This is a genomic window from Leclercia sp. LSNIH1 (genome assembly GCF_002902985.1).
Classification (GTDB): Bacteria; Pseudomonadota; Gammaproteobacteria; order Enterobacterales; family Enterobacteriaceae; genus Enterobacter.
On the sequence record NZ_CP026167.1, the window covers coordinates 3,307,599 to 3,535,590 of the forward strand.

Below are 227,992 nucleotides of genomic sequence, written 5' to 3' on the forward strand. Positions count from 1 at the left end.
TGCCGCGCTGACGGCGCAGCTGTAGGAGATCGCCCGGCGGGTAGCCGCCGCCGGGCAATTTTTACTTCGGCTGACGGTTTTTCCAGGCATCCCATGCCTGTTTGATCTCCTGCTTCGCGGTGGCGGCATCGTTAAAGCCGTTCAGTTCCACCGACTTGCGCCCTTCCGGCAACTGCTTGTAGACGCGGAAGAACGACTCCAGACGCTGCTGCTCAATCTTCGGCAGATCGATCAACTCTTTGATGTCGTCATAGGTCGGGTCAATTTTGCTGGCTGGCACCGCCACAATTTTATCGTCTTTCTCGCCGCCATCGATCATCTTCAGCACGCCAATGGCGCGGAGTTTAATCAGGGTGCCCGGGGCCATCGGCGCGCGGGTGTAGAAAATCACATCCAGCGGATCGCCATCCCCCGCCAGCGACTGGGTCAGCGAGCCGTAGTTTGCCGGGTAAGCCACCGGCATCGACTGGAAACGGTCGGCGATGATAAAGCCGGTTTTGGCGTCGGTTTCATACTTAATGATCCCGCCCGCCGGAATTTCGGTGACGGCGTAGAACTCTTCCGGGTTGTTGTCAGGCTGAGGGAATTCGAGGATGTTTTGCGCCTGTACGGAAGCGGACAAAAGAACGCTCACTGCGAGAAGTTTTTTTACCAGATGCATTGTCTTTTTAACTCTTCGGTTATTGAGAAGACAACACCTTACGGTCTGGTTATGTCAGAAACATTACACATTTACTGCAGAAATAATAACCACTCTATTATTATGCCCATTACTCATTTTGCGCGACCCCAGGCCGCACAAAATCAATTAAATTATTACATTATGTTGCTATGGCCTTGTCACAATCATTAAATAACCTAATCCTTAATGGGTATTTCGTTCTGTCGAACCTGCCCCGCAGATCCGCAATATGAAAATGGAGAAACATATGAAAGCTGCTGTCGTGACCAAAGACCATCAGGTAGAAGTGACCGAGAAAACCCTGCGCCCGCTGAAACATGGGGAAGCGCTGCTGAAGATGGACTGCTGCGGCGTCTGCCATACCGATCTTCACGTCAAAAACGGCGATTTTGGGGATAAAACCGGGGTGATCCTCGGGCATGAAGGCATTGGTGTGGTACAAGAGATTGGCCCGGGCGTCACCTCGCTCAAACCGGGCGATCGCGCAAGTGTGGCGTGGTTTTTCGAAGGCTGTGGCCACTGCGAATACTGTAACTCCGGTAACGAAACCCTGTGCCGAAACGTGAAGAACGCCGGTTACTCTGTAGACGGTGGGATGGCGGAAGAGTGCATCGTCACCGCCGATTATGCGGTAAAAGTGCCGGACGGCTTGGACTCCGCCGCCGCCAGCAGTATCACCTGCGCCGGGGTAACCACCTATAAAGCGGTAAAAGTCTCTGAGATTAAGCCTGGCCAGTGGATCGCTATCTATGGCCTCGGCGGGCTGGGGAACCTTGCGCTGCAGTACGCCAAAAATGTGTTCAACGCCAAAGTGATTGCGGTTGATATCAATGATGAACAGCTGAAACTGGCCGAGAGCATGGGCGCCGATCTGGTGGTTAACTCCCGCACGGAGGATGCCGCGAAATTCATCCAGGAAAAAACCGGCGGCGCCCACGCTGCGGTGGTAACGGCGGTGGCGAAAGTGGCCTTTAACTCGGCGGTAGATGCCGTTCGTGCCGGTGGTCGCGTGGTGGCCGTTGGCCTGCCGCCGGAGTCAATGAGCCTTGATATTCCACGTCTGGTACTGGATGGCATTCAGGTGGTGGGCTCGCTGGTGGGCACCCGTCAGGATCTGACCGAAGCCTTCCAGTTCGCCGCCGAAGGCAAAGTGGTGCCGAAAGTGGCGCTGCGTCCGCTGGGGGATATCAACGCCATCTTTAAAGAGATGGAGCAAGGCCAGATCCGTGGCCGTATGGTGATTGATTTCCGGTCATAACTCTCGCATGCCCGGCGGCGCTTCGCTTGCCGGGCCTACGGCCACAACACCCCGCTATCCACTTCTGCACCGTAATATGAAACATATCCTGCCGCCGCGGTCCTCGCGAGCGTTAACCGTTTGATGTTAACCCAGGGAACCATTTGGTATGGAGCAACGAGACGGCGATATTATTGCAAAGCATACAGCCTCGCGAATAAACCGTGTAAACTACCTTTAGTAGGCACTGGCGCGAGGACAATATGGTCGTTAAACGGTTAAGAAAAGAGGATCGACGGGTACAGTTGCTGGAAGTGGCACGTGGGATCGTACGCCAGCAAGGCACCGAGGCACTGACGCTGGGCTATCTGGCCGAGCGGGCAAACGTCACCAAGCCCATTCCCTACGATCACTTCGGCGATCGTGAAGGGTTGTTGATGGCGCTGTATCAGGATTACAGCGATCGGCAGTTAAAAAAATTCCGTGAAACGCTGAATGTCGACAATAAAACGCTGGAAAACACCGTCAGTTTTTTCAGTGCCGCCTATATTGATTGCGCCATCAGCGCCGGGCCAGAGACAGGCCCTATCGCTGCTGCCCTGTCCGGCTCCCGGGCGCTGCTGACATTTCGGGAAGCCTGCGTTGCCGAATGTGCAGACTGCCTGCGCATGGCGCTCTCCCCCTATATCACCCTGAAAGGGGTGCAGGGTGAAGCGGCGCTAACGGCCATTATCGGTGCGGCGGAGGCGCTTAGTACCGCCGCGAGCAACGGGGCACTGGCCCGTAACGTCGCAGAAGATATGCTCTGCGGCGCGATGTTTGGCGTACTGAACACCTGTGCCGACAGCACAAAATGAGTGGTGTTGCCGGATTGACATGTAAGTTACCAATAGTAAGATAAGTGACAGGTTAACTGCGTGCTGAGGTGGTTATGTCTGTAACACATGTCATAGATAATGCGCTGATCGTGACGGCTCATCCTGTCGAAAATTCGTTATCCCACACACTGGCGGCGCGAATTGCCGCCCGCTTACGTGAACAAGGTACGCAGGTCGAGATTGCCGATCTCCACGCTGAAGCCTTTACACCGGCAATGCTGCGTCCCGATCTTGCGCTGTATCACCGGGAGACCAGCGCCCCGCCTGCCGATATCCGGCGTGAACAACAGCGCGTGGAGCGGGCAGATATGCTGGTGTTTGTCTTCCCGATCTACTGGTGGTCCGTTCCGGGTCTGCTGAAAGGCTGGTTTGATCGGGTACTCACCCTGAACTGGGCGTACAAGGTGGGGGAAGATGGTCGGATTGTGGGTAACTTACGTGATGTACCGGTACGCCTTGTCGCGACGGCGGGCAGCGATCTCAAGGGCTTTGATAAACACGGATATTCGACGGCGATACGAACCCAGTTGGTTGAAGGCGTTTTCGGTTTTTGCGGCCTGAAGGATGTCACGCTGGATATTCTTTACGAGGCAGACACTGCCTCGTCAGAGCAGGTTGAAGATTTCCTGAAAAACCTCGAAAGCGTGATGTGAATGCTTTTTGCCGGGTGGCGCTTCGCTTCCCCGGCCTACAAAAGCCAGACCGGGGAAAACGTAGGCCCGTGCAAGCGCAGCGCCGCCGGGCAGCTGCGCGCACGTTGCTTAGGCTATCGCCTGTGCGTTAGCCTCTCCCCGCCGCGATTTCAGACGGCCATAAATCAATAGCGACGACATGGCGCAGAATGAAAGCAGCGCCGCCGGTAATGTGACGTAACTCCAGCTATAGCCCAGGGTAATCATCATCCCGCCAAAGTAAGCCCCAATGGCGCTACCGAGATTAAACGCCACCTGCCCGCCTGCCGCACCGAGCATCTCCCCGCCCTGCGCATTCTGCAGAAGGAGGATCTGCAACGGTGCCGACAACGCAAACAGCCCGGCACAGCAGATAAAGCCCATCACCAGCGAGGCCGCAGGGAATGCACCGAAGGCAAACAGCAGCAGCAGGGAGAGAACAATGACCAGCTCGGTGAAGGCTGCAATCCGCAGCGGGCTGTAGCGCCCGGACAGTTTGCCGCTAAAGAGATTCCCCAGCACCATGCCGAGCCCCATCAGCATCATGATCGCGGTCATGACCCCTTCGGAAAAGCCCGACACGTTGATCATGAACGGCTTAACGAAGCTGAACCAGGCGAAGACCCCAGCGTTGCCGAACATGGTGGCGGCAAAGATAAACCAGGGCTCCGGCTTTTTCAGAAAGAGAAACTGCTCCCGTAGACGGGTCTGCGTCTTATCGAACGTTTGCGGCACCCACAGGGCGACAGAGAGCAGCACCAGCAGATTGAATGCAGCAATCAGAAAGAAGGTATAGCGCCAGCTGAACTGGTGCCCAAGCCAGGTGCCAAGCGGTACGCCGGCAAGATTGGCGACCGTCATCCCGGCAATCATCCCCGCTACCGCCAGCGTCACTTTGCCCGGGGGCGCAATGCGGGAGAGAAGAATGGTGCCGACGCCGAAGAACGCACCGTGTGGAAAGCCGGAGACCAGCCGTCCGATCGCCAGCATGGTGTATGAGCTGGAGAAAGTAAAAATCGCATTGCCGATCAGACAGAGTGTTACCAGAAACAACAGAATGGTTTTAAGCGAAAACTTGCTGGAAAAGAGCGCGATAATCGGCGCGCCAATCACTACCCCGAAGGCATAAAATGAGATCATATTCCCGGCAGAGGGAATGGTAATGCCCACATCCCGCGCCAGCTCGGTTAATACACCCATAATGCCAAATTCGGCCATCCCCAGACCGAACGTGCCAAGCGCTAACGAAAACACCGTCTTTTTCATACCACAGCCACTTGTTAAAAAATTGCGACAGACATTATTGAACAATCTTGTATGGTGAGCCAGTTCAAATCGCGCCGCTGGCAGCTTCATCCATTATTTCGGGTGGGGTGTGAATATTTTCCACCAATCCCCCTGTCGGTGATTACACTTCAAAGTGTTATGTCACTCCGTCCCGGCAGAATCCCTGAAAGGAACGCATCATGGCAGATAAAAAGAAAAGCAAACCCGTTGCGACTAACACGCCTCCCGCCCCCCTTAAACGCAAGGAGTATGAAAAAGAGCTGCATCGCCTGCATGAGGAGCTGGTAAAGCTTCAGCGCTGGGTGGTGAGTAAGGGCCTGAAGGTGTGCGTCGTTTTTGAAGGCCGCGACGGCGCCGGTAAAGGGGGCACGATCAAAGCCCTGACAGAGCGCGTCAGCCCGCGCGTATTCCGGGTGGTGGCGCTGCCCGCCCCGACGGAAAAAGAGAAAAGCCAGCTCTACTTCCAGCGCTACGTCCCGCATCTTCCCTCGGCCGGGGAAATCGTGATTTTCGACCGCAGCTGGTACAACCGCGCGGGGGTGGAACGGGTAATGGGGTTCTGTACGGAAGAGCAGGTAGAGAAATTCCTCGACGGTGCGCCCATCATTGAAAAAGCGATGGTCGATGCGGGCATTATTCTCATTAAATACTGGCTGGAAGTGACGCCTAAAGAGCAGGAGCGTCGTCTGCGCGACCGCATTAACGACGGGCGGAAAACCTGGAAGCTCTCCCCAATGGACATTAAATCCTTCACCCGCTGGGATGAATACACCGAAGCGCGCGATGCGATGTTCGCCGCCACCGACACCGCATGGGCCCCGTGGTTTGTCGCCCGCTCCGAAGATAAAAAGCGCGTGCGGCTGAATATTATCTCGCATCTGCTGTCGCAGATTCCCTATAAAGATATTCCAGAAGAACCGGTGAAATTACCGAAACGAAAAATTGGCAAAATTAAGCCGACCGCTTATCCGTTCCGTTATATTAAAGAGAAGTTCTGAGTATCGGCCTCCCGGTTATTTATCGGGAGAGTGCCATTTAACTATTACCAGGCGAAGCGATATTGTCTTTATTTTTCGGGATGGATATGACATTGCCCGTAAAGAAGAACTAACTCATGGAAACAAGTATTAAGGAAAAGAACGCCGGTAAGGAGCATTAAACCCGCTCCGAAACACCGTCCGGAGCGGGGTTCTTCCCCGTAGGCCCGTGCAAGCGCAGCGCCGCCGGGCAACAGAGCACCTTACTTCATCCCTTCACTCACATCTTTTTGCGCTTCCATACGCTCCACATCACGATACCAACGGGGATGGTGTTTCTGCGCCCAGCGGCGGCTCACCTTCCCTTCGATCATCCCTTTAATCGAGCCTTTGACCCAGAACGCCATATACATATGGATCAGAATGGCGTGGATCAAAATAATGGCCGAGGTCGCATGGATCAGCAGGCTATAGCGCACCACCTGCATCGGGAAATACTGGGCAAAGTACGGACGCCAGATAATGACGCCGGTCACCAGCAGCACAAAAATCATGCTCATGATGGTCCAGAACATCATCTTCTGCCCGGCATTGTATTTACCCACTCGCGCAACTTTATGCTCGTTGCCCTTCAGCACCTCAACAATACCCTTCAGCCAGGGAATATCCTGCTTGTCCGGGATGTTGTGATGCACAAAACGCACAAACATAAACATCAGCGCCACGAAGATCAGCACCCCGAAGAACGGATGCAGAATACGGCCCATCTGCGGGGTGCCGAAGGTCTCCGTCAGCCATTGCAGGGTTGGGAAGAAGAACGAAATCCCCGACAATGACACCAGGAAGAAACAGATCACCACCGTCCAGTGACAGGCGCGGTCGACAAACTTCGTGCGCACAATCATTTTCGATTTAGTCATGATGTTCCTCCTCATCGTCATCCACCTCTTTATTCGGCCCGATACCCACGTAGTGATAAATCAACCCGGCAAAGGTGGCGATAAAGCCCGCCGCAGAGAGCGGCTTCAGCGCCCCTTTCCAGAGATTGATGGAGGTATCGATCGCCGGGTCCTTCGGCAGGTTGTGATACAGCTCCGGCTGGTCGAGATGGTGCAGAACATACATCACGTGCGTCCCGCCCACCCCTTGCGGGTTGTAAATGCCCGCGTTGGGATAGCCGCGCGCTTTCAGCTTATCGACCCGCTGCTGCGCCACCTCCAGCATCTCCTTCTTGGTGCCGAAGTGGATGGCCCCGGTCGGACAGGTCTTCACGCAGGCGGGCTCCTGGCCGACGCTGACGCGATCCACGCACAGGGTACATTTGTAGACCCGGTTATCCTCTTTATTGAGGCGCGGCACGTTGAACGGACACCCGGCGATACAGTATCCGCAGCCGATGCAGTTATCCTGCTGGAAATCGACGATGCCGTTGGCGTACTGAATGATCGCCCCGGCAGACGGACAGGCCTTCAGACAGCCCGGATCCTCGCAGTGCATACAGCCGTCTTTACGGATCAGCCACTCCAGCTTGCCGTTCTGATCGGTTTCGCTAAAGCGCATCACCGTCCAGGATTTGGCGCTCAGATCCGCCGGGTTATCGTAAACCCCAACGCAATGCCCTACCTCGTCGCGGATATCGTTCCACTCGGAACAGGCCACCTGGCAGGCTTTGCAGCCCACGCAGGAGGAGACATCGATAAGCTTTGCCACTTCCGCTTTGTAATCCCGCGCACGAGGCGCAGGGGTAAAGCCGTTAGTGGCGGAGCGTTTGATGACGTCTTGTGTTTCCATCGACATTTATTCGCTCCTTATGCTTTCTCGATGTTGACCAGGAACGCCTTGTACTCTGGCGTTTGCGAGTTGGAATCCCCCACCGATGGCGTCAGGGTGTTGGCGATATAGCCTTTCTGCGCCACCCCTTCAAAGCCCCAGTGCAGCGGAATACCCACGGTTTCCACCTGCTGACCGTGAACGTTCAGGGCCTGCAGACGACGGGTGACCACCGCCACGGCGCGAATGAACCCGCGCTGGCTGCTGACCTTAACGCGATCGCCGTTGGCAATCCCTTTGGCCTTCGCCAGGGTTTCGCTGATCTCCACAAACTGCTCCGGCTGGGCGATGGCGTTCAGTCGCGCATGCTTGGTCCAGGTGTGGAAATGCTCGGTCAGGCGATAGGTCGTGCCGACGTACGGGAACTTGTCTTTCTTGCCCATGCGCACAACATCTTCCTGATAGACACGCACCACCGGACTGGAGACCACGTTCGGGTGCAGCGGGTTGGTGCCGAGCGGCGTTTCCATCGGTTCGTAGTGTTCCGGGAATGGCCCTTCCGCCAGCTTGTCGATGGCAAACAGACGTCCCAGCCCCTCCGGCTGCATGATAAACGGCCCGGTGTTGCTGCCCGGCGCGGCGGTGTTGAAGTCCGGAATATCGTTCCCGGTCCACTTCGTGCCGTTCCACTGGATCAGCATCCGTTTTGGATCCCACGGCTTGCCGTTGATGTCCGCCGAGGCGCGGTTATAGAGCACGCGACGGTTAAGCGGCCACGCCCAGGCCCAGCCCAGCGTATTGCCCAGCCCAGACGGGTCGGCGTTATCGCGGTTAGCCATCTGGTTGCCCTGCTCGGTCCAGCTGCCGGTATAGATCCAGCACGACGATGCCGTGGTGCCATCATCACGTAGATGAGCAAAGCTGCTCAGCAGTTGGCCTTTCTTCGCAATCAGCACGCCATTGGCGCCATAGAGATCCGCCAGTGCAACGCCGTTGTTCTCTTTCGCCACCTCTTCCGATTCCGGGTGATCCGGCTGTTTGTAGTGCCAGTTCATCCGCAGCAGCGGCTCAACGCCCTTCCCGCCTTCGGTGCGGTACATCTCACGCAGGCGATGGTAAATCCCGGCCAGGATCTCGCCGTCGTTACGTGCTTCTCCCGGCGCGTCCTGCCCCTTCCAGTGCCACTGTAACCAGCGCCCGGAGTTGGCGATGGAGCCGTCTTCTTCTGCAAAACAGGTAGACGGCAGGCGGAACACCTCGGTCTGAATGGAGGCGGTATCCACATCGTTCATCTCGCCGTGGTTCTGCCAGAAGTTAGAGGTCTCGGTCACCAGCGGATCGATCACCACCATGTACTTCAGCTTGCTGAGGCTGGCGACAATCTTGTTTTTGTCCGGGAACGACGCCACCGGGTTGAAGCCCTGGCAGATGTACCCCGTGACCTTGCCCTTCGCCATCATGTTGAAATACTTGATGACGTCGTAAGCCTGGTCCCATTTTGGCAGCCAGTTAAAGCCCCAGTCGTTCTCCTCCTGCGCCGCATCGCCGTAGAACGATTTCATCAGGCTGACGAAGAACTTCGGATAGTTGCTCCAGTAGTTCACCTGGTCCGGCAGGGTCGCTTTTGGGGTGTTCGCCGTCAGATAGGTTTGCAGATCGGTCTGTTTTTCCGACGGCAGGGTCAGATAACCCGGCAGACTGGTGGAGAGCAGCCCCAGATCGGTGAGCCCCTGAATGTTAGAGTGACCGCGTAATGCGTTTACGCCGCCTCCGGCCATGCCCATGTTGCCGAGCAGCAGCTGGATCATCGCCATGGTACGGATGTTCTGCGCCCCGACGGTATGCTGCGTCCAGCCCAGCGCGTAGAGGAATGTGGTGGTTCTGTCCGCAGCACTGGTGGAGGCCAGCACTTCACACACTTTCAGGAAGTCCGCTTTCGGCGTACCGCAGATGTTCTCCACCACCTCCGGCGTATAGCGGGAGACGTGCTGCTTCAGCAGGTTCCACACGCAGCGCGGATCGGTCAGGGTTTCATCGCGCTTCGCATAGCCGTTTTCATCGAACTGATAGTTCCAGGAGGATTTGTCGTACTGGCGTTTTTCGGCGTCATAGCCGCTGAACAGCCCGTCTTCAAAGGCAAAGTCTTCCCGCACCAGCAGATTAGCGTTGGTGTAGTGCTTAACGTACTCGGCGTTAATTTTGTTGTTTTCGATCAGGTACAGCAGCACGCCGGAGAGGAACGTAATGTCCGTACCGGAGCGGATCGGCGCATAGATATCGGCCACCGATGCCGTCCGCGTAAAGCGCGGATCGACGACGATCAGCGTCGCATCGTTGTTATTTTTCGCTTCCATCGCCCAGCGGAAACCCACCGGATGGGCTTCAGCGGCGTTACCGCCCATCACCACCACGACGTTAGCGTTTTTGATATCAACCCAGTGGTTGGTCATCGCACCGCGACCAAATGTTGGAGCAAGACTTGCTACCGTTGGTCCGTGTCAGACGCGCGCCTGGTTGTCTACCGCCAGCATGCCGAGTGAGCGCACAAATTTTTGCGTCAGCATGCCGGTTTCATTGCTCGCCGCCGAGGCGCAGAGCATCCCGGTGGAGAGCCAGCGGTTGACCGTTACACCCTGTTCGTTCGTCTCAACGAAGTTGGCGTCGCGGTCGGCTTTCATCAATTTTGCAATGCGGGTGAAAGCCTCATCCCAGGAGATGCGCTGCCATTTATTGGAGCCCGGCGCGCGGTATTCCGGGTAACGCAGACGGTTGTCGCTGTGAACATAGTCCAGCAGACCTGCCCCTTTCGGGCAGAGTGCCCCGCGGCTGACCGGATGATCCGCATCGCCTTCAATATGATAAATCGACGCTTTAGCGTTCTTCGCGCCATCACCCAGGCTATACATCAATAGCCCGCATCCCACGGAGCAGTATGTGCAGGTGTTGCGGATCTCTTTGGCGCGCAGCAACTTATAGTTGCGCGCCTGAGCCAGCGCCATTTTGGGGGCAAACCCCAGAGCGGCTACTGTTGTCCCGGCCATACCGCCCGCGCAGATTTTAAAAAACTGTCTGCGACTGACGTCCATCGTTGTCCTCGTTAGATCATTGAGAAATCCGGCAGAAAACTAACAGCAAAGCCCCTGTTTTTTTTGCGGCAAATCAATATCGCCGATCTTCGCCCTCTTAATAGTCAGCGCTGGCGGCTTTTGCTAATGCTAAAGGGTTACTTCGGCACAGATAAATTCGCGGAAGGTACTGAAACAGTGCTATAAATTTGCCCCTTAAATTGATAGCCGGTGGAAATACGATGGAGAGAAAAAAAGCCACCCTGGTCGGTCTGGCCGCGATCGTGCTCTGGAGCACGATGGTGGGTCTGATTAGGGGCGTTAGCGAGGGATTAGGTCCGGTTGGGGGCGCGGCGGCAATCTATACGCTAAGCGGTTTACTCTGTCTGGTAACGGTGGGTTTCCCCAGGCTGCGACGTTTCTCGCCCCGCTATCTCATTGCCGGCAGCGTACTGTTTGTCAGCTATGAAATCTGTCTTGCCCTCTCGTTAGGCTATGCCGCCACTCGCCACCAGGCGATTGAGGTGGGGATGGTGAATTATCTCTGGCCGAGCCTGACCATTCTGTTCGCCATCCTGTTCAACGGCCAGAAAACCACCCTATGGGTGATCCCGGGCCTGATCATCGCCCTGCTGGGGGTAAGCTGGGTATTAGGCGGCGAAAATGGGCTGAACCCAACGGATATCGCCCGTAACATCACCTCCAACCCGCTAAGTTACGGCCTGGCGTTCGTTGGCGCTTTCATCTGGGCAGCCTACTGCACCGTGACCAGTAAATACGCCAACGGCCAGAACGGGATCACCCTGTTTGTATTGCTCACCGCCCTGACCCTGTGGCTGAAATATGCTTTCAGCCCGCAGCCGGAGATGGTGTTTAGCGTGCCGGTGGTGATCAAACTTTTGATGTGCGGCGTGGCGCTGGGGTTTGGCTACGCGTCGTGGAATATCGGTATCTTGCACGGCAACGTAACGCTGCTGGCGGCAGCATCCTATTTCACCCCGGTACTGTCAGCGGCACTGGCAGCGGTGCTGCTGAATGCGCCGCTGTCGTTCAGCTTCTGGCAGGGAGCGATGATGGTGTGCGCCGGATCGCTATTGTGCTGGTACGCCACCCGGGCACGTAGGGAGTGAGTTTTGTAGGCCGGGTAAGGCGAAGCCGCCACCCGGCGAAGACTATTCCTGCCCAGCCGCCCGCCGCAACCAGCTCTGCAACAACTTCCCGTCCTGACTCATCTCTCCATCCTGACGCACGCACAGGTAGTAATCCCGGCCATCGTCGATAGGGAGATCGAAGATCTTCACCAGCTCACCGCTCTCCAGATAGGGCGCAATCAACGGTTCGCGCATCAACGCGCAGCCCAGCCCTGCCTGCACGCCCGCCAGGGTTAACAGCCCGTCTTCAAACATCGGGCCACTGCGCCGCAGCGGGCGTTTCACCCCCTGCTGGATAAACCACTGCTGCCAGGTGGCGCGCTCTTCATCATGCAACAGCGGCATCTGTAATAGCTGTTCGGGAGTATCAACATGCCCGTGAAGGCGCAAAAATGCCCGGCTACAGACTGGCACCATCTGCCCGGAGATCAGCTTTTCACTCTGGTAGCCCGCCCACTGGCCGTTGCCGAAGCGGATGGACATATCCGACGCGTCACTCAGGTAGTTGCGGTGGTTGGCGTAGACCACGTTGATCTCGGTCTGTGGGTTAGCGCGCATAAACCCGGGCAGACGCGGGATAAACCACCCCATGCCGAAAAGCGGGATCAGGCTGATGGTCACCTGGCGGGTCTGCACCTGCTCCAGCAGATGCCCGGTGGCCTGGCGCAGCACGTTAAAGGCCGCGCGGATGGAACGGTAATAATCCCGCCCCTGCTGGCTCAGGATCAGCCCGCGCCCCTGACGCTCGGTGAGCGGCATCTGTAAGTATCCTTCCAGCACTTTCAGCTGGTGACTCACCGCCGAGGGCGATATGTCCAGCTCCTGAGCCGCCTGCGTCACGCTTCCCAGCCGCGCTATCGCCTCGAAGGCCCGCACCGCCCGCAGCGGCGGATCGTTCGCCAGTCGGCTCTCGGCAAAGGCCGACAACGCCAGGGATTGTTCTGTTTTATTCATATATTGATCTGTTATGGATAATCCGGTTAATCAGCCATTTATCATCATCATTAAAATCAATCAGATAAAGCAAGCTCCAAAAATCATAAGAAAGAATATATGTGTATTTCACAATTTAATTCAATTATTAGATGTTAGCCGCTGAAAAGAGCAATTTGTCGGGTAACAACGTTGGACACACTCATACAACAACTGATCAACGGCGTGATGCTGGGCAGCATCTACGCGCTGATCGCGCTGGGCTATACCATGGTGTATGGCATTTTGCGCATTATTAACTTCGCCCATGGCGATATTTTGATGGTCGGCGCGCTGACCACTCTGTCGGCGCTGAATCTCCTGACCGGCTATTTCCCCGCCATGCCGCAGCTGTTACAGCTCGGCTTTGCGCTGCTGATCGCCATGACGGTCTGCGCCCTGCTGGCGATGTCCGTTGAGCGCTTTGCCTACCGCCGCCTGCGAAATGCGCCGCGGCTGGCACCGCTGATCTCCGGGATTGGCGTATCGGTGCTGCTGCAAACCGTGGCGATGATTATCTGGTCGCGTAATCCGCTGATGTTCCCGCAGATCCTGCCGATGGACCCGATTGCTATCACGGCGGGCAGCGAGGCGCATCCCCCGGCGATTGTCACGGTCACCGGCATCGTCACCGTGGCGCTGGCACTGATCGTCATGACCGGCCTGTGGCTGCTGGTGGAGTATACCCGCCTTGGCCGGGGTATGCGGGCGGTGGCTGAAAACCCACGCGTCGCCACCCTGATGGGCGTTAATCCGAACGCCATCATCACTCTGACCTTTGCCATCGGCGGCGTTTTTGCCGCACTCGCCGGGGTGATGATGGCCAGCAATTACGGCAACGCCAGCTTCTCGATGGGCTTCCTGCCCGGCATTAAAGCCTTTACCGCGGCGGTGCTCGGCGGCATCGGCAATATTCGCGGGGCGATGATTGGCGGGATCCTGCTCGGGATTATCGAAGCGCTGGGCGCCGGTTATCTCGGCGAACTGACTCACGGCGTGTTCGGCAGTAACTACCAGGACGTATTCGCCTTTATCGTTCTGATTCTGGTGCTGGTCTTCCGTCCGGCTGGTCTGTTGGGCGAGCGCGTGGCGCACAGGGCGTAAGGAGAAATCATGACTGCCATTGAAATCAAAACCCCGGCGGCCAGCGGTAAATTCTGGTCCGGCATGACCCTCTTCGTGCTTGCCCTCCTGCTTGCGCCGGTTGTGGCTACCCAGCTGGGCGGCAACTACTGGGTGCGGGTGATCGACTTCGCCCTGCTCTACATCATGCTGGCGCTGGGGCTGAATATCGTTGTCGGCTACACCGGCCTGCTGGATATGGGCTTTATCGCCTTCTATGCCGTTGGCGCCTATCTGGCGGCGCTTATGGCGTCACCGCATCTCGCAGACGTGTTCCCGATCCTGAACCTCTGGTTCCCGCACGGGCTGCACACCTCGTACCTGCTGATTATCCCGATTGCAGCGCTGGTCGCGGCGGTATGCGGCATTCTGCTGGGTGCCCCGACGCTGAAGCTGCGCGGGGATTACCTGGCGATTGTGACCCTCGGCTTCGGGGAGATCATCCGCATTCTGATGCGTAACCTCGACCGCCCGGTGAACATCACCAACGGCGCAAAAGGCATTACCGGCGTTGACACCCTCAACCTGTTCGGCCTGAAGTTCAGCGGCGTTTACCACTGGTTCGGCGTCAAAGTGCCCGCCCTGTGGCTCTGGTACTACCTGCTGATGCTGGTGATTGTCGGGATCATTTTTGTCTGCCTTCGCCTGCAACACTCACGTATTGGCCGGGCGTGGCACGCTATCCGTGAAGACGAAGATGTCGCCCGGGCAATGGGTATCAACGTGCGCAACTTTAAGCTGCTGGCCTTTGCCATGGGTGCCTCCTTTGGCGGTGTGGCCGGGGCGCTGTTCGGCGCCTTCCAGGGCTTTGTCTCGCCGGAATCCTTCACCCTGCAGGAGTCCATAGCCGTACTGGCGATGGTGGTGCTGGGTGGGATGGGCCATATCCCGGGGGTGATCCTCGGCGCGGTACTGCTCACCGCCCTGCCGGAGCTGCTGCGCAGCCAGGCGGCCCCGGTGCAGCAGGCGCTGTTTGGTTCGGTACTGATTGATCCGGAGATCCTGCGTCAGCTGTTTTACGGCCTGGCGCTGGTGCTGGTGATGCTGGTTCGCCCGTCGGGCATCTGGCCGAAGCGCCACAAGGAGGTAAAAGCATGAGCCTGTTAACCGTGCGCAATATGTCCAAACGCTTTGGCGGCCTTACCGCCGTGGATAACGTCTCGCTGTCGATTAATAAGGGCGAGATCTACGGCCTGATTGGCCCCAACGGCGCGGGAAAAACCACCTGCTTTAACCTCATCACCGGCCTGTATCCCGCTGACAGCGGTGAGTTCGCCATTGCCGATAAGCCCTACTTCCCGAACCAGATCGAAAAGGTAACTGCCGCGGGCATCGCCCGTACCTTCCAGAACGTGCGTCTGTTTAACGAGATGTCGGTGCTGGAGAACGTGATGGTGGGTCGCCACGTGCGCACCCACAACGGGCTCTGGGCGGCGCTGAGCCGTCACAAACGCGCCCGGGCAGAAGAAGCTCAGACCCTCGAGCAGGCCTGGCACTGGCTGGCCTACACCGGTATTGCGAAGTTTGCCCACTACCGCGCCTGCGATCTGGCTTACGGCCATCAGCGGCGGCTGGAGATCGCCCGCGCGCTGGCGACCGATCCGCTGCTGCTGGCGCTGGATGAACCCGCCGCCGGGATGAACGCGGCGGAAAAAGTGGCGCTGGGTGAGCTGCTGACCCGTATTCGTGACGACGGCAAAACCCTGCTAATGATTGAACACGACGTCAAGCTGGTGATGGGGATTTGCGATCGGCTCACGGTGCTTGATTACGGCAAAACGCTGGCCAGCGGTACCCCTGACAGCGTGCGTCGCGACCCGGCGGTGATCGCCGCCTGGCTTGGAGGCAATGCCCATGTCTGAATTACTGAAAGTGGAACGTCTGGACGTGCATTACGGTGGTATCCAGGCAGTACGGGATGTCTCCTTTAGCCTGGGTGAAGGCGAACAGGCCACGCTCATTGGGGCTAACGGCGCAGGCAAAAGTTCCACCGTGCGGGCCATCACCGGACTGGAGCGTTTTGGCGGTAACATCGAATTTAATGGCAAATCGAACCGCAAACAGAAAGCCGAAGCGCTGCTGCGCGACGGGCTGGTGATGGTTCCGGAAGGCCGGGGCATCTTCGCCCGCATGACGGTGCTGGAAAACCTGCAGATGGGCGCCTGGCTCCGCCGTGACACTGTCACCGTCCGGCAGGAGATGAACGCGATTTTCGAACGTTTCCCGCGTCTGGGCGAACGCCAGCACCAGCTGGCCGGACTGCTCTCAGGCGGGGAACAGCAGCTCTTAGCCCTGAACCGCGCCCTGCTCAGCCGCCCGCGCCTGCTGATCCTCGACGAACCCTCGATGGGCCTGGCGCCCAAAATGGTCGAGAACATTTTCGCCGTCATCGCCGGACTGCGCGAGCGCGGCGTGGCGTTGTTGCTGATCGAGCAAAACGCCCGGCTGGCGCTGGAGGTGACCGATCAGGCCTGGGTGATGGACAGCGGCAGCATCGTTCATCACGGCGAGTCCAGGGCGATGCTCGACGACGACCAGATTGCACAGATTTATTTGGGCGAAATGCCCGCTTAACACACCAACCAATATCAGGGAAAAATAATGAAAACCATTAAAATCAGCGCGCTCAGCGCGGCCATTGTGCTCAGCGGATTTGCCTCTACCGGCGCCTGGGCCGCCGACAGCGAAACCGTGGTGATCGGCCTGGCGGGTCCGCTGACCGGCCCGTCTGCCCGTATCGGTAAAGATCTGGAGAATGGCGCGCAGCTGGCGATTGACGATATCAACAAACAGCACCCGAGCATCGGCGGCAAGGCGGTGACTTTCAAGCTGCAGTCGGAAGATGACCAGTCGGATCCGCGCACCGCCGTGGCTGTGGCTCAGCGTCTGGTGGATACCGGCGTGGCAGGCGTAGTCGGCCACTGGAACACCGGCACCAGCATCCCGGCGGCCCGCGTCTATCACGATGCCGGTATCGCTCAGGTGGCCCCCGTTGCTACCGGTCATGCCTATACCAGACAGGGGTTCGACACCAGCTTCCGCGTGATGGGTCACGACGATGACGGTGGCCAGTTTGCCGGACAGTACGCGGTAAATACCCTTAAAGCCAAACGCATCGCGGTCATCGACGATCGTACCGCCTTTGGTCAGGGCCTGGCGGATGAGTTTATTAAATCGCTGGAAGCCCAGGGCGTGAAGATTGTTGACCGCCAGTACGTTGACGACAAAACCGTCGACTTTAGCGCCGTACTGACCGCCATTCGCAGTAAGAACGCCGATCTGATCTTCTTCGGCGGCGTGGACAGCCAGGCGGCACCGCTGGCACGTCGTATCAAACAGCTGGGTATGAAGACGACCCTGATGGGCGCAGGCGGCTTTGTCAGCCAGACCTTCCTGCAGCTGGCGCAGAAAGAGGGTGAAGGCGTTGTCGCGCTGGAGCCGGGCCTGCCGGTGGATCAGATGCCGGGCGGCAAGACCTTCGAGCAGGCATACCAGTCCCGCTACCACACCCATATTGAACTTCATGCCCCGTTCGCCTATGACGCCACCCGCGTACTGGTTGCCGCGATGGAAAAAGCCGACTCGGTTGATCCGGCAGAGTACCTGCCTGCCCTGCGCGCCATCAGCTACTCCGGCGTCACCGGGCAGATCGCCTTTGACGATCAGGGCAACCTGAAGGCCCCGTCCTTCACCGTCTATAAAGTGGTCGATGGCAAATGGCAGCCGCAGACCGTGCTCGGCGGCGCAAAAGCTAAGTAACGCAGTGAGGCAATGTGATGAGTGATAATAATGAGCTGGGCATTCTTGCCCGCCGCAAAATTGAAGCAGAAATTATTAAACCAATTTATGAAATCCTGGTGCGTGAGATCGGCAAGTCCCGCGCCCAGGCGGTGATTGGCGAGGCCATTGAGCAGGCCGCCATTAATGCGGGCAAAGAATTTGCCCGCAAGGAGCCAAACGGCGCGGACGTGAAGAGCTTTATTGCTCTGCAGTATCTGTGGGAGAAGGATAACGCTCTCGACGTGAAGGTGATCGACGCCGACGACCAGCAGTACAACTACAACGTGACCCGCTGCCGCTATGCCGAGATGTATCACGAGATGGGCCTCGGCGAGATCGGCCATCTGCTGTCGTGCGCCCGGGATGAGAAATTCATCGTCGGCTACGCGCCGGACGTGGAGCTGACCCGCACCACCACCATTATGCAGGGCGGCGCATGCTGCGACTTCCGCTACCGCAGCACGAAGGACAAAGCATGATCCGCGTTAATGCAGACCGTTTGTGGTCTACGCTCGAGACGATGGCGCAGATCGGCGGCACCCCCGCCGGCGGGGTGACCCGCCTGGCGCTAAGCGAGGAAGACCGTATTGCCCGCAACCTGCTGCGCGAGTGGGCACTGGAGGCCGGTTTTAGCTGCGAAGTGGACAGCATGGGCAACATGTTTATCCGCCGCGCCGGTAAAAACCCGGCGCTGCCCCCGGTGATGACCGGTTCCCACGTGGATTCCCAGCCGCTCGGCGGCAACTATGACGGGATCTACGGCGTGCTGGCCGGGCTGGAGCTGCTGCGCACCCTGAACGATCGTCAGGTAGAAACCGAGCGCGATATCGTGCTGGTGAACTGGACCAACGAAGAAGGCGCGCGCTTTGCCCCGGCGATGCTCGCCTCCGGGGTCTGGGCGGGTCAACTTTCCGAAGCCTTTGCTTACGCCAGGATGGACAGCAAACAGATCACCGTTCGCGACGCCCTTGAGGCCATCGGCTATCGTGGCCCCCGCCCTGCCCGCGCCTTCCCGATCCACGCCTGCTATGAGCTGCATATCGAACAGGGGCCTATTCTGGAAGACGAAGCCATCGATATCGGCCTGGTGCGTGCGGCGATGGGTCAGCGCTGGTTTACCCTTACCCTCGACGGGTTTGCCGCACATGCGGGCACCACGCCAATGCACAGCCGCCGCGATGCGTTGACCGCTTTTGCGGAGCTGGCGCTGAAGGTGGAGGCGATCGGTTATCAACATGCCCCGGACGGGCGTGCCACCATCGGCATGGTGAACGTAACCCCGAATTCACGAAACGTCGTCCCGTCCCGGGTGGTGTGCAGCGTAGAATTCCGCCATCCGCTCAGCGAGGCGCTGGAGGCGATGGAAACCGCGCTGCATCAGGCGGCTGCAGGCCTTTCGGCGCGTGGCGTGAGTGCCAGCGTCGAGCGCATCTTCGACTATGCACCGATCGCCTTTGATGAAACCTGTCTTGTCCGAACGGAACAGGCTGTGGCCGCGCTGGGCTATTCATCAAAATCGATGGTATCCGGCGCCGGGCACGATACCTGTTACGTCAGCAAAATCGCGCCTGCCAGCATGATCTTTATCCCCTGCGTGAAGGGTATTAGCCATAACGAAGCGGAAAAGATTCATCCGGAATGGTCAGAAAAAGGGGCCAATGTGTTGCTGCATAGCGTGCTGAGTGCGGCGCAGGAGACATAAACAGGCACTTTCCCCGGCCAACGGCCGGGGAACCATTAATCGAAAACGCTTACAGTATGTTGTAACTAATTGCGGTTATTTCCCCAGCTTCGACAGCATCTCCGGGCGCATAAATTTATGGATCACCAACATAAAGATCACCGACGGCACCAGCAGAATCAGCGCCGTAATGGAGGACATCTGATAATTTCCCGACATGCTGGCGGTATAGAGCAGTATTGGCAGCGTGTTGATCTCCGGCGCGCCGACAAAGAACGTGGCGGTAAACTCATCCAGCGACTCAAGAAAGACAAAGATACTGGCGGCAATCAACCCGGGGGCGGCCTGCGGCAGGATGATATGGAAAAAGGTGTAGACCGGCCCGGCGCCCAGATTGCGTGACGCCCGCGCCAGCAGCGGATCGAGCGCCGAGAACGCCGCGACGCTTATCCAGATGGAGTACATCAGCCCGTGCACGCTGTGCACCAGCACTACCCCGGCAATCGTCCCGTTCAACCCCCACTGGTAGAACAGCCGCGCCACGTTCATATAGACCGTCAGGTTCGGGAAAGCCTGCGGGATCAAAAACAGCAGCATAAAGAAGGCGCGGCACGGCATGGACCGGTGCGAAAGTGCGTACCCTGCCGGGATTGAAATCAGCAGACACACCACCACCGACAGAAGGGCTATCAGGACGCTGATGGACAACGAACCGGAGACGTCACTGTAAGGGCTAAAAACCTGCCCCCAGTACTTCAGCCCCCACTGACTGGGCAAGGTGTGCGGGAAAAACCAGCTCTCCGCCACCGTCCAGATCAGCAGGTTCAGCAGCGGGCCAAACAGCGCCAGCACCAGAAAGGTAAGCAGCAGGGTTTGCAGAATAAAGCTACCGCGAACTCTATTAAACAGCGTGTTCATCAGGGGTTTCCTTTTGCATTCAGGCTGTGGCGCAGATAGAACCAGGACATCGCGGCGCACATCAGGTACGAGATGACCCCCATCGCATTGGCAACCGGATAGTCGCCATACGAGTTGACGCGAAATGCCATATCAACGGTCATCATTGTTGGGGCGCCAGTGCCGATCATCAGAGGAACTGACAACACCGACATCATGGTGACCGTCGATAACACCATCGCGATGCCAATGGTCGGCAACACCTGGGGCAAAATAATGTCGAACAGGATACGCACCCGGGAGGCACCGAGGTTTTTCGCCGCCAGAATATGGGTAGACTCCACCGCCGCCATGGCGCCGCTAATCAGCAGCGTGGTAAAGGCCATCTGTTTCCAGACAAAGGTAATAATGATCCCGCTCCAGCCCAGCAGCGAGGTGGTCTCCATCGGCGTCATTACGCCGAGGGCAACCAGGGAATTGTTCATCAGGCCGTTTTTTGCCAGGAAGGTCCGCATCATCTGCGCGGCAACGATGAATGGGATAAACAGCGGCAGGCGGTATAAAAAGGCCAGCGCTTTAACGAGACGACGACAGGGCGAGAGCACAATCACGGCGGAAATAATGATGGAGAGCAGCGCCAGGATCGCCAGTGAAACCAGCACAATGATCAGGGTAAAGAGAATATCGTTCGAATAGAGGCTAAACACTTTTTCAAAGTGCGCCAGCGTCAAACCTGTTTCATGGGTAAAAGCCGAAATAAGCGAATAGCCCAGCGGCCAGAGAAAGAAGATGCCAATCATCAGCGTCGCCGGAAGAACCAGCAGGAAAGCGTTAAATGTCTGTCGCATGAATAATCACCGCTAAAGGTGCCTGGCAATATTCTGCCAGGCACGCCATACCCTCAGTTCGAAACCTGGCTCTCATAACCTTCTTTGATAGCGTCAAAGTAGGGTTTGAGAGGGAAACTTTTGCCGTTCTCCGATAAAGTTTCTGGCGAAATTTCCGCGAACAGCTTCTGCCACGTCGCATCATCCAGCGCCCCCTTCACATATTTCGCGTCGATGCCCGGGTACCAGTTAAATTGCTTCACGATCCCCTCCGCCTGAATCTCCGGGCTGGTCGCCAGCTCGATAAACTCCTGCGCCAGTTTTGCCTGGGTGGCTTTGGCCGGGATGACGTAATACATTGGCTGCCCCGGCATACCGGGTGCGATTAAGGTAAGCTTGATGGACGGCGGCAGCTTGCCCTGATCTTTCCAGCTGTAGAACATATCCACCCATACCGGCCCCATAGCGATTTCGCCCCGGCTGAGCATATCCAGCGTCCCGGCATTGCCCGGGGTAAAGGTGACGTTTTTATTAAATGCTTTCAGCTTCGTCCAGGCCGGGCCCCACTCTTTTTCAACCCCTTTATCATACGGCAGCGCGGTAAGGCGCTCGGCTGGCGTGCCATAGGCGTAGATCCAGCCCACCACAAAGCTCACGCCTGACATACCGTTTTTGATGCCGTTATAGCCGAAGGCTTTGGGATTTTTTTCCGACCACTGCACCAGCTCGTCATAAGATTTCGGCGGAGTGGTGATGAGATCGCTGTTGTAAGCCATCGCCGTCTGGCTCAGGAACATAGGCATCACGTAGCCGTCAACGTTGACCCCCAGGGCGTTTTTAGCGTTCTCTGCGGTGGTCATGGTGCCGGTTTTCACCGCCTGGCGGTAATTCTCAAGCAGCCCTTTCTCTACCAGCTGGCCGCCTGCGGCCTGATGGACCACCGCCACATCTATATCCCAGCTTTTCGCGCTGCTCTGCGCCTGCGCCGTCAGCTTTTCAACGATCTTATTTGATCCGGCATCGCCGGGCCCGGTGCCGACCACCTGCACTTTTACTCCCGGATGGGTGGCTTCAAATTTCGGCCCCAGCCAGGTTTTGACGTAATCCACCATATTCTGGTCCCCGGCGGTGGCAACGTTAAGTACCGTTTCGGCATGCGCAGCGTGCAGGCAGCCCAGATAAAGTGCGGCAGTGATAGCCATTTTTGTTTTTACGGACATGATTGATCCCCAGAAAAGTGTGTGTCGGTTGGCATTACAAAGCAGGTTCAAAGGCATGGAGCGCAGCATCAGGCACATGCAGCACCACTGGCGAACGGTCAGGCCAGCATGTTGCTGAGTCTGCGAGTAAGATCTTTCCACCACAGCGCACGCTGTGCCGGTAGTGATGACCTAAGAAGGCACTCTCCTCAACAATCCCTTCGAGGGTTAATCCTCCCGGCGCGGACGGCAGTGCGGCATGCATGGCGATATCGGCGCTGCGAAAATAGAGCGTTCTCCCCTGCCCCTCATCAGGTGTGATGCAGTTATCCGCCCCCATAAAATCGGCGACAAAAGGCGTTGCCGGGCGGTGGTAAATTGCCTCCGGGGTGCCGATCTGTTCGATGCGACCGTTATTGAGCACGGCAATTCTGTCGGCCATCACCAGCGCTTCCTGCTGGTCGTGAGTGACGATCAGCGAGGTGAAGCCGAGTCTCTTTTGTAGCGCTTTGATCTCATGGCGCACATTGAGGCGCACTTTGGCATCCAGGTTCGACAGGGGCTCATCGAGCACCAGCACATCGGGTTCAATTGCCAGCGCCCGGGCCAGGGCAACCCGCTGACGCTGACCGCCAGAAAGGGCCGTTACCTTTATTTCCGCATAACCTTCGAGGTTAATTATTTTTAATAGCGCCTGCACCCGACGGGTTATTTCCTCTTTTTTAACGCGACGGACTTTTAATCCGTAACCGATATTTTGCGCGACCGTCAAATGCGGCCACAAGGCATAACTCTGAAACACCATGGTGATATTTCGCTGTTCCGGGGAGCTATGGGTGATATCCCGGCCATTAATCGCCACGGTACCGGAGTGCACGGGTAAAAAACCGCATAACGCATTGAGCAGTGTCGTCTTTCCGCAGCCAGAGGGGCCGAGAAGCGCGATCATCTCGCCCTTACCGACCGCCAGATGGATATCGTGAAGGACAATATTATTCCCGTAGGCAACTTTCAGTTTATCTATTTGCAAATAACTCACGCACGATCCCTTAATTCTTTCACGTCGCCGATGAACACGTGTTCATTTTTTTGTAAAAAAAACGCAACGTTCCAGCGCCATTATGTGCGCCTACTGTGTCGTCTGTTTGTGACAATTTGATTAAGTCCGCAAAAATTTTGGTGAGGCGAAATGAAAATAGATATTCTGGGTTGCGGCAGTGCTTTCTCCCTGCTGAATAATACGTCGGCAATCCGGGTCATCGATAACGCGGGCTATCAGCTGCTGATTGATTGCGGGCCAACCATTCCCCGCGCCTTATGGCAACGGGGACTGGACGTAAACGACATTGATGCCCTCTTTTTCACCCATATCCATCCGGATCACTGCACCGGGCTGACGGCGCTCCTTAACCACTGGAAAAGTTTTCAGCGAACGAAACCGCTGATTATCTGGTCCCAGCCTGCCCACCGCCCGGCACTGCTTGAGCTGGCAAACCTCGCGAACTGGCCGGATACCGGGCTCTGCTTTGCTATCGACTGGCGCGACAGCACGCCGGAGTGGCGCTGGCGGAACTGGCTCCTGCGGACCGCCTTTACCCATCACGAAATCCCGAACCTGGCCCTGCGGATTGAGGCGCCGGGCGCCACCCTGTTTTACAGCGGCGATGGCCGCCCGACCCCGGAAAGTATTGCCCTGATGGCGGGAGCCGATCTGGCCTTTCAGGAGTGCGCCTCGGCAACAGCGCTGCCCGGCGATGCCTCGCATGGCGATTTCCCCGACTGCCTGGCGCTCTTTACCCGGCTCAAACTGCCTGCGCTGGGCCTCTATCATTGCCACGACAGCGCCCGCCCCATCCTGGCGCAGGCCTGTCAGCCCCACCCTGGTCTGTTCGTCAGCGAAGAGGGCATGACCTTCGAGCTGCCCCTTCGCCGGGGAGAAACGCTGTGAGCGACGCCCCTCGCAAGCAGGCGGTGACCGCCGAGGATGTGGCGAGAAGAGCGGGCGTTTCCCGCGCCGTGGTCTCCCGCGCCCTGAGCAGCAACGGCAGCATCTCCCCCGCCACCCGGGAAAAGGTATTACAAGCCGCCCGGGAGCTCGGCTATCAGGTGAATTTTCTCGCCCAGGGATTGAACCGCCAGCGGAGCCAGCTGATTGGGGTGATCGTCGCCCGCATTGGCGATCCCTTTCGCAGCAGTCTGCTGGAGGGATTACTGCATGAGATCCAGCGGCGCGGCTACCAGGCTCTGGTGAGCGAGATCACCGGCGAGGAGGATCTGGTTAACACTCTGCGACGCTTCACCCAGTTTCGCGTCTCCGGGGTGATAGTCACCTCAGGCAGGCCGCCGGAAGCTATCGTGAATGAGTGCGTCAGCCAGCAGATCCCGGTGGTCGGTATCAACCGCCCTCCCGACATGCCGTGGGTGGATTTTATCTGCTCGGATAACCAGCGCGGCGCACAGCTGGCAGCCGAACAGCTCTGGCACTCCGGGTGCCGTCGCTTCGGCTGGCTTAATCACCCGGCCTCCACCTGGGCGGGCATGATGCGGGGCGAGGCATTTGTCCATGCGCTGCAACAGCTGGGGGTCGACACCCTGCGCCAGCTCAGCTGGCTCGCCGCCCCGACGGAGGGTTACGATGGCGGGCTGGCCACAGCCCTGGATTATCAGGCCGAGCTGCCGGAGGGAATTTTCTGCGCCAATGCGCAGCTGGCCTGCGGGTTTCTGGATGGGATGCGCCAGCGGGGCAAATCGGCCCCGCATGATTTTCATCTGATTGGCTTCGATAACACGCCGCAAAGCGGTCAGTTAAGCTATCAACTGACTACGCTGCATCAGGATGTCGCCGGGATCGCGCGCCGCGCCCTGACGCGGCTGCTGGCGCGGGCGCAAAACCCGCACCAGCCTTCGCAGGTGGAGTGGGTGAATGTAGAGCTGGTTTACCGACTCACCTCCCCCCGGCCCGAAGGGGCTTAGCCCCCGTCGCGCGGTACCTTCGCCAGGCTAAACCAGATCCCGACGGCCAGCAGCAGCAGCATCCCGCCTGCGCTGCCCAGCGCCACGCTGTGCGAGGTGATAAAGGCCGTTTTCGCTGCCTCAATCACCGATTCAGCAAGGGCTGGCGGCAGATCTTGCGCGACCTTCACCGCCTCGCCGATGGAGGAGGACGCGTGATCCGCCAGGCTGGCATTCAGCCCCTGGGGCAATTCAATAGACGCCGAGAAGCTGCGGGTCAGGAGCAGGCCAAAGATCGCGATCCCCAGCCCGGCCCCCAGCTCATAGGACATGGTTTCAATCGCCCCGGCAGCGGCGGCTTTCTCTTTTGGCGCGGCAGCCATAATGGCCGAGGTCGAGGCCAGCAGCGCGCTCGCCGCACTGAATCCCAGCAGCACCATCAGGCTCCAGGCCTGCCACTGCTGGGTGCTGAAGTCGAGCATCGACAGGCCAATGAAGCTGAGCGCACTCAGGCCCATACCGCCGGTCGCCACGATCCGCAGACCCAGACGCCCGACCAGCACCCCGGCAATCGGCCCGCTGAATCCACTGGCGACCATTACCGGCAGCATAAACATGCCCGCGTCAAAGGGGGTGAAGCCGTGGACAAACTGCAGCTCCTGGGCCATCAGCAGCTCAAAGCCCACCAGGGCGATCATCGCCGTCATCGCCATCACCACCCCGCTCAAAATAATGCGATGGCCGAACAGCCGCAGGTCGATCATCGGCGTGCGGGCGCGAAGCTGAATGCGGATAAATGCCAATAGCATCATTGCCCCGGTCAGCAGTGTCCCCGCCACCAACCACGGCGATATCGCCCCTTTAAGCGCGGTTTTGGCGCTGTAGACCAGCAGCAAAATCGCCACAATCAGCATCAGGGCATGGGTGATGTTAAGCGGCTGCTCGGGTCGGCCCTGCTGGGCGGGCACAAAACGCGCCGCCAGGGAGACCACCAGCAGCACGATGGGAACGTTGATTAAAAACACCGCGCCCCAGTAGAAGTGCGCCAGTAATATGCCGCCAATCAGCGGGCCGAAGGCCGCCCCGCCAGATCCCACCGCCGCCCAGACGCCGAGGGCAATATTGCGCTGGCGCGCATCGGCAAAGAGCGTGCGGATCCCGGCGAGGGTGGCGGGAATGATCATCGCCGCCCCGATGGCCAGCAGCGCCCGCGCCGCAATCAACCACCCGGCGGAGGGCGCAAACGCCGCCGCCAGCGACGAGAGGCCGAACAGGCTACTGCCCAGGATCAGCAGGCGTTTAAAACCGATACGATCCCCGAGCGCCCCCATCGGCAGCACCATCCCGGCCATCACCAGCGAGTAGATATCAATGATCCACAGCAGTTCATTGCCGCTGGCATCCAGGGTCATACTCAGCGTCGGCGCGGCAACGTGCAGCACCGTGGCGTCAATTGCGACCGGGATATAAACGAGCACAATAATCACTAACGCTACCCACTGACGAATCATAATTTTCCTTATTTGACCAAAACTGGACACATGTCCAGATTGCGATCCTACGGAAAGTTGAACGCATGTCCAGCTTTTTGTTACACTCGTGATCCCCCAGTTGAGAGTGAAAAAAATGAGCTATCTGAGCAAAGATGAACGGCGGGAAGCGATCCTGCAGGCGGCCATGCGCGTGGCGCTGAGCGAAGGCTTTACGGCGATGACCGTCAGGCGGATCGCGACCGAGGCAGAGGTGGCGACCGGCCAGGTCCACCACCACTTTTCCTCCGCAGGCGAACTTAAGGCGCAGGCTTTTATCCGCCTGATCCGCACCCTGCTGGATGCCGACGTGGTGGCAGAAAACGCCAGCTGGCGCGAACGCCTGCATTCCATGCTCGGCAGCGACGATCGCAGTTTTGAGCCCTATATTCGCCTGTGGCGCGAGGCGCAGCTGTTAGCCATCCGGGACGAGGAAATAAAAGGCGCTTACGTATTAACTATGGAGATGTGGCATCAGGAGACGGTGGCGATTATTCGCGCCGGGGCAGAAGCGCAAGCCTTTACGTTAAAAGATCGGCCCGAAAATATTGCCTGGCGCTTAATAGGCCTGGTTTGCGGCCTGGACAGCTTTTACGTGTTATCCATGCCGGAGATGGATGAGACCGCATTTAATCAGCATCTGGAAAAATTAATCACCCTCGAACTCTATTAATGATTAATTTCGTTTAACTGTTACGATTTGTAACACATTAAGCGAGCCCACTTCTCCCCTCCCAGGGCAGTAGCTCGCTTTTTTTATCTATTCTTTTCAGAAGACTCCCAAAAACTTCCTACAACCTTCATCAAAATTTCAGACTTCCGTCTGATTGTACTTCTCTTTCTGCCGTTCGGATAAGCAAGAGGATAATATGTCGCAACAAACTGAGAAGAATAATCATTATCTTTTAAGTAACTGGAAACCGGAAAATCCTGCTTTTTGGGAAAATAAAGGCAAGCCGATTGCGCGACGAAATTTGGTTATCTCCGTGGCCTGTTTGCTACTGGCATTCTGCGTCTGGATGTTATTTAGCGCGGTGGCGGTCAATCTGAATAAGGTCGGTTTTAATTTCACCACCGACCAGCTCTTTATGTTAACTGCCCTGCCATCTCTCTCCGGCGCAATATTACGGGTTCCCTACTCCTTTATGGTGCCTATATTCGGTGGCCGTTACTGGACGGTATTAAGTACCGTCATTCTGATTATTCCCTGCGTCTGGCTGGGTATTGCGGTGCAAAATACCGCTACCCCCTATTCGGTATTTATTATTATCGCCCTGCTGTGCGGCTTTGCCGGCGCCAACTTCGCCTCCAGCATGGGCAACATCAGCTTTTTCTTCCCCAAATCGAAACAGGGCAGCGCGCTGGGTATTAACGGCGGGCTGGGCAACCTCGGCGTCAGCGTGATGCAGATGGTGGCCCCGGTGGTGATCTTCCTGCCGATGTTTACCTTTCTCGGGGTACATGGCGTGCCGCAGGAGGATGGCTCGTCCCTGTTTCTGGCGAACGCCGCCTGGATCTGGGCCCCGCTGCTGCTGCTGGCAACCGTTGCTGCCTTTTTTGGCATGAACGATATCGCCAGTTCAAAAGCAACCATCGCCAGCCAGCTGCCGGTGCTCAAGCGTCTCCATCTGTGGCTGTTGAGCCTGCTCTATCTGGCGACCTTCGGCTCGTTTATCGGCTTTTCCGCGGGCTTCGCCATGTTGTCGAAAACCCAGTTCCCGGACGTTAACATCCTGCATCTGGCCTTCTTCGGCCCGCTGATTGGCGCCCTGGCCCGCTCCGCTGGCGGGGTGATCTCCGACAAGCTCGGCGGCGTGCGCGTCACGCTGGTGAACTTCATCTTTATGGCAGTGTTTACCGCCCTGCTCTTCCTTACCCTGCCAGGCTCCGGTTCCGGCAGCTTTACCGCCTTCTATCTGGTGTTTATGGGGCTGTTCCTCACCGCCGGGCTCGGCAGCGGCTCGACCTTCCAGATGATCGCTGTCATCTTCCGGCAAATCACCGTCTATAGAGTGAAACTGCGCGGCGGCACGGAAGAACAGGCGCAGAAAGAGGCTGTTACCGACACCGCGGCCGCGCTGGGCTTTATCTCGGCCATTGGTGCCGTGGGCGGCTTCTTCATTCCCAAAGCCTTTGGCACCTCGCTGGCGTTAACCGGCTCCCCGGTGGGGGCGATGAAGGTCTTCCTGGTGTTCTACATCGTCTGCGTGTTCGTCACCTGGCTGGTGTATGGCCGTCGGCAAAAGCACGTCAAATCATAACGATATTCAATATTTTGTGAGCAGTGTAACCCCGGGGTGGTGCGTCGCCCCGTCAGGAGAAATGTCATGAGTAAATTGTTGGATCGCTTTCGTTATTTCAAACTCAAAGGCGACACCTTCGCCGATGGACACGGTCAGGTGATGCACACCAACCGCGACTGGGAAGACAGCTATCGCCAGCGATGGCAGTACGACAAAATTGTGCGATCCACCCATGGCGTAAACTGTACCGGCTCCTGTAGCTGGAAAATCTACGTCAAGAACGGGCTGGTGACCTGGGAAACGCAGCAGACCGACTATCCCCGCACTCGCCCCGACCTGCCGAACCACGAGCCGCGCGGCTGCCCGCGCGGGGCAAGCTACTCCTGGTATCTCTACAGCGCCAACCGCCTGAAGTATCCGCTGGTGCGCAAGAAGCTGATTGAGCTCTGGCGCGAGGCGCTGGCGCAGCACAGCGATCCGGTGCTGGCCTGGAACGCCATCCAGAACGACCCGCAAAAGCGCCAGAGCTACAGGCAGGCCCGCGGCCACGGCGGCTTTGTTCGCTCAAACTGGAAAGAGCTGAACCAGCTTATCGCCGCCGCTAACGTCTGGACCATCAAACACTACGGCCCGGACCGGGTGGCAGGCTTCTCGCCCATCCCGGCGATGTCGATGGTCTCCTACGCCGCAGGCACCCGCTATCTCTCCCTGCTGGGTGGCACCTGCCTGAGCTTCTACGACTGGTACTGCGACCTGCCGCCTGCGTCACCCATGACCTGGGGCGAGCAGACCGACGTGCCGGAATCCGCCGACTGGTACAACTCCAGCTATATCATCGCCTGGGGGTCGAACGTGCCCCAGACCCGTACCCCGGACGCCCACTTCTTCACCGAAGTGCGCTACAAGGGCACCAAAACCATCGCCATCACCCCCGATTTTTCGGAAGTGGCGAAGCTCAGCGACCAGTGGCTGGCGCCGAAACAGGGCACCGACAGCGCCTTAGCCATGGCGATGGGCCACGTGATCCTGAAAGAGTTCCATATCGATAACCCGAGCGACTACTTCCTCAACTACTGCCGCCGCTATACCGACATGCCGATGCTGGTGATGCTCGATCCGCGGGAGGATGGCAGCCTGGTGCCGGGGAGGATGCTGCGTGCCTCCGACCTCGCCGACGGGCTGGGTGAAACCAACAATCCGGAGTGGAAAACCGTCGCCTATACCACCACCGGCGATCTGGTAGTGCCGAACGGATCTATCGGCTTCCGCTGGGGTGAAAAAGGCAAATGGAACCTCGAGCCGCTGGCGGCAGGCCAGGAGACCGAGCTGGCGCTCTCCCTGCTGGGCACCCACGACAGCGTCGCCGGGGTAGCCTTCCCCTACTTTGGCGGCAATGAGAACCCGCATTTTCGCAGCGTGAAGCAGGAGCCGGTGCTGGTGCGCCAGCTGCCGGTGAAAACGTTGACCCTCGCCGATGGCCGCCAGCTGCAGGTCGCCAGCGTCTACGATCTGATACTCGCGAATTACGGCCTCGACCGCGGGCTGGAGGATAACCTCGCGGCCAAAGATTACGCCGAGATCAAAGCCTACACCCCGGCGTGGGGGGAGCAGATCACCGGCGTACCGCGTCGTCATATCGAGCAGATCGCCCGGGAGTTCGCCGACACCGCGCATAAAACCCATGGCCGGTCGATGATTATCCTCGGCGCCGGGGTCAACCACTGGTATCACATGGACATGAACTACCGCGGGATGATCAACATGCTGGTCTTCTGCGGCTGCGTGGGTAAAAGCGGCGGCGGCTGGTCGCACTATGTCGGCCAGGAGAAGCTGCGCCCGCAAACCGGCTGGCTGCCGCTGGCCTTTGCCCTCGACTGGAACCGCCCGCCACGGCAGATGAACAGCACCTCGTTCTTCTACAACCACGCCAGCCAGTGGCGCTATGAGAAACTCACCGCCCGGGAGCTGCTCTCCCCCCTGGCGGACGCCTCGAAGTTCACCGGCCACCTGATCGACTTTAACGTGCGCGCCGAGCGGATGGGCTGGCTCCCCTCCGCCCCCCAGCTCAACCTCAACCCGCTGCACATCAAGGCTCAGGCCGATGCGGCTGGCATGTCGCCCCAGGAGTACACCGCCCAGGCGCTGAAATCGGGCGATATCCGTATGGCCTGCGAGCAGCCGGACAACGGCAATAACCACCCGCGCAACCTGTTTGTCTGGCGCTCGAACCTGCTCGGCTCCTCCGGCAAGGGGCATGAGTACATGCTCAAGTACCTGCTGGGCACCGGAAACGGCATTCAGGGCGACGATCTGGGCACCACCGATGACGTGAAGCCGGAAGAGGTGGAGTGGCAGACCGCCGCCATTGAGGGCAAGCTGGATCTGCTGGTGACGCTCGATTTCCGCATGTCCAGCACCTGCCTCTTCTCCGATATCGTCCTGCCCACCGCCACCTGGTATGAGAAAGACGATATGAATACCTCGGATATGCATCCGTTTATTCATCCCCTTTCCGCCGCCGTCGACCCGGCATGGGAGTCCCGCAGCGACTGGGAGATCTACAAGGGCATCGCCAAAGTCTTCTCTGAGGTCTGTGTCGGCCACCTGGGCACTGAAACCGACGTGGTGTTGCAGCCGTTACAGCATGACTCCCCGGCGGAGCTCTCCCAGCCGTTTGACATCGCCGACTGGCGCAAGGGTGAATGCGATCTCATCCCCGGTAAAACCGCGCCGAACATTGCCGTGGTCGAACGTAACTACCCGGATACCTGGGAGCGTTTCACTGCCCTCGGCCCGCTGCTGGACAAGCTCGGCAACGGCGGGAAAGGCATCTCCTGGAACACCCAGGATGAGGTCGATTTCCTCGGCAAGCTCAATTACGTCAAGCTCGACGGCCCGGCGAAAGGCCGCCCGCGCATTGAGACGGCCATTGACGCCTCGGAAGTTATTCTCGCCCTCGCCCCGGAAACCAACGGCCAGGTGGCGGTCAAAGCCTGGGAAGCGTTGGCGGAGTTCACCGGGCGCGAACACAGCCATCTGGCGCTGAACAAGGAGGACGAGAAGATCCGCTTCCGCGATATTCAGGCCCAGCCGCGCAAGATTATCTCCAGCCCGACCTGGTCCGGCATTGAGAGCGAGCATGTCTCCTATAACGCCGGGTACACCAACGTCCACGAGCTGATCCCGTGGCGCACCCTCTCCGGGCGTCAGCAGCTGTATCAGGATCATCTCTGGATGCGCGCCTTCGGCGAAAGCCTGGTGGCCTATCGTCCACCGATTGATACCCGCAGCGTCAGCCATATGCGCGCGATCCCGCCGAACGGCTTCCCGGAGAAGGCGCTCAACTTCCTGACGCCGCACCAGAAATGGGGCATCCACTCCACCTACAGCGAAAACCTGCTGATGCAGACCCTGTCGCGCGGCGGGCCCATCGTCTGGATGAGCGAAACCGACGCCCGGGAGCTGGGCATTGAGGATAACGACTGGATAGAAGCCTTCAACGCCAACGGGGCGCTCACCGCCCGGGCGGTGGTCAGCCAGCGCGTGCCGCCGGGCATGACCATGATGTACCACGCCCAGGAGCGCATTCTGAACATCCCCGGTTCAGAAGTGACCGGACGGCGCGGCGGCATTCATAACTCCGTGACCCGCGTCTGCCCGAAACCAACCCATATGATTGGCGGCTACGCTCAGCTCGCCTACGGCTTTAACTACTACGGCACCGTAGGTTCTAACCGCGACGAGTTCATCATGATCCGCAAAATGAAAAACATTAACTGGCTGGATGGCGAAGGTAACGACCAGGTACAGGAGGCGAAAAAATGAAAATACGCTCACAGGTCGGCATGGTGTTAAATCTCGATAAATGTATTGGCTGTCACACCTGCTCGGTGACCTGCAAAAACGTCTGGACCGGGCGCGAAGGGATGGAGTACGCCTGGTTTAACAACGTCGAAACCAAGCCGGGCATCGGCTACCCGAAAAACTGGGAGGACCAGGAGGTGTGGCAAGGCGGCTGGATCCGCGGCATCTCCGGCAAGCTGACCCCGCGGCTGGGCGGCAAGCTGGGGGTGCTGTCCAAAATCTTCGCTAACCCGCAAATGCCGCAGATCGACGATTACTATGAGCCCTTTACCTTCGACTACCAGGATCTGCATCGGGCCAAAGAGAGCGAACATCTCCCTACCGCCCGTCCCCGCTCGCTGATTGACGGCAAGCGCATGGATAAAATCAAGTGGGGGCCAAACTGGGAGGAGCTGCTGGGCGGCGAGTTTGAGAAACGCGCCCGGGATCGCAACTTCGACCGGATGCAGAAGGAGATGTACGGCCAGTTCGAAAATACCTTCATGATGTATCTCCCCCGCCTGTGCGAACACTGCCTGAACCCAAGCTGTGCGGCGACCTGCCCGAGCGGGGCCATCTACAAACGTGAAGAGGACGGCATTGTGCTGATCGACCAGGACAAGTGCCGCGGCTGGCGTTTGTGCATCAGCGGCTGCCCGTACAAAAAGATCTACTTCAACTGGAAGAGCGGAAAATCGGAGAAATGCATCTTCTGCTATCCGCGTATCGAATCGGGCCAGCCTACCGTCTGCTCGGAGACCTGCGTCGGGCGCATCCGCTATCTCGGCGTCCTGCTCTATGACGCAGACCGTATCCAGGAGGCGGCCAGCACCGAGCATGAAACCGATCTCTACGAACGTCAGTGCGACGTGTTCCTCAATCCGAACGATCCGGCGGTGATTGAAGAGGCGCTGAAACAGGGCATCCCCCAGAACGTGATTGATGCTGCCCAGCGCTCCCCGGTCTATAAACTGGCGATGAACTGGAAGCTGGCCCTGCCGCTCCACCCGGAATACCGCACCCTGCCGATGGTCTGGTATGTTCCCCCGCTGTCACCGATCCAGTCTTACGCCGATGCCGGTGGCCTGCCGCAGACCGACAGCATCCTCCCCGCGGTGGAAAGCCTGCGCATTCCGGTCCAGTACCTGGCGAACATGCTCAGCGCGGGCGATACCGGCCCGGTACTGCGCGCCCTGAAACGCATGATGGCGATGCGCCACTATAAGCGCTCCCAGACCGTAGAGGGGGTGACCGATACCCGCGCTATCGAAGAGGTGGGTCTGAGCGTGGAACAGGTAGAGGAGATGTACCGCTATCTCGCCATCGCCAACTACGAAGATCGCTTCGTGATCCCGACCAGCCACCGGGAAATGGCCCGGGACGCCTTCCCGGAGCGCAACGGCTGCGGCTTTACCTTCGGTGACGGCTGCCACGGCTCCGACACCAAATTCAATCTGTTCAACAGCAGCCGCATCGACGCTATCAACATCACCGAGGTGCGCGAACATGGGGAGGGAGAGTAATGCAGATCCTTAAAATTATCGCCCTGCTGATTGAGTACCCGGACGAGGCGCTGTGGGAGAGCCGCGACGAAGCCCTCGCCCTGGTGGCGCAGGACGCGCCGAGGCTGATGCCGTTTGCAGAGCACTATCTCAACGCCCCGCTGCTTGACCGGCAGGCCGAGTGGTGCGAGGTATTCGAGCGCGGGCGTGCCACCTCGCTGCTGCTGTTCGAGCATGTGCATGCCGAATCCCGGGATCGCGGCCAGGCGATGGTCGACCTGATGAACCAGTACGAGCAGGCCGGCTTGCAGCTCGACTGCCGCGAACTGCCGGACTATCTGCCGCTCTATCTGGAGTATCTGAGCATCCTGCCCGAGGCGCAGGCGCAAGAGGGACTGCAAAACGTGGCGCCGATCCTGGCGCTGATTGGCGGGCGATTAAAACAGCGGGAGGTGGCACAGTATCAGCTGTTCGACACCCTGCTGAAATTCGCAGGCAGCAAGCTATCAAGTGACAGTGTCACGCAGCAGGTGGCAGGCGAAAAACGGGATGACACCCGCCAGGCACTGGATGCGGTCTGGGAAGAGGAACAGGTGAAGTTTATTGAAGATAACGCCACGGCCTGCGACAGCTCGCCGATGCAGCAGTATCAACGACGCTTTAGCCAGGACGTCGCACCTCAGTACGTGGACGTCAGCGCCGGAGGCCCAAAATGACACACCATCTGAACGTCTTTTTCTTCGATATTTACCCCTACATCTGCGCCGCGGTCTTTTTCCTCGGTAGCTGGCTGCGGTATGACTACGGCCAGTATACCTGGCGCGCCTCCTCCAGCCAGTTGCTGGATAAGCGCGGCATGAACTGGGGCTCTAATCTGTTCCACATCGGCATTCTGGGAATTTTCTTCGGCCACCTGTTCGGGATGTTGACCCCGCACTGGATGTACGCCTGGTTTTTGCCGATGGCGGTGAAACAGCAGCTGGCGATGATCGCCGGGGGGATCTGCGGGGTGCTGACGCTGATTGGCGGCTCGATGCTGCTCTACCGCCGCCTGTTTAACCAGCGGGTGCGGGCCACGTCGACCACGCCGGATATCGTCATTATGAGTATATTGCTGACCCAGTGCGTGCTGGGCCTGACGACCATTCCGTTCTCGGCGCAGTACCCTGACGGCAGTGAGATGCTCAAGCTGGTGGGATGGGCCCAGGGGATTGTCACCTTCCGCGGCGGTTCATCGGAGATGCTGAGCGGCGTGGCCTTTATTTTCCGCGTCCATCTGGTGCTGGGGATGACCATTTTCCTGATCTTCCCCTTCACCCGGCTGGTACACGTCTGGAGCGCGCCGTTTGAGTACATTACGCGGCGTTATCAGCTGGTGCGGTCGCGAAGGTAGCCCCCAGCCACGCCGGGTGGCAGCTGCGCCTTACCCGGCCTGGAAAAGCGCACCACACCGTAGGCCGGGCAAGCGCATGCGCCGCCCGGCGTTGCAGGCTATTTCCCCGCCTGCGGATGGGTTTCAAACCCGGCCATCACTGCCGTGAGTTCCGCCAGCGTAAAGCCGTGCTTCGGATCATCCACCCCAAGCCCAAATCGCTCCTGCATCACCTGATAAAGTACTTCTGCATCCGGCAGGTTAACCTGCTCCAGGGCGTGGCCGTCCTGCCAGTGGGTGAAGTGGAAGTTGGTCAGGGTCAGTTTGCCGCCGTCCGGCAGATGGCGGCACATCAGCAGATGATGACGGAAATGGGATTGCGGCCAGTGCGCTGACCAGAAGTTGCCCAACACGTAATCGGCCTGGTATTGCGCGGTGAGATCGAAGTGATACATCGACTGCCAGTGCTCGTGGTGGCGGAACTGTAGCACCCAGTCGCAACCGTCGTTGATTAGCCGGTACAGGCCGTGCGGCGTCGCCTGCTCTTCTTCGGCGACCAAACGGATGGGCGCGGTCAGGGTCTGCCCGCCAAAACCGACGTCGGCGATCCAGCGTTCGCCCTCCAGTTCCACCAGCAGCAGACGGTGGGTGCGCGGCGGCATCTGGGCCGGATTCGCCAGCACCACCCGCCCCAGCAGGCTGCGCACATGGAATCCCACCTCACGCAGCGCCCGCTCGAATAACCCATTCTGCTCAAAGCAATACCCGCCGCGGCGGGCGGTGACCAGCTTATCCACCAGGGATTGCTCGTCGAGCTGGATTTCACGCGGCAGCACCACATCGATATTCTCAAACGGGACGGCGCTGTTGTGATGCAGGTGCAGGCCCCGCAGGGTGGCGATGTCCGCAGAAACCGGCTGCTGCCAGCCGGTACGGGCGAGATAAGCGGTCAAAAACGGGGTCATAATCAGTTTCCTTTTTACAGTTTTCCTTGTTTATAAACTAATTTACCCCAGTCACTGTTTCAAAAGTGCTTTTTATCCGCGCGTGGTGCGTTGCATGATCCCGAGCGCCGTTAGCATCAGCACCAGCCCGGTCAGCAGCGTCAGGGTCGCCATCGCCATTCCCTGTCCGACAGAACCCTGCTCGAACTGCCGCCAGATAAATACCGAGACGGTCTGTGTGCCCGCCGGGGCCAGCAGCAGCGACGTCACCAGCTCGCGCGAGGCGATGGCAAACACCATCAGCATCGCCGCCAGCATCGCCGGGGAGACCAGCGGCAACACGATAAAGCGCAGCGCCTGCAACGCCGAGGCGCCATGCACCCGCGCGGCAGGCTCAAGATTCCCTCCCAGCTGGCGCAGCGCGCTGCCGACATAGCGCACCGGCCACGGCAACAACAGGCAGCAGTAGGACAGGAGCAATATCGCCCAGCTGTTATAGGGCGAGACCGGCCAGAACGGACGGTTCCACAGCAGGATCAGCCCCACCCCGACCACCACGCCCGGCAAGGCGGCAGGCATCAGGGAGAGCGCATCCAGAACGCCGCGCCCTTTGATCTTCTGCACCACCACCAGCCACGCGGCCAGCAGGCCCAGCACGCCGGTAATACAGGCCGCCCCCAGCGCCAGCGACAGGCTGGTGCCCAGCGCCGACAGCGCGTCCCCCTGCTGGCTGAAGAGCGCCGCATAGTGCCCGCCGGTCAGATTATCCAGCGTCACCCCGCCAGACAGGGTTCCCAGCACCCCGGACAGCGCCATCGACGCCCCCGGCAGGATCACCGCGATAAACCCGGTCAGCGCAAAAACAGCGATAACCGGCAGCGTAAAAATCCCGGCGCTGGCGCCCATATTCTCGGTCGGTTTGCCGGTAATGCTGGTCACATCCTGATGCCCAGTCAGCTTTTTCTGCAGCCACCAGGCACTCAGGGCGATAACCACCAGCACCACGGAAAGCATCGATGCGCCCGAAAGATCGATCGGCCAGTCCGCCAGCTTTTTCTCGATATCGGTGGTGAGCATCACCACGCCAGCGCGCGTGCCGAGAGCGGCAGGCACGCCAAACTCTTCAATCGCCAGGGTAAAGGCCAGCAGCATCCCCGCCGCCAGCGACGGCGAAAGCATGGGCAGCGTGATATGCCAGAACGCCCGGCCGGGGCTGGCACCGTGAACGCGGGCCACCAGCGCCAGACGCTGGCCGCTCGCCAGAAGGCTGCGCGACACCGCAAAATAGACCACCGGGAAGATATTCAGCGCCATCACCAGCACGATCCCGCTCCTGCTGAACAGCAGGTCGTTGAGGTTGACTCCGGTGATCTGTTGCAGATAGCCGTTGGTTTGCAGGACCAGCATCCAGGAGAGCGCGGCGATATAGGGCGGGGTTAAAAACGGGATCAGAAACAGCAGATCCCACAGCCTCGGCAGCGGCAGGTTAAACAGCCCGCGCGCCACGCCGAGGGGAAAGCCGATGAGCGCACTGACCAGCGCGACGCCAAGGGCAATTTGCAGCGTACCCCCCAACATGCCCGGCAGTTGCGGCTCCGCCAGTAGCTGGCTGATGCCGCTGAACGCCCCGGAGAACTGTCCGGCGCTGAGGTGCGGAAACACCGCCTGGAGCAGAATAAAGGTGAGCGGAAACGCCACCAGGATCAGCAATAATCCCAGCGTCGTTACCGATAAATATTTAGGATTCACGAAGCCGTCCTGAAGACGGGGTTGCCCCCGTCGCCTGATTATAAGGTGAAGAGCGTGTTGAAACGCTTGAGGATATCGCTGCGTTCGCTGCTACCATCGCTTTTGGTCGGCAGAATTTTCAGGTCGTTAAGCAGCGGACGTTTGGCCTGCACGTCGCCGCGGGCGGGCATCAGCCAGGCGTCGGCCACCATCGCCTGACCTTCCGGGGAGAGAACGTAATCCACAAAGGCTTTAGCGTCATCCGCATGCTGGGTGGATTTGAGGATCATCATCGGACGCGGGGCAATCACCGTGCCGCTGGCCGGGAAGATCACCTTCAGTGATTCGCCCTGGCTGATGTTGCCATACGAGACATAATCCACCGCGCCGAACACCGCCGCTTTGGCTCCCTGCATCACCGGGGTGACCGCCTGAGCGTTCGGGCCGCTGACGACCATGCCGTTCTTTTTCAGCTCATCAAACAGGCTCCAGGCCTTGTCGCCCATGCCATTCTGCAACCCGATCAGCAGATCGAGAGAAGCACCGGACAGCGCCGGGTCCGGGGTGGTGACTTTGTCTTTAAAGGCGGCGGTGGTCAGATCGCGCCACTCTTTCGGTTCCGGGGTGCCGCTTTTGGTGTTCCAGACGATGCCCAGCGCCGAGACGCCCTGGGCGACAAAGCCCTCTGATTTCAGATCCGCAGGCACGTTAGCCGCATTGGCGCTCTGGTACGGCAACAGCCAGCCGCGGTTGTGCAGATCTTCCGCGGTATCCCAGGAAGCGGAGATCAGAATATCGGCCTGCGGGTTAGCCTGCTCCGCTTCGAGGCGGGCCATCACTTTGCCGGTGGTGGCCTGGAAGATATCCACCTTCACGCCGGTTTTCTTTTCAAAGCCGCTGGCCAGGTTTTTGGCGAGCGACCCGGGCCCGGCAGTGTAGACGGTCAGCGCGTGGGCGCTGGAGATCATAACGGACGATAACGCCATGGCTAACAGCACTCCTTTTCTAACGGACATTGTAGCTTTCATGCGAACTCCCCTGAGGTGGTAATCAAACGATCGGCAGCGACGCTGCCAGCAGACAAATGCACGATGCGATCGGCCAGGATTTCAGCCTCCCGGCGGTCGTGGGTAACATAGACGGCGGTGGTGCCGAGCTGGCGCAGCAGTGACGCCATCTCGTGACATAAGGCGCTACGCAGCTCGCTGTCGAGGTTAGAGAGCGGTTCGTCAAACAGCAGCACTCTCGGTTCCGCGACAATCGCCCGGGCCAGCGCCACGCGCTGTTGCTGTCCGCCCGAGAGCCCCGCCGGCTTGCGATCGGCAAAAGCGCTTAAGCCGACGCGATCCAGTGCCTGCGCCACGCGGCTTTCGCGTTCCTGACGCGGAACATGGCGCATCTTCAGCGGGAACATCACATTCTGCGCCACGGTCATGTGCGGCCAGAGGGCGTAATCCTGGAACACCATGCCGATGTCCCGGGCTTCCGGCGACAGCGCCCATCCGCTTTTCGCCACCAGGCGATCGCCAAAATGGATCTCCCCCTGTGCAGGTTGGGTTAACCCCGCCAGCAGACGCAGCAGGGTGCTTTTGCCGCAGCCCGACGGCCCCAGCAGCGCAACCACGCTACCCGGCTCGATATGCAGATCGATTTGATTCAATACGGTATTCGCGCCAAAAGCGTACGACACGCCTTTAAGCGATATGGAAGTGAGCATCTTGTTATCCTCTTTGGGATTTGATGCCCGCCACTGTAGGCAGCTTGTGTTGCGAAAACATGACACCTTTGTTGCGTATTGATTTCCGGTGGCTTTCAGACGTTTAATGCTCTGATGCTATTGATGAGGAATTTCTATGAGCCACTTCCGCCCCGTTGAGTTAATGCACGCCAGCCGCCTGTTAAATCACGGCCCGACCATCCTGATCACCAGCCGCGACGACTCCCTGGACCGCCGCAACGTTATGGCCGCCGCCTGGTCGATGCCGGTGGAGTTCGAGCCGCCACGGATCGCCATCGTGGTGGATAAAAGCGCCTGGTCGCGGGAGCTGATTGAGCGCAGCGGCATGTTCGGGATCGTCATTCCCGGCGTGGCGGCCACCAACTGGACCTGGGCCGTGGGCAGCGTTAGCGGGCGCGATGAGGATAAGTTCAACTGCTACGGGATTCCGGTGATTAACGGCCCGGTGCTGGGGCTGCCGGTAATTGAAGAGAAGTGCCTGGCGTGGATGGAGTGCCGTCTGCTGCCCGCCACCTCCGCGGCAGAAAAATATGACACCCTGTTTGGCGAGGTGGTCTCAGCCGCCGCCGATGAACGGGCGTTCGCGGCCGGACGCTGGCAGTTTGACGACGATAAGCGCAACACCCTGCACCACCTGGGCGCAGGCACCTTTGTGACCAGCGGGAAGCAGGTGAAAGCGCCTGAGTGAAATAACCGGTGTTTATTCAGATGCCGGATTTTGCCCGGCGGCGCTTCGCTTGCACGGGCCTACACGAGCACGGGACACGTAGGCCGGGTAAGGCGCAGCCGCCACCCGGCGTCGCAAGTCCTGCACTGTAGTCAATATCGTCTAATAGGTCTTATAAGGGATCCGCATGCGGTCCAGCAGGTTGGTAAAGTCCTGCACCGCCACAAAGGCCACCGCGCCCTTGCCGGGGATGACGTTGGTGATGATCCCCACCGTCTCCCCGGTCAGGCTGTCTATTACCGGTCCGCCGGACATGCCCGATACCGCCCCCGCCCCGGTAATGATGCCGTAGTAGCAGCCGTTGCGCTTCACAAAGCCGTCGATTTTGCCCCGGCTGGATTTGGGCAAACTGTTGATGGCGCTATAGCCAAACAGCGTAACGTTGCGTCCGGCCCGGGCCCAGGCCAGTTGATGGACGATCTTGCCGCGGTTGTTATCGCCAATTACCGCGACATCACAGGTGGGATGCTGGGCTCTGACCGGCTTGAGCAGCGGCACCGCGACGTGCGCGGCGGTGAGCGACAGCTGGCTTGAAACCGGGAATGTGGTGCCCTGCATCCCGGCGGCAAGCCAGTTCAGCGGTGCCGGCAGGCCGATAAAAACGAGATCCGCCTGCCGGGTGGCGGCAAAGTCGGTTTTGCTGGTGCCAGACATCACCACACACCCCAGCAGTAACAGGGGTGCCATGAGTGCGGCGAGAGCATAATGCAGACGCTTCATGGTTCACCCCACGGGCCTACTTTTTCGACCGCCCGGCGATGATCTCATCGGCCACGATACGCGGCGCTTCGGCGTAGTGGTGGAACTCCATGCTGTAGGTGGCCCGCCCCTGGGACATGGAGCGCAGCGTGGTGGCGTAGCCGAACATCTCCGCCAGCGGCACGTCGGCGCGAATAATCTGGCTGCCGAACCGCTCCTCCATCCCCTGCACCAGCCCGCGCCGGGAGGAGAGATCGCCCATAATGTTCCCGGCATACTCTTCCGGGGTTTCCACCTCCACATGCATCATTGGCTCCAGGATCACCGGGTCGGCCTTGCGCGCTGCGTCCTTAAAGCCAAAGATCGCCGCCATGCGGAAGGCCATCTCCGAGGAGTCGACATCGTGATAAGAGCCGAAAGTCAGGGTCGCTTTGATATCCACCACCGGATAGCCCGCCAGCACCCCGCTGTTCATCGCTTCCCGCAGCCCTTTCTCAACCGACGGAATATACTCCCGGGGCACCACCCCGCCCTTGGTGGCATCGACAAACGTAAAGCCGCTGCCCGGCGCCTGCGGCTCAAGGCTCAGCACCACGTGGCCATACTGTCCTTTCCCACCGGACTGGCGGACAAACTTGCCCTCAACGTCGCTCACCGCTTTGCGAATGGTTTCCCGGTAGGTCACCTGCGGGCGACCAATGTTGGCCTCGACGCCAAACTCCCGCTTCATGCGGTCGACGATGATCTCCAGGTGTAGTTCGCCCATCCCGGAAATGATCGTCTGACCGGACTCTTCATCGGTATGCAGGTGGAAGGAGGGATCTTCCGCCGCCAGACGATGCAGGGCGATGCCCATCTTCTCCTGGTCAGCTTTGGTTTTTGGCTCGATGGAGAGGGAGATCACCGGGTCCGGGAACTCCATCCGCTCAAGAGTGATCACCGCGTTGGGGTCGGTCAGGGTGTCGCCGGTAGTGACATCTTTCAACCCGACGCAGGCGGCGATATCCCCGGTGCGCAGCTCCTCCACGTCATGCCGGTCGTTGGCGTGCATCAGGACGATACGCCCGATGCGCTCCTTCTTGCCTTTTACCGGGTTAAAGACCGCGTCGCCCTTTTTCAGCACCCCGGAGTAGACGCGGATAAAGGTTAGCTGACCGACGTAGGGGTCGGACATCAGCTTGAACGCCAGCGCCGAGAAGGGTTCGTCATCATTAGGGTGGCGCTCGGCGTGCTGGCCTTTTTCATCCACGCCGTCGATAGCGGGCACGTCGAGGGGGGACGGCATCAGCTCGATCACCGCATCGAGCATTCGCTGCACCCCTTTGTTTTTAAAGGCGCTGCCGCAGAGCATCGGCTGGATCTCGCCAGCCACCGTCCGTTTACGTAAGCCGCGGATAATTTCTGCCTCGTCGAGCTCGTTGGTGTCGAGGTATTTATCCATCAGCTCGTCGCTGGCCTCCGCCGCCGCAGAGACCATTTTATCCCGCCAGGTCCGGGCAGTGGCCTGTAAATCATCCGGCACCGGGGCATAGGTAAAGGTCATCCCCTGGGTAGCGTCATCCCAGATGATGGCCCGCATGTGGATCAGGTCCACCACCCCGGTGAAATGCTCTTCCGCGCCGATGGGGATGACAATCGGTACCGGGTGCGCTTTCAGCCGGTCGATCATCATCTGCACCACGTGGAAAAAATCGGCCCCCGGACGGTCCATTTTGTTGACAAAGGCGATACGCGGCACCTGGTACTTATTGGCCTGCCGCCAGACGGTTTCCGACTGCGGCTGTACCCCGCCTACCGAGTCATAGACCATTACCGCCCCGTCCAGCACCCGCATGGAGCGCTCCACCTCGATGGTAAAATCGACGTGGCCGGGGGTGTCGATGATATTGATCCGGTGCGGCTCATAGCTGCGATCCATGCCGGACCAGAAGCAGCTTACCGCCGCCGAGGTGATGGTAATCCCACGCTCCTGCTCCTGCGCCATCCAGTCGGTGATCGCCGCACCATCGTGGACCTCCCCCATCTTATGGCTCACCCCGGTATAGAAGAGGATGCGCTCGGTGGCGGTGGTTTTACCGGCATCAATATGCGCGGAGATACCGATGTTGCGATAACGCTCGAGAGGAATAGGCCGGATCATGATGCATCCTTATTTAATGGACATGACAAACGCGCGCTGGGTTAGCGCGTGCAGGTATGTAGATCAGTGTAGTGCTCTGTCAAAGGGGGGACGGGTGATTCTGCGGTGAATGTACTGAGAACATTTCAACGCCAGGAGTTCGATGCAGGCTAGCCCGCATGAATCAACTTGTTTAAACGAATAAAAAAACCTTATTTAAATAGCACAGGCAAAATCACCGGAACGCGCTTACATGCGCCATTAACATTTCAGAAAGAATTTGATTCCTCAAGCCCATATATATACAAGGCTGTAGCTCAGAGGCAGACACTAAAAAGCGTAGAATTGAAATGGTATAAAATTAATCACTCAAGACAAGAGGAAGAGTACTTCAATATGTTACTTGAGAACGTTAAGGTTATTTCAATTTGCCCCATGATGCACGATTGTAAAAATCCAGCAACTGAAAAGCATAATCATCTGGAAGCAGTATCCTTACGATATGAGAAAATAACATGGAAATATTGTGATGGGAATGTCATTTTCTCCGATAGCTGGAATGAACGATGATCCAATGCACTTTCCATCTAAATGGGAATCAACTAAGTAATCTGAGCTGCCCCGGAATAGGTTTTTTTCCGGCTTATTCTGGTACAGGCACATCACGCAACAATGCTAATGATATTGCAATCCCTTCTATCGGACCGCTACCGCCAGGTTTATACTACATTGTTACACGTGGTACAGGTGGTGCACTAACAGGGTTGAGTGATGCTTTTGCATCGTTCGTATCCGGTTCGGACAGGTCAGTATGGTTTGCTTTGTACAGACATGACGCACAGATTGATGATATTACGTTCACAGGACAGGTAGAAAGAGGACACTTTCGCTTGCATCCCGCTGGTTATAAAGGCGTAAGCGAAGGTTGTATTACCTTGCCGCGTCTATCAGATTTTATGCTGTTACGCGATGCTTTGCTTAAAACGCCAACCATACAAGTAACGTCCTCATTAACTGCTTTCGGTACTATACAGGTGTATTAATGAAGCCACTGCATTACGTGTTATTATGGATTGGGGAAGCGCTGCTATACACCCTGGTGTTAGCGGCCTTATTTTTACTGATACCAGAAATGAAAGCCTATAGTTTGGTGAGAATCTTTACAGATGTCATCCCTGGTGATACATGGGATAAATATTATTTCCTTTCCCTCTGCATTTTATCATTACTCATCGTAGCCATCATCGTTTATATAACTGCATCACTGAAAAAGAGATAAAATCAACACCCTTATAGATAATAACTGTAAGGGTGTTTCGTGAATATCACAACCTAACGACTCTTCGATATACATGTTGGCCGAATTAAATTCAGAGATTCATTTTCATGCCAGATACTCTAAGCATTAAGAAGTAAATTTTATCGTTTTCAAAGTAATACATCGCCCTGCTCTGTCCTCAGCCAGCGCGGAGCTTTCAGCCTGTAAGTAAAATAACTCACTAGGTCAAACAGCAAATCTTCGATAACGCGCTGCTGCTCGCTTGTCAGCATGCCACTCATTGTCAACTGAGTGAGTTCCTGACAGTACCGGCACAGAGTATCGGTTTCCGGCTCGAACACGGGGAGATGAGTGGGCAGCGTATCAATGGTCAACACATCCACCATTTCCGGAGGAATGGGCTCGTTAAGCGTCGGCATCAGCAGAGAGAGGCTGGTAGACAGCCGTCCGCACAGAGCCAGTTTATCTCGGGGATCGTCGGCTTCTACCATCGCTTCAACGTAGCGTTCGCAGTTATCTGCAAGCTCGATGAAATCGGTAAGATGGTTGAAGGGTCTGGTAATTAATGCGTGAATTGGGGTTAGGGTCGTAGCCATATTGGCAACCTCACTAAGTGATTAATTTACATCACCACAGGAGAGGCTAATCTCGCTGGTGGTGAACTGAACGGAGTTAGCCTTACCGGCCTTAGTGACACCGGCGCGCTTTGCAGCGCCCCCGTCCAGCCCACCATTGAGGTGTAGCAGGTCGCACGGCGCAAATGAAGCTTTGCGCCGTCACTAAGGTTGCAGGAGGCTAATCCCGACGCCTGATTTTGCAAGCGCAACAAGAAGATACTGCGATACAGACGAGACGGCAAGAGGCATTCCCGGAAGCAGCCTCGCAAATTGTTGAAAAAACGCCGGGTGGTGGCTGCGCCTTACCCGGCCTACGGGGCCGGTGCCGTTGTAGGCCGGGCAAGCGCAGCGCCGCCCGGCACTGCTCCTGTCAGGCGATCATTATCACCCGGATATCATTCACGTTGGTTAATGTCGGGCCGGTCACCACCAGATCGCCTGCGGCGGCAAAGTAGCTATAGCTGTCATGCCCGCGCAGCATCGCCTTAGCATCCAGGGCGGTGCGAGCCAGCGTATCCGGCGTCACTATCGCTCCCGCCGCATCCTCGGTGCCGTCAATCCCGTCGCTGTCCCCGGCGATGGCGTAAATCCCCGCCTCGCCCTTCAGGGCGCAAGCCAGCGCCAGCAGGAACTCGGTGTTGCGCCCGCCGCGGCCACATCCCGTATCGCCAATCGTCACCGTGGTCTCTCCACCGCTCAGCAGCACCGCCGGGCCTTTTACCGGCAGGCCGTGCTGTTTCACGGATTTCGCAATCCCGGCCATCACGATACCTAATTGCGCGCTTTCCCCTTCCAGGGCATCCCCCAGGATCAGCGGTGTGTATCCCATCTTCTGCGCCACGGCTGCGGCAGCGGCCAGCGCGCCGGAGGGGGTGGCGATCAGGCGGATATCCTCGTCAATCTCTGCTGTCGTCACCGGGGCACGCGGGGTGCGTAGCACCCGCATTACCGGCTCCGGCAGTTTCAGGCCATAGCGGGCGATAATCTCCAGCGCCTCTTCTGGCGTGGCGCTGTCCGCCACCGTCGGGCCGGAGGCAATGCTCTGGGGATCGTCACCCGGTACGTCGCTGATGATAAGCGTCATCACCCTGGCAGGCAGCGCCGCCAGCGCCAGACGTCCGCCTTTGATGTCCGACAGCTGCTTGCGCACGGTGTTCATCTCGTTGATGGTCGCCCCGCTCTTCAACAGCGCTTTGTTTACCGCCTGCTTATCGGCCAGGGTAATGCCCTGGCGCGGGAGGGCCAGCAGGGACGATCCCCCGCCGGAGATCAGCGCGATCACGCAGTCGTCGGCGGTGAGGTGCTTGACCTGCTCCATCATCAGCATTGAGGCCACTTCGCTCATGGCATCGGAGACCGGGTGCGCCGCCTCGACGATACGAATTTTTTGCGTCGAGGCGGCATGGCCATAACGGGTCACCACCACGCCCTGCAGATCGACATCCGGCCAGGCGGCCTCCAGCGCGGCGGCCATGGCGGCGCTGGCTTTCCCGGCACCGACTACAATGCAGCGCCCGCGCGGTTTCGCCGGCAGGGCGTTAATCAGCGCCTCATGGGGGTCGGCGCTTTTCACCGCCGCCATAAAGATCTCAGTAAGCGCCCCTCGCAGGGCGCTATCGTCGTGTTGTGCCATAGATCAGCCTTCTGCAATGGCGCGGATCACCGCCTGGGTGACCTCGCGGGTGTTGGCCGTGCCGCCCACGTCCGGGGTCATGATCCCTTCGGCGCAGACCTGCTCCACCGCCGCCATCAGGCGCGCGGCAGCTTCCCCTTCCCCCAGATGTTCCAGCATCTGCGCCGCGGTCCAGAAGCTGGCGACCGGGTTGGCGATACCCTTGCCGGTAATATCAAAGGCCGAGCCGTGGATCGGTTCGAACATCGACGGGAAACGACGCTCCGGGTCGATATTGGCGGTCGGCGCGACCCCCAGACTGCCCGCCAGCGCCCCGGCCAGGTCGGAGAGGATATCGGCGTGCAGGTTGGTCGCCACGATGGTATCCAGCGACGCCGGGTGCAGGGTCATGCGCACGGTCATGGCATCCACCAGCATCTTGTCCCAGGTGACGTCCGGGAATTCGCGGGCGACGTCGGCGGCGATCTCATCCCACATCACCATCCCGTGACGCTGGGCGTTGGACTTGGTGACGACGGTTAACAGCTTACGCGGACGCGACTGCGCCAGGCGGAAGGCGTAGCGCATAATGCGCGTCACCCCGGTGCGGGTGAAGATCGCCACCTCGGTGCCCACCTCTTCCGGCAGGCCGCGGTGCGCGCGACCGCCGTGGCCGGAATATTCCCCTTCGGAGTTTTCACGCACGATCACCCAGTCGAGGGTGCCGGGTACCGCCTTGCGCAGCGGGGACTGAATGCCCGGCAGGATTTTAGTTGGCCGCACGTTGGCATACTGATCGAAGCCCTGGCAGATCGGCAGACGCAGCCCCCACAGGGTGATGTGATCCGGCACGTCCGGAGCACCCACCGCGCCAAAGTAGATGGCATCAAAGGCTTTTAACTGCTCCAGCCCGTCTTCCGGCATCATCACGCCGTGGGCTTTGTAGTAGTCCGAGCCCCACTCGAAGGTATGTACTGAGAAACGCATATCTCCCTGACGCTGGGCCAGGGCGTGTAAGACCTCAACCCCTGCGGTGATCACTTCCGGGCCGATACCGTCTGCGGGGATGGCTGCAATGGCGTAATCTTTCATAGTTTTTTTTCCTTAAATTAATGTTTTGACTGAATTAATGTTTCGTTGGCCTGCGTTTTACGGCTGGATGCCGAGAGCCACAGCACAACCAGTGAAGAGAGGATCAGCAGCCCGGCGACAAACCACAGCCCCCAGGCGTAACTGCCGGTCTGTTGCTTGATCAGGCCAATCATGAACGGACCGACGAAGCCGCCCAGGTTGCCGAGGGAGTTGATGGTGGCGATCCCCGCCGCCGCCGCCGAACCGGAAAGAAACAGGGTTGGCATGCTCCACAGCGGTGGCTTGGAGGCGCTGATGCCGCAGTTAACGATGGTCAGGGCGAGGATCACCCCAACGATGCTTGCCGTGCTGCCCGCCATAAACAGCCCTGCCGCAGCCACAATGCAGGCGGCAATTACGTGCCAGGAGCGTTCGCCGGTTCTGTCGGAATGACGCGCCCAGAGCACCATGGCCGCTACCGCCAGCACCGCCGGGATCGCATTCAGCAGGCCAACGGTCATGGAGGAGACGCCGAGGGTTTTGATGATCTGCGGGGACCAGATGCCCAGGGTATAGAGTCCGGCGGAGGTGCCGAAGTAGACCAGCGACAGGGCGAGAACGCGTTTATCCAGCAACCCTTTCCAGACGCTGTGCTGGGCCGTGGCCTGTTTCGCCGCCTGCTCGCGTTGCAGGGTGGCAATCAGCCAGCCACGCTCCTCTTCGCTGAGCCATTTCGCCTTTTCCGGGCGATCGGTGAGCCAGAACAGCACCACCACGCCGAGGATCACCGCCGGCACCGCTTCGAGAACAAACATCCACTGCCAGCCGACGAAGCCCATCATGCCGTGCATCTCCAGCAGCGCCGCGGATATCGGCGAGCCGAGGGCGGTGGAGATGGGTGCTGCCGCCATAAAGATGGCCGTCACCTGGGCGCGCTTTTGCGCCGGGAACCAGTAGCTTAAGTAGAGGATGATCCCCGGGAAGAAGCCCGCTTCCGCCACGCCGAGCAGAAAACGCAGGGTGTAGAAGCTGGTCGTACCCTGCACGAAAGCCATGGCGCCGGAGACCAGCCCCCAGGTGATCATCACCCGGGCAATCCAGATACGCGCCCCGACCTTGTGGAGGATCAGGTTGGAGGGCACCTCAAACAGGAAGTAGCCGAGAAAGAAGATCCCGGCACCGAAACCAAACACTGCCGGGGAGAAGCCGAGGTCGGCGTTCATGGTGAGCGCCGCGAAACCGATGTTCACGCGGTCGAGGAAGGCGATGAAGTACAACAGCATGATGAAGGGTACGATGCGCAAGGTGATTTTGCGCATTACCCGTTGTTCGATTGTGCAGGTCATGTGAGGTGTTCCTCATAATTATTTTGTAGGGTACGCAGTCGGGCTGCCTTGATGAGTATGCTGATATTTCTTGCATGATCATGCGCATCGGTTTATACAAAAAAATCCAATAATCGAGAGCGAGCCAGAATGGAACTACAACACCTGCGCTGTTTCCTGGCGGTAGCCGAAACCCTGCATTTCGGTCAGGCGGCCCAGCGCCTGGATATGCTGCCCTCCGCCCTGGGAAGAAATATTCGTCTTTTAGAAGAGGCACTTGGCACGAGGCTGTTTACCCGCTCGACCCGCCGGGTGGCGCTGACGGAGAATGGCGTCTTGCTGCGGGAAGAGGCACGTAAGCTGCTCGCCCATGCCGACGCGATTATGTTGCAATTTCGTCAAAATCCACGCCGGGCGCAGCCGCTTTTGCGCGTCGGCACCATCGACAGCGCGGCCATCGGTTTGCTGCCCGGACTGCTGCATCTCTTCCGCCAGCACTACCCGGATGTGGAGATTCAGCTTTTCGAAGATAAGACCGTACACCTCCTGCCGAAGCTGAAAAGCGGCAGGCTGGATCTGGTCTTTATCCGCCCGCCTGCCCAGCTCGACGCCCAGTTTGGCCGGGCATTTTTATGCAATGAGCCGGGAATTCTCGCCCTGCCCGCCAGCCATCCGTTTGCCGACCGGGAGAAGGTCGATATCGCGGAGCTGGAAGGGATGCCGATGATCCTGCCGGAGCGGCGCTCGCGCCCGCACAGCCACGACCTGACCATGAATCTTTTCCATCACGCCGGGATAGAAGTGACAGTGTCACAGATGGCGGACGAGAAGCAGACCATTATCAACCTGGTGGCAGCGGGTATTGGTCTGGCGATTGTGCCCGCCTGGAGTAGCCGCTATCTGATGCCGGGCGTGAAATTTGTGCAGCTGAACGGTGCGGAGCAGATGGGGATGCCGCTGGAGGCGGTGTGGATGGCCGGGGCGCAGGATGAGATTCGGGATAATATGCTGGCGATGCTTGAAGCGCATCCGGAGCTGTATGTATGAATCGCCGGGTGGCGGCTGCGCCTTACCCGGCCTACAAGGGTACAGAAGCCGTAGGCCGGGCAAGCGCAGCGCCGCCCGGCAAATCCTGATGACGGTCTGAATTCGGGAAACAGATCTTTTGATTCAGCTGCACACTAATATCCCATGTCCCTATATGCTTCATTGGTTTTTATAACTAACGCTAAGCAGCCTATGCTAATAAACCCGACGAAAGGGATAAAGATACTCGCAATAAGCCCCCAAAGAGATAGCGGGGCATTTTTATCTGAGAAAGTAATCTGATATGCAAAGAATGAAATTACACAGAAAAATGCAGCCATAACCGAAGGCATAAGTGGATTACTCCAGCTTCCCCATTCAAGGTTTGCCGGGATACTGGTTTTCTGGGAAGAGAGTGCAGTAATACAAAATTTGTTTTTTTCTGAACAGGCCACCAACTGCTCCCCTTGGGCATATTTCACCGCATCTGCCGCCAAAGCCAGCGCCAGCCACCGATACCCGGCACTCTTTTCGCCGAAAGAGGCATCTACATCCAGCCGCTCCGATGCCAGCCCCCTTTCATCCAGAACCTGCATTAACGGGTATTTCTCAGTACGGGGCAGCCCGGTATGCCAGAGCGTTTTCGGTGTAAGTACCGAGCCTGCCTCCAGATAGATCGGCATTTTTGCCTCAACATCTGTCACACCGGCCATGGGCTGATACAGATAAACCGGTTTTTCACCTTCCTCCCGGACATAATGGTTGGTCAGCAGGAATGCACAAGCATTTTCCATGTTCTTTGATTCATTTTCTTCTTCATGTAAATCAACGATAACCAATAATCGGTTTTCAACCCTGTAATCTGACAGTTTGGTCCATTTGCTGATAAGTGCATAATCGGGACATTCAGTGCTGTATTCAATTTTGCAGGTACTGGCATGAACCACACCTAATCGGTCCAGCGAGCGCCTCAGCTCTTCTATACAATTTTCATTCCCTCCGCGAACCCAGACAATGGTTTCAAAAACCCGGTAATTGTATCCCTTCAGCTTTTCGGCCATCGGAGCCAGTAGGCGGCAAAATACCTGTTCATTGCGCGTCTGGTCGAAAAGCGCTTCCAGCAGAATTTTTACCGGTGTTTTCGGCGCCAGTGGAAACTCCCCTTCCAGCTTCAACATGTTCAGTGCCGGTTGCTCCAGCGGAGTGATGGCAGACCATGCTGCAATAGCCACATTTTTTCGAGCATAAGCTTTTAAATGAATTTCCCGCTCTTTTGCAATGAATTTACGAGTTTCAAAATAGTGAATATTGGCGTCATGAAACATGAACGCTACATAAACAATCACAGAGACAAGGCAAAAGGGTAAAATAACTGAAGGCACAAAAAAAATGGCAGTAACCTGTTCCTTTTCAGGCCAGGTTAAAGCTCTGATCAGCAGGCTCGCTCCTATGGCGACAACATACAGGACAATAATAACCGCGACTGGCACATCGGTATCTGCATCTGGCTGTTTCTTGAATAACCACCACTCTTTCATCACGCAGCCCCCGCGACAGGCAAGGTACTTTTGATTTCGCAACCACAGGCCGCGTGACAACCATCCACCACAACCCCCCTGCCGCGCATAGTCCAGGTGGGATGACATTCATTTATTGGAAATGTCCCTCTGTGCAAAGGGCAAGTCACCAGATCGGCCCTGAGGGCCACGGGTTTGCCCATAAAGGGCGCACCGGAAGCGGTCGTTACTTTTCCACCGCTTACCAGCGGGTCGTTTAATCGAATGACACCTTTCATTATTTCTATCTCCTTATCGTCCTGCATCCATATCACAGCGCATCCGATCCCAGCCGGTGTAACCCTTCACTTCGGGGACTTTGTCGGGTAAATCCTGATAGTTTGCTTTAAATTGGGCTGTATTATCTTTCAGTGCTTGTTTGGTGATGTAATCCATCCCCCAGGCTGGCCCTGGGAAACGGGGTTCTATTTTCCCATTTACTTTGCTTCCCATACCGTCATCCACGGTATATTCAATCCCTGGGCCACCAGGCAGAATGCGCGGATCTTCAAACGGTTTTGAAGACATATACAGCCTATGTTTGGTCTGTAAAAAGCCCTGATCGTTGACGACGGTAAAAGACACCACGTCTTCTGTGGGCGCTCTGTTATCTCCATTCGGTTCATTATGTCCGGGCGCAAAGCCAACCGCCTTCCAGGTTTTGCCATAATCTTTTGAAACAAGAAATCCATCCACTTGCCAGTTGGTAATTGCTATATACCTCTCAGAGGGATGGATAAACTTTCGCGTAAAAATTCGATAAAACTGACTGGCTGGTGTTGTGTGAATACCTCGTTTAGTGTCCGTATACCAGAGTTCTCCTTCGCAGTCCCAGCCTTTAAGCTCCAGAAATCGATGGTCATCAAACCGATAAACTATCTGCGTCGGTGGCTCTTTCGCCACGCAATCTGCAGTTAATACAACAGCGGCAACTGTGAGAGATGTACATAATCCTTTCATCACTTATCGCCCAGCGTCCATATCACAGCGCATTCGATCCCAGCCGGTGTAACCCTTCACATCGGGGACTGTGTCGGGCAAATTTTGCCAGTTCGTCTTAAGCTGTTGCGTGCTCCCCTCAAGCCCTTGCCTGGTCATGTAAATCATCCCCCAGGCCCACCCAGGAGAACGGGCTTCCAGCTTTCCGTTTACTATGCCTCCCATACCGTCATCTACGGTATATTCAATCCCTGGGCCCCCCGGCAGAATGCGCGGATCTTCAAACGGTTTTGAAGACATATACAGCCGGTGTTTGGTCTGCAGAAAACCCTGATCGTTGACGACGGTAAAAGACACCACGTCTTCTGCGGGCGCTCTGTTATCACCATTAGGTTCATTATGTCCGGGCGCAAAGCCAACCGCCCTCCAGGTTTTGCCATAATCTTTTGAAACAAGAAATCCATCCACTTGCCAGTTGGTAATTGCTATATACCTCTCAGAGGGATGGATAAACTTTCGCGTAAAAATTCGATAAAACTGACTGGCTGGTGTTGTGTGAATACCTCGTTTAGTGCCCGTATACCAGAGTTCTCCTTCGCAGTCCCAGCCTTCAAGCTCCAGAAATCGATGGTCATCAAACCGATAAACTATCTGCGTCGGTGGCTCTTTCGCCACGCAATCAGCAGCCAGCACAACGGTGACGACGGCGAAAAAAGTACATAATCCTTTCATCAATTATCGCCCCGCATCCATGTCACAGCGCATATGATCCCAGCCGGTGTAGCCTTTAACTTCAGGTACTTTGTCGGGTAGGCCCTGATAGTTTGTCTTAAACTGGGCTATGTCATCTTTCAGACCCTGTTTGGTGATGTAATCTAGTCCCCACGCAGGGCCTGAGGAGCCAGGTTTTAGCTTCCCGTTTACATTATTTCCCATACCATCGTCCACGGTAAATTCAATCCCTGGCCCACCGGGCAGAATGCGAGGATCTTCAAAAGGCTTGGACGACATATACAGCCGGTGTTTGGTTTGTAAAAAACCCTGATCGTTCACGACGGTAAAAGATACCGCGTCTTCGGCAGGGGCTCTGTTATCACCATTAGGTTCATTATGCTTAGGAGAAAAGCCAATAGCCTTCCATGTTTCTCCATAATCTTTTGAAACAAGGAATCCATCTACCTCCCAGTTTGGTATAGAAATATAACGTTTCGAAGGATGAATAAATTTGCGGGTGAATATTCGATAAAACTGAAAGTAAGGTTGTGAATGAATACCCCGCTTTGTATCGGTATACCAGAGTTCTCCCTGGCAATCCCACCCTTTTAACTCAAGATAACGATGATCATCAAACCGATAAACTATCTGCGTCGGCGGCTCTTTCGCCAAACTATTCGCAGTCAGTAAAATAGTGGCGAATGCGAAAACAACACAAAGTTCCTTCATGCTCAATCCTTAAGCCAGTTGGTTATCATTTTTAGGTTTTGGCATATCCCATTGCAATAACTTCTTTTCCTGAAAGTCATCTGCTTTGAAAAGGCCCATATCGATATTTTTCGGGTTACGAACATTCGGTTGGACTCCAGCATAATCATTCTCCACGCCATAATGCCCTTGAGGCAGCGCTTCATCAGGTTTATTCATATAGTTTTTAGTTGTACCTACTGGTAATCTTCCTGTCCGGTAGTACTCTTTGACGTCACTATTTTTATTCAATGGATCCCGCCAGTCCGCCAGATGTAACAGTGCCTCCCAAAACTTTCCAGCCTGATAGTCAAACGCTTTGCACTGGCCAATAGCCAGGTCAAAGGCCATTGCCCGAGACGGCGCAAACTCGCTCATCACAATGGAAGAGTGCTGGCTGTACCCTACCGGATCCCTTTTCTGCCACTCTGCTTCCAGCTCTTCACGGGTTTTCAGCCAGGTAATAGACAGTACCGGGTACTCTTTTGAACCCGTAACCTTCCCTTCAATGACTGTGTGTTTCCGGGCAATACTTTCAACCTCAAGTTCATCGCGCGTTAAGACATGCCCCGGTTTCCAGCTGATACGCTGATAGCTGTTGAGCATATACATTGCAGATTCCGTGCGCTTAATAGCGCTGGCTTTGGCGGAATAAGAGATGTAAGCATCCGGGCTGTCCGGATCGATATAATAGGTATAGGGTTTGTCACTGGTCTGCGGATCGTTATCAGGTCTGTTATCCTGTCCTTGGAGTTTAAACGTAAATGGCTCCGGTAATTCCTCTCCGTTCACCACCACATCGCGGTAGCTGTAGCTGCTGTTGGTCAGGAAGGCGTATTCTGCATCTCCCTCCTTTCGCGGCGGCAACGCGAAAGGTTTTGCGTCCGGGGCTTTCCCTACCTCGCCGTGCTGATAAAAGACGCGCTGGAAGAGATTAGGAATATCCCGGGCTATTTTCTGAGGGATACCCCGCCAGCCAAACCCCTGCACGTTCTCCAGCGACACGACGCCGTCGTTCGGACAAAAGTAGTTGTACACCTTGCCGTCGTTACTCCGGCAATACCGGTCATCGGTTCGCAGCGGATTATCGGAAGGTTTACGCAGGGTGCAGGAGGCCTCCATCACCTGCAATTCACCCTCTGTTATTTTTCCGCCCCCTTTCCACTGCGTGTACATCAGGCGACAGAAGTTTTTGAAGGTGTTCTGCCTGGCCGCGTTGGTCTGTTGATATCCAGGCTGAATATTTTCAAACGCGCGCGACTCCAGTGAATACGGGGAGTGGTTGAGAATGACGCAGTTTACCGGATCTAATCCTTCTTGCTTGACGAGCATATTCGCCAGCATGGTTATAATTGTGCCCTGGCTGTGAGCCACCACGTTAATCACATCATCTTCTGTTATCGGCTCACGGCGGATAGTCAGAATCAAATCCGCCAACCGTTGCGCAGCAAAAAACTGATAAATGCGGTGCGGGTTTTCATAAACAGGATGGGTGAAATCGCCGCCATTCAGATGCAGAGAAGCAAATCCCGCAGCTGCCACACCAAAGCCACCGGCACCCGGCCCTAACATGTCGGGAATAGTGGTCGTCGCATTAGCAAAGGTTCCGCCCCCTTTGGCAAAATGCATATCAAGCGCGTTTTTAAAGTTATCGCTCTGGAATTTAAAGGGTCCTTTGCCGTCATTACCCAGCGCCGCTTTATTCTTCTCGTTATTTTCCTGATAGGCATCATACGGCAGATGGGCTTTATCACTCATCTTGCCGACCTCTTCCCGGTAGCGCTTCTGGTCTGCCCGGTAGTCGTCATAGGTCACCGGTTTATATCCCCAGTAAAACGGGATAATGGGCGAACGGCCGGGAGTGATGATTCGGTAATTTTTCCATTCATGGGCATAAAAATCCTGTCGGTTAAGCCGTTTCCCCAATCCTGCAAGAATGCCCTTCTCCTGGTTCTGGTAGGACTCACCCACGTCGTTCACCCCGTGGACCAGAATCACAATGCCCGGCATCGGGCGCGGCACGCCCACGTTGCGCGTCTGGGCCACTTCGCCCAGGCTTTTGTGTACCGGAATATCGCCCTCCGAGACCACCCGCGGGGCGTACGGTTTTGTCTTCGTCTCCCTCATTCCATCAGCCCCTTTTTGTAACGATAGCGTCTGACCAGCAGTGCCAGCTCATGCTCCAGCACGCACTCATACAGCGCTTCAACACCGTATGACTTAAGGCGGGAAAATTGCGTAGTCGAGCCGTTAATCTGTTGTGTTGGTAGCCAGGGCTCGCTTAACCCCTCTGTTCCGGTAAACGAGTGAACATCCGGAATAACGCTTTTACTTCGGGGAAAATACAACAAATAACGATTCAAGGTGTCCTGTTGTTGGACCGCCGCGGAATTCCCTGGCATAGTTAAACATCCTTTTAATAAACGGTGGGTGTATTTTTAAATAATACACCCAAACCCGTTATCAAAATATGACCTGGCTATATGAAACCAGATATGATAATTATCAGGTTATTCACAAAATAAATCTATACTCTTTAAAAATCACCACGTAAATATAAAATAAATACCGTTCATCCAGTTTTAAATATCAAAATGACGAATACGTTATTTTAACCGGCAACCTTATTTGCCGGGTTGCGGTGGCGGCTGCGCCTTACCCGGCCTACACGGGTACAGTACACGCAGGCCGGGCAAAAGGCTTACATCGAATAACCCGGCTTTTTAATCAACTCATCCAGCTTCGGCTCAATCTCCCTGTCCCAGACCTGCGCTTTCCAGTCCGCTTCTGCGACCTCGTTCAGGGCTACGGAAATGGCGCGATCTTTACTGTTCAGATGACGGGTAATCACCTCGGCGATATCCGCCGCCAGGGCGGTTTTGTGCTCGTCGTTCAGGTCGCGCGGGAAACATTTGATATCAACGTGTGGCATGTGCAGGGCTCCTTTTGAATGAGCATTCCAGACTAGCAGAGAATAGTGTTGTCTTTTAGCACCTTGTGCAGTTTCGGGAGCTTGCACACGCTATCGGCGATGGCCGTGATCTTCGGGGTATTGGCAGCGAACCAGTCCGGACGTGGTCCCCAGGTACGCATCACGCACAGGTAGCAGTCCACCAGCGTGATTTGCTCGCCAAAGGCGTATGGGGTGGCTTTGAGGTGATTATCCAGCCACAGGTAGAGCGATTTCCGGTATTCACGGCAGTTTTGCTGTAGCTGTTCCGGGGCGTCCGGTGCCCAGCGCTCCGGGTAGTCGGCAAAGGTAAAGGTGGGATAGACGTTGGCTACCAGCCAGATCAGCAGGCGCTGAAACTGCTGGCGCTCCGCGCGTCCAACCGGAGGCGCAAGTTCCGGGCAACGATCGAGGATCATCAGCGCAATCGCCGCCGTCTCCGTTATGATTTCGCCATTTTCCAGCTCGAGGGTTGGCACCTGACAGAGCGGGTTGAGTTTTTCCAGCAGCTCACGGGTTGCCCCCGGCTTATCGAACCCGTCGACGTTGATAAACTGATACGGAATGTCGGCGAGGGTCAGCATCACCTCACTGATGGCTGAACCCCAGCCCGGTACGCCATACACTTTGATCATGATCGCTCCACTTCAGGGTCAAAACCCTAAGTGTAGAGCAGCATCAGTAGGTGATGCCTGGCGGATTGACCTCCGACTGCGTTACCGCTTCGCCCTGCTCCGCCCAGCGCGCCAGCACTTTCTGGTACTCTCCCCGCTGGATCGCCCCGTCGAGGGCGGCCTGTAAGGCATACACCAGCCCGTTCCCCTTTTTAGTCGTGGTCGCCACATACGCCTTCTTCGGCCCTAAGCCCACCACCCGGGTTTTGCCGGTCAGCGCCGCTTTGTAAGCCGAGACCGACTGCGGGCCGAAGAAGACATCCGCCCTGCCGGACTGGATATAGAGATTGCCGGAGGCGTCGTCGGTCAGATAGACCGGCAGCGCAGGCTCTCGCCCGGCGCTTTTGTTCTCCTCGTTCCAGCCCAGCAGAATGCGCTCCTGGTTAGTGCCGGAGCCGACAATCACCTTTTTGCCTGAGAGATCGGCGGCGCTTTTAATCGATTGCACCTCGCTGGTGGATTTTACCGAGAAGGCCAGGTTATCGACGCGATAGGTGGCAAAATCAAACTTCTCTTTACGCTGCTCGGTCACCGCAATGTTCACCAGCGCCACGTCGTAACGCCCGGAGGTGATGCCCAGCGGCCAGTCCTCCCACGCCGTCGGTACCAGCTTTAATTTCAGCCCGAGGCTGCCCGCCAGCAATCGGGCGATATCCGGGTCGCTGCCGATGCGGGTGCGGTTGTCGCTGGCCAGCAGCGCCAGCGGCGGGGAGTTGAGCGCCGAAATGGCCACCGTCAGGGTGCCCGGTTCGACAAATTTATAGTTAGCCGGGATCTTCGCCACCGCCTGCTTGTCCACCGTCACCGGCAGTGGCTGTTCGTTGGCCTGTAAATCAATCGCGGCGTGGCTTGTGGATGCCACCATGAGTAATGCCAGTACGCCCTTTTTCATCTTTACTCCTTACAGCACTTTGGACAGGAACTGTCGCGTTCGGGCGTGGGACGGTCGGTTCAGCACCTCGTCGCTGCTGCCCTGCTCCACGATTTTGCCGTCGACCATAAATACCACCTGGTCCGCCACTTCCCGGGCGAAGCCGATCTCATGGGTCACCACCACCAGCGTAGTGCCTGAGCGGGCCAGCTTTTTGATCACATCCAGCACCTCGCCCACCAGCTCGGGATCCAGCGCCGAGGTGGGTTCATCAAACAGAATCACCCGCGGACGCAACGCCAGCGCCCGGGCAATGGCGATGCGCTGCTGCTGCCCGCCAGAAAGATGACGCGACCAGGCGTCGGCTTTATCCCGCAGCCCCACCACGTCGAGCAGTTCGTAAGCCCGCTCGATGGCCTCTTTACGGCTCAGCTGTTTGTGGGCGATGGGCGCTTCGATCAGATTCTCCAGCACCGTCAGATGCGGGAACAGGTTGAAGTTCTGGAACACGTAGCCGACATTGACCCGCTGTTTGAGGATCGCCTTCTCTTTCAGCTCGTACAGCGTATTGCCCTCCCGGCGATAGCCGATGTAATCCCCGTCAATCTGAATAAAGCCCTCATCGACGCGCTCCAGGTGGTTAATGGTGCGCAGCAGGGTCGATTTACCCGAGCCGGACGGGCCGAGGATCACCGTTACCGAGCCGGGCGGGATCTCCAGCGAGACGTTATCCAGCGCCTTGTGGCGGCCAAAGAACTTGCTCACACCGGTAATGGAAATATGTCCTTCAGGAGAGGCTGGCATGGACGGGCTCCTGTGTGCTTGGAGTGGTGACTGAACGGGTGCGGGTGGCGCGGGAGCTGTTCACTGCCGAGCGGCGCTCGCTGCGGGCCAGGCCTCGCTCAACCAGGTGCTGAATGGCCGAGAGCACGGTGGTGATCGCCAGATACCAGACGGCACCGACCATCAGCAGCGGGATCACCTCCTGGGTGCGGTTGTAGATCATCTGGATGGTGTAGAACAGCTCCGGCATCGCCAGGACATAAACCATCGCTGTGCCCTTGGCGAGGCTGATGATTTCGTTGAACCCGGAAGGCAAAATGGTGCGCAGCGCCTGCGGCAGAATGATACGCAGGGTACGGCGTGAGGCCGGTAAGCCCAGCGCCGCTGCCGCTTCATACTGGCCGTGATCGACCCCTAAAAAGCCGCCGCGAATGATCTCCGCGGTATAGGCGCTCTGCACCAGCGTCAGCCCGACCACCGCCGTAGAGAACTGCCCCAGCACGTTGATAGTTTCAAAGCTGCCCCAGGTGATGCCGGTAAACGGCACGCCGAGCGACAGCCTGTCGTAGAGATAGGAGAAGTTGTAGAGAACGATCAGCACCACAATCAGCGGCAGGGAGCGGAAGAGCCAGATGTACCCCCAGGCGAGGCTGCTCAACAGCCACGAGGAGGACAACCGCGCCAGGGCCAGCACGCCGCCAAACACCACGCTAAGGAGGGTGCCGATCAGCGTCAGGAGCAATGTCTGCCCCACCCCCTCGAGGATCACCGGGTCGAAGAACCAGTGGGCAAACACCGCCCACTCCCAGCGGGGGTTAAAGGCCACCGACTGAATGACCACCGCCAGCACAAATAGCGCCACAATCGCCCCCACCGTGCGCAGCGGATAGCGCGCCGGGACCACTTTGATGGTTTCAACGTTGTTCATCGTCGTTCCTCATGCCGATTTGCTGAACGCTTCGCGTACCAGCGTTTTGGTGAAGCGCAGCCGTCCGTCAAACGGCGGCTGGCTGTACTCTTCCGGGTCGCGGTTAAGATCGAACTGCGCCGCGTAGCCCTGGCTCAGATAGAGCCGCACCGCTTCCGGCTGACGAAAGCCAGTGGTGAGGTAGATCTGGCTGTAACCGGCAAGCCACGCCCGGCGCTCCAGCTCCTGCACCACCCGGGCGGCAAGCCCCTGCTGGCGCAGGGATTTGTCGGTCCAGATACGTTTGATCTCGGCGGTCCGGACATCGAAAGGCTTATAGGCCCCGGTGGCGATAATCTTTCCGTCGCGCTCCAGCACGATAAACAGCCCCTGGGGCGGCAGATACCACTCGGTCAGTTCCACCTCGGTATCTTTAGAGAAGTAGTCCCCGTAGCGCGCCGCGTATTCACCGAACAGCCCGTTAATAATGGGCTGAAGATCGGCATCCTCCGGTGAAACGTCACGAAAAAGGTCGCTCATAGGATCTCCTTAGTCGCCAAGACCAGCCGGGTTAACTTCGGAGTACGGGATGCGCTCCACCCCTTCACCCCAGCGGTTCAGTACCTTGTCGTAGTCGCCGTTCTTGATCACGCCGTTGAGCGCGGTCTGCACCGGCTCTGCCAGGCCACTGCCTTTTTTCAGGGTGACGGCGATGTGCGCCGCTTTCGGCCAGCCGCCGTCCACGCTGCCCACGAGTTTGGTTTTCCCGTTCAGGGCCGCTTTCCATGCGCCGATCACGTTCGGGCCAAAGTAAGCGTCCGCGCGACCGGACTGTAACGCCAGGGTCTGGGCGGCTTCGTCTTTGGTGTAGATGGGGGTGAACGGCTTCAGCCCCTTCTTCTGGTTCTCCGCATCCCACGCCAGCAGGATCGCCTCCTGGTTAGTGCCGGAGCCCACAATGATCCGCAGCCCCGCGATATCCTCAGCCTGCTCAAGTTTCTTGATCGGGCTGGTGGATTTGACGTAGAAGCCCAGCGAATCTTTCCGGTAGGTGGCGAAATCGAACTTCTCTTTGCGCGCTTTAGTCACGGTGATGTTGCTGATCGCCGCGTCGTATTTCCCGGAGGAGACCCCCAGCGGCCAGTCTTCCCAGGAGGTGGGCACCACGTTCAGCTCCAGACCGAGGCTGTCGGCCACCAGACGGGCGATATCCGCCTCGCTGCCAATCAGGGTTTTGTTGTCATCGGCGAAGACCGTCAGCGGCGGCTGGCTCAGGCCTGCAATCGCTACGGTGAATTTTCCCGGTACCACCGGTTTAAAACTGGCGGGCAACTGGGCGATGGCCTGGGGATTTTTTGCCGTGTTGATCGGCGTTTTATTGGCCTCGAGGCTCACCCCGGTGCCGTTAATTGTGACGTTCTCTGCCCAGACGGCAGGGGTAAAGGCCAGCGCGAGCGCCAGAATAAGCGATGATTTTTTCATGGCAGGTTCTCTTATTGTTTTGTGAACTGATTAACGGGCTGCGCTAAACCCAGGCTCTCGCGCAGGGTGGTGCCGGGGTATTCAGTGCGGAACAGGCCGCGCGCCTGCAACAGCGGCACCACCTGGTCAACAAAGCGCGGGAAGGTGTCCGGCGTGCCGCCCTGAATAATGAAGCCATCCGCCGCATGGCCTTCAAACCACTGCTGTAACCCATCGGCCACCTGCTCCGGGGTGCCGGAAAAACGCGGGCGCGGCGAGGCGGCTTCCAGCGCCACCTGACGCAGGGTTAAGTTGCGCTCCCGGGCGTTGCGCTTGATCTCATCGGTGGTACTGCGGAAGCTGTTTTTGCCCAGCTCGCCAATGTCCGGGAAGGCCTCGTCCAGCGGATACTGGCTGAAATCGTGATGCTCAAAGTAGCGGCCAAGATAGTTCAGGGCATCGTTGATGGAGACCAGCGCGGCGGTGGTCTGGTACTGCTGCTCCACATCGTCACTGTCTTTCCCGACGATGACGCTTACCCCCTGGAAGATGTGCAGTTCGTCCTCGCGACGGCCATGCTGTTTAAGCTGGCTTTTCACGTCGTGCCAGAACGCCCGGGCCTCATCAAAGGTGTCATGGTGGGTAAAGATGGCGTCGGCATGTTTCGCCGCCAGCCTTTTGCCATCGTCCGAGGCGCCGGCCTGGAAGACAATCGGCCTGCCCTGCGGTGTGCGGCCAATATTCAGCGGCCCGGCCACCTTAAAGAAATCCCCGTGGTGATCGAGGGTGTGCAGCTTTTGCGGATCGAAGAACTGCCCGGTCTCTTTGTTACGCACAAAGGCGTCGCCCTCCCAGGAGTCCCACAGCCCTTTCACCACGTCGAGATATTCGTCGGCAATCCGGTAACGCAGGGCGTGCTCCGGGTGCTTATCCCGGGAGAAATTTTTTGCTGACCCCTCCAGCGGCGAGGTGACCACATTCCAGCCCGCCCGGCCATGGCTCAGGTGATCGAGGCTGGCGAACTGGCGCGCCACGGTGAACGGCTCGCTGTAGGAGGTGGATAATGTCCCCACCAGCCCCAGCCGGGAGGTGACGGTCGCCAGCGCCGACAGCACGGTCAGGGGCTCAAAGCGGTTGAGAAAATGCGGGATCGACTTCTCGTTGATGTAGAGGCCATCGGCGACAAAGATAAAGTCGAGCTTGCCCGCTTCGGCCTTCAGGGCCGTCTCTTTGACGAAATCAAAATTGATGCTGGCATCGGCGATTGCTGCCGGGTGGCGCCAGGCCGACATATTCCCCGACGCGCCATGCAATATCGTGCCCAGACGCAGCTGTCGTGTTGCGGTCATAGTGACTCCTTCCCCTTAAAGTTGATTCAGTGCTTTTTCTGCAAGCCGGGCGAAATAGCGCGCGGCGGGTGCGATGAGGGCTTCGTCCGGGTTAAAAGCCGGATGATGCAATCCATAGGGGCTGGCGCTGCCAATGCTGACGAAAGCGCCGGGGATCTGCTGGAGGTAGACGGCGAAATCCTCCCCGCCCATGTGTAGCTCCGCCTGCTGCGTCTCGTAGCCAGTTTCCCGCGCCACCGAGGTGGCAAACTCGGCCCAGGTGGCGTCGTTGACCAGCGCGGTAGGCCCGGCATACCAGGTGATATCGATCTGCGCATTAAAGGCGCTGGCGAATCCGGCGGCGATCTCAGCTACCCGGGCCTTCACGTTCTGCTGCACTTCGGTGCGATGGGTGCGCAGGGTTCCTTCCAGCTCGACGTGCTCCGGCAGCACGTTCCAGGTATTTCCCCCGGTAATGCGCGTCACGCTCAGTACCACCGAGTCGAGGGTGTTGACGTTGCGGCTGGCAACGCTTTGCAGGGCCGTCACCAGCTGACTGGCGGTCACGATGGCGTCGTGACCTTCATGAGGACGGGCGGCGTGAGCGCCTTTACCGGTAATGCGCAACACGAAGCGATCAACGTTGGCGTAAAACGGGCCGCCGCGGGTGGCAAAGTGTCCGACCGGTAAACCGGGTTCGTTATGCATGCCGAAGATGGCGCTGACGTCGCGCAGGGCCCCGGCGCGCACCAGGCTTTTGGCGCCGCCAAAGTTCTCCTCCGCGGGCTGGAACAGGATCCGCACCCGGCCATTGAGCGCCTCTTCCCGCGCTTTCAGCTGCAAGGCGGCGCCGAGGATGACGCTGGTGTGTATGTCGTGGCCGCAGGCGTGCATCACCCCGGCACGCTGAGAGGTGAACGCCACCCCGCTGCGCTCCTCAATCGGCAGGGCGTCGATATCCGCGCGCAGGGCAATCTGTTTTTCACCCCTCCCCACCTCGGCGACCACGCCGGTTTGCAGGTCATAGGGAAGGATGGCGATCCCGGCATCCCCCAGCCACTGGCGCAGGCGCGCGGTGGTTTCTACCTCCTCGCCGGAAAGCTCCGGGTTCTGGTGCAGCTCGCGGCGCCAGGCGATCAGCTGTTGCTCCAGGCTCATGCCGCCACCTCCCGTTGCTGTCGGGCCTGGGCCAGCAGGCGCAGGGACTGCACCCGCGCAGCGCCGTCAGCCACCGGGGTATCGATGATGAACTCGTCAATGCCCCACTGCTGATGCAACGCCTCCAGCTGTTCCAGCACCGACTCCGCAGTGCCCACCAGCAGGGACTGGGCGCGACGGGCGATGCGCAGCGGCTCGCTGTTCGCCTGGCGGGCAAAGGCGTAGGCCTGCTCTTCGCTGGCGACGGTCACCCGCTGGCCGTTGGCCAGCTCAACGCCCCATACTTCTACTGCGCTTGCCAGCGCCCCGGCCTGCGCCTGTGTGGGGGCAACGATGGCCTGCACCGCGACAATGACCTCCCGGGCGCTGTGGGCGCGCCAGGTCTCAATGACCTCACGCAGAAGTTCGGGGTCACCATTCAGATGGGCGGCAAAGACAAAGTCCCAGTTGAGACGGGCGGCGAGACGCGCGCTCTCCACGCTGGCACCGAGCAGAAAACCGGCGGCAGGCACCTGCGGCCGCGGGGTGGCACGCACCGCCTCCTCCTCTGAACCTGGGTTGATCCAGCCATCCAGCTGCGCCAGCTGTGCGGCGAAATCGCCCTTCTCCTGCTGGCTGAGGCCGAGCTGTAATGCCCGGGTCGACAGCGGCAGTCCGCCGGGTGCCTTGCCGACGCCCAGATCCACACGCCCTGGGGCAATCGCCGCCAGCAGGTTGAAGTTTTCCGCCACTTTGTAGGGGCTGTAGTGTTGCAGCATGACCCCGCCGGAGCCGACGCGAATGCGCCGGGTCTGCCCGAGGATCCAGGCAATCAGCAGCTCCGGGGACGGGCTCGCCAGTTGCGGGGTGTTGTGGTGTTCGGCAATCCAGAAGCGGTGATAACCCAGCGTCTCCGCCTGCTGCGCCAGGCTCAGGGTGCGGGCCAGCGCATCGGCGGCCGTTTCGTGTTCTGCGACAGGACTTTTATCCAGAATGCTGATTCGCCAGGACATGTTGCAATCTCGTTTGACTAAACATGTCGCCATTATTAAGGGGCGATTTCACCGCTGAGAAACAATTAATTTACATTTGGTTTGCCATATTTCAGAAATACCGCGGCGGGTTAGCGCGCTGCACGTAGCTCCGCGAGCAGCGCTTCGGCCTGTTGTCGGGTGGTAATACGGACGAAGCGGATATGGGCATAAGAGGGGTTGCGCATATCCGCCTCGTAGCGCGCCCGGTTGCTGCGCCAGGTTTTAAGCGTCCAGAGCAGGATCGACTCGCGGCTGAAAAAGGAGCGGCGAAAGCTCTCCCGGTTGCCGGTGCCGGGCCACAGCTCCTGCTGCGTCCAGGCGCGTTTTACCGCCCGCGTCACCGCCTGACGCAGGGTGCGGGCCAGGCCGTAATCCACCCATACCACCAGATCCACGTCGCGCCATTTCAGGGGCCGGGTGCGGTTATAGTTGCCGTCCAGCACCCAGCCAGGTGTCGCGCTGAGGGCGGCTTCCAGTTTCGCAAAGAGAACATCGTCCGGGGTACCCTGCCACTCCGGGAGCCAGTAGAGGGTATCCATTTCGATACAGGGCAGCGCCAGTTCAGTGGCGATCCGGCGGGCGAGCGTGCTCTTGCCGCTGCCGCTGGTGCCAATAATATTAATTTTCATCGTCTCACCTGTTAAGCGGATAACCGTGGTCAACCATGATAATGTTTTATCATTGTTAATGAAACGCTATTTCGAAGAGTCCGGTTTCGGTCAGGTATCCATTACTTTCTTTATATTTGGCTTAAGTCAATTTATTCCCCGCCACCCCCAACCTTTTCTCCTTGTTGATGACATTTTTATTACGCGCGCCACCCATAACCAATAAAAAATAGTTAATGGCGATACTTTCTAATTATCGGGAATTTGTGGAGAATACGCCGTCCGGACTATTTAAAATAATATACAACCTTACCTGAATCTTTTTCGGGTGGCTTTTATTTACGCAGACATCAGGCTGGAGTAATTTATGAGGCGTAACAATCACGTTACACAAAACGAGTATTTGCTTAACGAAGGCTCGACCTTAATGTCGACCACCGATATCCAGAGCCATATTACTTACGCGAACTCGGCCTTTATTGATGCCAGCGGTTATAAAGAAGAACATCTTATTGGTGAACCTCATAATGTGATCCGCCATCCGGATATGCCCGCAGAGGCGTTTGCCGATATGTGGTTTACCCTGCAAGCAGGTGAAAGCTGGACGGGACTGGTGAAGAACCGCCGTCACAACGGGGATCACTACTGGGTGCGCGCCAACGTGACGCCGGTTTATCAGAATGACATGCTTACCGGCTATATCTCGGTGCGCAATATTCCCGCGCGCCATGAGATAGATGCCAGTGAAGCGCGCTATGGACGGGTGCGTAATAATCAGCTAAAAGGCCACCGCTTTTATAAAGGGGTGCTGGTTCGCCGGGGACTATTTTCCTTTCTCTCGCTTTTCAAACGTCTCAGCACGGCAAAACGGATTAATTACTCCCTTGGGATAACCGCCCTGCTCGCCTTTGCTGTTTCTTTATCTCTCCCCGGCGGCTTAATTCAAATTGCGGCGCTGGGGCTCCTCTTTATTTTGCTGGGGTTGTTTCTTAATGCCCAGATTTGTCGCCCGTTAAAAACCATCGTCAAAAAGATGCAGTGCGTGGTTTCCGGGCGCAAAACGGACTCTACCCATTTTGAACGTGTCGACGAAATAGGCTTAATGATGCGGCTGGTTAACCAGTCCGGCTTAAACCTCAATTCGCTGGTGGATGATGTGGGAACGCAAATCAGCGGCATCCGCGCTATCAGCCAGCAGGTGGCGAAGGAAGGCGATGCCCTGCAGGCGCGATCCGAAGAGACGGCGGACGATCTCCAGCAGACGGCCGCGGCGGTGGAAGAGATAGCCAGCGCGGTTCAGCAGACCGCAGATACGGCAGAACAGGCTATCCAGATGGCGGACCAGACCAGCGCCAGCGCGTACCGTGGCGAAGCCGTGATGAAGCAAACCATCGGCATGATGCAGTCGGTATCAAAGGATAACGGCCAGATCGTCGATATCATCGCGGTGATCGACCGGATCGCCTTCCAGACCAATATTCTGGCGCTCAATGCTGCGGTGGAAGCGGCCCGCGCCGGAGAAGCCGGACGCGGTTTTGCGGTGGTGGCCGCCGAGGTGCGTAATCTGGCCCAGCACTCGGCGTCAGCGGCAAAGGAGATCGCCGCGCTTATCGAGAAAAACGTCGCCAGCGTCAATGCCGGGGTGGATATGGTAGCGCAGACCGAAGCGCAGCTGACCACCATGATTGGCAACGTACTGAATATGTCATCACTTATTAAGGAGATAGGACACGCTACCCAGGAGCAGACCCAGGCCCTGAGCCTGATCAATGAGTCCATCTCCCGTATCGGGGTAATGACCCATAACAATACCGGGATGGTCGAGCATGTCACCCAGGCGGCCAACCACCTCACCCAGCGCACCACCCGCCTGCAACAGGCGATTGCGGTGTTTGGCGGCTAAAAGTGATGGGGTAAGACGATAAAAAACAGACGGTGGTCGCACGCCAACTGAAGATGACTTGATGGAAAGCGCATCTGGGTTAAGAATATGTTAAACCATGCATAATCAGACAGATACCTGTCGCTGTTTTCCACAAGGGCAACCTGAATGAGTGATAGACTGCCAGACGAAAGAGTGAATACCCGTTCCGCCAGAAATAGCGGCTTAATCATTACGGCCAGGTTTATCTCTGATTTTGGTGCTTTCCTGAATATGGTGGTGCTGTCCACCTATGTGTACTTGCTGAGCCAGAGCGTAACGCATGTGAGTATCTTTCTGGCCTGCCGGGTGACAGGAGGCATCATTGCAAGTGCTGTCGGTGTGCCTTTTTTTCGCCGCTTTCATGGCCGTCTGCCTTTAGTGGCTTTTGATGTAATACGCGCTGCGCTGTTAGCCTCGCTGTTAATTTTGCCTGCGGCGACTCAGCTTTATATCTTGCCTTTGATTGCACTGGGTATTGGACTGGGAAATTCGATGTTCGCTATCGGGCTTAACAGTCAGCTGCCCTTGTGGATTGATGAGTCCCGACGTGTATCCACAAACGCCTGGTTAACCTCTGCCTCTGCGACGGGGGCGGTGACGGGAAGCCTTGTATCCGGTATTCTTCTGGCGACCAGCGGCTACGAGATTGTGTTTGCTGCGAATATTGTGACTTATCTGGTGGCGGGTTTGTGCGTACTGCCGTTACGCTTTTTGGTGCAGCCTGTTGCTGATGAGTCAACACAGCAGCGTAAAGAGTGGCGTAATCTGGTCACAGGGCTGCGGACGGCTCCGCTGTTAGCAGGCATGTTGCTGGTAACCATGGCCGATACCCTGGGCAGTGCTGCCCATAACGTAGGCTTTCCCATCATTTCTGCGCTTTTTACACCCGCATCAGCCGGGAAAACAATGGGGCTTTTGCTGGCTGTCTGGGCCAGTGGAAAATTCGCCGGGGCGCGTCTGGCAAACTACCTGTTAGTGCGCTGCGAGATGCGTACAGATCGGCTGTTTTTTTATGGCGTGGCGTTTATGTCCCTTGGCTTTATCTTTACCTTTCAACAGACAGCCCTTCCGCTGGCACTGATGTTTATCGCAGTGGCCGGAGTGGGAGATGGTCTGGCGGACGTCAGTCTGATCTCGCGTATTCAACGCGAGCCTGAATCATTACGATTGCCTGTTTTTAGCCTGATGACGCTGCTGCAGATGACCGGATTTGGCGTGGGTATGTTAATTGTCGCGCCATTCTATATCTGGTTTACCCCCGCGCTGGTTATTGTCCTTTTTCATGGTATTCCGTTACTGACATTAGCTGCCGTATTGCTGTCTCTCCGACACCCATCCCCCAAAAAGGCAGAACAGCACTCAGATATTTGAACAACACGCGTGAATATCGGGTGCATGACATGAGATCGGGGGTTTGACTAATACGCCTTACCGATCACCGCAAAAATGGCTAACCCGGCGAAAAGGTCATATCTTTTTAAAGCGATAACCGCCGCCGGGAGCCTGGATGAAAGCAGCGAAACTGACGTCAGCGTATTCCTTACTCGCCTGGGGGGCGCTCTACTATCTCCTGGGATGGCTGTCGCTCTGTCTCGACGGCCCCGACATCCGGACGGCTTTTATCTGGCTACCTTCAGGTGTTGCCGTTACCGCCTTTCTGCTGAGTGCAAAAAAGCAATGGCTCGCGCTGTGGCTGGTTCTGTTTATTGCCCGTCTGGTGCTGGGGCTCACCTTTCACCATACTTTTCACGTCTCCCTGGCGCTGGGGGCGTTTTCACTGACCAGCCATCTGGGGATTGCCTGGTCGGTGCATTACTTTTCACGGCATTACGATCGGCTGCATAAGATCGTCACCTGGACGATTGCCACGGTCGTCTTCAGTACCCTGAACGCGCTCGCAGGGGCGATCTGGCTCTCTTCTCTTGCCGGCACCCTTCAGATGAGCTGGTTCTGGCTCGCCTGGGGCGCCAACGTCACCGGCACGCTGTTTGTCACCCCGCCGCTGATGGGCCTGCTGGCCCCGGGGGATAAAGCGGCGCGGCGCGAGTCGCTGTTGGGGGTCTGTTTAGTGTTCGCAATACTGCTGGCGACCCTGTTCATCTTTAGCGACGTGCCCGATCGCGGCGACAATATCGCCCTGATTTACTCCCTCGCCTGCCTGCCGTTGATCCTGCTGACCGCTACCACCGTGGTGTGCGGTAATCGTCTGGCGTCGCTGGCCTTCATTCTCTTTAGCGCGGTGGTTATTTACGCCTCATGGCGGGAGACCGGTCCCTTCTATTTTGCCCGCCTGATGCCGGAAGAGTCGATATTGCTGGCACAGTGCTACCTTTCCGCGGCCGCCCTGCTGCTGGTCTTTATCCGCGCCCAGAAAACACACCGTCCAGGGGATGGCCGTTTTCAGGGCGTGGCGTACTCTTTGGATCCTGAAAGCGGTCGTCTGGTCTGGGAGTCTCATGCCGACCCGCGCCTCAGTGCCGTATTAGCCCCTCTCACCAGCCGGGAAGCCCTGCTCGCCCGGGTTCCCGATGCAAAGCAGAAGCAACAGATGGTTGCCCGCTGGCAGGCGGTGGCGCAGGGTCAGCCCGTAACCGAGCCCTTTCGTTTCAGCCTGGCGCTGGCGGACCGCCCACCGCTATCGATAACAGAGCGCAATATGCTGCTGATGGCGGATAAGGATCGCCCGGTAATTGTCGCCTTCTGGTCCGGCGAGAGAGGAAGCCTGTTCCAGACCACGCCGCAGGAGGAGGTTTAACGATGCTGCAGATCGCCTTTTTGCTCGCCGGTGCGACATTTGTCCGTAAAGCGGCACCTTACTTTATGCTGGCAGGCGTGCTCTGGGGCGGGCTTGGGCTGGCCATTTTTATCGATGGCTTGCAGGGCGGGCTGCACTTTCCGCTGCATATCTTTGGCCTGTTTCTGCTGCTCGACAGTCTGGTATCCCTGACATTGGGGTCGGCGGCGAAAGGAACCCAGCGCGGCATCTTTTACTTCAAGGGCGGCCTGTTCCTGCTCATCGCCATGTTGATTTTATCCGGACGCCACGACGGCACGCTGGCGCTGGCCATCGTCTTTGGGCTGGCGTACTTCATTACCGGCCTGTTCACCATCGCCTCTGCCGTGGTGGTGCGCTTTACCCACTGGCGGCGAGCGCTGCTCGCCGGGGTGGCACAGATCCTGTTCGCCATTTTTCTGTTCCTGCCCTTTCCAACGCAGCATGATGGCACCGTCTCGCAGTTTATCGGCATGGTCATGCTCACCGGCGGGGTGCAGTCGGTGCTCCTCTCCCTGCGGATGCGGCAGGTCCGTCATGGCCGCTCGGTGTTTGATATTCTCGCCCCGCAGACGTTGATCCCCGCCCCGCGCGAGGCGCTGCCCCCCACCGTGACAAACACGCCGGGCAATCAGCTGATTGTCCATGTCTGGACCCCGGAAGGATCGGCAAAACAGCAGCCCCTGCCGCGCCCGGTCATTAACCGCTATATCGCCGCCGTGGATGCCAACGGGGTGATATCCACCGGCCATGCGGCGCTGGAGTGCCCTCCCCACCTCTACATCAGCCTCTATCCGGCAGCGGAGATCGACCGTTCCCCTTCCGAGTTTTTTAATCTGCTCAAAGCGGTTGAAGCGAATACCGTGGCGGGGAAATACCAACCTGACTATCGCTATGAGGCGGGGATCTGGTGCGAGTCTAACCGCAAAATCCACTTCTCCATTTTTAATGCGGCGTCGCTTAACAGTTTCTGGGCGCAGTACCGCCAGACCGAAACCTATAACCTCACCTGGCGCAACTGCTCCAGCAGCGTGGCGTATGCCCTTGAAGCGGCTCTGGATGGCGTGTTGAAAGAGCGCTGTACCCGGGGCGGTTTTTTGCGGCTGCTGCTCATTCCGGAGCTGTGGATCGCCGCGCAGCTGCGCAAACGCGCCACCAATATGGCCTGGACGCCCGGGCTGGTGCTGGACTATACCCGGGCGCTGCACGCCATCGTGCATCCCAATGGCGTTTCGCTGATCGCGTTTATCAAAAGCAGATTTTCTACATCTGCGGATAGTGCTCGTCGGTGACTTTCTCCAGCCAGACCACCTGGCTGCCGTTCACCGCTTCGACGATGGCGATATGGGTCATCGCGGCCTCATTATGCGCCTGCCACACATGTGGTCTGTATGCCTGGGCGTTCATCCTTCAGGAACAGGAAATCCGCATCCAGTTGGACGCAAATAATCATTCCATCTGCATCACTTTCACGCCGTTATTTTTTGCGTCGTTTATTAATTGCAGGTAGGATGCTTCGCCATGTTTTGCCTTATCCATACGCAGAATGACTGGAAAGGCAGAATATTTCCGCGCGAGAGCAATCGTTTGTATTGCCGAGCGCCGGTTATGGACACGATGTTCTTGATTCAGACAGGCAAACAGGTAACTCAATGAAAACAAGCAATAAAAGCGCAGCCGATCATCACGCTGCGAAACGTCGCTGGTTGAACGCCCACGAAGAGGGCTATCACAAGGCGATGGGCAACCGTCAGGTGCAGATGATTGCCATCGGCGGCGCTATCGGTACCGGGCTGTTTTTAGGTGCAGGCGCACGTCTGCAGATGGCTGGCCCGGCTCTGGCACTGATCTATCTGGTGTGCGGTATCTTCTCCTTCTTTATTCTGCGTGCGCTTGGCGAGCTGGTGTTACACCGTCCGTCCAGCGGCAGCTTTGTCTCTTACGCTCGCGAGTTTCTCGGTGAGAAAGCCGCTTACGTGGCGGGCTGGATGTACTTTGTAAACTGGGCGATGACCGGGATCGTGGATATCACCGCCGTGGCCCTCTATATGCACTACTGGGGCGCGTTTGGCGATGTGCCGCAGTGGGTGTTTGCCCTTGGCGCGCTGGCGATTGTCGGCACCATGAACATGATCGGCGTGAAGTGGTTCGCTGAGATGGAGTTCTGGTTTGCGCTGGTAAAAGTGCTGGCGATCGTCATCTTCCTGGTAGTGGGCACCGTGTTCCTCGGCAGCGGTAAAACGCTGGATGGCAACATGACCGGCTTCCACCTGATCACCGATAACGGCGGCTTCTTCCCGCACGGCCTGCTGCCTGCCCTGGTGCTGGTCCAGGGCGTGGTGTTCGCCTTTGCCTCCATTGAACTGGTGGGCACCGCGGCGGGCGAATGTAAAGAGCCGGAGAAAACGGTACCCAAAGCGATCAACAGCGTGATCTGGCGTATCGGCCTCTTCTATGTCGGCTCCGTGGTGCTGCTGGTTCTGCTCCTGCCGTGGAACGCCTATCAGGCGGGCCAGAGCCCGTTCGTGACCTTCTTCTCGAAGCTCGGCGTGCCATACGTGGGCAGCATCATGAACATCGTGGTGCTGACCGCGGCGCTCTCCAGCCTGAACTCCGGCCTTTACTCCACCGGGCGCATTCTGCGCTCCATGTCGATGGGCGGCTCTGCGCCGCAGTTTATGTCGAAAATGAGCAAACAGCAGGTGCCCTATGCGGGCATTCTGGCGACGCTGGTGGTCTACGTCTTCGGCGTATTCCTGAACTATCTGGTGCCGTCCCAGGTCTTTGAGATCGTCTTAAACGTTGCGGCGCTGGGCATTATCGCCTCCTGGGCCTTTATCGTGGTGTGCCAGATGCGTCTGCGTAAGGCGATCAAAGAAGGTACCGCCGCCCCGGTAAGCTTCAGAATGCCGGGCGCGCCGGTCACCTCCTGGCTGACCCTGCTGTTCCTGTTCAGCGTGCTGGTGCTGATGGCGTTCGACTACCCGAACGGCACCTACACCATCGCCACCATCCCGCTGCTGGCGGTTCTGCTGGTCGCGGGCTGGTTTGGTGTGCGCAAGCGCGTGCATGCGGTCCACAGCACCGCGCCAAAGCACCCGGATGAAGAGAAGCATGACGCTCCGCTGGTGGAAGAGACCGCGCGTTAATCGCTTCAATAAAAAAGGGAAGGCAGATGCCTTCCCTTTTTTTTGCCCGGGAGCCTACGCAACCGGAGCAGGAATACGCGCGATGACCTTAATTTCGAAATCAAATCCGGCAAGCCAGGTGACACCAACGGCGGTCCAGTTCGGATAAGGGGCCTGCGGGAAAATCGCCTGTTTGACCTGCATGATCGTTGGGAACTGATTCTCAGGATCGGTGTGGAAGGTTGTCACATCAATCAGATCGTCAAAGGTACACCCCGCCGCGGCAAGGGTCGCTTTCAGATTATCAAACGCAAGCTGCACCTGAGCGGCGAAATCGGGCTCGGGGGTGCCATCGGCGCGGCTTCCCACCTGACCCGAAACAAACAGCAAATCGCCGGAACGGATGGCGGCAGAATAACCGTGTGCTTCATAAAGAGCATGACGGTTGGCGGGGAAAACCGGTTCGCGCTGGATCATAAGGTATCCTGTATTGTGTTAACGTTGGAAAAGGCAACGCGCAGCGCGTAAAGATGATTTAATATACGCGGCGTATGTGAAATTAATATCACATATGCCGCGTATGTCAAATAAAAATGGAGAGCTTATGGTTGCCAGACGCCGCAGCGAAACGATGGAAGAGAACCGTGCAAAACTGCTGATGGCTGCACGGAAAGCCTTTGCGGAAAACGGCTTTGCCGCCGCATCCATGGATGAATTAACCGCAAGCGTTGGCCTTACCCGCGGGGCGCTGTACCACAATTTTGGTGATAAAAAGGGGCTGCTCGCCGCCGTTGTCGACCAGATAGATCGAGATATGGCGCAGCGTGCGAAGGCTGAGGCCGCCGGGGTGGAAGATGACTGGGAAAGACTGCTGGCGGAGGGGATCGCCTATATCAAAATGGCGCTTGATCCGGAGGTGCGACGCATCGTGCTGCTTGATGGCCCTGCTTTTCTCGGCGATCCCGCCCAGTGGCCCGGTCAGTTGAGCTGCCTTGAATCCACGCGCCAGAGCATCCTGAAGATGCTCGAACGCGGTGAGATTAAGCCTGTGGATGCGGGCAGTGCAGCCTATATGTTAAACAGCGCCGCCATGAATGCCGCGCTGTGGATCGCCGCCAGCCAGGACCCGCAGAAGGCGCTGCCGGACATTATTAAGGTGTTTACGCACCTGGCAAGCGGCCTGTGCCAGCGTCCTGCTCCGTAGGCCGGGTAAGGCGCAGCCGCCACCCGGCATAAAGACCGCACCCGTCCTCATTGCCCGGCGGCGCTGCGCTTGCGCGGGCCTACGGTTTGGCTGTTGGTAGGCCGGGTAAGGCGCAGCCGCCACCCGATATAAAGACCGTGCCCGTCCTCGTTGCCCGGCGGCGCTGCGCTTGCGCGGGCCTACGGTTTGGCCGTTGGTAGGCCGGGTAAGGCGCAGCCGCCACCCGGCATAAAGACCGTACCCGTCCTCGTTGCCCGGCGGCGCTGCGCTTGCGCGGGCCTACGGTTTGGCTGTTGGTAGGCCGGGTAAGGCGCAGCCGCCACCCGGCATAAAGACCGCACTCGTCCTCGTTGACCGGCGGCGCTGCGCTTGCGCGGGCCTGGGGTTTAACATCCATCGGGCGGCATAACCAACCTTACAGCGCGATACGGATCACGTCATCCGGCTGGGTGGCTTCCTGCTGGCGGGTCGACTTCTGCTTCACCGTCACGTACAGGGTTTTGCCGTCGGCGGAGAGCGCCAGGCTGTTCGGGAAGGTCGGCGTGTCGTGCGTTTTGGTCACTTTGTAGGTTTTGGCGTCAATCACGCTCACCTTGCCCGCTTCACGGTGGGTGACGTAGGCTTCGTCCCGGGCCGGGTTAAACAGCACCGCCAGAGATTCCGGGGCTGCCACCTTGCTGATGATGCTGCCATCTTTCAGGGAGACAACCAGCACTTCCGGCTGCTTAGAATCGGTGATGAATGCGCGCTGGCCTTTAACGTCCAGGCTCAGGTTCAGGTAGAAGTGCTCTTTCCCGTCGTCCTGCAGCTTCTTACGCTCGATGATTTTATGGCTGGCGGTGTCGATGGTCACCAGCTCGCCGTCGCCGTTGGTGGTGTAGAGACGTTTCGCCTGGGCATCCAGCGCCAGGCCGGTGCTGAATTTGCCGGTGCCGGTAATGGTCTCTTTCAGCTTCAGCGTTTCGCCGTCCACCACCCAAATCACGCTCTCTTTGCCGATACCGGTGATATAGACAGTGTTCGTGGTGTCATCCGCCACCAGCTCACGCGGTTGCAGCGGTTTCACGGTCTCGCTGCGCTTACGATCGTCAAGCACCAGACGGCCCTTCACTTCACCGGTTTTGGCATCAATAGCCGTTACCGCGCTGTTGGTGGTATTGCCAAACCACAGGGTCTGGGTGGCGTTATTGATGGTGGCGCCAAACGGCTTCAGGTCGCTATGAATGGCCTGCGTCACTTCCAGCGTCAGCGGATCGAGGCGGTAGACCACCCCACCTTTATCCATTTTGCGGCTCTGGGTGGTGGCAACCCATAGAGCATTTTCCTGCTGGCTGACGGCCATTTCATATGCGCCTTTACCCACCGCTTTACGCAGCATCTCTTCTGCGGCATGAACATTAAAAGAACCGGCTACCAGCAAAGACCCCAACAGCAGTGAGCTACGCAGACGCGGCGAGCACAGGTGACGTAAATTCATAACAACTCCCTTCGAGTAAATGGTACCGCTGACATCGCTTCCGGCTGGCAAAGTCATCGCTTCGCCTGATTATGGATGAGAATAGTAATCATTATTTATCTCAATGTGGAGTAATTCTTGATCGCATCAAGCTTATTCGCTGATTTAACCTACACTTGGGTTAACGCTATGTGCGGTTTTGGTTTTCAAAATATTTACAAAAGATTTACCATACCCGCACATGTTCCATTTGGTTCGTCTTTCTTTTAAGCGGTTTTTTAATTCATGAAAATCTTTTCTGCCCGCAGGGCAACCCTCCCCCTGCTGTTGGTTCCTGCTGTTTTAACCCCTGTCGCGGCGATGGCGGCCGACGAACAGACCATGATCGTCAGCGCGTCCCCACAATCGCTCTCTGAGTTAGATACCCCCGCCGCGGTCAGCGTGGTTAACGGCGAGGATATACGTCATGCGACCCCGCGGATTAACCTCTCTGAATCCCTCGGCAGCGTGCCGGGATTACAGATCCAGAACCGACAGAACTACGCCCAGGATCTGCAGCTTTCAACCCGTGGTTTTGGCGCCCGCTCCACCTTCGGGGTGCGCGGCATTCGCCTCTATGTGGACGGTATCCCGGCGACGATGCCGGATGGTCAGGGGCAAACCTCGAATATCGATCTCAACAGCATTGAGAGCGTAGAAGTGTTGCGCGGGCCGTTTTCCGCCCTCTATGGCAACGCCTCCGGCGGGGTGGTTAACATGACCACCGAAACCGGGCGTGAGCCGAACACCGTCGAGGCCAGCAGCTATTACGGCAGCTACGGCAGCTGGCGCTACGGGCTGAAGGCCACCGGCGCGATGGGCGACGGCACCCAGCCGGGGGATGTGGATTACACCGTCTCCACCACTCGCTTCACCACCCATGGCTATCGCGACCACAGCGGGGCGCGTAAAAATCTCGCCAACGCCAAGCTGGGCGTGCGCATCGACGACGCCAGCAAGCTGAGCCTGATTTTCAACAGCGTGGATATGAAAGCCAACGATCCCGGCGGGCTGGACTATCAGGAGTGGCGGGACAACCCGCGCCAGTCGCCGCGCGGCGATCAGTACAACACCCGCAAAACCATCAAGCAGACCCAGGCCGGCCTGCGCTATGAGCGCCAGCTCAGCGCGCAGGACGACCTCAGCGTGATGGCCTACGCCGGTGAACGTGAGATGACCCAGTACCAGTCGATCCCGTACCAGCCACAGCTGCGCCCTACTCACGCTGGCGGCGTGATCGACATGCAGCGTCACTACCAGGGCATCGATACCCGCTGGACCCACCGCGGGGAGCTGCTGGTGCCAATGACCTTTACCACCGGCCTGAACTACGAAAACCTGAGCGAAGATCGTCGCGGGTACGAAAACTTCGTGATGAACAACGGGGTGCCGGACTACGGCGTCAAAGGGGCGAAGCGTCGCGATGAACGTAACCTGATGTGGAACGTTGACCCTTATCTGCAAACTAACTGGCAGCTGACGCAAAAGCTCTCTCTCGATGCGGGCGTGCGCTACAGCTCCGTCTGGTTCGACTCGAACGACCACTATGTGCAGGGCGCTAATGGCGACGACAGCGGCGAGGCCAGCTACCACAAATGGCTTCCGGCCGGGGCGCTGAAGTACCGCGTGACCGACGCCTGGAACCTCTATGCCGCCGCAGGCCGCGGGTTTGAGACCCCGACCATCAACGAGCTCTCCTACCGTTCCGATAACAAGAGCGGCCTGAACTTTGGCCTCAAGCCGTCGACCAACAATACCTATGAAGTGGGGAGCAAAACGCGGATCGGCAATGGTCTGTTCACCGCGGCGCTCTTCCGCACCGATACCGACGATGAGATCGTCGTTGACGCCAGCGCGGGCGGCCGCACCAGCTACAAGAACGCCGGTAAAACCCGCCGTCAGGGGGTGGAGCTCTCTCTGGATCAGCAGTTTGCTGAGAACTGGAAGCTGAAAATGGCGTGGACCTATCTGGATGCCACCTACCGCACCAACGTCTGTGGCGATGGCGACTGTAACGGCAACCGGATGCCGGGCATTGCCCGCAATATGGGCTATGCCTCCTTTGGCTGGCAGCCGGTCGAGGGGTGGTATGCGGGATCGGATGTACGCTATATGAGCGACATCGAAGCCGATGACGAAAACACCGCCAAAGCGCCCTCTTATACCGTTGTGGGTCTGAACACCGGCTATAAGCTGAACATGGGCAACTGGGGCATGGACATCTTTGGTCGCGTGGATAACCTGTTCGACAAAGAGTATGTCGGCTCGGTGATTGTGAACGAATCAAACGGGCGTTACTACGAACCGGCACCGGGGCGTAACTACGGGGTGGGCCTTTCCGTCTCGTATCGCTTCGAGTGATAAAAAACCGGCAGCCCAGGCTGCCGGTTTTGTTTTACGCCATCTGTGCGCGCTGTTCCAGACGGAACGCCGCCACCAGCGACTCCAGCAGACGGGCCTGATCTTCCAGCGCTCCTGCCGCCGTCGACGAGGCGCCTACCAGCGAGGCGTTCTGCTGGGTAGTGGTGTCCAGCTCCATCACCGCCCGGGAGATCTGCTCAATACCACGGCTCTGCTCTTCCGAAGCCGAAGAGATCTCGCCCATGATGTCATTTACGCGGGTGACGGAATCCACCACCTGCTCCATGGTCTGCCCGGCTTTCGCCACCAGCTCGCTGCCGGTAGAGATGCGGGAGACCGACTCGCTGATCAGCTGCTCGATATCCTTCGCCGCCTGAGAGCTGCGCTGGGAGAGGCTGCGTACTTCGCTGGCCACCACTGCAAAGCCCCGCCCCTGTTCTCCCGCCCGCGCCGCTTCCACGGCTGCGTTGAGGGCCAGAATATTGGTCTGGAAGGCGATGCTGTTGATCACCGCGGTGATATCGGCGATTTTTTGCGAGCTGGTGTTGATATCGCTCATGGTGCTGACCACGTCGCGCATCACCCGTCCGCCCTGGGTCGCAGTCTGCGAGGCCTCTGCCGCCAGCTGGCTGGCATGACGGGCGTTATCGGCGTTGTTCTTCACCGTGGCGGTGAGCTCCTCCATGCTGGCGGCGGTCTGCACGACTGCCGCAGCCTGCTGCTCGGTGCGCGAGGAGAGATCGGTATTTCCTTCGGCAATTTCGCTGGCGGCTAGCGACACCTGCGCCACGCTGCTGCGCACCTCGCCAATCATCAAGCGCAGTTTATCGTTCATCCGCCCCATCGCTCCGGTCAGTTTGCCCAGTTCGTCTTCTCCTTGCGGGTGGATATCGGAGCTGAGATCGCCGCTGGCGATACGCTCAGCCAATTGCAGGTTCTGTTTTACCGGACGGGTGATCTGGCGGGTCACCCACCAGGAGACCAGAATGCCGAAGAGGATCGCCGCCACGCCAATAATAGCGGTGATGGTACTTGAGCTGTAGGCCAGCGAATCGTTATGGGTCTTGACCAGGGCAATGATCTCGCGGATTGAAGCGCTGCTGTCGTCGCCAGCGGTTTTGACTTTGTCTTCCGCAGCTTTCAGCGCCGCGGTGGCCGCCGGGTCGTTTTTGTTGGCGTTCCAGGCTATCATCGCGCTCTGCATTTCCGTCACGCTGCTGCCAAAACGGGCCAGGTGCCCGGCAATGGCGTCAACGATCGCCTTCTCTTTTGCCGTCCACTCCAGCTCACGGGCCTCTTCGGTCAGTTCCACGGCGTGTTTGACATAATTCGCCATCAGCTGGCCAGATTTTTCATCACCGGTATAGAGGAATTTAAGGCGGTTGATCTTGGCCTGGAAGACTTCGATATTAATGTTGTAGATCAGGTTGGTTTGCTGGTAAACGTCGCGAATTTCTTTAAAGCGCATCACGCTGAGCAGGGTCGATACTGCAACCAGCAGCAGTACCAGACCAAAACCCGCCGCGAGCTTTCTGCTCATTTTTATATTACGTAATCGTTGACTGACACTCATTCCTGGCTCCTTAAAAGGCGAATGTGCCTTTTAAGGTTATCGGCAGAGGTCAGGGTTATTTCATAGTTAAGCTGGTCTTATCAGTAGGCTAATAAATAAACTTTCCGGCAGCAGCACGTCTGCCGGAAAAAAGAACAGGTCATATTTAGTGAAATTACCGCTTCGTTTATTTATGGCGCGGTTAGTTCACAAACTGCCTGATTAATATCTCATTCGCTTCGTCGATCACTTTATCAATCGCCGCACGGCTGGCCTCCTGATCGCCCTTCGCAAGGGCATCAAGCAGTTCATCATAACGATAGGAGCGGCTCGGCAGCACAATGTCTGGATTGTACAGACAGTTGAAGCAAGGCCCTATGCGCACCCAAAGCTGTTCGATAAGCGACATCAGCGTGGGCATATCGGCATAATGATAGAGCGTAAAACGAAAAGCACGGTTGGTGTGAAGCGCCCGCTCCACCTCACCATTGCTCATCGCCTCGTGAAATTTTTCTGAAAGATCGCGCAGCGTCTCTAACTTCTCGTCGGACATTTGATTGCATGCCGCCGCGACAGCCATGCATTCCAGCTCCTTACGGATGGCATTGACTTCGCTATAACGCTCTAAACTGACTTCCGGCACCAGAAAAGCCTGCGCCGGGGTCGCGTGCAGCGCGCCCGCGGAGACCAACCGCAGCAGCGCTTCACGAACAGGAGTAATACTGGTACCGAGTTTATCCGCAATATCTTTGGTGACGAGCCGTGCGCCTGGCTTTAACGCGCCGGCAATCAGCGCGCTTTTCAGACTCACCTCAACCTGCATCGTCAGACTCATTCGTTGAGCTTTTTCTAAATTATCCAAATCCAGCATGTTCTATTCCTGTTACCCACACTTAACTATATTTCACAGACGGTTAAATAAGGACCGCTGAGTATTTGATATATCCTGTATCGCATGCCTGATTTACGTCAAAAGATAACCTTCAATCATAACTTTGTGTGATTGAAAAAATAATAGACCCCGATTTGTATACCGCGTTTCGTTTATTCTATGCCTGTATAATTAAAGACGTTATTTTGGAATTTGCACAGTTTAGTATGGCGGAATAATCCGCCATACCCGGTACTATTCGTTATTGTTCGCGACACGTATCACGACTTTGCCGAAGTTTTTCCCCTCCAGCAGGCCAATCAGCGCATCGGGCGCATTTTCCAGGCCATCCGTCACCTGTTCGCGATAGTGGATGTTGCCCTCTTTGACCCACTGCCCCATCTGCTGCTGAAACTCTTCGATGCGGTGGCCGTAATCCTGGTTGATGATGAACCCCTGCATGCGGATGCGTTTTTTCAGGATGGTGCCCATCAGCAACCCGAGACGATCCGGCCCTGGCGGCAGGTCGGTGGCGTTATATCCGCTCACCAGACCGCACACCGGCACGCGCGCGGCGGTATTTAGCAGCGGCAGCACCGCGTCAAACACTTTACCGCCGACATTTTCGTAGTAAATATCAATCCCCTGCGGACACGCCTGTTTAAGCTGTTCGGCAAAGTCATCCGCGTGATGATCCAGGCACTGGTCGAAGCCCAGCACCTCGGTGGCGTGACGGCACTTCTCCGCCCCACCGGCAACGCCTACCACCCGGCAACCTTTCAGCTTGCCAATCTGCCCAACGGTGGAACCTACCGGGCCGGTCGCCGCGGCCACTACCAGCGTCTCACCCGCTTTCGGTTGGCCGATATCCAGCAGTCCCATGTAGGCGGTAAAACCTGGCATGCCCAGAATACCTAACGACCATGAAGGGTGTTCCGGGTTCTCACCCAGTTTCACCAGCCCGTTGCCGTCGGAGAGTTCATACTCCTGCCAGCCGCTGTAGCCGAGCACCCATTCACCCGGCTGATAGTCAGGATGGTTCGAGGCCTCAACGCGGCTGACGGTACCGCCCACCATTACGGCACCGATCTCTACCGGCGGCGAATAAGATGGCGCATCGCTCATGCGGCCACGCATATAAGGGTCCAGAGAGAGCCACATCGTGCGCAGCAGAAGCTGGCCGTCGGCGGGCTGAGGGATGTCGGTGGTTTCTAAACGAAAGTTATCAGCGGTGGGGGCACCATGGGGACGAGAAGCCAGAACCCATTGACGATTTTGCGTTGAAGATTGACTCATACCTCACTCCTTTTTATAGAAACGTCCTTAGAGCCTAGCCTCATCTTCCCCTGCCCGCTTTAACATTATGAGCCGGACTGGTTAAGCCTGACGACAAGGTAGACGCACGGCTCGCCGCTTTCGTTTATAAACCGGCAGTCGTTCGGCGGGCCTAACTCCAGACAATCTCCGGCCCGCATTTCATGGCGGGTATCCCCCTCCTGAAACACCAGCTCCCCCGACTGAAGCCAGATAAGCTGGCGCGCAAGGGCATAAGAGGAGGCGGGCATCGGTACATCGCTGTTGCCGGGCAATTCAACCTGCACCAGGTCGATAGGCAGATCGGTACGCGGCGAGACGTGTCGACGCAGATAGTGGGTTTGTGGGTCGCGCCAGACAGGCTGGTTTTTAAAGCGCAGCAGCTTGCCCTCCTGCATCTCGGCGCGGGCGATAAGGGTCGACATGCTAATGCCAAACGCGCCAGAGAGACGGGCCAGCAAGGTGGCGGTCGGGCTGCTGTCGCCGCGTTCGATTTTATGGATCATCGCCCGCGACACGCCCGCCCGCTCGGCAAGCTCGCTCAGGGACCATCCGCGCGACTCGCGTTCAAGCCGAATGCGCGCGCTGATCCGTTGATTCATATTGTCTGACAGAATATTCATCACGCCATACTATAGACAAAGTAATGGATTACAACTGGCATTTCTCATAACGAAAAGATATGTGTTATGCCGTAGCGTTTTCAGCGACTGTTTGTGTAATATCGTGACATAGCGTACTACTATAGTGAACAACACACCCCGAGGTTTCAGATGCTTATTCGTCACGCCACTAAAGAGGATTGCGCCGCTATCGGCGAGATCTATAACCACGCCGTACTGCATACCGCCGCCATCTGGAACGACACCACCGTGGACACCGATAACCGCATCGCCTGGTTCGAGGCGCGCCAGCTGATGGGCTATCCGGTGCTGGTCAGCGAGCATGATGGCGTGGTCACGGGATATGCCTCTTTCGGCGACTGGCGCGCCTTTGACGGGTTCCGTCATACGGTTGAGCATTCGGTGTATGTGCATCCGGATCATCAGGGCAAAGGCATCGGGCGGGCGCTGATGGAACAGCTGATTGTTGAGGCCCGACGCATCGGCAAGCATGTGATGGTGGCCGGGATCGAAGCGCAGAATCATGCCTCTGTACATCTGCATGAGACGTTAGGTTTTGTCACCACTGGCCAGATGCCGCAGGTGGGGACTAAGTTTGGCCGCTGGCTGGATCTGACCTTTATGCAGCTTCAGCTCGATGAGCGCAGCGAACCGGATAACATCGGATGAACCAGTCCCTGACGCTGGTATTTCTGGTGGCGGCGGGCATTGGGTTGGTGGTGCAGAACACCCTGATGGTACGCATCACCCAGACCTCAAGCACTATTCTTATCGCCATGCTGCTCAACTCGCTGGTGGGGATCGTCTTGTTTGTCTCGATTTTGCTGATTAAAAACGGCGTCGCCGGGTTCAGCGAGCTGGTTCACACCGTGCGCTGGTGGACCTTAATTCCCGGCCTGCTGGGCTCATTTTTTGTCTTCGCCAGCATCAGCGGCTATCAGTATGTCGGGGCCGCGACGACCATCGCCGTGCTGGTTGCCAGCCAGTTAATCGGGGGTCTGGTGATGGATGTGGTGCGCAGCCAGGGGGTGCCGCTCAAGGCCCTGATCGGCCCGGTATGCGGCGCGGTGCTGCTGGTGGTTGGCGCCTGGCTGGTGGCCAGACGCCAGTTCTGAATCAGAGGATCACGCCGCCTTTGGTCAGGCTGTCATGGCGGGCCTCCTGGTCCTCTTTATACTGTTTACCGTGGCGGGCGATGGCGTTACGCAGGCGCTGCTGCTGGGTATAGCGATCTTCACGGGTTAACTCGCTATCCTCGCTAAGCTCGATCAGCAGTTCATTCATATGCGCAATCACGCTTTCGGCTATCGTCGCGTCAACGCGGGCGGTAACATCCTCTAAATGTGACATTGTCACTCCTTCTCAGCTTGCCCGGCGGCGCTACGCTTGCCGGGCCTACGGGTGCCATAAGCAGGCCGGGTAAGGCGCAGCCGCCACCGGGCGCTCTGTCAGTTTACTTTCGCCTTCGAGAAATCACTTCCCATCAGGCTCACGCTGTATCCGCTAATGTTGCTGCGGGTAGCAAAGAAGGTTTTGCCGTTGGCCAGCGCAATCCACGGTGCCTGCTGATAGAAGATCTCCTGCGCCTGGCTGTAGAGCTTCGCACGCGCGCCGGGATCGCTGGTGAGCTTCGCCTTCTGCACCAGGTCATCATAGCCCTTGTCGCACCAGCGTGCAGCATTGGAGCCGGTTTTGATGCTGTCGCACCCCAGCAGCACGTCGGCAAAGTTATCCGGGTCGCCGTTATCCGACATCCAGCCAAACAGGGCGCTGTCGTGCTCGCCTTTACGCATGCCGGAGAGGTATTCGCCCCACTCATAGGAGACGATTTTCGCTTTAACACCCACCTTCGCCCAGTCGCTCTGGATCATCTCCGCAATGCGGCGCGAGTTTGGGTTGTAAGGGCGTTGTACCGGCATCGACCAGAGGGTCACTTCCGCGCCCTGCTCCAGCCCCGCCTGTTTCAGCAGCGCTTTCGCTTTTTCCGGATCGTAGCTGTAGTCCTGCACATCTTTATTAAAGCCCATCATATTCGGCGGGATCGGCGATTTTGCCACCGTGCCGGAGCCCATAAATACCGCGTTGATAATGGCCTTTTTGTCGGTAGCGTAGTTCAGGGCCTGGCGCACCAGCACGTTATCAAACGGTTTTTTCTCGGTGTTAAACGCCAGATAGCCGACGTTCAGCGCATCGACGCTGTGCAGGGTCAGGTCTTTGTTCTTCTTGATCACCTCAAACTGCACCGGCGATGGGGCAGGAATAATCTGGCACTCGTTGGTTTGCAGCTTGGCGAGGCGGGTTTCGACGTTCGGGGTGATGGAGAAGATCAGGTGTTTGGTTGGCACCGCGCCATCCCAGTAGTTCGGATTGGCGATATAGCGGATAAGGGAGTCAACCTTATACTGCTGGAGCACGTACGGTCCGGTGCCGATCGGCCAGGTATCGACATTTTCCGGGGTGCCTTTTTTCAGCATCGCGTCGGCATATTCCGCCGACAGGATCGAGGCGAAGTCCATCCCCCAGTCGGCGAGGAAGGCGGCGTTCGGTTCGCTCAGCACAAACTGCACGTGGTTGTCGTCGATCTTCTTCACCTCCTGGATCAGCTTATCCAGGCCGACGTCGTTAAAGTATTCGTAGTTGCCCTGAGAGACGTTGTGGTATGGATGGTTAGGGTCTTTCTGACGCATTACCGAGAAAATAACGTCATCGGCGTTAAAATCGCGGGTCGGTTTAAAGAATTTGTTGCTGTTGAACTTCACCCCTTTGCGCAGAGTAAAAGTATAGGTTTTGCCATCCGGCGAGATGGTCCAGGATTCAGCCAGTGAAGGCACCGGGGTATTTTTGACCGGATCGAAGTTAATCAGGCGGTTATAGAGCACCTGTGAGCTGGCAACGAAGCTCGGGCCGGAGCTGGCGATCTGCGGGTTAAACGACTCCGGTGACGCTTCAGAGCAGTAGATAATGGTATCGTTATTGGCCGCCCATGCGGCACCCGCTGGCAGTAATGCGCTTAACGCCAGCGCAAGGAGAGTTTTCCCTGTAGACATGTTAATTACCTGTTTGGTTTTATTATATAGAACGATAATAACAGCACAGCACCTGTCCGCAGGCAAATAACGAAACACTATCAGGTTATTCTAAAGCAGTTATTTCCGCTGATTTTCCCGCCAATCGCCAGACGGTGATTTGCCTTAAGGTACATTCAACGTCAAGCACTTTCGACCGCCGCAATGCTGCAAGAAATCGCCCCTTTTGCCGTCTCTTCTGCCGTTTGTTTGCCGGCAGATTTCGTAAAGTAGACGCGTGAAAAAGTCTATGGGACCAAATCGTGGCAAAAACCCTTTTACGCAGCGGCAATCTGGATGATTTTCAGGCCGTTGGCGGCGGCGGACAGGCCGTTTTTGAATCAGCATTGCAAATCCGTGAGGCGCTGCGTCTGCGCAAACAGCAAGCCATTGTCGATTGCCTTGCCATTCCGCAGGTCAATGACGAGGGCGACCGGGTGGACTGGTACTCACCGGTTGAGGGCGCCGTTAAAAGCTGGAAAGCCGCCGATGAAGATGCGCGTTTTCGGGCGCTGCGCCTGCTGGAAGGCACCCTGTCGAGTGTCGAATCCCTGAGCAAAAAATCGCTTCAGTCGCCAAAAACCGCCCAGCAGCTGTTTGGTTCCCTGCTTTCCAAAGCATTTCAGTTCCCCGGTGAAAACTTCCTCTTCCTGGTTGATGGCAAGCCGGTGATCACCTTCTGGGGTTTTGTGAACCTCAATGAAAACGCGCGGGAGGATATTCTCGACTGCCTGCGCGCCTCGCTGCTGCCGGACCCGATGCCCGCGCCGGTGGCTAAGCCCGACCCCGAGCCTGAAACGGCCCCGGCCATCGTTTTCGAAAAAGCCGATGAACCGCTGGTTGCCGCCCCGGCGACGGTGAAGATCACCGCCAATGACCTCTACGAAGCGCAGTCCGCGCCGGTAATGAGCGCCAGCGAGCCAGAGCCAAAACCGGAGCCTGCCGCGCCGGTGGTGCAGGCGAAAAAACGTCGCGTTCCGCTGTGGCCGCTGCCGGTTGCCGCCGTGGTGGTGGCCGCCGTTGCCGCCCCGCTGCTGTGGCCGAAACAGGCACCTGTCGCCGAGCCGGTCAAAACCGCTGTTGCTGCCCCGGTGGCGATTGAGCCCAAACCCGTTGCCGCGGTTGAGCCTCTGCCACTGAATCTGCCGCTGCATCAGGCTGAAGTGGTGGTCGTTAAAGCCGAAGAGCCAGCCCCTGCGGAACCGGTGGTGATTGCCGCCATCCCGAAAGATGCGCTGGTCATGGACGCCGGGCAGGTGAAAGCCGGTTCAACCCGTTTTCTCAACGGTAGCTGGCGGGTCATGCTGGATGTCACCGATCCGATCACCGGCAAGCCGCCTTCACTGCGCTATCAAATCCAGAACAACAAAGGCACTGCCCGCGTGGTGCACGGCGACAACGTGGTCTGCCGCGTGGAGGTCTTCTCCGGGCTGCACAGCAACGGCGAGCTGCTGATCAAAACCCGGGGCCATGCCCGCTGCGCTGACGGCTCGCGCTACCCGATGCCGGAAATTACCTGTAAGGCCGGCACCAGTGATGTGGCGGAATGCAGCGCGCGCTACGACGCGAAGACCGTGGTTCCATTGACATTCAGGAAGGCAGGTGCGTGATCCTATGCTGGTAAACCTTTGCGACTACAAACAGAGCGTCACGCTGATTGCGAACAGCGGCGTACAGTTTCTTGATTTTGGCCTGACGCCGCAGGACTCCGCCCAGTGCGGGCGGTTTGTGCGTAAAACCGCCAACGGCCCCCTGCTGCGCCTCGATTTTGATCTGGTGAATGGCCGCTATACCCTGCCCGCCACCAACGGCGGACAGCCAGAAGTGGTGAAACCCGAAAGCACCATTCCGCTTCAGCAGTCGCTGGCGGTGCTCGACGGTGTCTGGCTGCCGGTGCCGTTCCTGCGCTTTAACCCACCGCGCACCTTCGTTGAAGGCCCGGACAACTGGGCCCGCGTGCAGGTGCGTAAGCTGGAGACCCCGGACAACGCCGGAAACAGCCACCGCGTGACCCTGGCGCTGGACAGCCAGATCGCCGCCCACGCCACCAGCGCCCTTTCACCGGTGGAGAACGACATTCTCAACGGCACCCGTTTCGCGCTGGCCTGGCGCGACGACGAGGTGGCGAACTTCCTCGACCAGACCTGGATTGACGGCTGGCTGCGGGAAGCCTTCACCCAGTACGCCACCGGCGTGGAGAACCGCGCCGAGCGCGATTTACAGCTGGCGATGCGCAATTTTGAATACCAGGCGCACTGGCTGAACATTCTGGCGATGCTGGGGGAACAGCTCACGGTGCCGGAAGTCAAATTTGTTACCCACACCCTCAGCACCCCGGCTATCCCGGTGGATCTGATCCTCGATGTCGGCAACACCCATACCTGCGGGGTGATCATTGAAGATCATGGCGACGCCAACGACGGACTGCGCCAGACCGCCGAGCTACAGGTGCGCTCGTTAAGCGAGCCGCAGTTCCTCAACGAACCGCTGTTTACCAGCCGCCTGGAGTTTTCCGAAGCCCGCTTCGGCAAGCAGCACTTCTCGGTGGAGAGCGGCCGCGAAGACGCCTTTGTCTGGCCCTCTATCGTGCGCGTCGGCGACGAGGCGCGCAAGCTGGCGACCCAGCGGCTGGGCACCGAAGGCAACAGCGGTATCTCCAGCCCGCGCCGCTATCTGTGGGATGAAACCCCGGTGGTACAGGACTGGCGTTTCAGCCAGATGAACGGCAAAACCCAGCGCGAACCGCTGGCGACCGCCTTCCCGCTGATGAACCTGATGAACGATGACGGCCAGCCGCTGTTCACCCTACCGCAGGATGAACGTCTGCCGGTCTTCTCCCCGCAATACAGCCGCAGCACCCTGATGACCCACATGCTCTGCGAGCTGCTGGCGCAGGCGCTGGGGCAGATCAACAGCGTCGCCACCCGTCTGCGTCTGGGCTTCCCGGCGTCACCGCGCCAGCTGCGCACCCTGATCCTCACCCTGCCGTCGGCCATGCCGAAGCAGGAGCGCGAGATATTCCGCCGCCGTATGTTTGAAGCCATCGCCATCGTCTGGAAAGCGATGGGCTGGCACCCGCAGGATGAGGACTTCTCCAGCCGTAAACAGCAGGAGAAGAGCGTGGTGCCGGTGCCGGAAATCCAGATGGAGTGGGATGAGGCCAGCTGCGGCCAGTTAGTGTGGCTCTATAACGAGGCCATCTCCCATTACAACGGTCAGACCGAAGCCTTTTTCGCCGCCCTTGCCCGCCCGGATCGCGAGCCGGAGCCGGGCTGTCAGCCGGGCCGGGCCCTGCGCGTCGCCTCGATTGATATCGGCGGTGGCACCACCGATATGGCCATCACCCATTACCAGCTCGACGACGGTTCGGGCAGTAACGTCAAGATCACCCCGCAGCTGCTGTTCCGCGAAGGCTTTAAGATCGCAGGGGATGACACGCTGCTGGATGTGATCCAGCGCTACGTGCTGCCCGCCCTGCAAACCCAGCTGCAGAAATCGGGCATTGCCGACGCGTCTCTGCTGATGGCCTCGCTGTTTGGCGACTCCGGGCGCATCGACACCCAGGCGGTGCTGCGCCAGCAGACGGCTTTACAGCTGTTTATGCCGATTGGTCATGCGATCCTCGCCGCCTGGGAAGCCAGCGACGTTGACGATCCCCTCGACGGACTGCACGCCACCTTTGGCGATCTGCTGACCCGCAAGCCGACGCGCAACGTGATGAACTACCTGCAACAGGCCATCGAGCACGCCCTGCCAGCCGGGTCGGCACCGTTCGACCTGTTTGCCGTCCCGCTGCACGTTAATTTCCGCGAAATGCAGGACGCGATGCTGGCCGGACACTTTACCCTGGCAGCACCGCTGCATGCGGTGGCAGAGGCAATCTCCCACTACGCCTGCGATATTCTGCTGATCACCGGGCGTCCGGGCTGTCTGCCTGGCGTTCAGGCGCTGATCCGCCATCTGCAGCCGGTGCCAGTCAGCCGGATGGTGTGGCTGGACAAATACCGGGTACATGAGTGGTATCCGTTCAGCCAGCAGGGGCGCATCGGCAATCCGAAATCCACCGCGGCGGTTGGGGCGATGCTCTGTAGCCTGGCGCTGGATCTGCGCCTGCCGCGCTTTAACTTTAAGGCGGCCGATATCGGCGCTTACTCCACGGTGCGCTACCTCGGGGTACTGGATAACACGGTAAATACCCTGCGCGAGGAGAACGTCTGGTATCAGGATATCGACCTCGACAAGCCGGGGGCGAAGCTGGATACCCGCCTGCACTTCCCGCTGCGCGGCAATGTGACGCTGGGCTTCCGTCAGCTGGCGAACGCCCGCTGGCCTGCCACCCCGCTCTATACCCTGAGCATTAACTCGGCGGAACTGGCGAAATCCATTGCCGGAGACGGGGTGCTTAACGTGCGCCTGAAGCTGTGCGGCGGTAATAAACAGGATGGCCCGGAAGCCTTTGAGCTGAGCGATGCCTGGCTACAGGACGGTACGCCGGTGCCGGCCGATGCCCTGACTTTTAAACTGAATACTCTGGCCGATCGCCGACACAGCGGTAGCCATTACTGGATCGACAGCGGGAGCGTATACCTGAAATGAGAGCCACGACGACCACGACTCAGGCATTAATCGGGTGGATCAACGCAACGCGTCAGCACGCCCCGCTCCTCGACAATGACGCCGATGCCCTGCTGGCGAGACTGGCGGTGGCCGACGCGCGGGAAAAGGCTATTCAGCGGGCGCTGAGCGCCGGGAGCACCATCGGGTTATATGGTCACTCCCAGGCGGCGAAAGCCCACCTGCTCGTCACCCTGTGCGGCAGCGACAATCAGCGAATGAACGTGATTGTCGGCCAGCGAACCTTTGACTACTTTTCGCACATCAATCCCGGCCACGCCCTGACCAACATGGCGTTGCGCTTTACCCCCACCGCAACGGAGGTGGCCGATGACGCGTTTCCGCTGCGCCTGAGCCTGCTCACCGAAGCTGAACTGGTGCAGGTGTTCTTGGCCCGCGCCACGCTCCCGGCGGTGGATAAATCCGTTATTGAGGCGCGTCTGGAGAAATGGCGCGCCCTGCGCCAGCCTCAGAGCGTACCGGGTATCACCGCCGCCGACGTCGGCACCATCGCCCGCTACTGGCGCGACACGGTGCCCGCCGCAGCCCAGCAAATGGACGATGCCCTGTGGCATCAGTTTGCCCTGCTGCTGCCGTCGCTGGATCTGAGTACCCGCGCAAGCGTCTGGTCCTTACTGTGGGGCGAACAGCAGGAGCTGACCCAGCAGTGGCTCAAGCTGGCGCACATTCTGCACCAGACCAGCCACGCCCAGGCGCTGGCCGCGCCGCTGAGCCTGCTGGTGGATAATTTTGGCCTGCCGACCGAAGGGTTCCTCACCCGGGGTGATATCGCCCTGCCCGAGGTTCAGCAGGCGGTACTGCACCCGCTGCACAACGGCGAGCTGCTTAACGCCATCAGCATCCCGCTGGACGTGCTGGCCCTGCTCACCCGGGAGCTGATCCTGCCGGTAGAAAATAGCGCGCTGGCCGGAGTGGATATTATTGATATTCCGGCCCCGTCAGCGCAGCCCGATTCACCGCTGGCCCAGGCGAAACTGCAGTGGCTGCTGGAGCACTATCGCCAGCAGCTGCAGCCGGATGTCCTGGTGATCTGCAATGCCACTGCCCATCACGGCCAGACCGCCCGCACCGCGAAAATGTTGCTTAACTGGGTGAAAGCGACCCAGCCGGGCGACGATGCCGCCCTGCCAGGGCTGGTGTGGGCGATTACGCCCCAGGATGCGCGCTTTACCCGCCGTTCCAACCTCGACGAAGCGGTGCAGCAGCTGCTCGGCAAACCCGGTCAGCACTGGGGAACGTTGCAGGCGCTGGACAGCAGCAGTATGCAGCGGGTGATTGAGTGGTTATCCCATGCGACGCTGCCCGCCCAGCGTGAGACGCGTTTGCAGGGGTTACGCCAGCAGCATCAGCGGGAACTGCATCAGCTGATGCGGGGGTATCTGGCCCCGCTGACTCAGGATCCTGACGCCCAGCGCGGCACCGCCGAAGCGATGGTGCGTGCCCTGCAGGGGAGCGCCGCCCGTCACGGCGAGCTGCTGGAGGGATTACTCCCGCCGCTGCGCGCCTTTGAAACGCTGCTCGCCGTGCAGCAGCCGCGCGAAGAGCAGGTTAACGGCCTGTTTACCGATACCATCGACCTGTTTGCCGACAGCGCCCAGGATAGCGATGAAATGTTGCAGCCGACGGACAAAGCCCGTCTGGCCCATCAGGTGTGGATCAACCATCTGCGCCAGTGGAGCCGGGATGAAGCCGTCGCCAGCCGTCTGGGGCTGGATACCGCGATCCTGCAGCAGATTGGCGATGTGCTGGTGATTGCCAGCTACCGTCTGAATCTGCTGGCGCAGCTGAAAAAGATTGTTGATACCGATAAAAGCAGCGCTGCACAGCTGCATGCCGCACTCGGCAATTTTGTGGGATGGGTCGGCTACGCTCAGACCCCGGCTTCCGCCCGCCCGGCCAGCCGCATCCGCAAAGGGCAGCCGGTGTTTGTCACGCCTGTGGTTAACAGCACTGCGCCACGCTTGACCCGCCTGGGGGAGCAGCCGGTGCATGCGGCCACGGCCTATGTCTATGACTGGCTGGTGGCACTCTATACCCAGGCGATTGATAACATCGGGTATCAGCATCCGCATGATATTACCCATGACGATCGCAGAGCGTTGCAGGCCTTGCTCGCCTGATACGGTGCAAGAACCTTAGCCGGTAAGACTCGGCACAGGAGCGGTCTGTACCCCCTCTAATCCACCATTCTCTCGGTGGGCTGAGGGGAATATGCGGCAGTGGCGGTGGTTCCGTTCACCATACTTTCCTTGCTTCTCTGTAAACCACGTCACTCGTGAACGTGTTAAGGGGGCTATCGCCGCCCCCTTAACAATCCCGGCTCCCGGCAAGAAAATCGCCGCTTCGCGGTGGCCCTCAGCTTATTCCTTCAGGCTTTCGGGTCGGGTTTTTTAGGCCGGGTAAGGCGAAGCCGCCACCCGGCAGTGTTGCGCCGGGCGGCACTGCGTTTGCCCGGCCTACAAACTGTGGTTAACAGCCCTGCGCCACGCTTAACCCGTCTGGGAGAGCAGCCGCATGATATTACCCATGCCGATCGCAGAGCGTTGCAGATCTTGTTAGTCTGAAACAGACGTTTGATGGCACTGTCCTGCTACCCTGCGGCTCGTCATAGACGGATCGCTATTCCTGATGCATACAGTCGAACAACGCCTTCGCCAGCGCTGACGGGTTCTCCCACGACATCGAATGTCCAGCATCAGGGATCATTTTCACTGCGACACCCTGCTGGCGCATCTCATCCAGATCGGTATCCGGCAGCGAAAGCTCGCCAAAAATCAGCCATATCGGGCAACTCAGCTGCAAATAGCGCTCGCTCCAGCTGGGCTGTACCCCATTAACCAGGCTCGTTGCTCCGCGCCACACTGCCCAGGGGGCAGTGCTTTGGAGGCAACCCTTCCAGGGTGAGGTTTCCGCCGACAGCATGGCCTGATAACCGGCACTGACAAACTCCTCCTCCGTCTGAGCAGCGATACCCCGGCTGAACATGCCTCCGCCAGCATGAAAATTGGGTTCAGACACGATCAACCCTGACAGACGATCCCCGGCCAGTTCAGCCGTTTCTATTGCTATGCTGCCGCCCATGCTGTGGCCATACAACCAGAATGAGGTTAGGGCTAAATGGTTGAGCAGTTCGATGACCACCTGCGCCTGCGCTGAGGTCTGGTAGGTATAAGCTTCCGGTTTATCACTGTAACCACTACCGGGGAGATCGATAAGAATAGCCCGGCGGGAGCCGAACTGAGGGTCGCAAACTATCCGGGGATACTCGTAGGAAGAGGCGCAGCCGAGACCGTGGATGAAGACCAGCGGTTCCCCCTTCCCGGGCAGTTCCTGCCAACGCACCAGGCAACGGGCCTGTTGCGAATAAAAGCTGTTCATAAGCACTCCTTTTCAGACGACTGTGTTTTTATACAGCTCATCAAAGAGGAATGCTATCGCCGTAACGTAAAACGGGGGGCGTTGTCAGAAAAGCGAAATCAGCAGCGCAACCGGAAAACTCATCGGCCAGGTGGAGCCCACCAGAAAGGCGCTCAGGAAGCGGATACGTTTGCGATCTTTAGAGAGAAACCAGGTGATAAGCGCGCTGATGGCCGCCATGACGGCGTAAAACATTAACATCTTTTGATACAACGTCATTTCAAATACCCAATGTGCTGTTCAATAACCGCGCGCAATATGCGACATATGTTGATATGGATCAAGTATTTTTGTTACACATTATCCACAGTTTTTGCGTGGTAATAACAGTTAGGTATATCTTGCTACAACTTTTTGGCGGGAGCTGGCGGGACAAACGCTGACCAGGACCGCATTTTGCGGCCCTGGAAGTCCGGTTCTACTTCTTAACCGGTTGAGGCTTTTTGTTACCCGAATCGGGTACTTTGCGGGATTTGTCTTTATCGACTTGTAGCATCAGACTCTCCTTTGTGGCCTTCGGCGTAGATAAGTATAGCCTGGAAAAAGCCCCCCCTTTAAAGTTGCATTTAAAATGCAATTTATGATACAAAATAGCCATCACCCGAGCTGTAATGACCTCATCCACAGGGAGGACGTTATGCTGCGTATTCCGCAACACTCTATTCACACCCGTTCCACACCGTTCTGGAACAAAGAGACTGCCCCGCCGGCCATTTTTAAGCGTCATCTGGATACCGGCACCCGTCCCGGCGTTTATCCGCGTCTTAGCGTGATGCAGGGTGCCGTGCGTTATCTGGGTTATACCGATGAAACGTCACCCGATCCGGACACCACATTGATCATTGAAAGCGGCCATTTTGCTGTTTTCCCGCCTGAACGCTGGCATCACATCGAGCTGATGAGTGACGATACCCTCTTTAATATCGATTTTTTTGTTGAACCCGAGGTTCTAAAATTTGCCGGGCGTTCTCACGCCTGAGGAGCTAACGATGTTACGTATTCCTGCCAATTTTGTGCATACCCGTGCCACTCCCTTCTGGACTAAAGAGACTGCACCTGCCGCGCTTTTCACCCATCACAACACCAAAGCAGGCATCTATGGCCGTCTGTCCGTGATGCAGGGCGCCGTAAAATATTTTGGATTTCCGGACGGCGACGCCACCGAATCTGATATGGAGCTGTTGATTGAAGCCGGAAGTTTCGGTATTTCCCCGCCGCAAAAATGGCATCGTATCGAACTCATGACCGAGGACACCGTGTTCAATATCGACTTTTTTGCCGACCCTGAGGTGACGCTGAATGGCGCAGGCTTGGGTAAAGTCGTTAATACTCACAAGGAGTAACGTCATGGGCAAAGCAACGTATACCGTTACCGTCACCAATAACAGCAACGGGGTGTCGGTGGATTACGAGACGGATGCCCCCATGGAGCTGCTCGTCCCGGATGTCGCTGCCGACGTGGTGAAAGAGCTGGTGAACACCGTGCGCGCCTACGACACGGAAAACGAGCACGAGGTGTGCGGCTGGTAGTTTGCCGCTCCCTTCTTACATTTTGAGCAGTTCAAGCACCGTTTGCGGCGCCTGATTCGCCATTTTCAGGGCCGCATTCTGGCTCTGCGCCAGGATCTGCGCCCGGGCAAGCTGGCTGGCCTCGGCGGCATAGTCGGCATCCTGGATGCGGCTGCGGGCGGCCTGCATCGCCACACCCTGCTGTGAAAGCACCGCTTTGCTGGATTCAAACCGGTTCATCATTGCGCCATACTGCCCACGATAGCTGCTCACTTTCTCCAGCGCGGCATCCAGTAATCCCATACATTTTCTGGCCCCCGCCTCGGAGGCCATATCGCTATTTTCCAGCTGCAGCGTCTTTAAATCCGTCGGGGTCGGCTCGATGGTGGTGGTTTGCATCTGCTCCCCAAAATTGGCGCTGGTCACCACCTCTATGGGACGGCTCTGCTTCGGCGGAACCGCCGGGGTCATTGTCGGCGTCGGCAAGGTTCCCCAGGTAATGTTGCTGGTAAAGGAGCCGCTCCCCACCACCATCACCAGCAGATCTTCGGAGACGGTATCCAGCGTCATGCGTTCGATGCGGTTCGAACCGTTAGCCCCGTCGTTCCAGGCGCCAATCGCTTTATCTTCATAGCGATCGCCATCGCCGCTGTAGGTAATGGTCATCCCGTTATAGTTAAGCGATTCCCCGCTGAGGCTCCAGCTCGGGCCGCCCTCAATTAGCTGGCTATCGTCATAGACCGCCCCGCTGCTAAAACCGTTTTTAGCCGTCAGTACCGATGCGGTGGCTTTGGTGCCATCAGTGATGCCGCGGCTGACCCAGGTATAATCCGCATCAGGGCCGGATAAAGGTGTCCCGGCGAGATGTTTTCCATCCCGGGTAAATAACTGTAGATCGTCATCCAGACCCAGCGAATCAATGGTAATGGTGATATTCGTCGACCCGGCCGGAATATAGGCCAGCGGAATAATTCCAGAACTGAATGAATAATCGGTTCCGGCTAGCGGGAATTTGTTGTTTAACGGCGGTACGTCGCCGATTAATTGCGGCGGTAATACCGGCTTATCGGTCGCCAGCGGATATTGACCGAAGATCTCAGTCTGCTCCGAGACCTGGGTAATGGTCGCCAGGATCTGCTGATACTCCTGGTTGATACTCTCCCGGTCAGACGGCGACAGCGTGCCGTTCGCCGCCTGGATCGCCAGGCTTTTGGCTTTAATCAGCATATTCCCGATATCGCTCAGGCTCCCTTCCGCCGTCTGCGCCAGGCTTATGGCGTCATCGAGCCCGCGGGAGATAACGCTATCCGCATTGATATTTGAAAACATCCGGTTGGCAATGGCCTGCCCGGCCGCGTCATCCTTCGCGCTATTGATACGCAAGCCGGATGACAGGCGTTCAATGGTTTGAGAAAGCATCGTCGTGTTTGCTTTCCGGGACTTAAGCGAGAGCCCGGCAATCTCGTTATGATTAATTGCAAGCATGATGAACAGGGCCGTTTGTCTGGTCTGACTACTCTATCGGCCCGCTCAAAATTTTATTTAGGAAATATTTTATAAAACCAAACGATATATTTTCCCCCTGAGATAAGGGGCAGCAAAATATATTTCTAAGTTAATGTATTCAATAAAATATATTATTGCGCGCCGGTTACCGTGCAGTAACCGGCGCTGGGCACAGATCAGTGCTTAAACATGATATGACGAACCACGGTGTAGTCTTCCAGACCATACACCGACATATCCTTGCCGTAGCCTGACATTTTCATCCCGCCGTGGGGCATTTCGCTCACCAGCATAAAGTGAGTGTTAACCCAGGTGCAGCCGTACTGGAGATGGGCGCTGACGCGGTGCGCGCGGCCCACATCCTGGGTCCACACGGAAGAGGCCAGCCCATACTGCGAATCGTTGGCCCAGTTCAGCACCTCCTCTTCGTCGTCGAATGGCGTCACGCTCACCACCGGACCAAACACCTCCCGCTGGACGATGGCATCTTCCTGCCTCGCCCCTGCCAGCACGGTGGGCTGGAACCAGTAACCTTTACCGTCGTGCTTGCTGCCGCCGGTGATCACCTGTACATGTCCCAGGGCTTTCGCCTCATCCACCGCTTTGCACACCCGGTCGAGATGCGCCTGGGAGCTTAACGGACCCAGTTCGGTGCTCTCCTCATTCGGATCGCCGATCTTCAGGCTGGCGACCGCGGCCCCCAGTTTTTCCACCAGCGCGGCGTATATCCCTTTTTGGGCGTAGATACGACAGGCGGCGGTACAGTCCTGCCCGGCGTTGTAGAAGCCGAAGGTACGTACCCCCTCCACCACCGCGTCGAGATCGGCATCGTCAAAGACAATCACCGGCGCTTTGCCGCCCAGCTCCATATGGGTGCGCTTAATCGTCGAGGCGGTATGACCGATGATATGTTCGCCAGTGGCGATAGAGCCGGTGAGCGACACCATGCGCACCTTTTCGTGCCCGGTCAGCGGGTCGCCCACGGTTTTACCCCGGCCAAACAGCACGTTAATGACCCCGGCCGGGAAGATATCTTTTGCCAGCTCCGCCAGCTTCAGGGCGGTGAGCGGCGTGATTTCAGAGGGTTTGAGCACCACGCAGTTACCGGCCGCCAGCGCGGGCGCCAGCTTCCACGCCGCCATCATCAGGGGATAGTTCCACGGTGCAATCGACGCGACAACGCCAACCGGGTCGCGGCGGATCATGGAGGTGTGCCCCTCCAGATATTCTCCTGCCGCCGAACCGTGCAGAGTACGCGCCGCCCCGGCAAAGAAGCGGAACACGTCGGCAATCGCCGGAATCTCATCCCCCATCACGCAGTGCAGCGGTTTGCCGCAGTTCTGCGACTCCAGCCGGGCTAAGGTGTCAGCCTGAGCGTCGATGGTGTCCGCCAGCTTCAGCAGACACTCGGCGCGGCTTTTTGGCGTGGTCCGCCCCCAGCTGGCAAACGCGCGGTCCGCGGCCTGCACGGCTGCGTCCACCTGGGCGGGAGAGGCCTCGGCGATCTCCTGCAGCACCTCGCCGGTGGCAGGGTTATAGACCGGCTGCTTTTCCCCTTCGCCGTTGACCAGTTCACCATTAATCAGCAGTTGAGTTTGCATAGCTTTGTCCTGTTTCAGTCAAGGTTATTTCCCGCTTCCGGCTACGTTTTCGCCGTCGCGGGTCAGCCACCAGGCCCCCAGAATGGGAATGGCGGTCACCAGCATAACCAGCAGTGCCACCACGTTTGTTACCGGTACATCGCGGGGACGCCCAAGCTGGTTTAACAGCCACAGCGGTAACGTGCGCTCATGTCCGGCGGTAAAGGTCGTCACGATAATCTCATCGAACGACAGGGCGAACGCCAGCATACCCCCCGCCAGCAGCGCCGACCCCAGATTGGGCAGCACCACGTAGCGGAAGGTTTGCCAGCCGTTAGCGCCTAAATCCATCGAGGCTTCAACCAGGCTCCAGGAGGTGCGCCGGAAACGGGCAATCACATTATTGAACACCACCACCACGCAAAACGTGGCGTGACCGAGGATGATGGTGAAGAAACCAGGCTCCAGATCAATGGTCTTGAACGCCGTCAGCAGCGCCAGACCGGTGATGATCCCCGGCAGGGCGATGGGCAGGATCAGCATCAGCGATACCGCGTTCTTGCCAAAGAACTCCCGCCGCCATAGCGCCGCGGCCGCCAGGGTGCCCAGCACCAGCGCAATGGCCGTCGACAAAGCCGCGATTTTCAGTGACAACGTCACAGCTTCAATAATGTCGCTGCGCGTCGCCGCGGCACTGAACCACTTCAGCGTCAGCCCCTGTGGCGGAAAACTGAACGCCGCGTCCTCGGTATTAAAAGCATAGATGGCAATAATCAGCAGCGGAAAGTGGAGGAAGATCACCCCGCCCCAGGTGGCGATTTTCAGAAACAGCGGTGCGCGTTCAGAGTGCATCAAACGCTCCCAGACGTTTCACGAACGCCAGATAGAGGGTAATGAGAACAATCGGCACCAGGATGAAGGCCGCCGCCATGGGCATATTGCCAATCGCCCCCTGCTGGGAGTAGACCATCTGTCCGATAAAGTAGCCCGGCGGCCCCACCAGTTGCGGCACGATGAAGTCGCCCAGCGTCAGGGAGAAGGTGAAGATCGACCCGGCCGCGATGCCCGGGATCGCCAGGGGCAGCACGACATAGCGGAAGGTCTGCCGCGGCCGGGCGCCGAGATCGGCTGAGGCTTGCAGCAGCGACGGCGGCAGACGCTCCAGCGCCGCCTGCACCGGCAGGATCATAAACGGCAGCCAGATATAGACGAATACCAGAAAGCGCCCCAACCCGGAGGTGGAGAGCGTACTGCCTCCCACGCCCGGCACCGTCAATAGCGAGGTGAGCAGCGGCTCCAGCCCCATATGGCTGAGAAACCACTGCGCCACGCCATCCTTGGCCAGCAGCAGCGTCCAGGCGTAGGCCTTGACGATATAGCTGGCCCACATCGGCAGCATCACCGCGATATAGAAGAAGGCTTTCCACTTTCCGTGGGTGTAGCGCGCCATATACCAGGCCATCGGGAAGGCCAGAATCGCGCTGCCGATGGTGACGGCAATCGCCATCGTCAGGGTACGCAGGATGATGTCGTAGTTGGCGGGATTAAACAGCGCGCGGATGTTGGCGAAGGTCAAATCCGGCGTGACCGCCATGGTGAAGTCATCGAAGGTGTAGAATCCCTGCCACAGCAGGGTGAACAGCGACCCGAGATAGACGATGCCAAACCACATCAGCGGCCCGAGCAGGAGTAAAAACAGCCCCAGCGACGGCCTGCGCCAGAACAGCGCTGACAGACGTCCCGACAGGCCGTGCGAAGCCGGTGGCGGCGAAACGCTCATCTCCATTTCACCTCTCCTCATGCAGCGGCACCATAGCGTCGCGCGCCCACGAGGCGGTCACCTGCTGCCCGGCCTCAACCCCTGGGGCCAGCGCGGAGCCGGTCAGGTTGGCCTGGCTCACCAGCAGTTTCTCCCCCTCGGCAAGCCGCAGCTCGTAACGGGTCGCCGCCCCCTGAAACTGCACCGCCTGCACCTGGCCCAGCACCTGAATTTCACCCTGCCCGTCCAGACGAATATGCTCCGGGCGCAGGGAGTAGCTACCGGCCATGCCGCAGACGCGCCGGGCGGTGGCGTCGGTAAAGACGTTCGAGGTGCCAACGAAGCTGGCGACAAACGGGGTGCGTGGACGCAGATAGAGCTCCCGCGGGGTATCCACCTGCTCGATTCGCCCGTTGTTAAAGACCGCCACCCGGTCAGACATCGACAGTGCTTCCCCCTGATCGTGAGTGACGAAAATAAAGGTGATGCCCAGCTCCTGCTGCAGTTTTTTCAGCTCAAACTGCATCTGCTCCCGCAGCTTGAGATCCAGCGCGCCGAGGGGTTCGTCCAGCAGCAGAACACGGGGCTGATTGACCAGCGCCCGGGCAATCGCCACCCGCTGACGCTGGCCCCCGGAGAGCTGGGAAGGCTTGCGCGCTTCGGCAAAACTGAGGCCGACCTTCTCCAGCGCCTCGCGGGCCTGGGCCTGGCGGGTAGATTTGTTGATCCCCTTCACCATCAGCCCGTAGGCCACGTTCTCGAGGATCGACATATGGGGAAACAGGGCATAGTCCTGAAAGACGGTATTGACGTCCCGCTCCCAGGGAGGGAGTTCGCTGGCGTCTTTGCCAAAGATAGCTATCGCGCCACCGCTCAGCTGCTCGAAACCGGCAATCAGGCGCAGGCAGGTGGTTTTGCCGGAGCCCGAAGGCCCCAGCATGGAGAAAAACTCCCCGTCACGGATCCGGATCGTTACCCCATCCACCGCACGCACATCGCCATACAGGCGGGAGACATCGTTAAACTCTACTGCGTAGGTCATATTCCGCTCCCTGCGCTTAACGACCGCCCATGATGGCGATATAGTCCTGAACCCAGCGGCTGTAAGGGACAAATTTGCCACCGTTGGCGACAGGGGTTTTCCAGAACAGGATCTTGTCGAAATAGGTGTAGCCGTTGGTTTCACAGCCTTTATCGCCGAGCAGAGTGCTGGCTTTACAGCCTTCTGCCACCACTGGCAGGGAACCGAACCATCCCGCCAGATCGCCCTGCACTTTTGGCGTCAGGGACCAGTTCATCCACTTATAGGCGCACATCGGGTGTTTGGCATCGGCGTGCAGCATCGTGGTATCCGCCCACCCTGTCACCCCCTCTTTCGGGAAGACGGTGCCTATCGGCTGATTCTCGCCTTTGAGGGCGTTGGCCTGATAGGGCCAGGCGCTGGAAGCCACCACCCCTTCGTTTTTGAAGTCACTCATCTGCACCGTCGTGTCGTGCCAGTAGCGGTGCACGAGTGCATGCTGATCTTTCAGCACGTTTAACACCGCCGTGTACTGCGCTTCCGTCAACTGGTAGGGATCGGTGATGCCCAGATCTGGCTGGGTGGCTTTGACATAGAGCGCCGCATCGGCAATGTAGATCGGCCCATCGTAGGCCTGCACGCGCCCTTTGTTGGATTTGCCGTCCGGCAGGGTCTGTTCTTTAAACACCACGCCCCACGTATCAGGCGGTGTCGGGAAGGTTTTGGTGTTGTACATCAGCAGGTTTGGCCCCCACTGATAGGGCGTGCCGTAGGCCTTGCCGTTAACGTTGAACCACTCCCCTTTGACGATCCTGGGGTCGAGGGTTTTCCAGTTGGGGATCAGGTCCGGGTTGATGGGCTGAACGCGTTTGCCCATGATCAGGCGCAGAGAGGCGTCGCCGGAGGCGGTCACCAGATCGTATCCGCCCTTCGCCATCAGGCTCACCATCTCATCGGATGTCGCGGCGGTTTTGACGTTAACTTTACAGCCGGTCTCTTTTTCAAACTGGGTGACCCAGTCGTAGTTTTTATCGGTCTCGCCCCGTTCGATATAGCCCGGCCAGGCAATGATATCCAGACGACCTTCGCCATTGCCGATCTCTTTTGGCGGCTCTGCCGCTTGCGCAGTCAAAATAGTCATGCCGAGCGCGCACAGGCTGCTACGGGCAAATGTTTTGCTCATACGTATTACTCCTGTCGTAATGAAATCAGAAGGCAGCCGTGCCGGTAGAATATCTCCTTAATTAAACGTAGACCGCGCCATTGCAGCGCACCCGGCAGGCCTGAGAAATTTCGCCAGGTTGTGACCGGGGGCGCATTCCCCGGTAACTGGATTATAGACAAGGGGTTAGCAGGCGATGAGGTTATGCATATTTCCTATGAGCGATAATAAAAAACGCCGCAAATTAATTGCGGCGTGATTAAGGGGATAAGAAATGATTATTTAGCGGCTGCGATCAATAGCGAGAAAAACTTATTTTTGCGTTTTTAACATCCCGCTAATTATTTGCCCTAACTGGTTCACCGCCTGCTCCTCCCGCTCTCCCCAGGCCCACGAGGTATTAAAGCGGAAAAATGGAGTCCAGGTATCGGAGGTGGAGAACATTTTGCCTGGCGCAATGCTGATGTGGTGCTTCAGCGCCCGGGCGCTGAGCTCACCGGCGTCCAGCGGCGCGGGCAGCTCCAGCCATAAAAAATAGCCGCTGTCGCTGTGGTGAATTTTCACCTCATTGGGCAGATGGCGCAGCAGCGCCTGCCACGCCTGCTGCTTGCGCTCAGCCAGGGTGCGGCGCAGGCGCCTGAGATGAGCGTCGTAACGTTTGGTGGCGAGATAATCCACCAGCGCCAGCTGCATGGGCGAACTGGTGGACAAGGTGCTCATCAGTTGAAGCTGCTGGATGCGGCGGGCATGTTTCCCGGCGGCGACCCAGCCAATGCGGAACCCGGCCACCAGACATTTGGAAAAGGAGGAGCAGTGCAGGGTCATATCGCTGCGATCCCAGGCTTTCGCCGGGAGCGGCTTTTCGCGGCCATAATAGAGCTCGCTGTAAACATCATCTTCAATCAGGGTGACGTTGTGCCGGGCGAGTAATGCGACAAGCTGCGCTTTTTTGTCGGCGCTGAGGGTAAAGCCCAGCGGGTTCTGCGCGTTGGTCATCAGCCAGCAGGCTTTTACCGGGTAGTCGTTCAGCGCCTGCGCCAGGGCGTTGAGATCGATACCGTCGCGCACGTCGGTCGCCACCGACAGCGCCTTCAGCTTCAGCCTCTCCAGCGCCTGCAGCGCGCCATAGAAGCAGGGATTCTCCACAATCACCCAGTCGCCCGGTTCGGTGACCGCCTGCAGGCTGAGGTTCAGGGCTTCCAGCGCACCCGCGGTAATCACAATTTCATCCGGGGAGATGTTCATCCCCTGTTGGGCATAGCGGCGGGCGATGGCGTGGCGCAGATCGACGTTGCCCGGCGGCAGGTTCTCGATCACGCTCATGGCGGTGGCGGTTTTGCTGACGTTTGCCAGGGAACGGTTCAGCTGCTGTAAGGGAAAGAGACGCGGGTCGGGAAAGGCCGAGGCAAAGGGCACCACCGCGGGATCGCGGCTGGCCTGCAGCACATCGAAGATATAGGTATTGATATCCACCGACTCGTCGCGCATCACCTGCGCGGGCGGCATCGGCTGCTCTCCGCTGGGACGGGCGGCGACGTAATAACCCGACTGCGGGCGCGCCACAATATGCCCCTGGCTCTCCAGCATCTGGTACGCATGGCCGACGGTCATAAAGCTCAGCCCGCTGCTGGTCACCTGCTCACGCAGGGAGGGCAGCTTATCGCCGGGCTGCCAGACGCCCAGGTCGATCTGCGAAATGATTTGCTGCGCCAGGCGCTGGTATTTTTTCATCGGGTTCTCCTTGCTGCGTTACATAGTATATCAGCAGGAGAAAAAAGGCAGAATTAATAAACTGTTATAGGTGAGAGAGGAATGTCAGCAGGCGTGACGGCGCCTGACTGAATTACTTGCGCAGCTCAAACGGGACCTGGCGGGCATGACGGGAGGCCGCTAAATGGTCGAGGGTGATCATGGAAGATTTGCAGAAAATGCACTTCGCACCGTGTGGATTTTTTTCAGACACGTCGAAAATGGAAGTACGGAACTGCGAACCATGACAGCATGGGCAACGAAAATGGATAGTAGAACTCATGTAAATCTCCTGTACGTATACACGTAAAAACTAATGGGCCTTAAAGGCAATAAGGGTCTGAGACAAAACTAATCAGAGCGTAAAGATAAAACCCAGGAGCGACTGTGGAGAGGCACAACGTGATGAGATTGCTTTAGGAACTGCTTCAGATATTTTTGGATTTCAAACCGAAAGAGCATTAACGCATTAATGATGGAAGGATGCAAGCGGTATTTACACTATCCTTCCATAAAACAAGCAGAGCCGCTGAATTCATTCAAATTTTTTGACCTCATCTGTGAAATAAACGCCATTTCTTCTCATCGGGTAATCCGTAAAGTAAGGGTTATGTTGTTTCTCAGAAATCAGGAAAACACGGAATGAAAAAGATCGGTTTTTTATCATTTGGTCACTGGACACCGTCACCGCAGTCCGGCACCCGCAGCGCCGCTGATGCGCTGCTGCAGTCTATCGATCTGGCGGTCGCCGCCGAAGAGCTGGGCGCAGATGGCGCTTATTTCCGGGTGCACCATTTTGCCCGCCAGCTCGCCTCCCCTTTCCCGCTGCTGGCTGCCATTGGCGCAAAAACCAGCCGGATTGAGATCGGCACCGGCGTAATCGATATGCGTTATGAAAACCCGCTCTATATGGCGGAAGATGCGGGCTCAGCCGATTTGATCTCTGGCGGGCGTTTACAGCTGGGGATCAGCCGCGGCTCGCCGGAACAGGTGATCGATGGCTGGCGCTACTTTGGCTATGTTCCTGCGGAGGGCGAAAACGAGTCGGATATGGCGCGCCGTCACACCGAAGTGCTGCTGGATGTGCTGCGCGGCGAAGGGTTTGCTAAACCCAACCCACAGCCGATGTTCCCTAACCCGCCGGGCCTGCTGCGCCTGGAGCCGCACGCCGAAGGTCTGCGGGATCGCATCTGGTGGGGCGCAGGCTCTAACGCCACCGCCGTGTGGGCCGCGAAGCTCGGGATGAACCTGCAAAGCTCTACCCTGAAAGATGACGAAACCGGCGAGCCGTTCCACATCCAACAGGCGAAACAGATCCGCGCCTACCGTGCCGCCTGGGCCGAAGCGGGACATACCCGCACCCCGCGCGTCTCGGTCAGCCGCAGCATTTTCGCCCTGATGGACGATCGCGACCGGATGTACTTCGGCTCCAGCCGTAACGAAAGCGACAGCGTGGGCTATCTGGATGAGAAAACCCGCGCCATCTTCGGGCGCAGCTATGCCGCCGAGCCAGACAAGCTGGTTGCCCAGCTGAAGCAGGACGAAGCGATTGCCGAGGCGGATACGCTGTTACTGACCGTGCCGAACCAGTTGGGCGTGGAGTACAACGTGCATGTGATCGAGTCGATCCTGAAGCATGTAGCACCGGCCATGGGGTGGCGGGACGAATAAACAAACGTTGTGCCGGGTGGCGGCTAACGCCTTACCCGGCCTACAAAGTCCCTGCCCGTAGGCCCGCGCAAGCGAAGCGCCGCCGGGCATCATGCCGGGTGGCGGCTGACGCCTTACCCGGCCTACAAAGTCCCTGCCCGTAGGCCCGCGCAAGCGAAACGCCGCCGGGCATTATGCCGGGTGGCGGCTGATGCCTTGCCCGGCCTACAAAACCTCTGCCCGTAGGCCCGTGCAAGCGAAGCGCCGCCGGGCGTGGTGGCAACTGACTATAACACTTCCGGATAACGCCCTGTTTTCCTGAAACTGTTATACAAAAATTCCCCTTTTCTGTCTCTGATACTGATTTTCGCGCTGATTTACCATAACAGTCACACCGATTGACCTTGAGGTTGTGCATGTTTGGTTTAGATGCGTTTGTTCTTGCGAGGATCCAGTTTGCTTTTACTGTCTCCTTCCACATTATTTTCCCGGCGATCACCATTGGCCTCGCCAGCTATCTGGCGGTGCTGGAGGGGCTGTGGCTGAAAAGCAAAAACCCCGTCTGGCGCTCGCTGTACCATTTCTGGTCGAAGATTTTCGCCGTCAACTTTGGCATGGGCGTGGTCTCCGGGCTGGTGATGGCCTACCAGTTTGGCACCAACTGGAGCGGTTTTTCCCAGTTTGCGGGCAGCATTACCGGCCCGCTGCTGACCTACGAAGTGCTCACCGCCTTCTTCCTCGAAGCGGGTTTCCTGGGGGTGATGCTCTTCGGCTGGAACAAAGTCGGGCCGGGGCTGCACTTCTTTGCCACCTGCATGGTGGCGCTGGGCACGATTATCTCCACCTTCTGGATCCTCGCCTCCAACAGCTGGATGCAGACTCCGCAGGGCTATGAGATCGTCAACGGCCAGGTGGTGCCGGTGGACTGGTTGGCGGTGGTGTTTAACCCCTCTTTCCCCTATCGCCTGCTGCATATGTCGATTGCCGCGTTTCTCAGCAGCGCGCTGTTTGTCGCGGCCTCGGCGGCCTGGCATCTGCTGCGCGGGAACAATACCCCCGCCATTCGCCGCATGTTCTCAATGGCGCTCTGGATGACGCTGATCGTCGCCCCCCTCCAGGCGCTGGTCGGGGATATGCATGGCCTCAATACCCTGAAGCATCAGCCGGCCAAAATTGCCGCTATTGAGGGTCACTGGGAGAACCCGCCCGGCGAGCCGACGCCGCTGCTGCTGTTTGGCTGGCCGGATATGGAGCAGGAGCGCACCCGCTATGGCCTTGAGATCCCGGCGCTCGGCAGCCTGATCCTCACCCACAGCCTGGATAAGCAGGTTCCGGCGTTGAAAGAGTTCCCGAAAGCGGATCGGCCCAACTCAACCATCGTCTTCTGGTCGTTCCGCATTATGGTCGGGCTAGGCCTGCTAATGCTGCTCCTGGGCGCGATCGCATTGTGGCTGCGCTACAGGCAGCGGCTCTATTACTCCCGGCCTTTCCTGTGGTTTGCCCTGCTGATGGGACCGTCGGGCTTAATTGCGATTCTCGCCGGGTGGGTGACCACCGAAGTGGGCCGTCAGCCCTGGGTGGTCTACGGACTCCAGCGCACCAGAGATGCGGTATCGGCCCACGGCGATCTGCACATGAGCGTCAGCCTGCTGGCCTTTATCGTGGTCTACACCTCGGTCTTTGGCGTCGGCTACAGCTACATGGTGCGCCTGATTAAAAAAGGGCCGCAGGAAGTAGAGAGCTTCCCGACCGAAAACGATGGCCGCCCGGCGCGCCCGCTCTCGGCTGCGAGCGCTGAATTCACTCACAAGGAGACACCATAATGGGCATCGACCTCTCCCTGATCTGGTTTGTGATTATTGTCTTTGCCACCCTGATGTACATCGTGATGGACGGCTTCGATCTCGGTATCGGTATTCTGTTTCCCGCCATCAAGGACGCGGATGACCGGGACGTGATGGTCAACAGCGTCGCCCCGGTGTGGGACGGGAACGAAACCTGGCTGGTATTAGGCGGAGCCGCGCTGTTTGGCGCCTTTCCGCTGGCTTATGCGGTGATCATCGATGCCCTGACCATTCCGCTCACCTTAATGCTGATCGGGCTGATTTTCCGCGGGGTGGCGTTCGAGTTCCGCTTTAAGGCGACGCCCGCACATCGTCCTTTCTGGGATAAGGCGTTTATTGGCGGTTCACTGCTCGCCACCTTTACCCAGGGGATGGTCGTGGGCGCGGTAATCAACGGCTTTCCGGTCAGCGGCCGCGCTTTTGCCGGGGGGCCGTTCGACTGGTTTACGCCCTTCAGCCTCTTTTGCGGCCTGGGGCTGATAGTGGCCTACGCCCTGCTGGGCGCCACCTGGCTGGTGATGAAAAGTGAAAACCCGCTTCAGGGCCGGATGCGTCAGGTTTCGAAGCGCCTGCTGCTGGCGCTGCTGGTCATCATTGCGGCGATCAGCCTCTGGACACCACTGGCGTACCCGGCCATTGCCGATCGCTGGTTTAGCCTGCCGAACCTGTTCTTCCTGCTGCCGGTTCCGCTACTGGTGGCGCTGCTGGGCCTGTGGCAGTGGCGCTGCCTGGATAACCCGCATAGCCACCATCTGCCGTTCGTGCTGACTCTCGGGTTAATCTTTCTCGGTTTTAGCGGGCTTGGGATCAGCATCTGGCCGCATATCATTCCGCCCTCTGTCACCCTCTGGCAGGCCGCTGCGCCTGCCCAGAGCCAGGGCTTTATGCTGGTGGGGGCGTTGTTTATTATCCCGATCATCCTTGTCTACACTTTCTGGAGTTACTACGTATTTCGCGGAAAAGTCCAGCCTGGGGAGGGCTATCATTGATGAATCAACCTGTCTGGAAACGTCTGATGTGGATGGTGATTATCTGGGGCGGCAGCGTGCTGGCGCTGGCGCTGGTGGGGTTTTTCTTCCGTATGCTGATGACGGCGGCGGGGTTTAAGTCACACTAGCCAACTTAAAGCGATAATTTGGCCGCTACATAACACTCAATTTACAGCGGCTCCCTGGTCCGGCTGAAAATCGCCGAAGCGTTGACCGCAGGCCGGGGCGAGGCGCATGGATGCGCCGAGAGGGGGCGACCTACAGGGATGTAGGATCGCCCCCGACCCGATAGCCGGAGGGAATAAGCTGAGGGCACCGCGAAGCGGCGATTTTCTTGCCGGGAGCCGGGATTGTTAAGGGGGCGGCAATAGCCCCCTTAACACGTTCACGGGTGACGTGGTTTGCAGAGAAGCAAGGAACGCAAGGTGAACGGAACTCCCTCAACCGCCGCATATCCCACCTTCCCCATCCCTACAAATCCCAACAAATCCTTTCCCGCCTTTAAAAACCCGAATAATAACCTCACGAAACTATCGGCATCATACTGCGTAAACGTAATCAACCGGTGGCAAGATGTTTAAAAAAACGTTATCAACAATAATGCTCACCTGCGCCCTTTTCTCCGGCCAACTGATGGCCAACCATAAAGGACATGAATTTTTTTGGGTGAAGAACGTCGAGCAGCAGCTGCGCCACGAGGCGGATAGCGATGAGTTACGGGTGGTGGCAGAAGAGTCGGCAGACGGCTTGCGCGAACATCACCACTGGCAGAAGTCGCGCAAACCGGATACACATTTTCGTTAATTACGCGCCTTTACGCTTCGGCAGCGTTTTGAGCAGATCGTCAGGGCTGACGGAAGCCACCACGCTGCCCGGCGGAGGCATTTTAAGGATGTGATTTTTCATCTTGCCGATGACGTGCATCTCGCATGGACGGCAGTCAAATTTCAGGGTTAACACCTCATCACCATTCACCAGCTGCATCGGCGTCGCCTTCCAGCTCTTGATATTGCCTTTGGCCTGTTTTGGACAGAGGTTGAAGGCGAAGCGCAGGCAGTGCTTGGTGATCATCACCGGTACGTCGCCCTTCTCTTCGTGGGCTTCATACGCAGCATCAATGAGTTCCACGCCATAGCGCTGATAGAATGCCCGCGCCTTGTGGTTGTAGACGTTCGCCAGGAATGAGAGATGCGTTTCCGGGTAGACCGGCGGCGGTACAGAGACCGCTTTGCGGCTGCCACGCGGGTAGTTGGCCAGGCGCGCGGCGTCCAGCATCTCGGCCGTTTCACGACGGAACTGGTTCAACAGGCTGTTCGGCACAAAGAGCGCGCCAGGCAGGTTGACCTGAATATCCCGGGCGTAATAGATAGTCTGACCCAGCTTAGCGACGCCATCCTTCAGGTTGTTCAGCGCTTTTTCGGCGTTGTTCGCCACCTCAAACTGCCCGTCCAGGGTATGGGTGACGCTGGTACCGTCTTCGCTGGTCATGGTCAGGATCAGCTGCTCTTCCCAGCCGCCCAGCTCGATGTCCACCGCAACGCGGCGCTCGCTGGAGGTTTTCAGCAGCGCCTGCTGCCAGTTATGGTCCAGGTTACGGTTCAGGGGGGTATGCGGACGCACTTTATGCAGGTCGGCAGGCATTTCGTTTGGCCAGACGCGGTAGCGATTTTCACCGGTTTTCTCCACCGTGTTGGCGCGGAAGCCGACCACTTCACGTTTGATCATCACGTTCAGGCCATCGCCATTCGCCAGCGGTTCGGTCACTTCCACATCCAGATGCTCTCTGGAGACCTTCAGCACTTCACCCACCGGCAGGCCGATAAACTTCGGCGAGTCGAACGCGCCGATATCTCCTTTGCGCGCATTCACAAAGTAGTCGGTACTGCCGCGATGGAAGGTCTTGTCGGTAGACGGAATAAAGAAGTGCTCGGTACGTCCGGCGGAGCTGCGGGCCAGATCGCCGCGATCTTCAATAATGGCATCGAGCATCTGGCGGTAATGGGCGGTGATGTTCTTCACATAGCTCATGTCCTTGTAACGCCCTTCAATCTTGAAGGAGCGCACGCCCGCGTCGATCAGCGCGCCCAGGTTAGCGGTCTGGTCGTTGTCTTTCATCGACAGAAGGTGTTTTTCAAAAGCCACCACCCGGCCCTGATCGTCTTTCAGGGTATAGGGGAGACGACACGCCTGGGAGCAGTCGCCGCGGTTGGCGCTGCGCCCGGTCTGGGCGTGGGAGATGTTGCACTGCCCGGAGTAGGCCACGCACAGCGCGCCGTGGATAAAGAACTCGATGGTGGCGTCGGTCGCCTGGTGGATATCGCGGATCTGGTTGAGGTTCAGTTCACGGGCCAGCACGATCTGGGTGAAACCGGCATCCGAGAGGAACTTCGCCTTTTCCACGGTGCGGATATCGCACTGGGTACTGGCGTGCAGCTCGATCGGCGGGATATCCATCTCAAGGACACCCATATCCTGGACGATCAGCGCATCAACGCCGGTCTGATACAGATCGGTAATCAGACGCTGCGCCGGTTCCAGTTCATCATCATGAAGAATGGTGTTCAGGGTCACGAACACTTTCGCCCCAAAACGGTGGGCGAACGGCACCAGGTCGGCGATATCGCGCAGGCTGTTGCTGGCATTATGGCGGGCGCCAAAACCAGGGCCGCCGATATAGACCGCATCGGCACCGTGAAGGATCGCTTCACGGGCAATGGCGGCGTCACGAGCCGGGCTTAAAAGTTCAAGATGATGGGATGGCAGGCGCATACTTCGTCGTTATCCGTTATGGTCAAAATGGCGGCTATTGTAGTCAGAAGTATGGGCCAGTGAAACAGTTTTGCGTGTCTTTATCGGGGATAATGGATGAGTGAGTGAAAGTGCACCGTCTGGCCGCTGCTGTTGCGGTAGGCGTGCGGTTTATCTCCGGCAAAACGCAGGCCGGTATCAGGTAAAAGCGTCTGCCAGACGCCGTCGATCTGCATCTCCAGCTCACCGCTTATTACTACCACATGCTCAATTACCCCGGCCTCGTGCGGGGTGGATTCACTGAGGGCGCCCGGCGCGAGGGTAATCGAGAAATGATCGTATTTCAGCGCCTCATCCCAGGGAAAGAGCGGTTTCACCACCATCGCCTGCTGCTGGGGATCGAATACCGGCGGGTTTTCCGCTTCGGGGGTGATAAAGGTGGAGAACGGCACGTTGAGTCCGGTAGCGATTTTCCACAGCGTCGAGACCGTCGGGCTGGATTCGTTCCGCTCGACCTGGCCGAGCATTGCTTTTGACACCCCGGTCTCTTCAGCCAGCTTCGACAGGCTCCAGCCGCGCGCCTGGCGCAGCGTTTTCAGCGTAATTGCAAGATGTTGCGTAATGTCCATAGCCCCTCCTCTTGCCGCGAGTGTACCACTTGTATGCTATAACGCACAGTGCTACATTCACGGCTGTTATAACGCACAACGGAGTTCTCATGCGCGCATCCTCGCTCACCTTTCCCACCCTCTTATCCGGTTTCGTTGCCGTACTGGTGGGCTACGCCAGCTCTGCCGCTATTATCTGGCAAGCTGCGGCAGCGGCAGGCGCAACGGCCCCGCAGATTGCAGGCTGGATGACCGCCCTGGGTCTGGGGATGGGGATCAGCACGCTGGGGCTGTCGTGGTGGTATAAAGCTCCTGTGCTCACCGCCTGGTCGACACCGGGTGCCGCCCTGCTGGCGACCAGCCTGCAAGGAGTCACGCTTTCAGAAACCATCGGCATCTTTATTTTTGCCAATGCCCTGATCGTTATCTGTGGCGTCAGCGGCCTGTTTGCCCGACTGATGAAGATCATCCCCCATTCACTGGCGGCGGCGATGCTTGCCGGGGTGCTGCTGCGCTTCGGGTTACAGGCCTTCAGCAATCTGGAGGGGCATCTGCTGTTATGTGGCAGTATGCTGCTGGCCTGGCTGCTGACCAAAGCCTTTGCCCCACGCTATGCCATCGTCGCCACCCTGCTGGTGGGTGGATTAGTCGCGGCGCTGAAAGGTGACGTTGTCACGGACAGACTCACTTTCGCGCTGGTGATGCCGCAATTTATCGCCCCCACCTTCAATCTCACCACGCTTATCAGCATCGGCCTGCCCTTCTTTTTAGTCACCATGGCGTCACAGAATGCGCCGGGGTTCGCCACGATGAAAGCCTCCGGCTATCCGGTGGCCGTCTCGCCGCTCATCATTGTCACCGGCGGGCTGGCGCTGCTGCTGTCGCCGTTTGGCGTCTACTCCATTTGCATTGCGGCGATCACCGCCGCCATCTGTCAGAGCCCGGATGCGCACCCGGATGCCGGTAAACGCTGGCTGGCTGCGGCTGCGGCGGGAGTCTTTTACCTGCTGGCCGGCATTTTTGGCGGCTCAATTAGCGGACTGATGGCGGCTCTGCCGCTAAGCTGGATCCAGACGCTGGCAGGTCTGGCGCTGCTGGGCACCATCAGCGGCAGTCTGCATCAGGCGCTGCATAATGAGGCCGAGCGCGATGCCGCCATCGTGACCTTTCTGCTGACCGCCAGCGGCGCAACCCTTGCGGGGATAGGCTCGGCGTTCTGGGGGCTGGTGGCGGGCGGCGTCTGCTACGCCCTGCTGCTACGCACTCGCCGCTCGTAGCTGGGACGGCGTAAGCCCGGTGGCGGCGCGAAAGCGGTTGCTGAAATGGCTGGCGGAGCTGAATCCGCAGGCCAGGGCAATGTCGGTGAGCGGCTGGCGGGTGGTCCGCACCAGGGTTTTGGCCTTCTCCATCCGCCGCTGCATCACATACTGGTGCGGCGCCATCTGCATCGACTGACGGAACATGCGGGCAAAATGAAACTCGCTTAAGCTTGCCTGGGCGGCCAGTTCCGCCAGGGTCAGCGGCTGGGCCAGATTCTCTTCGATAAAGGCCAGCACATTACGCAGGACGAACGGCGACAGGCCGCCCGTGACCGTTGGCAACGCCCACTGCACGTTACTGTAATGCTGCACCAGATGGGTCAGGAGCAGCGTGGAGGCGGTACTCAGCGTGAGCTGGTTAGCAGACTGCTGCCAGTCGCAGCCAAGGATAAAATGGCGATACAGGGCGGTGATGCTGGCATCGTCACCAAACAGATTTTCGTCAAGGGTAAAGCTGTAGGGGCTTTTGTCCCACACCTGCTCCCCGACGCTACGCAGGTGGTCATCGGTACAGTAGAGATGCACAAACGACAGATCGTCGCGAATATCCCAGGTGGACTCGCTCTCTTTGGGCATCAGGCAGAAACGGTCCGGACCGCCGCCATTTTTCCAGCCGGCGGTGGTTTTGTGATAGCTCTCGTAGCCGTCGGCGATATAGAGACTGAGCGTATGGTGATCGCAATACTGGGTGATGGTGTCGCGCTTATTCGACCAGGCCGCCAGCTGGATCCCTGAATTCAGCGCCACGGCATTGTGCAATACCGCTTTATGTTTGCGCAGATTTTCAAAGGCACCGTAGGTCTCAGCCATAACCACTCACCCGGTTGTTAATAAGAGTTAACAAGTCTAAAAAGTTCTTCGCCTCAGTGCCAGTCCTCTTCCGCGCAGGTCAGGAAAAAAGCGCAAGATTATGCAAGTCCACCGCAAGTCTGTGAAAGAAGACCCGTTTCCCTGCCGCCATACTGACCCCCAGACTTTGCTGAAAAGAGAAATAGGATGAACGCATTTTTGTACGCTCTGGTCGTCATTATCTGGGGAACCACCTGGATTGCCATCTATCTACAACAAGGGCCGGTCCCCGCGCCGGTCTCTATTTTCTGGCGCTTTGCCGTCGCCACCGCCACCATCATGGCGGTGCTGCTGATTCTGCGCCGCCTGCGTCCGCTGGCCTTGCGCGACCATCTGTTTTGCGGCCTGCAAGGATGCTGCGTCTTTTGCTTTAATTTCTGGTGTTTTTACACCGCGGCGGCGTATATCAATACCGGGCTGGAGTCGGTGATTTTCTCCATGGCGGTGCTCTATAACGCCCTGAACAGTTTTCTCTTTTTTGGTCAGCGTCCGCCCGCGCGTTTTTATCTGGCGGCGGCGCTGGGGCTGCTCGGCATTATCACACTCTTCTGGAACGACCTGCTGGCCAGCGGCTGGAGTGCCGGTCTGCTGTTTGGCATTGCCCTCTCGGCGCTGGGCACCTACGGTTTTTCGCTGGGCAATATGATCAGCCTGCGCCACCAGCGCAACGGTCTGGAGACCATGACCACCAACGCCTGGGCGATGCTGTACGGTACGCTGGTGATGGGGGCGATTGCGCTGATCCGCGGGGATGACTTTACGCCGGTCTGGTCGGTAAGCTACATGGGTGCGCTGCTCTATCTGGCGCTCTTTGGCTCGGTGATTGCCTTTGGCGCCTACTTCACGCTGGCAGGAAGAATTGGCGCAGGCAAGGCGGCTTACAGCACCCTGCTGTTTCCGCTGGTGGCGCTCTCATTTTCTACGGTGTATGAAGGCTATGTCTGGCACAGCAACGGGATTGCGGGGCTGCTGCTGATCTTAACGGGGAATCTGGTGATGTTTGCCCGCCAGGAGAGCTGGTTCCGACGGCTACGAACGGCGTAACAAAACCGGCCTGCACGCGGCAGGCCGGCCTGATATTATTGGGTTTTATGCACATCAAACATGGTGGCATCGGTCGCCATGTCATCCACAACCTGCTTCAGGGTTGCGAAGGTCATTGGCGTACTTTCGTTGCTCAGCTCTTTACCTTCCCCTTTACGCACCACTTTAATCACCGGCTTGTTGGTCTGGGCGTCAATCAGCTCGCCTTCAAAGTAGAGATGGGTATCCATGGTTCGGTGGCCGGTTGCCATCTGCGTACCCGCCACGACCAGCGCAACAGGAACCACTTCATAGAACTGCAGACCTTCTTTCTGCGAGCTGACGCCCGTGATGGCACCGCGGAAAATCAGGCTGTGCTTACCAGGCGACGCAACAACAGGTTTGCGCTGGCCGATAGCGGTCTTCATTTTGGTGTTGGTATAAGCTAACAATTCATCCAGAGTGCGCTTACCGATTTGGGTGGTCGGTCTTGGCTCCGGATAGTAGGTAATATTGTTCCAGATAATGCTGTCATATTTCGATTCGTCATAAGACGGATCGACCCAGCGCAGCGTTGGTTTGCCCGATGCGGAAGTCGTTTCTTTAAGCCCTGAGTAGTCTTTTAAAAAACCTGAATATTGATCAGGCTCCGCCACTTTTGACGCACAGCCAGCGAGAAGCAACAGGCCGGAGAGCGCGGCAACTTTAAATAAAGTAGTAGTACGCATAATGGGTGTATCCCTGTGAAGTGCAAATATGCAATTGAAGTTATAGCAAAAGTTGGCCGGAAAAAAAGTGACAAAAAATGAGGAAAACAGCACAAATTGAAAAAAGAGTGCCCGTAACGATAACGGGCAGCATTAAATGATTATTTTATATCCACTTGCCAGAATAAATGTTTACCGAACGGGTCTATTTCATAGCCAGTCACCTCTTTACGGACGGGTTCGAAAATAGTGGAGTGCGCAATCATTACCGCAGGCATTTGATCGTGCATCATTTGTTGCGCCTGTTTATATAACGCCACCCGTTTATCGTGATCGGTAATAGATTTAGCTTCAGCAATAATTTTATCAAATGGTGGATAGCACCATTTCGCGGAATTAGAACCGCCGTTGGCCGAGGTACAGGTAAAGAGCGGACCAAAGAAGTTATCCGGGTCGCCCGTGGCCGTGGTCCAGCCCATCAGGGCCGCCTGATGCTCGCCCCCCTTCACCCGCTTAAGGTATTCCCCCCACTCGTAGGTGACGACTTTGGTCTGCACGCCAACTTTTGCCCAGTCGGCCTGAATCATCTCGGCCATCCGTTTGGCATTGGGGTTGTACGGACGCTGCACCGGCATCGCCCACAGGTCGATGGTCATCCCGTTGGCAAAGCCGGCCTCTTTCAGCAGGGCTTTGGCCTTTTCAGGATCGTAATCGTAGTCCTTCAACTCGCTGTCCGCGCTCCACACGCCCGGCGGCAGCAGATTTTTAGCCGCCGTTCCGGTCCCCTGGAAGACGGCCTCGATAATAGCCGGTTTGTTAATCGCCATCGCCAGCGCCTGGCGCACTTTGACATTATCCAGCGGCGGTTTCTGGGTGTTAAACGACAGGAAGCCGGTATTCAGCCCGGCCTTACTGATCAGGTTAAGATCTTTGTTGGCCTTCATCCGCGGCAAGTCGGCGGGGTTCGGGAACGGCATCACCTGACATTCGTTTTTCTCCAGCTTGGCGAAGCGCACCGAAGCGTCCGGGACGATAGTGAACACCAGACGATCCAGTTTTGCTTTACCCTGCCAGTACTCCGGGAAGGCGGTGAACAGAATGCGCGAGTCTTTCTGGTATTTCGCCAGCTTAAACGGCCCGGTGCCAATCGGCTCCATATCCACCTTCTCTGGCGTGCCGGCTTTCATCATCGCATCCGCATACTCAGCGGAGAGGATCGAGGCGAAGTACCACGCTAAGTCCGCGACAAACGGCGCTTCCGGATGCGCCAGGGTAAAGCGCACCGTGTGATCATCCACTTTATCAATGGCGGTAATCAGCTTGCCAAACTCCAGGCTTTCGAAATTCGAATAGTTACCGTTAGAGACGTTGTGATAAGGATGCTTCGGATCTTTCTGTCGCATAAACGAGAAGATCACATCATCGGCGTTAAAGTCTCGCGTTGGGGTGAACAGCTTGTTGCTCTGGAACTTCACCCCCTTGCGCAGATGGAAGGTGTAGACCTTGCCGTCTTCGCTCACTTCCCAACTTTCGGCCAGGCTTGGCACCAGATCGGTAGTGCCCGGCGTAAAATCCACCAGCCGGTTATAGACCGGCACCGCGCTGGCATCCACGCTGGTGCCGGAGGTATAGAGTTGCGGGTTAAAGTTCTCAGGCGATCCTTCGGAACAATAGACCAGCGTTTTAGCGGCAACGGTGGAACTGACCGTCAGCGCGGCGACGGTTAGCGCCAGTTTTGTGAGGTTGCTTTTCATCGCGTTTTCCTGTCTTTTAATTTGACGGCTAATGAATTTTTTGTCGTGCCAAACCATAAATATCATTAAAGTGATTTCGCAAACACCTGATAACTCAAATAAAGAAGGATCCACCATGGCTTCTGCGCTCGCCAGACAATTAACCCAACGCTTCTTTCGCTACTTGGCTGTCACCAGCCAGAGCGACCCAAAGGTGAAAACCCTGCCCTCCACACCCGGCCAGCATGAGATGGCACGGATGCTGGCCGCAGAGCTGCAAACGCTGGGTTTGTCGGAGATCGTGATCGACGAATTTGCCACCGTCACCGCGGTAAAAAAGGGCAATGTTCCCGGCGCGCCGCGAATCGGTTTTATCACCCATATCGATACCGTTGACGTCGGTTTATCACCGGATATTCATCCACAGATCCTCACCTTTACCGGAGATGATCTCTGCCTGAATGCGGAAAAAGATATCTGGCTGCGGGTCAGCGAACACCCGGAAATCCTCGCTTACCCCAATGAAGAAATCATTTTCAGCGACGGCACCAGCGTACTGGGCGCCGACAACAAATCGGCGGTGACGGTGGTGATGACGCTGCTAGAGAACCTTACCGCTGAGCATAAGCATGGCGATATCGTGGTGGCCTTTGTGCCGGACGAAGAGATTGGCCTGTGCGGGGCGAAAGCGCTGGATCTGGCCCGTTTTGATGTCGATTTCGCCTGGACCATCGACTGCTGCGAGCTGGGGGAGATTGTTTACGAGAACTTCAACGCGGCGGCAGCGGAGATTCGCTTTACCGGCGTGACGGCGCACCCCATGTCGGCGAAGGGCGTGCTGGTGAACCCGCTGCTGATGGCAACCGACTACATCAACCATTTCGATCGTCTGCAAACCCCGGAGCATACCGAGGGCCGGGAAGGTTATATCTGGTTTAACGGCATTCAGGCCGGGCAAAACGAGGCGTTGCTGAAGGCGAGCATTCGTGATTTCGACCGTGAGAGTTTTGCCGCCCGTAAGGCGCAAATTGGCGAAGTGGCGGAGAAGATTGCCGCTCAACACCCTACCGCGCAGGTAAGCTGGCATATCGAAGATACCTACAGCAACATCAGCAATGCGGTAGGTGACGATCGCCGGGCAATCGACCTGATGTTCGAGGCGATGGAAAGTTTAGGCATCACGCCAAAACCGACCCCAATGCGCGGCGGCACCGACGGTGCAGCGCTCTCGGCGAAGGGGCTGTTAACCCCGAACTTCTTCACCGGCGCCCATAACTTCCACTCAAAATTTGAGTTTTTACCGTTGAAATCGTTCGAGGCGTCGTACAACACGGCGCTGCAGCTCTGTCTGCTGGCGGCGCGTTAAGCGGGTTGGCGTTTTATTCGGCTTTCACTTAGCGTGCGCAAACTGGAGAACCCGGTCATGACATGACCGGGTTAATTTTTTATTTAACCTGACGGTTATTATCTGCTTTAAGCTCTTCCCAGGATGCTTCGAGTATCCAGAGACATTTAGCGCCATCGCTCGTTTTCAGTAACGCCTGCCGCGTACGCTGGTAGAACGCCTCGATCTCTACCGCTGATTTCTCGGTCGGAGGGGTACAGATGATGTCGCTACCAATCATGTGCGGCCATTTTTCAGCATCAATGGTTTGCAGCACCCGGAGCGTAACGGTGGTGTTCGTTGACAAGGCTAAGGCCATCGCGTCTTCAAGTTGTTGAGCCTGCTTAACGTCAGCCTTTGCAGCCAGCACCGGGATCTGTTCAATCCACTCCGCCTCGCCAGCAGCCACGCCGCGCAGAGCGGAAGGCCAATCTGTTTCTTCAGCCATTGCCGGAAGTGAGATAATCGCTAGCAGTAAAACGGCCAGCCACTTCATCGCACCACCTCCAGATCGGTGCTGTCGCGGATTATCTGCCGACGTGTCGACAACGAAAGAATAATACAGCCTGCAGATGCGAACCCTGCAGGTCCTTCGATTCGTTCGCCATGGATACGAAACGCTGAGCGACCAAAGCTCTCGCCGGTGACTTGCTCAAGAATGATAGTTACCGGTCCTTTTGAATTTGAATGCCCTGAGATTTTATAGGTCCCTCTTGGTATAGGTCCCAATCCCCTGACATGCTGACGGTCAGGATTGTTTTTATTGGTGAGTGCGCCGGAGTAGCCGGTCTCGATTAGCTTGCCATCTTTATACATCTTGCCAGTCGACTGCTCATACTTCCATCCCATAACCTTCTCCTTATGCCGTCTTACGGTCGTTCCAGCTGTCTGCATGCATAATGTTACCATCGGCATAGCGCCACGTTATTTTTTCATACAACAGCTCCACCAGCTCAATGTGATTATGTTTCTCATAATCTGGATCTTTGACATCCAGCATCATTGGGCAGACGCTGACAACCTTTACGCCCTCCATAAGAGTTGAAAAGTATTCCACCTCTTGTCCTGCGTCATTAATGCGGTAAAACTTCAACTCAGCGGATTTAAGCTTCTGGCCCGTGCTAACGGCCTTGTAGAGATAGGGGCTGGAGGCGTCGATCTCTTTATCGAATGAGTAGGGAGAATGTACACGCAGGCTGGTTGCCTTGCCGTTGTGCTTGTCGGTGGGTTGCATTACGCCATGATTGAGGCCGATGACTTCTATGCTGCCTTCACGCCCGTAGACGTCGACAGAACCTTTAATATCTGCACCACCGTCGTCTTTAAGCCATAAATACGCGGGAATTGCCATTTGAGTTAAACTCCATTTAAGAAAATCCTGTAATGTTATGCACTTACATGCCAGCCCACGCTATAGCTTAAAAAATCATCCGTCAACTTTTGTGCGACGGTACATAAAACGATCTGATGTTTCCTTGATGCAAATAAAAAAGACCGGAAAAACCTGACCGGGGTCTGATAACGAACCTATTTACTATTGTATTCGCGGATAGGCCGGGAGGCGGCTGCGCCTTACCCGGCCTACGGTATTATAGGCCCGTGCAAGCCCTGCGCCGCCGGGCAAGAACGGTTACGTCGGCTTACGCGCCAGCATCGTGGCAAAACGCAGCTTAATGCGGTTCCCCTGGGCGTCGGTGCGGTGCAGCTCGCCCACCTCCTCGTTATATTTCAGCAGTTCCCAGCCCGCATAGTAGTCGCTTAACTCGCCGGTTTTAAACGCGAACGGGAAGCCGACGTTGCACGGATAATCGTCGGTATCCATTGCGGCCACAATCAGGTTATAGCCGCCGGGTTTCGTGCAGCGCTGCATGTTGTCGATAAGATTGGGGATGGTTTCCGCCTGCAGGAACATCATCACCACGGTAGAGAGAATAAAATCGTATTCGCCGTCAAAGCGCAGGGTGTTGAGATCCTGGACCGCCGTCTGCAGGTTAGTGATCCCCTCTTTCGCCTTGATGCTCTCGATATTCTCGATGCCCATCGGACTTTTATCCCACGCGGTGACGTCAAAGCCGTTCGCCGCAAGGTAGAGGCTGTTTCGCCCGTTGCCGCAGCCGAGATCCAGCGTCTTGCCCGGCTCAACAATCCCGGCGCTGTAGAGCACTTCGGAGTGGGTACGGGTCAGGCCATATTTTTCGGTAAAGTAGTTCTCATCAAACACAGTCATTCTTTTTCCTCAGCTTGCATAAGCGTTGCTTTGTCTGCACGAACCAACAGTTTCCCCTGCATCAACAGGATAAACGTACGCACCAGTAATAGCGCAATGATGGCATTGGTAAAAATAAAGAGCGGAATGGCGATGGCGTGAAAGAAACCGGACGGGCTACTCTGCCCCAGATGCAAGCCGGTGGTGGCCAGCGCCGAGACGCCGAACGAAAAGCTCCAGAATGAAGCATTAAAGGGCTGCGACAGATACCAGGGCATCAGCCGCAGGGTAAAGAGTAATTGCAACAGGCCATAGCCGAACAGCATTTTGGCAAAGGTATCCGCCTCGCCGCCGTTGACGCTGAGCCACGCGCTACAGGCCACCAGCGCAGGGGCCAGCTGAATACCGAGAGATGAGCGCATTGGCGCAGGCAGTTCACCCGCGCTGCGCAGCCGTTGCAGTATCACTGGTTCCAGGCTCAGCCAGGAGAAGACCCCCGCGCCGAGAAACACCAGCCCGGCATCGTGAAACCCGAGTGCGCCGCAGGCCATCGCGCTGATAAAGTTGTTAGCCACCGTCGGCAGGTAGAGCCCCGGGGTGGTCGCCTCCTCCGGATGTTTGCCGCGCCACAGCCCGGCGGACTGCCACGCCGCATAGCTCAACTGCACCACCACGCCCACGCTGAACAAGGCCAGCGCCAGCGGGCGATACCAGGGCACAAAGCCAATCGCCACCAGCATGGTGGTGGCCGGGAACAGACTCACAAAGCTGCTCATTACCGGATGACGCATCTCCGCCAGGACGCTGCCGGGAAACCGCACCGCGCGGGTGATAAACGCCACGGTTAACAGCAGCCAGATCGTCATCGCCAGCAACACCAGCATCTCCCCCGGCCAGTGCGGCACCGGCCAGATGGTGCTGGCATAGCGCCAGGCGAAGCCCATACCAATCGTACCCAGCACCATACCGTAGTAGCCAGCGGGCAAATTAAGAACGCGTTCAGCGGGTTGAGTCTTGTACATTTTTTTTAAGCTATAAATTATATTTGAAATGCTAGTTTAAGGAGTTTCATTTGCCGATGCCACTCTTTCGATCAAGCCAAAGTTTGCTACGGTTAGTAAAGAGGACAACTGCGGACACAGTGATGAATAAATATCAACTCAGCGAAGAGAGCCGTCTGCACCACTGGCAGGATGGCGAGACCAAAACAGCGGTAAAAGTACGCCAGATTATCGCCGCGCGTGATTTCAGCGATGTGAAAAGCGGCACCCGGGGGGGCTGGATCAATGACCAATCGGCGCTCTCGCAGGAGGATGACTGCTGGATCTACGACGAGAACAGCGTGGTCTTTGCCGGGGCACAGGTGAGCGGTAACGCGCGCCTTACCCGGCCATGCGTAATTAGTCATCAGGCGTCTGTCGGCGATAACGCATGGGTTGACGGAGCCGAGATCGGCCACGGCGCGCGCTTAAGTGACAACGTCACCGTTCAGTCTTCGGTGGTGCGTGGTGAATGCCATCTGTTTGGTAATGCCCGCATCCTGCACAACAGCATGGTGATCGCCGCTAAAGGGTTAACCCCGGACAATGAGCAGATCCTGCGTATTTTTGGCGAGGCCACGGTCAGCCAGTCGCGGGTGGTACATCAGGCGCAGATCTACGGCAACGCCAATGTCAGCTACGCCTTTGTTGAGCATCGCGCTGAAATTTTTGACAACGCGCTGATCGAAGGCAACGAAGTGAACAACGTCTGGGTATGCGACTGCGCCAAAGTGTACGGCAACGCGCGCCTGCTCGCGGGGCTGGAGGAGGATGCCATCCCTACCCTGCGCTACAGCTCCCAGGTGGCGGAAAATGCCCTGGTTGAGGGCAACTGCGTGATTAAACACCATGTGCTGATTGGCGGCGAAGCCTGGCTACGCGGCGGACCGATTTTAATAGATGACAAAGTGGTGATTCAGGGTCGGGCACGCATTCGCGGGGAAGTGCTGATCGAGCATCATATTGAGATTACCGATGACGCGGTGATTGAGGCGGCGGAAGGCGAGATGATCCACCTGCGCGGTGAGAAGGTGATTAACGGCGCGCAGCATATCACCCGCACGCCGCTGATTGGTGCATTATGAGGTGCAGATCCGGGCATAGATGTTCTGGTCGTCATAGCCTCCGTTGAGGAATTCCGCCTCTTTCAGACACCCTTCCAGCACAAAGCCGTTGCGCAGCGCCACCTGATTGCTGGCGGCGTTGTCAACGCGGCACTTGATGACGAAACGGCGGATCTCTCCGCGTCCGGCGTAGTGGCGGATAAAGGCCTCCAGTGCCTGGGACAAAATACCCTGCCCCTGATGCGCTTCATCCAGCCAGTAGCCGATATAGCCGGTTTTATTCAGCGGCTCGATGGCGTTAAACGACAGCACCCCCACCAGCGCATTATCGTGAAAAATCAGGAACATCTTGGCGTAACCACGTTGATGCAGCATCTGGTTGCTCTGAATGTTCTGGCGGGTGTCCTCTTCGGTGCCGACATATTGCGGCCAGTTAAGGTAGTCCTGTAACCACGCCCGGTTTTTGATCACCAGATTATGCAGCTCGGAGGTGTAACGCTCGTCGGCGGCACGCAGTTCGATATGCGCATTGACGGGAATGATCTCTTCAGTTGGTGTGGTCATCGTGCTTCCTCTGCAACGCCGGGCGGCGCATGCGCTTGCCCGGCCTACGGTTTAGTGCCGTTCGTAGGCCGGGTAAGGCGCAGCCGCCACCCGGCAAAGGCTTAACGCATTACGCGGTCGTCTACATACTGACGTTTATCCGGCGCGGGCGGGAAATAGTGATACAGCCAGGTTTCGCTGATCGCTTCGCCCTGACAGCGCAGGAACATCCGTATATCCACCGTATCGGTCGAATCGCTGGTCGGGTACCAGTCGAACAGGATGCGATAGCCATCGAACGGCTCCACATAGAGGATCTCAATCTGCTTCGCTTCTCCACTGGAGAGGGTGATTACCGGCTCGATCCCTTTTGGCGCGGCCGCTTTCAGATCGCCGCCGACAAAATCGACCGCAAAACGGCGCGCCCACACCTTCGGATAGTGCTCGCCAGGGGCCCAGCCTTCCGGGAAGCCGCCCATGCCGGTACGGGTGGCCAGCACGTTTGCCAGCGGGGAACGGACCGGCGGCCTGGCGCTCCAGTAGAGACGGTACTGGAAGTTCAGTTTATCCCCCGCCTTCACCGGTTTTTCCGGCTGCCAGAAGCAGACCACGTTATCCAGGGTTTCGCCGGTGGTCGGGATCTCCATCAGCCCGACGGTGCCTTTGCCCCACTGGTTACGCGGCTCAACCCACAGGCTTGGGCGCTTGTTGTACCAGCCCATGATGTCCTGATAGTGGGAGAAGTCGCGGTCAAGCTGGAGCAGACCAAAACCTTTCGGGTTTTTGTCGGTATAGGCGTTGTATTGCAGCTTTTGCGGGTTATTCAGCGGGCGGCAAACCCATTCGCCGTTGCCGCGCCACATCGCCAGACGATCGGAGTCGTGGATCTGCGGATGAATGGTGTCGCAGACGCGGCGCTCGTTGTTGCCGCAGGCGAACATGCTGGTCATCGGGGCAATACCCAACTGCTGGATCTCTTTACGGGCGTAGAGATGGTTTTCGACATCCATGATCACCTGGGTCTTCTCGCAGTGGATCACAAACTTATAGGCCCCGGTGATGCTCGGGCTGTCGAGCAGGGTGTAGACCGTGAAGGTGGTCGCCCCGGGTTTAACGGTTTCAAACCAGAAGGCGGTGAAGTCCGGGAACTCCTCGGTGCTGTCGGCGTAGGTGTTCAGCGCCAGGCCGCGGGCGGAGAGCCCATACTGATAGGTGTCGTCAACCGCGCGGAAGTAGCTCGCGCCGAGGAAAGAGACGATATCGCGGCGCGCCAGCTCCGGCGATTTAAAGGCGCGGAAACCGGCGAAGCCTAAGTCGCTCTGCCCTTCCAGCTGCTTAGTATCGACCCCCGCGTCGTGGTAGTTGAAGAGTTCCGGGCGGAAGTGGATCTCACGCGCCTGGGCGGTCTGGTTATCCAGGGAGAACATGCGCACCCGACGGCGGAAGCCCATCCCGACGTGGAAGAACTGCACATCAAGCTGGCGGTTTTCGATGTTGTTCCACAGCGACTGCTTTGGATCGTACTGGATGCTGTTATAAGCCTGCGGTGTCAGTGTTGCCAGCGTATCCGGCAGCGGACGCGGCGCACCACCCCACGGTGTTTGCGCCAGGTCGTGAGCCATGGATTGCAGCACAGAAAAGTCGAAACGGCGGCTGGTGCCGTCCGCAATATCCGATTCAGCTGCACTGGCCGCCTGGGAAAAGAGTGCGGCGAAACCGGAAGTTCCGCTTACTGCGGCGACGGCCAGAGATCCTTTTAAAAAACGTCTGCGATTCATGCCTGGAAAAACGTCCTTATGGTCGTGGGGTGGTGGGTTTCGCTTAAGGCGAAACAACGGCAAGAAAGAACATCATTAAAAGGGCACAGCCTAAACAAAAACGGTTAAGAATCCAATTGTTGGCAGGCGAGAATATGAACAAAGCGCGAAAGAATTTTCTGTCGAGGGGAATTGCCTGAAACGGAGGTAAAGTTATGTTTAAAAAAGCCCCCGACGGACATCATCGTCGGAGGCTTAGCGTAAGATGATTATTTCACGCTGACATCGATGCCCGGGAAGTACTTCTGCGCAAGCTTGTCGATAGTGCCGTCAGCACGGACTTTATCAATGGCGGCATCAAGCTGCTTTTTGGTGGCCTCATCGCCTTTACGCAGGCCATAGCCGATCCCGCTGCCCAGGATGGTGTCATCGGCGACCGGCTTACCGATAAAGCCAAAGCCTTTCCCCTGTGGCTTGCTCAGGAAGCCCGCCTGTCCGGCGGCAGACATCACCAGCGAGGCGTCAATACGGCCATTCAGCAGATCGCCCCAGGCCATGTTCTGATCTTTATACGACACCACGGTGACACCCTGTTTTTCCCAGTGCTCCTTGGCGTAGGTTTCCTGAATGGAGCCCTGCAACACGCCCACGGTCTTGCCCTTCAGCCCTTCCGGGGTGGCGTCCACCGCGCTACCGGTCTTGCCCACCAGCTGAGATGGAATACGGTAGATCGGCTGGGTGAAGTCGATGCTCTGGCGACGCTGGTCGGTGATGTTCATCGCCGAGTTGATGGCGTCAAATTTCTTCGCCACCAGCCCCGGGATCAGCGCGTCAAACGAGGTTTCAACCCAGCTGCACTTCAGGGCCGCCGCCGCGCAAATTGCGTTCCCCAGCTCAATATCAAACCCTTCCAGTTCACCCGAGGCGTTACGGCTCTCAAAAGGCGGATACTCAGCTTCTACGCCGTAACGTAATTCGGTTGCGGCAAGTGAGGAAAACGAACACAGCAACCCCAGGCCGACAACGAAGGCTTTTACTTTCATGACTGAACTCCTTAGCGTGGTTTTACCCGACACAGGGCCTGCGCACCTGCCCGTAATGTCGCCTCATCTTTGGCAAAAGAGAGACGGATTAATTTGTTATCTGTCCCGTCGGTATAGAACGCCGAGAGCGGGATCGTGGCAACACCGTAATCAACAATCAGCCGTTTCACCATCTCGCTGTCGCGTTCATCGCTGAAGTGGCTGTAATCCGCCAGCAGGAAGAAGGAGCCTGCGCTCGGCAGCAGGCGGAACGGTGAGTCGGCCAGCAGGTTGACCAGCAGATCGCGTTTGCGCTGGTAGAACGCCGCCAGCGACAGCCAGGTTTGCGGATCGGCCATATGTTCAGCAAACGCATACTGCATAGGGGTATCGGCAGAGAACATCAAAAACTGATGGATTTTGCAGATCTCATCCATCAACGGCGCCGGGGCGACACAGTAGCCGACGCGCCAGCCGGTGACGTGGTAGGTTTTGCCAAACGACGAGACGATCACGCTGCGCTCCGCCAGCCCCGGATGGGTAGCCATGCCGTGATGCGGCACGTCGTCAAACACCACGTGCTCGTACACTTCGTCAGAGAGAATAATGATATCGGTGTTGCGGGTGATCGCCGCAAGCTGCGCCAGATCCTCCGCCGAGAAGACCTGCCCGCTCGGGTTATGCGGCGTGTTGACAATAATCATCCGGGTGCGCGAGGTAATAGCGGCGCGCACTTCATCCCAGTTAACGGCAAAATCCGGCACTGTCAGCTTGATGGCTACCGGCGTGGCGCCCTGCAGACGGACAATCGGCGCGTAGCTGTCGAACGACGGCTCAAAGTAGATCACCTCATCACCAGCATGCACCAGCCCGCTGATGGCCGAATAGAGCCCTTCGCTGGCGCTGGCGGTAACTAACACTTCGCTGGCAGGATCGTACTGCGTACCGTAGAGGGATGCGATCTTATCGGCGATGCGTTCCTTCAGCGACGCCAGCCCGGTCATGGACGCGTACTGGTTGTGGCCCGCCTGCATGGCGCGGTGGACACCTGCCACCAGCGCGGGATCGCAGTCGAAATTCGGCGCCCCCTGAGAAAGGTTGATGGCATTGTGTTCAGCGGAGAGCTGACCGATAACGGTAAAAATCGTGGTGCCTACGTCCGGCAGTTTGGATCGGGGTTGTATCGGAGTACGCAGCGTCATCGGAATTTCCTCTGGTAGATAGTGCATAACTATTCAACCTGAACGCTATTGTGGCGACAATCGAATTGTTGTCATAATAGCCATGATAAAAAATCATACCTGGAGGTTCTGTGTCGCATCGCGCATTCCCGCTCACTGCCGTTGAGGCGTTTATTGTTACCGCCCGACATCTGAATCTGACCCATGCGGCAAAAGAGCTCTGCCTGACCCAGGGGGCGGTGAGCCGTAAGATCGCCGCGCTGGAAAGCTGGTTTGGTTTTCCGCTGTTTGAGCGCCACGCCCGCGGGCTGCGTCTCTCCTCTCAGGGCAGCGCCCTGCTGCCGGATTTGCGCGCGTCGTATGAACACTTTCTCACGGTGGCGGATCAGGCCCGGGCGCAACAAACCGTGGTGCGCCTGAAGGTGCCCACCTGCGCCATGCGCTGGCTGGTACCGCGGCTGTTGCAGGTGGAGCGCGAGCAGCCTGAATTGCAGATTGCCCTGACCACCACCAATGAACACAGCGTCAATTTCAAAACCGAATCCTATGATGCCGCCATTGTCTTTGGCACCCATCTGAGCGCGGGCGATCTGCTGTTTGAAGAGGCATTAACACCGGTATTAAGTCCCCTGCGCCAGGGCACAGCGGTGGAGTCGCTTACCTACCTGCACCCGACGCGGGATAAAACCGACTGGTCGCTGTGGCTGGAGAAACAGGCCTTACAGCCGCCTGCCATGCACAAAAATCAACACTTCGACACCATGGATCTGGCGATCACTGCCGCTATTCAGGGGCTGGGCGTCGCCATTGCCGACGAGACGCTGGTGGCGGAGGATATCCGCGCCGGGCGGCTGGTGCGGCCCTATGCCAGCAGCGTAAGAACCGGCGCCAGCTACCGGCTGGTGCTGCGGGAGTCGCGCGGCAAAGCGGCGGGGCTGGCCGCCTTTCGCGCGTGTCTGCTTAATCCAGGCTGACGTGGTGCTTCATCACCCGTTTAAACAGCACCATGCGGGCGCGCATAAATCGGTTTTCAAGCTTAAATCCCGCATGTTTATTCACTCCGATACGTAGCAAAACGTCCCGCCTGCGGTGACAGGCAGGCCAGCGCGTCGGGCCATTCAGCGTGTCGCACTCCCGGCTGGCATGGCGGGCAAAGTTGACCCAGTAGTCGGCAACCTGGGCGGCAAAGGCCAGGTCGTTGGCATTAACATACTGTCGGGCAGGCTCGGCGAGGGTAAGCGTATCAAACACATACGGCACCTCGTTGCCATGCCAGGCCCCGTTGATGTAAGTGGCATGTTCGGCTTCGGCTACATAATCGAACCAGTAGCGCCAGCACGGCTCCCCTACCCGCTGCTGGGCCTGCATCACGACAAACCCCAGGGTGGTGAAGGCCATATCGCGGCATACCTGACGCCCCAGTTCGGTATCGTCTTTGACGCCGGGATAGAGCAGCTTGATCAGCCCCAGTCCCAGCCGCCGCTCCCGGCGCAGCTTCTGGATCTGTCCGGCGAGATCGATGCCAAACACCGCCATCACGCTCGCTTCATCGCTGTTGGAACCGACCATGATCGGCACCGGATGGTGGCGGGCGGCAAAAAAGACCTCCAGCATCGGCTCCGGCAACACACAATCCCCATGGATCGGCGCGGGGGCTATGTTGTGCGGTGCCGTCAGCGGCCAGAAAGCCTCAGGTGGGATCGCCCGCAACTGCTCTGCGGTGGCGTTTTCCAGCCCAAAATGGGCCGCCAACGCCTCGCCTTTTTTAAGCGCCTGCTCCCGGGGCGTGTCCGGCAGGGTGTAGCCGCTCTGGATTATCGCCTTATGAAACAGCCCCTTTGCCAGCGGCGAGGCGAGCAATGACAGCACGCTCCGCGCCCCGGCAGATTCACCAAACAGGGTGATGTTCGCCGGATCACCGCCAAAGGCAGCAATGTTGTCGCGCACCCACTCCAGGGCCGCTATCTGATCGAGCAGGGCAAAATTGTGTACCACCCGCTCCTCTTCTCCCGCCAGCGCCGGATGGGCAAAAAAGCCCAGGTGGCCGAGCCGGTAGTTGAGCGTCACCACCACGACCCCGCGCTGGGCCAGCGCTTTACCATCGTAGGGTGGCAGCCCGCCTGCGCCAATGGTAAAGCCGCCGCCGTGCAGCCAGACCATTACCGGCAGCGGCGCGGCACGTTCCATCGGCGACCAGACGTTCAGATAGAGGCAATCCTCCGAGAAACGGCCCGGATCGCCCCCACCCAACTGCTGGCAGTACTCGCTGCTTTGCCAGCTTGAGGGCGAAAAGGTGGTGGCCTGGCGCACGCCCTGCCAGCTTGCCACCGGCTGCGGCGAACGCCAGCGTAATGTGCCCACCGGCGGCGCGGCATAGGGAATGGCGCGCCAGACCTGTACATCGCCATCGGTTATGCCGCAGATATCGCCCTGGCACGTGGTCACTATCGGGGAAGAGACGTTTTCCATATCGACCTTCAGTTGCTATCACATCCCCGCAGAGTACCGTTTTTAAAGCAAACCGCAACGTCGCTTGCTGCGCTCTTCCGCCTCCTGATAGAGGGTGAACTCGTCCAGCACCGGGCAGCCCAGCGCCTCTTCAAAGGCATCACGGCTGGCATTGCCGCGGGTGCGGGCCTGGGTTTCGTTACCAAGGTTGGACTGGAAGATCCCGGCGGCACTCACCGGCAGGAAATCTTCATAGGTGATGGGCTGGGCGACCACCCAGCCGCGCTCGATGAGCGGCTGCGGATCGTCACCGGGTCCAAAGGCGTGGCGGTGCGCCTCTCCTGCCGGGGTCAGGCGGTAGCGGAACCACGCCAGTCCCTGGCGACGCAGGAAGATATCGCTGTCGGGAAAGGCCTGGAAAACCTCCTGCAGATGCAGCTGGTGGGTCAGATTATCCTTGCCGGTCCCGGCCTCCGCCAGCAGGCGGTCATAGAGCTCGCGCCCTTTCGGGGTTAACGCCACGCCGCGCTGTTCAATTTCGCCAAAACGCGCGGTATGGGTTCCGCGCGCTTCTCCGGCAAACAGTACCGGCTCCTCCAGCGCCTTAAAGCTGGTCTGACGCAGCAGAAGCGGCGTCTCCCTGCGCGGCGGCCCCTCAATGAGCATCTTCGGCTCGATGCCATATTCCGGCATTAACGCCTGCACCCGGTCGATATCCAGCGTGCGCGGCGTCAGGTGGTTGATATGGCAGCCCGGGAAGCAGACCACGTCGGCAATCAGCCGGTGTTCGTTGTGCAGCGCCAGGTATGTCTCATGATCGACCGTGGCGTGACGATGCCAGCGGAAGGTTTCCAGCGCCTCCTGAACAAACTCGTCGGCCTGCGCCGGGGTGAACGCTCCTTCCGCCTCGTGCAGGTCAATCAGCGCCAGGCAGCGGGGAGTAAAGATGTTGCGACGGGCGAGGATCTCTGCCGCTTTCTCGCGCAGGGCAAGATTGTCGATCAGTTCCAGGCGCAGCAGCGAAGTAAAGATACGAAACGGGTTACGGCACAGCGCGGCATCGTCTACCGGGCGAAAGGCGGTGGAGTGGACCGGCACCCCGGCCTGGGAGAGATCGTAATAGCTGACCGGGAACATCCCCATAATGGCGAACATACGTCGCAGGGTCGCCAGCTCCAGGGCCGTACCAACACGGATCGCCCCGTGGCGTTCGAGGTTGAGACGGGCGAGTTCATCCGCGTTGGCCAGTTGTTCGTGCAGCTTCGGGTTATTTTCCAGTACCGCCAGATTCACATCCGCTACCAGCTCCAGCAAAGTGCCGTACTGCGGAACTTCCTGCTGGTACATCGCCGACATAGCCTGCGAAAAGTTTTCCCGAATATCATCAGCCGTGATGGTGTTCGCCATGATGTCATGCCTCCAGTGAATATTACCTGGAGTGTAGAGAAGGCCGTTGCTGCTGTTTGGAAGAATTTACGAATTGTGATCTGAGTGGTTGGCTGCCTGTTTTTCATGCTTCGCTGTTAAAGAAGCGATAACCCCCCCGATCTTAAGTGAAACGAAAATATCCGCTAACAAACATTTATATCCTGCATTATTAATAGTGGCAGCACTGTACATATTTTAACTTTTATTATTCTGATTATTTATTGAAATTCCCGCTGTCATTAACCCCATAGCAAAATTATTCGTTCATTTCCCGCATTATGAATAAATGATAATTATTATCGCAACAGTCTGAATTTTCCGCCGTTAAATCTGGTTAATGACCCTCTTTGATAAATATCAACTACCTCTTTTAAAGCGTCAGGGAAAATAAGGACATTTTTTATGAGGGAATAATATGTCTGTACCTGAAAACAATGAAGATGCCTTCCCGTCCGGGGTGTCGCGCAGAAGTTTCCTGAAGGCGGGTTCCGCCGCCATCGCCTTGCCTTTTTTGACCTCCGGGCGTGCAAGCGCCTCTACCCCTGGCGCAGAGGCCCCTGCGGTGGGTACGACGCCTGCCGCACGGGTGGTGCAAACCTGCAGTACCTTTGACTGCGGCGGTAAATGCGATATTCGTGCGCATATTGCCGATGGCGTAGTGACCCAAATTACGACCCGGCCGGATGCCGCACTCGATCCCGATATGCCGGTGATGCGAGCCTGTGTGCGCGGTCGTAGCTATCGTAAATTTGTTTATCATCCCGATCGTCTGAAATATCCCATGAAACGGGTAGGTAAGCGTGGCGAAGGTAAATTTGAACGCATATCCTGGGATGAGGCGACAACCCTGATCGCGGATAATATTACCCGCATTACGAAGAAATATGGTCCTGAATCCCGCTTCGTGCACAATAATACCGCAGTCAGCGGCGGCACTTTTTCCGGCGATAAAATGATGCGCCGTTTATTGAACCTGACCGGCGGGCATCTGGAATATTACCACTCCGTCAGTATGGGCAATACCGCCGCCGCCACACCTTATACCTACGGTACGGTCGCTACCGGCAATTCTCTTGATACGTTGCAGGATACCCGCCTGGTGATCCTCTGGGGGCATAACCCGACGGAAACCATTTTCGGCCATACCAACCACTATTTTCAGCAGATGAAGCAGAACGGCACCCGCTTTATTGTCGTCGACCCGCGCTACTCCGATACCGTGTCGTCGCTGGCCGATGAGTGGGTTCCGCTTTTACCGTCAACCGATAACGCGTTGATGGATGCGATGATGTACGTCATCGTCAGCGAAAACCTGCACGATAAAGCCTTTATCGAGCGCTATACCCTGGGCTTTGATGAGGAGAACATGCCGGAAGGGGTGCCCGCTAACGAGTCGCTGGTGGCCTATCTGATGGGCAAAAAAGATGGTGTGGTGAAAACGCCGGAATGGGCAGAAAAAATCACCCACGTCCCGGCCCAGACCATTCGCCAGCTCGCCCGCGACTACGCCACCACCAAACCCGCGGCGCTGATCCAGGGATGGGGGCCGCAGCGCCATATCTGCGGCGAGCGCACCGCCCGTGGCTCCACGCTGCTCGCGACCATCACCGGTAACGTCGGCGTAAAAGGCGGCTGGGCAGCGGGCTACGGCGGCATCGGCAACCGTAAGTTTGCCACCGGCCCGGAGATGCCGGACAACCCGGTGAAAGAAAAAATCTCGATCATGAACTGGGTGCAGGCCGCCGATGATGCCAGCAAGGTGACGCCGGAAGATGGCCTGACGGGGGCAACGCAGCTGAAGAGCAATATCCGGCTCCTGTTCTCGCTGGCGGGCAACTATCTCGCCAACCAGAACCCGGATATTCATCAGGCGGTGAAAGTCCTGGAAGATGAATCCAAAATTGAGTTTATTGTCGCAAGCGATCTCTACCTGACGCCCAGCGCCCGCTATGCGGATCTCCTGCTGCCGGAAACCAGCTTTATGGAGCGCTGGAACATTGGCGAAAGCTGGGGTACCGGCAGCTATCTGATTCTGTCCGAAAAGATCGTTGAGCCTGAGTTCGAACGTCGCTCTGACTATGACTGGCAGCGGGAAGTGGCGGCGAAGCTGGGTATCGAAGCGCAGTTCAGCGAAGGCCGCAGCGAGAAAGAGTGGATTGAGCACATCTGGGAGCAGACGCGCCTCTCCATGCCAGATGAACATCTGCCTACCTTTAGCGAGTTACAGCAACAGCGTCAGCATCTGTTCAAAAGCAAACCGCTTATCGCCTTCGAAGCGAACATCCGCGACCCGGAGAATAACCCGTTCCCGACACCATCGGGCAAAATTGAGATCTTCTCAAAGCGGCTCTATGACATGCATAACCCGGACATCCCTGCCCTGTCGCACTACGTTCCAGCCCAGGAAGGCCCTGAAGATGAGCTGACGAAACAGTTCCCGCTGCAGCTCATCACCTGGAAGGGCAAAAACCGCGCTAACTCCACCCAGTACGCCAACCCGTGGCTGCAGGAGGTGCAGGTTCAGAAGCTGTGGATCAACCCGCTGGATGCGGAAAAACGCGGCATTCGCCAGGGTGACACGGTCCGTATTCATAACCAGCGCGGCATCTGCCAGGTGCCGGCAGAAGTGACCGTCCGGATCATGCCTGGGGTCGTCGCCATGCAGGCTGGCGCCTGGTGGCTACCGGACGCTAACGGCGTCGATCTCGGCGGTTGTCCAAACGTTCTTAGCTCGGCGCGTATCACTCCGCTTGCTAAAGGTAATGCTCATCAAACCATGCTTGTGGAGGTCGCAAAGTATGACGCAGCAGTTTAATGATTTTCCACCCGTCAGCGATAAACAGCTGGGGTTCTTTATCGACTCGTCCCGCTGCTCAGGCTGTAAAGCCTGCCAGGTGGCCTGCAAGGATAAACATAATCTCGAGGTGGGCCGTCGCTTCCGCCGCGTTTACGAGGTGAAAGGCGGCGGGTTTATCCCAACCGGACAGGGCGGCATGGCGCAGAACGTCTTCGCCTATACCCTGTCGATCTCCTGCAACCACTGCGCAGATCCGATCTGCACTAAAAACTGCCCGACAACGGCCATGCACAAGCGGCCCGGCGACGGCATCGTGCGGGTTGATACCCGCAAATGTGTGGGCTGCGGCTACTGCGCCTGGTCGTGTCCTTATGGCGCGCCGCAGATGAATGAAGAGACGGGCCAGATGTCCAAATGCGATTTTTGCGTCGATCTGCAGGCCAAAGGAGAACAGCCGATCTGCGTCGCTACCTGTCCGCTGGGTGCCATCAAGTTCGGCCCGATTGACGAACTGCGCGCCCGCTACGGCAGCGTCTGTGATGTGCAGGGACTGCCGGATTCATCCATCACGCATCCTAACCTGGTGATCAAGCCACACCAGGGCGCTGAGAAAGAGGAGCAACCGCATGCATGAGTTGCCGTTACTGATATTTACCCTTCTGGTACAGGGTTCCGTTGGCATCACGCTGTTCCTCACGCTCAGCGCGGGTGCGGCAAAACCGCTCCCGCAGGCAACGCGCCAGCTGCTGCCGGTGTTGCTGACAGCCTGCGTGATGGGTGGCCTGGGGTTAATCGCCTCCACCCTGCACCTGGGCTATCCGCTGAACGCCTTTAACGCGCTGCGCCACGTCGCCAGCTCGTGGTTAAGCCGTGAAATCGTCTTTGCCAGCTTCTATCTGGCTGTGCTGGGGCTGTGTACGCTGATCCTGCTGGTGAAAAAGCGACTGGTCAGCGTCCTGTTGCCCGTTGCGGCGCTGCTGGGGCTGATTGACGTCTGGTGCATGAGCGCCATTTACGCCAACAGCTCTATCATCACCTGGATGCACTTCAACACCTGGCTGATGTTCTATGGTGCGGTGGGCATCCTCGGCGCGGTGGGGATGGCCTGGCTGCCGATCCTCAACACCGGGCCGGTAATGCAGACGCGCAATACCCTGTTACGCCTGGCAGTGGTGTGCGTGGTGGGCATTGTCGCGATCCGCCTGCTGGCGCAGCCGGCATACATGGATTATCTGGCCAACGCGCCGCTGAAGAGCGTGGTGACCCTGCCTCATCAGCCGCTGGAGGCATTTGCCCGGCTTGAAGGGCTGCGCCTGGTCTGCTGGGTCGCCTCTGTCGTCGGAGCGGTACTGTTTGCCGTAAGCGGCTGGCGCAACCGCAGAACCGGGCTTCTGGCCGGTGGCGTGCTGCTGGTGCTGGCGGAGATCGCGTTCCGCTTTGTTTTCTTTAACATTCACTGATGGCTATTTTTCGCCTTAACGCTAAGCCCCCTGCGCCCCCCGGCGTGGGGGCTTCTTGTTTGCGCCGCACCTTCCCTCGCCACCCCTGCCGCGCCTGCGCAGACGCGTGCCCGGTGGCGGCTATTACCCTTTCCGCCGCCGGGCAGACGATCGATGACGCAAGCTGTCTGCGCTGCGGTAACTGCCTCTTTCCGTGTCCCACCGACGCCCCGGAAAATCTGACTCCCACGCTCAGGAACTATCAGGCCGATCGCTTAGTCGCGCCGTTTTCAGCCTGCATAACCGCCGATGAATTACTGATGTGGCATTTCCAGTATGCCATCCGGGGCGTGGCGCTGGAGAGCGCCGATCATCCGGTGTGGGTCCGGGTCGTCGCCGAATTAAACCTCACCCTGCGGCAGCTCCGGGAGCCGGAGTGGCAGATTTTTCCGCCGACGCCCCGCGCCGTTAACCCGCTACGTCGTCACTGGCTGCACATCCCCGAGGAGAACGTCCAGTCAGGCCGGGTCAGCGCCGGTCGCCGCGCCCGCAGAGCGTTATTATCGTCCTTCAGCGAGTATCAGCTCTCCTTGTCGTTGTCCCTGTGTATGGCCTGCGGCGCCTGCGCCAGAGCCTGCCCTGAAAATGCGCTTCAAATAACTGAGACGGCGCTGGCGTGGGACCCTGCCCGCTGTACGGGCTGTAACAGTTGTACCGCGGTCTGTTTTTCCGCTGCGATCCGCATTGAGCACCAGCTACAGGCCGCAACGCCACAACGCTATCCGTTTGCGGTAAAAACCTGTCGTAGCTGCCATCACACCTTCTACACCTTCTCCCCTGAGGCGGATCGCTGTCATATCTGCCAGCGCCACGCTTTCGCAATGCGGGAAGCGTAACCCCTTTAATGTTGCCATTTTGTTATGCAAAATGGCTCTCTCCCCCTACACCTTCTCACCAGGTCTCCCCTGATAGTGCATGTAAGCGACAGATTTTATTCGATGCTTTACTAAAACCGATGAAATGTTAATGATATTTTGCTATCAAGTTATCAAAATTAAATAACTTTTCTTGTCACGCTGAAGGCTCTGTTTTTAACATCGCTTATGGAAAAAAATGGCTTGTTTTCTCAGCGCATTCGTCTGCGCCATCTTCATACTTTTGTGGCCGTCGCTCAGCAGGGTACGCTTGGGCGCGCGGCTGAAACCCTTAATCTGAGCCAGCCTGCGCTTTCAAAAACGCTGAACGAGCTGGAGCAGCTCACCGGCACGCGGCTGTTCGAACGCGGGCGCCTGGGCGCGCAACTGACGCTCATGGGCGAGCAGTTCCTGACTCATGCCGTCAAAGTCCTGGATGCCCTGAATACCGCGGGCCAGTCGCTGACGCGGCGTAACGATGTGGTGCCCGATGTCGTGCGCATTGGTGCCCTGCCCACCGCGGCGCTGGGCATTTTGCCGGCGGTCATCGGCCAGTTCCACAAGCAGCAGCGCAACATCACCTTGCAGGTCGCCACCATGAATAACACCATGCTGCTGGCGGGCCTGAAGTCGGGCGAGCTGGATCTGGGGATCGGCAGAATGTCGGACCCGGAGCTGATGAGCGGCCTGAACTATGAGCTGCTCTTCCTGGAGTCCCTGAAGCTGGTGGTCCGTCCGCGCCATCCCATCCTCAACGATACCGTGACCCTCAGCCGGGTGATGGAGTGGCCGGTGGTGGTGTCGCCGAAAGGTACCGTGCCGCGCCAGAATGCCGAAACCTTGCTGCAAACCCAGGGATGCAAACTGCCACCAGGCTGCATTGAAACCCTCTCGGCCTCGCTGTCGCGTCAGCTGACGGTCGATTATGACTATGTCTGGTTTGTCCCGTCCGGGGCAGTGAAAGAGGATCTGCGTCAGGGCACGCTGGTGGCGTTGCCGGTGACAACGCCCGGTCCAGGCGAACCGATTGGGGTATTAACCCGCGTGGACGCCCCGCTCTCCGCCGCCACCCAGACGCTGCTGAGCGCGATACGTAAATCGATGCCAGTCTAATCTCACCCCTCTCCAGCCCGTCGTGATGACGGGCTTTTTGTTTCCATTACTCAAATAATGCGAAATCATTCATTAACAATTGCACTAAACAATTTAACAGATTTATCATACCCGCCGATTTCACCAAATGGTTCATTTTAATAACGCAGCGGTGATCTCTCAGGCGCCACAATGGCGTCATGCTCGACATTTTCATTAAAGATCTTCTCTTCTGTTACCCATTTGGTTCAGGTTTGAATCTGCCCTGGCCAGAGAAGAGGCGATTATTTCAGGAGACAGAAATGGCTATAGGTAATTCGCTACGTGGGTTCCCCCGGTTCCTGCAGTGGCTACTGGTTGGTCTGATGGCGATCATCGGGCTGGCCGTCGGTGGGCTGGGCTTTAAGCTCGCCACCGTAGGGGGAAGCTGGTACTTCCTGATCATGGGCGTGGTGATGCTGATCGCCGCATTCCTGATCGCACGCGGGCGCACCAGCGGTATTCTCCTTTACGCGGTGGCGTTTATCGCCTCGCTGATCTGGGCCGTAAGCGACGCAGGCTGGGATTTCTGGCCGCTCTTCTCACGCCTGTTCACTTTTGCGGTGCTGGCGTTCCTGGCCGCCCTTGTCTGGCCGTTCCTGCTCGGCGCAGATCGTCCGGTCAATAAAACCCCGGCGTTCGGCGTTGCCGCCGTGCTGGCGGTGTTGATGCTGGTGAGCCTTGGCTGGATGTTTAAACCGCAGACCCTGGTTGCCGCTAACGAACCCGTACCGGTAAAACCGGTGGCCGCGGGGCAGCAGCAGAAAAACTGGGCGCACTGGGGTAACACCACCCACGGCGACCGCTTTGCCGCCCTGGATCAGATTAACAAGCAGAACGTGAGCGATCTGAAAGTAGCCTGGGTTGCCCACACCGGCGACATTCCCCAGAGCAACGGCTCCGGGGCGGAAGATCAGAACACTCCGCTGCAGATTGGCGATACGCTCTACGTCTGTACGCCCTACAGCAAGGTGCTGGCGCTGGATGTCGACTCCGGCAAAGAGAAGTGGCGCTATGATTCCAAAGCCACCGCGCCAAACTGGCAGCGCTGCCGTGGTCTGGGCTATTTTGAAGAGAGTGCAAATGTGACAACGTCACAGGCTAAAACCCAGCCTGCCGCCTGTCCGCGTCGTCTGTTCCTGCCGACCACCGATGCCCGTCTTATCGCCATCAACGCCGATACCGGCAAGCTGTGTGAAGATTTTGGCAAGCATGGCGTGGTCGATCTCAGCGTCGGTATGGGTGAAGTGAAGCCTGGCTACTATCAGCAAACCTCCACCCCGCTGGTGGCGGGCAACGTCGTGGTGGTAGGTGGCCGCGTGGCGGATAACTTCTCCACCGATGAGCCGCCGGGCGTGGTCCGTGCCTATGATGTGCACAGCGGCAAGCTGGCCTGGGCCTGGGATCCGGGTAACCCGAACATCACCGGCCTGCCGCCGGAAGGCCAGACCTATACCCGCGGGACGCCGAACGTCTGGTCAGCCATGTCCTATGACGCGAAGCTGAACCTGATCTACCTTCCGACCGGTAACGCCACCCCGGACTTCTGGGCCGGTCAGCGTACCGAACTGGATGATAAATACAGCTCCTCCATTGTGGCAGTGGATGCCACAACCGGTCAGGTACGCTGGCATTTCCAGACCACCCACCACGATCTCTGGGACTTCGACCTGCCGTCGCAGCCGCTGCTGTACGATCTGCCGGATGGTAAAGGCGGCTCCACGCCAGTGCTGGTGCAGACCAGCAAGCAGGGCATGATCTTTATGCTCAACCGCGAAACCGGCCAGCCGGTGGCGAAGGTGGAAGAGCGTCCGGTGCCTGCCGGAAATGTTGAAGGCGAGCGTTACTCCCCGACCCAGCCATACTCCGTCGGCATGCCGATGATTGGCAACCAGACCCTGACCGAATCGGATATGTGGGGCGCTACGCCGGTTGACCTGCTGCTCTGCCGCATCCAGTTTAAAGAGATGCGCCACCAGGGCGTCTTTACCCCGCCGGGTCTCGATCGCTCCCTGCAGTTCCCGGGCTCGCTCGGCGGCATGAACTGGGGCAGCGTCTCGGTTGACCCGAACAACAGCCTGATGTTCGTGAACGACATGCGCCTGGGGCTGGCGAACTACATGGTGCCGCGCGCCAACGTAGCCAAAAATGCCAGCGGGATTGAGATGGGGATTGTGCCGATGGACGGGACACCGTTCGGTGCGATGCGCGAACGCTTCCTGTCGCCGCTGGGTATTCCGTGCCAGAAACCGCCGTTCGGCACCCTGTCTGCCGTGGATCTGAAGTCCGGCAAGCTGGTGTGGCAGGTGCCGGTAGGTACTGTGGAAGATACCGGTCCGCTGGGCATCCGCATGCACATGCCAATCCCGATTGGCATGCCGACGCTGGGCGCGTCGCTCTCCACCCAGTCTGGCCTGCTGTTCTTCGCCGGTACGCAGGATTTCTACCTGCGCGCGTTCGATACCGCCAACGGGAAAGAGATCTGGAAAGACCGCCTGCCGGTGGGCAGCCAGTCCGGGCCGATGACCTACGTGTCGCCGAAAACCGGCAAGCAGTACATCATCATCAATGCGGGTGGCGCGCGTCAGTCTCCGGATCGCGGGGATTACATCATCGCCTATGCGCTGCCTGATAAGCCGTAATCGCCTTTAACCGTCGAGCCGGCTACCTTTGTGGCCGGCTTTTTTATTTCTACGGCTTAGCGGAGAGAGAATTTTCGATCCAGGTTGCCGTCTTGCCGTTCTGGTAACTCACCACCAGGTTCTGATGGACGCCTGCTGGCCAGCAGCTGCGTAAGACGGCGCGTTTTGTCTCCTCGAAGAAGGGTTTATCCCCTGCGGCTTCGTAATCCGTCGCGCGGCCATTGAGCTTGACGTTAAACGAAACCGTCACCCTGCCGGAATAGTTCTGCGCCGCGGCCTGCTCAGGATAGCGCGGCTGCACCCGGTATACGTCGCCGTCGCAGTCCGCCTGCCCGTTATCGACGGTCGATGTGCTGCCGCCCACCGGGAAAGATAACCCGACCCCCACTCCGCTGCTCCCCCCGCCGCCGCCGATCCCGATGCCGCCCACCCCCACGCTGCCGCCGGAGGCACACCCGGCCAGTAACCACGCTGTGCAAACCACCTGCGTAAATCGTTTCATCGTCCTGTTCCTCTTTAGCCCTTACATCCATCATAGCGGGGAATAAAAAAAGGGTTCATGTCGAAACATGAACCCTTTTTTGCCCGGCGGCGCTTCGCTTGCACGGGCCTACGGTTTTGTAGGCCGGGTAAGCGCAGCGCCACCCGGCAGGATGCGGCTGGGGATCAGAACGTTTCCCAGTTATCCCCATCGGCAACCGCCGGACGCAGCGGTGCGGCTGGCGCGACAGGCGCCGCTTTACTGCTGCTGCGGGCCTGGCCCATACCCTGCAAGCGGAAGGCGCCTACCGCTTCGGTCAGACGGGCAGCCTGATCTTCCAGCGAGGCCGCCGCGGCGGAGGCTTCTTCCACCAGCGAGGCGTTCTGCTGGGTCACTTTATCCATCTCCGAGATCGCCTGGCTGACCTGCTCAATGCCCCGGCTCTGCTCGTCGGAAGCGGCGGCAATCTCCAGCATGATATCGGTGACGCGTTTAACCGCTTCCACGATTTCGCTCATGGTGTTACCTGCGGCAACCACTTCCCCGGAGCCCTGATCGATGAGCGAAACCGACTCGCTGATTAGCCCTTCAATCTCTTTCGCAGCGTTGGCGCTGCGGCTGGCCAGGGTGCGGACTTCGCTGGCGACTACCGCGAACCCGCGCCCTTGCTCACCGGCACGGGCGGCTTCCACCGCGGCGTTCAGCGCCAGGATGTTGGTCTGGAAGGCGATGCTGTTGATCACCGCGGTGATTTCGGAGATTTTCTTCGAGCTGCTGGAGATGTTGCCCATGGTTTTCACCACCCCGGAGACCATCTGGCCGCCGCGGCTGGCTTTACCGGAGGCATCTTCCGCCAGCTTGCTGGCGTGGTGCGCGTTATCGGCGTTCTGCTTCACGGTGGCGGTCAGCTGTTCCATGCTGGCAGCGGTCTGCTCGATAGCGGCGGCCTGCTGTTCGGTACGTGATGAGAGATCGGTGTTACCGGCAGAGATTTCGCTGGTGCCGCGGTAGATCTCTTCCGCGCCCTGACGCACGGTGCCCACGGTATTCACCAGCGAGCGCTGCATGGTTTGCAGATCGTGGGTCAGACGGCCAATTTCACTGCGCCCGGTCTGCTCTTCTGGCAGCGTCAGATCGCCTTTCGCAATATGTTCAATGCGGGTTGCCGCACGTTGCAGCGGGTTAATCACCGTGCGACGCAGAACGATAAAGGTGATCACCGTCAGCACCAGGGCCAGACCAAAGGCACCGATCATAAACATTAGCCCCAGCTGGGTGCGGGTGTGCGCCTGTTCGGTGAGCATATTCGCGCGTTCGGTACGGATCTTGATCGCTTTCAGCAGCACCTCGTTATAAGCATCATCCAGCGGACGCGCCGTCTCATTTTCGTGGTTGATGATGGCTTCAAACATGCCGTTTTTGGCATATTTCAGCATCGGCTGCATGCCATCAATGTAGGCCTGGTAGTTGGTCTTCAGATCGCCATCCAGCGCTTCGTCCGCCGGGGTGCGAACGCCACGGCTCATGTAGGCGGCAAAACCGGCCTGGGACTGTTTAAGGCGCTGCTCTGCTTCCGCGATGTTCTTTTTCATCTCATCCATTTCGGCGATACGGCTGGCAGCGCCCGCATGGATCATGTTGATACGCGCCGTGCGCAGATGGTTTGAACTGTTTGACAACCCGGTACGGACCTGGATCTCAGCCGTTACATCCTGCTGATCTTTATCTGCCTGGAGTAAAAAATAACCTGCCAACCCCGCGCTCAGGGCAAACAGCAAAATAATGCCACCCAAAATCGAGGAGAAAAGCGGAAGCAGCCTGATGTGATGCAGGAAGCCCAGCTTATGTTGCGCCCGAACTGTTGTTGTTTTGTCCATAGCCGTAGACTCTCTCATAGGTAAGATGCGTGGAAACACGCCTGTAAAGTAGTCATCGGCACGACAGAGAATTTGATTACGGCTAAAATCGCAACACTGGTCACACTTTCGCAATGATTTTTAAAGAGATGTCGTCCCGCTGCCCATAAAGGCGCAGCGGGAGAGAGAAGGTTTATCAGTTATCGCCGAAATGGATAACGGTACGGATGGATTTCCCTTCGTGCATCAGATCGAAAGCCTCGTTGATCTGATCCAGCGGCAGGCGGTGGGTAATGAACGGATCGAGCTGAATTTTGCCCGCCATCGCGTCCTCTACCATACCCGGCAGTTGGGTGCGCCCTTTTACGCCGCCAAACGCGGAGCCACGCCATACGCGGCCAGTCACCAGCTGGAACGGACGGGTTTTGATCTCCTGACCCGCACCGGCCACGCCGATAATCACGCTTTCGCCCCAGCCCTTATGGCAGCACTCCAGCGCGGCACGCATGACGTTGACGTTACCAATGCACTCAAAGCTGAAGTCGACGCCGCCGTCGGTGAGTTCAACAATGACGTCCTGAACGGGCTTGTCGTAGTCGTTCGGGTTGATGAAGTCGGTCGCGCCCATTTCACCCGCCAGCTTGAATTTTTCCGGGTTGGTGTCCACCGCCAGAATGCGTCCGGCTTTCGCCTGTACCGCCCCCTGGATCACTGCCAGACCGATGCCGCCCAGACCGAATACCGCCACGGTATCGCCCTCTTTCACTTTGGCGGTGTTGTGGACGGCACCAATACCGGTGGTGACGCCGCAGCCCAGCAGACAGACCTTATCCAGCGGCGCCTGCGGGTTCACTTTTGCCAGCGAGATTTCAGCGCAGACGGTGTATTCGCTGAAGGTGCTGGTGCCCATGTAGTGATAGATCGGCTCACCGTTGTATGAGAAACGGGTGGTGCCGTCCGGCATCAGCCCTTTACCCTGGGTGGCGCGCACCGCCTGGCAGAGGTTGGTTTTGCCGGATTTACAGAACTTACACTCGCGACACTCAGCGGTGTACAGCGGGATGACGTGATCGCCCGGTTGCAGGCTGGTGACGCCCTCGCCGACTTCCACCACCACGCCACCGCCCTCATGACCGAGCACCGCCGGGAAAACGCCTTCCGGATCGTCACCCGACAGGGTAAACGCGTCGGTGTGACACACGCCGGTGTGGGTGATTTTGACCAGCACTTCACCCTTCTTTGGTGGCGCCACATCAATTTCAACGATTTTCAACGGCTGGCCTGGGCCAAATGCAACAGCAGCACGTGATTTCATCTTGCTTTCCTTTTAGTGATGTCAGGTGTTTATTTTAGATAAGAGCGCAGCAAATGGCCGACTTCCGCCATTCTTACAGCCCGCTGATCGGCGGTGGTATCGCCCGTCACCAGCTCATCTTTGAGGTGAATTTCAACCATCTCGCCCATCAGCCCGTTTGCGGCGCCGCGCACCGCGGCGATTTGCTGCAGGATAGCAAGGCAAGGTTCGCCGGACTCAAGCGCCCGCTCCAGGGCATCGACCTGTCCGCGAATGCGGCGCACGCGCGTCAGGACACGTTTTTTGTCTTCAGGTGAATGTGGCATCGGAGGGCTCCTGGATACTGTAGGGGGGTATACTATTTTATTTTACACGGAGCTGCAAACGGGAATGTTCAGAGAGGTGTCGCAATGAGACGGGGAAGTCAGGGTGGGGCAGGTGTGAGGATACTTCAGAAGATGCTGCTGCCCTGGTTAAGGGCAGTTTGCGTCGGCTATTTTACCAGACCTTTATTATGCGGGTGCCACCGGCGTAAGTGATGCTTAAATATCATCCTGCGTGAAACCCACAACAATTTCGAGCGTATTGCGTATGACGTCGGCAGCCTCTTGATCCGCTGTTTGTTCAAGCGCGTAAATTAGCTGAAGAATAATTTGCTTATTAGTGAGGTTATCACCACTGAGAATAATACATCTTATCGCTGAACCTAAGATGGCAGACTCCACGGACAAGGCACCGCCGGCTGAACGGAAGTAGGATGCCAGCGCCTAATCCTGAAGGGCATTGAAATGCGGTGTGTGCTGAGAAATATTAGGTTGCATATTATCCACCCAAAGATTAATGTTTTTTATCGTATTTATGCTGAGTATCATTCACCATAAGATGGTGCATTCTGTTGACATAACAATGACTTCTGTATTCTGTCTGTACGCCACGACTGGATTTAACCTTTTGCTCAACCTCTAATGCTGCCGCCGACAGTGCACTTCGTCGTTCAACATCACGCTCTGTGCTGGCCATAATTTTCAGTTTTACTGCCAGCGTCTTAAAATTTATTGGACCGTTGTCTTTTAAAATTAACAACACAGCTTCGCCAATAAGATCGTCCCTCAGCTTTTCAGATTTCGTTCTATGCATAACTGTTCTCACGCGACTGAACGTAGCCGGGCTACCTCTCATCGCTATCAATATACTATTTTGCGTAAGATGCTTTTCCACTTTGCGCAAACGCCTATATCGACTGCTTTAAGACACAGAAGCGCTAACACTCTCTATCGTTCAAAAAACAGTGCGATCAGCTCATTATAGTGGGCAATTTCTGCTTCATCTTCCGTCTCTTCTACCCGGCGTAATAACCTGGTACAGATAGCCAGTCGGCTCAGGTTACGTCCCTCATTCAGAATCTCACCGACAATGAGCCCCAGCGTCTCCTGCTGGCTACGCAGACTGGCTTTATTAAAATAGGCGGTGATTGCCTCAGCTGAACTTTGGCGCGAACTGTTACCTCGCATAGATGCTCCGGATTGACATTTAGGTTAGGAGTTAAAGTGATGTTAAAATATACCAAACCGCTATAGTTGTACATGGTGCATGTACAAGTTTTTGCGATTTTACATAGCAACCTAAGTTAATTTTAAAAATATCAACGCCTTAAAAGGCATTAAAAATTATCTGGCGTTCAAAGCTTACAAAAAACTATTTTCAGTAAGCGATTAATTAATAAGACTTAATAATCTTCCATTAATCATGGAACTCCGCTTGAAAACAGCGCTTCCCGCGCATCATAAACTGCCCTACTGACCGCTCAGTTCTACATCCAGGTTGTACAGCTTCGGCCACGTCAATGACACTTTAATGATTAACATGATTCCGGGAGCGTGGAGGGGGAAAAGGCTGAGCGTAACCTGACGCTTTTCAGCATAACCTTAAGGCAATATTTGCAATCCCCTACCATGCTTAGGCTTTTTGTCTATAAGGAGCCCACGCTATGAGACGCCTGTTTACCTCAATTTTCTCCAGCCCTGAGTCGCTGCTACAGGTGATGAGTCAGCAGGAGATTATTGAGGCCGTGGAGGACGGGGACCGCATCATTATCGATCAGGATGGTAACGCCTCGGTCAACTATAAAAGTAAAGAGGTGCGACAGGACTTCCTGCGCCATGTTAACGCGCTGAAGAGGGCCTGATATGGGAACAGCGATCTTTATGGTACTGATGGTGAGCGGATACTGGTACACGAGTCGCGACCTCTCCACCCGGTTTAAAATTAAGCGCTCCTTTGGCTGGGATGTCTATTTTCTGGTCGCGCTGTACGGCTGTATCTTCGTATTGCAGGGCGTGATCGCCACCGGCCTGCTTTGGCTGTTACTGCTCGGGCTCTCTTACACTGCCAATACCTTCCACTTAACCGCGCAGGACAACGCCAACTGGCAAGTGGATTTTATGAACTGGAGCTTCCTGGGCATCCAGGCGCCGGTAGTGGTGATGCTGGCTTTTGCCATCCTGTTTTGTCTCTACCGCTCGAACTGGGCGGGCAGCGCCAGGCTGGACGGCGAAGGTCGCAAGCAGCTTTACAAGCGCCTGTCACAAGCAAGCGGGATTGAGCAGTTGCTTTATCAGTGCATGGAGGAAGGCGAACTGGCGCTGGTGACGCTGAAATCGCGGCGGATTTATATCGGGATGATCCATACCGCAACCCTGGAATATGAAAAGACCGCTAACATCGTGCTGATCCCGATGCTGAGCGGCTACCGCGACGGCGAGACGCTGAGCCTGCGCATTGAGCATAACTACAGTAAATGGTATGCCGACCACGATATTACGCTCGATTCACAGCCTAAAAGCGCCATGGCGTTTCGCAAGGTCATCATGCTGGATCAAATTGAAAGCCTTTCACTTTTCGACCCCGCCAGCGCCAGTGCGCTGGATCTGGAACGGCATGCGGAGAGTGCAGAGTGAAATTTTTTCACCATCATGAAGATGACTCATGTTGCAATGAAATTTAGTCGCTTTCACTCCCTCCCCGGCTCTGGCATAACTTAAGCCATATTAACGTATTAGCAACATACAGACTGACTTCTGTAACCGCGAGGGGATTTCAGTCTTTATGTCAGAGCCGGGAAACATCACCATGAATAACGCTTTCACCTTCACGATTACCCACAGTCGTTTCGATGAAAATTACAACCCATCCGAAAACACGCGGATCACCACTAACTTTGCCAACCTCGCCCGCGGGGAAAGCCGTCAGCAGAACCTGCGCAATACGTTAGTGATGATTGACAATCGTTTCAACGCCTTAGCGCACTGGGACAACCCGAACGGCGATCGTTATTCCGTAGAGCTGGACATCATCTCCGTAGAGATGAATATCGCGGGAGAAGACAATCACGCCACCTTCCCGGCGATTGAAATCTTAAAAACCAACATCATTGATAAAAAAACCAACGAGCGCATTGAAGGGATCGTCGGGAATAACTTCTCCTCTTATGTCCGGGATTACGATTTCAGCGTTCTTCTGCCGGATCATAATAAACAGCAGACGACCTTCACCATTCCGGCTAATTTTGGCGAACTGCACGGCAATATCTTTAAGCACTTCGTTAATTCCGATGAATATAAGGCCAATTTCAGCAAGCCGCCGGTTATCTGCCTCAGCGTCTCCAATAAAAATGTCTATCACCGCATCGGTAATGCCCATCCTGTTTTAGGCATTGAGTACCAGCAACAGGGCTCTTCGTTAACGGAAGCGTACTTCAAAAAGATGGGTCTGCAGGTGCGCTACTTTATGCCGCCACACAGCGCCGCGCCGCTGGCGTTTTTCTTCACCGGCGATTTGCTGAGCGACTACACCTTCCTGGAGCTTATCGGCACCATCAGTACGATGGAGACATTCCAGAAGATTTATCGTCCGGAAATTTACAACGCGAATTCGGTCGCCGGGCACTGTTACCAGCCCAGCCTGACTAACGAGGATCACTCCCTGACCAAAATTGTTTACGACCGCGAAGAGCGTAGCCAGCTGGCCATTGAGCAGGGGAAATTTACCGAGAAACACTTTATCAAACCGTACAAAACTCTTCTTGAGCAATGGTCTGCTCAGTACGCGCGTTGATTCCATTAAAACGATAAGGTCACCTGTTATGAAAACATTGCTCCCCACCTCCACTGCCGGCAGCCTGCCGAAACCCTCCTGGCTGGCACAGCCGGAGACCCTCTGGTCGCCGTGGAAATTGCAGAACGAAGAACTGCTCGCCGGTAAACAGGATGCGCTGCGTTTGTCCCTCGACGATCAGCTGCGGGCTGGCATTGACATCGTCAGCGACGGTGAGCAAACGCGCCAGCACTTCGTCACTACCTTTATCGAGCACCTCAGCGGCGTCGATTTTGAGAAACGCGAGGTGGTTAAAATCCGTAACCGCTATGATGCGAGCGTACCGACCGTCGTCGGCGCCGTGGCCCGTCAGAAGCCAGTGTTCGTTGATGATGCGAAATATTTACGCCAGCTCACCACCCAGCCAATCAAATGGGCGCTGCCGGGTCCGATGACCATGATCGACACGCTCTATGACAACCACTACAAAAGCCGGGAAAAACTGGCCTGGGAGTTTGCAAAAATTCTCAACCAGGAGGCCAAAGAGCTGGAAGCGGCCGGGGTCGATATTATCCAGTTCGACGAACCCGCCTTTAACGTCTTTTTTGATGAGGTGAATGACTGGGGGATCGCCGCCCTGGAGCGCGCCATTGAAGGGCTGAAATGCGAAACCGCCGTCCACATCTGCTACGGCTATGGCATCAAAGCCAACACCGACTGGAAGAAAACGCTGGGTTCAGAGTGGCGCCAGTACGAAGAAGCGTTCCCCAAACTGCAGACCTCGAATATCGATATCATCTCGCTGGAGTGCCACAACTCGCGCGTACCGATGGATCTGCTGGAGCTAATCCGCGGTAAAAAGGTGATGGTCGGCGCCATTGATGTGGCAACCCATACCATTGAGACGCCAGAGGAAGTGGCCGCTACGCTGCGCAAAGCGTTGCAGTTTGTGGATGCCGACAAGCTCTACCCGTCGACCAACTGCGGAATGGCTCCCCTGTCCCGTCAGGTGGCTAACGGCAAGCTCCATGCGTTAAGCGCAGGGGCGGAGATTATCCGCCGGGAGCTGGCGGCGCGATAAGTTTTCAGGCCGGGCAAGCGCAGCGCGCCCGGCTTTTCCCCTCTCATCTCTCTGCTTCGCCTGCATTAATCAGCTTTCAAGTGCAGCGACGATAGCAGCCTCCATTTTCTCCGGGGTGGTCATCGGTGCAAAACGTTTGAGCGGTTTGCCGTCGCGTCCGATAAGGAACTTGGTGAAATTCCACTTGATTCGTCCCCCCAGTACGCCGGGCAACGCCTCTTTCAGATAACGAAACAGAGGATGCGCTGTTGCGCCGTTGACCTCCACTTTCCCGAACATCGGGAAGCTGACGCCGTAATTGACGTGACAGGTCTGGGCAATGTCGTCCGCGCCGCCAGGCTCCTGCTTACCGAACTGATTGCAGGGGAAACCCAGCACCACCAGCCCCTGGTCGGCATACTTTTTGTAGAGTTTTTCAAGACCAGCGTACTGGGGTGTAAAGCCACACTGGCTGGCAGTGTTCACCACCAGCACCACCTTCCCCGCATAGTCGGCCATAGAGATGGGCTGACCGCGCAGGCTGGTGGCCGTAAGTTGATGAAAGGTCGTCATCTGGGATCCTCAGTGCAGAACGTTTTCAGGCGTGGAGGATTATAGGGCCTCATCCTGGATATGTCCGCTTCTGACCGGTATCGAATCTGCCAGCAATAAGAAAAATACCCGGAAGATAATGACAAATGAAAAATGCGATCTAAGATTTTTACCAAACAAAACTGAGAACATGGAGTCGAGGATGACGATTGTTTTATTCACCGCGCTGGCCTTTGTGCTGATTTTGGCCGGGCTTATTTGCCTTCTGAAGCAGTTAGTCGATGGATTTTGTCATCCGGAGGGGTCTTAAACCCGCCTGAGATGCCCGATGCTTGACGCAGCATCATCCCGGTAGATATTCCCGTCAATACGCCTGATTCTGGTGTTATTCCATCTACTCGTTTTTCGGTTACCGGGCAGCCAAATCGCTTCACCTTTACCGATGTGGTGGTGACGCGTTAATCGCTCTTAGCACAACCGTCCGCCGCAGAGGTTACGGTTCCGGGAAATTCACCCTCTATACTTAAGAAAACCACCGGAGGTAACTATGTGCGGACGTTTCGCCCAGGCGCAGACCCGGGAAGAATATCTTGCTTTTCTGGCGGATGAAGCAGACTGCGATATCCCCTACGACCCGGAACCCATCGGGCGCTATAACGTTGCGCCCGGCACCAAAGTGCTGCTGCTCAGCGAACGCGACGATCTGTTGCATCTCGACCCGGTATTCTGGGGTTACGCCCCTGGCTGGTGGGATAAAGCCCCGCTGATTAACGCCCGACAGGAGACCGCCGCCACCAGCCGGATGTTTAAACCGCTATGGAACCATGGCCGGGCGATTGTCTTTGCCGACGGCTGGTTCGAGTGGAAAAAAGAGGGGGAGAAAAAACAGCCCTACTTTATCTACCGTGCCGATGGACAGCCCATTTTTATGGCCGCGATCGGCAGTACGCCGTTCGAGCGCGGGGATGAAGCGGAAGGATTCCTGATTGTGACTGCGGCAGCGGACAAAGGGCTGGTGGATATTCACGACCGACGGCCGCTGGTGCTGACGCCGCAGGCGGCACGTGAATGGCTCCGCGAGACGGTAAGCAGCAAAGAAGCTGAAGAGATAGCGCAGAGCGGCGCCGTTCCCGCAGATGATTTCCACTGGCATCCTGTCACCCGGGCGGTGGGAAACGTAAAAAATCAGGGGCCAGAATTAATCAATAAAATAAGCGAGCCGTAAAAATAAAGCCCGCTATTTTTCAGAAATAACGAAACGGCAGTTAATATAAAAGCGTCGTCAACGTAGCGGCAAAATCATTTATCGGGAGGGCCAGCATTAGCCCCCCTTTAACACCTAAACCACCTGTTTTGGCCAGCGTCTTCTTTTTGGCATTGGCACGCATGAGTGTGCGGTGAGTCGGGTTCCACAGACGGAACAGGCAGCACCATGAGGTTGGGTTTGCGTAGGGCTAAAAGAGGTAAAACGAAACCGCTTGCTCGTGCAAACCGGGCACTCAAATTTTATGTTAGGAATAGCCCCTCCGGGCAGGTGTGTGCTGAGCCACCACCATAGCGCAATTATTGATCGTCCAGGGATATATCTTTCCTGTTCGACAAATATTTACGTTCAGGCTTTGCACTATTTTGGTGAAAGCGATTTATTTAACGCGCAGTAAATCCGAAAAACGTGTGGTATATCGCGGAGACAACATCTCCCTTTTCATTTGCCACTGCTGCTCTATTCCCTGCCCCGCAAACCAGATTGTTCCGCGCCCTTGTTCATTTAATTTGTCGACGAGAGCCATCAGCTTTTCGCTATTGCGCCGCGGCGGATTTTCATCAAATAAATTAAGCTGCGCGACGCCAGAGCTGAAAAAGTCTCCCAGCATGACGCCCGCTTTTTGATAGCGTAGCCCCTCTCGCCAGATGAGATCCAGACAGCGCGTCGCCGCGTTAATGATGTCCCGGCTGTCTTCGGTTGGCGTCAGCAGTTTGACGGAGGCGCTATTGCCGTAGTAAGGCTCGTTCAGCGCAAACGGCGAAGTCTTCACGAAAGCCGAAATAAACCGGCAGTACTGGTGCTCGGCCCGCAGCTTCTCGGAGGCGCGAGCGGCGTAGCTACAGATGGCCTGGCGCATCGCCTCATAGTCTGAGATCCGCTCCCCGAACGAGCGGGAGCAGATGATCTCCTGCTTGTGCGGGGCAAACTCTTCAAACCCCAGGCAGGACTCGCCGCGCAGCTCGCGGACGGTGCGTTCCAGCACCACGCTGAAATGCTTGCGGATCAGGTCGGTGGGAGTGTTCGCCAGATCCAGCACGGTATGAATGCCCATCGCACTGAGCTTTTTACTCAACCGTCGCCCGACGCCCCATACCTCTTCGACGGGCAGCGCCGCCATCAGCTTGCGCTGACGCTCAACGCCGGATAAATCGACCACGCCCCCGGTCTGCCGCTGCCATTTTTTTGCCGCAAAGTTTGCCAGTTTGGCGAGGGTTTTGGTGGGCGCGATCCCTACCCCGACGGTGAGGTGTGTATGTTGCAGTACCGTTCGGCGGATTTCGCGGCCAAAGGCGTCCAGATTGTAGCAGTTACTGACTCCGGTAAGATCGCAAAACGCCTCATCAATCGAGTAGATCTCGACCCGCGGCGTGAGCTCTTCCAGGGTGGTCATCACCCGATGGCTCATGTCAGCATACAGTTCATAGTTACTGCTGAAGGCGACAATCCCGTGGCGGCGGAAGATCTCTTTCTGTTTGAAATAAGGCGCCCCCATCGTCACCAGCCCTTTCGCCTCGGCGCTGCGGGCAATCACGCAGCCATCGTTATTCGACAGCACCACCACCGGGCGCCCTTTCAGATCCGGGCGAAACACCGTCTCGCACGAAGCATAGAAACTGTTCACATCGACAAGCGCAAACATGATTATTTGCGCCCTTTAACGAACGCAGCAATGCGCGGGAAGGTGAATAGCATAGTCTCAAATCCGTTTAACTGTATATATATACAGTATCAATGATTTTTCGAACAAATCAAGGTGCTTACCGGCACAACGGTTGAGACTATGGTTCAGGTTAATAACCAGAGACGGTTATTTACAGGCCACCAGATCGGCCATCTGCTTAGCATCCGGCAAGCCGACGATCTGCTGCAGGGCGCGATCTTTATTCAGGTAATAGATGGCAGGCGTGCCGCTGGCCCCCAACTGCGTCATCAGCTGCTGGTTATGCTCTATCTGCTTAAACACCGCAGGTGGGGTATTACTCGTCAGCGCCGGTTTGGTTTTACCGTCGCTGCTCTCCATCTCATACCACACTTTAGCCGGATCCTTCGCGGAGAGGATGGCCGCCGCATACTGCGCGCTGTCCGGGCGGATCACGCCCACCAGCAGGGTTGTGGTGTTGATGCTTTTATCCTTGATAAAGGGCTGCGCCTGATGCCAGAACTTATTGCAGTAGGGGCAGAAAGGATCGGCGAATACCACTACCTGACATTTCGCGTCCGCGCTGCCCTCTTTGATCCCCGGCGCGGCGGTGAGCTGTTTCCACATTTCGCGCCCGGCGGGAATATAGATCTCCTCGTTGATGATCTTCTCGCTCAGGTTATTGCCCTGGGCATCATACATATAGCCTGAAACAACATGTTTTTTATCCGGCGTGAGATAGAGCGTGACGCCCATGTCCTGATATTTGCCCAGCCACCCTTCTACGCCGCCGGGCGCGCTGAACGGCTTGATGATTTCAATGCCCTGTTTCTGGATTTGCTTAACAGGTTCGGGTAAATCACCGGGCTGCGCCTGCGTGGCGGCGCTGAACGTTAGAATCAACAGGGACAGGATCTTCTTCATTATTTTTCCTCAGTAAAATCAGATGGTGTAGCCGCCCCGGCCTTCGCCAGCGCGGTCAGTAAGGCCTCTTTGCTCAGCAGGGAGGGCAGAACATGCCCCTGCGGAAGTGAAGGACCAAAAATGGCGTTAAACGGAATGCCGCTGGCGCCGTAGCGCCTCAGGAACTGCTCGATTTCCGCCGAGGGCTGGCTCCAGTTACCCTGCAACAGGACCACGTCGTCGCGGTTTAAAGCCGCCACTACCTCAGGGCGATGAAGCACCATAACCTCATTAACCCGGCAGTTCAGACACCAGTCAGCGGTGATATCTACCAGCACGCGCTTTCTGGCAGTCAGGGCCTCGCTGAGCGCGGCCTCACTCAGCGGCTGCCAGTTGAGGGGAGAATCATCCTTCCCCTGAGGTTGCGGCGCCAGAAACGCATACAGCCCGGCGCCAAACAGGACGCCAAACGCCAGGCTGCGCAGATTCTCTCTGTGATGCGGCATGGCCTTTGCGCAGCGGTAGAGGAACAACGCCACCATCAGGCCGCCGCCAATCAACACATAGCGTGCGCCCCACTCTTTGACCAGCAATGACATCAGCCAGATGCAGGAGCCCAGCATCAGGAGCACCAGCACCAGACGCAGTTTCCCCATCCAGGGGCCGGGCTTCGGCAGCCAGCGCGCCACGCAGGGGGCCATGGCGATCGCCAGCCAGGGAAGGCTCATCCCGATACCCAGCACCAAAAAGACCAGCCACAGTTGATGGACAGGTGCCGCCAGGGCGAAGGTGACGGCCGTGCCGAGGAACGGCGCCGTACAGGGCGTGGCGAGCAGGGTTGCAAACGCGCCTTCCAGGAAACTCCCACCGATGCCGTTCCCACCGGCGGTAGCCAGCCGGGTAGTGAGCGTGGAAGGCAGGCGGATTTCCAGCAGGCCCGCAAGGCTGAAACAAAAAATCCACGTCACCAGCACCATCGCGCCAATAAACCACGGATTCTGGAACTGAAAGCCCCAGCCAATCCAGGCCCCGGACAGCCGAAGACCGGTAACGACCGCCGCCAGCACCAGAAACGAGAAGATGATCCCGCCCGCCGTCGCCAGAAAACGCAGCCGTGTCTGGCGTCGTGTGCTCCCGGCCAGGGTCATCAGCGACGCGAGCTTGATCCCCAGCACCGGCAGCACGCAGGGCATCAGGTTGAGGATCAGGCCACCCACCAGCGCCACGGCCAGGATCTGCCAGAACGTGGTGGAGGGACCGGGGCTGAGCTCAACCGTAAGCTGCTGGCTCTGCGCACCGTCGCTGACCAGCAGTGCGATCTGCTGTAAACCGTCGGCCGCCAGCGGCTCTCCCTGGCTGTCGCTGACGCTAAACCGTGCGGTCAGGGTGTCGCCCTGAACCGCTGTCTGGAGCGGAGCAAGCGTCGCCTCCGTCGGGTTATCGGTGAAGAGTTCGGGCCGGGACCAGCCTTGCGGCGAGGTCAGTTTCACCGTCAGGGTGTCGCGGTCCGTGGCGACGGATTTAACCGCTATCGCGCCGTGTGTCGCAGGAACCGCCCGCATCGCCTCATCCCAGGCGCTGGCAAAGTCCGCCGACGGACCGGCGGCAAGATTGATATCCAGCGGGAACGTGTTAACCACGCAGAGGTTACTGCACAGCGAAAGCGTCAGTTTCCCGCGCAAACGCTGCACCTCATCGGTGGTGATTTCCAGCGGAAACACCACCCGACGGTCGTAGCCGACCGAACTAAAGCCAGCGGAAGTAAAGCGCACGGGACGCGGCCAGTGCCACTGGGTAGTGGCCCTGGACGCCCACTCTATTACAGGCCGAAAGCCGCCGTCGCCGGGGGTTCGCCAGTAGGTTTTCCACCCTTCATCAGGGGTAACATCCAGCAGCAGGCGAACTTTTCCCTCTGCTGGCGCATCGTGCCAGACCTGCACCTGAGCGTGGGCATTGTCAGGCGTCATCGGCCAGCCCGGTACTGCAGCGCAGGCCGCGGACAGGCTGAACAACAGGAACCACAGGCTCCTGAAAAGCGTTTTCATAGTTTTCTCCGTGAAAAATTGACTAAACAGGCACTGCCATGTCAGTCATTCACGGAAAACGCAGTTTTTGAGATGTATTCGAAGGAGCGGAGGACGGAACAGGATCACCGGCCTCGGCAGGACGCTGATTTTGATCAGCACCGCTAAAACGAGAACCAGCAGACCGGGTAACAGCAGAAGGTTATCAAAATGAAGAGGTTGGGCGGAGAGCAGCGAGTGGGCGCTCAACTCGCAGGGGGACAACCCAGGGGAGGAAAGTTCCTGCGGGCTATGTTCAGTACTCAACGAGAGCGTGGCGGCTTTGACCTGCATGTGATGCAGGATAGCGGCCCGCTGGGTCAGACAGATCAGCATGACAACACAGGCAACGAAAAGCAGCGCGAGGGCTCTCAGTTGCCTGTTTTTATATTGAGTCGGACCGGTCAGGATAGTCATGGGCAATGAGAATAGTGAGCGACGCCTCTGCGGGCAAGGGGCAATTTGTAAAGTAATGCCAACCGGCGCGCCGCTTCACCAGTAAGTCGCCCAACGCCTGACGCCCCTTTACCCGACCGACATCTCTACCCGCCTGCCCAATTTACGGGCTAACCCTTGTGCGCCGTCGCGCATTACCCGGTGATGATTCCAGCGAAAAACGGGAGCGGCCAGCGGTGCGAGCAGGTTCATCCAGCGGGTAGTGGTGCGGATATCCCAGTCATACCTGACGAGCGTGTTGCCCTCGTGCTCAGAAAAAGACCACACGCCGCGCCCTTCCACCTCACCGCTGGCTTCCCCTTCCAACAGCGAGAGGGGCTGAATGGTGAGCACGTGGATATCAAAGGTTAACCGATACGGAAGCGCCCCCTTCCAGGTATAGCGATGCAGGGCGCCAATTCCCCGGGCATCCCCTCTCTTTAGCTCGATAACCTGCTCCAGGCTTCCCCACCATTCGGGCCACACATCGGGATGCGATAAAATCGCCCAGACCTCCTGGAGCGAGGCCTCCACCCGCCAGAGTGTGGAAAAGGTATAATCAGCCATAGGGCACGCCTTCCAGTGATTGTCTCCTGCATTACGCTTCAGTATGTCGGATAACCGCTAAACGTGCAGGATTGACTGTGGCGGATTCTACATGAGATGCGCCGCCATCTGCCGGGCATCCTCTCCGGCCGGTAAACGGATCGGCGTATCCGGATCCGTTGCCATCTGCCAGATGGCTTTTGCCACATCCTCGGGTAAGGTTACGCTCGCATGCGCATCCTGCATGCCCTGAAAGACACGCTCGCTCAACGCGGCATACTCTTCGGGTATCGATCCCATGATCCGTTGCGCATTTTCGCCGAAACGGGTCGCAGGCGAACGCCCGGGCAGCACCAGGCCCACGCGGATATTAAACGGCGCAAGCTCAATTGCCAGAGATTCGGTGAACGCATTAACTGCCGCCTTACTGGCGGTATAGACCGCAAGCAGCGGCAGCGGTTGAAGGGTCACCGCAGACGTGACATTCACGATCACCCCTGAACGACGTTGTCTGAACTGTGGGAGTACGGCCCGGGTCATGGCGAGGGTGCCAAGCGTGTTGGTTTCAAAAATGTCTCTGACCGCCTCCGGGGAGACACCTTCCAGGGCGTTTAACATCCCCACCCCGGCGTTGTTGACCAGAACATTGATGCCGCCGGCGTCAGCGATCGCCCGATCGATGCTCGGCTGCGAAGTGACATCGAGGCTCAGGAGACGTAAACGATCGCTCCCGGGAAGAAGATTCTCCTGCGGTGTGCGCATCGTCGCAATCACCTTCCAGCCCTGCTCAAGAAAATACCGTGCGGTTTCCAGACCAAAACCTGACGAACAGCCGGTAATCATAACCGTTTTCATAATCACTCCTGCGTGTGGTTTGCCTGAGCACATAATAGACAGCGCCGGCTGGACGATATATATTCAAAAGTCCGTTATTCTTTAGCAGGAGTCCGGAAATGAGCGACCCGTTAGCCGAAGCCATCGCCATGTTAAAACTCAAAGCGGTGCTGACAAAAACGGTAACCGGCGCGGGCGCCTGGCGGGTCCGCCGTTCGGATGAGGGGTTGTCATTCTACTGCGCTGTGCTTGAAGGGGCGTGCCGCCTTGAGCGCGAAGGCGATGAGCCCCTCACGCTGCATGCCGGTGACTTTGTTTTAATACCCGCAGCCTACAACTTTGCGTTGACGAGCCTCGTCCCGCCTGCTTCGCCAGGTGTCGATACTATCCCCATCGAAGTGGCAGAGAGACATTTCCGGCTCGGCGATCCCCATGCTGACCCTGAAATGCTGGCGCTGGTTGGTCACTGCATGTCTGAATCACCCGATGCGGGTTTGCTGGTTTCATTGTTGCCCGGGCTTGTGTTTGTGCGTGATGAAAAGCGTCTTTCGCTGCTGGTCGGATTGTTAAAGGATGAAGCCCAGGCGCAACGCTCCGGAAAAGCGTTCATGCTGGCGCGCATGCTGGAACTGCTCTTTATCGAGGCTATCCGCTCTGGCACATCCCTCGCCACGCCCGGATTAGTGCGTGGTCTGGCCGATCCCCGTATCGCCCAGGCGATACGGCTGATACATCAGGAGCCTGCCAGAAAATGGACGGTGCAGGCGCTGGCCAGTCGCTGCGCCCTCTCCCGCTCGATGCTGTTTGAGCGCTTTACGGAGATGACCGGGGTCACGCCGATGGGATACCTGCTCTCCTGGCGCATGACCCTCGCCATGCAACTGCTGTGCGATACCGGCGTCACGGTCGCCGAAGTGGCAGAGCGCACGGGTTACGGCTCCGCCAGCGCATTCAGCGTGGCGTTTACCCGCTATGTCGGTGTGCCGCCGGGGAAATATGCGCAGCATCGCGCGGCGGTTAAACATGTCGGGCTCGCCGACACCGGTTAATCACAGAGCGGGGATTGTCTGAGCTGGGCATCAATTTTCAGGCGGCTCTCCTCTGTCGCCGGGTTAAACACCAGCATCGCCAGATCCGGCCGCCCCTCCACCGCAAAGGTTGAGAATTCAAGCTCTATCGCGCCGGCCTGGGGATGATAGATACGCTTCACCCCCTCACCGTGACTGGCGACATCGTTACTCTGCCACCAGGCAGCAAATTCCGGGCTCTGACGGGAAAGTTCGGCAATCAGGCTGGTGGTTTCCGGCGATGTTCCCGCGCGCGCCACGTCAGCACGAAACGCGTAAACCACCAACCGCGCCACCGCCTGCCAGTCATCCTGCGCCCGGCGTACTGCCGGATCGGTGAACAGGTGGCGCAGAACGTTACGCTCTGTTGCGGGCAGACGCGCATAATCGGTTAAAACGCATGCGGCGGCGCGATTCCAGGCAATGACGTCCCAGGTAATGGTTTTGACGATGGCAGGGATGCTCAATGCATCCAGAACCCGCTGTAATCGTGGCGCGATTTCGGCAGAAACGGTGAAACGGGTGCCGGGCGGATGGCCGAATGCCAGCATAAACAGGTGCTCGCGTTCCGGTGAGGTCAGGCGTAGCCCGCTGGCGATACGGTAAGTACCTCCCGCGACGGCGCGCCGCCGCGTCCCTGTTCAAGCCAGGTGTACCAGACCGGGCTGATACTGGCGAGCTGAGCAACCTCTTCCCGGCGCAATCCGGGCGTGCGTCGCCTGCCCGGGCTAAAGCCAAAGGTGGCCGGATCGAGGCGTAAACGTCGCGCCCGCAGAAAATCGCCCAGTGACTGCATAGCAGTGTGCATCGTCGTCATCCTGTTAAGGTTTATACCCTGATAATGTCTCTACTTTTCTCGTCTGACTATAGCGCTACTCTGTTCCGGAACCCTACTCTGGAGGTGTGTTATGCGAGTTTTTCTTACCGGCGCAAGTGGCTTTATTGGCTCCCGGATCCTCACTGAACTGCTGGCGGCCGGACATCAGGTTACCGCGCTCGCCCGCTCGGAGAGCAGCGCGCAGGCGCTCAGGAATACGGGGGCGGAGGTTCATCGCGGAACCCTGGATGACCCCGATACGTTAGCGGCGGGCGCACAGCATGCGGAAGCGGTGATCCATACGGCTTTTGATCATGATTTTCACCGTTTCGTCGAGAACTGTGAAAAGGATCGGCGGGCTATCCATGCCATGGGCCAGGCGCTGAAAGGCAGCGATCGCCCGTTGATTATTACGTCAGGAACCGGCATGGGCGATGACACCGCCACGGCATTAGCGCAGGAAAAGCACTTTAACGCCGGGAACAGCCATCCCCGGGTGGCAACAGAAACTGAAGGCAATGCGCTGCTTGCTGAAGGTGTTAATGTGCAGGTTGTGCGTCTGCCACAGGTGCATGATACCCGGCGCCAGGGCCTCATCACCTGGTATATTCAGCACGCGATTGAGAAAGGCGTTGTGGCCTGCATCGGTGAGGGCGATAACCGCTGGTCGGCGGCGCACGTCAGCGATGTCGCCGCGCTCTACCGACAGGTGCTGGAGCGTGGCGAAAGCGGTCAACGCTACCACGCTGTTGCCGAAGAAGGGGTGCCCCTCCGGCAGATCGCAGAAATCATTGCCCGCAAGCTCGATCTGCCGTACATCTCGCTCCCCTCCTCAGAGGCTGAAGCGCATTTTGGCTGGTTCGCTATTTTCGCCGCCATAAACCTGCGCGCATCCTCCGCCTGGACACGTCAGCAGTTGGGCTGGCATCCCACCGGCCCCGGCCTGCTCGAGGATCTGGAGAATATGGATTACGCGCCGCTGTTATCCTCCCGCTAGCCATCCCGCCCGGCGTCACCGTTGTGACGCCGGGAAAACGCCCTACCGGTTATACGCCCAGTCAGCCGTTGTTAAGCAGCGCATTCGCGACCGAGCCGCCCTGCTGACCCGTCGCGCCAAAAACCAGAATCACAGAAGCGTTGTTCATTGTTGCGTACTCCCGAAAAAGGTTGGCGTGTCATTCGCATCAGTCCAGCGATAGTGCCCATGTTCATCAACACTCAGCCAGCCGCAGGAGGAGCCAGCGAAATGGGCGCTACACCACAGGGCGTTATGTTCCGCACACCATGCCATCGCCCGACGCCGTGACTTTTCCGCCTCGTGATGGTCGCTGCAAAACACCGAATTCCATTCCGGGTGGCTAAACTGCCACGGTGAATGTGCAATATCCCCGGCAAAGAAGGCATATTCGCCGCCCGCAGAGAGGATCAACGCCGCATGATCAGGGCTGTGCCCGGGCATGGGGGTATAAGAAATTCTGCCGCTAAATACCGGCTGCGCGGCCACATCAACGGTTTCCAGCAGGCCCGCGTCAATCACCGGCAACAGGCTGTCGAGCCATAAATTCCGGTAGCGGTCACTGTTTTGTACCCGAATAAGCTCTTTCTCAGAGCAGATATAACGCGCGTTGGGAAACATCGGCACCCAGCGGTTATCCCGCCAGAGAGTGTTCCAGCCAACATGGTCAGTGTGCAGGTGAGTCAGTAATACCAGGGTCACCTCTTCCGGCTTAATGCCCGAGGCCAGAAAATTCTCCAGGTAGCCTGTGTGCAATTGATGGTAAAACGGATTACCACCGCGTTCGCGACCATTACCGGTGCCGGTATCAATCACAATAATATCGTCGGGAGTACGTATGACCCAACTGTGGATCGACAGCGGTACGCTCTGACGGGCCCATTCTGCGTCTGCGGGCCGGAGATAATCAGGATATAACTCCGCTGTTGGTATTTTAATTTCTCGCTCCATGATCTTAAAAATAACCGTGTCGCCTATCCGGTAAGATTGCATAACGCCCTCCGCCTGTTCTCGGCATAGTTGATTTACCAGGTTGAGATTCACTATGCTGCTGGGATAAATAACATTCAAATTGATTAACATGATGAAGAAAATCATTGAAAATGATTTTAACCGGATAGATTTGAATCTCCTGACGGTGTTTCTGGTGTTATACCGGGAAGCGAGCGTCACCCGTACCGCAGAGGTGCTGCATCTTGGGCAACCGGCCATCAGCGGGGCGTTGAAAAGACTGCGGGAGATGTTTGATGACCCGCTGTTCGTTCGCGCGGCCCGGGGGATGCTGCCGACACCGCGCGCCGAAGCCTTGATGGTTCATATGCAACCGCTGATGGAAAACCTGCATACCGTCATTTTTGGCGCTCAGGACTTCTCTCCCGCCACGGCAAAACGGACCTTTCGCCTGGGCATAAGCGACTGGAGCGAGCACTGGCTGATGCCGGATCTCCTGCCCGCCATCGCCCATCAGGCACCTGGCGTGGCGCTGCATAGTCTCCCCGCCGATCCCTTTCAGGTACGTCGATTACTGGAGGAGGATGCCATTGATATTGCCGTTTCGCTGAACAAGCAGAGCACGGGAGAGATCGTGAGCGAGCCCGTCATGACAATGGGCGTTTCGACGCTCTGGTCAGCAGAGCAGATCCCCTGTGAAGGGCCCTTGTCGGTAAACGACTTTATCGCTTATGAACATGTTATGGTGTCGTATCGCGAATCAAGCCACAGTGAAATTGACCGGCAGCTTGCCAGCCAGGGGTTGCAGCGGCGCGTGCGTTACGTGACGGCCAATTTTTCCACCTTTCCTCTGCTGTTAACCACGATGCCCGTTTTCGCCACGGTTCCCGACGGACTGGCCCGACGATGGCAGCAGCATTTTGCTTTACGCACCAGCGCCACGCCCGTGAATTATCCCTCGTTTACGTTGTGTCTGTTGCGCCACAAGCGCCGGGCGCAGGATCCGGCGCTGAACTGGCTGGTGGAGCAGTTAAAAAGAGCCATACAGCGCGTTTAAGCCCCCCTCACAGGTTGTAGCAGCACCGCGCGGCTCCAGTCATAAAATGCGCGCACCGAAGGCGGTAAATACCTGTTTTGCGGATAGACCAGCGAAAGCGGCAAATCAAAAGAGAGGTTATCCATGCAGGCGATGAGCGCGCCGTTTTGCAGGTAAGGCGCAACCAGATAGCTGGCGACACGGATTACCCCAAGCCCCTGTATACCGGCCTGAATATAGGCGTCGGTATCATCGACAACCAGCGTCTCCTTCATCCGGATCGCGCAATCGCCCTCCTCAAGGGTAAAAAACCAGTCGGTGGTGCGTCCGGTGCGATGGTTGAGATAGCCAACGGCGTAATGCCTTTCCAGATCATCAATATTTTCCGGCTTACCATGGGCGGCAAGGTATGCCGGAGAGGCCAGAACCACCCACTTAAAGTTCGCGAGAGGTCGAGCCACCAGCGTGGTTGAATCGTCGATTCTGCCGGTACGAATCACGCAGTCATACCCTTCCTGAATGATATCTTCGACGTTATCGCTGGAACACAGGATCAACTCCAGCTCAGGATACAGCTGCAGAAACTCCGCTAGCCTCGGGAGAATGCAGTGCCGGGCCAGCGACTGCGGCATCCCCACCTTGAAACGCCCTTTGGGCTGCGCCGCCCGGCCAGGAAAAGAGGATTCTATGGCGGCAATATCAGCCAGCACGCGTTTGCACTCCTCATAGTACCGTCGGCCATCGGCGGTCACGCTGAGTGTGCGGGTGGTTCGCTGCAGAAGCTTGATCCCGAGCCAGGCTTCCAGATCCTTAATCACGCGGGATACCGTTGAACGCGGCAATCCCATCGCTTCGGCTGTCCTGGCGAAGCTATGGGTATCCACCACGCCGACATAGACCTGCATTGCTTCCAGCTTATCCATATTGCCCTCCAGACCGACTGATTATGCCATTTTCACGAACAGTCTAACCCGTCCTCAGCCTCTTATCGCATAAACCACCCTGCCATAAAATGGCCTTAATAGCAGCAAACAAGCTGCTGACAAAGATGAGGAATAAAAATGACAGAGCGCAATGTTAATCAGGGCGAAAAAGTATTGGTGCTGGGAGCGGGACAACTGGGCACCGCCGTACTGGATTTTCTGATCCCGGCAGTCACACGGCGAAACGGCAGCGTCTCGGTTATCGTCTCGCCCGGGTCACTGGATCAACAGGGCAATCTGCTGGCCGATGATCATCAGCGACTGGCTGATTCAGGCGCAACATTTATGGCCGTTGACGTTGCAGCCAGTACGATTGAATCGTTAAAACCCCACTTTGCTGGCTTTGATACGGTGATCAACTGCATGGGTTTTATCGCCGGTGCAGGCACCCAGATAAAAATTACCCGCGCGGTGCTGGAGGCGGGCGTGAGACGCTACTTCCCCTGGCAGTTTGGCGTTAATTACGATGTGGTCGGCAAAGGAAGCGGCCAACCCGTCTGGGACGAGCAGTATGAGGTCAGAACCCTGTTGCGGGAACAGCGCGCGACGGAGTGGGTGATTGTGTCAACCGGTATGTTTACCAGCTTTCTCTTCGAACCGGCGTTTGATGTGGTGAATTTAGCCAACAGAACCCTTCATGCTCTCGGAGGATGGGACACCCAGGTCACCGTGACCTCACCCGCGGATATTGGCCGGCTGACCACGGCGATCTATTTGCAGCAGCCGCGTATCGTCAACGAGGTGGTCTTTGTCGCGGGGGAAACGACCTCCTATGGCAAACTGGCGGAAACGGTTGAACGCGTCACAAAACAGACCTTCGCGAAAAGCGTATTCACGCTGCCCGCCTTACAGGAAGAACTGCGTTTACAGCCGGATGATCCGATGCTGCGCTATCGCGTCGCCTTTGCCCGGGGAGAGGGAGTGTGGTGGCCGATGAGAGAAACCTGGAATGCGCGGAACAATCTGCCCACGCAGGATATTGCCTCCTGGCTCAAAACGGCCATTTAACGTTTGTCTTCCGGCCTCAGGCGCTGGCTTTAGCCAGCCGCCTGTCACGCCCCGGCGGCACGCCATACATCCGGGCATATTCCCGGGTGAACTGCGACACGCTGGCATAGCCTACCCTGTAGGCCGCCTGGGCAATGGCAGTTCCTTCTGTCAGCATCAGCCGACGGGCGTGGATCAGGCGCAGCTGTTTCTGAAACTGTAACGGCGAGGTGGTGGTGATAGCCCGGAAATGTTGATGGAACACGGAAACGCTCATTCCCGCCACGCCGGCAAGCTCTTCAACGCTTATCGTGCGGGTAAAATCCTTACGCAAAACCGCGACCGCGCGGCTGATGCGTGCGGAATAGCTCTCTGCTGCGCCAAGGGCACGGATAGCCGCCCCGTGTACGCTGCGAAGTAGCCAGTAATGCAGCTCTCTGCGTAATCCCTCACCCAGGACCGCCAGCGCAGGCGGGTCGTCAAACAGTCTTGCCAGCCGGTAAGCGGCATCCGCCACCCCGGCATTCATTGGTTCAATGCCGACGTAAGGCCCGTCACCCTGCCCTGCGGGTGCCAGCGCCTGAAGCTCACGCAGGATGGCAGTATCCAGCTCGAGCACCAGGGAATAGTAGGGATGGCGAAGGCTGGCCTGGGTAATCTGGCTGATCGTCGGCACATCCGCAGCAATCACCATCGCCTCGCCCGGGCCATAGTCAAAACGTTCAGTACCGGTCGTGACGCATTTGCGTCCCTGCAACAGCATCGCAATCAGCGGTTTGTTGATGGCCGCCTGCAAATCGCCGGGATGCAAAGCCCGGACAATCGTCAACCCCGGAACCGGCGTAGCAGCAACCCCGCTACGGTCAGCGTGCGTATCAGCATAGCGGCGGCAAAGCTCGAACAGTGCAGCAGGCATAGGATCCTTTCGGGCAAGTTTTTTAACGATAGTATGTGATAACTGGCGACAGAACACCCCCCTGGAAGAGAAATGGGCAAAACTTCACAAGGATCGGGCAATGGCCACAGAGGGGCTTCTCCTACTGTAGTGATACCACTCAACAGACAGGAGCTGTCATGAATAAAATCGCACTTATCACCGGCGCCAACCGTGGCCTCGGCCGTCGTACCGCCCTCGCCATTGCACAACAGGGGGGTGATGTCATTGTCGCTTACAGAGGAAACACCGAGCAGGCTGAAGCGGTTGTCGCGGAGATCCGCGCGCTGGGACGCAAAGCGATTGCCCTCCAGCTTGATATGGCGCAGACGGCAAGTTTCCCGCGCTTTGCTGAAACATTGCGCACGCAGCTTGCTGAAGTCTGGGCGCGCGACACCTTCGATCATCTGATTAACAACGCCGGTCACGGTGAGTTTGCTACCCTGGCCGATACCACCGAAGCGCAGTTCGACGGGTTGTTCGACGTTCACGTCAAAGGGGTGTTTTTCCTGGTGCAGGCGCTGCTGCCGATGCTGGCCGACGGCGGGCGGATCGTTAACTTTTCGTCCGGTTTGACCCGGGTTTCCTACCCGGGATTCTCGGCCTACGCCGCGGCAAAAGCGGCGGTTGAGATGCTGGGCGTGTATATGGCCCGCGAGCTGGGCGGGCGCGGTATCACCGTCAATACCGTCGCGCCAGGGGCCATTGAGACCGATTTCGGCGGCGGCCTGGTGCGCGACAACGCCGATGTTAACGCACAGTTTGCCGCCATGACCGCGCTCGGGCGTGTCGGCGTTCCCGATGATATCGGACCGATGGTCGCCAGCCTGCTGCGTGACGACAACCGGTGGGTGACCGCCCAGCGTATCGAGGTGTCGGGCGGACAGACCATCTGATCCCCACGCCATAAGAACCGGGTCTGGCCTCAGCGCGGAAGTAACGGCGCCAGGGCCAGCCTCGCCAGGCGCACGGTCTCCTGCAGACGCGCCAGACTATCCCCTGCCCGTGCTTTCGCCGACAGTCCCGCCATCAATGTGCTGATAAAGTCGGTCAGCCGAACGGCTTCGTGCGGATAGTATTGGGCAATATAGGCCCGGATAGTCTCTTCCGCGGCAGTGTGCAATTCGCTTGCCGCCTCGCGCGCAGGCCGATCGTTGCAGTGGATCCCTTCCAGCACCAGGCACCCGGCCGCCGCCGGATCGTTCACATAGCGTTTTGCCGCGTCGTGCAGAACATCCATCAGGCACTGCACCACCGGGCGGTCGTGACGCAGGAGTTCAGTAAAGGGGATCGCGCCAGTATGGCTATACCGCTCCAGCACCCGGGTGTAAAGCCCCAACTTGCTGCCAAAAGCGGCATAGAAGCTGGGGGGATTAATGCCGAACGCCTTCGTCAGATCGGCCACACTCACCGCGTCATAACCCTGCGAGTGAAAGAGGTGTTGGGCAGTTTCAATGGCCTGCTCAGGATCGAACCGGCGAGGTCGTCCTGGGGTACGGCTCTTTTTTGTAGTGATCACTACATTACTCCTTGACGGCACACGTAGCCGACGCATATTGTAATGACCACTACAATATCATAAGGAACGTTTTATGGCTGCACTGCAAAAGAGATCGGTACTGGTTTTAGGCGCAAGTCGTGGCATTGGCGCGGCTATCGTCAGGCGCTTTGCCTCCGAGGGCGCATCGGTGGTGTTCAGCTATGCGGGATCGCCAGACGCCGCCGCGCAGCTGGCCGCTGAAACCGGAAGCGTGGCGGTACAGACCGACAGCGCCGACCGGGATGCGGTGATAAAACTCGTGCGTGACAGCGGGCCGCTGGATGTTCTGGTCGTCAACTCAGGCATTGCGCTCTTTGGCGATGCGCTGGAGCAGGATAGCGACGCCGTCGATCGCCTCTTCCGGATCAACATTCATGCGCCTTACCATGCCGCGGTTGAGGCGGCCCGGCAAATGCCGGACGGCGGACGCATTATTGTCATCGGTTCTGTGAATGGCGATCGTATGCCCATTCCGGGGATGGCCTCGTATGCGGTCAGCAAATCGGCACTGCAAGGACTGGCGCGCGGCCTGGCGCGTGACTTTGGCTCACGCGGGATCACGGTTAACGTCGTGCAGCCCGGCCCCATCGATACCGATGCGAATCCAGAGAATGGCCCCATGAAGGAGCTGATGCACAGCTTTATGGCAATTAAACGACACGGGCGTCCTGAGGAAGTGGCGGGCATGGTCGCCTGGCTGGCGAGCCCGGAGGCGTCATTCATTACTGGCGCCATGCACACCATCGATGGCGCGTTTGGCGCATAATCCTTCAGAGGGAGGGGTCAGCGAGGCGCTTGACGAAGCGCTCGGAATAATGTTTGCCGGCGGTAATACGCAGGATAAATCAAAGCATCATCATCATTTCATGCCATGCCATCCCGCCGTGATCGGACTCCGACGGCCTGATATAGCGGTAGCCAAAATGGGCGTACAGATCGACATGGCGATCTTTACACATCAGGTGAATGGTCTTTTTATGCATCGCCTTCATGCGTGACACGAATTCACGCATCAGCAATGACGAATAGCCTTGTCCCTGGAAATCCGGATGAACCACCACGGACATGATTACTGCGTTTGGGGCATCCGGATCGTGGCCCACCAGTTCTTTAAACGCTTCGTCGGACATCACCACGTCCCATGCACAGCCCGCATTAATGAATCCAATGACTTCGCCCTCCAGCGTTATGCACAGAAAGCCTTCCGGGTAGCGATTAATGCGGGTTGCAATTTTTTCGCGCGTTGCCGCTTCATCCCCTTCATAGGACATCCTTTCAATCTCATGGCAACGATCAATGTCAGCTGCGGTTGCCTGGCGGAATACCGGGGTAGTCATATTTTTGCCTCTTCGTCATGTTGTGGGCGACAGAATACCTTGTTCCCGGCATGTTTGTGCTGCATGTTATGCAATAATAAACTGCATAATATGCACTTAACCGGATTCCGGGAAAATATGTATTCACCCCTACGTAAGCTCGATATGAATCTACTGCTGGTTTTCGATTCACTCTACCGGCACGGTAGCGTCACGGCTGCCGCCAATGAGCAAGCGCTTAGCCCTTCGGCGCTGAGCCATGCCCTGAACCGCCTGCGGGTCGCGCTTGCAGATCCGCTGTTCGTGCGTACCGGCGGTCGGATGGTGCCCACGGCCAAAGCGGAAAGCATCGCGGCGAAGATTTCGGGGGCGTTAGGCAGCCTCTCTTCCTGCCTGCTCGAGTCTGGGGATTTCGAAGCGGAAAAAAGCCGGGAGACATTCACCTTTGCCGTAACGGACTACACCGCCGCGGTGATCCTGCCCGCGCTGGTGGCACGGGTCAATCAGCTGGCGCCAGGCATCACCCTTAAGCTTGTCTATTCGCGGGATTTTAATGCCGATGACGATCTGCTGTCGGGTAAGGTCGATTTTGCCCTGGGGTTCGAAGAGGAGCAAAAGCCCTCCCGACGCGGCATCGAATCCATGACCTGTTTTACCGATGACTATGTCGTTGCCGTGCGCCGTGGTCATCCGCATATCCAGGATTTGCTGACGCAGGAAGGTTACCTGAGTGCCGGGCATGTGGTGGTGCGCCCGTGGCTGGAAAGCCGCGGGATGATCGATCGTTATCTGGAAAGCCAGCAGGTACGTCGCCGGATCGTCGTGGAACTTCCCAGTCTGATGATCGCCCCTCTGATTGTTTCCCAGTCCGATCTGGCGATCACGCTGCCCAAAAGAGGAATAGCGTCGATCTTTGATATGAAAAACCTGATGGTTTTTGCTCCCCCTTTCCCGACACCGCAGTACATCCTGAAGGCCTATTACAGCCCTACGCTGGGTAACTCACCCGGACATGTGTGGATGAGGGAGCAAATTCTGGCGATATGCGATCGGTAAGATCCGGTGTATGCAGCCTAATCCGCCGACTTCACGATATAGGTCACCACGCCAAAGATATCGAGCGACTCTTCGCTGCTCACGAGGATGGGCGAATAAGCGCTGTTCATCGGGTTAAGCTGTACCCGGGGCCGGAGCTGCAGGCGTTTTACCGTAAATTCCCCCTCCACCGCGGCGATAACAATATCCCCGTGCTGCGCCGTTCTGGCGCTGTCGACAATCAGCAGATCGCCGTCGCCGATCCCGGCGTCAATCATCGAATCCCCGGCCGCCTTCACAAAGTAGGTCGAGTTGGGATGCTGAATAAGTAATTTGTTTAAATCGATACGCTGTTCAACATAGTCCTGGGCCGGACTGGGAAAACCGCACTGCACCACATCGCTGAAAAGGGGGAGCGCAATCACCTCGCGCAGCGCTGAAAGTTGGTAAAACTCCATGATTCGTTCCTCGAATACTGTTTTTATATACAGTAGTCGTGGCGCGAAGCGCAATCAAGTCGCAGGCCGACAACGGCGGTTTATTACTTAACCGCTTCGCTTACAAGTGATTATTGCAATTAGAAATATTTGTTTTGTAAATGTTTTCTGGCCTGGAGGTCTTCAAACAGGCTGATGAAGGATACAGAGGGTGCGGGCACGCTCCCGCTCCTCTGCCATCAGTTCGGTGATATCGCCAGGCCGCCCGCGCATTGCCCGGCGGCGCTTCGCTTGCACGGGCCTACAAAACCCGCTCTGCCACCTCCTGCAACGCATCCCGCTCCGCCCCCGCCAGCGTCTGCAACGGAAAAGGCAAACACGGCGCCGCAGCCCTTCCCCGCAGCTCCGCCACCGTCGCGATCACCCGCAAACTCCCGTATCGACGGAAAAATCTCCATAACGGCTCCAGCACGCCGTTAAGCCGCCGGGTCTCCTCCACATCCCCCCGCAGCGCCGCCTGCGTCAACCGCAGGCAATAATCCGGGAAAAGTCCGGCCAGCACCGAGTACCAGACGTCGCACCCTGCCAGCAGACCGGCAGCCGACTGCGCATCACCGCTGATGCCAATCGTCACCCCCGCCGCCACCTGGCTTTTCAGCTTCGCCACACGGGCTAAGGCGTCAGCCGGATCGGCAGGCAGATCGCCGAGCTTGATGGAACCCATGTTGGGTAAAAACGACAGCGCCTCCAGCAGTTCATCATTAAATTCAAAGCCGCTGGTCGCCGGGTTGTCGTAGATACAGAGCGGAACGGAAATTTCACCGCAGAGGCGCTCGTACAGACGGAACACTTCCTCCGCCGTCAGTTTCTGGTAACAGAGCGGGGCCAGCAGCAGACCGCTCACCCCGGCCTTTTGCGCATCCTCTGCCAGTCTCACGATCTCTTCTGCGTTGACGCTGCCGATACTGGTCATCACCGGCACGCCCGCGGCGGCACTCACCGCCAGCCTTGTGGCGGCGAAACGCTGCTCCCGGGTTAAGTAGGCGTAACTCCCCGTGGAGCCCAGCGCGCCGATGGAATTTACCCCCGCTGCCGCCAGCGCCTCAATCAGCGCAACAAAGGCGTTTTCATCAATCTCCCCCTTTACCAACGGCGTGAGAGGAAATGCGCTCAGACCTGTAAACATCCTGAATCCCTTATAAAATTAGCGGCCAAATTTTCGTGATCCCACGACATAAAGAATCACGTCAAAGATGATAAATACCATTAACGGGCTCACCCTCTCATGCAGCAGCGTGGCGGGAGCCCCAGCCCGAAAAGCCTGTCCCATGCAATGATGCAGGCATTGTCAGCAGAGCGGCAACCACCATGAAAGGTAGTGCGATAATCAGCGCCCGGCTGATCACCTGCCAGCCACCCGATTTACGGGCCATCGCGGCCATTGAGCCTGAGCAGAGCCGCTAAGACTTATCTTAAATTCCCTCAGAAAGGGAATTATTTTATGAATCTGCAAACACCCTTTACCACCCGGAAATTATTCGTCAGATATATAAGGAATGCTAACTTATTTATTAGCGAGGATATATTCCCTGGAGCCGGTGAAAAAATAAAATTTGTTAGCCATGAGCAAGGAAAAAACGCATCGGGAGGCTTATTGACGTTTGTTCCGTTCTGTCTAGATTTATTTGTGCACGCATTTGAGGAAGTTGGTTTTCCTTAAAAGTATTCTCAACGAAAAACTGGAGACAAGTTATGGCTAATCATCGAGGCGGTTCCGGCAATTTCGCAGAAGACCGGGAGCGTGCATCCCAGGCGGGCCGTAAAGGCGGACAGAGTAGCGGCGGTAACTTTAAGAACGACCCGCAGCGGGCATCCGAAGCGGGAAAAAAAGGCGGACAAAATAGTCGCGGTGGCGGACGCAAACCCGCAGCGTAATCCGCTGCGATATATCTTCCGCTAACGGCGATATGTCAGACAATATATTCATGGACGTACCGAGCGGCAATTTTGCCACACCATGCAAACGCAGCCCGATATATTATAAGGAGGTTAGAGTATGCATTTGAGACGAAGAGTTCGTAACGCACGCAATAATCATCGCACCCGTGATGATGTTGGCTGGATAATTCCGGAGGATGCAGAGTGTACGCGTTCGCCGGATAGCGGCGGCCCGGCGCTCAATATCATCAAGCGTGATGACGCTGACCGTGAAGTGAGGCTCAGTCAGCGTCAGTCGTACCTGGTCAACGCCATGGCGCACCGCGATCTGAAGTAATCAGCTGTTAAGTGATGCAAATTTGTTGTGTTTATTTTTTTGCCCGGCCTTCCCCGCCGGGCTTTTTTATGCCGCCCCTAGCGACGCAACGGCAATCCGGCGCTCTCTTTCGCCCGTAACACCGTCAGGAAGGTGATCAGGGCGGCCATCATGACAAACAGCGCGGGGGCGAGCGGATTGCCACTCTTCAGAACCAGCCAGGCCGAGAACCACGGCGTGATACCGCCAAAGAACGCCACCGCCACGTTATAGGCGATAGCGATACCGCCAAAGCGAATCCGGGTAGGAAACAGCTCCGCGATAGCCGCGCAGCAGGCCCCGTCAAAGGCGGCAATGCAGATCCCCAGCAACAGCATCGCCAGTAGCGCGGAGACGACATCGCCCTGCGCCATCAATCCCATGGCAGGCCAGCTCAGGAGGATAAACCCCATGCAGCCCGCCAGCATCAGCGGCCTGCGGCCAAACCTGTCCGACAGATACCCCATAAAGGGCACCATCACCGCCACAGCTAACAGCCCGAGCGTGGTAATAAGGTATGCCTGCTGCGTCGGAAAGCGCAGCGCCGTCGTCAGGTAGCCGGGAATAAAGGCCTGTAGCATCCAGTGCCCCACCGCCTTGATGACCACAAAACCGATGCAGAAGCCCAGCGCGCGCCGCTCGGTGGTGACCGCCACCTGCAGCGGGGCGGCCTCGGTTTTATGGCTTTGCTTCAGCGCCAGGAATTCGGGAGAGTCTTCAAGATGGGTGCGCAGGTAGAGGCCAATCCAGCCCAGCGGCCCGGCGAGCAGGAAGGGAATGCGCCAGCCCCACGCATTCATCGCCGCCTCTCCCAGCACCGTGGTGAGCAGCACCACCAGGCCAGAGGCGGCAACAAAGGCCAGAAAGCCGAAGTTATCGATCCAGCTGGTAAAGTAGCCCCGGCGGCGGGCGGGAGCATATTCCGCCAGAAAGGTGGTGGCTCCTGCGCTTTCGCCCCCGGCGGCAAATCCCTGAACCAGACGCACCAGCACCAGCAGCACCGTGGCGAGAAGCCCCACCTGCGAATAAGTGGGCAGCAGTCCGATCAGAAAGGTGGCGCCCGAGGTCAGCATGATCACCGACGCCAGCACCCTCCGGCGTCCGATGCGGTCCCCGAGGGAGCCAAACCACAGCCCGCCCAGCGGACGCATCACAAACCCGGCGCCAAAGACCGCGAACGACGACAGCAGCGCCAACGCCGGATCGTCAGCCTGGAAAAAGTGCAGGCCAATAAACGCGGCCAGCGTGCCGTAAAGCCCAAAATCGAACCATTCAACAAAATGGCCGACACCGGTGGCAAACAGCACTTTGCGCAGCTTACGGGACACAGGATCCCCTTAGCGTTTTTTCGGCATCATGCGCAGGAGGGTATTGTCTTTCCAGTAGTAGTGGTGAAGCAGCGCGGCAAAGGCGTGGATCCCGATAACGAAATAGCCCAGCTTCGCCAGGGTGACGTGCCACGCTTTCAGCGTGTCCACGAGATCAAAATTGGACTCGGCGGCGTGCGGCATCCCCAGCCCGAACGCAAACCAGGTATTGCCCCGGTTATACATCATCACCAGCCCAATCAGCGGCAGCGCAATAAACAGCAGATAGATGGCGAGGTGCCCCAGATGCGATAAGCCGATATACATCGGTTTTGGCTTAGGCACAATCGGCGGCGCGGGATACTTAAGACGCACCAGCAGACGCGCGACCATCAGCACCAGTACAGAGATGCCGCATGAAACGTGGACCATATTGATCAGTGGGCGGTCGCTGCGGGGGAACCAGCCGCGAAACTCCATGGCACAGTAGGCCACGATCACCAGCAGAAAAACCAGCCAGTGGATCGTGATTTGCAGGCCGGTGTATTTATTGCGCATAGTCTTTCCTGAACAGAAGGCTAAAAAACGTAAAATAACCCAGCTTCAGTTAAAAATTCATTATTTATTCTCCCGCACTTTTCAAAAACTTCCGTGCAGATGAGCCATCTTCAATTGCCTCGCTGGGCTTCATGGTCTAATCCTGGATGAGTTCAACGTCCCGTACATCACACAGGAGAAGATCATGAGTAAGATTGGCATTAACGGTTTTGGTCGTATTGGCCGACTGGTTCTCCGTCGGTTGCTGGAAACGCAGGACAGTAATAGCGTGGTGGCGATTAACGATTTGACGTCGCCAAAAGTGCTGGCCTACCTGTTAAAACATGACTCTAACTATGGCCCCTTCCCCTGGAGCGTCGACTTCACTGAAGACGCGCTGATCGTCGACGGGAAATCCATTTCGGTTTACGCCGAGAAAGAGGCGAAAAACATCCCGTGGCGATCTGCGGGCGTGGATCTGGTAGTGGAGTGCACCGGGTTCTACACCTCGCAGGAGAAATCCCAGGCCCATCTGGACGCGGGCGCCAAAAAAGTGCTGATCTCCGCCCCGGCCGGCGAGATGAAAACCATCGTCTTTAACGTTAACGACGACACCATCGAGGCCAGTGACACCATTATCTCTGTCGCCTCCTGCACCACCAACTGCCTGGCCCCGCTGGCGAAAGTGCTGCACGACGCCTTTGGCATCAAGGCGGGCACCATGACCACCATCCACGCCTATACCGGCACCCAGGCGCTGGTGGATGGGCCGCGCGGCAAGGATCTTCGCGCCTCCCGCGCCGCGGCGGAAAACATCATTCCGCACACCACCGGCGCGGCGAAGGCCATTGGGCTGGTGATCCCCGCCCTGAGCGGCAAGCTGAAAGGCCACGCCCAGCGCGTGCCGGTTAAAACCGGCTCCGTCACCGAGCTGGTCTCTATTCTGGATAAAAAAGTGAGCGTGGATGAGATCCATCAGGCGCTGAAAAAGGCCACTGAGGGCAACGAATCCTTCGGTTATACCGACGAAGAGATTGTCTCGTCCGATGTGATCGGCAGCCACTTTGGGTCGATATTCGATGCCACCCAGACCGAGGTCACCGAGGCGGGCGATGTCCAGCTGGTGAAAACCGTCGCCTGGTACGACAACGAATATGGTTTTGTCACCCAGCTGGTGCGGACCCTGGATAAGTTCGCGGCGCTGTAATCACCCTGCGGACAGCCAGGCTGTCCGCAACCTGTGAAACTGTTCAGGTTTTCATTCCGTTAACCCTGCTATAACAAACGCTTTCCAGAGAGGGAGCGTTAACATGGAAGCACTCAGCCGCGAAACACTCGAACAGAATATGGCCCACGCTGTTAGCAGTTCGGCCACCTTTACCATCTGGCCCGATAATGAAGCCCCGGGCGCGCAGACCAGCGACGCCGTCTTTACCCCGGAACCCCACCACACCGGTACCTCCCACTTTGATCGCGCCGTCACCGGCATCCGCGCCCCGGAGATAACCGTCTATACCCCGAGCAAACCTAACGGGGTGGGTATCCTGGTGACGCCGGGCGGGTCATACCGCCGCGTGGTGCTGGATAAAGAGGGCAGCGCGCTGGCCTCCTTCTTTAACGCCCGCGGCTACACCCTGTTTGTGATGACCTACCGCATGCCGGGGGATGGTCATGAAGAGGGGGCCGACGCGCCGCTGGCCGACATCCAGCGCGCCATGCGGGTGATCCGCGCCAGTGCCGGGGAGTGGCAGCTGGATCCGGCGCGGATTGGAGTGCTGGGCTTCTCGGCGGGCGGTCACGTGGCGGCGAGCCTCGGTACCCGCCATGACGAAACGGTATACGCCCCGCTCGACGCCGCCGACGCGCTATCCGCCCGTCCGGCTTTTATGGCGCTGGTCTATCCGGTGATCACCATGCAGGGCGAACACTACCACCCGGGCTCGCGCCTTGAGCTGATGGGTGACAACCCTGGCGAAGAGCTGATCCGCCGCTATTCGCTGGAAGCGCGCGTCACCCGCGATGCCCCGCCGACCTTCCTGCTGCATGCCGCCGACGACCCGGCGGTGAAGGCCGAGAACAGCCTGGCGATGTTTACCGCCCTGCGCCGCGTTGGGGTGCCGGTTGAGATGCATCTGTTCGAGCGCGGGAAACATGGATTCGGCATCCGCGATGCCCAGGGGCTGCCGGTGGCCCTCTGGCCGGAGCTGATGATGAACTGGATTGCGACGAAGGTGTAAGCGGAAGGGTGCAGTCTGGATGCCGGGTGGCGCTGCGCTTACCCGGCCTACAAAACCGGCAAACGGCATCGGACACGTAGGCCGGGTAAGGCGAAGCCGCCACCCGGCAAGCCTCGCGCCACCCGGCGTCTCTATCACGACTGCAAATAGACCACCTGGGTCTGCAAATACTCGTGCAGACCGTGTTTGCCATCCGCTCCACCGATCCCCGATTTACGCCATCCCGCGTGGAAGCCCTGCATCGCTTCAAAGTTCTCGCGGTTGATGTAGGTTTCACCGAACTTCAGCCCTTTAATGGCCTTCATCGCCACGTTCAGATCCCGGGTATAAATCGAGGATGTCAGACCATAATCGCTGTCGTTGGCCATCTTCAGCGCCTCCTCCAGGGTGTCAAATACCACCACCGGCAGCACCGGTCCGAAGGTCTCTTCGTGCATGATGCTCATCTCCTGACGCACGTCCAGCAGCAGCGTTGGCGGATAGAAGTAGCCCTTCCCTTCCACCGCTTTGCCGCCCAGCACCACTTTCGCCCCCTGCTCTACCGCCAGCGCCACCTTCTGCTCAACACGCGCCAGCGCCGCGGCGTTGATCAGCGGGCCCATGGCGATGTCGTTACGCTCGGCCGGGTTGCCAAACTGCACCGCTTTCATCGCTTCGCCCAGACGGTTTGCAAAGCGGTCGTAGATGCCCTTCTGCACATAGACGCGCTCGGCGCAGTTACAGACCTGCCCGGTGTTGATCACCCGCGAGTCAACAATCGCCTTCACCGCCAGCTCCAGATCTGCGTCGTCCATCACGATAGCCGGGGCTTTACCGCCCAGCTCGAGGCACACTTTGGTGATGTTCTTCGCGGCGGCGGCTATGATCTTCTCGCCTGCGGCCACGCTGCCGGTCATGCTGACCATCGCCACTTTCGGGTTGCCCGCCAGCTCCTGGCCCACGGTTTCCCCGCGTCCCAGCACCAGGTTAAAAACCCCTTTCGGCAGGCCGATCTCGTCGACGATTTTGGCGAAGGCGATGGCGTTGTTCGGAGTAAATTCGCTCGGCTTAATGACGATGGTGTTGCCGGTCACCAGCGCAGGTGCCAGCTTGCGGGCGATCAGGAAGAACGGGAAGTTCCACGGCAGAATACCGGTGGTGACGCCCAGGGCGCGTTTGAACAGCAGAATGTTTTCGCCCGGACGATCGCTCTGGATAATTTCGCCCTCGTAGCGGCGGGCCCACTCCGCCATGTAGTCGAGATAGTCGGCGGTGAAGGAGACCTCAACCTCCGCGAGCTGCTGGATCTTGCCGCCTTCGGCAACGATCAGGGCGCTGATCTCGCTGGCGCGCTCACGAATGCCTGCCGCGATTTTACGCAGCCAGCCTGCGCGCTGGATGGCAGGCAGTGCCTCCCAGGCCTCCTGGGCGCGTTCGGCTGCGTCAATCGCCTTGCGGGCATCTTCGGCACTGCCGTCGGGAATACGGGAAATGACCTCTTCGGTGGCCGGATTGATGACATCAATCCAGGCATCACCCTGCCAGGCTACAAACTGTCCATCGATATACATAGGATGTTGTACGGGTACTGTCATGACTCGCTCCTGTAATTACACTGTTTTTAACAAGTAAAATTATTGTTAAAAACTACAGTTCCCGATCCTCAATCCCAGCGTATCGCGCTGTTTTTGTGAGATATCTCATAAAAGAAACGGGTCAGCAGGAGGAAAACATTACATTCCGGCAACAGAGAGTTGCCCGTTTGCGTCAAACTCATCGCAAACGGGCAACGCGTTACAGCAGCGCGCGGCTGGCCAGCGCTTCGGTGAGCACCTCATCATGACGCAGGATCTGCCAGGCGGCCTCTACCTCGGCAGGAATATCCACATGCACGATAAAATCGCGGCCAAGCGGACCGTAGCCATTGATGTCATCCCGCAGGCGCGGGAGCTCGCCCAGCACCAGCGACAGATAGCGCTCGACGGGCCACAGCCCCTCGCCGCCGCCGCGGAACACCAGGCCCTCATCACTGTTTTGCAGTTGCGGCACAATGCCGGGATGGCTGGTCCACGACGGGGCATCTGGCTTATCGCGCCAGACGCGGGCAAAGGTCGCCATGGTCCGCCGCTGCATGGTCGGGTCCTGCACCACAATCCCGCGCGTCACCCTTAGCTGATGATGGAGGAACGTCGCGGCGCTGAAGCGGGCATTTTCACCGCAGTTGGTGGATTGATCTTCAACCAGCAACCGCTCCGGCGGAATATGCCAGAACTCCCGGGCAATCTCCGCCAGAATGGTGGCCTCGGCTTTGCCGGTAGTGCGCACCTTGTTATAACGCGGATGCTGCGCGATGGCGGCATATAAGAAGGTGGTGGAATGGCCTATCCCGCCGCTGATCAGCAGCGGCACGGCAAGCTCCGATGCCAGACGGCAGGCTGCGTCGATGGAGGGGATCACCGCATTACCGGCCAGCACCACCAGATCCGGCTGTAGCGCGGGCGGATTGTAAGGCAGATTGTCTTCAGCGAGCCAGGCGCCGACTGTATTGACCGCAGACAGGGTTTTATCCGGCAGAGACGGGAAGATTGTGAGACTCATCGTTACCTCCTTCCAGCAAGTAAGTTCAGGGTAACGCGCGGGCCGTCGGTTAACAGAGGATCCCTCTGAAAGCGAAATCGGCAGTTACCTTATAAGAATAGTCATTAAACTGAAATAACCAGAAACGTCCAAAAATCAGGCGGTTGCACCTGCATTATATGCTGTAACTTAGGCCATTAAAAAAATTAAGCGCCAGAAATATCGCCATTAAAAGCAGTGATTGCTGCTTATTTCAGCGTGATCTGACCAGTTTTCACCTCGTCCTGCTTGCCAAAAGTAACAGCTCTCCCTAAGTTGCTTAACAATTCGACAACCTTTTTTCCTTTCTGGGTTGCACCCGAAGCGCGCCGGGTGTCACCCGCTTCATCATCCACTGGGCGGGATCACGGTATGACACAACAACACGAAAGCAGTACCGCAGTTTTACGCAAAAATAAAAAGGTGCTGGTCGCCAGCCTCACCGGCAGCGCCATTGAATGGTTTGACTATTTTCTTTACGGCACAGCCGCGGCGCTGGTGTTCAACAAGATCTTCTTCCCGATGGTCGACCCGGTCATCGGCCTGATTTTGTCCTATCTCTCGTTCTCGTTAACTTTCTTTATCCGCCCCATCGGGGGGGTGATATTCGCCCACATCGGGGATCGTATCGGGCGCAAAAAAACGCTGGTGTTAACCCTATCGTTGATGGGGGGTGCAACCGTGATGATTGGGCTGTTACCTACCTATGAGCAGATTGGCCTCTGGGCCCCGGCCCTGCTGATCCTGATGCGCATTATTCAGGGAATGGGAATTGGCGGCGAATGGGGCGGTGCTCTGCTGCTGGCTTATGAGTACGCGCCGGAGAAGCGTAAAGGTTTCTTCGGCAGTATTCCACAGGCGGGGGTGACCATCGGCATGCTGATGGCGACCTTTATCGTCTCGCTGATGACGCTGTTCAGCGAAGAGGATTTCCTCTCCTGGGGCTGGCGTATTCCGTTCCTGCTGAGTTCGGTGCTGGTGCTGCTCGGCCTGTGGATCCGTAAGGATATCGACGAAACGCCGGAGTTTAAAAAGGTGAAATCCTCCGGCAAGGTGGCCAAAGCCCCGCTGCGCGATACGCTGAAATACCACTGGCGCGAAGTGCTGATCGCCGCCGGGCTAAAAGTGGTTGAGACCGCGCCCTTCTACATCTTCTCCACCTTTGTGGTCAGCTACGCCACCACCACGCTCAGCTATCAAAAATCGCAGGCGCTGGAGGCCGTGACCCTCGGGGCGCTGGTCGCCACCATCATGATCCCGCTGATGGGGCTGCTGTCGGATAAGGTCGGTCGCCAGCGAATGTATGCCGTCAGCGTCTTTGTCCTCGGCCTGTTTATCGTGCCGTGGTTTATGCTGCTCAACACCGGCACCACGTGGGGCATCGTGCTGGCTACCGTCATCGCTTTCGGCGTGCTGTGGGCGCCGGTCACCGCGGTACTCGGCACCCTCTGTTCAGAAATTTTCACCGCCAACGTCCGCTACACCGGCATCACCCTCGGCTATCAGCTGGGCGCAGCCCTGGCGGGCGGCACCGCGCCGCTGATTGCCACCGGCCTGCTGGCGAAATATAACGGCGACTGGGTGCCGGTGGCCTGGTATCTGGCGGTCACAGTGACCATCTCCCTGATTGCGATCTTCTGTGCCAGCCGGGTTAAACGCGCCCCGGTCATCAACGCACAAACCCACGAACTCTGATCCCCAGGCGGCCAGCACTTGCTGGCCGCTGTCATACTTACCGCTCACATTTGATTAACCCGCTATTATCATATTCACTTGAAACAGACTTTGCGTCAGACGTAGAATCATTAGCCCACTAACTATCATCAATGCGACAGGTAATAAACGCTATGCGACTGCCCCAACGCGACCCTTATGCTCCTCGCGAGTGGCAGCCTCACGAAAAGCCAATGCTGTTAGGCTCCCCCTCCACCCCGATCCACAGCACGCCCAAACGGGTGGCCTACGGTGTGGTGGGACTGCTGGTATGCCTTACCGGCGCGCTGGGCAATGCCATGGTTTCGGCCAACCTGCAAAATCTGCAGGGCACCTTTGCCGCCTGGTCCACCGAGATCGCCTGGCTGCCCGCGGTGTACGTGATGACTAACGTGTCGATAAACCTGCTGCTGGTGAAGTTTCGCCAGCAGTTCGGCCTGCGCGCCTTTACCGAAGGGTTCCTGGTGCTCTATGTGCTGGTGACCTTCTTTCACCTCTTCGTCAACGATCTCAGCTCGGCCCTGATGGTGCGCGCCGCCCACGGCATGGTGGCCGCGGCGCTCAGCTCGCTTGGGATCTACTATCAGATCCAGGCCTGGCCGGCGAAACATCGCCTGAAGGCCCTGACCATTGGTATCACCGGTTCCTCGCTGGCGATCCCCATTGCGCGGCTCTTTTCCACCGAGCTGCTGCAGCTGGACGAGTGGCGCGGGCTCTATCTCTTTGAGCTGGGTCTGGCGCTGATCTCGCTGGGCTGCGTCATCGCCCTCAAGCTCCCCCCTGGCGACCGGCGCAAGGTGTTCGAGAAGAAAGATTTCATCACCTTTATCCTGCTGGCTCCGGGGATGGCGCTGCTCTGCGCGGTGCTCTCCCTTGGGCGGCTGGAGTGGTGGTTTGAAACGCCGTGGATCGGCTGGGCGCTGGCAGGTTCGCTGGTGCTGATTGTCTCGGCGGTGGTCTTCGAACATAACCGCAGCAACCCACTGCTGAATACCCGCTGGCTCTCCAGCGGCAGCATTCTGCGCCTGGGGCTGATTATGCTGCTGATCCGCATCGTGCTGGCGGAGCAGAATACCGGGGTGATTGGCTGGTTGCAGTATGTCGGGTTGCAGAACGAGCAGATGACCCACCTGGCCTGGGCGATTTTTGCCGGCATCCTCTGCGGCATCGCCGCAAGCTGCCTGACCATCAAACCGACAAAGCTCGCCTGGCCGATTGTCACCTCGCTGGTGCTGATGATTATCGCCTCGCTGCTCGACAGCCAGTCCACCAGTCTTACCCGTCCGGACCAGCTGATGCTGAGCCAGTTCGTGCTGGGTTTCGGCAGTGCATTCTTCCTGGCCCCGGCGATGCTGGCCGGGATTGGCGGGGTGATTGCCGATCCGCGCAACCTGGTCAGTTTTTCGGTGCTGTTCGGCATGAGCCAGAACATTGGCGGCCTGTTGGGTTCCGCCATTCTCGGCACCTTCCAGACCTGGCGTGAGAAGTACCACTCCAGCCTGCTGGCGGAACAGCTCACCAGCCTTAATCCGCTGGTGAACGAGCGCCTGCAGATCTACAGCCAGATGTACCGGAGCCTGATTGGCGACAGCGCCCTACTGAGCACCCAGTCGGCGTTGCAACTACAGAACGCCAGCACGCTGCAGGCAAATATTCTCGCTTACAACGATACTTATCTTCTGACGGCTGGCATTGCCAGCGCCACGCTGGTGTGGATCCTGTGGCGTTTGCTGCGGCTTCGTATCACGGCCCGTCTGGCGCTGAGAAAGGCCACCGGCAGTAAATAATGGTTTATACAATAATGATGATTGTGCGTTCCCAGGAGTGGTTATGAGTCAGCAGGATGCCGCTAAAGAGCAGGCCAGTACCCGTAATAATCTGCGCGTGGTGTCAGTGTTCGCCGCTGCCGCCATCGGCATCGTTGGCGTGTTGGTGATCCTCTACGCCTGGCAGTTACCGCCGTTTACCCGCCATACCCAGTTTACCGATAACGCCTACGTGCGCGGCCAGACCACCTTTATCAGCCCGCAGGTGAACGGCTACATCACCGAGGTCAGGGTGCAGGATTTTGAGCGCGTCAGGAAGGGCGACCTGCTGCTGCAGATTGACGATCGTATCTACCGCCAGCGGGTACACCAGGCTGAAGCCCAGCTGGCGATGAAAATAGCCGCGCTGAACAATAACCTGCAACAGCGCAAAAGCGCCGAGGCGGTGATCCAGCGTAACGAAGCGGCGCTGAAAAACGCCCGGGCCCAGAGCCAGAAGACCCAGGCCGACTTGAAGCGGGTGAAGGACTTAACCGCCGACGGCTCGCTCTCCATTCGTGAGCGGGATGCGGCGCTGGCGAGTGCCGCCCAGGGCAGCGCCGACATCGACCAGGCGAAGGCCACGCTGGAGATGTCGCGCCAGGATCTGCAAACCGCCATCGTTAACCGCGCCGCGCTGGAGGCCGACGTCGAAAACGCGAAGGCGGCCCTCGAGCTGGCGCAGATCGACCTGCAAAATACCCGTATCGTGGCGCCGCGCGACGGCCAGCTCGGGCAAATTGCGGTGCGTTTAGGCGCCTATGTGACCGCCGGAACCCACCTCACTACCCTGGTGCCGCCGCAGCACTGGGTGATCGCCAATATCAAAGAGACCCAGCTGGCAAACCTGCGCGTCGGCCAGCCGGTGAAATTCACCGTCGATGCCCTGAACGACAAAGCCTATGAAGGCCGGGTGCAGAGCATCTCCCCCGCCACCGGGGTGGAGTTCAGCGCCATTACGCCGGATAACGCCACCGGGAACTTCGTCAAGATTGCCCAGCGTATTCCGGTGCGTATTGAAGTATTAGGCAAGCCGGAGGAGTCGGCCCTGCTGCGTCCTGGCATGTCGGTGCAGGTGACCATTGATACCCGGGAGGCAGAATGATCCGCCGCCCGCTAACCGCCCTGCTGATTGCCGCCGCCCTGAGCGCCTGCCAGTCGGTGGATGTTGAGCCAGCGAAGCCGACGCTACAGATCCCCGCCCAGTGGCGCGCCAGCACCGGCCCTGCCAGCCCGGCTGAGCAGATGTGGTGGCGCAATTTTCACGACAATCATCTCAACGCTTACGTTGACCAGGCCCTGCGTAACAACAGTGACGTGCTGATTGCCCGGGAGCGAATCAACGAGTACCAGGCGCGGGTCTACGCCAGCGAGGGTAACCTGTTTCCGACCCTGGATGCCGATCTCAATGCGGGTCGCGCCCGTTCTCAGTCGGCGGCAACCGGTCTGCCAACCTATGGGGCGCTCTACAAAGGCAGCCTGACTGCCAGCTACGACGTAGACATCTGGGGGGCGAACCGCCGCACCACCGATGCCGCCCGGGCGAGCCTCGAGGCGCAAAAGGCGGCCGCCGCCGCGGCCGATCTGACGGTGGCCTCCTCGGTGGCCTCGGGGTACGTCACCCTGCTGGCGCTGGACGAGCAGCTTAAGGTCACGCAGTCGACCCTCAAAGCGCGGGAAGAGGCCTTTAACCTGGCACAGCGGCAGTATCAGACCGGCTACAGTTCGCGCCTGGAGCTGATGCAGTCCGACTCCGAGTTGCGCTCGACGCGGGCGCAGATCCCGCAGGTGCAGAACCAGATTGCCCGTCAGGAGAATGCGCTCAGCCTGCTGCTGGGGGGTAATCCGGGGAGTATCGCCCGCAGTGACGATTTCGATGCTCTGACGCCGCTGCGTATCCCGTCGCAACTGCCCTCAACGCTGCTTAATCGCCGCCCGGATATTGTGCAGGCGGAACGCCAGCTCATTGCCGCCGATGCCTCGCTTGCGGCTTCGCGCGCCAGTCTGCTGCCATCGATCAACCTGACCGCGAGCGGATCGATCCAGGATCGCACCCTGCCCGGTCTGCTGGACAACCCGCTGGAGCTGTGGAGCATCGGCGGCAGTATTCTGGCCCCGCTGCTGAACCGTCAGGCGCTGAACGCCCAGGTGGATATCGGCCAGTCGCAGCGCAACCAGGCGCTTTACAGCTATGAAAAAACCGTGCGCAATGCCTTCAAAGAGGTGAACGATAGCCTGGATGCCATCGCCCGCTATGGCGAGCAGTTGACCGAGCTGGTGGCGCAGCAGGCGGTCGCCCAGGAGACGCTGCGCATCGCCCAGAATCGCTACCGCAACGGCTATTCATCCTATCTGGACGTGCTCGACGCCCAGCGCACGCTGTTCTCGGTGCAGACCAGCGTGGTGCAGGCGAAAAATAACCTGCTGCTGGCGCAGATCGATCTGTATAAGGCGCTGGGCGGCGGCTGGTCGGCATCGTAAACGCCGGGCGGCGCTACGCTTGCCCGGCCTACAGGTTTCATAGGCCCGTGCAAGCGTAGCGCCGCCGGGCAATATACGTACTAAGGGGTCAATCTATGCAACAACAGTGGTCTGCCGTAGATAATTACATGATTTCCGAGCTTATTCCTCAGGATGAGGTGCTGCAAAAGGTCCTTGATAATAACCAGCGCGCCGGGTTACCAGCCCACGACGTCGCCGCCAATCAGGGGCAGTTACTGGCGCTGTTTGTCCGCATGACCCAGGCGAGGCGCATTCTGGAGATTGGCACCCTCGGGGCTTACAGCAGTATCTGGATGGCGCGCGCCCTGCCCGCGGATGGCAAGCTGATCACGCTGGAGGCCGACCCGGTTCACGCTCAGGTCGCCCGGCAGAACATTCATCTGGCGGGACTGGAGCAGCGTATTGAGCTGATCGAAGGTCCGGCCCTGCTCTCCCTTGAGCGCTTCGATGCGATCCCGCCTTTTGATCTGATCTTTATCGATGCCGATAAACCGAATAACCCGGGCTATCTGGAGTGGGCGCTGCACTACTCCCGGCCGGGGACGGTGATCATCGGCGATAACGTGGTGCGGGATGGAGAAGTGGTTAACGGCCAGAGCGACGACGCCCGGGTACACGGGGTGCGGCGGTTTATTGAGATGATCGGCGATAATCCGCGCCTGACCGCCACCGCGTTACAGACGGTGGGTGTGAAAGGATGGGATGGGTTTACGCTGGCGATGGTGAACGGTTAAAGAAATGCCCGGTGGCGCTACGCTTACCGGGCCTACAACAACTTCATGGCAGGATTGTAGGCCGGGCAAGCGCATGCGCCGCCCGGCGATGTTAAGCCGAGATCTGCTCCATCGCCTGCAAAATCCGCTTATCGGAGATGGGGTATGGCGTCCCCAGCTGCTGGGCAAAGAAGCTGACGCGCAGCTCTTCAATCATCCAGCGGATCTCCTGTACATCTTCATCATCGCGGCGCGCCGGTGGCAGCTTGTTCAGCCACTGCTGCCAGCGCTGTTGCACCGCTTCTACCTTCAGCATCTGCGCCCGGTCGCGGTGCGGGTCGATCGCCATCTTCTCCAGACGTTTTTCAATCGCCTGCAAATAGCGCAGCGTATCGCCTAAACGCTTGTACCCGTTGCCGGTCACAAACCCGCGATAGACCAGCCCCGCCATCTGGGCCTTCACGTCCGACAGCCCCAGCGCCATGGTCATATCTACCCGCCCTTTCAGGCGCTTGTTGATATTGAACACCGCGGTCAGGATCTGCTCGACCTGCTTCGCAATGTTGACCACCGTCTCGTTGAGCTCAGCGCGCACTTTTTCGTGCAGTTGCGCAAACCCCTCTTCGGTCCAGACCGGGCCGCCAGCAGCGTTGATCAGCTGATCCACGCCGCAGGAGATGCAGTCGTCGATCAGATCCAGCACCTTGCCGTACGGGTTAAAGTAGAGCCCCAGCTTGGCCTTGTTCGGCAGCTTCTCGTGCAGATATTTGATCGGCGACGGGATGTTCAACAGCAACAGACGGCGCAGCCCGCGCCACATCGCCTGCTGCTGCTCCTGCGGATTATCGAAGAGCTTGATCGCCACGCTGTCGCGTTCGTCCACCAGCGCGGGCCAGGCTTTCACCTTGTAGTTGCCGCGCTTCTGCTCGTAGCTTTCCGGCAGCTGACCAAAGCTCCAGATATGCAGCCCGCTCTGTTCGATACCGTCGTCGGCCACGGCAGAGAGGGTCTCCTGCACCTTGCCTTTTAAGGCCTCTTTCAGCTCGGTCAGGGAGCGACCTTCCTGCAGCTTTCTGTTTTTATCATCCACTACCCGGAAGCTGATTTTCAGGTGATCGGGCACCTGATCCCAGTGCCACTCTTCCCGGTCGATGGTGACGCCCGTCATCCGACGCAGCTCGCGCTCCAGCGAATCCAGCAGCGGCAGCTCCAGCGGCGTGGCGCGGCCTAAAAACGCCTCGGCGTAGTTCGGCGCAGGCACAAAGTTGCGGCGCACCGGTTTTGGCAGCGATTTAATCAGGGCGATAACCAGCTCGCGGCGCAGGCCGGGGATCTGCCATTCAAACCCGCTCTCCTCCACCTGGTTGAGCAGCGGCAGCGGGATGTGAACGGTCACGCCGTCGGCATCGGTGCCCGGTTCAAACTGGTAGCTCAGGCGCAGCTTGAGGTTGCCCTGGTGCCAGAAGTTCGGGTAGTCGAGCTTGCTGACCTGCTCCGCCCCCTCTTTGATCAACATGCTCTTTTCAAAGTTGAGCAGATCCGGGGTCTCGCGGCTGACCTTTTTCCACCAGCTGTCAAAGTGGCGGGCAGAAATCACGTCGTGACTGATGCGTTGGTCGTAAAATTCAAACAGCGTCTCGTCATCCACCAGGATGTCGCGGCGACGGGTTTTATGCTCCAGCTCTTCCACTTCGCTGCGCAGTTTAAGGTTTTCCCGGAAGAAGGCGTGGCGCGTCTGCCAGTCTCCCTCCACCAGCGCGTGGCGGATAAACAGTTCGCGGCTGAGCGCAGGGTCGATCTGGCTGTAGTTGACCTTACGCGCCGCCACCACCGGCAGGCCGTAGACGGTGACCTTCTCGGTCGCCATCACCGCCCCCTGCGCCCGCTCCCAGTGCGGTTCACTGTATGAGCGCTTCAGCAGATGCTGCGCCACCGGTTCGACCCACTCCGGATCGATGCGTGCGGCAATGCGGCCCCACAGACGGCTGGTCTCCACCAGCTCGGCCACCATCGTCCACTTCGGCGGCTTTTTGAACAGGCCGGAGCCGGGGAAGATGGCGAAGCGGGCGTTACGCGCCCCGGTAAATTCCTGCTTATCGGCATCTTTCATGCCGATATGCGACAGCAGACCGGTCAGCAGCGCGATATGAATTTCGCGGTACTCCGCCGGCTCGCTGTTGACCGGAATGCCCAGCTCTTTCACCACCTGGCGCAGCTGGGTGTAGATATCCTGCCACTCGCGCACCCGCAGGTAGTTAAGGAAATCGACCCGGCACTGGCGGCGGAACTGGTTTGAGGAAAGCGCTTTCTGCTGCTCGCCGATGTAGTTCCACAGGTTCACAAAGGCAAGGAAGTCGGACTCTTTATCGTGGAAACGGCGGTGCTTCTCGTCGGAGGCCTGCTGTTTGTCCATCGGGCGCTCGCGCGGATCCTGGATGGAGAGCGCCGAAGTGATAATCATCGCCTCACGCACGCAGCCATGTTTTTGCGCCTCCAGCACCATCCGCGCCAGGCGCGGGTCAACCGGCAGCTGGCTGAGCTGGCGCCCCATGGGGGTCAGCTTGTAGACCGTGGCCTGCTCGTCGGTGGTGATCGCCCCCAGCTCCTCCAGCAGGCGCACGCCGTCCTGGATGTTGCGCTTGTCCGGCGCTTCCACAAACGGGAAGGCGGCGATATCGCCCAGTCCGAGGGCAGTCATCTGCAGAATAACCGACGCCAGGTTGGTACGCAGAATTTCCGGGTCGGTAAACTCCGGGCGCGAGAGGAAATCGTCTTCCGAATAGAGACGGATACAGATCCCTTCCGAGACACGTCCGCAGCGGCCCTTACGCTGGTTGGCGGAGGCCTGCGACACCGGCTCGATCGGCAGTCGCTGCACCTTGGTGCGGTAGCTGTAGCGGCTGATACGCGCCGTGCCGGGGTCGATCACATATTTAATGCCCGGCACGGTAAGGGACGTTTCCGCCACGTTGGTCGCCAGCACGATCCGGCGACCGCTGTGGGCCTGGAAGACGCGGTTCTGCTCGCTGTTGGAGAGACGTGCATACAGCGGCAGGATCTCGGTATGGCGCAGGTCGCGTTTGCTCAGCGCGTCGGCGGTATCGCGGATTTCGCGCTCGCCGCTCATAAAGATCAGGATATCGCCCGGGCTTTCATTTCCCAGCTCATCCACCGCATCGAAAATGGCCTGGAGCTGATCGCGCTCGGTGTCGTCGGCGTCTTCCACCATCGGACGATAGCGGACCTCAACCGGATAGGTGCGCCCCGAGACTTCGATAATCGGCGCATTGTTGAAATGACGCGAAAAACGTTCCGGGTCGATGGTGGCCGAGGTGATGATCACTTTCAGATCCGGGCGACGCGGCAGCAGCTCCCGCAGGTAGCCCAGCAGGAAGTCGATGTTCAGGCTGCGCTCGTGCGCTTCATCGATGATGATGGTGTCATACTGCATCAGCAGCCGGTCCTGCTGGATCTCCGCCAGCAGAATGCCGTCGGTCATCAGCTTGACCATGGTGTTGTCGCTGACGTGATCGCTGAAGCGCACCTTATAGCCGATGCAGCCACCCGGCTCGGTTTGCAGCTCTTCGGCAATACGGTTCGCCACCGTTCGCGCCGCCAGACGACGCGGCTGGGTGTGGCCGATCAGGCCCTTGATCCCGCGCCCCAGCTCCATACAAATTTTTGGCAGCTGGGTGGTTTTGCCGGAGCCGGTCTCCCCCGCCACAATCACCACCTGGTGATCGCGCACGGCTTCGAGGATCGCCTGTTTTTTCTGGCTGACGGGCAGGTTTTCCGGATAGGTAATGGCCGGGCGCGCGGCTTCGCGCAGCACAACCTTACCCGCCGCCTGTTCAATCTCTTTCGCCATCTCCTGGAAAATGGCCTGTTGTGCATCAGGATTTTTAACCTTCTTTACCCCATGCAGGCGGCGGGCAAAGCGCTGTTTGTCACGCAACATCAGCGGATCCAACTGTTGCATAAGCATCGGGAAGGTTAATTTCTGTTGTTCTGTCATAGCGTTAACGGGCAGTGCACTGCCGGATAAAATCTCTTTGTAATGATTGCTATAGAGTACCACATCGCGGGTTTTTGCGCCTTATTCAAAAAATTCGAACATAGGCTTCGATATATTGCGCTATCCCTGCGACAGGATTGTGAATAGAGTGTCAGCAAGCAACGGGGCAACCCCCTCATCAAATACAACAAAGGAATCACCCATGAGCAAAGTATTAGTTCTTAAATCCAGTATTCTGGCAGGGTACTCTCAGTCTGGTCAGCTGTCTGATTATTTCGTTGAACAGTGGCGTGAACAGCACAGCGGTGACGAAATCACCGTCCGCGATCTGGCCGCTCAGCCTGTTCCGGTACTGGATGGTGAGCTGGTGGGTGCCCTGCGTCCGAGCGATGCGCCACTGACGCCACGTCAGCAGGAAGCGCTGGCGCTCTCCGATGAGCTGATTGCCGAGCTGAAAGCCCACGACGTGATCGTGATTAACGCGCCGATGTATAACTTCAACATCCCGACCCAGCTGAAGAACTACTTCGACCTGGTAGCGCGTGCGGGCGTCACCTTCCGCTACACCGAGAAAGGACCAGAAGGTCTGGTCACCGGTAAACGTGCGATTGTGCTTTCAAGCCGTGGCGGTATTCACAAAGATACCCCAACTGACCTGGTAGCGCCGTATCTGACCCTGTTCCTGGGCTTCATCGGCATCACCGACGTGAACTTCGTCTTTGCTGAAGGTATCGCTTACGGTCCGGAAGTGGCGGCCAAAGCGCAGAACGACGCGAAAGCGGCTATCGACAGCCTGGTCGCGGCGTAAGATCCAACGCTGAAATCTCGCCGGGGAGTGGTGCACGCATCACTCCCCGGCGCTTTTATGTCTCCTGCAAACGAGCCAGCATCCGTGCCCGGCTGAGATAAATAATCGCGCACAGCAGCAGGCTGAGCAAGGCCGTGCAGATAAAGACCCCCGCCCCGGTCATGGCGAGCATCACCCCGCCGATTAACGGCCCGACCGCAACCCCCAGCGTCGATAACGTTGAGGCCCCCAGATAGGCACCCCGGTGCTCCGCCGGCGCGAGCTGATCGAGCAAAATATTCAGGTTTGGCATCAGAATCGCCTCCCCCATACTGAAGACGGCGGTAAAGGTCAGCCAGATCCACACCTCCGTTGAACGGGTGGCAAAAAAACAGAGCTGCGATAAGGCGAAAATGACGCCGCCCAGAAGTATCCGTTTCGGCAGGTTAATCTGCGCCATAAACCGCACAATCAGGCTCTGAAACACCAGCACGGTGCAGGCATTGGTGACCAGGATCAGGGTGATGAGCTTCACCGCCCCGTTGCCATCCAGTAGCATCAGATACTGCGGCAGGACGGCTTCATAATGGATAAAAACGATACTGCACAAGATGCTACACAGCAGCGCCGCAACATAGATTCGGTCTTTGGCGATAATCCCCATCATCTGATGCAGCCTGATGGCCGGCGCGCTGCCAGACTGTGGCTCACCCACCAGTTTCCCCGCCGGGATAAACAGCAGTACATAGACGAAAAATGGCAGATAGGTTAAGCCCGTGATCAGGAATGTCCCCTTCTGGGATGTCAGGCCAAAGACCAGCCCCACCAGCGGGCCAAACACCGCCGCGACGTTGATCAGGTAGTAACGCATTTGCAGGGCCAGCGCCCGGCGACGGCGATCGCCCAGCAGATCGCTCATCAGCGCGCGCACCGGGGGATCGACCCAGGCAAAACAGACCCCGATGATCATCAGGCCGGTGATAAACAGCCCCATCCCGCTCGCCTGCGCCAGCGTGATATAGCCCACGGCGGAGAACCCGCACCCCAACAGAAGGATCACCCGCCGCCCCATGCGGTCCGAAATCTGCCCGCCGTACATGCCGAGCACCACCGAGATCAGGGCGCTGCTGGTCATCGCCACGCCAATGGCGATGGGAGACATATGGTAATTCTGGGTCATGATGACGGCGATAAAGGGCCATGCCATAAAATAGCTAAACCGTATAACGAAGGTAAAAAAGAGCAGCGCGTGTACGGTTGCAGGAAATGTTTTTAGCGTCTGAAAAAGCCCCGGTGCCGCGCAGATTTCAGCGGCGGGTTTGGTTGTCATAGGTTGTCCTGTTGGTTATTTTTAATTGTTCTGTTGGCCACGAAATATAGCTGGCTAACTAGTAATAAATTCAATTACCCGCAGGCGCAATAAAAAATTTAACAAAAATTTAATAGGTTTTTTGATCTTGAAATTGTGAATTTTTCTTTTGCAGGATTTTTTCAGTGGTGCTTGACTCGCGTTCAGCGTGAAGTATTATCTCTCATTAGAGAATTTTGTCTCACATACGGGAAGCCAGTATGAACAATCAGGACTACAGGGAAAAGCTGGCGGCACGTCTGGCCGCGCTACGCCTACAGCATAACCGTTCGCTGGAGGACCTCTCTGCGGCGTCGGGGATAAGCAGAGCCTCACTGTCACGCATTGAACGGGGTGAAGTCAGCCCCACCGCGGAAGTGCTCAACCAGCTCTGTAGCGTATACGGTATGACCATGTCCCGGCTGATCAGCGAGGTTGAGCAGGTCGCCGATAACCTGTTCCGGGCCGGGGAGCAGAGCCTGTGGCATGATGAGCTCAGCGGGTTTGAGCGACGCCTGTTAATACCGCCGTCTAACGCCTTCCGCTGCGAAATGATTGACGGGAAATTACGTCCGGGTGCTTATATTGAATATCTTCAGCCGCCGGTTCAGGGGCTGGAGCAATATATCTGGTTACATGCAGGGGAGTTGATTATTACCATGAATGCGGAAACATGGCATCTGAAAAAAGGTGACAGTTTACGTTTTCATTTATCGGGAACCTCATCATTCAGGGCACATGAAACTCTCGGCGCCCACTATATTCTGGTGGTATGTAAATCATGATTGAATATAAACGTCTTACTGCTGACGAGGCACGTCAACGCTTCTCAGAATTAGGTGATGTTTTGCAGGCGTGCGTAAAAGATGGCGCGAGTGTCGGTTTTATCGATCCCACCGACCGTCCTGCCATCGATCGTTTCTGGCAGGAAAACATAGATAGCCTTGCGCGCCGCGATTGCGATCTTTTCATCGCCCTGGATAACGGCACGGCAGCCGGTACCGTCATGGTTAACTATTGCGCCACGCCTAATGGCCGCCACCGGGCAGAAATTACCAAGCTGCTGGTTCACCCTCAAGCACGTCGCCAGGGAATTGCAAGCGCGCTGATGATGCAGGCAGAACAGTTGGCCTGGGAAAAGGGACTCGTTTTGCTGGTGCTGGATACACGCAGTGGTGACGTGGCCAGCGACCTCTACCGCTCGCTTGGCTGGCAGACCGCGGGGTCGATTCCGTTTTATGCGCAGTCGGTTGAAAACACCCTGGATTCGACCACATACATGTACAAAGTTAACGAAAACACCAAAGCCGCTATCGCCAGCCCGGCGATCGCGTAAGTTTGCCCCTCTCACCGCCCGGTGGGAGGTTTTGCTTTTCAGCCCTCACCACCCTTTTTCCAGCACCGCAATATTCTTTCCGTCCCGGCGTTCGAGGTCAAAACTGTCTACCGACAGCAGGATCAGTCTGAGCCCCCGGCCACTTTCTGCGAGCAGCGTGTCGTCATCAAACGCCTCATCACGCGCCGCAGCCAGGCGTTCAGCGGGAAAAGGCGTCCCTGCATCGGTAAAGCGCAGGGTCACGCCAGCGTCGGCGGCGATAAACGTCACGTTAAAAAGCTGGCGTTGATCTTCGTGCAGCGCATAGCGGATGATATTGGTCGCCGTCTCGCAGGCGGCGAGATCCAGCGCAAAGCGCCAGGTTTCGTCCACGGGCAGCGAGGCCATCTGCTGCGCCAGCCACTCCGCCAGCGGCGAGAGCGAGCTTAACGCGGCCGGAAGCGCAATCTCGTGAGCCACGGCCATATTATTGATTCAGCTGCGCCAGCGCTGCGGCGCGGTCCGGGCAGATGCGGAAAATGCGATCCATCCGGGTCAGGCTAAACATGTTGCGGATGCCGGGGTTCAGCGCGCAGAGCACCATATCGCCTTTACCGTTCATCATTTTCAGCAGGGAAACCAGGGTTCCCAGACCGCTACTGTCGATAAAATCGATTTTGCTGAAGTCGACGATCAGGGCTTTGCGATCTTCACCGATCTCGCGGGTAATCGCCTCCTTAAACGCCCCCGCCACCGAGGCATCCAGCCGACGCACCGCCGGGGTCATAATGTTCACATCGGGCTGCCGCTCTGTATCAATATTCATTGCTCTTCTCCTTTACGCTCAATCACTAAGAGTGAAACATCATCGGCCATCGTTGGCTGCTCCTGGTTTTCCCCGCTGCGCCAGTGAATAAGGTGCCGGGCAAACTGCGCCAGGAGATCGTTCAGTCCGAGGGCGGCCCCGTGCCGCAGCGCCTCCTGCAGCCGCTGCGGGCCAAACTGTTCCCCGGCGAGGTTTTCACATTCGGTAATGCCGTCGCTGAACAGGCAGAGCCGCTCGCCAGCCGCCAGCGTGAAGTCGACATCCGTCCAGCTGAGATCCGGCATCAGTCCCACCGGTGCTCCGCCGCTGCCAACGGCTCTGACCTCACCGTCCGGGCTGACGATAAAGGGGGTCGGGTGACCGGCCTGGCACAGTTTCCCCTCGCCGGTGTCAAGATCGATGACGCCGTAAATCATGGTGAAATAGCTGACTATCTCTACCTCATCGCTGCAAAAACGGCCGTTGAGGATGCGCACCACCTCGGCGGGGGACGCCACCTCGTCGTCGGCAGTAAAGAGAAAGCGCTCTACCGCCCTGCCGTGCAAAAACTGGCGGGCCACCGCAAGGGACATCATTGCCGCCCCCACGCCGTGGCCGGAGACGTCCACGCAGTAAAAGCCCAGATGGTTATCCAGCGGGAAGACGTTAAAGATATCCCCGGAAACCCAGGCCGAGGGCAGAAAGAGCCAGTCGGAAAAGTAGTCCCGGTAGCGCTGCTGGTGCGCGGGCAGCACCGACTGCTGGATACGCGCCGCCACCTCGAGATCTTGTTCAATCTGGCGTAGGGCCTCACTAAGGCGGGCGTTGCGGGCGGCGAGGGTCGCCTCCAGGGAGAGAATACGCGCCCCCGCATGCAGCCGCGCCCGCAGTTCGCTCTGCTCGACAGGCTTGCTGAGAAAGTCATCCGCGCCGGCGTCAAAACCCAGCGTCAGATCGTCTGGATTTTCACGGGCGGTAAGCAGAATGACATAGATATAGTGACCAATCTGGCGGCTGCGGATCTCCCGGCACAGCGTCAGGCCGTCCATCTCCGGCATTTCCCAGTCGCTGATGACCAGGCTGACCGGCTGGCTTTCGAGGATCTGCAGCGCGGCGAGGCCGTTTTCCGCCTCGCTGACCTTATAGCCCCACTGCGCCAGCATCCCGCTCAACAGCCGCCGATAGAGCCGTGAATCTTCCACAATCAGTACATGCTGCGTCACTCTCTCGCCCCCTAAAGCGGTAAGAACCAGATAAGGCTAACCGTTCCTTCACGAAACTTTCCGTTGCCGCTCTGGTGGCCGGGATAACGGGTGCCGGAATAGTTGGCATACTGAACGGAGAATGAGCCTGGCGTATAGCCCGCATAGCCGAAGCTGTAGCTGTAATCGCCGTTCCAGGGCTGCTGCTGGCTGCTGTCCGGGAACCAGAACGCCGTGGCGCGCACAAAGAAATGTTGTTTGAAGGTGTAACCGCATCCGCCCAGCATCACGTTTTTGTTTTTGCGGATATCGTTGCTCTCCAGATCGTAGTAGCGCGGCACCCAGCTGTAGCCCACCTGGCAGATAATGGCGTCTCCTTTGTTGATCAACAGCGTATTCTCCACCGGTTTCGGCAGCGAGAATTTGTAGGCCAGGGTTACCGCCCCTTGCTCGAAGTAAGTGTGACGACCGCTGCCCGAGGTCCAGAAGCGGTTATCCCCGTAGTTGCTGTACACCAGGCTAAGGGTATTCGCGTGCCAGTCGTCGTAGCCAAAGCTGTAGCGGAAGTCAGCGGTGTAGCGGCTGGTGTCGGTGACCGGTAGACGCGACGTGACGTTGGCAAACCAGTAGCTGTAGGGGGAATATTGCAGGCTCAGGTTCAGCGTCTGGTTATATTTTCGCTTCTGCTCAGCGCTGTCTGAGCTGTTGGGGATAGTCATCCACTGCTCTTTCAGGCCCGAGCTAAAGCTCAGCGCGCCGGAAAAAACATCCTCATTGCCAGAGAAAAGCCGCCCCCAGCGGCTGGTAAATACCCCCGCCTGCACCGGCTCGCCGTTGTTGTCGCGCAGTGTCCCGGCATCCTCCTTCGGCGCCGCCTCTGCGCCGGTGGCAATGCACAAGAGTGCGCAGGCCAGCAAATATCTCTCCCGCATCTCCCCTTCCTTAGTTAGGTATCCAGCGTGCGGCGACGTTATATTTCGCCAGTAGCCACAGCACACCAAGCGCCGCTGCATGTACAACGGTGTTCACTATCCACTCCTGACGCCACAGATCGAAGGTCACAAACTGGCTTACCGCGAGCACGACGTAGACGTGCAAAATAAAGGTATAAAGCGAGCGCTGGCCGAGCGGGATAAGAAACCAGCCCGCCAGCCGGTGAAGAGGTTGCCAGCACCAGGTCAGGAGGAGATAGACCGTTACCATCAGGCAGATATCGTTCAGCACCCTCACCGGGCCCAGACCGTTTTTTGCCGCCCAGGTATGGTAAAAAGCGTTAAAGTCCGCCGCGGGGAGGGTATGCATCAGGAGCGCGGGCGGCATAAAGGGGTTGGTATGATTCTGGGCGACAAAGCCGAGGACCAGCGCAACCACCACCAGCGCCGCGACCACCACTTTGCCGGCGGGAGTGCGAGCGAAAGAGAGCAACTCCTCTTTATACCAGCCGCAACTCATCCCCAGCACAAAAATAAACTGCCACGCCAGCAGCGGAAAGGCGAACTCAAACTGCGACGGGGTTATCCGTACCGGCCAGCGCTGCCAGCAGCAGTAAACCAGCAGCGAAAGGCCCAGTAGCCAGTACACCTTATCCCTTTGCAACATACCTAAAAACAGGGGGCTTAACAGCAGGAGAAAGATATAGAGCCCTAAAATTTGCGTCTGGTGAGGGCCAATTTGCAGATAGAGAACAATGTTAAACCAGGTCTCTTTTATCTGCGGCGTCACCGGATAAAGGGACCAGGTAGTGCCCGAAAAACGGTCGGTAAAATGGATCACTTCAAAAACGTTTATAAAAGGCAAATACCCCAGCAACAGAAAAGATAAAATGATAATAATATTTACCCGATATATTTTCCACGCTCTGAGGTAAAGCCCCCAGGAAATAGTGAGCAAGACAGCTTTTTGTAATCTGGCACGATTTAACATCCCCAGCATAAATCCGGAAAGAATGACAAATCCTTCCGCACCGGTCGTCAGACCAAAACGCTCCCAGGTAAATATATTAAATATCGACATCACTTCTGTATGCGCCACCACCATCATTACCAGCGCAATTCCGCGCATAAAATCAATACGCAGATCGCGATTCCCGGCAAGAGAATAACGCCATGCCCTTGATTTTATGTTTTTTTCTTGCGGTATTGCAGGCGCAATCTGGCTCATAGGGAGTCCTGTTAATGATCCTGAAAAAGCATCGTGCTAATAATTTAGATAGCGTAAATGTCTTCATCTGGCAATTATTGCGGTACACAGGGAAAAACCTTATTAATAATTAACTTTTATTTAAGCACCCCTAAACTGTTGCAATTTAACCTGCTGGAATATTTTTATCCGCGTTCTACACTTACCTTAAATTATGTTTTTGTGAGCGTTATTTCCGTGGCGTTCTCCCTGTCGGTAACAGGCTTTTAATTTATTGTCATCGTGGAATCAGGATATCCTTCGCTATGGATTTTTATTTTTCCCGTTTTGAACATCGTCGTCCGCCTGAACCGCTTAAAACGCCGCGCTGGGTCATGATGACCTGGCAGGTATTAGCGGTGGCCGCACTTATTCTTGGCGCCAACTATATTTACTGGCGCTGGACGGCCTCATTAAATACCGACGCGCTCTGGTACGCCATTCCGCTGGTGCTGGCGGAAACCCTGGCCTGGATCGGCACGGTGCTGTTCACCATTAACTTGTGGAAGGAAGAGGATCCGCCGCAAACGCCCCCGCCGTCTGAGATCAACGACTGCCTGCGGCCGGAAGATGCCGAGGAGACCAGGCCGATAAAGGTCGATCTCATTATCGCCACCTACTACGAAGATGTGGAGCTGGTGCGGCTCTCCATCCGCGACGCCATGAAAATGGCCTACCCTGTCCCGCTGGATTACAAGGTACATGTGCTGGATGATGGCCGGCGTCCGGAGATGAAAGCCGTATGCGAAGAGGAAGGCGCTAACTACATTACCCGCCAGACCAATATCGGCTTTAAGGCGGGCAACCTGCGTAACGGACTTGAGCAGACCGACGGCGATTTCCTGATCATCTGCGATGCCGATACCCGCGTTTTCCCCACGCTGCTCAGCCATACGCTGGGTTATTTCCGCGATCCGGACGTCGCCTGGGTGCAGACGCCCCAGTGGTTCTTTGACCTGCCGGAAGGGGAGAATCTGGCGGACTGGCTCGGGCGCAGGGCGGGTAAAGCGGGATACAGCCTGGGCTGGCTCGCCCAGAAATTTATCGGCCCGGTGACCCTTGGCCGGGATCCCTTTTTCAACGATCCGCGCATGTTCTACGACGTGATTTTACGCCGCCGCAACTGGGCTAATGCCGCCTTCTGCTGCGGCGCGGCCTCGGTGCATCGACGCGAGGCGGTGATGCAGGCGGCGCTGCGCAGCTACGTCTGGACCGTCGAAGAGGAGATCGACCGCCATACCCGGGACATACGCGATCCGGCGATGCGCGAAACCCTGCAGGAGGCCATGCGTCCCCATGTAGCCTTCGATACGGAGCTGACCCCATATAAATTCCACGTTTCCGAGGATATTTACACCTCTATCCTGCTGCACGGCGATGCCGCGCGCCGCTGGCGCTCGGTCATGCACCCGCGCATTGAATCCAAGATGCTCTCCCCGCAGGATATGCTGACCTGGATGATCCAGCGTTTTAAATATGCCGCCGGCTCGCTGGATATTCTGTTTCACGACAATATCTTCAGCCGCCGCCGCTTTAAGCTCTCCCTGCCGCAAACGCTGATGTATGCCACCACCTTCTGGTCCTACATGGCCTGCGTATGGAATACCATTTTCCTGATCTCGCCGATTATCTATCTCTTTACCGGTATTCCCCCGGTATCGGCCTGGTCTGAGCCCTTTTATCTCCACTTTTTGCCCTTTTTCATCGTCTCCGAGCTGGCGTTTATGTTCGGCACCTGGGGCATATCAGCCTGGGATGGCAGGGCATCGTATCTCTCGTTTTTCTCCATGAATCTGCGGGCGCTCGATACGGTGCTGCGCGGCGAGCAGATAAAATTTCACGTCACCCCCAAAGAGCGGCAGACAGGGCGTTTTCTCTACCTGGTGAAGCCGCAGATCGCTATCGTCGTGCTCACCCTGGCGGGCCTCATCTGGGGCGGAATACAGGTAGCCCGTGGCCAGGTTGACGACCCTTCCGGCTACGTCATCAATATTTTCTGGGGTGCGGTGAATATTGCCGCCATGCTGCCGCTGATTCTGGCCGCCGTCTGGACCCCGGCCGAAGAGGAGGCGAGCCAATGAGAAAACGCGATGCGCTGCTGTCGGCCCGCAGCTACCTCACTATTCTGATCGGTTTCCTGCTGGGCTTCGCCATCGTCGTCTGGGTGGAGAAACAGATGCCTTCGCGCGTGGAGAGCAGCGCGGGCATGACCCTGAGTAAAGATTTCCCACCCCTGCCCGCCACGCGTGAACTCACCTTCGATGAGGCGATCTGGGCCCGGGTAGCCTGGCAATATTATGTCAACAATACCCAGCCGAACGGCCTGGCCAACGCCCACGATGGCGAGCCCTGGTTCAGCCTGTGGAGCATCGGCAGCTATCTTTTTGCCGTGGCGGCGGCAAAACAGCTCAATATCCTGACCACCGGCGAGTTTGATGAACGCATCACCGCGGCGCTGTTTACGCTGGGGCAGCTCCCGCTAAATCCCGAAGGGCTACCCGCCGCTTATTATCATGCGGACACGCTGCAAATGCTGGGCAAGCCAGACTCTTCCGCTATCGGCATGGGCCGCCTGCTCAATGCCCTGCAAACCCTGCTGTGGCGCTATCCCCAGCACGCCGCCGCCGTGCGCGACCTCTTTAACCAGTGGAAGGTCGGAGCCCTGATCGCCAGTAATCCCGCGACCCAGGCCGCAGCGCCGCTCCACCACTGGGCACTGGCGGCGGACGAGCCCAGAAACAGCTTCGGTTATCGTCTGTATGCCAGCCATACGCTTCGGCTGATCGACAGCGCGGCGGGGCTGGCGGTGACCAACCCGCCGGAGGGGCAGCAGATGATCGATATCGACGGCATTATGGTGCCCGACGAGGGGCTACGTACCCCCTGGGGCCGACAGCCATCGCTTATCAGCCTCCCCTACCTGTTAACCGGCCTTGAGCTGGGCTTCGACGCCCAGAGCGCGGAGATCGCCTGGCGCATTATGCAGATCCAGCAGCGCCGTCACGGGCTGCGCGTGAGCAAGCCGCCCATCAGCACCGACTACGCTGAGCCCGCGCCGGACTACGTAAACGATCTGCCCGATCGCCAGCCGCTGCAAACCAGCGCCCTGCGCGATGCCACCCCGGAACAGACCGCGATCACCTCCACCCGCTCCGCCTTCGCCTGGTACGCTCTGTTCCGCAACGGCTGGAGCGAAGCGCTGCGCCAGCAGGTTCAGACGCTGCAGGTGCCCGGCAAGGGGTGGCAGCGCGGACTTAACCTGAACAGCAGCGTGAATGACGTGATTGACGCTGATACCAACGCCATCGTGCTCGAAAGCCTGGCCTATATTGCCCACGGCCAGATGCTCTGTCTGGCCTGTCTGAGCCTGACGACTTCCCCTACTTCTTCAGCAGGAGCTACGCCATGAAGCTGAAATTTCTCCTCTTTTTTCCTCTTCTGGCCGGGCTTATGGCGTGCTGGCTCACGCTTTCCGCTGCACAGGCCGCCAGCGGGCTGCCGGCCTCGGAGTACGAACCGCGCAGCGGCGAGCTAACTCCCAGGGAGATGGCTATCGCCAAAAACGCCTGGCAATATTTTGTCGCCAACTTCCAGCCCACCACCGGGCTGGTCAATGCGGTAAATAAATACCCCTCCACCACTATGTGGGACAGCGCCTCCTATATGGCCGCCATGACGGCGGCGCGGGAGCTGGGGATCATTGATAAAGCCGAGTTTGACCGCCGGATGCTGAAATTGCTCGCCACCCTGAACAAGCTGGATCTTTTCCGCAACGAGCTGCCCAACAAGGCCTACAACACCATTACCGGCCAGAAGGTGAACTACCAGAATAAACCGGGGGAGATTGGCTTCTCGGCGCTGGATATCGGCAGGATGCTGATCTGGCTAAAAGTGATCAAAGAGCGTTACCCGGAGTATGCCAACAGCATCGATAACGTGGTGCTGGGGTGGGACTTCAGCCACGTTATCGATCCTTGCGGCATGATGTACGGCGCCTACCTGGAGAACGGCCAGCCGAAATATGTGCAGGAAGGACGGCTGGGCTATGAAGAGTATGGCGCGGCAGGTTTCCAGCTCTGGGGGTTTAGCACCTGTCAGGCCAGCCGCCCGCAGCCTTACGAGCTGGCGGAGATCTACTGCGTGCTGGTGCCCTACGACTCGCGCGATCCGCGTCAAACCAGCCAGCATAACTACGTGGTGACCGAATCCTACGTGCTGTACGGCATGGAGTTTGGGTATGACAATCCGCTGGACCGGAATAACAGCCCGCGCGACTACTCCCATCCGTGGATGAAAAACTTTGCCGACCGGGTCTATCAGGCTCAGGAGAACCGCTACGCGATTACCGGGATACTGTCCGCCCGCTCCGAGCACCAGCTGGATAAGTCGCCCTACTTTGTGTATGACACCGTCTTTAGCGACGGCTTTAACTGGAACACCATCACCGACAAAGGCCAGTATGTCCCCAACACCGCCGCCGTATCCCTGAAGGCGGCGCTGGGGATGTGGGTACTCTGGAACTCGCCCTACACCGACCGCCTGCTGGACACCATTGAAAACGCCAACGAAGAGGGCAAAGGCTACTACGAGGGGCTTTACGAAAACGGCGACGGCCCGATTAAAGAGTTCACCGCCAATAACAACGGCATCATGCTGGAGGCGCTGCTGTTCAAGAAAGAGGGCAAGCTGCTGCGGTTTAATACCGACAACCCGAAAAACCGCGATTTCGCCCCTTCGCTCTGGGACAAAAAGCTGGTGGATCTTTTCGAGCCCAATAATACCCCGCGCAACCGCCCCTTCCTGAGCAGCACCCCGGCGGTTAAGAGCTGGTGTGAACAGACCGGGACCACCCAGCGCACGAAACCCGCCTGCCAGGCCTGCCAGTGCGCCGCCTGTAGTGCAGACGAGCCTGTCAAACTGCCGCCGGTGACCGCGCAATGCTTAAAACCGTAGCCCGCTGGCTGGCGGTCGCCCTCCTCCTGCTGCTTATTGCCCTCGCCCTCTTCAGCCGGGAGGGCGCAGGGTGGCGCTGGCTGACGAAGGGCGGCTGGCACACCACCGCGCGCATCGACAGCCTGACGCCGCAGGAGCAGGCGTGGGCCCGCATCGCCTGGCGCTATTTCGAAAATAACACCCAGCCGCAGACCGGGCTGGTGAACGGCAGCGACAAACAGCCGCGGGTCACCCTCTGGCAAATGGGCGACACCCTCATCGCCCTGCTCGCCGCCCGGGATCTGGGGCTGGTGCAGGAGCCTGAGTTTGACGCCCGCCTGACGCGCCTGCTCGGCACGCTTAACCGGCTGACCCTGACCGAAACCCGCACCCCGGGCAGGCTTTACTCCAGCCGGACGGCGACCCCCATCGACTTTACCGGTAAACCGGCAAAGAGCGGCTGGTCGGCAAAGGATATGGCCCGACTGATGCTGGCCCTGCGGCTTACTGCCGAACGCGCCCCCCAGTATCGCGAGTATCTGGATAAGATCATTCTGCGCTGGAACTTCTGCCGGGTGATGGATAACGAGGGGGAACTGTGGTCCGCCTCCGTTCAGAACGGCCAGCCGGTGCTGCGCGAGGAGCTGCGTCTGGGTGAGAGTGAGTACGCCGCCAGCGCGTTTCGCCTGTGGGGATTCCCGGCAGGAAAGGCGTTCACTCCCCCTTCGCGTAATGTGATCCTCTTTCAGCGCAGCCTCGCCGTAGATGCCCGGGATCCGCGCACCACCTGGCAACCCTCGCTGCTGACCACCCTCCCCGCGATGCTGCCGGGAGTGGAGTTCGGCTGGCAGCCGCCCGGCGTACCGTCCGATGTGCAAAAAGCGCTGCGCACCCGGGCAGAAGGGATATGGCTCTCTCAGAAATCGCGCTGGGAGCAGGACAAAGTGCTCACCGCGCGGGCCGATTTTTATCTCTCCCAGGCGCCCTGGCACGTTGAGGACACCGTTTGGGGAAACGGCTATGCCTGGAACACCCTGGGGGACGACGGCAAATACTACCCCCGGCTGGCGCAGGTCTCTACCAAAGCGGTCTTCCTGCTCTGGGCGCTGTGGGAAAACGACTATACCGATGCTCTGATGGCGGTCACCCGCCATCTCAACAACCCGCAGCAGGGCTGGTTTGAGGGACGTGTTGAGGCGACCGGCGATATCAACCCGACCCTGACCCTCTCCACCAACGCCATGGTGCTGGAAGCCCTCTATTACAAACACAACGCCGGGCCGCTGTTTGAAAACGGCCTTACGGATGAGAACAGCTATTTCTCCCGCCGCACGACGGATGAATTTAACCCGCCCGGCCTCTGTCTGCCCGGCGAACGGGCCACGAGGGGTGCACCATGAAGTTTTATCGCGATCTCTTTGAGGCAAGCCTGAATCGCGTCTTGCCGGAGAACGACAAAAAGCGCTTTTTTGAGGCCTTCCGGGAGACATTTATCCATATGTCTCCTGAAACGGAGCAGCACTTCGCCCGGCATCCGGAGGCGGAGGGCCAGCAGATGCTCTTTAAGAGCTTTTTCGCCATGCTGGCCGTCGATGGTGCGCTCTTCGTGCCGGACTTTCTGGAGCGGCTGGCGCGAGAGCAGAGCCATGAAGGGCTGCGCCTGCCGCCGCGGTTTTTCGCCCTCTGGCGGGAAGCGATGCTCAGAACCGTTCGCGCCTGCGATCCCCTCTGCGACGAGGAGATCCTCACCGCCTGGGCGATGGCGATCGCGCCCGGGCTGGAGTACCTGCGTCGCCAGGCGGAGCTGCACTATCAGGCGGGAGGCGAATAACCATGCAAGAGCGATCCTGTTTCGATCTTAACGCGCTGCCCATGGGGGTAATGATCTACGATCCGGCGGAGCGCCTGCTGGCCTGGAACGACCCGGTGACGCGCTTTTACCCGGTCATCACCCCCTGGCTGGCCGTCGGCGCCACCCTGGAGAGCCTGGCGGAAAAATTTATCGATGCGGGCTATAACATCGATCCTGGCCGCCGCCAGACCCTGCGCGAAGCGATTATCCGCAACTGCCGTCAGCCGAGTCATCGCGAAGTGCGGCAGTCGGGTCAGCGGCGGCTCTACGTCCAGCATCAGCGGCTGGCGGACGGCGGCATTATCAGCCTGCATACGGACATCACCGAGCTGGATGAGGCCCAGCGCTCGCGCCACCAGCTGCACGACGATTTTTTACTTACCGCGGAGTCGATCCAGATCGGCATCTGGGACTGGCAGGTCTCCCACGACAGCCTGCAGGTGAACGATACCCTGCTGGCGATGGTGGGCGAGTCGCGCACGCAGTTGCTCTATCCGCTGCGCTTTTTGCTTAACCTGGTGCACGAGGAGGATCGCGCCACCCTGCGCCAGGCGATGATCGCCTCTCGCCAGGCGCATATGCCGGTATTCGAATGCGAAATTCGCGTCCAGCACGCCGCCCGGGGCTGGCGCTGGATGTTGATTTCGGGCCAGGTGGTGACTCTCAACATGCAGCAGCAGGCCGAGCGGGTGATCGGCACCCTGCAGGATATTACCCGTCGTAAAGAGGCGGAACTGCTGGCCATAGAGGCGGCGAAGGTGGCCCGGGAGGCTAACGAGGCGAAGAGCGCCTTCCTCGCCAACATGAGCCACGAAATTTGCACCCCGATGAACGGCATTCTGGGCATGACCCAGCTCTGTCTGGACACCCCTCTTAACCCGGAGCAGCGGGAGTATCTTTCGCTGGTCATGAGTTCGGCCCAGTCGCTACTGCATATTATCAATGACATTCTCGACTTCTCCCGCATCGAGTCGGGCAAGATGTCGGTGGATGTGGAGCCGCTGGAGATCCGCCCCTTTATTCAGTCGCTGATCCGCCCCCACATGCCCGCCGCCAGCGAAAAAGGCATTGAGCTGCTGGTGGATATTGCCCCCGAGCTGCCGGAGGTGCTGGTAGCGGACGGTCCCCGGCTGCGCCAGATCCTTACCAACCTGCTGGGCAACGCCCTTAAGTTTACCCACCAGGGTGAAGTGCTGCTGGCGATAGCGCCCGCTGACGATGAAGGTCGGTGGCGTTGTCGCATCCGCGACAGCGGCATCGGCATTCCGACGGATAAGCAAAAAGCGATCTTCGAGGCCTTCAGCCAGGCCGACAGCTCCACCACCCGCCGTTACGGCGGCACCGGACTGGGGCTGACCATCTCGGCCCGGCTGGTGAGCCTGATGGGTGGGGAGCTGACGGTTGAGAGCCAGCCCGGCGTGGGGAGCGAATTTGCTTTCACCCTGCCGCTGGAGAGCCAGCAGGCCGCCGCGCCTGTGGGGCGCTTCAATGGCGAACGGGTGCTGGTGGTGGATGACAACAGCACCAACCTGCGCCTGCTTGATACCATGCTTCACCAGATGGGGCTGGCGCCAACCTGCGTTAATAACGCCGCCGAGGCGCTGCGGCGCGCAGCCGAAGAGAGGCGCTGGGCGCTGATCCTGCTGGACGCGCAAATGCCGGATATGGACGGCGTTTCGCTGGCGCTCGAACTCTCCGTGCTGCCCCAGACCGAACAAAGCCATATCATTATGCTCAGCTCCATGAGCCGCCATTTTGACGCCAACATGCTTAAGCGCATCGGCATTGCCCACTATCTGCATAAGCCCATTGCCCAGCGCGAGCTGCATCAGGTGATTGCCAGCGTGCTTGAACCTGCCCCAGTCCTGACCCCGGCCCCCGTAGCGGCGCCCGCCGTGCCGCAGGCCGGGCTGCGCATTCTGCTGGCCGAGGATAATCTGGTGAACCAGAAAGTCGCCCGGCGCCTGCTGGAGCGGCTCGGCCACCGGTGCGAAGTGGTCAATAACGGGCGCGAGGCGCTGGAGCGCTGGCGGGAACACGCCTGGGACATTCTGCTGATCGACCTGCAAATGCCGGAGATGGACGGCGAAACCGCTATCCGCCTGCTGCGGGAAGAGACGCAGGACAGGGGGGGCGCCCACCAGCCCGCCATCGCCATGACCGCCCACGCCATGCAGGGAGATAAAGAACGCTGCCTGGCGATGGGGTTCGACGGCTATATTGCCAAGCCGGTGAGCCAGGAGGCGTTGCAGCAAGAGATTGCGCGCGTCGGCCCGGAGAGTCATAACCCGCAGAGTGATAAAGGGCTGCCGGACGAAGCCCGGCTATTAAAACAGTGCGCGGACGATCCCGCTCTGGTACAGGAGCTGCTGGATCTGTTCGGCGAGGGGCTCGACGAGGCGGTAGCAACAATAGCCCGGGCGATCGACAGTGACGACCGCGAGGCTCTGGGCCGGGCGGCGCACCGGCTTCGCGGCGAAGCCGCCACCCTCGGCTTTACCGGACTGGCAGAGCGGCTCCAGCAGTTAGAGAGCCAGGCGACAACGCTGGACCCGGCCGGGCTTAAGGCGCTGCGCGGCGAGCTCTTAAACGAGGCCGGACGCGGTGCCGCCTGGCTGCACCACCGGGCGCAGGAGATAAATCATGATCCCTAAACTTATTCTGCCGCTGGTCGTCTGGCTTCCGCTGGCGCAAGCGGCGCCTGTGCCGGTCACCTGGTCGCTGGCCGGGCAGTGGCGCGTGCATGATGCCAACGACAATACTTTTAACGGGGCCAGCGCCCCTGACAGCGGCTGGCGCACGCTCCGGGTGCCCGCCAACTGGTACAGCGCCGGATACGATCATCAGGGCGCGCTCTGGTACCGTCACGAATTTACCCTGCCGGAGCGCGCGCCGGATACCATGGCTACCCTGGTGTTTGACGGCGTGGATTATTTCGCCGACGTGACGCTCAACGGCAAGGCGCTTGCCCGCCACGAAGGCTATTTCCAGCGCTTCCCGGTGGATATAAGCGACGCCCTGCGCCGCCATAACCGGCTCGCCGTTCGGGTGGAGAGCCCGTTCGAAGATCCGAAAACCATCTGGCCGCTGCACAAAACCCTGGTCAAAGGGGTGCTTAACCAGCACGACACCCGCCCCGGCGGCGCCTGGTCCGAGCACGGTCAGGATGCCAACTCCGGCGGCATCTGGGCGCCGGTGAAGCTGCACCTGAGCCGCGGCGTGACGATTGACGAGGTGATCCTGCGCCCGGACTGGCGCGAGGGGCTGCAAAACCCCATCTTGCGCGCCGAGATTCGCTACCGGGCGCTGGCGGATGGGCACGCCACCCTGCGCCTCTCCGCCGCGCCGGACAATTTCAGCGGCCCGGACTTTCAGCAGGACTTCCCGGTCACGCTCAACAGCACCGCCGGCACCCTGAACGTCTCGCTACCAATGCGCTCCGCCAGGCTCTGGTGGCCGGTGGGCGTCGGCAAGCCGAACCTCTACCGGGTGCGGGCCTCGCTGCGGGATGAGCAGGGGCTGATGGATACCGCCCTCACCCGAACCGGGTTACGCAAGCTGGAGGAGCAGCCGGACAATAAAGGCTGGCTCATCAACGACCGTCGGCTGTTCATCAAGGGCAGTAACTATATTGGCTCCCCCTGGCTCGGCACCATGACGCGGGCAAAATACCGCCGGGATTTCGAACTGGTGGAGGCGATGAACGCCAACGCCATTCGCGTCCACGGGCATGTGGCAGGCCGCGCGCTCTATGATGTAGCGGATGAGATGGGGCTGATGATCTGGCAGGATGTGCCCCTGCAGTGGGGCTATGATGACAGCGTCGCCTTTGCCGATAATGCGGTTCGCCAGACCCGTCAGATGGTTGAGCAGTTCGGTAACTCGCCGGCCATCATCGTCTGGGGCGGGCACAACGAGCCGCCCTGGAACTCACCGTGGATGGAAAAACGCTTCCCGGACTGGAACAAAAGCTTAAACCAGTCCCTGACGAAACGGGTGGGCGACACGCTCGCGGAAGATAGCTCCCGCATCGTGCACCGTTTTTCCGCCGTGGAGGAGCACTACTGGGCGGGCTGGTACTTCGGCACGATACGCGATCTGCTGGCGCCCGCCAAAACCGGGATTATCACCGAGTTTGGCGCCCAGGCGCTGCCGAGGCTCTCCACCCTGAAAACCTTCATCCCTGAGAGCCTTATGTGGCCGAAGAGTACGGCGGCGGACGATCCCGGCTGGACGCACTGGAAGTACCATAACTTCCAGCCCTTCCAGACCTTTAAATTCGCCAATATTCCCCGGGGCAATACTATCCAGGAGATGATTGCCAATACCCAGGCGTATCAGGCGCAGCTGGTGGCGACGGCGGCGGAGAGCTATCGCCGACAGCGCTATCAGCCGGTGACGGCCCTCTTCCACTTTATGTTTGTCGAAACCTGGCCCTCGATTAACTGGGGGGTGGTGGATTACCTGCGCAAACCGAAGGCGGGTTACTACGCCCTGAAGCGCGCCTACCAACCGATCCTCCCCTCCATCGAACCCGTTACAGATGTCTGGCGTCAGGGACGCGAGGCGACGGTCCGCCTTTGGGCGATCAACGATACCTGGTCAGCCTGCGAGGATTGCCGCCTGACGTGGCAGGTGAAGCAGAGCGGAAAACGGCTTGCTGAAGGCGAGACGATCATGACCCTGCCGCCCGACTCGGGGACCAGGGTAAAGGAGATTACCGTCACGCCGACCAGCGTTGAACGAGTGACCATTGAGTATCGCATTGAGAATAACGCGCGAGAAACGGTGGGCAAAAACCGGCGTGAAGAGTCTGTCGAGGCGTCGCCCGCCGGGAAGTAAAGCATAAATTTCCTGATAACCCTCTCCTCTGAGAGGGTTTACCTTCTGATATACCCTGCAATTTTACGAGACGCCTCGTAGCGTCAGCACGCGTTTCAGCACACTCTCGCCATGCTCCTTACAATGCCGACCAGTGCCAGCGCGCATTTCAGTTCACGCGTTCCCTGGCAGCAAAATAATTCTGGATCTGTACTATGTACACCTTAAGGTGTACATAGTACCTTACATGGAGAGAGAATCGTGTGCCATGCGATAAAATTTATCGAGACGTCACTGTTTACGCGGCAAATCAAACAGATCGCGACTGATGATGAACTCCTGACGTTACAAAGAGAGCTCATTGCCTTTCCGGACAAAGGTGATGTTATTCAGAATACCGGCGGGCTGCGAAAAGTCAGGATGGCCACGGGTAGCCAGGGTAAAAGCAGCAGCGCCAGGGTAATTTACCTTCTGGCAACACGGGAGATTATCTGGCTGGTGCTCGCTTATCCGAAAAGCGCCAAAGAGAATCTCACTGATGCGGAAAAGGTTGAACTAAAAAAACTGACAACCTTACTGAAAAACGAGGTGTGAAATGCATTTTTTTGACGAACTCAAAACGTCCCTGGAAGAGGCGGTTGACATCAAAAACGGGACCAAAGCCCCTTCCCGAGTTACCCGCTATGAGATTGCCGATGTCAAAGCGATCAGAGAGCAGCTCAACGTCTCCCAGGCAGAAATGGCAAAAGCGCTGGGCACCAGCGTGGATACCATCAAAAGCTGGGAATCCAGAAGACGTAACCCCACCGGCCTGGCAGCAAAAGTGCTGGCCACGATTAAGGCGAACCCGGCATTCTTTTACGAACTGGCTGCGCATTAATAGGTCGTATTGGGGATGCCAACAGCGACAGGTAAAATAAAAACGCAGAAACAAAGCCCCAGCGACAGCGTGCCGGGGCTTTTAGGGTGCCACTAAATTAATCCTTAACATCCTTCAATCTACACAAAGATGGCCTCACGCAGGATTAAGGGGTTTGCCGCTCAGCGGGCCGACTTGGGCCGCAGATTCTCGTCAAACACCAGCCGCTTGCGATCCGGTTCCACCTCGTGTAACGGCTCCACCTGATGCATCGTCTGTTTGCAGCGCTCCACCAGCGTCTGGTACTCGCGGGTGCCCTGCTTTTTCCACGCCATCTCCTGCTCGCTCAACACGCGGATCGCTTTCGCCGGGCTGCCGATAATCAGATGGTCGGCAGGCATTTCCGCTTTCGCTTTCACAAATGCCGCCGCGCCGACGATGCTGTTCTCGCCGATCACGGCGCCATCCATGATCACCGCATTCATCCCCACCAGCGCATTGCGGCGGATCACGCAGCCGTGCAGAATGGCGCCGTGCCCGATGTGTCCCTCTTCTTCCACCACCGTGTCCTGCTCGGGGAAGCCGTGCATGATGCAGTTATCCTGAATATTGGCCCCGTCTTTCACCACGATACGGCCAAAATCCCCACGCAGGCTGGCGTTGGGGCCCACATAGACGCCCTTACCGAGGATCACGTCGCCAATCAGGACCGCTGTCGGGTGGACATAACTCTCCTCAGGAATAACCGGTGTCAGACCATCAATTTGATATACAGGCACATAACCTCCGTTACGCGGGCGTCAGGCCGCCGAAGCGCTGCCAGTAGGAGGAGCCCGGCGACGGCAGTTCGCCGACCGAGGTCTCCCCTTTCTCACTGACAAACGCCAGCGCACCCGGCGCGACGCGCTGATAAATGTTAATGCACAGCTGGCGGGCCGTCTGGCCTGCCCAGTGCGACGGGAGTAACTCTTCCGGCAGGAGCGGATCCTTAAGCACCACCCGGCGATAAAAATGGATCAGCAAGAGCTGGATATGGAAACAGCGCGCCGGCGTCAGCTCCTCCGGCGTGGCCTCCCGCAGCAGGGGCAGCAGGGGCCGGAACGAGTCGATAAAGGTTTCATACATCAGGTTCTGCTCGCTGAGCTGCCAGCACTCCTCCACCCGGGCGCGCAGCGCGGCGCGGGAGAGCGCCAGCGGCGAATGCGCCTCAAAGCAGATGACGTTTTCCGCCACGCCCGCTTCATGCAACAGGGTCTGTACGTCTGCCAGCTGTTGCGACGGCGAGGCCATCAGGCTCGGCGCCAGGGTGCCGAAGCCCTGCCAGATCAGCTGCTTTTTCACATCCGCCAGCGTGGTTTTGTCCATCCCTTCAGAGAGCAGCAGCAGCCATTTGCCGTCCCAGGCCGGTAGCTCTGCGCGATAAATTTTGGTTTCGGCCCGGCGGGTTAAACGCAATCCTTTGTCGCTCAGGCGGTAGAAGCTGCGTCTGCCGATGCGAACCACATCCAGCCAGCCCTCTTTATTAAGACGGAACAGCGCGGTACGCACGAAGCGCTCGCCGAATCCCATCCCCTCCAGCAGGGCCGCCAGGCTTCCCAGCCAGACTTCACCGCCGCGATGGGACAGGGCATCACCGTACAGGGAGGAGATCAGCGAGGTGCCGCTGACGGGAACGGAGCTGACAGCGTGCTGGATAAAGGCGTCGAGTTTACTCATGTGATTCATTCTGTTGTGATTATTTTCGCGGATGAATCATAGCATAGCGCTAAAAGCGCGACCCTCCCTAATACGCAGAGGGTCGCGGACGGCCTTAGCTGTTGGCTGCGGCCTTACGCAGATCGAAGACGCGGCAGGCTTTGCCTTCGGAACGCGGAATGCTACCGCAGTTGACGATCGTCACGTCGGTAGAGATCCCCACCATCGACTTAATGCGGTGGCGCAGCTGGTGGCAGACGTTGCAGCGCTGTTCGTGGGTCAGCGACAGGCTACTCTCTTTCAGCTCCACCTTCACCGAAAGTGAATCAAGATGGCCCCGACGGTTCACCTCCAGCTGGTAGTGCGGCGACAGGTGCTCAAACTTGACGATCTCCTCTTCCAGCTGGGACGGGAAGACGTTGACGCCGCGGATAATCAGCATATCGTCGCTGCGGCCGCTGATCCTGTCCATGCGGCGCATGGTGCGGGCGGTGCCCGGCAGCAGGCGGGTCAGGTCGCGGGTGCGGTAGCGGATCACCGGCAGCGCCTCTTTGGTGAGGGTGGTGAAGAGCAGTTCCCCCTGCTCACCATCGGCCAGCGGCGTGCCGTCGTTCGGGTTGACGATCTCCGGGTAGAAGTGATCTTCCCAGATGGTCGGTCCGTCGGCGGTTTCGATGCACTCCATCGCCACCCCCGGCCCCATCACTTCGGAGAGCCCATAGATATCCAGAGCGGTAATACCGAGGCGTTTTTCAATTTCCCGGCGCATCGCCAGGGTCCAGGGCTCAGCGCCAAAAACGCCCACGCGCAGGGAGCACTGGCTGGCATCACCCCCCATCTGGCGCTCAAGCTCTTCGATCAGGTTGAGGCAGTAAGAAGGCGTCACCATGATCATGTCTGGCTGAAAATCGCGGATCAGCTGGGCCTGTTTTTCGGTCTGGCCGCCGGACATCGGGATCACCGTGGCGCCTAAACGCTCGGCGCCGTAGTGGGCGCCCAGCCCGCCAGTGAACAGGCCATAGCCGTAGGCGACATGAATTTTGTCCTTCGCGCTGCCCCCCGCGGCGCGCAGCGAGCGGGCCACGATGTTGGCCCAGTTATCAATGTCGTTCTGCGTGTAGCCGACCACGGTGGGTTTACCGGTGGTGCCCGAAGAGGCGTGAATACGCACCACCTGTTCCATCGGCACCGCAAAGGTATCAAACGGATAGTTGTCACGCAGATCCTGCTTGGTGGTGCACGGGAACTTGCGGATATCCGCTAACTCTTTGAAATCGTCAGGATGCACGCCCGCCGCATCAAACTTGCGTTTGTACATGGGGACGTTGTTATAAGCGTGTTCTAACGTCCACTTCATACGCTCGGTTTGCAGGGCCTGCAGCTCATCAAGGGAGGCGGTTTCGATGGGGTCAAGATGCGTTGCCGTCGTGGTTGCAGTTGACGTTGCGGTTGTCGCTGTATTTATCATTGTCGTAGTCATCGTAGGGTACTCGCTTTTTATAATTGTTCAGACACGCTCAAGGATCATGGCAATGCCCTGACCGACACCAATGCACATCGTACAGAGCGCATAGCGCCCTTTACGACGATGCAGCTCGTTGCTGGCGGCCAGCGCCAGGCGGGCCCCGCTCATACCCAGCGGATGGCCTAAGGCAATTGCCCCGCCGTTGGGGTTAACGTGCGGCGCATCATCCGGCAGCCCCAGCTCACGCAGCACCCCCAGCGCCTGGGAGGCGAAGGCTTCGTTCAGCTCGATAACGTCCATGTCGTTGATGCTCAGCCCGGCGCGCTCCAGCACCCGACGGGTGGCAGGCACCGGGCCCAGCCCCATCAGACGCGGCTCAACGCCAGCGGTCGCCATCGCCACGATGCGGGTACGCGGGATCAGGCCCTGGGCTGCCGCCATCTTCTCGCTGGCGACAATCAGCGCCGCAGCGCCATCGTTCACGCCGGAAGCGTTACCGGCGGTAACCACACCGCCCGCCCGGAAAGGGGCTTTCAGCCCGGCCAGCATTTCGAGGGTGGTGTCCGGGCGCAGATGCTCGTCATGCACCACTTCGGTGACCGCCCCTTTTTTGCCTTTAATGACGACCGGCACGATCTCCTGCGCCAGAATACCGTTAGCCTGGGCCTGAGCGGTACGCTGCTGGCTGCGCAGGGCGAAGGCGTCCTGATCCTCACGGGAAATCTTTAACAATTCCGCTACATTCTCTGCCGTTTCCGGCATGCTGTCAGAACCAAATTGCTGCGCCATGAGCGGGTTCACAAAACGCCAGCCGATAGTGGTATCGAAAATTTCATTCTGCCGCTGGAAGGCGCTGGTCGCTTTGCCCATCACGAAAGGCGCGCGGGACATCGACTCCACACCCCCGGCAATCATCAGGTCGCCATCACCGGCGCGAATCGCGCGGGCAGCAAAGCCCAGCGCATCCAGACCGGAGCCGCAAAGGCGGTTCAGGGTAGTGCCGGAGACGGTCTGCGGCAGCCCGGCTAACAGCAGGGACATTCGCGCCACGTTACGGTTGTCTTCCCCCGCCTGGTTCGCGCAGCCAAAGATCACATCGTCGATGCGCTCCGCATCCAGACCCGGGTTACGCGCCAGCAGTTCGCGCAGCGGGATGGCGCCCAGGTCGTCCGCGCGCACACCGGACAGCGCACCGGCATAGCGACCGATTGGGGTTCTGATCCCGTCACAGATAAAGGCGTCACGCATCATGCTTCTCCTGTCACAGTGCCGCCGATGCGGTGGGATTTCCCACGGAACAGGGCAACCGTTTTCTGTTGTTGATTAACGATTTCAATGTCGTATACGCCGGTCTGTTTCCCCTGATGGCGCACCTGCGCCGTGGCGGTGAGCTTATCGTGGGCAAACGCCGGACGGACAAAATCGATGGTGCAACCCGAGGCCACCGCCGCCAGCCCCTGGCTGTTGCAGGCGTAGGCGAAAGCGGTATCGGCGAGGGTAAACAGCTGTCCGCCGTGACAGCTCTTGTGGCCGTTGAGCATCTGCGGCGTGACAGTCATGGTCAGTACTGCCATGCCCTCATCCATCTCAATAATGTCGATGCCATAAGCCTGGGCGCAGGCATCGTTTTCATACATGGCGCGGGCGTTGCGCCAGGCGTTATGACTCATAGCTACTCTCCAGAAGCGCGCGCTGGCGCAGCAGGGATGAAGGACGGTAACGCTCTTCGCCGTAATGGCGTTGCAGGTTTTCCAGCAGGCACAGCAGACGCTGCCAGCCAAGCTGTTCTCCCCAGGCCAGCGGGCCGCGCGGGTAGTTCACCCCGAGGCGCATGGCGGTATCGATATCCTCTTCACTGGCGACCCCTTTTTGCAGGGCGTCGAGGGCTTCGTTGACAATCATCGCCACCGTGCGCCAGATGAGCAGGCCGGGATAATCCGCCACCTGCAGCACGCGCTTGCCCTGCTGTTGGAAGTAGCGCACCGCTTTCCGTGTCGCGGCTGGCGGGTTGCTGGCCGCGACGGCAATCACCGCCACGTCGCTCTCCTGTCTGTCGAACACCACCACCGGCTGTGCGTAGCGGTTCGCCAGCGCCTGGGCGGTCTCACCCCGGGTTTCGATCAGCAGTACGCCGTCAATTTCAGTGACACCGTCACTTTTTTTCTGCTGATGCGTGACACTGTAACTATCGTTCACCTCTGCCAGCCAGCTCACCGCTGGCTTTTCGTTACGCCAGTTGTAAACGCCCTGCCCGCTCTTCTTGCCGAGACGCCCACCCAGCACCAGCTCCTGCTGCACCAGTGACGGCAGGAAACGTCGCTCCTGCCAGAAGGCGTTAAATACTGAGCAGGTCACGGCGAAGTTGACGTCCTGGCCGATCATATCGGTCAGCTCCAGCGGCCCCATCGGGAAGCCTGCGCCTTCGCGCAGCGCCGCGTCGATGACTTCCGGGGCGGCAACCTGCTCTTCCAGCGCCCGCCAGGCTTCGGCATAGTACGGACGCGCCACGCGGTTAACGATAAAGCCCGGCGTTGACTGGCAGCGCACCGGCTGTTTGCCCCAGCGCGTCGCCAGTTCGCTCAGCTGTTCGACCACTTCCCCGGAGGTCGCCAGGCCGCTTACCACTTCCACCAGCTTCATCACCGGGGCCGGGTTAAAGAAGTGCAGCCCCGCCACGCGCTCAGGATGGCGCAGGTCGGCGGCAATGGCGGTAATAGAAATTGAGGATGTGTTGCTGGTTAAAAGCGTGTTAGCCGGGCAGATCTCCGCCAACTGGGCGAAGAGCGCCTTTTTAACGGCCATCTGCTCAGAGGCGGCTTCAATCACCAGATCAGCCTTCGCCAGCGCGTGGATGTCGGTAACGGGCACCAGGCGCTGGAGCGTCTGTTCGGCGTCATGCGGGGCGAGCTTGCCGCGCGCCACGCGGGATTCGAGACGGCTGCGAATGGCGTCAATGGCGCGGGAGATGGCCTCTGCGTTGATGTCATAGATCAGCACCGGGTGGCCGTTGCTCGCCGCCACTTCGGCGATCCCGGCTCCCATGATGCCGCTGCCAATCACCGCCACGGTATGAATTGTCGTCATCTTATTTCCCCGTAAACTGCGGCGCGCGTTTGTTGAGGAAGGCGCTGACCCCTTCCCGGTAGTCGGCGCTGCGCCCGGCCAGGCGCTGATAGTCGCGCTCCAGATCCAGCTGCGCGTCCAGGGTATTGGTTTCGGCGGCATTGATCGCCCGCTTGATCAGCCCCAGGCCAAAGGTCGGCTGGGTGGCGAGATGCACGGCCAGCTGACGGGCGGTGTCGGTCAGTTCGGCATCATCCACGACCTGCCAGATCATCCCCCAGGCGTGTGCCTGCTCAGCGCTGATCTTCTCCCCCAGCAGGGCCAGGCCCATCGCCCGGGCGCGCCCGGTCAGACGCGGCAGCAGCCAGGTACCGCCGGAATCCGGCACCAGACCGAGCTTGCTGAAGGCCATCACAAAGTTCACCGAACGGGCGGCGATAACGATGTCGCAGCCCAGCGCCAGGGTCGCCCCCGCTCCGGCGGCCACGCCGTTCACCGCGCAGATCACCGGCTTGGGCAGTTTTGCCAGACGGCGTACCAGCGGGTTGTAAAATTTCTCCACCGACATGCCGAGATCCGGCGCCGGGCTGTTCGGGTCGACGTTACGGTCGTTAAGATCCTGCCCGGCACAAAAACCGCGTCCGGCACCGGTCACCAGCAGACAACGCACGCTCTCGTCGCGCTCGGCCTGGGTCAGGCACGCCGCCAGCTGCTGGTGCATCTCCTCATTGAAGCTGTTGAGCCGCTCCGGGCGGTTCAGGGTTAGGGTCATGACCCCCTGCTCAACGTGACTCAGAATAAAATCCATGGTTAGCGTCCTTTAAATTCAGGGGTGCGTTTTTGCAGGAAGGCGTCGATCCCTTCCCGGCGATCCTCGGTGGCCGCCAGCAGGGTGAAGAGCTGACGCTCCTGGGCCAGCCCGGCGGTGAGGGCCACCTCCTGAGACTGGCGTAACGCCTGCTTCGCCGCCTGCAACGCCAGCGGAGAGTGACGCGCCATCAGTGCCGCCTGCTTGAGAGCATATTCGAGGGTCAGGTCTTCGGGATGTACATCGCTTACCACCCCGGCCGCCAGCGCCTGACGGGCGGTGATACTTTCCCCGGTCAGCACCATTTTGCTGGCAAGGGATTTGCCGACGCTGCGGATCAGCCGTTGCGTGCCGCCCGCGCCCGGCATAATGCCTAAGGTGATTTCCGGCAGGCCGAAGCGGGCGTTTTCCCCGGCAATCGCCACATCGCAGAGCAGCGCCAGCTCGCACCCTGCGCCCAGGGCGTAGCCATTGACGGCGGCAATCAGCGGCTTACTGAAGGCGTTGATGCGCGCCCACAGCTGCGGGCGAATGTCGTTGAGGGTGGCGGCCAGATCTTTTTCCGCCATCTCGTTCAGATCGGCTCCGGCGGCAAAGAAGCGTTCGTTGCCGGTAATCACGCACACCGAAATCTCGCTGTCTACGGCGGCAGCTTCCAGGGCGGTTGCCAGTTCGCTCAGCAGGCCATTGTTCAGGGCGTTACGCGCCGTCGGGCGGTTAAGGGTCAGGAGCAATACCCGACCGTGACGGGTGACAATCAGGTCGCTCATGCCATCCCCTTCGCATCAAAGTCCACCACCACGTCGCCGGTCAGCGGCAGGGCCTGGCAGCTCAGCACGTAGCCTGCCGCCAGTTCATCCGGCTCCAGACTGTAGTTGGTCACCATATCCACCTTGCCGCGCACCACTTTGCATTTGCAGGTGGCGCAGACCCCGCCTTTACAGGCGTAAGGCAGGTCCGCCCCCTGGCGCAGCGCGGCATCCAGAATGCTTTCGTCTTCGGCGGTGAGGGTGATCTCGCGGTCGCGCCCGTCCTGGCGCACCGTCACCTTTTGCCCCCCGGTCTGTACCGAATGGGTGCGTTTAATGGTTGTGCCCGGCGTGTTGAAGCGCTCAAGATGCAGCGATTTCTCCGGCATCCCCAGCGCCTTAAGGGTCTGTTCCGCCTGGTCCATCATCGCCGCCGGGCCGCAGATAAAGGCTTCATCAAACTGGCTGAAGTCAATTAAGTGCTTCGCCAGCGCCTGCAGTTTTTCGCCGTCGATGCGCCCGTACAGCAGCTCGCTGTCCAGGGTCTCCTGGCTGAAGATGTTGACCACCTGCAGGCGGGTCGGATAGCTGTCTTTCAGATCGGCCAGCGCCTGGCGGAACATCATGCTCTGGCTGCTGCGGTTGCCGTAGATGAGGGTGAACTGGCTTTTCGGTTCGGTTTTCAGAGTGCTGGAGATGATCGCCAGCATCGGGGTGATGCCGGAACCGGCGGCAATCGCCAGGTAGCAGCCTTCCCGCTCTGCCAGCGGCTGATAGCCAAAATGCCCCTGCGGCACCATCACTTCGAGCGCCATCCCCTGCTTGATCTCATCCCGGGCATAGCGCGAGAAGCGCCCGCCGTCGATGGCTTTTACCGCCACGCTGATTTCGCCCGGCTGAACGCTGCGGCAGATGGAGTAGCAGCGGCGCAGCTCTTCGCCCGCTAAATGGGCTTTCAGGGTCAGATGCTGGCCCGGACGGAAGCGATACGCTTCCTGCAAAGGCTGGGGAACCGCGAAGGTAATGGTCACCGCATCGCGGGTTTCGGGTTCCACTTTTGCCACCGTTAAGGAATGAAACGTTGTCATGGCGACCTCAGATACATTTGAAATAGTCGAAGGGTTCGCGGCAGCTGTCGCAGCGCCAGAGCGCTTTGCAGGCCGTGGAACCAAATTCACTGATCAGCGTGGTGCGGGTACTGGCGCAGCGCGGACAGGTCACTTCAGCCGGCAGATGCGCATGGCAGCTGTGCCCGGCCGGTGGGCTGATGCCGTACTGGCGCAGACGCTCCCGGGCGTCCGGGGTCATCCAGTCGGTGGTCCACGCCGGGTCGAGCTGAAGGGTGATCTGCACCGGTCCGTAGCCGTGGGCGGTCAGGGTGTCGCGGATCGCCCCCATCAGATGATCGGTGGCCGGACAGCCGGAATAGGTCGGCGTAAAACCGATGGCCCAGCCCTCATCCTGCGGCGTCACGCTGCGCACCATCCCTAAGTCGGTGATGGTCAGTACCGGGATCTCCGGGTCCGGGATCTGGCTTAACAGAGACCAGATCTGCGGGACGGCGGCGGGGGTGAGTTGGACGGCGTGTTGCATGGCGCTCTCCTGGATTACCACTGCTGGCCGGGATAGACGCGCTGCAGATATTGCATCTCTGCCAGCATCGGACCCAGATGTTCGGTGTGCAGCCCTTTACGGCCACCGGTGCGGTAGGCGGACTCGCCCGGCACGCTCAGCGTCGCCTCGTTCAGCCCAGAGAAGACTTCCGCTTCCCACGCGTCGCGCAGGCTGCGCGGATCGACGGCGATACCTTCGGCAGCCAACGTCAGGTCAATCTCGTCCGCCTCGAACAGCTCGGCGGTGAAACGCCACAGGTCATTGACCGCCTGCTGCATTTTTTGCGCAGAGATCTCCGTGCCGTTGCCCAGGCGTTCCAGCCAGCCGCGGCTGAAGCGCAGGTGGTAGCGGGCTTCTTTGATGGATTTCGCGGCGATGGCGGCAAGCTGCTTGTCACGGCTCTGGGTCAGACGGGTAAAGAGCGCCACGTGCCAGGCGTCGATAAAGTACTGACGGGCGATGGTGTCGGCGAAGTTGCCGTTGGGCTGCTCCACGAGTAGCAGGTTGCTGAACTGGCGCTCGTCGCGCTGGAAGGCCAGCGTGTCTTCGTCGCCCTCGCCTTCCAGCTCGGCGGCGTAGGTTAAGAAGTTGCGCGCCTGGCCCAGCAGGTCGAGGCCGATATTGGCCAGCGCGAGGTCAATCTCCAGCTCCGGGGCGTGACCACACCACGCTCCCAGACGCTGGGAGAGCACCAGCCCGTTATCACCCAGGCGCAGAGCATATTGCGTTAACGTTTTCATCCGTGGCCTCACATGTGCTCGATGCCATCAGGGATGGTGTAGAAGGTCGGATGGCGGTAGACCTTGCTCTCCGCCGGGTCGAAAAACTCACCGCGCTCTTCTGGCTGGGAGGCGACGATTTCGCTCGCCTTCACCACCCAGATGGAACAGCCTTCATTACGGCGGGTGTAGGCGTCGCGCGCGTTTTCCAGCGCCATACGGTCATCGGCGGCATGCAGGCTGCCCACGTGACGGTGGGATAATCCCTGCTTGCTGCGGACAAAGACTTCGTACAACGGCCAGTATGTTTTGCTCATCTTGATTCCCCTTATGCGACCTTGCGGGCGTGTTGTTTTTCGGCGTGCGCCAGTGCGGCTTCGCGCACCCACGTTCCCTCTTCCCAGGCTTTACGCTTGGCGGCCAGACGTTCGTGATTGCAGACGCCGCGCCCGTTAATCACCTCGTCAAACTCCTGCCAGTCGATCTCGCCAAAACGGTAGTGACCGCTTTCGGCATCGAACTGTAGATCCGCATCCGGCACAGTCATGCCGAGCATTTCCACCTGCGGCACGGTGTTGTCGACAAAGCGCTGACGCAGCTCGTCATTGCCAAAACGTTTGATCTTCCAGGCCAGGCTGCGGGCGCTGTTCGGTGAGTTGTCGTCGTTCGGGCCAAACATCATCAGCGCTGGCCACCAGAAGCGGTTGATGGCGTCCTGCAACATCTGGCGCTGGGCTTCGCTACCTTGGGCCAGGGCCATGCAGGCCTCAAAGCCCTGACGCTGGTGGAAGCTCTCTTCTTTACAGATTTTCACCATCGCCCGGGCATAGGGGCCGTAGGAGGTCCGGCACAGCGCCACCTGGTTAACGATGGCCGCGCCATCCACCAGCCAGCCGATCACGCCGATATCCGCCCAGCTCAGGGTCGGGTAGTTGAAGATGGAGGAGTATTTCATCTTGCCGTCGAGCATCTTCTGGTAGATATCTTCCCGGGCGCAGCCCAGCGTTTCCGCCGCGCTGTAGAGGTAGAGCCCGTGCCCCGCCTCGTCCTGCACTTTCGCCAGCAGGATGGCCTTACGGCGCAGCGTCGGGGCGCGGGTGATCCAGTTCCCTTCCGGCAGCATGCCGACAATTTCGGAGTGCGCATGCTGACCAATCTGGCGGATCAGCGTTTTACGGTACGCGTCAGGCATCCAGTCCTGCGGCTCGATGGCCGTCTCTTGCGCGATGCGCTGCTCAAAGCGTTGTTCTTCCGTCACGTCATCACCCTTTTGATTCGTTTAACTGCCAAACATCATTCAATGATGAATCACTTTGTTTTATAAAAGTTACACAAAGGTTAATGAATAACCCAAGAATCGTTTATTCGTTTTGTGATGAGGCTCGCAAGAGATTTCCACACCCCAGATACGACGCGGCTTCCGGGAGTTAAGAAGATTAAGCGAGATCACAATGTTAATAAAACATTAACAAGTCACTTGCTTTTTATGATTCACAAACGAACTATTTATAGTGAAATCACGAACCATCTGGAGAGAAAGATGCAGCAGTTAGCCAGCTTCTTGTCCGGTACCTGGCAGTCAGGCCGGGGCCGTGAGCGCACCATTCAACACGCCATCAGCGGTGAATCCCTCTGGTCCGTTACCAGCGAAGGGCTGGATATGGCCGCCGCACGTCGCTACGCCATTGAGAAAGGCGGCGAAGCGCTTCATGCCATGACCTTTATCGAACGTGCCGCCATGCTGAAAGCGGTGGCGAAACATCTGCTGAGCCAGAAAGAGACCTTTTATGCGCTGTCGGCACAGACCGGGGCGACCCGCGCCGACAGCTGGGTGGATATCGAGGGCGGGATCGGCACCCTCTTTACCTTCGCCAGCCTGGGCAGCCGCGAACTGCCGGACGATACCCTGTGGCCGGAAGATGAGCTGATCCCGCTTTCAAAAGAGGGCGGATTTGCCGCGCGCCACGTGCTGACCTCGAAGTCCGGCGTGGCCGTCCACATCAATGCGTTCAACTTCCCCTGCTGGGGAATGCTGGAAAAGCTGGCCCCGACCTGGCTGGCGGGGATGCCTGCCATTATTAAACCGGCCACCGCCACCGCCCAGGTGACCCAGGCGATGGTGAAAGCGATCGTCGACAGCGGCCTGGTGCCGGAGGGCGCCATCAGCCTGATCTGCGGCGGCGCGGGGGATCTGCTCGACCAGCTCGACAGCCAGGACGTGGTGACCTTTACCGGCTCCGCCGACACTGGCCAGAAGCTGCGCGTCCATCCGAACATCGTGGCAAAATCGATTCCCTTCACCATGGAAGCGGACTCCCTGAACTGCTGCGTGCTGGGGGATGACGTCACCCCGGAGCAGCCGGAGTTTGCCCTTTTCATTCGCGAAGTGGTGCGGGAGATGACCGCGAAAGCCGGGCAGAAATGTACCGCGATCCGCCGCATCATCGTTCCGCAGGCGCAGGTGGAGGCTGTCAGCCAGGCGCTGATCGCCCGGCTGGAAAAAGTGGCTGTCGGCGACCCGGCTCAGGAAGGGATCAAAATGGGCTCACTGGTCAACGCCGAGCAGCGCGCTGACGTGCAGGAGAAAGTGGATACTTTAGTCACGGCGGGCTGCCAGATTCGTCTGGGCGGGAAAGCCGACCTGAACGCTGCCGGGGCCTTCTTCCCGCCGACGCTGCTGTTCTGCCCGCAGCCGGATGAAACCCCTGCCGTCCATGCCACCGAAGCCTTTGGCCCGGTCGCCACTCTGATGCCGTATCAGGATCGCGAGCACGCCATGGCCCTTGCCCGCGCCGGGGAAGGCAGTCTCGCCGGGACGCTGGTCACCGCCGATCTGCGCCTTGCGCGTCAGTTTATCGCCGGCGCCGCCCGCGCCCACGGCCGTATCCAGATCCTCAACGAAGAGTCGGCCAAAGAGTCCACCGGCCACGGCTCCCCGCTGCCGCAGCTGGTGCACGGCGGCCCGGGCCGCGCCGGGGGTGGTGAGGAGCTGGGCGGCCTGCGGGCGGTAAAACACTACCTGCAACGCACCGCCATCCAGGGCAGCCCGAGCATGCTGGCCGCCATCAGCCAGCAGTGGGTACGCGGCGCGCAGGTGCAGGAGGATCGCGTTCATCCGTTCCGCAAATACTTCGAGGAGTTACAGCCGGGCGACAGCCTCCTGACCCCGCGCCGTACCCTGACCGAAACCGACATCGTTAACTTTGCCTGCCTGAGCGGGGATCATTTCTACGCCCATATGGACAAGATCGGCGCGGCGGAGTCGATTTTCGGCGAACGCGTGGTGCACGGCTACTTCCTGATCTCCGCTGCGGCGGGTCTGTTCGTCGATGCGGGCGTCGGGCCGGTGATTGCCAACTACGGTATGGAGAACCTGCGCTTTATTGAGCCGGTGAAGCCGGGCGACACCATCCAGGTGCGTCTGACCTGTAAGCGCAAGACGCTGAAGAAACAGCGCACGGCGGACGAGAAACCGACCGGCGTGGTGGAATGGGCGGTTGAGATTTTCAACCAGCACCAGCAGCCGGTGGCGCTCTACTCGATCCTGACCCTCGTCTCCCGTCAGCGCGGAGATTTTGACGCCTGATCCTCCTCCATCCGGGTAACGTCGCGCACGTTACCCGGCTTCTGGCACATCTGACAAAACATCTGGCAAATGCAGGCAAACGGTACTTAACGCGTTATTGCTATGTTGGCAATGAATAAACCGCGCGCAGAACAGCGGTCCCGAGTGGATAACAACACATACAACAGAGGTTAATCATGGGAAGCTCCTCCATTTTTTCTCCACGTAAAACGGTGCTGGCGTTGGCCGTTGCCTGTCTCTTTTCCGGCCAGGTGCTGGCGCACGGTGGTGCAGCACATATGGTCGAAATGGATAAAACCCTGACCGAATTTGGCGCTGATGTGAAATGGGACGACTATGCCCAGATGTTCACCATCAGCAAAGATGGGGCCTTTATCAAAGTGAAGCCGGGTGCCACAACCGCTATGGTCAACGGTAAACCGCTCACCCTGCAGGCGCCGGTGGTCATGAAAGACAATAAGGCCTGGATCGCCGATACCTTTGTTAACGATGTGTTCCAGTCCGGCCTTGACCAGACCTTCCAGGTCGAGAAGACCCCGCACCCGCTGAACGCCCTCTCCGCGGATGAGATCAAAGAGGCCGTCGGGATTGTGAAAGCCTCGCCGGACTTTAAACCGAATACCCGCTTCACGCAGATCGCGCTGGCCGAGCCGGACAAAGCCAAAGTGTGGGATTTCGTGCTGAACGGCACGGCGGTAGATGCGCCGCGTCAGGCCAATATCACCCTGCTGGACGGCAAATTTATCGTTGAAGCGCTAGTGGATCTGCAGGAGAAGAAAATCCTGCACTGGGAGCCGATCAAAGACGCCCACGGCATGGTGCTGCTGGATGACTTTATGGCGGTGCAGAAGATCGTCACCGGCAGCCCGGAGTATGCCGAGGCGCTGAAAAAACGCGGCATCAACGACCCGTCAAAGGTGATGACCACCCCGCTGACCGTCGGCTACTTTGACGGTAAGGATGGTCTGAAGCAGGAAGATCGCCTGCTGAAGGTGGTGAGCTACCTGGATACCGGCGACGGCAACTACTGGGCGCACCCGATTGAGAACCTGGTGGCGGTGGTCGATCTGATCGAGAAGAAGATCGTCAAAATTGAAGAAGGCGCTGTCGTACCGGTGCCGATGCAGTCCCGCCCCTATGATGGCCGCGACCGCGAACCGGTGGTGCACAAACCGCTGGAGATTGTGGAGCCGGAAGGCAAGAACTACACCATTACCGGCAATATGATCCACTGGCAGAACTGGGATTTCCACCTGAGCCTCGACTCCCGCGTCGGGCCGATCATCTCCACCGTCACCTTTAACGACAACGGCAAAAAACGCCAGGTGATGTACGAGGGATCGCTGGGCGGGATGATTGTCCCTTACGGCGACCCGGACGTGGGCTGGTATTTCAAAGCCTATCTGGACTCCGGCGACTACGGCATGGGCACCCTCACCTCGCCGCTGGTGCGCGGTAAAGATGTGCCCTCCAACGCCGTGCTGCTGAATCAGACCATCCCGGATTACACCGGTGCGCCGATGGAAATCCCGCGGGCGATGGCGGTTTTTGAACGCTACGCCGGGCCGGAATATAAGCACCAGGAGATGAATCAGCCGAACGTCAGCACCGAACGCCGCGAGCTGGTGGTACGCTGGATTAGCACCGTGGGCAACTACGACTACATCTTCGACTGGATCTTCCATGAAAACGGCACTATCGGCATCGATGCCGGGGCGACCGGTATCGAAGCGGTAAAAGGGGTGATGGCGAAAACCATGCATGACCCGAGCGCCAAAGAGGATACGAAGTACGGCACTCTGATTGACCACAACATTGTCGGCACCACCCACCAGCACATCTACAACTTCCGTCTGGATCTGGATGTGGATGGCACCAGCAACAGCCTGGTGGCGATGGATCCGGAGGTGAAGCCGAACACCGCAGGCGGCCCGCGCACCAGTACCATGCAGGTTAACCAGTACAACATCGACAGCGAGCAGCAGGCGGCACAGAAATTTGACCCGGGCACCATTCGTCTACTGAGCAACACCAGCAAAGAGAACCGCATGGGTAATCCGGTCTCTTACCAGATCATCCCTTATGCGGGCGGTACGCACCCGGTGGCAACCGGCGCGAAATTCGCCCCGGATGAGTGGATCTATCATCGCCTCAGCTTTATGGATAAACAGCTGTGGGTGACCCGCTATCATCCGAACGAGATGTACCCGGAGGGCAAATTCCCGAACCGCTCCTCCCATGACCAGGGGCTGGGCCAGTTCAGTAAAGATAACGAGTCGCTGAATAACCAGGATAACGTGGTGTGGATCACCACCGGTACCACCCACGTGGCCCGCGCCGAAGAGTGGCCGATCATGCCAACCGAGTGGGTGCATGCCCTGCTCAAACCGTGGAACTTCTTTGACGAGACGCCGTCGCTCGGCAAGAAGAAAGAGGGGCAGTGATAAACAGCCGGGCATATTGCCCGGCTTTTTCTTGTCGGTGCGGTTTGATGTCGGGTGGCGGCTGCGCCTTACCCGACCTACGGGACCGTAGGCCCGTGCAAGCGCAGCGCCGCCGGGCATTGTCGGGTGGCGCTGCGCTTATCCGACCTACACCGCCATTTAATTTCGCTTAAGTCGTTTATTTGCTGAACAGCTTCCCTTGCTTATAGTTAATCATACCCATGCCGTCCGGGTTGCCTTTCTTAAACCGTTTTTTTATGGACATCACACGAAGTTCTCCCTTACGTCGTTGTATGAACATTGAGAGGTTTTTAGGATGAGATTCAACTTGATAGCAAGAAGCCTTGCGCTTGCAGGCGTTCTTATCTCTGCCGGCACTCCTGCATTTGCCGCAGAAGCGCCAAAAGAGGCTGCCGCCGCCACTCAGCAAGCCAATAATGCCCTCTTCAGCCAGCTGCCCTTCTCCGACAATGCCGATTTCACCGATGCCCATAAAGGCTTTATCGCTGCACTTCCGACCGAGGTGATCAAAGGCGAACAGGGCAATGTGGTCTGGGATCCCCAGCAGTACGCCTTTATTAAAGAGGGGGACAAAGCGCCGGATACCGTCAACCCAAGCTTATGGCGTCAGGCGCAGCTGATTAATATCAGCGGTCTGTTTGAGGTCACGGATGGGGTCTATCAGATCCGAAACCTTGACCTGTCAAACATGACCATTATCGAAGGGGCGACCGGTATCACCGTGGTCGACCCGCTGGTCTCTGCTGAAACGGCAAAAGTCGGGATGGATCTCTATTACAAAAACCGCGGGCAGAAACCGGTGGTAGCGGTGATCTACACCCACAGCCACGTTGACCACTACGGCGGCGTGCGCGGCGTGGTGGATGAGGCCGATGTCAAAGCCGGGAAAGTCAAAATCTACGCCCCGGCCGGCTTTATGGAAGCCGCCGTGGCAGAAAACATTATGGCCGGGAACGTCATGAGCCGCCGCGCCAGCTATATGTATGGCAACCTGCTGAAGCCGGATCCTAAAGGTCAGGTGGGCGCGGGGCTTGGCACCACGACCTCCGCCGGGACCGTAACCCTGCTTGCGCCGACCAATATCATCGAAAAAGATGGACAGAAAGAGACCATCGACGGCCTGACCTATGACTTTATGCTGGCGCCGGGCTCAGAAGCGCCGTCCGAAATGCTCTGGTACATCGAAGAGAAAAAACTGATCGAATCCGCCGAGGATGTCACCCACACCCTGCATAACACCTACTCCCTGCGCGGGGCGAAGATCCGCGAGCCGCTGCCGTGGTCAAAATATATCAACGAAGCCATTGTGCGCTGGGGTGATAAAGCCGAAGTGCTGATGGCTCAGCACCACTGGCCAACCTGGGGCAATGAAAACGTCAATAAATTGCTGAAAAGCCAGCGAGACCTGTATCGCTACATCAACGACCAGACCCTGCGCATGGCGAACCAGGGCATGACCCGGGATGAAATTGCGGCAAACTTCAGACTGCCGGATTCGCTGGCGCACACCTGGGCTAACCGGGGCTA

At 58.1% G+C, this 227,992-nt stretch carries 209 protein-coding genes and 5 pseudogenes (2 of these 214 only partly in view); 94 read left to right on the top strand and 120 right to left on the bottom strand.

Features of this window, described 5'->3' with window-relative positions; translation table 11 throughout:
* Nucleotides 1-25: the 3' end of an ABC-F family ATP-binding cassette domain-containing protein gene (locus C2U54_RS16485; protein ID WP_103179620.1), read on the top strand. The gene continues 1,685 nt to the left of window position 1, outside the view; only the last 25 of its 1,710 coding nucleotides appear in the window; the start codon falls outside the window, past its left edge; the stop codon is at nt 23-25.
* 36 nt (nt 26-61) lie between these two features.
* Here the strand turns inward: C2U54_RS16485 and C2U54_RS16490 are convergent, their stop codons facing one another.
* On the bottom strand, nt 62-661 hold the full coding sequence (locus C2U54_RS16490) for an inorganic diphosphatase (protein WP_103179621.1): 600 nt from the start codon (nt 659-661) through the stop codon (nt 62-64).
* 268 nt (nt 662-929) lie between these two features.
* Here C2U54_RS16490 and adhP point away from each other — a divergent pair, with 268 nt between their 5' ends.
* From adhP to C2U54_RS16505, 3 genes are all read left to right on the top strand, one after another.
* Nucleotides 930-1,940: an alcohol dehydrogenase AdhP gene (adhP, locus tag C2U54_RS16495; RefSeq protein WP_103179622.1), complete on the top strand. Its 1,011-nt coding sequence runs from the start codon at nt 930-932 to the stop codon at nt 1,938-1,940.
* A gap of 242 nt (nt 1,941-2,182) precedes the next feature.
* Nucleotides 2,183-2,776, top strand: coding sequence for a TetR/AcrR family transcriptional regulator (locus C2U54_RS16500; protein WP_103179623.1), 594 nt, complete (start codon nt 2,183-2,185; stop codon nt 2,774-2,776).
* A gap of 74 nt (nt 2,777-2,850) precedes the next feature.
* Complete coding sequence (locus C2U54_RS16505) at nt 2,851-3,450, top strand: NAD(P)H-dependent oxidoreductase (RefSeq protein WP_103179624.1); 600 nt, start codon at nt 2,851-2,853, stop codon at nt 3,448-3,450.
* A gap of 108 nt (nt 3,451-3,558) precedes the next feature.
* On the opposite strand, the gene araJ is transcribed toward C2U54_RS16505, so the two are convergent.
* Entirely contained in the window at nt 3,559-4,734 is a 1,176-nt protein-coding gene (araJ, locus tag C2U54_RS16510; RefSeq protein WP_103179625.1) for an MFS transporter AraJ, read from the bottom strand.
* 200 nt (nt 4,735-4,934) lie between these two features.
* On the opposite strand from araJ, the gene ppk2 reads away from it, so the two are divergent.
* A complete protein-coding gene (gene ppk2 / locus C2U54_RS16515) occupies nt 4,935-5,753 on the top strand; it encodes a polyphosphate kinase 2 (protein ID WP_103179626.1) in 819 nt (272 codons plus the stop codon).
* A gap of 242 nt (nt 5,754-5,995) precedes the next feature.
* Here ppk2 and fdnI read toward each other — a convergent pair whose 3' ends face one another.
* From fdnI to fdnG, 3 genes are read right to left on the bottom strand one after another with little or no spacing between them, the layout of a single operon-like run.
* Entirely contained in the window at nt 5,996-6,652 is a 657-nt protein-coding gene (gene fdnI / locus C2U54_RS16520) for a formate dehydrogenase-N subunit gamma (RefSeq protein WP_103179627.1), read from the bottom strand.
* Nucleotides 6,645-7,529: a formate dehydrogenase subunit beta gene (gene fdxH, locus C2U54_RS16525; protein ID WP_103179628.1), complete on the bottom strand. Its 885-nt coding sequence runs from the start codon at nt 7,527-7,529 to the stop codon at nt 6,645-6,647. The genes fdnI and fdxH overlap by 8 nt, the downstream gene beginning before the upstream one ends.
* A gap of 11 nt (nt 7,530-7,540) precedes the next feature.
* Entirely contained in the window at nt 7,541-10,588 is a 3,048-nt protein-coding gene (fdnG, locus tag C2U54_RS16530; protein ID WP_103179629.1) for a formate dehydrogenase-N subunit alpha, read from the bottom strand.
* Between the two features lie 221 nt (nt 10,589-10,809).
* Here fdnG and yddG point away from each other — a divergent pair, with 221 nt between their 5' ends.
* Nucleotides 10,810-11,697, top strand: a complete 888-nt coding sequence (gene yddG, locus C2U54_RS16535; RefSeq protein WP_103179630.1) for an aromatic amino acid DMT transporter YddG — start codon at nt 10,810-10,812, stop codon at nt 11,695-11,697.
* A 42-nt stretch (nt 11,698-11,739) separates the two neighbouring features.
* On the opposite strand, the gene C2U54_RS16540 is transcribed toward yddG, so the two are convergent.
* The gene (locus C2U54_RS16540; protein WP_103179631.1) at nt 11,740-12,672 is read right to left on the bottom strand and encodes a LysR substrate-binding domain-containing protein; all 933 of its coding nucleotides are present in this window, start codon (nt 12,670-12,672) and stop codon (nt 11,740-11,742) included.
* A 171-nt stretch (nt 12,673-12,843) separates the two neighbouring features.
* On the opposite strand from C2U54_RS16540, the gene C2U54_RS16545 reads away from it, so the two are divergent.
* The 7 genes from C2U54_RS16545 to C2U54_RS16575 are packed head-to-tail and all read left to right on the top strand — an operon-like array spanning nt 12,844 to nt 19,294.
* Nucleotides 12,844-13,794 carry a branched-chain amino acid ABC transporter permease gene (locus tag C2U54_RS16545; RefSeq protein ID WP_103179632.1) on the top strand — a complete coding sequence of 317 codons (951 nt, stop codon included), beginning with the start codon at nt 12,844-12,846 and terminating at the stop codon, nt 13,792-13,794.
* A gap of 9 nt (nt 13,795-13,803) precedes the next feature.
* Complete coding sequence (locus C2U54_RS16550) at nt 13,804-14,910, top strand: branched-chain amino acid ABC transporter permease (RefSeq protein WP_103179633.1); 1,107 nt, start codon at nt 13,804-13,806, stop codon at nt 14,908-14,910.
* Nucleotides 14,907-15,674 (top strand): ABC transporter ATP-binding protein, encoded by a 768-nt coding sequence (locus tag C2U54_RS16555; RefSeq protein ID WP_103179634.1) that lies wholly within the window; start codon nt 14,907-14,909, stop codon nt 15,672-15,674. Before C2U54_RS16550 ends, C2U54_RS16555 begins: the two co-directional genes overlap by 4 nt.
* The gene (locus tag C2U54_RS16560) at nt 15,667-16,386 is read left to right on the top strand and encodes an ABC transporter ATP-binding protein (protein WP_103179635.1); all 720 of its coding nucleotides are present in this window, start codon (nt 15,667-15,669) and stop codon (nt 16,384-16,386) included. Before C2U54_RS16555 ends, C2U54_RS16560 begins: the two co-directional genes overlap by 8 nt.
* A gap of 27 nt (nt 16,387-16,413) precedes the next feature.
* The gene (locus C2U54_RS16565) at nt 16,414-17,571 is read left to right on the top strand and encodes a branched-chain amino acid ABC transporter substrate-binding protein (RefSeq protein WP_103179636.1); all 1,158 of its coding nucleotides are present in this window, start codon (nt 16,414-16,416) and stop codon (nt 17,569-17,571) included.
* A 17-nt stretch (nt 17,572-17,588) separates the two neighbouring features.
* On the top strand, nt 17,589-18,071 hold the full coding sequence (locus tag C2U54_RS16570; RefSeq protein ID WP_103179637.1) for an L-2-amino-thiazoline-4-carboxylic acid hydrolase: 483 nt from the start codon (nt 17,589-17,591) through the stop codon (nt 18,069-18,071).
* The gene (locus C2U54_RS16575; RefSeq protein WP_103179638.1) at nt 18,068-19,294 is read left to right on the top strand and encodes a Zn-dependent hydrolase; all 1,227 of its coding nucleotides are present in this window, start codon (nt 18,068-18,070) and stop codon (nt 19,292-19,294) included. The genes C2U54_RS16570 and C2U54_RS16575 overlap by 4 nt, the downstream gene beginning before the upstream one ends.
* A gap of 75 nt (nt 19,295-19,369) precedes the next feature.
* Here the strand turns inward: C2U54_RS16575 and C2U54_RS16580 are convergent, their stop codons facing one another.
* From C2U54_RS16580 to C2U54_RS16595, 4 genes are read right to left on the bottom strand one after another with little or no spacing between them, the layout of a single operon-like run.
* Nucleotides 19,370-20,191 carry an ABC transporter permease gene (locus tag C2U54_RS16580; RefSeq protein WP_103179639.1) on the bottom strand — a complete coding sequence of 274 codons (822 nt, stop codon included), beginning with the start codon at nt 20,189-20,191 and terminating at the stop codon, nt 19,370-19,372.
* Nucleotides 20,191-21,018, bottom strand: coding sequence for an ABC transporter permease (locus C2U54_RS16585; RefSeq protein ID WP_103179640.1), 828 nt, complete (start codon nt 21,016-21,018; stop codon nt 20,191-20,193). Before C2U54_RS16585 ends, C2U54_RS16580 begins: the two co-directional genes overlap by 1 nt.
* A 53-nt stretch (nt 21,019-21,071) precedes the next feature.
* Nucleotides 21,072-22,217: an ABC transporter substrate-binding protein gene (locus C2U54_RS16590; RefSeq protein WP_103179641.1), complete on the bottom strand. Its 1,146-nt coding sequence runs from the start codon at nt 22,215-22,217 to the stop codon at nt 21,072-21,074.
* A 34-nt stretch (nt 22,218-22,251) separates the two neighbouring features.
* Nucleotides 22,252-23,235 carry an ABC transporter ATP-binding protein gene (locus C2U54_RS16595; protein ID WP_103179642.1) on the bottom strand — a complete coding sequence of 328 codons (984 nt, stop codon included), beginning with the start codon at nt 23,233-23,235 and terminating at the stop codon, nt 22,252-22,254.
* 150 nt (nt 23,236-23,385) lie between these two features.
* Here C2U54_RS16595 and C2U54_RS16600 point away from each other — a divergent pair, with 150 nt between their 5' ends.
* Nucleotides 23,386-24,144, top strand: a complete 759-nt coding sequence (locus C2U54_RS16600) for an MBL fold metallo-hydrolase (protein ID WP_103179643.1) — start codon at nt 23,386-23,388, stop codon at nt 24,142-24,144.
* Nucleotides 24,141-25,169, top strand: a complete 1,029-nt coding sequence (locus tag C2U54_RS16605) for a LacI family DNA-binding transcriptional regulator (RefSeq protein ID WP_103179644.1) — start codon at nt 24,141-24,143, stop codon at nt 25,167-25,169. The genes C2U54_RS16600 and C2U54_RS16605 overlap by 4 nt, the downstream gene beginning before the upstream one ends.
* Here the strand turns inward: C2U54_RS16605 and C2U54_RS16610 are convergent.
* Nucleotides 25,166-26,659, bottom strand: coding sequence for an MFS transporter (locus C2U54_RS16610; RefSeq protein WP_103179645.1), 1,494 nt, complete (start codon nt 26,657-26,659; stop codon nt 25,166-25,168). The genes C2U54_RS16605 and C2U54_RS16610 overlap by 4 nt on opposite strands.
* Before the next feature lie 115 nt (nt 26,660-26,774).
* Between C2U54_RS16610 and C2U54_RS16615 the strand changes: the two genes are divergently transcribed.
* From C2U54_RS16615 to narI, 6 genes are all read left to right on the top strand, one after another.
* Nucleotides 26,775-27,350 carry a TetR family transcriptional regulator gene (locus C2U54_RS16615; RefSeq protein ID WP_103179646.1) on the top strand — a complete coding sequence of 192 codons (576 nt, stop codon included), beginning with the start codon at nt 26,775-26,777 and terminating at the stop codon, nt 27,348-27,350.
* Between the two features lie 196 nt (nt 27,351-27,546).
* Nucleotides 27,547-28,938, top strand: coding sequence for a NarK family nitrate/nitrite MFS transporter (locus tag C2U54_RS16620; RefSeq protein ID WP_103179647.1), 1,392 nt, complete (start codon nt 27,547-27,549; stop codon nt 28,936-28,938).
* A gap of 66 nt (nt 28,939-29,004) precedes the next feature.
* Nucleotides 29,005-32,745, top strand: a complete 3,741-nt coding sequence (locus C2U54_RS16625) for a nitrate reductase subunit alpha (RefSeq protein ID WP_103179648.1) — start codon at nt 29,005-29,007, stop codon at nt 32,743-32,745.
* A complete protein-coding gene (narH, locus tag C2U54_RS16630; RefSeq protein ID WP_103179649.1) occupies nt 32,742-34,286 on the top strand; it encodes a nitrate reductase subunit beta in 1,545 nt (514 codons plus the stop codon). The genes C2U54_RS16625 and narH overlap by 4 nt, the downstream gene beginning before the upstream one ends.
* Complete coding sequence (gene narW / locus C2U54_RS16635; protein WP_103179650.1) at nt 34,286-34,981, top strand: nitrate reductase molybdenum cofactor assembly chaperone; 696 nt, start codon at nt 34,286-34,288, stop codon at nt 34,979-34,981. Before narH ends, narW begins: the two co-directional genes overlap by 1 nt.
* Entirely contained in the window at nt 34,978-35,658 is a 681-nt protein-coding gene (narI, locus tag C2U54_RS16640) for a respiratory nitrate reductase subunit gamma (protein WP_103179651.1), read from the top strand. The genes narW and narI overlap by 4 nt, the downstream gene beginning before the upstream one ends.
* Before the next feature lie 98 nt (nt 35,659-35,756).
* Here narI and nhoA read toward each other — a convergent pair whose 3' ends face one another.
* The 4 genes from nhoA to C2U54_RS16660 form a co-directional block, all read right to left on the bottom strand.
* Entirely contained in the window at nt 35,757-36,602 is an 846-nt protein-coding gene (gene nhoA / locus C2U54_RS16645) for an N-hydroxyarylamine O-acetyltransferase (RefSeq protein WP_103179652.1), read from the bottom strand.
* Nucleotides 36,603-36,674: 72 nt separating this feature from the next.
* Entirely contained in the window at nt 36,675-38,330 is a 1,656-nt protein-coding gene (locus C2U54_RS16650) for an ABC transporter permease (RefSeq protein WP_103179653.1), read from the bottom strand.
* Between the two features lie 38 nt (nt 38,331-38,368).
* Nucleotides 38,369-39,337, bottom strand: coding sequence for an ABC transporter substrate-binding protein (locus tag C2U54_RS16655; RefSeq protein WP_103179654.1), 969 nt, complete (start codon nt 39,335-39,337; stop codon nt 38,369-38,371).
* Nucleotides 39,334-40,026, bottom strand: coding sequence for an ABC transporter ATP-binding protein (locus C2U54_RS16660; RefSeq protein ID WP_103179655.1), 693 nt, complete (start codon nt 40,024-40,026; stop codon nt 39,334-39,336). The genes C2U54_RS16655 and C2U54_RS16660 overlap by 4 nt, the downstream gene beginning before the upstream one ends.
* A gap of 136 nt (nt 40,027-40,162) precedes the next feature.
* Between C2U54_RS16660 and C2U54_RS16665 the strand changes: the two genes are divergently transcribed.
* Nucleotides 40,163-40,735, top strand: coding sequence for a flavin reductase family protein (locus C2U54_RS16665; RefSeq protein WP_103179656.1), 573 nt, complete (start codon nt 40,163-40,165; stop codon nt 40,733-40,735).
* 141 nt (nt 40,736-40,876) lie between these two features.
* Here C2U54_RS16665 and C2U54_RS16670 read toward each other — a convergent pair whose 3' ends face one another.
* Nucleotides 40,877-41,494 (bottom strand): trypsin-like peptidase domain-containing protein, encoded by a 618-nt coding sequence (locus C2U54_RS16670; RefSeq protein ID WP_103179657.1) that lies wholly within the window; start codon nt 41,492-41,494, stop codon nt 40,877-40,879.
* Between the two features lie 16 nt (nt 41,495-41,510).
* A complete protein-coding gene (fusA, locus tag C2U54_RS16675) occupies nt 41,511-43,613 on the bottom strand; it encodes an elongation factor G (protein ID WP_103179658.1) in 2,103 nt (700 codons plus the stop codon).
* Between the two features lie 189 nt (nt 43,614-43,802).
* Here fusA and tssD point away from each other — a divergent pair.
* From tssD to C2U54_RS16690, 3 genes and pseudogenes are all read left to right on the top strand, one after another.
* Nucleotides 43,803-44,162: pseudogene (gene tssD, locus C2U54_RS16680) on the top strand (type VI secretion system tube protein TssD); the annotation flags it as partial.
* A complete protein-coding gene (locus tag C2U54_RS16685) occupies nt 44,159-44,635 on the top strand; it encodes a DUF2778 domain-containing protein (RefSeq protein ID WP_103179659.1) in 477 nt (158 codons plus the stop codon). The pseudogene tssD and the gene C2U54_RS16685, both read left to right, overlap by 4 nt.
* Nucleotides 44,635-44,871, top strand: coding sequence for a hypothetical protein (locus C2U54_RS16690; protein ID WP_103179660.1), 237 nt, complete (start codon nt 44,635-44,637; stop codon nt 44,869-44,871). The genes C2U54_RS16685 and C2U54_RS16690 overlap by 1 nt, the downstream gene beginning before the upstream one ends.
* A gap of 149 nt (nt 44,872-45,020) precedes the next feature.
* Here C2U54_RS16690 and C2U54_RS16695 read toward each other — a convergent pair whose 3' ends face one another.
* The 4 genes from C2U54_RS16695 to C2U54_RS16710 form a co-directional block, all read right to left on the bottom strand.
* Complete coding sequence (locus C2U54_RS16695) at nt 45,021-45,467, bottom strand: hypothetical protein (protein ID WP_103179661.1); 447 nt, start codon at nt 45,465-45,467, stop codon at nt 45,021-45,023.
* 391 nt (nt 45,468-45,858) lie between these two features.
* Nucleotides 45,859-47,121: a glycerate kinase type-2 family protein gene (locus C2U54_RS16700; RefSeq protein WP_103179662.1), complete on the bottom strand. Its 1,263-nt coding sequence runs from the start codon at nt 47,119-47,121 to the stop codon at nt 45,859-45,861.
* A 3-nt stretch (nt 47,122-47,124) separates the two neighbouring features.
* Nucleotides 47,125-48,192, bottom strand: a complete 1,068-nt coding sequence (locus C2U54_RS16705; protein ID WP_103179663.1) for a tartrate dehydrogenase — start codon at nt 48,190-48,192, stop codon at nt 47,125-47,127.
* A 17-nt stretch (nt 48,193-48,209) separates the two neighbouring features.
* Nucleotides 48,210-49,517 (bottom strand): MFS transporter, encoded by a 1,308-nt coding sequence (locus tag C2U54_RS16710; RefSeq protein WP_103179664.1) that lies wholly within the window; start codon nt 49,515-49,517, stop codon nt 48,210-48,212.
* 129 nt (nt 49,518-49,646) lie between these two features.
* Between C2U54_RS16710 and C2U54_RS16715 the strand changes: the two genes are divergently transcribed.
* Nucleotides 49,647-50,543, top strand: coding sequence for a LysR family transcriptional regulator (locus tag C2U54_RS16715; protein WP_103179665.1), 897 nt, complete (start codon nt 49,647-49,649; stop codon nt 50,541-50,543).
* 134 nt (nt 50,544-50,677) lie between these two features.
* On the opposite strand, the gene C2U54_RS16720 is transcribed toward C2U54_RS16715, so the two are convergent.
* The 17 genes and pseudogenes from C2U54_RS16720 to C2U54_RS16805 form a co-directional block, all read right to left on the bottom strand.
* The gene (locus tag C2U54_RS16720) at nt 50,678-52,060 is read right to left on the bottom strand and encodes a hypothetical protein (RefSeq protein ID WP_168192018.1); all 1,383 of its coding nucleotides are present in this window, start codon (nt 52,058-52,060) and stop codon (nt 50,678-50,680) included.
* Nucleotides 52,060-52,344: a PAAR domain-containing protein gene (locus C2U54_RS16725; protein WP_371816515.1), complete on the bottom strand. Its 285-nt coding sequence runs from the start codon at nt 52,342-52,344 to the stop codon at nt 52,060-52,062. Before C2U54_RS16725 ends, C2U54_RS16720 begins: the two co-directional genes overlap by 1 nt.
* On the bottom strand, nt 52,331-53,038 hold the full coding sequence (locus tag C2U54_RS16730; protein WP_103179667.1) for a T6SS immunity protein Tli3 family protein: 708 nt from the start codon (nt 53,036-53,038) through the stop codon (nt 52,331-52,333). The genes C2U54_RS16725 and C2U54_RS16730 overlap by 14 nt, the downstream gene beginning before the upstream one ends.
* Nucleotides 53,039-53,041: 3 nt before the next feature.
* Nucleotides 53,042-53,749 (bottom strand): T6SS immunity protein Tli3 family protein, encoded by a 708-nt coding sequence (locus C2U54_RS16735; RefSeq protein WP_103179668.1) that lies wholly within the window; start codon nt 53,747-53,749, stop codon nt 53,042-53,044.
* 3 nt (nt 53,750-53,752) lie between these two features.
* Nucleotides 53,753-54,460 carry a T6SS immunity protein Tli3 family protein gene (locus C2U54_RS16740; RefSeq protein WP_103179669.1) on the bottom strand — a complete coding sequence of 236 codons (708 nt, stop codon included), beginning with the start codon at nt 54,458-54,460 and terminating at the stop codon, nt 53,753-53,755.
* A gap of 9 nt (nt 54,461-54,469) precedes the next feature.
* Nucleotides 54,470-56,605, bottom strand: a complete 2,136-nt coding sequence (locus tag C2U54_RS16745) for a T6SS effector phospholipase Tle3 domain-containing protein (RefSeq protein WP_103179670.1) — start codon at nt 56,603-56,605, stop codon at nt 54,470-54,472.
* A complete protein-coding gene (locus C2U54_RS16750) occupies nt 56,602-56,880 on the bottom strand; it encodes a hypothetical protein (RefSeq protein WP_233210450.1) in 279 nt (92 codons plus the stop codon). Before C2U54_RS16750 ends, C2U54_RS16745 begins: the two co-directional genes overlap by 4 nt.
* A 299-nt stretch (nt 56,881-57,179) precedes the next feature.
* A complete protein-coding gene (gene pptA, locus C2U54_RS16755; RefSeq protein ID WP_103179671.1) occupies nt 57,180-57,410 on the bottom strand; it encodes a tautomerase PptA in 231 nt (76 codons plus the stop codon).
* A gap of 32 nt (nt 57,411-57,442) precedes the next feature.
* Nucleotides 57,443-58,063, bottom strand: coding sequence for a glutathione S-transferase family protein (locus C2U54_RS16760; protein ID WP_103179672.1), 621 nt, complete (start codon nt 58,061-58,063; stop codon nt 57,443-57,445).
* A 43-nt stretch (nt 58,064-58,106) separates the two neighbouring features.
* Nucleotides 58,107-58,994, bottom strand: coding sequence for a transporter substrate-binding domain-containing protein (locus C2U54_RS16765; RefSeq protein ID WP_103179673.1), 888 nt, complete (start codon nt 58,992-58,994; stop codon nt 58,107-58,109).
* 9 nt (nt 58,995-59,003) lie between these two features.
* Entirely contained in the window at nt 59,004-59,777 is a 774-nt protein-coding gene (locus C2U54_RS16770; RefSeq protein ID WP_103179674.1) for an amino acid ABC transporter ATP-binding protein, read from the bottom strand.
* Nucleotides 59,761-60,684, bottom strand: coding sequence for an amino acid ABC transporter permease (locus C2U54_RS16775; protein ID WP_103179675.1), 924 nt, complete (start codon nt 60,682-60,684; stop codon nt 59,761-59,763). The genes C2U54_RS16770 and C2U54_RS16775 overlap by 17 nt, the downstream gene beginning before the upstream one ends.
* A gap of 9 nt (nt 60,685-60,693) precedes the next feature.
* Complete coding sequence (locus tag C2U54_RS16780) at nt 60,694-61,203, bottom strand: GNAT family N-acetyltransferase (RefSeq protein WP_103179676.1); 510 nt, start codon at nt 61,201-61,203, stop codon at nt 60,694-60,696.
* A 9-nt stretch (nt 61,204-61,212) separates the two neighbouring features.
* Nucleotides 61,213-63,473, bottom strand: a pseudogene (locus C2U54_RS27765) (NtaA/DmoA family FMN-dependent monooxygenase).
* A gap of 15 nt (nt 63,474-63,488) precedes the next feature.
* Nucleotides 63,489-64,610: an amidohydrolase gene (locus C2U54_RS16795; protein WP_103179679.1), complete on the bottom strand. Its 1,122-nt coding sequence runs from the start codon at nt 64,608-64,610 to the stop codon at nt 63,489-63,491.
* The gene (locus C2U54_RS16800; RefSeq protein ID WP_103179680.1) at nt 64,607-65,602 is read right to left on the bottom strand and encodes an LLM class flavin-dependent oxidoreductase; all 996 of its coding nucleotides are present in this window, start codon (nt 65,600-65,602) and stop codon (nt 64,607-64,609) included. Before C2U54_RS16800 ends, C2U54_RS16795 begins: the two co-directional genes overlap by 4 nt.
* A 110-nt stretch (nt 65,603-65,712) precedes the next feature.
* Nucleotides 65,713-66,252, bottom strand: coding sequence for an adenylate kinase (locus C2U54_RS16805; protein WP_103179681.1), 540 nt, complete (start codon nt 66,250-66,252; stop codon nt 65,713-65,715).
* A gap of 346 nt (nt 66,253-66,598) precedes the next feature.
* Here C2U54_RS16805 and C2U54_RS16810 point away from each other — a divergent pair, with 346 nt between their 5' ends.
* The 5 genes from C2U54_RS16810 to ansP all read left to right on the top strand — a co-directional run bounded on the left by C2U54_RS16810 (nt 66,599) and on the right by ansP (nt 74,077).
* Complete coding sequence (locus tag C2U54_RS16810; RefSeq protein ID WP_103179682.1) at nt 66,599-68,134, top strand: methyl-accepting chemotaxis protein; 1,536 nt, start codon at nt 66,599-66,601, stop codon at nt 68,132-68,134.
* A gap of 147 nt (nt 68,135-68,281) precedes the next feature.
* Nucleotides 68,282-69,526, top strand: a complete 1,245-nt coding sequence (locus tag C2U54_RS16815; protein ID WP_103179683.1) for an MFS transporter — start codon at nt 68,282-68,284, stop codon at nt 69,524-69,526.
* 136 nt (nt 69,527-69,662) lie between these two features.
* Entirely contained in the window at nt 69,663-70,910 is a 1,248-nt protein-coding gene (locus tag C2U54_RS16820) for an MASE1 domain-containing protein (RefSeq protein ID WP_103179684.1), read from the top strand.
* A gap of 2 nt (nt 70,911-70,912) precedes the next feature.
* Nucleotides 70,913-72,220 (top strand): HdeD family acid-resistance protein, encoded by a 1,308-nt coding sequence (locus C2U54_RS16825; RefSeq protein ID WP_199184427.1) that lies wholly within the window; start codon nt 70,913-70,915, stop codon nt 72,218-72,220.
* A 360-nt stretch (nt 72,221-72,580) separates the two neighbouring features.
* On the top strand, nt 72,581-74,077 hold the full coding sequence (ansP, locus tag C2U54_RS16835; RefSeq protein WP_103179685.1) for an L-asparagine permease: 1,497 nt from the start codon (nt 72,581-72,583) through the stop codon (nt 74,075-74,077).
* A 54-nt stretch (nt 74,078-74,131) separates the two neighbouring features.
* On the opposite strand, the gene C2U54_RS16840 is transcribed toward ansP, so the two are convergent.
* Nucleotides 74,132-74,533 (bottom strand): RidA family protein, encoded by a 402-nt coding sequence (locus C2U54_RS16840; protein WP_103179686.1) that lies wholly within the window; start codon nt 74,531-74,533, stop codon nt 74,132-74,134.
* A gap of 127 nt (nt 74,534-74,660) precedes the next feature.
* Between C2U54_RS16840 and C2U54_RS16845 the strand changes: the two genes are divergently transcribed.
* Nucleotides 74,661-75,260, top strand: a complete 600-nt coding sequence (locus C2U54_RS16845; RefSeq protein ID WP_103179687.1) for a TetR/AcrR family transcriptional regulator — start codon at nt 74,661-74,663, stop codon at nt 75,258-75,260.
* 415 nt (nt 75,261-75,675) lie between these two features.
* On the opposite strand, the gene yncE is transcribed toward C2U54_RS16845, so the two are convergent.
* Entirely contained in the window at nt 75,676-76,737 is a 1,062-nt protein-coding gene (yncE, locus tag C2U54_RS16855) for a 7-bladed beta-propeller protein YncE (protein ID WP_103179689.1), read from the bottom strand.
* A gap of 264 nt (nt 76,738-77,001) precedes the next feature.
* On the opposite strand from yncE, the gene pqqU reads away from it, so the two are divergent.
* On the top strand, nt 77,002-79,116 hold the full coding sequence (gene pqqU, locus C2U54_RS16860; protein ID WP_103179690.1) for a TonB-dependent receptor PqqU: 2,115 nt from the start codon (nt 77,002-77,004) through the stop codon (nt 79,114-79,116).
* A 34-nt stretch (nt 79,117-79,150) separates the two neighbouring features.
* On the opposite strand, the gene C2U54_RS16865 is transcribed toward pqqU, so the two are convergent.
* The 4 genes from C2U54_RS16865 to C2U54_RS16880 all read right to left on the bottom strand — a co-directional run bounded on the left by C2U54_RS16865 (nt 79,151) and on the right by C2U54_RS16880 (nt 83,476).
* Nucleotides 79,151-80,689, bottom strand: coding sequence for a methyl-accepting chemotaxis protein (locus C2U54_RS16865; protein WP_103179691.1), 1,539 nt, complete (start codon nt 80,687-80,689; stop codon nt 79,151-79,153).
* Nucleotides 80,690-80,870: 181 nt separating this feature from the next.
* Complete coding sequence (locus tag C2U54_RS16870; protein WP_103179692.1) at nt 80,871-81,539, bottom strand: GntR family transcriptional regulator; 669 nt, start codon at nt 81,537-81,539, stop codon at nt 80,871-80,873.
* Nucleotides 81,540-81,794: 255 nt separating this feature from the next.
* Nucleotides 81,795-82,835 (bottom strand): NADP-dependent oxidoreductase, encoded by a 1,041-nt coding sequence (locus C2U54_RS16875; RefSeq protein WP_103179693.1) that lies wholly within the window; start codon nt 82,833-82,835, stop codon nt 81,795-81,797.
* 65 nt (nt 82,836-82,900) lie between these two features.
* A complete protein-coding gene (locus C2U54_RS16880) occupies nt 82,901-83,476 on the bottom strand; it encodes a helix-turn-helix domain-containing protein (RefSeq protein ID WP_103179694.1) in 576 nt (191 codons plus the stop codon).
* A gap of 150 nt (nt 83,477-83,626) precedes the next feature.
* Between C2U54_RS16880 and C2U54_RS16885 the strand changes: the two genes are divergently transcribed.
* On the top strand, nt 83,627-84,145 hold the full coding sequence (locus tag C2U54_RS16885; RefSeq protein WP_103179695.1) for a GNAT family N-acetyltransferase: 519 nt from the start codon (nt 83,627-83,629) through the stop codon (nt 84,143-84,145).
* Entirely contained in the window at nt 84,142-84,591 is a 450-nt protein-coding gene (locus C2U54_RS16890) for a DMT family transporter (protein ID WP_103179696.1), read from the top strand. Before C2U54_RS16885 ends, C2U54_RS16890 begins: the two co-directional genes overlap by 4 nt.
* A gap of 1 nt (nt 84,592) precedes the next feature.
* Here C2U54_RS16890 and C2U54_RS16895 read toward each other — a convergent pair whose 3' ends face one another.
* Together C2U54_RS16895 and C2U54_RS16900 are read right to left on the bottom strand one after the other, a co-directional pair.
* Nucleotides 84,593-84,826, bottom strand: coding sequence for a DUF2526 family protein (locus C2U54_RS16895; protein WP_103179697.1), 234 nt, complete (start codon nt 84,824-84,826; stop codon nt 84,593-84,595).
* 98 nt (nt 84,827-84,924) lie between these two features.
* Nucleotides 84,925-86,523 (bottom strand): ABC transporter substrate-binding protein, encoded by a 1,599-nt coding sequence (locus C2U54_RS16900; protein WP_103179698.1) that lies wholly within the window; start codon nt 86,521-86,523, stop codon nt 84,925-84,927.
* A 281-nt stretch (nt 86,524-86,804) separates the two neighbouring features.
* On the opposite strand from C2U54_RS16900, the gene C2U54_RS16905 reads away from it, so the two are divergent.
* From C2U54_RS16905 to C2U54_RS16915, 3 genes are read left to right on the top strand one after another with little or no spacing between them, the layout of a single operon-like run.
* Nucleotides 86,805-88,151, top strand: coding sequence for an SrfA family protein (locus tag C2U54_RS16905; protein WP_103179699.1), 1,347 nt, complete (start codon nt 86,805-86,807; stop codon nt 88,149-88,151).
* Nucleotides 88,152-88,155: 4 nt separating this feature from the next.
* Nucleotides 88,156-91,137 (top strand): virulence factor SrfB, encoded by a 2,982-nt coding sequence (locus tag C2U54_RS16910; protein ID WP_103181085.1) that lies wholly within the window; start codon nt 88,156-88,158, stop codon nt 91,135-91,137.
* On the top strand, nt 91,134-93,296 hold the full coding sequence (locus tag C2U54_RS16915) for a virulence factor SrfC family protein (RefSeq protein ID WP_103179700.1): 2,163 nt from the start codon (nt 91,134-91,136) through the stop codon (nt 93,294-93,296). The genes C2U54_RS16910 and C2U54_RS16915 overlap by 4 nt, the downstream gene beginning before the upstream one ends.
* Nucleotides 93,297-93,795: 499 nt before the next feature.
* Here C2U54_RS16915 and C2U54_RS16920 read toward each other — a convergent pair whose 3' ends face one another.
* Together C2U54_RS16920 and C2U54_RS16925 are read right to left on the bottom strand one after the other, a co-directional pair.
* On the bottom strand, nt 93,796-94,554 hold the full coding sequence (locus C2U54_RS16920; RefSeq protein WP_103179701.1) for an alpha/beta fold hydrolase: 759 nt from the start codon (nt 94,552-94,554) through the stop codon (nt 93,796-93,798).
* 84 nt (nt 94,555-94,638) lie between these two features.
* Nucleotides 94,639-94,812, bottom strand: coding sequence for a GhoT/OrtT family toxin (locus tag C2U54_RS16925; RefSeq protein ID WP_032610845.1), 174 nt, complete (start codon nt 94,810-94,812; stop codon nt 94,639-94,641).
* A gap of 418 nt (nt 94,813-95,230) precedes the next feature.
* On the opposite strand from C2U54_RS16925, the gene C2U54_RS16930 reads away from it, so the two are divergent.
* Genes C2U54_RS16930 through C2U54_RS16940 form a run of 3 tightly spaced genes read left to right on the top strand, consistent with a single transcriptional unit; the run spans nt 95,231 to nt 96,123 of the window.
* Complete coding sequence (locus C2U54_RS16930; protein ID WP_103179702.1) at nt 95,231-95,572, top strand: DUF1971 domain-containing protein; 342 nt, start codon at nt 95,231-95,233, stop codon at nt 95,570-95,572.
* Between the two features lie 10 nt (nt 95,573-95,582).
* The gene (locus C2U54_RS16935; protein ID WP_103179703.1) at nt 95,583-95,936 is read left to right on the top strand and encodes a DUF1971 domain-containing protein; all 354 of its coding nucleotides are present in this window, start codon (nt 95,583-95,585) and stop codon (nt 95,934-95,936) included.
* A gap of 4 nt (nt 95,937-95,940) precedes the next feature.
* Nucleotides 95,941-96,123: a DUF1869 domain-containing protein gene (locus tag C2U54_RS16940; protein WP_103179704.1), complete on the top strand. Its 183-nt coding sequence runs from the start codon at nt 95,941-95,943 to the stop codon at nt 96,121-96,123.
* A 15-nt stretch (nt 96,124-96,138) separates the two neighbouring features.
* Here the strand turns inward: C2U54_RS16940 and C2U54_RS16945 are convergent, their stop codons facing one another.
* The 8 genes from C2U54_RS16945 to ymcF all read right to left on the bottom strand — a co-directional run bounded on the left by C2U54_RS16945 (nt 96,139) and on the right by ymcF (nt 105,162).
* Nucleotides 96,139-97,587, bottom strand: a complete 1,449-nt coding sequence (locus C2U54_RS16945; protein ID WP_103179705.1) for a flagellin N-terminal helical domain-containing protein — start codon at nt 97,585-97,587, stop codon at nt 96,139-96,141.
* Nucleotides 97,588-97,784: 197 nt separating this feature from the next.
* Nucleotides 97,785-99,209, bottom strand: a complete 1,425-nt coding sequence (patD, locus tag C2U54_RS16950; RefSeq protein WP_103179706.1) for an aminobutyraldehyde dehydrogenase — start codon at nt 99,207-99,209, stop codon at nt 97,785-97,787.
* A 24-nt stretch (nt 99,210-99,233) separates the two neighbouring features.
* A complete protein-coding gene (locus C2U54_RS16955; protein WP_103179707.1) occupies nt 99,234-100,040 on the bottom strand; it encodes an ABC transporter permease in 807 nt (268 codons plus the stop codon).
* Nucleotides 100,030-100,974 carry an ABC transporter permease gene (locus C2U54_RS16960; protein WP_103179708.1) on the bottom strand — a complete coding sequence of 315 codons (945 nt, stop codon included), beginning with the start codon at nt 100,972-100,974 and terminating at the stop codon, nt 100,030-100,032. Before C2U54_RS16960 ends, C2U54_RS16955 begins: the two co-directional genes overlap by 11 nt.
* 1 nt (nt 100,975) lies before the next feature.
* The gene (locus C2U54_RS16965; protein WP_103179709.1) at nt 100,976-101,989 is read right to left on the bottom strand and encodes an ABC transporter ATP-binding protein; all 1,014 of its coding nucleotides are present in this window, start codon (nt 101,987-101,989) and stop codon (nt 100,976-100,978) included.
* Between the two features lie 16 nt (nt 101,990-102,005).
* On the bottom strand, nt 102,006-103,151 hold the full coding sequence (gene ydcS, locus C2U54_RS16970) for a putative ABC transporter substrate-binding protein YdcS (RefSeq protein ID WP_103179710.1): 1,146 nt from the start codon (nt 103,149-103,151) through the stop codon (nt 102,006-102,008).
* A gap of 291 nt (nt 103,152-103,442) precedes the next feature.
* Entirely contained in the window at nt 103,443-104,861 is a 1,419-nt protein-coding gene (locus tag C2U54_RS16975; protein ID WP_103179711.1) for an aminotransferase-like domain-containing protein, read from the bottom strand.
* A 112-nt stretch (nt 104,862-104,973) separates the two neighbouring features.
* Nucleotides 104,974-105,162 (bottom strand): cold shock small protein YmcF, encoded by a 189-nt coding sequence (gene ymcF, locus C2U54_RS16980; protein WP_039028652.1) that lies wholly within the window; start codon nt 105,160-105,162, stop codon nt 104,974-104,976.
* 359 nt (nt 105,163-105,521) lie between these two features.
* On the opposite strand from ymcF, the gene C2U54_RS16985 reads away from it, so the two are divergent.
* From C2U54_RS16985 to C2U54_RS17010, 5 genes are all read left to right on the top strand, one after another.
* Entirely contained in the window at nt 105,522-106,550 is a 1,029-nt protein-coding gene (locus C2U54_RS16985) for an LLM class flavin-dependent oxidoreductase (protein ID WP_103179712.1), read from the top strand.
* A 395-nt stretch (nt 106,551-106,945) separates the two neighbouring features.
* Complete coding sequence (locus C2U54_RS16990; protein WP_103179713.1) at nt 106,946-108,352, top strand: cytochrome ubiquinol oxidase subunit I; 1,407 nt, start codon at nt 106,946-106,948, stop codon at nt 108,350-108,352.
* A complete protein-coding gene (cydB, locus tag C2U54_RS16995; protein ID WP_103179714.1) occupies nt 108,352-109,362 on the top strand; it encodes a cytochrome d ubiquinol oxidase subunit II in 1,011 nt (336 codons plus the stop codon). The genes C2U54_RS16990 and cydB overlap by 1 nt, the downstream gene beginning before the upstream one ends.
* A complete protein-coding gene (locus C2U54_RS17000; RefSeq protein WP_103179715.1) occupies nt 109,362-109,490 on the top strand; it encodes a DUF2474 domain-containing protein in 129 nt (42 codons plus the stop codon). Before cydB ends, C2U54_RS17000 begins: the two co-directional genes overlap by 1 nt.
* Nucleotides 109,491-109,935: 445 nt before the next feature.
* Nucleotides 109,936-110,166: a DUF2554 family protein gene (locus tag C2U54_RS17010; RefSeq protein WP_103179716.1), complete on the top strand. Its 231-nt coding sequence runs from the start codon at nt 109,936-109,938 to the stop codon at nt 110,164-110,166.
* On the opposite strand, the gene C2U54_RS17015 is transcribed toward C2U54_RS17010, so the two are convergent.
* Nucleotides 110,167-112,131: a peptidase U32 family protein gene (locus C2U54_RS17015; protein ID WP_103179717.1), complete on the bottom strand. Its 1,965-nt coding sequence runs from the start codon at nt 112,129-112,131 to the stop codon at nt 110,167-110,169.
* A gap of 80 nt (nt 112,132-112,211) precedes the next feature.
* The gene (locus C2U54_RS17020; protein ID WP_103179718.1) at nt 112,212-112,739 is read right to left on the bottom strand and encodes a helix-turn-helix domain-containing protein; all 528 of its coding nucleotides are present in this window, start codon (nt 112,737-112,739) and stop codon (nt 112,212-112,214) included.
* Nucleotides 112,740-112,828: 89 nt separating this feature from the next.
* Between C2U54_RS17020 and C2U54_RS17025 the strand changes: the two genes are divergently transcribed.
* On the top strand, nt 112,829-113,995 hold the full coding sequence (locus C2U54_RS17025) for a benzoate/H(+) symporter BenE family transporter (protein WP_168192019.1): 1,167 nt from the start codon (nt 112,829-112,831) through the stop codon (nt 113,993-113,995).
* Here the strand turns inward: C2U54_RS17025 and C2U54_RS17030 are convergent.
* Nucleotides 113,975-114,847: an AraC family transcriptional regulator gene (locus C2U54_RS17030; RefSeq protein ID WP_103179720.1), complete on the bottom strand. Its 873-nt coding sequence runs from the start codon at nt 114,845-114,847 to the stop codon at nt 113,975-113,977. The genes C2U54_RS17025 and C2U54_RS17030 overlap by 21 nt on opposite strands.
* Before the next feature lie 186 nt (nt 114,848-115,033).
* On the opposite strand from C2U54_RS17030, the gene C2U54_RS17035 reads away from it, so the two are divergent.
* Nucleotides 115,034-115,930: a DMT family transporter gene (locus tag C2U54_RS17035; RefSeq protein ID WP_103179721.1), complete on the top strand. Its 897-nt coding sequence runs from the start codon at nt 115,034-115,036 to the stop codon at nt 115,928-115,930.
* A 35-nt stretch (nt 115,931-115,965) separates the two neighbouring features.
* Here C2U54_RS17035 and C2U54_RS17040 read toward each other — a convergent pair whose 3' ends face one another.
* Together C2U54_RS17040 and C2U54_RS17045 are read right to left on the bottom strand one after the other, a co-directional pair.
* Nucleotides 115,966-116,637 (bottom strand): DUF3313 domain-containing protein, encoded by a 672-nt coding sequence (locus C2U54_RS17040; RefSeq protein WP_103179722.1) that lies wholly within the window; start codon nt 116,635-116,637, stop codon nt 115,966-115,968.
* A gap of 140 nt (nt 116,638-116,777) precedes the next feature.
* Nucleotides 116,778-118,370 carry an ABC transporter substrate-binding protein gene (locus C2U54_RS17045; RefSeq protein WP_103179723.1) on the bottom strand — a complete coding sequence of 531 codons (1,593 nt, stop codon included), beginning with the start codon at nt 118,368-118,370 and terminating at the stop codon, nt 116,778-116,780.
* A gap of 115 nt (nt 118,371-118,485) precedes the next feature.
* On the opposite strand from C2U54_RS17045, the gene pepT reads away from it, so the two are divergent.
* Complete coding sequence (gene pepT, locus C2U54_RS17050) at nt 118,486-119,715, top strand: peptidase T (RefSeq protein ID WP_103179724.1); 1,230 nt, start codon at nt 118,486-118,488, stop codon at nt 119,713-119,715.
* Nucleotides 119,716-119,794: 79 nt separating this feature from the next.
* Here pepT and C2U54_RS17055 read toward each other — a convergent pair whose 3' ends face one another.
* From C2U54_RS17055 to tehA, 5 genes are all read right to left on the bottom strand, one after another.
* Nucleotides 119,795-120,229 (bottom strand): hypothetical protein, encoded by a 435-nt coding sequence (locus tag C2U54_RS17055; RefSeq protein ID WP_103179725.1) that lies wholly within the window; start codon nt 120,227-120,229, stop codon nt 119,795-119,797.
* Complete coding sequence (locus C2U54_RS17060) at nt 120,226-120,582, bottom strand: tlde1 domain-containing protein (protein WP_103179726.1); 357 nt, start codon at nt 120,580-120,582, stop codon at nt 120,226-120,228. The genes C2U54_RS17055 and C2U54_RS17060 overlap by 4 nt, the downstream gene beginning before the upstream one ends.
* 10 nt (nt 120,583-120,592) lie before the next feature.
* Nucleotides 120,593-121,084, bottom strand: a complete 492-nt coding sequence (locus C2U54_RS17065) for an Hcp family type VI secretion system effector (RefSeq protein WP_103179727.1) — start codon at nt 121,082-121,084, stop codon at nt 120,593-120,595.
* Nucleotides 121,085-121,363: 279 nt separating this feature from the next.
* Nucleotides 121,364-121,960 (bottom strand): tellurite resistance methyltransferase TehB, encoded by a 597-nt coding sequence (gene tehB / locus C2U54_RS17070; RefSeq protein ID WP_103179728.1) that lies wholly within the window; start codon nt 121,958-121,960, stop codon nt 121,364-121,366.
* Nucleotides 121,957-122,961 (bottom strand): dicarboxylate transporter/tellurite-resistance protein TehA, encoded by a 1,005-nt coding sequence (gene tehA / locus C2U54_RS17075; protein WP_103179729.1) that lies wholly within the window; start codon nt 122,959-122,961, stop codon nt 121,957-121,959. The genes tehB and tehA overlap by 4 nt, the downstream gene beginning before the upstream one ends.
* 122 nt (nt 122,962-123,083) lie before the next feature.
* Here tehA and ydcK point away from each other — a divergent pair, with 122 nt between their 5' ends.
* Entirely contained in the window at nt 123,084-124,064 is a 981-nt protein-coding gene (gene ydcK, locus C2U54_RS17080) for a YdcK family protein (protein ID WP_103179730.1), read from the top strand.
* Here the strand turns inward: ydcK and rimL are convergent.
* The 4 genes from rimL to C2U54_RS17100 all read right to left on the bottom strand — a co-directional run bounded on the left by rimL (nt 124,059) and on the right by C2U54_RS17100 (nt 128,567).
* Nucleotides 124,059-124,607 (bottom strand): 50S ribosomal protein L7/L12-serine acetyltransferase, encoded by a 549-nt coding sequence (rimL, locus tag C2U54_RS17085; RefSeq protein WP_103179731.1) that lies wholly within the window; start codon nt 124,605-124,607, stop codon nt 124,059-124,061. The genes ydcK and rimL overlap by 6 nt on opposite strands.
* Before the next feature lie 101 nt (nt 124,608-124,708).
* Complete coding sequence (locus C2U54_RS17090; RefSeq protein ID WP_103179732.1) at nt 124,709-126,364, bottom strand: glucan biosynthesis protein D; 1,656 nt, start codon at nt 126,362-126,364, stop codon at nt 124,709-124,711.
* 248 nt (nt 126,365-126,612) lie between these two features.
* Nucleotides 126,613-127,386: an ABC transporter substrate-binding protein gene (locus tag C2U54_RS17095; protein WP_103179733.1), complete on the bottom strand. Its 774-nt coding sequence runs from the start codon at nt 127,384-127,386 to the stop codon at nt 126,613-126,615.
* Between the two features lie 11 nt (nt 127,387-127,397).
* Nucleotides 127,398-128,567 carry a pyridoxal phosphate-dependent aminotransferase gene (locus C2U54_RS17100; protein WP_103179734.1) on the bottom strand — a complete coding sequence of 390 codons (1,170 nt, stop codon included), beginning with the start codon at nt 128,565-128,567 and terminating at the stop codon, nt 127,398-127,400.
* Nucleotides 128,568-128,677: 110 nt separating this feature from the next.
* On the opposite strand from C2U54_RS17100, the gene C2U54_RS17105 reads away from it, so the two are divergent.
* Complete coding sequence (locus tag C2U54_RS17105; protein WP_103179735.1) at nt 128,678-129,520, top strand: LysR family transcriptional regulator; 843 nt, start codon at nt 128,678-128,680, stop codon at nt 129,518-129,520.
* On the opposite strand, the gene C2U54_RS17110 is transcribed toward C2U54_RS17105, so the two are convergent.
* Nucleotides 129,507-131,015, bottom strand: coding sequence for a carboxylesterase/lipase family protein (locus C2U54_RS17110; RefSeq protein WP_103179736.1), 1,509 nt, complete (start codon nt 131,013-131,015; stop codon nt 129,507-129,509). The two genes, C2U54_RS17105 and C2U54_RS17110, sit on opposite strands and share 14 nt — an antisense overlap.
* 42 nt (nt 131,016-131,057) lie before the next feature.
* Nucleotides 131,058-132,401: a 2-oxoadipate dioxygenase/decarboxylase HglS gene (hglS, locus tag C2U54_RS17115; RefSeq protein WP_103179737.1), complete on the bottom strand. Its 1,344-nt coding sequence runs from the start codon at nt 132,399-132,401 to the stop codon at nt 131,058-131,060.
* A gap of 436 nt (nt 132,402-132,837) precedes the next feature.
* On the opposite strand from hglS, the gene C2U54_RS17120 reads away from it, so the two are divergent.
* The 6 genes from C2U54_RS17120 to C2U54_RS17145 all read left to right on the top strand — a co-directional run bounded on the left by C2U54_RS17120 (nt 132,838) and on the right by C2U54_RS17145 (nt 141,345).
* Nucleotides 132,838-135,237 (top strand): DMSO/selenate family reductase complex A subunit, encoded by a 2,400-nt coding sequence (locus C2U54_RS17120; RefSeq protein WP_103179738.1) that lies wholly within the window; start codon nt 132,838-132,840, stop codon nt 135,235-135,237.
* Nucleotides 135,221-135,853, top strand: coding sequence for a DMSO/selenate family reductase complex B subunit (locus C2U54_RS17125; protein ID WP_103179739.1), 633 nt, complete (start codon nt 135,221-135,223; stop codon nt 135,851-135,853). The genes C2U54_RS17120 and C2U54_RS17125 overlap by 17 nt, the downstream gene beginning before the upstream one ends.
* On the top strand, nt 135,846-136,679 hold the full coding sequence (locus C2U54_RS17130; RefSeq protein ID WP_103179740.1) for a dimethyl sulfoxide reductase anchor subunit family protein: 834 nt from the start codon (nt 135,846-135,848) through the stop codon (nt 136,677-136,679). Before C2U54_RS17125 ends, C2U54_RS17130 begins: the two co-directional genes overlap by 8 nt.
* A 113-nt stretch (nt 136,680-136,792) precedes the next feature.
* Nucleotides 136,793-137,554 (top strand): 4Fe-4S binding protein, encoded by a 762-nt coding sequence (locus C2U54_RS17135; RefSeq protein ID WP_158251042.1) that lies wholly within the window; start codon nt 136,793-136,795, stop codon nt 137,552-137,554.
* Nucleotides 137,555-137,761: 207 nt separating this feature from the next.
* Nucleotides 137,762-138,685, top strand: a complete 924-nt coding sequence (locus C2U54_RS17140; RefSeq protein ID WP_103179742.1) for a LysR substrate-binding domain-containing protein — start codon at nt 137,762-137,764, stop codon at nt 138,683-138,685.
* 281 nt (nt 138,686-138,966) lie between these two features.
* On the top strand, nt 138,967-141,345 hold the full coding sequence (locus C2U54_RS17145; protein WP_103179743.1) for a glucose/quinate/shikimate family membrane-bound PQQ-dependent dehydrogenase: 2,379 nt from the start codon (nt 138,967-138,969) through the stop codon (nt 141,343-141,345).
* A gap of 49 nt (nt 141,346-141,394) precedes the next feature.
* Here C2U54_RS17145 and C2U54_RS17150 read toward each other — a convergent pair whose 3' ends face one another.
* From C2U54_RS17150 to ycgZ, 7 genes are all read right to left on the bottom strand, one after another.
* Nucleotides 141,395-141,847 (bottom strand): energy transducer TonB, encoded by a 453-nt coding sequence (locus tag C2U54_RS17150; protein WP_103179744.1) that lies wholly within the window; start codon nt 141,845-141,847, stop codon nt 141,395-141,397.
* 164 nt (nt 141,848-142,011) lie between these two features.
* Nucleotides 142,012-143,703, bottom strand: a complete 1,692-nt coding sequence (locus tag C2U54_RS17155) for a methyl-accepting chemotaxis protein (protein WP_103179745.1) — start codon at nt 143,701-143,703, stop codon at nt 142,012-142,014.
* Nucleotides 143,704-143,878: 175 nt separating this feature from the next.
* A complete protein-coding gene (locus C2U54_RS17160) occupies nt 143,879-144,997 on the bottom strand; it encodes an S-(hydroxymethyl)glutathione dehydrogenase/class III alcohol dehydrogenase (RefSeq protein ID WP_103179746.1) in 1,119 nt (372 codons plus the stop codon).
* 29 nt (nt 144,998-145,026) lie between these two features.
* Entirely contained in the window at nt 145,027-145,302 is a 276-nt protein-coding gene (locus C2U54_RS17165; RefSeq protein ID WP_103179747.1) for a metal/formaldehyde-sensitive transcriptional repressor, read from the bottom strand.
* 216 nt (nt 145,303-145,518) lie between these two features.
* A complete protein-coding gene (locus C2U54_RS17170; protein ID WP_233210467.1) occupies nt 145,519-145,740 on the bottom strand; it encodes a biofilm development regulator YmgB/AriR family protein in 222 nt (73 codons plus the stop codon).
* Nucleotides 145,741-145,813: 73 nt separating this feature from the next.
* Nucleotides 145,814-146,113, bottom strand: coding sequence for a hypothetical protein (locus C2U54_RS27285; RefSeq protein WP_139156343.1), 300 nt, complete (start codon nt 146,111-146,113; stop codon nt 145,814-145,816).
* A gap of 134 nt (nt 146,114-146,247) precedes the next feature.
* On the bottom strand, nt 146,248-146,487 hold the full coding sequence (gene ycgZ, locus C2U54_RS17175) for a regulatory protein YcgZ (RefSeq protein ID WP_103179748.1): 240 nt from the start codon (nt 146,485-146,487) through the stop codon (nt 146,248-146,250).
* 476 nt (nt 146,488-146,963) lie between these two features.
* Here ycgZ and C2U54_RS17180 point away from each other — a divergent pair, with 476 nt between their 5' ends.
* The 4 genes from C2U54_RS17180 (at nt 146,964) to C2U54_RS17195 (ending at nt 150,149) form a co-directional block, all read left to right on the top strand.
* Complete coding sequence (locus C2U54_RS17180; RefSeq protein ID WP_103179749.1) at nt 146,964-147,161, top strand: hypothetical protein; 198 nt, start codon at nt 146,964-146,966, stop codon at nt 147,159-147,161.
* Nucleotide 147,162: 1 nt separating this feature from the next.
* Nucleotides 147,163-147,933: a hypothetical protein gene (locus C2U54_RS17185; RefSeq protein WP_103179750.1), complete on the top strand. Its 771-nt coding sequence runs from the start codon at nt 147,163-147,165 to the stop codon at nt 147,931-147,933.
* 172 nt (nt 147,934-148,105) lie between these two features.
* Nucleotides 148,106-149,089 carry a DUF1852 domain-containing protein gene (locus C2U54_RS17190; RefSeq protein WP_103181086.1) on the top strand — a complete coding sequence of 328 codons (984 nt, stop codon included), beginning with the start codon at nt 148,106-148,108 and terminating at the stop codon, nt 149,087-149,089.
* A gap of 28 nt (nt 149,090-149,117) precedes the next feature.
* Nucleotides 149,118-150,149, top strand: coding sequence for a methionine synthase (locus C2U54_RS17195; protein ID WP_103179751.1), 1,032 nt, complete (start codon nt 149,118-149,120; stop codon nt 150,147-150,149).
* 69 nt (nt 150,150-150,218) lie between these two features.
* Here C2U54_RS17195 and C2U54_RS17200 read toward each other — a convergent pair whose 3' ends face one another.
* Nucleotides 150,219-150,701 (bottom strand): glutathione peroxidase, encoded by a 483-nt coding sequence (locus tag C2U54_RS17200; protein ID WP_103179752.1) that lies wholly within the window; start codon nt 150,699-150,701, stop codon nt 150,219-150,221.
* Between the two features lie 526 nt (nt 150,702-151,227).
* On the opposite strand from C2U54_RS17200, the gene C2U54_RS17205 reads away from it, so the two are divergent.
* Complete coding sequence (locus C2U54_RS17205; protein WP_103179753.1) at nt 151,228-151,905, top strand: SOS response-associated peptidase; 678 nt, start codon at nt 151,228-151,230, stop codon at nt 151,903-151,905.
* Nucleotides 151,906-152,323: 418 nt separating this feature from the next.
* Here C2U54_RS17205 and C2U54_RS17210 read toward each other — a convergent pair whose 3' ends face one another.
* From C2U54_RS17210 to C2U54_RS17235, 6 genes are all read right to left on the bottom strand, one after another.
* Nucleotides 152,324-153,586, bottom strand: coding sequence for a Y-family DNA polymerase (locus C2U54_RS17210; RefSeq protein WP_103179754.1), 1,263 nt, complete (start codon nt 153,584-153,586; stop codon nt 152,324-152,326).
* A gap of 168 nt (nt 153,587-153,754) precedes the next feature.
* Nucleotides 153,755-154,510: a thiol:disulfide interchange protein DsbG gene (dsbG, locus tag C2U54_RS17215; RefSeq protein ID WP_103179755.1), complete on the bottom strand. Its 756-nt coding sequence runs from the start codon at nt 154,508-154,510 to the stop codon at nt 153,755-153,757.
* Nucleotides 154,510-156,534, bottom strand: coding sequence for a protein-disulfide reductase DsbD family protein (locus C2U54_RS17220; protein WP_103179756.1), 2,025 nt, complete (start codon nt 156,532-156,534; stop codon nt 154,510-154,512). The genes dsbG and C2U54_RS17220 overlap by 1 nt, the downstream gene beginning before the upstream one ends.
* A gap of 45 nt (nt 156,535-156,579) precedes the next feature.
* Nucleotides 156,580-156,969, bottom strand: a complete 390-nt coding sequence (locus C2U54_RS17225; protein ID WP_168192020.1) for a copper-binding protein — start codon at nt 156,967-156,969, stop codon at nt 156,580-156,582.
* Nucleotides 156,970-157,077: 108 nt separating this feature from the next.
* A complete protein-coding gene (locus tag C2U54_RS17230; RefSeq protein ID WP_103179757.1) occupies nt 157,078-157,554 on the bottom strand; it encodes an SRPBCC family protein in 477 nt (158 codons plus the stop codon).
* Between the two features lie 87 nt (nt 157,555-157,641).
* A complete protein-coding gene (locus tag C2U54_RS17235; RefSeq protein WP_103179758.1) occupies nt 157,642-158,388 on the bottom strand; it encodes an SDR family oxidoreductase in 747 nt (248 codons plus the stop codon).
* Between the two features lie 98 nt (nt 158,389-158,486).
* Here C2U54_RS17235 and C2U54_RS17240 point away from each other — a divergent pair, with 98 nt between their 5' ends.
* Nucleotides 158,487-159,416, top strand: coding sequence for an AraC family transcriptional regulator (locus tag C2U54_RS17240; RefSeq protein ID WP_103179759.1), 930 nt, complete (start codon nt 158,487-158,489; stop codon nt 159,414-159,416).
* Here the strand turns inward: C2U54_RS17240 and C2U54_RS17245 are convergent.
* A pseudogene (locus tag C2U54_RS17245) lies at nt 159,413-160,242 on the bottom strand (helix-turn-helix transcriptional regulator). The gene C2U54_RS17240 and the pseudogene C2U54_RS17245 overlap by 4 nt on opposite strands.
* A gap of 100 nt (nt 160,243-160,342) precedes the next feature.
* Here C2U54_RS17245 and C2U54_RS17250 point away from each other — a divergent pair.
* Nucleotides 160,343-161,248 carry an SDR family oxidoreductase gene (locus C2U54_RS17250; protein WP_103179760.1) on the top strand — a complete coding sequence of 302 codons (906 nt, stop codon included), beginning with the start codon at nt 160,343-160,345 and terminating at the stop codon, nt 161,246-161,248.
* 64 nt (nt 161,249-161,312) lie between these two features.
* Here C2U54_RS17250 and C2U54_RS27290 read toward each other — a convergent pair.
* A pseudogene (locus tag C2U54_RS27290) lies at nt 161,313-161,396 on the bottom strand (hypothetical protein); the annotation flags it as partial.
* Nucleotides 161,393-162,259, bottom strand: coding sequence for an MBL fold metallo-hydrolase (locus tag C2U54_RS17255; protein ID WP_103181087.1), 867 nt, complete (start codon nt 162,257-162,259; stop codon nt 161,393-161,395). The gene C2U54_RS17255 and the pseudogene C2U54_RS27290, both read right to left, overlap by 4 nt.
* Nucleotides 162,260-162,350: 91 nt before the next feature.
* Here C2U54_RS17255 and C2U54_RS17260 point away from each other — a divergent pair, with 91 nt between their 5' ends.
* Entirely contained in the window at nt 162,351-163,274 is a 924-nt protein-coding gene (locus tag C2U54_RS17260; protein ID WP_103179761.1) for a LysR family transcriptional regulator, read from the top strand.
* Here C2U54_RS17260 and C2U54_RS17265 read toward each other — a convergent pair.
* Nucleotides 163,271-164,176, bottom strand: a complete 906-nt coding sequence (locus C2U54_RS17265) for a LysR family transcriptional regulator (RefSeq protein ID WP_103179762.1) — start codon at nt 164,174-164,176, stop codon at nt 163,271-163,273. The two genes, C2U54_RS17260 and C2U54_RS17265, sit on opposite strands and share 4 nt — an antisense overlap.
* A gap of 138 nt (nt 164,177-164,314) precedes the next feature.
* Between C2U54_RS17265 and C2U54_RS17270 the strand changes: the two genes are divergently transcribed.
* The gene (locus C2U54_RS17270; protein WP_103179763.1) at nt 164,315-165,244 is read left to right on the top strand and encodes an aromatic alcohol reductase; all 930 of its coding nucleotides are present in this window, start codon (nt 164,315-164,317) and stop codon (nt 165,242-165,244) included.
* A 16-nt stretch (nt 165,245-165,260) separates the two neighbouring features.
* On the opposite strand, the gene C2U54_RS17275 is transcribed toward C2U54_RS17270, so the two are convergent.
* Nucleotides 165,261-166,139: an AraC family transcriptional regulator gene (locus C2U54_RS17275; RefSeq protein WP_103179764.1), complete on the bottom strand. Its 879-nt coding sequence runs from the start codon at nt 166,137-166,139 to the stop codon at nt 165,261-165,263.
* A gap of 158 nt (nt 166,140-166,297) precedes the next feature.
* On the opposite strand from C2U54_RS17275, the gene C2U54_RS17280 reads away from it, so the two are divergent.
* Nucleotides 166,298-167,053, top strand: coding sequence for an SDR family NAD(P)-dependent oxidoreductase (locus tag C2U54_RS17280; protein ID WP_103179765.1), 756 nt, complete (start codon nt 166,298-166,300; stop codon nt 167,051-167,053).
* Nucleotides 167,054-167,082: 29 nt separating this feature from the next.
* On the opposite strand, the gene C2U54_RS17285 is transcribed toward C2U54_RS17280, so the two are convergent.
* Entirely contained in the window at nt 167,083-167,673 is a 591-nt protein-coding gene (locus C2U54_RS17285; RefSeq protein ID WP_103181088.1) for a TetR/AcrR family transcriptional regulator, read from the bottom strand.
* Nucleotides 167,674-167,749: 76 nt separating this feature from the next.
* Between C2U54_RS17285 and bdcA the strand changes: the two genes are divergently transcribed.
* Nucleotides 167,750-168,463, top strand: a complete 714-nt coding sequence (bdcA, locus tag C2U54_RS17290; RefSeq protein ID WP_103179766.1) for an SDR family oxidoreductase — start codon at nt 167,750-167,752, stop codon at nt 168,461-168,463.
* Between the two features lie 79 nt (nt 168,464-168,542).
* On the opposite strand, the gene C2U54_RS17295 is transcribed toward bdcA, so the two are convergent.
* On the bottom strand, nt 168,543-169,034 hold the full coding sequence (locus tag C2U54_RS17295) for a GNAT family N-acetyltransferase (protein ID WP_103179767.1): 492 nt from the start codon (nt 169,032-169,034) through the stop codon (nt 168,543-168,545).
* 117 nt (nt 169,035-169,151) lie between these two features.
* Between C2U54_RS17295 and C2U54_RS17300 the strand changes: the two genes are divergently transcribed.
* Nucleotides 169,152-170,069: a LysR family transcriptional regulator gene (locus C2U54_RS17300; RefSeq protein ID WP_158251035.1), complete on the top strand. Its 918-nt coding sequence runs from the start codon at nt 169,152-169,154 to the stop codon at nt 170,067-170,069.
* Nucleotides 170,070-170,086: 17 nt separating this feature from the next.
* Here the strand turns inward: C2U54_RS17300 and C2U54_RS17305 are convergent, their stop codons facing one another.
* From C2U54_RS17305 to C2U54_RS28120, 3 genes and pseudogenes are all read right to left on the bottom strand, one after another.
* A complete protein-coding gene (locus C2U54_RS17305; RefSeq protein WP_103179769.1) occupies nt 170,087-170,506 on the bottom strand; it encodes a translesion error-prone DNA polymerase V autoproteolytic subunit in 420 nt (139 codons plus the stop codon).
* A gap of 280 nt (nt 170,507-170,786) precedes the next feature.
* Nucleotides 170,787-171,671, bottom strand: a complete 885-nt coding sequence (locus C2U54_RS17310; protein WP_103179770.1) for a dihydrodipicolinate synthase family protein — start codon at nt 171,669-171,671, stop codon at nt 170,787-170,789.
* An 18-nt stretch (nt 171,672-171,689) separates the two neighbouring features.
* Nucleotides 171,690-171,924: pseudogene (locus C2U54_RS28120) on the bottom strand (EamA/RhaT family transporter); the annotation flags it as partial.
* Between the two features lie 62 nt (nt 171,925-171,986).
* On the opposite strand from C2U54_RS28120, the gene C2U54_RS17315 reads away from it, so the two are divergent.
* The 3 genes from C2U54_RS17315 (at nt 171,987) to C2U54_RS17325 (ending at nt 172,760) form a co-directional block, all read left to right on the top strand.
* Nucleotides 171,987-172,205, top strand: coding sequence for a hypothetical protein (locus tag C2U54_RS17315; protein WP_103179771.1), 219 nt, complete (start codon nt 171,987-171,989; stop codon nt 172,203-172,205).
* A 32-nt stretch (nt 172,206-172,237) separates the two neighbouring features.
* Complete coding sequence (locus C2U54_RS17320) at nt 172,238-172,420, top strand: general stress protein (protein WP_103179772.1); 183 nt, start codon at nt 172,238-172,240, stop codon at nt 172,418-172,420.
* Nucleotides 172,421-172,541: 121 nt separating this feature from the next.
* A complete protein-coding gene (locus C2U54_RS17325) occupies nt 172,542-172,760 on the top strand; it encodes a hypothetical protein (RefSeq protein WP_103179773.1) in 219 nt (72 codons plus the stop codon).
* A 77-nt stretch (nt 172,761-172,837) separates the two neighbouring features.
* Here the strand turns inward: C2U54_RS17325 and C2U54_RS17330 are convergent, their stop codons facing one another.
* Entirely contained in the window at nt 172,838-174,106 is a 1,269-nt protein-coding gene (locus tag C2U54_RS17330) for an MFS transporter (RefSeq protein WP_233210451.1), read from the bottom strand.
* A gap of 9 nt (nt 174,107-174,115) precedes the next feature.
* Nucleotides 174,116-174,643, bottom strand: coding sequence for a cytochrome b561 (gene cybB, locus C2U54_RS17335; RefSeq protein WP_103179774.1), 528 nt, complete (start codon nt 174,641-174,643; stop codon nt 174,116-174,118).
* 184 nt (nt 174,644-174,827) lie between these two features.
* Between cybB and gap the strand changes: the two genes are divergently transcribed.
* Together gap and C2U54_RS17345 are read left to right on the top strand one after the other, a co-directional pair.
* Complete coding sequence (gap, locus tag C2U54_RS17340; protein ID WP_103179775.1) at nt 174,828-175,829, top strand: type I glyceraldehyde-3-phosphate dehydrogenase; 1,002 nt, start codon at nt 174,828-174,830, stop codon at nt 175,827-175,829.
* A gap of 103 nt (nt 175,830-175,932) precedes the next feature.
* On the top strand, nt 175,933-176,859 hold the full coding sequence (locus C2U54_RS17345; RefSeq protein WP_103179776.1) for an alpha/beta hydrolase: 927 nt from the start codon (nt 175,933-175,935) through the stop codon (nt 176,857-176,859).
* Between the two features lie 134 nt (nt 176,860-176,993).
* Here the strand turns inward: C2U54_RS17345 and aldA are convergent, their stop codons facing one another.
* Together aldA and C2U54_RS17355 are read right to left on the bottom strand one after the other, a co-directional pair.
* Nucleotides 176,994-178,433 (bottom strand): aldehyde dehydrogenase, encoded by a 1,440-nt coding sequence (aldA, locus tag C2U54_RS17350; RefSeq protein WP_103179777.1) that lies wholly within the window; start codon nt 178,431-178,433, stop codon nt 176,994-176,996.
* 199 nt (nt 178,434-178,632) lie between these two features.
* Nucleotides 178,633-179,436 carry a YdcF family protein gene (locus C2U54_RS17355; RefSeq protein WP_103179778.1) on the bottom strand — a complete coding sequence of 268 codons (804 nt, stop codon included), beginning with the start codon at nt 179,434-179,436 and terminating at the stop codon, nt 178,633-178,635.
* A gap of 390 nt (nt 179,437-179,826) precedes the next feature.
* On the opposite strand from C2U54_RS17355, the gene C2U54_RS17360 reads away from it, so the two are divergent.
* The 5 genes from C2U54_RS17360 (at nt 179,827) to C2U54_RS17380 (ending at nt 186,208) form a co-directional block, all read left to right on the top strand.
* Entirely contained in the window at nt 179,827-181,149 is a 1,323-nt protein-coding gene (locus C2U54_RS17360) for an MFS transporter (RefSeq protein WP_103179779.1), read from the top strand.
* A 152-nt stretch (nt 181,150-181,301) separates the two neighbouring features.
* A complete protein-coding gene (locus C2U54_RS17365; protein ID WP_168192022.1) occupies nt 181,302-182,954 on the top strand; it encodes an MFS transporter in 1,653 nt (550 codons plus the stop codon).
* A 43-nt stretch (nt 182,955-182,997) separates the two neighbouring features.
* Nucleotides 182,998-184,077, top strand: a complete 1,080-nt coding sequence (locus C2U54_RS17370; protein WP_103179780.1) for an HlyD family secretion protein — start codon at nt 182,998-183,000, stop codon at nt 184,075-184,077.
* Nucleotides 184,074-185,453, top strand: a complete 1,380-nt coding sequence (locus C2U54_RS17375; RefSeq protein WP_103179781.1) for an efflux transporter outer membrane subunit — start codon at nt 184,074-184,076, stop codon at nt 185,451-185,453. Before C2U54_RS17370 ends, C2U54_RS17375 begins: the two co-directional genes overlap by 4 nt.
* A 95-nt stretch (nt 185,454-185,548) precedes the next feature.
* Entirely contained in the window at nt 185,549-186,208 is a 660-nt protein-coding gene (locus C2U54_RS17380; RefSeq protein ID WP_103179782.1) for an O-methyltransferase, read from the top strand.
* A 91-nt stretch (nt 186,209-186,299) separates the two neighbouring features.
* On the opposite strand, the gene hrpA is transcribed toward C2U54_RS17380, so the two are convergent.
* Complete coding sequence (gene hrpA / locus C2U54_RS17385) at nt 186,300-190,202, bottom strand: ATP-dependent RNA helicase HrpA (protein WP_103179783.1); 3,903 nt, start codon at nt 190,200-190,202, stop codon at nt 186,300-186,302.
* A gap of 202 nt (nt 190,203-190,404) precedes the next feature.
* On the opposite strand from hrpA, the gene azoR reads away from it, so the two are divergent.
* Nucleotides 190,405-191,010 carry an FMN-dependent NADH-azoreductase gene (gene azoR, locus C2U54_RS17390; protein WP_103179784.1) on the top strand — a complete coding sequence of 202 codons (606 nt, stop codon included), beginning with the start codon at nt 190,405-190,407 and terminating at the stop codon, nt 191,008-191,010.
* Between the two features lie 55 nt (nt 191,011-191,065).
* On the opposite strand, the gene C2U54_RS17395 is transcribed toward azoR, so the two are convergent.
* Entirely contained in the window at nt 191,066-192,319 is a 1,254-nt protein-coding gene (locus tag C2U54_RS17395; protein ID WP_103179785.1) for an MFS transporter, read from the bottom strand.
* Nucleotides 192,320-192,558: 239 nt separating this feature from the next.
* Between C2U54_RS17395 and C2U54_RS17400 the strand changes: the two genes are divergently transcribed.
* Entirely contained in the window at nt 192,559-193,122 is a 564-nt protein-coding gene (locus C2U54_RS17400; protein ID WP_103179786.1) for a helix-turn-helix domain-containing protein, read from the top strand.
* On the top strand, nt 193,119-193,673 hold the full coding sequence (locus tag C2U54_RS17405; protein WP_103179787.1) for a GNAT family N-acetyltransferase: 555 nt from the start codon (nt 193,119-193,121) through the stop codon (nt 193,671-193,673). Before C2U54_RS17400 ends, C2U54_RS17405 begins: the two co-directional genes overlap by 4 nt.
* Nucleotides 193,674-193,718: 45 nt before the next feature.
* On the opposite strand, the gene C2U54_RS17410 is transcribed toward C2U54_RS17405, so the two are convergent.
* From C2U54_RS17410 to opgC, 5 genes are all read right to left on the bottom strand, one after another.
* Entirely contained in the window at nt 193,719-194,138 is a 420-nt protein-coding gene (locus C2U54_RS17410) for an ATP-binding protein (RefSeq protein ID WP_103179788.1), read from the bottom strand.
* A 1-nt stretch (nt 194,139) separates the two neighbouring features.
* Entirely contained in the window at nt 194,140-194,478 is a 339-nt protein-coding gene (locus C2U54_RS17415) for an STAS domain-containing protein (protein WP_103179789.1), read from the bottom strand.
* Nucleotides 194,475-195,620 carry a PP2C family protein-serine/threonine phosphatase gene (locus C2U54_RS17420; protein ID WP_409454952.1) on the bottom strand — a complete coding sequence of 382 codons (1,146 nt, stop codon included), beginning with the start codon at nt 195,618-195,620 and terminating at the stop codon, nt 194,475-194,477. The genes C2U54_RS17415 and C2U54_RS17420 overlap by 4 nt, the downstream gene beginning before the upstream one ends.
* A gap of 71 nt (nt 195,621-195,691) precedes the next feature.
* On the bottom strand, nt 195,692-196,591 hold the full coding sequence (locus tag C2U54_RS17425) for a hypothetical protein (protein WP_103179790.1): 900 nt from the start codon (nt 196,589-196,591) through the stop codon (nt 195,692-195,694).
* A gap of 10 nt (nt 196,592-196,601) precedes the next feature.
* Entirely contained in the window at nt 196,602-197,819 is a 1,218-nt protein-coding gene (opgC, locus tag C2U54_RS17430; protein ID WP_103179791.1) for an OpgC domain-containing protein, read from the bottom strand.
* A 284-nt stretch (nt 197,820-198,103) separates the two neighbouring features.
* On the opposite strand from opgC, the gene C2U54_RS17435 reads away from it, so the two are divergent.
* The 9 genes from C2U54_RS17435 to nadS all read left to right on the top strand — a co-directional run bounded on the left by C2U54_RS17435 (nt 198,104) and on the right by nadS (nt 210,322).
* Nucleotides 198,104-199,918: a glycosyltransferase gene (locus C2U54_RS17435; protein ID WP_103179792.1), complete on the top strand. Its 1,815-nt coding sequence runs from the start codon at nt 198,104-198,106 to the stop codon at nt 199,916-199,918.
* Nucleotides 199,915-201,246 (top strand): DUF3131 domain-containing protein, encoded by a 1,332-nt coding sequence (locus C2U54_RS17440; RefSeq protein WP_103179793.1) that lies wholly within the window; start codon nt 199,915-199,917, stop codon nt 201,244-201,246. Before C2U54_RS17435 ends, C2U54_RS17440 begins: the two co-directional genes overlap by 4 nt.
* The gene (locus C2U54_RS17445) at nt 201,243-202,790 is read left to right on the top strand and encodes a DUF3131 domain-containing protein (protein WP_103179794.1); all 1,548 of its coding nucleotides are present in this window, start codon (nt 201,243-201,245) and stop codon (nt 202,788-202,790) included. Before C2U54_RS17440 ends, C2U54_RS17445 begins: the two co-directional genes overlap by 4 nt.
* Nucleotides 202,775-204,169, top strand: coding sequence for a DUF3131 domain-containing protein (locus C2U54_RS17450; protein WP_103179795.1), 1,395 nt, complete (start codon nt 202,775-202,777; stop codon nt 204,167-204,169). Before C2U54_RS17445 ends, C2U54_RS17450 begins: the two co-directional genes overlap by 16 nt.
* Complete coding sequence (locus C2U54_RS17455) at nt 204,166-204,600, top strand: globin (RefSeq protein ID WP_103179796.1); 435 nt, start codon at nt 204,166-204,168, stop codon at nt 204,598-204,600. Before C2U54_RS17450 ends, C2U54_RS17455 begins: the two co-directional genes overlap by 4 nt.
* 2 nt (nt 204,601-204,602) lie before the next feature.
* Nucleotides 204,603-207,275, top strand: coding sequence for a response regulator (locus tag C2U54_RS17460; protein ID WP_103179797.1), 2,673 nt, complete (start codon nt 204,603-204,605; stop codon nt 207,273-207,275).
* The gene (locus tag C2U54_RS17465; RefSeq protein ID WP_103179798.1) at nt 207,265-209,463 is read left to right on the top strand and encodes a glycoside hydrolase family 2 protein; all 2,199 of its coding nucleotides are present in this window, start codon (nt 207,265-207,267) and stop codon (nt 209,461-209,463) included. The genes C2U54_RS17460 and C2U54_RS17465 overlap by 11 nt, the downstream gene beginning before the upstream one ends.
* A 240-nt stretch (nt 209,464-209,703) precedes the next feature.
* Nucleotides 209,704-210,036, top strand: coding sequence for a type II toxin-antitoxin system RelE/ParE family toxin (locus C2U54_RS17470; protein WP_103179799.1), 333 nt, complete (start codon nt 209,704-209,706; stop codon nt 210,034-210,036).
* A gap of 1 nt (nt 210,037) precedes the next feature.
* Complete coding sequence (nadS, locus tag C2U54_RS17475; RefSeq protein ID WP_103179800.1) at nt 210,038-210,322, top strand: NadS family protein; 285 nt, start codon at nt 210,038-210,040, stop codon at nt 210,320-210,322.
* Between the two features lie 161 nt (nt 210,323-210,483).
* On the opposite strand, the gene paaY is transcribed toward nadS, so the two are convergent.
* From paaY to paaA, 13 genes are all read right to left on the bottom strand, one after another.
* Nucleotides 210,484-211,080 carry a phenylacetic acid degradation protein PaaY gene (gene paaY / locus C2U54_RS17480; RefSeq protein ID WP_103179801.1) on the bottom strand — a complete coding sequence of 199 codons (597 nt, stop codon included), beginning with the start codon at nt 211,078-211,080 and terminating at the stop codon, nt 210,484-210,486.
* 10 nt (nt 211,081-211,090) lie between these two features.
* Nucleotides 211,091-212,026 (bottom strand): phenylacetic acid degradation operon negative regulatory protein PaaX, encoded by a 936-nt coding sequence (gene paaX, locus C2U54_RS17485; protein ID WP_103179802.1) that lies wholly within the window; start codon nt 212,024-212,026, stop codon nt 211,091-211,093.
* An 85-nt stretch (nt 212,027-212,111) separates the two neighbouring features.
* Nucleotides 212,112-213,464 (bottom strand): phenylacetate--CoA ligase PaaK, encoded by a 1,353-nt coding sequence (gene paaK / locus C2U54_RS17490; RefSeq protein WP_103179803.1) that lies wholly within the window; start codon nt 213,462-213,464, stop codon nt 212,112-212,114.
* 39 nt (nt 213,465-213,503) lie between these two features.
* Nucleotides 213,504-214,709, bottom strand: coding sequence for a 3-oxoadipyl-CoA thiolase (pcaF, locus tag C2U54_RS17495; protein WP_103179804.1), 1,206 nt, complete (start codon nt 214,707-214,709; stop codon nt 213,504-213,506).
* Nucleotides 214,709-215,131, bottom strand: a complete 423-nt coding sequence (paaI, locus tag C2U54_RS17500) for a hydroxyphenylacetyl-CoA thioesterase PaaI (protein WP_103179805.1) — start codon at nt 215,129-215,131, stop codon at nt 214,709-214,711. The genes pcaF and paaI overlap by 1 nt, the downstream gene beginning before the upstream one ends.
* Nucleotides 215,121-216,545, bottom strand: coding sequence for a 3-hydroxyacyl-CoA dehydrogenase (locus tag C2U54_RS17505; protein ID WP_103179806.1), 1,425 nt, complete (start codon nt 216,543-216,545; stop codon nt 215,121-215,123). The genes paaI and C2U54_RS17505 overlap by 11 nt, the downstream gene beginning before the upstream one ends.
* Before the next feature lies 1 nt (nt 216,546).
* Complete coding sequence (gene paaG, locus C2U54_RS17510) at nt 216,547-217,332, bottom strand: 2-(1,2-epoxy-1,2-dihydrophenyl)acetyl-CoA isomerase PaaG (RefSeq protein ID WP_103179807.1); 786 nt, start codon at nt 217,330-217,332, stop codon at nt 216,547-216,549.
* A gap of 2 nt (nt 217,333-217,334) precedes the next feature.
* Nucleotides 217,335-218,102, bottom strand: a complete 768-nt coding sequence (gene paaF, locus C2U54_RS17515) for a 2,3-dehydroadipyl-CoA hydratase PaaF (protein WP_103179808.1) — start codon at nt 218,100-218,102, stop codon at nt 217,335-217,337.
* Complete coding sequence (paaE, locus tag C2U54_RS17520; protein WP_103179809.1) at nt 218,099-219,169, bottom strand: 1,2-phenylacetyl-CoA epoxidase subunit PaaE; 1,071 nt, start codon at nt 219,167-219,169, stop codon at nt 218,099-218,101. The genes paaF and paaE overlap by 4 nt, the downstream gene beginning before the upstream one ends.
* Nucleotides 219,170-219,176: 7 nt before the next feature.
* Nucleotides 219,177-219,674 carry a 1,2-phenylacetyl-CoA epoxidase subunit PaaD gene (gene paaD, locus C2U54_RS17525; RefSeq protein WP_103179810.1) on the bottom strand — a complete coding sequence of 166 codons (498 nt, stop codon included), beginning with the start codon at nt 219,672-219,674 and terminating at the stop codon, nt 219,177-219,179.
* 14 nt (nt 219,675-219,688) lie between these two features.
* Nucleotides 219,689-220,435: a 1,2-phenylacetyl-CoA epoxidase subunit PaaC gene (paaC, locus tag C2U54_RS17530; RefSeq protein WP_103179811.1), complete on the bottom strand. Its 747-nt coding sequence runs from the start codon at nt 220,433-220,435 to the stop codon at nt 219,689-219,691.
* Nucleotides 220,436-220,443: 8 nt separating this feature from the next.
* Nucleotides 220,444-220,731, bottom strand: a complete 288-nt coding sequence (gene paaB, locus C2U54_RS17535; RefSeq protein WP_103179812.1) for a 1,2-phenylacetyl-CoA epoxidase subunit PaaB — start codon at nt 220,729-220,731, stop codon at nt 220,444-220,446.
* Between the two features lie 11 nt (nt 220,732-220,742).
* Nucleotides 220,743-221,672, bottom strand: a complete 930-nt coding sequence (paaA, locus tag C2U54_RS17540; RefSeq protein WP_103179813.1) for a 1,2-phenylacetyl-CoA epoxidase subunit PaaA — start codon at nt 221,670-221,672, stop codon at nt 220,743-220,745.
* 282 nt (nt 221,673-221,954) lie between these two features.
* Between paaA and paaZ the strand changes: the two genes are divergently transcribed.
* From paaZ to C2U54_RS17555, 3 genes are all read left to right on the top strand, one after another.
* On the top strand, nt 221,955-224,000 hold the full coding sequence (paaZ, locus tag C2U54_RS17545; RefSeq protein WP_103179814.1) for a phenylacetic acid degradation bifunctional protein PaaZ: 2,046 nt from the start codon (nt 221,955-221,957) through the stop codon (nt 223,998-224,000).
* 176 nt (nt 224,001-224,176) lie between these two features.
* The gene (gene tynA, locus C2U54_RS17550; RefSeq protein WP_103179815.1) at nt 224,177-226,444 is read left to right on the top strand and encodes a primary-amine oxidase; all 2,268 of its coding nucleotides are present in this window, start codon (nt 224,177-224,179) and stop codon (nt 226,442-226,444) included.
* A gap of 316 nt (nt 226,445-226,760) precedes the next feature.
* Nucleotides 226,761-227,992 carry the 5' portion of an alkyl/aryl-sulfatase gene (locus tag C2U54_RS17555; protein ID WP_103179816.1) on the top strand. Its footprint extends 745 nt past the window's final position, so only the first 1,232 of its 1,977 coding nucleotides appear in the window; the start codon lies at nt 226,761-226,763; its stop codon lies off the right edge, out of view.

Coding starts and splice junctions, on each gene's coding strand:
- C2U54_RS17440 (WP_103179793.1), top strand. CDS start 199,915: ATGAGAAAACGCGATGCGCTGCTGTCGGCCCGCAGCTACCTCACTATT.
- araJ (WP_103179625.1), bottom strand. CDS start 4,734: ATGAAAAAGACGGTGTTTTCGTTAGCGCTTGGCACGTTCGGTCTGGGG.
- C2U54_RS17250 (WP_103179760.1), top strand. CDS start 160,343: ATGCGAGTTTTTCTTACCGGCGCAAGTGGCTTTATTGGCTCCCGGATC.
- cybB (WP_103179774.1), bottom strand. CDS start 174,643: ATGCGCAATAAATACACCGGCCTGCAAATCACGATCCACTGGCTGGTT.
- C2U54_RS17025 (WP_168192019.1), top strand. CDS start 112,829: ATGCGCGCATCCTCGCTCACCTTTCCCACCCTCTTATCCGGTTTCGTT.
- nadS (WP_103179800.1), top strand. CDS start 210,038: ATGCATTTTTTTGACGAACTCAAAACGTCCCTGGAAGAGGCGGTTGAC.
- ycgZ (WP_103179748.1), bottom strand. CDS start 146,487: ATGCGAGGTAACAGTTCGCGCCAAAGTTCAGCTGAGGCAATCACCGCC.
- C2U54_RS17305 (WP_103179769.1), bottom strand. CDS start 170,506: ATGGAGTTTTACCAACTTTCAGCGCTGCGCGAGGTGATTGCGCTCCCC.
- C2U54_RS16955 (WP_103179707.1), bottom strand. CDS start 100,040: ATGCACTCTGAACGCGCACCGCTGTTTCTGAAAATCGCCACCTGGGGC.
- hrpA (WP_103179783.1), bottom strand. CDS start 190,202: ATGACAGAACAACAGAAATTAACCTTCCCGATGCTTATGCAACAGTTG.
- tehA (WP_103179729.1), bottom strand. CDS start 122,961: ATGTACAAGACTCAACCCGCTGAACGCGTTCTTAATTTGCCCGCTGGC.
- C2U54_RS16795 (WP_103179679.1), bottom strand. CDS start 64,610: ATGAGCCTGGAGCAACAGCTGATCGCCTGGCGCCGCGAGCTGCACCAG.
- C2U54_RS16715 (WP_103179665.1), top strand. CDS start 49,647: ATGGAACTACAACACCTGCGCTGTTTCCTGGCGGTAGCCGAAACCCTG.
- C2U54_RS17410 (WP_103179788.1), bottom strand. CDS start 194,138: ATGGCCGTGGCTCACGAGATTGCGCTTCCGGCCGCGTTAAGCTCGCTC.
- C2U54_RS17065 (WP_103179727.1), bottom strand. CDS start 121,084: ATGGCAATTCCCGCGTATTTATGGCTTAAAGACGACGGTGGTGCAGAT.
- fdxH (WP_103179628.1), bottom strand. CDS start 7,529: ATGTCGATGGAAACACAAGACGTCATCAAACGCTCCGCCACTAACGGC.
- C2U54_RS16670 (WP_103179657.1), bottom strand. CDS start 41,494: ATGAAGCGTCTGCATTATGCTCTCGCCGCACTCATGGCACCCCTGTTA.
- C2U54_RS17225 (WP_168192020.1), bottom strand. CDS start 156,969: ATGACTATCCTGACCGGTCCGACTCAATATAAAAACAGGCAACTGAGA.
- C2U54_RS17240 (WP_103179759.1), top strand. CDS start 158,487: ATGAGCGACCCGTTAGCCGAAGCCATCGCCATGTTAAAACTCAAAGCG.
- C2U54_RS17455 (WP_103179796.1), top strand. CDS start 204,166: ATGAAGTTTTATCGCGATCTCTTTGAGGCAAGCCTGAATCGCGTCTTG.
- C2U54_RS16895 (WP_103179697.1), bottom strand. CDS start 84,826: ATGTCACATTTAGAGGATGTTACCGCCCGCGTTGACGCGACGATAGCC.
- C2U54_RS16570 (WP_103179637.1), top strand. CDS start 17,589: ATGAGTGATAATAATGAGCTGGGCATTCTTGCCCGCCGCAAAATTGAA.
- C2U54_RS17185 (WP_103179750.1), top strand. CDS start 147,163: ATGGGAACAGCGATCTTTATGGTACTGATGGTGAGCGGATACTGGTAC.
- C2U54_RS16975 (WP_103179711.1), bottom strand. CDS start 104,861: ATGAAAAAATACCAGCGCCTGGCGCAGCAAATCATTTCGCAGATCGAC.
- C2U54_RS17365 (WP_168192022.1), top strand. CDS start 181,302: ATGCGACTGCCCCAACGCGACCCTTATGCTCCTCGCGAGTGGCAGCCT.
- C2U54_RS16620 (WP_103179647.1), top strand. CDS start 27,547: ATGTCGCAACAAACTGAGAAGAATAATCATTATCTTTTAAGTAACTGG.
- C2U54_RS16880 (WP_103179694.1), bottom strand. CDS start 83,476: ATGAATATTCTGTCAGACAATATGAATCAACGGATCAGCGCGCGCATT.
- C2U54_RS16560 (WP_103179635.1), top strand. CDS start 15,667: ATGTCTGAATTACTGAAAGTGGAACGTCTGGACGTGCATTACGGTGGT.
- nhoA (WP_103179652.1), bottom strand. CDS start 36,602: ATGACCCCGTTTTTGACCGCTTATCTCGCCCGTACCGGCTGGCAGCAG.
- C2U54_RS17375 (WP_103179781.1), top strand. CDS start 184,074: ATGATCCGCCGCCCGCTAACCGCCCTGCTGATTGCCGCCGCCCTGAGC.
- C2U54_RS17355 (WP_103179778.1), bottom strand. CDS start 179,436: ATGAGTCTCACAATCTTCCCGTCTCTGCCGGATAAAACCCTGTCTGCG.
- opgC (WP_103179791.1), bottom strand. CDS start 197,819: ATGAGCCAGATTGCGCCTGCAATACCGCAAGAAAAAAACATAAAATCA.
- C2U54_RS17205 (WP_103179753.1), top strand. CDS start 151,228: ATGTGCGGACGTTTCGCCCAGGCGCAGACCCGGGAAGAATATCTTGCT.
- C2U54_RS16810 (WP_103179682.1), top strand. CDS start 66,599: ATGAGGCGTAACAATCACGTTACACAAAACGAGTATTTGCTTAACGAA.
- C2U54_RS16815 (WP_103179683.1), top strand. CDS start 68,282: ATGAGTGATAGACTGCCAGACGAAAGAGTGAATACCCGTTCCGCCAGA.
- C2U54_RS16985 (WP_103179712.1), top strand. CDS start 105,522: ATGAAAAAGATCGGTTTTTTATCATTTGGTCACTGGACACCGTCACCG.
- tynA (WP_103179815.1), top strand. CDS start 224,177: ATGGGAAGCTCCTCCATTTTTTCTCCACGTAAAACGGTGCTGGCGTTG.
- azoR (WP_103179784.1), top strand. CDS start 190,405: ATGAGCAAAGTATTAGTTCTTAAATCCAGTATTCTGGCAGGGTACTCT.
- C2U54_RS17360 (WP_103179779.1), top strand. CDS start 179,827: ATGACACAACAACACGAAAGCAGTACCGCAGTTTTACGCAAAAATAAA.
- C2U54_RS17255 (WP_103181087.1), bottom strand. CDS start 162,259: ATGCAATCTTACCGGATAGGCGACACGGTTATTTTTAAGATCATGGAG.
- C2U54_RS17275 (WP_103179764.1), bottom strand. CDS start 166,139: ATGCCTGCTGCACTGTTCGAGCTTTGCCGCCGCTATGCTGATACGCAC.
- C2U54_RS17300 (WP_158251035.1), top strand. CDS start 169,152: ATGTATTCACCCCTACGTAAGCTCGATATGAATCTACTGCTGGTTTTC.
- C2U54_RS16625 (WP_103179648.1), top strand. CDS start 29,005: ATGAGTAAATTGTTGGATCGCTTTCGTTATTTCAAACTCAAAGGCGAC.
- paaG (WP_103179807.1), bottom strand. CDS start 217,332: ATGGATTTTATTCTGAGTCACGTTGAGCAGGGGGTCATGACCCTAACC.
- C2U54_RS16760 (WP_103179672.1), bottom strand. CDS start 58,063: ATGATCAAAGTGTATGGCGTACCGGGCTGGGGTTCAGCCATCAGTGAG.
- C2U54_RS16730 (WP_103179667.1), bottom strand. CDS start 53,038: ATGAAAGGATTATGTACATCTCTCACAGTTGCCGCTGTTGTATTAACT.
- C2U54_RS17280 (WP_103179765.1), top strand. CDS start 166,298: ATGAATAAAATCGCACTTATCACCGGCGCCAACCGTGGCCTCGGCCGT.
- C2U54_RS17040 (WP_103179722.1), bottom strand. CDS start 116,637: ATGCGTACTACTACTTTATTTAAAGTTGCCGCGCTCTCCGGCCTGTTG.
- C2U54_RS17265 (WP_103179762.1), bottom strand. CDS start 164,176: ATGGATAAGCTGGAAGCAATGCAGGTCTATGTCGGCGTGGTGGATACC.
- paaE (WP_103179809.1), bottom strand. CDS start 219,169: ATGACAACGTTTCATTCCTTAACGGTGGCAAAAGTGGAACCCGAAACC.
- C2U54_RS16870 (WP_103179692.1), bottom strand. CDS start 81,539: ATGCTGGATTTGGATAATTTAGAAAAAGCTCAACGAATGAGTCTGACG.
- C2U54_RS16490 (WP_103179621.1), bottom strand. CDS start 661: ATGCATCTGGTAAAAAAACTTCTCGCAGTGAGCGTTCTTTTGTCCGCT.
- C2U54_RS17060 (WP_103179726.1), bottom strand. CDS start 120,582: ATGGGATGGAAGTATGAGCAGTCGACTGGCAAGATGTATAAAGATGGC.
- C2U54_RS17000 (WP_103179715.1), top strand. CDS start 109,362: ATGAATCAACCTGTCTGGAAACGTCTGATGTGGATGGTGATTATCTGG.
- C2U54_RS17325 (WP_103179773.1), top strand. CDS start 172,542: ATGCATTTGAGACGAAGAGTTCGTAACGCACGCAATAATCATCGCACC.
- C2U54_RS16590 (WP_103179641.1), bottom strand. CDS start 22,217: ATGTCCGTAAAAACAAAAATGGCTATCACTGCCGCACTTTATCTGGGC.
- C2U54_RS27285 (WP_139156343.1), bottom strand. CDS start 146,113: ATGCATAGAACGAAATCTGAAAAGCTGAGGGACGATCTTATTGGCGAA.
- C2U54_RS17380 (WP_103179782.1), top strand. CDS start 185,549: ATGCAACAACAGTGGTCTGCCGTAGATAATTACATGATTTCCGAGCTT.
- C2U54_RS16925 (WP_032610845.1), bottom strand. CDS start 94,812: ATGACGTTGTATCAAAAGATGTTAATGTTTTACGCCGTCATGGCGGCC.
- C2U54_RS16690 (WP_103179660.1), top strand. CDS start 44,635: ATGAAGCCACTGCATTACGTGTTATTATGGATTGGGGAAGCGCTGCTA.
- C2U54_RS17400 (WP_103179786.1), top strand. CDS start 192,559: ATGAACAATCAGGACTACAGGGAAAAGCTGGCGGCACGTCTGGCCGCG.
- bdcA (WP_103179766.1), top strand. CDS start 167,750: ATGGCTGCACTGCAAAAGAGATCGGTACTGGTTTTAGGCGCAAGTCGT.
- pcaF (WP_103179804.1), bottom strand. CDS start 214,709: ATGCGTGACGCCTTTATCTGTGACGGGATCAGAACCCCAATCGGTCGC.
- C2U54_RS17295 (WP_103179767.1), bottom strand. CDS start 169,034: ATGACTACCCCGGTATTCCGCCAGGCAACCGCAGCTGACATTGATCGT.
- C2U54_RS16930 (WP_103179702.1), top strand. CDS start 95,231: ATGCTGCGTATTCCGCAACACTCTATTCACACCCGTTCCACACCGTTC.
- C2U54_RS17320 (WP_103179772.1), top strand. CDS start 172,238: ATGGCTAATCATCGAGGCGGTTCCGGCAATTTCGCAGAAGACCGGGAG.
- C2U54_RS17150 (WP_103179744.1), bottom strand. CDS start 141,847: ATGAAACGATTTACGCAGGTGGTTTGCACAGCGTGGTTACTGGCCGGG.
- C2U54_RS17130 (WP_103179740.1), top strand. CDS start 135,846: ATGCATGAGTTGCCGTTACTGATATTTACCCTTCTGGTACAGGGTTCC.
- C2U54_RS17100 (WP_103179734.1), bottom strand. CDS start 128,567: ATGACGCTGCGTACTCCGATACAACCCCGATCCAAACTGCCGGACGTA.
- C2U54_RS16865 (WP_103179691.1), bottom strand. CDS start 80,689: ATGAGTGTCAGTCAACGATTACGTAATATAAAAATGAGCAGAAAGCTC.
- C2U54_RS16710 (WP_103179664.1), bottom strand. CDS start 49,517: ATGACCTGCACAATCGAACAACGGGTAATGCGCAAAATCACCTTGCGC.
- C2U54_RS17370 (WP_103179780.1), top strand. CDS start 182,998: ATGAGTCAGCAGGATGCCGCTAAAGAGCAGGCCAGTACCCGTAATAAT.
- yddG (WP_103179630.1), top strand. CDS start 10,810: ATGGAGAGAAAAAAAGCCACCCTGGTCGGTCTGGCCGCGATCGTGCTC.
- C2U54_RS16845 (WP_103179687.1), top strand. CDS start 74,661: ATGGTTGCCAGACGCCGCAGCGAAACGATGGAAGAGAACCGTGCAAAA.
- narH (WP_103179649.1), top strand. CDS start 32,742: ATGAAAATACGCTCACAGGTCGGCATGGTGTTAAATCTCGATAAATGT.
- C2U54_RS16875 (WP_103179693.1), bottom strand. CDS start 82,835: ATGAGTCAATCTTCAACGCAAAATCGTCAATGGGTTCTGGCTTCTCGT.
- C2U54_RS16935 (WP_103179703.1), top strand. CDS start 95,583: ATGTTACGTATTCCTGCCAATTTTGTGCATACCCGTGCCACTCCCTTC.
- C2U54_RS17120 (WP_103179738.1), top strand. CDS start 132,838: ATGTCTGTACCTGAAAACAATGAAGATGCCTTCCCGTCCGGGGTGTCG.
- C2U54_RS17425 (WP_103179790.1), bottom strand. CDS start 196,591: ATGCGGGAGAGATATTTGCTGGCCTGCGCACTCTTGTGCATTGCCACC.
- ppk2 (WP_103179626.1), top strand. CDS start 4,935: ATGGCAGATAAAAAGAAAAGCAAACCCGTTGCGACTAACACGCCTCCC.
- C2U54_RS17010 (WP_103179716.1), top strand. CDS start 109,936: ATGTTTAAAAAAACGTTATCAACAATAATGCTCACCTGCGCCCTTTTC.
- C2U54_RS16940 (WP_103179704.1), top strand. CDS start 95,941: ATGGGCAAAGCAACGTATACCGTTACCGTCACCAATAACAGCAACGGG.
- yncE (WP_103179689.1), bottom strand. CDS start 76,737: ATGAATTTACGTCACCTGTGCTCGCCGCGTCTGCGTAGCTCACTGCTG.
- C2U54_RS16550 (WP_103179633.1), top strand. CDS start 13,804: ATGACTGCCATTGAAATCAAAACCCCGGCGGCCAGCGGTAAATTCTGG.
- C2U54_RS17405 (WP_103179787.1), top strand. CDS start 193,119: ATGATTGAATATAAACGTCTTACTGCTGACGAGGCACGTCAACGCTTC.
- dsbG (WP_103179755.1), bottom strand. CDS start 154,510: ATGAAGAAGATCCTGTCCCTGTTGATTCTAACGTTCAGCGCCGCCACG.
- C2U54_RS16825 (WP_199184427.1), top strand. CDS start 70,913: ATGCTGCAGATCGCCTTTTTGCTCGCCGGTGCGACATTTGTCCGTAAA.
- ansP (WP_103179685.1), top strand. CDS start 72,581: ATGAAAACAAGCAATAAAAGCGCAGCCGATCATCACGCTGCGAAACGT.
- C2U54_RS16615 (WP_103179646.1), top strand. CDS start 26,775: ATGAGCTATCTGAGCAAAGATGAACGGCGGGAAGCGATCCTGCAGGCG.
- C2U54_RS16580 (WP_103179639.1), bottom strand. CDS start 20,191: ATGAACACGCTGTTTAATAGAGTTCGCGGTAGCTTTATTCTGCAAACC.
- rimL (WP_103179731.1), bottom strand. CDS start 124,607: ATGACCACACCAACTGAAGAGATCATTCCCGTCAATGCGCATATCGAA.
- C2U54_RS17145 (WP_103179743.1), top strand. CDS start 138,967: ATGGCTATAGGTAATTCGCTACGTGGGTTCCCCCGGTTCCTGCAGTGG.
- ymcF (WP_039028652.1), bottom strand. CDS start 105,162: ATGAGTTCTACTATCCATTTTCGTTGCCCATGCTGTCATGGTTCGCAG.
- tehB (WP_103179728.1), bottom strand. CDS start 121,960: ATGACTGTGTTTGATGAGAACTACTTTACCGAAAAATATGGCCTGACC.
- cydB (WP_103179714.1), top strand. CDS start 108,352: ATGGGCATCGACCTCTCCCTGATCTGGTTTGTGATTATTGTCTTTGCC.
- C2U54_RS17220 (WP_103179756.1), bottom strand. CDS start 156,534: ATGAAAACGCTTTTCAGGAGCCTGTGGTTCCTGTTGTTCAGCCTGTCC.
- C2U54_RS16840 (WP_103179686.1), bottom strand. CDS start 74,533: ATGATCCAGCGCGAACCGGTTTTCCCCGCCAACCGTCATGCTCTTTAT.
- C2U54_RS17465 (WP_103179798.1), top strand. CDS start 207,265: ATGATCCCTAAACTTATTCTGCCGCTGGTCGTCTGGCTTCCGCTGGCG.
- fusA (WP_103179658.1), bottom strand. CDS start 43,613: ATGATCCGGCCTATTCCTCTCGAGCGTTATCGCAACATCGGTATCTCC.
- pqqU (WP_103179690.1), top strand. CDS start 77,002: ATGAAAATCTTTTCTGCCCGCAGGGCAACCCTCCCCCTGCTGTTGGTT.
- paaZ (WP_103179814.1), top strand. CDS start 221,955: ATGCAGCAGTTAGCCAGCTTCTTGTCCGGTACCTGGCAGTCAGGCCGG.
- C2U54_RS17450 (WP_103179795.1), top strand. CDS start 202,775: ATGCTTAAAACCGTAGCCCGCTGGCTGGCGGTCGCCCTCCTCCTGCTG.
- C2U54_RS17210 (WP_103179754.1), bottom strand. CDS start 153,586: ATGTTTGCGCTTGTCGATGTGAACAGTTTCTATGCTTCGTGCGAGACG.
- C2U54_RS17055 (WP_103179725.1), bottom strand. CDS start 120,229: ATGAAGTGGCTGGCCGTTTTACTGCTAGCGATTATCTCACTTCCGGCA.
- C2U54_RS16885 (WP_103179695.1), top strand. CDS start 83,627: ATGCTTATTCGTCACGCCACTAAAGAGGATTGCGCCGCTATCGGCGAG.
- C2U54_RS17190 (WP_103181086.1), top strand. CDS start 148,106: ATGAATAACGCTTTCACCTTCACGATTACCCACAGTCGTTTCGATGAA.
- C2U54_RS16500 (WP_103179623.1), top strand. CDS start 2,183: ATGGTCGTTAAACGGTTAAGAAAAGAGGATCGACGGGTACAGTTGCTG.
- C2U54_RS16505 (WP_103179624.1), top strand. CDS start 2,851: ATGTCTGTAACACATGTCATAGATAATGCGCTGATCGTGACGGCTCAT.
- C2U54_RS16820 (WP_103179684.1), top strand. CDS start 69,663: ATGAAAGCAGCGAAACTGACGTCAGCGTATTCCTTACTCGCCTGGGGG.
- ydcK (WP_103179730.1), top strand. CDS start 123,084: ATGAATAAATATCAACTCAGCGAAGAGAGCCGTCTGCACCACTGGCAG.
- C2U54_RS17445 (WP_103179794.1), top strand. CDS start 201,243: ATGAAGCTGAAATTTCTCCTCTTTTTTCCTCTTCTGGCCGGGCTTATG.
- C2U54_RS17345 (WP_103179776.1), top strand. CDS start 175,933: ATGGAAGCACTCAGCCGCGAAACACTCGAACAGAATATGGCCCACGCT.
- C2U54_RS16770 (WP_103179674.1), bottom strand. CDS start 59,777: ATGCCAGCCTCTCCTGAAGGACATATTTCCATTACCGGTGTGAGCAAG.
- C2U54_RS16685 (WP_103179659.1), top strand. CDS start 44,159: ATGATCCAATGCACTTTCCATCTAAATGGGAATCAACTAAGTAATCTG.
- C2U54_RS16900 (WP_103179698.1), bottom strand. CDS start 86,523: ATGTCTACAGGGAAAACTCTCCTTGCGCTGGCGTTAAGCGCATTACTG.
- adhP (WP_103179622.1), top strand. CDS start 930: ATGAAAGCTGCTGTCGTGACCAAAGACCATCAGGTAGAAGTGACCGAG.
- ydcS (WP_103179710.1), bottom strand. CDS start 103,151: ATGAGCAAAACATTTGCCCGTAGCAGCCTGTGCGCGCTCGGCATGACT.
- C2U54_RS16705 (WP_103179663.1), bottom strand. CDS start 48,192: ATGAAAGATTACGCCATTGCAGCCATCCCCGCAGACGGTATCGGCCCG.
- C2U54_RS17420 (WP_409454952.1), bottom strand. CDS start 195,620: ATGCTGGCGCAGTGGGGCTATAAGGTCAGCGAGGCGGAAAACGGCCTC.
- pptA (WP_103179671.1), bottom strand. CDS start 57,410: ATGCCACACGTTGATATCAAATGTTTCCCGCGCGACCTGAACGACGAG.
- C2U54_RS16960 (WP_103179708.1), bottom strand. CDS start 100,974: ATGGAGATGAGCGTTTCGCCGCCACCGGCTTCGCACGGCCTGTCGGGA.
- C2U54_RS16805 (WP_103179681.1), bottom strand. CDS start 66,252: ATGAAAATTAATATTATTGGCACCAGCGGCAGCGGCAAGAGCACGCTC.
- C2U54_RS16735 (WP_103179668.1), bottom strand. CDS start 53,749: ATGAAAGGATTATGTACTTTTTTCGCCGTCGTCACCGTTGTGCTGGCT.
- C2U54_RS16750 (WP_233210450.1), bottom strand. CDS start 56,880: ATGCCAGGGAATTCCGCGGCGGTCCAACAACAGGACACCTTGAATCGT.
- C2U54_RS16725 (WP_371816515.1), bottom strand. CDS start 52,344: ATGCAGGACGATAAGGAGATAGAAATAATGAAAGGTGTCATTCGATTA.
- C2U54_RS16695 (WP_103179661.1), bottom strand. CDS start 45,467: ATGGCTACGACCCTAACCCCAATTCACGCATTAATTACCAGACCCTTC.
- C2U54_RS16540 (WP_103179631.1), bottom strand. CDS start 12,672: ATGAATAAAACAGAACAATCCCTGGCGTTGTCGGCCTTTGCCGAGAGC.
- patD (WP_103179706.1), bottom strand. CDS start 99,209: ATGCAAACTCAACTGCTGATTAATGGTGAACTGGTCAACGGCGAAGGG.
- gap (WP_103179775.1), top strand. CDS start 174,828: ATGAGTAAGATTGGCATTAACGGTTTTGGTCGTATTGGCCGACTGGTT.
- C2U54_RS17140 (WP_103179742.1), top strand. CDS start 137,762: ATGGAAAAAAATGGCTTGTTTTCTCAGCGCATTCGTCTGCGCCATCTT.
- C2U54_RS16915 (WP_103179700.1), top strand. CDS start 91,134: ATGAGAGCCACGACGACCACGACTCAGGCATTAATCGGGTGGATCAAC.
- C2U54_RS17110 (WP_103179736.1), bottom strand. CDS start 131,015: ATGGAAAACGTCTCTTCCCCGATAGTGACCACGTGCCAGGGCGATATC.
- C2U54_RS16660 (WP_103179655.1), bottom strand. CDS start 40,026: ATGCTCACTTCCATATCGCTTAAAGGCGTGTCGTACGCTTTTGGCGCG.
- C2U54_RS17180 (WP_103179749.1), top strand. CDS start 146,964: ATGAGACGCCTGTTTACCTCAATTTTCTCCAGCCCTGAGTCGCTGCTA.
- C2U54_RS17435 (WP_103179792.1), top strand. CDS start 198,104: ATGGATTTTTATTTTTCCCGTTTTGAACATCGTCGTCCGCCTGAACCG.
- C2U54_RS16990 (WP_103179713.1), top strand. CDS start 106,946: ATGTTTGGTTTAGATGCGTTTGTTCTTGCGAGGATCCAGTTTGCTTTT.
- C2U54_RS17235 (WP_103179758.1), bottom strand. CDS start 158,388: ATGAAAACGGTTATGATTACCGGCTGTTCGTCAGGTTTTGGTCTGGAA.
- fdnI (WP_103179627.1), bottom strand. CDS start 6,652: ATGACTAAATCGAAAATGATTGTGCGCACGAAGTTTGTCGACCGCGCC.
- C2U54_RS17230 (WP_103179757.1), bottom strand. CDS start 157,554: ATGGCTGATTATACCTTTTCCACACTCTGGCGGGTGGAGGCCTCGCTC.
- narW (WP_103179650.1), top strand. CDS start 34,286: ATGCAGATCCTTAAAATTATCGCCCTGCTGATTGAGTACCCGGACGAG.
- C2U54_RS16745 (WP_103179670.1), bottom strand. CDS start 56,605: ATGAGGGAGACGAAGACAAAACCGTACGCCCCGCGGGTGGTCTCGGAG.
- C2U54_RS16655 (WP_103179654.1), bottom strand. CDS start 39,337: ATGAAAGCTACAATGTCCGTTAGAAAAGGAGTGCTGTTAGCCATGGCG.
- C2U54_RS17045 (WP_103179723.1), bottom strand. CDS start 118,370: ATGAAAAGCAACCTCACAAAACTGGCGCTAACCGTCGCCGCGCTGACG.
- C2U54_RS17270 (WP_103179763.1), top strand. CDS start 164,315: ATGACAGAGCGCAATGTTAATCAGGGCGAAAAAGTATTGGTGCTGGGA.
- C2U54_RS17125 (WP_103179739.1), top strand. CDS start 135,221: ATGACGCAGCAGTTTAATGATTTTCCACCCGTCAGCGATAAACAGCTG.
- C2U54_RS16765 (WP_103179673.1), bottom strand. CDS start 58,994: ATGAAAAAGGGCGTACTGGCATTACTCATGGTGGCATCCACAAGCCAC.
- C2U54_RS17315 (WP_103179771.1), top strand. CDS start 171,987: ATGAATCTGCAAACACCCTTTACCACCCGGAAATTATTCGTCAGATAT.
- C2U54_RS16890 (WP_103179696.1), top strand. CDS start 84,142: ATGAACCAGTCCCTGACGCTGGTATTTCTGGTGGCGGCGGGCATTGGG.
- aldA (WP_103179777.1), bottom strand. CDS start 178,433: ATGACAGTACCCGTACAACATCCTATGTATATCGATGGACAGTTTGTA.
- C2U54_RS17095 (WP_103179733.1), bottom strand. CDS start 127,386: ATGAAAGTAAAAGCCTTCGTTGTCGGCCTGGGGTTGCTGTGTTCGTTT.
- narI (WP_103179651.1), top strand. CDS start 34,978: ATGACACACCATCTGAACGTCTTTTTCTTCGATATTTACCCCTACATC.
- paaC (WP_103179811.1), bottom strand. CDS start 220,435: ATGAAAACGTTAACGCAATATGCTCTGCGCCTGGGTGATAACGGGCTG.
- pepT (WP_103179724.1), top strand. CDS start 118,486: ATGGCTTCTGCGCTCGCCAGACAATTAACCCAACGCTTCTTTCGCTAC.
- paaF (WP_103179808.1), bottom strand. CDS start 218,102: ATGAGCGACCTGATTGTCACCCGTCACGGTCGGGTATTGCTCCTGACC.
- C2U54_RS17505 (WP_103179806.1), bottom strand. CDS start 216,545: ATGACGACAATTCATACCGTGGCGGTGATTGGCAGCGGCATCATGGGA.
- C2U54_RS16600 (WP_103179643.1), top strand. CDS start 23,386: ATGAAAATAGATATTCTGGGTTGCGGCAGTGCTTTCTCCCTGCTGAAT.
- C2U54_RS17195 (WP_103179751.1), top strand. CDS start 149,118: ATGAAAACATTGCTCCCCACCTCCACTGCCGGCAGCCTGCCGAAACCC.
- C2U54_RS17030 (WP_103179720.1), bottom strand. CDS start 114,847: ATGGCTGAGACCTACGGTGCCTTTGAAAATCTGCGCAAACATAAAGCG.
- C2U54_RS16585 (WP_103179640.1), bottom strand. CDS start 21,018: ATGCGACAGACATTTAACGCTTTCCTGCTGGTTCTTCCGGCGACGCTG.
- C2U54_RS16945 (WP_103179705.1), bottom strand. CDS start 97,587: ATGCTTGCAATTAATCATAACGAGATTGCCGGGCTCTCGCTTAAGTCC.
- paaX (WP_103179802.1), bottom strand. CDS start 212,026: ATGAATCACATGAGTAAACTCGACGCCTTTATCCAGCACGCTGTCAGC.
- C2U54_RS17035 (WP_103179721.1), top strand. CDS start 115,034: ATGAACGCATTTTTGTACGCTCTGGTCGTCATTATCTGGGGAACCACC.
- paaI (WP_103179805.1), bottom strand. CDS start 215,131: ATGAGTCATAACGCCTGGCGCAACGCCCGCGCCATGTATGAAAACGAT.
- C2U54_RS17200 (WP_103179752.1), bottom strand. CDS start 150,701: ATGACGACCTTTCATCAACTTACGGCCACCAGCCTGCGCGGTCAGCCC.
- C2U54_RS17015 (WP_103179717.1), bottom strand. CDS start 112,131: ATGCGCCTGCCATCCCATCATCTTGAACTTTTAAGCCCGGCTCGTGAC.
- C2U54_RS17415 (WP_103179789.1), bottom strand. CDS start 194,478: ATGAATATTGATACAGAGCGGCAGCCCGATGTGAACATTATGACCCCG.
- C2U54_RS16780 (WP_103179676.1), bottom strand. CDS start 61,203: ATGAGCGACCTTTTTCGTGACGTTTCACCGGAGGATGCCGATCTTCAG.
- paaD (WP_103179810.1), bottom strand. CDS start 219,674: ATGCAACACGCCGTCCAACTCACCCCCGCCGCCGTCCCGCAGATCTGG.
- C2U54_RS17155 (WP_103179745.1), bottom strand. CDS start 143,703: ATGGACAAAACAACAACAGTTCGGGCGCAACATAAGCTGGGCTTCCTG.
- C2U54_RS17090 (WP_103179732.1), bottom strand. CDS start 126,364: ATGAATCGCAGACGTTTTTTAAAAGGATCTCTGGCCGTCGCCGCAGTA.
- C2U54_RS16910 (WP_103181085.1), top strand. CDS start 88,156: ATGCTGGTAAACCTTTGCGACTACAAACAGAGCGTCACGCTGATTGCG.
- C2U54_RS17160 (WP_103179746.1), bottom strand. CDS start 144,997: ATGAAATCACGTGCTGCTGTTGCATTTGGCCCAGGCCAGCCGTTGAAA.
- C2U54_RS16575 (WP_103179638.1), top strand. CDS start 18,068: ATGATCCGCGTTAATGCAGACCGTTTGTGGTCTACGCTCGAGACGATG.
- C2U54_RS16555 (WP_103179634.1), top strand. CDS start 14,907: ATGAGCCTGTTAACCGTGCGCAATATGTCCAAACGCTTTGGCGGCCTT.
- C2U54_RS17260 (WP_103179761.1), top strand. CDS start 162,351: ATGAAGAAAATCATTGAAAATGATTTTAACCGGATAGATTTGAATCTC.
- paaK (WP_103179803.1), bottom strand. CDS start 213,464: ATGATAAATACAGCGACAACCGCAACGTCAACTGCAACCACGACGGCA.
- C2U54_RS16740 (WP_103179669.1), bottom strand. CDS start 54,460: ATGAAGGAACTTTGTGTTGTTTTCGCATTCGCCACTATTTTACTGACT.
- C2U54_RS17310 (WP_103179770.1), bottom strand. CDS start 171,671: ATGTTTACAGGTCTGAGCGCATTTCCTCTCACGCCGTTGGTAAAGGGG.
- C2U54_RS16565 (WP_103179636.1), top strand. CDS start 16,414: ATGAAAACCATTAAAATCAGCGCGCTCAGCGCGGCCATTGTGCTCAGC.
- C2U54_RS17395 (WP_103179785.1), bottom strand. CDS start 192,319: ATGACAACCAAACCCGCCGCTGAAATCTGCGCGGCACCGGGGCTTTTT.
- C2U54_RS16920 (WP_103179701.1), bottom strand. CDS start 94,554: ATGAACAGCTTTTATTCGCAACAGGCCCGTTGCCTGGTGCGTTGGCAG.
- C2U54_RS16800 (WP_103179680.1), bottom strand. CDS start 65,602: ATGTCCTGGCGAATCAGCATTCTGGATAAAAGTCCTGTCGCAGAACAC.
- C2U54_RS16965 (WP_103179709.1), bottom strand. CDS start 101,989: ATGACCTACGCAGTAGAGTTTAACGATGTCTCCCGCCTGTATGGCGAT.
- C2U54_RS17460 (WP_103179797.1), top strand. CDS start 204,603: ATGCAAGAGCGATCCTGTTTCGATCTTAACGCGCTGCCCATGGGGGTA.
- paaB (WP_103179812.1), bottom strand. CDS start 220,731: ATGAGCAAAACATACTGGCCGTTGTACGAAGTCTTTGTCCGCAGCAAG.
- hglS (WP_103179737.1), bottom strand. CDS start 132,401: ATGGCGAACACCATCACGGCTGATGATATTCGGGAAAACTTTTCGCAG.
- C2U54_RS16700 (WP_103179662.1), bottom strand. CDS start 47,121: ATGGCACAACACGACGATAGCGCCCTGCGAGGGGCGCTTACTGAGATC.
- C2U54_RS16665 (WP_103179656.1), top strand. CDS start 40,163: ATGAGCCACTTCCGCCCCGTTGAGTTAATGCACGCCAGCCGCCTGTTA.
- C2U54_RS16610 (WP_103179645.1), bottom strand. CDS start 26,659: ATGATTCGTCAGTGGGTAGCGTTAGTGATTATTGTGCTCGTTTATATC.
- C2U54_RS16775 (WP_103179675.1), bottom strand. CDS start 60,684: ATGAACAACGTTGAAACCATCAAAGTGGTCCCGGCGCGCTATCCGCTG.
- C2U54_RS17020 (WP_103179718.1), bottom strand. CDS start 112,739: ATGGACATTACGCAACATCTTGCAATTACGCTGAAAACGCTGCGCCAG.
- C2U54_RS17165 (WP_103179747.1), bottom strand. CDS start 145,302: ATGCCACATTCACCTGAAGACAAAAAACGTGTCCTGACGCGCGTGCGC.
- C2U54_RS16720 (WP_168192018.1), bottom strand. CDS start 52,060: ATGAAAGAGTGGTGGTTATTCAAGAAACAGCCAGATGCAGATACCGAT.